We start from the raw sequence: 220,448 nt of genomic DNA on the forward strand, positions 1-220,448 counted from the left end.
AAACGATGCATCGCCGATGGTAGTGTGGGGTTTCCCCATGTGAGAGTAGGTCATCGTCAAGATTAAATTCCAAAACCCCATTTGCGAAAGCAGATGGGGTTTTGTCTTTTAAGTAGAGAACATCAAAATTCGCTGGCACGTCACCTGATGGCGGATCGGCAACCAGATTTCTTGACGACCATAGAGCGTTGGAACCACCTGATCCCATCCCGAACTCAGCAGTGAAACGATGCATCGCCGATGGTAGTGTGGGGTTTCCCCATGTGAGAGTAGGTCATCGTCAAGATTCAATTAAAAAACCCCGTTTGCGCAAGCAGACGGGGTTTTTGCTTTGTGCTTTACAAACTATTGGAACAGATTGCGCACATTGTTCATGGCGTCATCAGCGAAGCCCTGAAGGAACGCCTGGAACTCAGCGGCTGACGTTGGCCATTGCGCAGACGGCTCGCCGATGATCCTCCAGGTCGCGCTGCACTGTTCATCACCTAGCGTCTCGACGCTCATGGCTGCCCACAAATTGCCGATCGGCAACGAGGTATAGATCAGCGTCCAGGTCATGCACAGTGCCTGCTCGTCGCGGCTGTTGAGCTGTTCGATAACCACGTTGCCGTCCTTGAACAGCTTCTTGCGCACCGAGCGCACGCCTTCGCCTGTCATCTCGCAGGACTCCAGCGCCGGAATGAATACCGGAAAGCCTGCAAAGTTACCAACGATGTCCCACACGCTTTTTGCGTCAGCAGCTATATCCACACGGGATACAACCAGTGGCCCTTGCAGGTCCTTGATCAGGGTGTCGGGTTTCAGATTGCTATTCATGGTGTTCTCCTTGGGTTTAGATGAATGCGATTTCTTTCAGGTAATCGCAGCCCTTGCGTAGCAACGCCGGGGTCTTTTGCGGGTAGCGTTCGCCCATGCGCTGGATGCCGGCCTGGGCGTTGTGGTGCTCGATCATGGAGATGTCGCCGATGTCTTCTTCGAATCCATCCAGATAGAAACCCAGCACGCCGAACAGCGCGTTCTGGCTGTCGACCCGGCCCAGCTGGCTCTGCCAGTGGCTCACGCTGACGATCTCGAACTCGCGCCCGGCCTCGCGGAAGGCCTCGACATAGCCGTTCCAGCTCAGGGGCTCCGGGTTATGCAGGTTGAAGACGGCGTGATGGGCCTGATATCGGCTGGCATGGAAACCGATGAAGCGCGCGAGGAAGTCCACCGGCATCAGGTCGAAATTCATGCTGAACTCCGGCACCTGACCCAGTTGTAATGAACCCTTGAGCATCAGCATCAGGCGGTTTTTGTGCGGCTGGCAGACACCGGTGCGGCTGTTGAAAGCGATGTTGCCAGGGCGATAGATATTTACCCACGAGCCCTGATCTCTGGCCCGTTGCAGGATGCGTTCAGCCACCCATTTGGACAGGTTGTAGCCGTTCTTGATGTAGATCGGTGGCGTGTCGGCAGCGGGTTCTTCCAGTACGTTGCCACCGCTGTCGATGGCACTGGAGGCGGATAGCGTCGAAATGAAGTTGAAGATCTTCTTGCTGCGCCCTTCGCACAGACGCAGGCACTCGAAAATCGGTGCCACGTTATCCTTGACCAGACTCTCGTAGTCCTGCACATGGTTCACATTGGCTGCGTTGTGCACCAGTACGCCAAAGTCGCGATCCAGATGCTCATAGGTTTCGTTATCCAGACCCAGTTGCGGTTGGGTGATATCGGCCGCGTAGACCTTCACTCGACTCAGGTCCAGGTGCTCCAGACGGTTCTCTTTCAGCGCGCGCCTAAAGCGCTCTTCGGCGCTCTGACCTGACCCCGGGCGCACCAGGCAAGCGATCTCGCTGCTCCCCCAGTTCAGCAACGCTTCAACGATATGCACGCCAAGAAAGCCGTTGGCCCCGGTGACGATGACCTTATGCACGTCCCCCAGCCGGTTGAACGGCAGGACCGGCATCTCCAGATCCGCGCTGGCATCGTGAATGGCCTGGGGGCTGACGCTATAGGCCGTCGGCTCCTCACTCCCGAGCAGACTTGCCAGGGTCAGGATCGTAGGCGCTTCGATAAAGCGGTTGATCGGAATGCTGCGACCAAAACGCTCACGGATACCCAACAACATGCGTGATAGCAGGATCGAATGGCCGCCCAGATTGAAGAAGCTTTCGTCGGTGGAAATATCCCCTTCAGGGAGTTCCAACAACTCGGTCCATAGCTCCAGCAGTTGTTGTTCCTGTGCGGTCGCGGCCGAGCGATGAGGTTGCGCGTCGGTAAAACTGACCGGTATTTCCAGTAGTCGAGCGCGGTCTACCTTACCGTTATTAGCGAAGGGCATACTGGCCAGTTCGGTATAGGCGGTCGGCCGCATATAGTCGGGTAATAAACTTTCAACATGGGCCTTGAGCGCATCGCCGGCCTGGGCGTCAACAGGCTGTGCCAGGAACGCGAGGATCCGCCGCTGCCCATCGATCACGACTGCCACTTGCCGATACAGCTGGCTGTCGCGCAGGCAGTGTTCGATTTCCTCCGGCTCGACCCGGAAGCCGCGGATCTTCACCTGATTGTCGCGGCGCCCGCACAGTTCGATACCATCTTCGGTCCATTTGGCCATATCGCCGGTACGATAAGCTGACAGCGTCTCGCCCCCGGGCAGTTGCAGCGTCACATAACGTTCGGCGCTCAGGATCGGATTGTTCACGTAGCCAAGGCACACCCCTGGCCCGACGATATACAGCTCGCCCTGGGTTTGCTCCGGCACGGGCTGGCCCTGTTCATCGAGAATCAGTACCTGACTGTTGGCAATAGGCCGCCCCAGATTGCGATTACTGCTGCCCGGTTGGAACGCACCCGCAGTGATCAATACCGTGGCCTCCGTCGGGCCATACAGATTGTGGAAGTGGCACTGTCGGGTCAGCTGTTCAATGACACAGGGCTCGCAGACATCGCCGCCGGTCATCAAGTGTTGGAGGCCGGCCAGCTGTTCCAGAGGCAGCACGCTGAGCAAGGCTGGCGGAAGAAAGGCGTGGCTGAGGTTGTTGCGGATCAGCTCGACCAATTGCAGGGGATCGCGCCGCTGATCTTCACTGGCCACCACCAGTTCGGCACCGCTCAGCCAGGTCGGGAAAATATCGATCAGCGACGAATCGAAGCTCAACGTCGAAAATTGCAGGACCCGGCTGTGCTCCGACAGCGCCACATACTCGGCATACCAGGCGCTGAAGTGACTGAGGTTACGTTGGCTGAGCAGCACGCCCTTGGGCTTGCCCGTCGTGCCGGACGTATACAGCGCCATGCACGGCGCGTCGCCTGGTGGTTGCTCCAGCATGAGTGGCCGGGTACTGGCCTGTGTTTTGATGGCGCTGATATCCAGAGCGGGAAACCCGGCCACCGCCAATGGATGCGTTCCGTCATGCAGGAGCAGTACGGCCCCGGCGTTCTCCAGAATGTACTGTTGGCGTGCAACGGGCTGGCTCGGGTCCAGGGGCAGATAGACCGCACCACTGCCGAGGATCGCCAGAATGCCCGCGAACAGCGCGGCCGACTTGGGCAGGCACAGAGCAATCACTGCTTGCTCGCCTTGGGGCAGGCGGAGCAACGGCAGCAACGCCTGCTGGATCGCCACGCTATAGCCGTGCAGATCGCGGTAACTCAGGCGCTGGCCCGCAATACTCAACGCGGGACGCTCGGTAAAGGCCAGCAGGCTGTCCTGCAGGCGGGCAATCAGGGGCGTTTCGGCCAGGGCCAGCAAATGCGCCTGATGGGTCTGGTTAAAACGATGACGGAACAGCAGGCGGTCGATGGCGCATAGTTCGTCCTGCCATTCACTGAGCGGCGCTTCAACGGTCGGTGTGTGCTGCAAATAATCGACATCACGCGAGCGACGGCTGACCTGCAACGCCGCGATCTCGACCAGCGCCATAACGGCTGCGTCGTGGAGCATGCGTCCGTTGCCCAGGGTTCGGGCATCCAGCCACTGCCGCACGATCAGGCGCTGCGCCGTTGCCGAGCCAAGCCAGCACAGCAACTCAAGCCGTGGCAGGCCCTCAATCCGGTCAGCACCCAGACCGACGCGCAGTCCCAGATGTTCGGGTTGGCCAAACGTCCGTAAGCACTGCGCCGACAGTTCCAGGCTACCGTCCTCGATCAGCAGATCCGCGCCTGTGACCCGCTCGCTCTCCATTGCCGATGCCTGACACAAATAATGCACTTGGTGACCATGATCCAGCAGCTCGTTGTTCAGCTCGCTCAGGGTCTGGCTCTGGCCGATCAGGACAATCTTCAGGCGCTTCATTGCAGCACCTCCTGCCTGGGCAGATAGGCCGCCAGAGCCTGGCTTACGCACGGTGCATCGAGCATCGAGCTGGCCTTGAAGAAACGGATGATGTTGCCGATCAACGGGTGATGGCGGTTGATCGGAAAGGCCATCGCACTGGTTTCATCCTTGAGTGCCTGTTTGACCGGTTCACTCACGGCCAGATGTTCGATCAACCTGAAGTCGAAGTCCTTCTGAATGGCATGAGTCAGGTATTGGGCGATAAACACCGGCATGATCTGCGCAATGCACTCGCGGTCGGCATCCGGTGCGGTACCCCAGTAGATACGCACCAGACGCGACCAGAAGCCCGAGTGGCGGCCCTCGTCCAGCAGGTGATCGGCCATCAGGCCCTTCACCGACTGCTTGACCGAATCATCCTTGGCGAAGGCGGCGACATCGTTGGTGACGGTGTTCTCGGCGATGGCCACGCAGATCAGCTCAACAGCACTGACCAAATGTTGCGGAGCCATGGCCAATGCTGCAGGAATCGCTCGGCTCAGTTCTATTTCACCGGGCAGCTCGATGGGCTCGATGCCGGTCATGGCAATGGTCTGCTGCATGAAATCCATGGCCACCAGTGCGTGGTAGTCCTCATCGATGACCACGGTCATGGCGTCATAGCGGCAGGCGAACGGGAAACGAATGGCAAAGTGGCCCTTGGCGATGCTACGAGCGGTCTTGTCGACGATCTCGGTCTCGAAGATCACCACATCGTTGATGAACTTGTAGAGGCTTTGCACCAGGGCGAAGTCGCGCAACTGCGGGCATTCGCGGGTAAAGGTTTCGCTCAACACCAAAGGTTGGCGGCTGAGGGGGTAGATCAGTTTCTGATCGTTCTCGACGATGCGGCGCGGGCGTGTGCGAATGGTCGCACGACCCTCCCAGGCATCGACGAACGACACATACTCTTCGCTTTTCATGATTGCGTCCTTGTAGGTCGTGGTCAGAAGCCGATGGCATCAGCGGTGGATTCAACGCGCATGCTCTGGCGTAGGGTGTCCCACAACGTGATGCGGCTCTCCACCGCCGCAATGGCCGAGACATACACCTCGTGCTGCCGTTGTTCGTCACCTTCGATCAACCGTGCCAGCAGTTCCTCGGCGGCCGGTCCATGATCTTCGGAGTCCACTTCGATATGGCGTTGCAGGTAATAGCGGAAGGTCGGAGCCTGATTACCGGTAATGCCCCAATCGTCGAGGATGCGTTGGAACATCTGCGGGATGACACTTTCCCGGCCATGCAGAAAGGCCGCTGCAACGCAGTGGGCCGGGGCATGCAAGGCCGTTTCCAGGGTATGAATAACGAAGCCGCTCGCGGCCTGCCCGGCGTCTACGTGATGCAGCGCAGTGCGGTAATGTGTGCCGGTCTGTTGCAGCGCGACAAACCGCTCGACTTTCGTCGTGTCGGCGCCGATCTCGCGCATCGCATCCAGATACAGTTCGAAATGGCTGTAATGCCCGTGCTGCAGGCGATCATCGGACTCTTCTCCCAGTACGATTTCATTGATCAGCCGTGCGGCCTTGGCATCTCTGGGCGGCAGCCAGGGCAGGGTCGTGCAAGTGAGTTCCTGTTGCAGGCGCTTGGTCAACGACATGAAATCCCATACGGCAAAAACATGGGTTTCCATAAAACGCCGGAGAATATCCAGTGAATGTATTTCGGCGAAAACAGGGTGATTGCTGAGTTCGGATTTTTTGCGGTTCAACAGCGTTTTTTGGCAATACATGGCGATCCCTCGATAAGTGTATTTTTAAACGGTTTGTTGCTTGAGCGACGCTTTAAGTTGCTCCTGTATAAACGTCATGGCCCAGCCCGGCCGGGTATATGGCTGTTTCCCAGGCCGGGCCGTAGAAAGCACGAAGTTTGACTCAGGTATAACTTATTCGAATAAATGTAATTGGCCCGTTGAAGGTTTTCAGGGCAGCGATACTCGGTTTTTCGTGGTGCAAATAAAAGTTAGAACACTTTCAATCAGCGCTGCAAACACTTTTTTATAATTTGTAAGTTGATTGTTTTCAAAGGCTGAGCGAAAGCGATAAAACTTGTTCCTGAAGTTTTATTTGGTCGTAGGCAACCCTTCCGATCCATTAGGATCAGAATTTTAATTAATGAACGAATGCCTCGTTCAACGTTGCCGTTATGTGGATTGATGCAGTTTTTATTTTTTAAGGGGCGACATCGGAACCGAGGTCCCAAGGTCTTTTCGCCCGTCAAGAAACTCCTTTTCCTACGCCGGTTGAGTAAAGAGACGCCCTGCTCCAGCTCATGACGGGGATTTTATCCGCGCCATCGGACACAGCAGCGGTCGGCATCCGCGCCGACGCTGCCGAGTGTGCCTGATTCTACGAGGCGGCCAATCGAGGACGTGTTGCTGAGGGAGGGCATAGCGGAACAAGCGGGGAGGTCATTGGCCAGCGGGCGACAGCCACGCGCAGCAGCCAGTGTGGCTGGTTACCTGCGCGAGGGGCGGGTGGTCAACGTGTTTTTCAGGTGCTGGCTTTCTTGCGCGGACGTGCCGGTTTATCGCTGGGGGACGGGCGGCTGGCAAGGTAGCGGGTGATCGCCTGGACGCCACGTTGCAAGTGATGCTGCAGCGCCTGGACGGTTTCCTCGACCTGCTTGTCCCGCGCCAGCTCGAACAAATGCCAGTGGTCTTCCTGGGACAGCTTGCCCAGTCCCATGTCGGACAGGTTGAAGCGCAGAAAGCGTTCCTCTTCGCTCAAGCCTTCGGCGACCAGGGCAAGCAGGCGCTTGTTGGGAGCCTTGGCATAGAGCGACATGTGGAACAGCCGATTGAGGCGGCCCATTTCGCTGTAGTCGCTTTCGATTTCCAGCTGCTCTATGTAATGGCGGGCCTGGGCCAGATCCTGCTCGTCCAGCAGCGGGATCGACTGACGCAGGGCTTCGGACTCCAGCAGGCTGCGCAGTGCATAGGCATCGAAGGCATCTTCGCTGATCAGCGGCGCGACGACAGCGCCTTTATGGGTTTCGACCCGCAACAGCGATTGCGCTTCCAGTTGGCGCAGGGCTTCACGCACCGGCATGCGGCTGACGCCGAACAGGGTTGCCAGTTCTTGCTGGCGCAACGCCGTACCACTGGGCAGGCGGCCATCAAGAATGGCGCTGCGCAATTTTTCTTCAATGATGCCCCGGGCCATGTGTGCAGGAGGCTGTTCATTCCCCAGCACCCGACACAGGAAGCTTTCCTTACCGGTTTCGCGCGTTACCATATTTTTCTATCTAGGCCAGGCTAAATATTGGATCCAAATTACCCTAGGTACTGCATGACGACTTGTCAAACCAAGGGTAGATGTGAGTTACGCCTTCCGCGTCGACACGGTCGCCTTATATTCAAGGGGACCCCGAAGGTCATTTATTTGACGTCAGCAGGGAGGGAGGGGTTAAGAGGGCACTATCTTAACCTTTTTTGACGCCGCTGACGGTAGGGCAAAGGGATGAGCGGGAGGAGGGGCCGGACGGGCTGGAGATGCGGCGGCTCTGGCACCGCATCCTCGCGGTTGCTCAGCGCGGTAAACGTCCTGATACAAAGTGTTGCAGGTCGTTGAAGCCAGGCGTCGAGGCGTGCCCTGGTGTTACCAGCGAGTCAATGAAGGCTTCATCTTCGGCAGTGATTTTGACTTCCAGCGCCTTGGTGTAGGTATCCCACTGCTGCTCGGTACGCGGGCCGACAATGGCCGATGTCACCGCATGGTTATTCAGCACCCAGGCAATGGCGAATTCGACGATGCCGACACCTTTGTCGCGGGTGTATTGCTGAATCTGCTGGGCGATCTGCAACGACTCGGCACGCCACTCGGTTTCCAGGATGCGCTTATCCTGGCGCCCGGCGCGGCTGTTGCTGTCCGGTGTAGCGTTGGGCGCGTATTTGCCGCTGAGTACGCCACGGGCCAGTGGGCTGTAAGGTACGACGCCCAGACCATGGTAGGCAGCCGCCGTGATTTGCTCGATCTCGGCCTGGCGGTTGACGATGTTATACAGTGGTTGACTGATGACAGGCTTGTCCACGCCCAGGCGCTGAGCGATGTTGACGATCTCGGCGATGCGCCAGCCGCGATAATTCGACAGGCCCCAGTAGCGGATCTTGCCCTGGCGGATCAGGTCGCCGATGGCCGACACGGTCACCTCCAGCGGCGTATTGTGATCTTCCTTGTGCAGGTAGTAGATATCCACATAGTCGGTGTCCAGGCGCGTCAGGCTGGCATCGATGGCATTGAAGATATGCTTGCGACTCAACCCGGCACGATTCGGCACGCCGTCTGCCGGGCCGATGGCCACTTTGGTCGCCAGCACCCAGTCACTGCGTCGCGAAGCAATGGCTTCACCGACGATTTCTTCCGAGCGCCCGGCGTTATACACATCTGCTGTGTCGACAAAGTTCACGCCCTGATCCCAGGCTTTGTCGATGATACGCAGCGACTCCTCGGTACTGGTCTGTTCGCCGAACATCATGGCGCCCAGGGTGAGCGTGGAAACCTTCAGGCCTGATTGGCCAAGCGTGCGATAAATCATGCTCGATATCCTCATGGTCGTGAGTGGGAGAGACAGGACACAGGAACATACTGTTCTTTTTATCCCGGGTCGCAAAGGACTCTAGTCCACTGACGATGGCTCTGCGCCGGGGAGTCTGGCCCGACGTCCACTGATAAAGCACAAGGCACCGCCCAGCAGGGTCAGCCCGCTGAGCACATAGAACATGCTTGCAGGTGGTGAGTTGATCAGCAGGTAACCGCAGATCACCGGGCTCAGCGCGCCACCGAAGGCCGCCAGGTTCTGTGCGCCGTAATAGCTGCCGCGTAGCGCCTCGGGGGCAATGGTGTCGACGAACAGATACTCGGCCGGATAAATGATCATCTCGCCCAGGGTGAAGACGAACATCGCGGCGCACCACGCCACAAGGCTGTGGGCGAAGCTGAAACCGATCAGCCCGGCAGCGAACAGCACGGTGCCGAGTACGATCAGATACGGCAGCTGTTCACGCTTGAGAAAGCGGCCGATCTGATACTGCATCAGGATCACCGTGATGGCGTTGCAGGCGAGCACGGCGGAAAGAATTTTCAGGGCGTTGTCGGCACTGTCAGTGACCAGCAGGAACTGCGACAGGTACAGGGTGTAGCGCCCATGCACGATGGTGCTGAGCAGACTGCCGCCGGTGAACAGAATCAGCGTGCGGTCGTTTTTCAGAGTGATCAGGGTGGCGAGAAAGCTCTGTGGTTTTGCCTGCTCATCGCGGGGGCTGGGCGGGATGCCGATCATCAGGAACACGCTGGCGAAGGCAATGCCACTGGCAATCAGAAAGGGGGCCAGGGGCAAATGCCCGGCGATGATCACGCCCAGCATGGGGCCGGTGGCGTAACCGATATTGGTCAGGGTGTAGCGCAGGGAGAACACCTTGGCGCGCAGGCCGATGGCCAGGTTCTCACTGATGATCGCCTTGGAGCCGATCAGGAACAGCGCCGATGCGGTTTCGGTGATCACCAGGGTCAGGGTGGTCAGGTACAGGTTATGGGCGAAGGTCAGCAGGGTGAAGCCGATCGAGCTGGACAGCATGGCCATGATCAGCAGCTTGCGCTTTTCCAGACGGTCGATGATGTAGCCGCCGTAAAGCCCCAACAGTGTTGCAAGGAACACCGCGATACCCATCAGCAGACCAACGTCCTGTTGATCCAGACCCAGCCGTCTGCTGAGGAACAATGTCAGCAAGGGACTGGTGATTGCCCGACTGATCACGATGGTCAGCGAGCAAATCATCAGACGGCGGATGACAAGCGAATAGGTAGCCACGGCGTTTTGAAGTCCTTGTCGGATTCAGCAGGCTGAATCCTGTTGGCGACGAATTGTGGAGGCGGACTATGGGGCGAATTGTGGGAGCGAATTCATTCGCGAAGAGGCCGGTACATCCAATACATCTTGCTTGGCTGTAACACCGCTTTCGCGAATGAATTCGCTCTCACTATTTGCTCCCTTCATCCGCTCCCCGCGAGTCCGCTCTCATCATGAGAGGGGCTCGCCGGTGAAGAGGTTACTGCCCTTTGTTGGTCTCGATCTTCGCCACCGCACCATCCTCCAGACCCCATTTCTTCAGGATCTTGCCGTAGGTGCCGTCATCGACCATGGCCTGCAGGGTCTCGGCGATGGCGCTGGCCAGTTCAGGATTGGCCTTGTTGACGCCAAGGCCGGTGAACTGCTTGGAAATCGCCAGGCCGATCGGTTTGTAGGTGTCCTTCTCCAGGGTCATCAGGTACGGAATGGTCTCGCTGCCTTGCATGGCCGCGTCCAGGCGACCCTGGCGCAGTTGCGCGCGGGCATCGGCCGAACCTTCGGAGCCGATCACTTCGATAGCCGGCTTGCCTGAGGCTTCGCAGTTGGCCTTGCTCCACTCGGCGATTTCGGCAGGCCAGGTGGTACGACGGCTGGTGCCGACTTTCTTGCCGCACAGGTCGGTCAGTTTCTCGATGTCACTGCGCTTGGCCAGGGTGTAGAGCTGCGGGCCGCTGGTGAAATAGTCGACGAAGGTTACGGACTTCTGGCGTTCGGCTGTATCGGTCATGCCCGACAAAATGATGTCGAAACGTTTAGTGACCAGGCCGCTGACCATCTGCTCGAAAGCGGTTTCCTGCCAGGCAACCTTGACTCCGAGGCGTTCGGCCAGGGTATTGCCCAGGTCGACATCCAGGCCGGTCAGGGTATTGGTGGCGGTGTCCTTGAAGTCCATCGGCGGATAGTTCGGCACGATGGCGGCGATGATCACGCCTTTTTCCTTGATGCTGGCTGGCACTGCGGCAAAGGCCGTGGCGCAGCTCATCAGGCTGGCGAGCAGGGTAGGGACGATCAGGTGTTTGAAATTCTTCATGGGGCGTTCCCGTTTGTTTTCAGAGTTAAGTGCGAACGGCAGAAATGAAGCTTTGCGTACGTGGGTTTTGTGGACTTATTAGAATGTCTTCCGGGCTGCCGGCCTCCACTATCTGGCCGCCGTCCATGAACACCATGCGGTTGGACACTTCGCGAGCGAAGCCCAATTCATGGGTCACGACGATCATGGTCATGCCGGTGTGCGCCAGGTCGCGCATCACCGACAACACTTCGCCAACCAGCTCCGGGTCGAGGGCAGAAGTGGGTTCATCGAACAGCATCAACTTGGGCCGCATGGCCAGCGCGCGGGCAATCGCGACGCGCTGTTGCTGACCTCCGGACAACTCCACCGGATAGGCGCCGCGCTTGTCGGCCAGACCGACCCGCGCCAACAACTCCAGGGCATCTTCCTGGGCTTCCTTGGGCGAGCGCTTGAGCACCTGGCAGGGGCCTTCGACGATGTTTTGCAACACGGTCATGTGTGGAAACAGATTGAAGCGCTGGAACACCATGCCGGTCGCCAGGCGCTGGCGGGCGATCTGGGCATCGGTCATCTCGTGCAGCTTGTTGCCGACCACGCGATAGCCGACCAACTCGCCGTCGACCCAGAGACCGCCCTTGTCGATCTTCTCCAGCTGATTGACGCAGCGCAGCAGGGTGCTCTTGCCGGAGCCGGACGGGCCGATGATGCACAGCACCTCACCCTGGTCCACTTCCAGGCTGACGTCCTTGAGGGCGTGAAAACTGTCGTAATACTTATGCAGGTTGACGGCCTTGACGATGCTTCTCATGGGTAGTCTCCTCGGGCCGTCTTATGAGCGCTTGCCGGCGCCGCGCGCGAAGCGCAGCTCCAGACGGCTCTGACCGAATGAAAGAACGGTGACCACGGCCAGGTACCAGATACCGGCAACGATCAGCAGCTCCATCACCCGGGCGTTGGCGTAGTAAATGTTCTGGGCGTTGTGCAGCAACTCGGAGTACTGGATGACGCTGGCCAGGCTGGTCATCTTCACCATGCTGATGAATTCGTTGCCCACCGGCGGCAGGATCACTCGCATCGCCTGGGGCAGAATGATGCGGCGCAGGGCCTGCAGGCGCGGCATGCCGATGGACTTGGCGGCTTCATACTGGCCGGTATCCACCGACAGCAGGCCGGCGCGGACCACTTCGGCGGTGTAGGCGCCCTGGTTGATGCTCAGGCCCAGCAGCGCGGCGACGAAGGGCGTCATCATGCTCACTGTGTCGAACTGCAACACGCCGGGAATGCCGATCACCGGGAAGATCAGCGCCAGGTTGAACCACAGAAGCAGTTGCAGGATCAGCGGCGTGCCGCGAAACAGCCAGGTGTAGGTGATGGCCACGTAGCGCAGGATCGGGTTCTGCGACATGCGCATGATCGCCGCGATGACCCCGATCACTACGCCCAGGGCCATGGCCAGGATCGACATGATGATGGTGTTGGCCAAGCCCCAGAGGATCGCCTGGGACGTCAGGAATTCACCGATATACGCCCACTCGATCTGCCCCTTGGCGAAAGCCCGGGCCAGACCGAACAGGGCGATGACGATCAGGGTCGCGAAGAAGATCCGGCCGTAGTAACGACGCGGGACGTGCTCGTACTGAGTAATGTCGAACTGATCCTCAGTCTTTTTGCGTGCCTGCTGCAAACGCGCGGTTTCGTTCTGGTTCATGGGGTTCTCATCAAGCAAGACATGACTGATCTAACAAATCTCTCTGCGGGAGAGAGTCCAGTGGGAGCGAGTCTGTGGGAGCGAATTCTGTGGGAGCGAATTCATTCGCGAATAGGCCAGTACTTCCGACGCATTTGTATCGTCTGTAGCAGCGCTTTCGCTCCCACAATCGTTCCCGAAGTCGTTCCCACCTTGTCCTGTGTTTCAAATACGGAAACCGCCGTAGTTCGCGGTCCACTGCTGCTGCCCGACCAGCGCGGTCTTGAGCCGTTCCAGTTGCTCGCGCACCCGCTCCGGCGCCGTGCCGCCGCGTCCACTGCGGGCGGCAATGGCGGCTTCCAGCGTCAGGCAGTCACGCACCTCGGGGGTCAGTCGCTCATCGACTTCGGCAAGCATGGCCGGGGTGACTTCCCACAGTTCAAGTTGGTGTTTCTCACATAGCTGCACCAGAGCGCCGGTGATCTCGTGGGCGACCTTGAACGGCACGCCGCGCAACGACAGCCAGTCCGCCACCTCGGTGGCCAGGGTGAAGCCCAAAGGTGCCTGGCGGCGCAGTTCGTCGACCTGGACCTGCATCGTCGCGACCATCCCGGCCATGGCGGGCAACACCAGTAGCAGGGTGTCCACGGTGTCGAGGACGTGATGCTTGTCCTCGCTAAGGTCACGGTTGTACGACAGCGGCAGGGATTTCAGGGTCGAGAGCAGGCCGGTGAGATTGCCGATCAGGCGACCTGCCTTGCCCCGCGCCAGCTCGGCAATATCCGGGTTCTTCTTCTGCGGCATGATCGAGCTGCCGGTTGCGTAGCCGTCATCCAGTTGGACCCAGCGAAACTGCCGCGAGGACCACAGGCAAAACTCTTCGGCCAGACGGGAAATGTTCACTCCCAACATGCTCGCGGCGAACAGGAATTCAGCGACATGATCACGGCTGGCCACGGCATCGATGGAGTTCTCGCAGGTGCCGTCGTAGCCCATTTCCCTGGCCGACAATTCAGGCTGCCGGGCGATGGCGGAACCGGCCATGGCTGCCGCGCCCAGGGGCGACAAAGCGGTGCGCGCATCCCAGTCGACCAGGCGCTGCACATCGCGCAGCATGGCCTGGGCGTGCGCCAGCAAGTGGTGGGCGAAGACGATGGGCTGTGCCTGCTGCAAATGGGTGAAGCCGGGGCAGATGCTCTCGATATGCTGTTCGGCCTGCATCACCAGGGCCTGCTGCAGGTTCAGCACTTCGCTGGCGATCCGCCGTGCATGGTCACGCAGGAACAGACGCAGATCATTGGCGGTCTGGTCGTTGCGTGAACGTCCGGCGCGCAGCTTGCCGCCCAGCGCGCCGAGGCGTTCGGTCAGCACCCGTTCGATAAAGGTATGCACATCTTCGTCACCCGGCGTGGGGTGCAAACGGCCTTCGCGAAAGTCATTACCGATCCCGTCCAGGGCTTCGAGCATGCTCCGTGTTTCCGCTTCGTCGAGCAGCCCGGCGCGCTGTAATTCACGGGCATGGGCACGGGAGCCAGCCAGATCGTAGGGCGTCAGGCGGAAGTAATCGTCAGGGCAACGGGACAACGCCGCCAGCGCTTTGGCCGGGCCGCTCTTGAAGCGCGCGCCCCAGAGACGATCGGTAGATTCGGACATTGCGGGTTCCTCTTGCGAAAACACGAATAAATAACAACAGGCCATGGTGGGTATGGCGTTGCGGGTTTCGGAGGGCAGTTGCGAAGTTCAGGTCCTGATCGATATGTCAGGTTTTTATCTGCTTTACATCGGCGCTGTTCACGCTGATCGGAGAAGTCGATTCAAGGTTGCCAATGGCCATTATCTATGTTCATTATTGCGGCTCGGCTATGTTCTTGTTGTAGGTCAAAGCCTGTTGAATATGGCGAACGAGGTCAATCAGTTTTATGGAAACCCCACTTTCCACTTCTGGAAACTTGCCACCCCGGCCGGCAAGTCGACCTCCGTTATCGCTCAGCGGGCTGGATTTCAAATTGCTTCGGGTGTTCAAGGCAGTGGTCGAGGCCGGTGGTTTCAGTGCCGCACAAAACGAGCTGAATGTGGGCCTCGCCGCCATCAGCAAGCAGATTTCCGACCTGGAAATCCGCATCGGTATGCGCCTGTGTACGCGAGGCCGGGAAGGCTTTTGCCTGACCGAGGAGGGCAAACTGGTGTATCAGGCGTCCATCGATTTATTTGCCTCGGTGGACAGTTTTCGTGACCGGCTTAGTTCGGCGCAAAATGAACTGATCGGCGATTTGAATATTGGTGTGATTGATAACACCGTGTCCGATGTTAATTCACCGCTTATTGCGGCGCTGCGCAAGTTACATGATGAGGCGCCGAAAGTAAGATTGCGCCTGCATGCGGCGCAACTGGATGAAATTGAACGCGGTGTGGTGGAGGGGCGGCTGATTGTCGGCATCGTGCCGGTTTATCAGCGACGTGAAGAGTTTGATTATTTTCCGTTGTATGAAGAGTGGTCCAGGGTCTACTGCGCTCGTGGTCACGCATTGTATGACGTCCCAGCCCATGAGGTTGATGGTGAAGTGTTGCGCCAGCATGAGGTAATCAACCACCGCTACGCCATTCACAACGACAAGACCCGGTTCGTCAGTTACAGCAGCCAGGCGCCATCGGCGTCACAGGTCGAGGCGGTGGCGATGCTGATCCTGACCGGACGCTTTATCGGTTTCCTGCCGGAGCACTACGCCGCGCCGCTGATCGGCAACGGCACCTTGCGTGTCCTGTGCCCGGAAACGATCAGCATCGGCACCTCCCTGAGCCTGATCCTGCGCCACAACACCCCGCGCAGCCCGCAGGTCAAAGCCTTTGCGGCGGCGCTGGGGGTGGATCTGAAGGTCATTACCTGACGTAGAACGCTGTTGGAGCGAGGCTTGCCCGCGAACCAGACGACGCGCAGTATCAGGTAAACCGCGTCGAGCCATTCGCGGGCAAGCCTCGCTCCAACGGGTAGGTAGCGCCTCCTTTTAGAAATCGACGGTGGCCGACAACTTGAACGTGCGTGGCTCGCCCTGGGTCAGGTAGTTGTTCGCCGTGGAAGCCGAGGCCCAGTAGGCTTTGTTGGCGACGTTTTCCAGGTTGGCGCGCAGGGTCACGTTGCGTTCGTCGAGTTTGAATTGATAACGACCGCCGAGATCGACGCGGGTCCAGGCCGGGATACTCAGGGTGTTGGTGCTGTTCACGTATTGCCCGCCGGTTCGCAGCAGCCGGGCATTCAGGGCTGCGCCCTTGAGCCCCGGAATATCCCAGTCGCCGCCCAGATTGAACTGGAAGCGCGGCACGCCTGCGGCGCGGTTGCCATCGGTAAGGCCACCCGCGGTCTTGCTCAGCTCGGTGTCCATCCATGCCGCACCGGCCAACAAGCGCAGCCCCTGGATCGGCTCACCGAACAGGTTCAGCTCGGCGCCCTTGTTGACCTGTTCGCCATCAACGCTGAACGTTCCGAGGACTGAGCCGGCATTCGGGTAAGTGGCGCTGTTGGGCTGCTCGATGCGGTACACGCCGAGGGTTGCGCCGAAGCTGTCCCAGTCCAGCTTGACCCCGGCCTCGGTCTGCTTGCTGCGCTTGGGCGGGAACACTTCGTTGGGGTTGGTCACGCCGGTAGTCGGCGAAGTCGGTCCCTGGGCCAGGCCTTCGATACGGTTGGCATAGAACGACACATGCTCCCACGGCTTGATGACCAGGCCGTACACAGGCGTCGTAATCGACTCATCGTAGTTCGAGTTGCGCACGCCCGTGGCGGTGTTCCAGGCGTCGACTTCGATGGTCTGACGACGCACGCCTACTGTCAGCAGCACCCGGTCATCGAGCAAGCCCAGGGTGTCGGAGGCGGCGACGCTTTTCATGCGATTCTTGCCGACGACGCGCGGGTCATGCAGGTCGCTGCCGAAGTAGGTCGCCGGTGGCACGGGGCGGGCCACTCGCACCGGGTTATACAGGTTGCCCGGGAAGCGGCTGGCGGTGTACAGCGCCTCATAGGCCGAGCGCTGCTCGCCCCAGACGCCGGACAGGCCGAAGTTCATCTTGTGGCTGACCGGCCCGGTCTGGAAATGCCCATTGAGGCCGCCCATGGCACTGGTGTTGTCCTCGTCGTGAGGCGGATAGAGGAAGCCGCCTCGCGCCGCACCACTGGCATCGCTGGTATAGAGCGAGGAATAGATGCCGTTCTCCCGAGTGTGTTTGGCGCCGCCGCCGGCATACACCGTCCAGTTATCGTTGAGGTCGTACTCGCCGTTGACCATGCCGAAAGTGTCCTCCAGCTGCGACCAGGTCCAGTCCTGTGAATAGTTGTTCCTGGCTGACGGCGCGTGGGGCACCGATGTACCGCTCGGGTAGACCACGGCGCGACCTTCGTTGATGCGCTCCTTCTGGTAGCCCAGGTCGGTTGACAGGCGCAGGCGCTCACTGCGGTAGTCCAGGCCGATGGTCGCCAGCACGCTGCGGTGGGCTTCGTCATCGATGGCGGTGCCGCCCTCGTGCTGGGCCAGGTTGATGCGTGCGCCGAACTGGTTGTTCTCGCCAAAGCGCTGGCCCAGGTCAAGATGCTCGCCCACTTGGCCGCCGCTGCTGTAGTCGGTGGTGAAGCTGCGCGTCGGCGTGTCCTGAGCGCGTTTGGACACCAGATTGACGCTGCCGCCAATCCCGCTGCCACCCGGCGTTACGCCGTTGACGAAGGCATTGGGGCCTTTGAACAGCTCGACCCGCTCCAGCGCCTCGGTGGTGATGATCTGCCTCGGCAGCACGCCATAGAGGCCGTTGAACGAGATATCTGCGGTATCCAGTGGCAGGCCACGAATGGTGAAGACCTGGGAAAAGTTACCGAAGCCTGCAGACTGGCGTACCGAGGCATCATTGAGCAGCACATCCCCCACGGTGCGGGCCTGCTGGTCGGCGATGGTCTTGGCGGTAAAGCTGACCACACTGAACGGTACGTCTTTGATTTCCTGATTGCCCAGCACACCAAGGCGCGCGCTGCGGGCGACCTGACCACCTTCGTAGGTGTCACCTGCGCTGCTGCTCAGCTCGCCGTTGATCGTGGTCGCGCCCAGTTCCACGGCATCACCGGCATTGACCACAGGGGCGACGGTATAGCCATTGTCGCCAGTGCTTAGCAAGGTATAGCTGCTGTCCGCCAGCAAGTGAGTAAAGCCGTCCTGAACTGTGTAGCTGCCTTGCAGGCCTTCACTCTGGCGATTGTTCAGCAACGTGGCATCGAACGACAGCGGCACGCCGGTCTGGGCGGCGAACTGCGCCAGGACCTGGCCAAGCGGGCCGGGAGCAATGGCAAAGGTGCGTGCCACGCTGCTCTCGACAGCTTGTGCGGCCCGGGCACTGTGCAGCGGTAGCGTGGCCGTCAGGGCAATGGCGATGCTCAGTGCTTTCAGGTGGAAAGGATTGAAGCGTGAGCGGGGCTGGAGCGACCTGGGCATCATTGTTCGGTATTCCTGTCGGCGCAGATAAATGGAGGCGTTATCTGCACACCGGACGAGGCGGAAAAAGGTATCAGCGGATTCGAAAAATTTTTACGACTGACGCGGTTCAATCGCCACCCAGTAGCGCGTCAGGCTGCTGAGGGTGACCGGCAGGGTGCTTTGCAGCAGGCGCAGGCTGGCGTCGGTGTCGCGCAGCGGGAACGCCCCGGACACTCGCAGATTCGCCACGCTGTCATGGCAGCGCAGCATGCCGGGACGATAGCGCCCCAGTTCGCCCAGCAGATCCGCCAGGCGCATATTGCTCGCCAGCAGCATGCCGTTTTCCCAGCTCAGGGCATTGGCATCCAGCGGCTCGGCAGGCAGCACGGCGACGCGGTTAAAGGCGCCTTGTTCACCTGCATTGAGTATCAGGCTCTGGCTGGCGTCGGCGGGTTGCAGGGCCACTGCGCCTTCCAGTACCGCAACCTTGCTGCGTGGACCGTCGCTGCGCACGCTGAAGCGCGTACCCAATGCGCGGGCGCTGCCCTGATCGGTCTCGACGATAAAGGGCCGTGAGGTGGGCGCAGGATCCTTGGCGGTGCTGATCAGCAGTTCACCGCTCAGCAATCTGATCCGTCGCTCATTGGCGTTGAAGATGATATTCACCGCGCTGGCGGTGTTGAGCAGCAGGCGCGAGCCATCGGGCAGGGTCAGGTTCTTCTGTTCGCCGACGGCCGTGCGCTGGTCGGCTGTCCATTGCTGCCACGGCAGCTCCTTGCTAGCCAGCCACAGCGCCGGTCCGCCAAGCAACAACAGACCCAGGCGATTGAGCGCCTGGCGCCGGCCGATGCCGGGGTTTCGGCTGATGCGATGCAGGGTCTCGGCGTTCATCGAGCCCGGCACCTTGCGCAAATCACCGAGCAGCGATTCGGCCCGTTGCCAGGCTTGGGCGTGCTGGGCGCTACGGTTGCGCCAGGATTGAATCGCGCGATGGTCCTCGTCGGTCGCCGCCCCGGACTGCAACTGCACCAGCCAGTCGGCGGCCTCGCCGAGGATCTGCGGGTCGATGGGGGGATTCATCAGGCCACGCTCAGACAGGCGAGGAAAGCGTCGCGCATGTAGCGTTTGACGCTGATCAGGGAGACGCCAAGTTCAGCGGCGATCTGTGGATAAGTCAGGCCGTCGATCTGCGACAGCAGGAAAGCGCGGCAGGTCGTGTCCGGCAATTCACGCAACATGGCTTCGACGCGGTACAGCGCTTCGAGGATCAGCAGGCGGGTTTCCGGCGAGGGCACCTGCGGCTCGGGCAGGTGCGCGATACTCTCCAGATAGGCCCGCTCCACGTCCTGTCGCCGCCAGCGGTCGATCACCAGGCCCTTGGCGATATGGGTGAGCAGGGCACGTGGCTCACTGCCCAGATGCTGCACCTGACGGCTGAGCACCCGCAGGAAAGTGTCATGGGCCAGGTCCGCCGCATCGCTGGCATTACCCAGTTTGCGCCCGAGCCAACCCTGCAGCCAGCTGTTGTGCTCGCTGTACAGGGTATGGAAATGCTGATTGAGGGAACGATCGGCTGACGACATGGAAGCCACTGACTTCGCTCCGGGCGTTCATGCCCGAATGTAATTAAGAATTGATCGCATTCTAACTACGTGCGGGGCCAAGTAGCAATTAGCCAGAGGCATATCCTGTGGGAGCGAGGCTTGCCCGCGAATGATTCGACACGGTTTACCAGGTTCGCCGTGTCGTTTGGTTCGCGGGCAAGCCTCGCTCCAACGTCAATCAACCTCAGGCCTTCATGGCTGGCAGCCCCCAAGCCTCCAGCGGAAAATCCGCCAGAGAGCCCAGCAACAGATCCGCATGCTCGTACTGCTCAACCGGCATATGCGAATCCGGTACAGCCACGGCGTACATCCCGGCGGCCTTGGCGGCGGTTACGCCGAAGGGTGAGTCTTCGAACACCAGGCAATCGGCGGGCGCAATCCCCAGCTTGCTGGCGGCAACCAGGAAAATATCCGGAGCAGGCTTCGCCGCACCGACCTCAGGGTGATCCGCTGTGACGACGGTTTCGAACAGCTCGAACCAGGCCTGATGGCGCTCGGTCTTGGCGTGGAAGTAATGGATCGACGAACTGGTACCGACGGCGATGGGGATGTCATGTGCCGCCAGATGTCGCACCAGTGCTTCGGCGCCGGGCATCGGCAAGGCAAGAGGGAAGCGCTCGTCAAGCATGGGCTGGCGCACCTCAAGGAACTCGTCCACCGAGAGCGGCAGCTCCAAAGCGTTGATCACATACTCGGAGAAATCCCGGGCGCCACGGCCGATGGTGTTTTGCTTGAGCGCCCAATCGAAACTTTTGCCGTAGCGTTTGGCAATCAGGTCGGTGACTTCGGTGTAGACACCCTCGGTGTCCAGCAGCAGCCCATCCATATCGAAAATCACCGCTTTGACCGGGCCCCGCGGATTTTGCTGTGCGCTCATTATCGAAAATCTCGTGTTGTTTTTTGAAATAGGTCTCAGCCTACAACTTGCACAAAGAAAATGGCTAGCGACTATCCTTGCGTCGCCGCACGAAATGCCGGCTGGCAGGTCACAGCAAGCGGAAAAAAAGCGCAGTACGCCACACAACGGGCATAAGACCGGGTGATGGCAAACCCCAAGTGATAACCTCTCCCCGATTTACGGCAGCCTCATGGTTGCCGGGTCGCCCCAGCCCACTGCGGGATCAGGGAAGAGTTTCCATCCAACATACGGACACGGTCGAGTTAACACATGAGCAAAACAGCAGGCATCGTAGTAGGCGTCATCGTCGTAGCAGGGGCATTGGCCACTGGCGGAGCGTGGTACACGGGCTCACGCCTGGAAGGTGTGCTGCGGGACTCGATCGACAAGGCCAACGCGCAGATCAACGGCTCCCTGGGCCGCGACAACAAAATGAGCATTGAGCTGACATCGTTCGAGCGCGGCACCTTCAGCAGCGTTGCCCACTACAGCCTGAAGATTCATGACGAGAACCTGTCCGAAGGCAATAAAGACGTGGCCTTCCAGTTTGTCGATCATATCGAGCACGGCCCGATTCCTTTCTCGCGCCTGAAGAAGCTGAACCTGGTGCCGGTCATGGCCCTGAGCCGCTTCGAGCTGGAAAAAACCGAGATGACCGAGAAGTGGTACACCGTGACCAAAGGTGTAGCGCCACTGCACGGTGACGTCGTCGTTGGCTATGACCGTGCTGTCGCCGGCAATCTGCAACTCACGCCGCTGGAGATCAAGGACGCGGGCAACACCGTGAACTTCTCCGGCCTGAATCTCAACTTCGAAGGCACGGCCGAAGCCGAGAAAATCAAGGCTGTCGGCAATCTGGACAATCTGGTGCTGGACATCGTCGGCGAAGAGCAGCCGATGAAGATCGAATTCAAAGGCATGACTTTCGACACCGGCGGCACCAAGGGTAAATCCGGTTTCTACCTGGGTCACACCAACGTCAAGTTCGATAACCTGTCGGTAGAAGCCGCGGGCACACCGCCTGTTGTCATCAAGAGCTTCGCCAACACCAACCTGATGCAGGAAGAAGGCGGCAATCTGGCCGGGCAGATCAACTACGACATCGGCATGATCAGCTTCAATGGCAATGACATTGGTTCGGCATCAATGGCCTGGAAATTCAGCAACTTCGACGTCACTGCGACCCAGGCGCTGTACCAGCTGTATCAGACCAAGATCATGCCTCAGCAACAGGCGGCAGCCCTGGCTGATCGCCCATTCGAGCTGAACCTGAGCAAGGCCGATCAGGACTGGCTCAACGCCGAACTGGAAAAACTCCTGGCCGGCAAACCTCACGTCGAGCTGAGCAAGTTGGGGCTCAAGACCGCCAACGGCGAAAGCCATATGAGCCTGGCTGTCGACCTGGCCGATCCGGGCAAACTGGATCAACAGGAAAGTTCGGCTGATCTGGGCAAGAACGCCATCTCGCAACTGGACGCCAAACTGGTCCTGTCCAAGCCGATGATGAAAGACCTGTCGCTGCTGCAAGCCAAGTTCACCCTGGGTGACCAACTGGACGCCAAGACCATGGACGAGTCAGCCACTGCCGCCGCCGATATGGTTGCGGGCATGGCCACCGCCCTGCAGATCGCCAAGGTCGAAGGCGACAACGTGGTTTCCAGCCTGCACTACGCCGCGAACACCGTGGACTTTAACGGCGAGAAAATGCCGCTTGAGCAGTTCGTCAACAATATGACCAGCAAGGTTGGTCAGCTGGGTGGTAGCGGGGAAGCGGCGGAGTAATACTCCGGGTTGAGGTATTTATCCTGTGGGACCGGCTTCAGCCGGGAAGGCGTCTTCCCGGATGAAGCCGGTCCCACATTAAACCCGCGATTTGTTTCAAACCCCGCTGATAAACCTCATCGCATCCCGCACCACCACCTGCTCGCGCATCCCGCCCATCTGCTGAATCACCAACTGCTCGATCAGGCGGCTGCCGTCGTCGTTGCTGGTGTCGATGCTGTATTCCGGATTCAACGGCGCCTCATAAGGGCTGTCGATACCCGTGAAATTCTTGATCCGGCCTTCGCGTACGGCGCGGTACAGACCCTTGGCGTCGCGTCGGGCGCATTCGCTCAACGGCGTGTTGACGTGGATCTCGACGAACTGATCGGCGTTCAGGTGCTGCCTGACCGCATCACGGTCGGCGCGGAACGGTGAGATGGCCGAGACGATCACAATCAGTCCGGCATCGACCATCAACTTCGCGACCTCGGCAATACGGCGGATATTCTCATGGCGATCACCATCGCTCATGCCCAGGTCCTGGCAGAGCCCCTGGCGCAGGCGATCACCGTCGAGCATGTAGCTGTGCAGGCCACTGGCTTGCAGAGATTGATCCAGGCGGTTGCCCAAGGTGGATTTGCCTGCGCCGGACAGCCCGGTCAACCAGATACAGCAGGCGCGCTGTTGTTTCATTTCTTCGCGCTGGCCGCGCTCGACCATCATGACGGGCGCTATCAGGGTCGGGCGCTGCTCCTTGAGTTTGATATCAGTCATAGGCGAATAACTCGTAGTCACGTGCATAGACATCCCGGACACGACGGCGCACGGCTGCGCTGGAAAACGAAGCCGGGTCATGAGTCGGTGCCGGTGAGCGATTGATATGGGGCAGTTCAGCCTTGACGTGCAGATGCTCGCACAAGGTACGGAAGTCTGCGGCGAGGCTTTCCTGACGGCCAATGAAGTCGACTTCAATACGGCCCATGGTGTTTTGCAGGAAGTAATACTGTGGCGCGAAATGAATCTGTTTAGTCAGGTTTTCCGGGTGCAGCCAGTTATCGATAAATGCATTGAAACTTGGGTACTTACTGACCAGTTCATAGGCGGCCTTGTCACGACTTTGCGGGTTCTGCAGCAAGTAACTATAGGCCGACCAGGCGCGCTGTAGCGGATCGCGGACAAAGCCGAACTTGAAGTAGTGCTGATAACGCTCGTTGAACTGCTTCTCGTACCAATACAGCGGCATGTGCCCCGTTGGTGTGCTGCCGAACAGCGCTGTCGCCACACTGCTGCCCGCGCACTTGGGGACGTGGATGAACACGCACTCCAAATGGTCAAAGGCTGCGGGGAAGCGGTTTCTGCCGGACAGGGTCTTGTTCACGACCTGCCGATCAATGACGGAAAGACGCTCAAGCAGTAATTCACGCTGCGTCTTTGGAAGCAACTTCCAGAGTAAGCGATTCATCGAAGTGGCCTGTAGCGGGTGTTGAATAAGAGCCTGAGCCTACGCCCTGAAATTACCGGTGTGACAATCTTTTCATTAAATTTACGTTGGCTTGCCTAAGGTAAATTAATGTTCATGTTTGTAAGTTAACAGTTACAGATGCTGTCATATCGCTGTCACTGTATTTGTATAAGGCGGGTACAGGATAACCGTCATATGACTAAAGGGCCGCATACCTGGTTTTATATCTACCGGTCAGTTAGTTACGTGCGCTATTGAGCTGCGCACATGCCATTGCGCGACTTTCTGACAGGCACAAAAAAACCCGCCGAAGCGGGTTTTTCTCAAGACCATCCCGACAGCCTGTCAGAAAGCCGTCCCGGCCATGGTCGATCGTCCCTGATCCTGGTGCGCTCCCTGCACACCAGTCGTTGGATCCAATCTTACCCAGACCTTGTCGGACATGACAGGGTGAAATGCCGCGATGGCGTGTAAGCCTTTCGCTATGGCTGTATCACTTCAGGGGCGGTTGCCTACATACATGGCCGCCTGATCCAGCACGTCATCCAGCAAATCTTCCTCGTCATTCGAGAAATCTTCGTTATGACCTTCGTTACGGAACTCGGACAGCTCCCTGGCCGCCCTGTTGAGGTCCCCGGTTTCCCGGATTTCGCCGGCTACTTTCTGCAACAGCCCCGCAGGCCCTTGCTTGGCGTCTTTTTTCAGCAAATCGATCAATGCTTCCAGAGCGGTCAACAACTCTTTCTGTGCCATACCGCGCGACTCCTTCGTCGATTACCTTGCCCGAGGGCAACTGATTCGCCCGCGCTGCGCATCATGCCCGATTGACTGCCTGAGTTGATAAATAAGTGTGGCCCTGCTGCGGACATTTCGCTCACGCCTGAACCGATTTAGTCGATTCAGTGTCTTAAAACCAGCCGCGCCTGCACCCATTCAAGGCAAAACGAGACACAGCCCATGACCTGAGCAACCCGGCGTTGCGCGTTGTGGCCTGTTGCCCGAAGATTCCAGTGCTGCGAGTCATTCACCTATGGAAAGCGAAGCACGTGAGCCAATACCGAATTCAGGAAGCCGATCTCGATATCCCTGATGCCTGGCAGGATCAGAGCATCAACATCTTCAAATTGCCCGCCACGGGGAGCGCTAAAGAAGCCAGCTTCGTCATCAGTCGCGACCCCAGCCAGGGCGATACACCCTTCGCTGATTACGTCAGCCGCCAACTGCAGAGCGCGGAGCAGCAATTGCCCGGCTTCAAACTGGTCAAACGCTGGGACTTCATTCTCCACGGCCACGCCGCCACCTTGCTGGACTACACCTGGCAGCGCGAAGGTCGTGATCTGATGCTGCGCCAGGTATTCGTCGAGCGAAAACCTGCCGTTCTGATCACCACTCTGACCACTACGCCGGATGACATCGCGCACCACGACGCAGCCTGGAAACAGGCCATGCAGTCGCTGGTTCCGCAACCACAGGTTGTCTGACGCAGGTTAAGACCGTTCGATAAGCAATGCAGACCCGGCAATGGATGCACAGGCAGCAGCACGTTTAGGCGACGAAATAGCCCACGGCTTCGGCCTCGCGGCCATGATCGGCGGCGCAGTGGTGGGGGCCTTGATTGGCGCGGCCGTGATTGGCGCCACCGTGGCTACCGGCGGTGCGGCGTTGGCTATCATGGCCGGTTCCATTGCGGCGGGCGGTTTGTCGATGTTTCAGATCGTCAAGGGCCTGAGCACCATCTTCAAGCTGCCTGAACCCACGACTGGGGTGTTGATAAGAGGCAGTTTCGACGTCTATATCAATAGTCGCAACGCCATGCGCGCCGGAGCAGATGTTTCGGCGGTGTGCAGCGGGTTGCCGATGAACCATCCGATGTGGCCGTTCCCGGTGCTGATCGCCGAGGGCAGTGCGACGGTCTACATCAACGGTAAACCCGCTGCGCGACTGCAGAGCAAGATGGTCTGTGGCGCCCATATCAAGAGCGGCAGCGAAGACACCTTTATCGGCGGCCCAACCCTGACCGTGGCGTTCGTGCTCGATCTCGAGGGCTGGGTGCACACCGGTCTCGAAGCGCTTGGGCTGCTGGCAGCGGGCGGTGCATTGGTCCTGGCGGCCATGGCGGGTTTCGCGGCACTGGGTACCGCCTTGTTGATCGGTGCGACGGCCTGGGGTGGCATGGCGTTGCTGGGCGATCTGGGTGACCGCCTTGGGCCGGGGTATCGCGATCTATTGCAAGGTGTCGGCGCAATGGCGTTGCTGGGCGGCGGGGCCAGGCTGGCACTGCGCTCACCCAGAGGGTCTGCTCCTGCGGGTGCCCGTTCTGTTCCACCGACTACGCGTGAGGCTGCGAACGTAAACGCCCAGGCAGCGCTCAAGGCCAAACTGTCCGGTTTGCAAAAGGCCCAACAAAGTGCCGCAACCACCAGGACATTGCCGGATGGGCGTGTTCGTTATTACACAGAAGAAGTACCGGCGCGTAGTGCGGGTAAAACACGTGGTGCATCCTTTGTCACCGAGCATAATCCTGGGACCGGGCAGACGAGGCAGTGGATGGAGAGTTACGACCAATCGGGGAATGTAATTCGCGTTCATCCGAAAAGCATTAACGGGCAGCCTGTAAGCGCCCAGCATTACCCACCGACCGGAGCAGAATTGGAGAGCTGGAAATGACCTATTCGGCCAAAGATATGGCTGCCGAGCTTGAGAGAACGTTGATCGGCGGCTATTACCCGACCAAGGTGGCTAGCGTGGCATTCAAGATCTATCAGGATCATGGTCTTGAGATATCGGGACGTCTGGATCGGGATCTGCTGGTCTTGATGGCGATGGCCGAGGGCCCGGAATTCGAGATGAGCGAAGCAGAGTTTATCGACATGCTGGCCGATATCCGACGATGCAGCGAGTAAGCGATGCTCCTCTGGCAAGATCGTCGGTTATCAGGGGACGGGACTGGGCGACCAATTTATGAGCTGATAATCAACGGGCAAACGCAACGTCTGGCGGTGACTATAGGCAGTAACGGCTATATCGTCGGCGCGAACCCAGGAGGAGCTGTTAAGTGAAAACGATCAAACTGATGGCCGATTATGAATGCCATCCACTCTGGCACGTGTCGCCGGATGAGTTCGGCGATATCGACCCTGAGTCATTGCCAATTTCTACAGAGCTCCAAGCCGGGCTGAAAGCGTGGGCCCAGGACTACGACGCAACGCTGAACATGGATGCGCCGCAAGACTCGGGATTCGAGAGTGAAGAGCTGGAACAGAGGTTCAAGGCTCAAGGCCATCGATTGGCTGACCAACTGCGTGCGGAGTTGGGCAGCGATTTTGTTGTGACAACCCAGCTTTAGTGGCTACAACACGGTCCAGCCCTGACCGGCAGCTTTGCCACTGACAATCCTTATGGCTCGCCGAACCCACCACGCATTTGCGGAGGCGGTAAAAAGTGAAACCTTTTCTCTACGATTCCCCCATCTTGCCAGAGGGGTTTCGACTTCCAGTGCAGACGATTAGTCCTGCTGAATGAAAGACACAGGTACATGGTCTGTCAGCCAGATGCCATTTTCAGCCTAGAAAAAAGTGTATCCCTGTTGGTGCATGCGCAGGGATTCAACCTTTAAAGTCACAGGGTTTCCATAGCGCTTACCGACCGCAGTCGCCGTCTGAGTGTCTTGTGACAGATGTACATGGTGGCGAGAGCCTGGGATCAGACCTTGCTCCAGGATCGATTGCAGAAAGCATGTTGCTGCTTTTCGTTCACGGGTGGATGTTATGGAAGGCATCGAAAAATGACGTACCCATCACAAGTCGGGATGAGGCTGCGGATCAAGTTGTCGCAAAGCTTGTCCAACCCTGATGTTCGAAACTGCTGATCAAGGAAGCACGACTATTCCATGGATGCACAAGCAGCAGCGCGTCTGGGCGACGAAATAGCCCACGGCTTCGGCCTCGCAGCCATGATCGGCGGCGCGGTGGTGGGTGCCTTGATAGGCGCGGCAATCGTCGGCGCCACTGTGGCCACGGGCGGTGCGGCGCTGGCGATCATGGCCGGTTCCATCGCGGCGGGCGGCTTGTCGATGTTTCAGATCGTCAAGGGCCTGAGCACCATCTTCAAGCTGCCTGAACCCACGACGGGGGTGCTGATAAGAGGCAGTTTCGACGTCTATATCAATAGTCGCAACGCCATGCGCGCCGGAGCGGATGTTTCGGCGGTGTGCAGCGGGCTGCCGATGAACCATCCGATGTGGCCGTTCCCGGTGCTGATCGCCGAGGGCAGCGCGACGGTTTACATCAACGGTAAACCCGCTGCGCGACTGCAGAGCAAGATGGTCTGTGGCGCCCATATCAAAAGCGGCAGCGAAGATACCTTTATCGGCGGGCCGACCCTGGCCGTGGCGTTCGTGCTCGATCTCGAGGGCTGGGTGCACACCGGTCTCGAAGCGCTTGGGCTGCTGGCAGCGGGCGGTGCATTGGTGCTTGCGGCCATGGCTGGCCTGGCGGCACTGGGCACCGCCTTGTTGATCGGCGCGACGGCCTGGGGTGGCATGGCGTTGCTGGGCGATCTGGGTGACCGCCTTGGGCCGGGGTATCGCGATCTGTTTCAAGGCGTCGCCGGGATGGCCTTGCTTGGCATGGGGGCGAAATTAGCGAAGCCTGGTAAGCCCAACACCATAGAGTCATCTGAGGAGGCTCCTGCTGCGGCAGCGCAGTCCAGGGCAGGCGTCATGCCGGATGAGCCGGTCGTCCCTGTTGTTGTGGCGCAAGGAAAAGTCGGGAACGCCGTCTTCACAGATGTAAACCAGACGGCCAGGTCGGCGGCGCTAGCCGATCCAAATCATCCCACGCTTATTTCAGAAAAAGTGATCGCAAGGGATCTTGCCTCCGGAAAGCGATCGCCAAATGGCAACATGGCAGATGCTCATGCCGAGGTAGGGGTCATTCAGCAAGCGCATGAACAAGGTCTGACAAAGGGGCAGGATATGACGATGACTGTTACCGGCAAGGCAGTTTGTGATTACTGCAGGTCAGATGTAGTTTCCATGGCGAAGGCAGCGGAATTGAAGTCACTGACCATATATGAACAAAACACTGGAAACACGCTCAGTTGGGAGCAAGGAATGAAGCGATTTACTGTGAGCAAAGGCGAATGAAGATGCTTGTCTCGTGGACTATCTTGATCGATGGCATCACCTCAGGTGGCAGCCAGTATGCCGAGAGCTGGGATGATGTCTGCCCCTATCTGACCAAGCTCCGGGAGCAGGCTGGCACAGTCTGCCTTGATCTTGTCGATGCCCCGGATCCTGGTCCGATCAGTATGCAGTTGGTCGCTGAAAACAGAATCTATCTGGTTACGTTGCTTGAGGCCACTGACGACGACACCTATGTACGGTCGTACACCAATCCTGCGGCGCTCAGTGAAATGGTCGAGGTTCTTGGTGATCGTTGGGACGCGCGGCAACTCACCCATGACTTTGAGCTGGTCATGCAGATTTTTAAAGAATTCTGTGACAGTGGCGAAGTTTCTCGTCAATGGTTAAGTTGATGGCCATTTATTAATGCCGTCTACTCAGCATATATCGGGGGACGAGTGTAGTTATATCGTTCCTGATACGTTGCTCATTTTGCGCAGATCTTCTGATGCTTCCAACAGCCTGAAAAGGAAGCCGACCATTTCATGGATGCACAGGCATATGGTCGCAACATTTTCCCCTGGCAAAAACCCTTGGCTGATCAGCGAGAGGCTTAATGGAAGGCATCGAAAAATGACGTACCCATCACAAGTCGGGATGAGGCTGCGGATCAAGTTGTCGCAAAGCTTGTCCAACTCTGACGTTCGAAACCGCTGATCAAGGAAGCACGACTATTCCATGGATGCACAAGCAGCAGCGCGTCTGGGCGACGAAATAGCCCACGGCTTCGGCCTCGCAGCCATGATCGGCGGCGCGGTGGTCGGTGCCTTGATAGGCGCGGCAATCGTCGGCGCCACTGTGGCCACGGGCGGTGCGGCGCTGGCGATCATGGCCGGTTCCATCGCGGCGGGCGGTTTGTCGATGTTCCAGATCGTCAAGGGCCTGAGCACCATCTTCAAGCTGCCTGAACCCACGACGGGGGTGCTGATAAGAGGCAGTTTCGACGTCTATATCAATAGTCGCAACGCCATGCGCGCCGGAGCGGATGTTTCGGCGGTGTGCAGCGGGTTGCCGATGAACCATCCGATGTGGCCGTTCCCGGTATTGATCGCCGAGGGCAGCGCGACGGTCTACATCAACGGTAAACCCGCTGCGCGGCTGCAGAGCAAGATGGTCTGTGGCGCCCATATCAAGAGCGGCAGCGAAGACACTTTTATCGGCGGCCCAACCCTGGCCGTGGCGTTCGTGCTCGATCTCGAGGGCTGGGTGCACACCGGCCTCGAAGCGCTTGGGCTGCTGGCAGCGGGCGGTGCATTGGTGCTGGCGGCCATGGCTGGCCTGGCGGCACTGGGCACCGCCTTGTTGATCGGTGCGACGGCCTGGGGCGGTATGGCGTTGCTGGGCGAATTAGGTGACCGCCTTGGGCCGGGGTATCGCGATCTGTTTCAAGGCGTCGCCGGGATGGCCTTGCTGGGCATTGGGCCGAAGCTGGCAAAACTCGGTGCGCCCAAATCGGCGGCAACGTTCGAAGAGGTTTACGCCAAGGCGCCTGCGGCCAAGGCCGAGATCGACGCCGTGGCCGATGAAATCGCCGCGCAATATGGCGGCAAGGTGGCCAAGGCGCCGATCAAGTCCCAGGCCCGGGCCCTGGAGAAAATCAACAACGATTACAAAGGTGATCCGACCAAGATCAAGGACCTGGCGCGCAATACCATTATTGTCGAGTCGGATCAGATCAATGCGGTCGCAGCTGATCTCGCCAACCGCGGCGCTAATGTGAAGATCATCGACGGCGCCACCAACGAAATGGGCTACAGCGGGGTGAACTCCACCATGCAGACCCGCGCCGGTATCCCCGGAGAGATCCAGGTAAACTCGCCGGAAATGATCTACGCCAAAGAGCCCGAACCCTTGGCACGTGCTCTGCTCGGCGACGATACCTATAATGCCGTGGCCGCGAAAACCGATGTGCCAGGCGGCCTTGGCCACAAGTATTACGAGGATTACCGCGTACTGCCGGACCAGACCACTCCCGAGGCGCAGGTCATCGCGGACCAGAGCAAGGCCTATTACGAAGCTGTGAGGAATGGCAATGGGAATTGAGTTCAGTGCCTTTGGCACCCGTGACGTCTATCTCGATTACGACTTCGAGGAAGTCACCTACCGTTGGGATCACCTGACGAAGACGGTGTATGTGAAGTTCTACGGCGAGGAAGAGCATCCGGAGCCTGTTCCTGGCAATAACCGTTTGTACACTGACAGCAAACTCTACGGCCGGGAAATCACCCGGGAAGAATACGAAAAAGGTTTTCCCCGTCGATGAACATTCTCGATGCCGCCGTCGCCCTTGCTTGCCGTGTTCACGCAGGACAGGTCGATAAATCCGGCAAGCCCTACATCCTGCATCCATTGCGCCTGATGCTTAAGTTTGAAGGCGTTGACGAGCAGGTCGTCAGCGTCCTGCATGACGTAGTCGAGGATGGTGATGTGACCCTCGATGATCTGCGAGCGATGGGGGTGTCGGACGCCGCAGTGGCTGCCATCGATTGCCTGTCCAAGCGTGAGGGCGAGCTGTACGAAGACTTTATTGCCCGCATCAAGCCCAATGATCTCGCGCGTCGGGTGAAGATCGCCGACATCCGCGACAATCTCGACCTTACCCGTCTGCCGCACGTCAGCGACAAGGATCTGCAGCGGGCGGCCAAGTATCACCGGGCGTTGCGCGAGCTGATGAGCTGAACCTTCAGACGTCAACCAGATGAAACTGGCCCGGTTGGCGCCATGAAATCCTGACGAACTTGCCGCTCAACAAGCCTTGGTCACGCAGGTACTCAAAGACTTCCGCCGGGCACCACTCCTTGCCATCCGAGAAGGCCACGCCCAACGGGCGAAGCGCATCGAAGATCCGCGCCTTCTCGGCATCGTCCGCAACATCCCGGCTCAGCACGTCATCACCGGGCCCGGCAACAAAGCCTAGGGTTGCCAGGGCCGCATCCAGGCTGTGATCAATCACCTTGAGGCGAATGGCGTCGTCGTCGGCCTTCTCCACGAATGCCTTGAGTTCTTCTTTAATCAACTACAAATACCTCTGCCAATGTTTTAACGCCTCCGCCATCTGTCGTGGGAAGGGACTCGACTACCATCTCCGGCGCACCGCCCGGCAAATGTTTACCCGGCCCGAGGAAGTATTGATTGCCCTCCATGGGGCTCCTCGGCAGACGATCGGCAATATTATCGACTTGCCTGATCTTGAATCCGCTTTGCAAGGAGCCATCCTCCAGACCAAAAGCGCGCTCCAGTTTGGCCGCCTTTGCGCTGGTTATGGTTATTTTCGACTGCCCTGAAAAATCACCGATGACATCGGCGACGCCTTTGTTATCGGAAATATAACTGCCGTAGCGGCCAATGGTCGGATATTTGTCCCATGACGTCGGGCTTACGTTGAAGCCGACATTGTCCGTCAGCATCTGTTGCTGGCGCTCACGAGCCAGCATGGTGCGCTGCTCGGCGGTCAGGGGCAGGCGGGCGAGTTTAGGTCCCATGCCCAGCAAAGCCATCCCGGCAACGCCCTGAATCAAGTCGCGGTAGCCCGGCCCCAGGCGATCACCCAGGTCACCCAGCAACTCCATGCCGGCATACATGACCCCGCCCATCGCCAGGGCGCCGAAGAATGCAGCGGCGCCGGCCATGGCCGCCAGAATGAGCGCGCCACCGGCTGCCAGCAAACCCAGGGCTTCCAGGCCGGTATGCACCCAGTCCTCTATATCCAGTACAAACGCCACCCGGATGGTCGGGCCACCGATAAAGGTATTCGGGCTGCCGCTTTTGATATGGGCGCCGCAAATCATTTTGCTGTGCAGACGCGCCGCCGGCTTTCCATTGATGTAGACCGTGGCGCTGCCTTCGGCAATCAACGGCAGCGGCCAGGTTGGATGATTGCAGGGCATGCCCGAGCAGACGGCGGAAACGTCCGCCCCGGCGCGCATGGCATTACGGCCGTTGATATAGACGTCGAGGCTGCCCCGTATCAGCAGCCCGGACGTGGGCTCGGGCAGATTGAAAATGGTGGTAAGGCCTTTGACCACCTGAAACATCGACAGGCCGCCCGCCGCCACCGAACCGGCCAGGATGACGGCCGCGAGCCCGCCCGTAGCTGCGGTTGCGGCAATCACGGCGGCACCGATCAAGGCGCCTGCGACGGCCCCGGCAACCATCGCCGCCAGGCCGAAGCCGTGCGCAATCTCGTCGCCGAACCGGGCGGCGGCTTGTGCGTCCATGTTTTAGCCTAAACCGAAGTGCGGCGAGAGAGCCGAGTCGGCCCCTTACCACTCACGATTTAGGCTTCTGCGCAAAAAATGCCTTCACTGCCGCGTCAATCGTGGCCTTGATCCCCTTGCCCTTGGCATCCACTTTACCGGCGCCGCCGGAGTTGAGATCCAGGCGGCCGCCCGTGTCGATATCGCCCTTACCGCTCGCATAGATTTTGAACGAAGTGCCGGAGATGTTGATCTCGCCGCCGGCGTTCATTTCCAGCACGCTCTGGCCGCAGACCAGACGGATCTGGGCGCCCGCTTCGATCAGGTATTGAGTGCTGACGCTGTCGCTCTTGGTGCCGCCAACCTGCAACACGTCATTGCATTGCACCGCCCGCACACGGTCTTCGCCGATGGTCACGATTTCGTTGTGACCGACGCTCTTGTGCCGGTCATGCCCCACCGAATGACTTTCATCCACCTCGACCACGATGTCCTGATTGCGCTCGGCGTGGATATACAGCTGCTCGGCGCCTTTCTTGTCCTCCATGCGAATCTCGTTGAAATTCGCCGGGCTGCCGCCTTTGCTCGAACGGCTTTTCATGCCGCTCTGGGTCGCATTGGCGGGAAGATCGTAAGGCACGGTTTGTTCGGCGTTGTAGACGCGACCGGTGATGATCGGCCGGTCAGGGTCGCCTTCGAGGAAGCTGACGATGACTTCCTGGCCGATGCGCGGGATCTGCATCGAGCCCCAGTTCTTGCCCGCCCAGGCTTGTGATACGCGAATCCAGCACGAGCTGTTTTCGTTGGACTGGTCGTGGCGGTCCCAATGGAAATGCACCTTGACCCGGCCGAACTGATCGGTCCAGATTTCCTCGCCTTTGGGGCCGACCACCAATGCTGTCTGCGGACCCTGGACGATGGGGCGCGAGGTACTGGGTTGAGGGCGAAAGCTTTGTTGCGCGTCGATGCAGCTCAGCGCGCTGTTGAACTGCGCGCCGCTGCCGTCATCACCGGTTTCCAGGGACTCCTGGGTGAGGCTGTAGTCGGCGCGTACGATCAGGTATTCGCGGTTCTGATCCTCGCGACCGAAGCCGGTCATGCTGAACAGATGGCCGGCGCCAATGCCCCGTGCATTACCACTCAGTGCCACGCGTTCATGCTCGCTGTGCAGTGCTTCGATTTGCGTGCGGGCATAGTGCTCGCCATCTTCGCTTTGCACGTAGATGCCGGGGTAATCGTAGAGCGGATAATCGGCAGCGCTGTGTGGGCGCGGCATGGCTGAACGCACGTTGATCCGCGCCGAGGGGCGCTGGAAGTCGTAATCGTTGAGCTCAAGAGAGCCGGGCAGCACCTGCTGGTCCAGCTGCCAGTTATCGATATGGTCGCGCTCGCGTTGCTGTTCATCGGGCGGGAAATACGGCACCGAGGCGTAGCCGGGAGCGCTGTGATGGGCGCCGTAGGCATCGGCCAGCACCAGTACGTGACGGTCCTGCTCGTGGCGGAAGTAGTAATAGATGCCTTCCTGCTCCATCAGACGGCTGACGAAGGCGAAGCTGGTCTCGCGGTACTGCACGCAGTATTCCCACTCGCGATAAGGGCGGCTCAGGGACTCCTCGAAGTCGGAAAAGCCCAGGTCGCGGAACACCTGCTTGATGATCTGTGGAATGGTCAGATTCTGGAAAATCCGACAATCCGAGGTGCGGCTCAGCAGCCATAGCCATGGCCGCAACGTCGCTTGATAACTGGCGAACTGACCGCGATTGACGCCCTGGCTGCAGCGGGCAACCAGGCCGTGGAAATAACGCTCACTGCCATCGGCCCGCTTCAGCGACAGGCTCATGGGCTTGCCCAGCAACTGGTTGAGATCGATGGCGCCGTTGGCGGACGTCAGTTGCAGGTTGTACTCAAACAGCCGCCCCAGCTCGTCGTGGCCGGTCATGGACTTAAGCAGCAGGACATCCGGGCCGAGGGGGCTGGTTATCTTGGTCTGGCGGGTGGATTGGGTGAAGGCCATGGGGGGTCCGTTAAATTGCTCGGTGATCAGTGGGAGCGAATTGTGGAAGCGAACTCTGTGGGAGCGAATTCATTCGCGAAGGCAGTATTTCACGCGATGCAAATGCATTGATTGCACAGGCCTCTTCGCGAATGAATTCGCTCCCACAGTTAATGCCCATTGAATTCACCCCCGTTTATTCCCTCATGCGCGTCTCAAGGCGTATCAGCAAACTGATAATGAAACTCGCCGTTCTGTTCACCGATGCGCACGCTGGCCATGGCCTTGCCTTCGAGCATGCGGGTGAGGAATTCGCGGCTCATGTCCGGCAGCAGTGTGTTGGTCAGCAGGGTGTCGATCATCCGCCCGCCGCTTTCGGTTTCGGTGCAGCGCGAGACGATCAGGTCGAGCACGGCGTCGTCGTAGTCGAAGGCCACTTTGTGGGTGCTTTCCACACGCTTCTTGATGCGATCCAGTTGCAGGCGGGTGATGGCCTTGAGCATGGTGTCGCTGAGCGGGTAATAGGGGATCGTCACCAGGCGGCCGAGCAGGGCCGGCGGGAAGATGTCCAGCAGCGGTTGGCGCAGGGCCTTGGCGATGACCTCGGGGTCAGGCACGTTGTGGGCGTCCTGACACAGTTGGGAAATCAGCTCGGTGCCAGCGTTGGTGGTCAGCAGGATCAGGGTGTTCTTGAAGTCGATCACCCGGCCTTCGCCATCCTCCATCACGCCCTTGTCGAACACCTGGAAGAAGATTTCATGCACGTCCGGGTGGGCTTTTTCCACCTCGTCGAGCAGCACCACGCTATAGGGTTTGCGCCGCACCGCTTCAGTCAGCACGCCGCCTTCGCCATAACCGACATAACCCGGTGGCGCGCCCTTGAGGGTGGAGACGGTATGGGCTTCCTGGAACTCGCTCATATTGATGGTTATGACGTTCTGCTCGCCGCCATACATGGCTTCGGCCAGGGCCAGGGCGGTTTCGGTCTTGCCGACGCCAGAGGTGCCCGCGAGCATGAACACGCCAATCGGCTTGTTCGGGTTATCCAGGCCCGCGCGGGAGGTCTGGATACGCTTGGCAATCATCTGCAGGGCATGGTCCTGGCCGATGATGCGTTTCATCAGGTGCTGATCGAGCTTGAGCACGGTTTCCAGTTCATTGCGTGCCATGCGGCCGACCGGAATTCCGGTCCAGTCGGCGACGACCGACGCCACGGCCTGATAATCCACGGTCGGCAGGATCAGCGGCGATTCGCCCTGCAGGGCGCTCAGGCGGGTTTGCAGGTCCACCAATCGGGTGCGTAGTTCCTGGTTTTGCCCGGCATCGGCATCAGTGTCCACCACCCCGGCGCTTTCACGCAGTTGCGCGCGTACGTCGAGCAGTTCGTCCACCAGGATGCGTTCCTCGGCCCAGCGGCTTTCCAGATCGATCAGGCGATCACGCTCGGTGCTCAGCAGCGCTTCGCTGTTGTTACGACGGGCACCGATATCGATGCCGATGGCGTCTTCCCGGGCGATGATTTGCAGCTCGGTTTCCAGTGCTTCGATACGCCGACGGCTGTCGTCCACTTCGGCGGGGACGGCATGCAAGCTGATAGCTACGCGGGCGCAGGCGGTGTCCAGCAGGCTGACGGATTTGTCCGGCAACTGGCGCGCCGGAATGTAGCGGTGCGACAGCTTCACCGAAGCTTCCAGCGCTTCGTCGAGGACCTGTACCTTGTGATGCTGTTCCATGGTCGACGCCACGCCGCGCATCATCAGCAGGGCTTTTTCTTCGGACGGTTCGGCGACCTGCACGACCTGGAAGCGTCGGGTCAGGGCCGGGTCTTTTTCGATGTGCTTCTTGTACTCGGCCCAGGTGGTGGCGGCGACGGTGCGCAGGGTGCCACGGGCCAGTGCGGGTTTGAGCAGGTTGGCGGCGTCACCGGTCCCGGCTGCGCCACCGGCACCGACCAGGGTATGGGCTTCGTCGATGAACAGAATGATTGGCTTGGGCGAGGCCTGGACGTCTTCGATGACCTGGCGCAGACGCTGTTCGAATTCGCCTTTCATGCTCGCGCCGGCCTGTAAAAGGCCGACATCCAGGCTGCGCAGTTCGACGTCTTTCAAGGCTGGCGGCACATCCCCGGCGACGATGCGCAGGGCGAAGCCTTCGACCACGGCGGTTTTGCCGACACCGGCTTCACCGGTCAGGATCGGGTTGTTCTGGCGACGGCGCATGAGGATATCCACCAGTTGGCGAATTTCCTCGTCACGCCCGACGATAGGGTCAAGCTTGCCGCTGCGCGCCTGTTCGGTGAGGTCCACGGTGAAGCGCTTGAGGGCTTCCTGCTTGCCCATGGCACTGGGGGCCATGGCACCGCTGGCTTCGCCGGGCACGGCACCGGCGTTGAAACCGTCGCTTGCACCCAGGGCGTTCTCCGGCGAGTCGCCGACGTATTCGTCGAAACGCTCGCTGAGGGCTTCGACCTTGACCTTGTTGAACTCCGCCGACAATCCGATCAGCGCGTTGCGCAGGCTCGGGGTCTTGAGAATGCCGAGCAGCAGGTAGCCGGTACGCACCTGGCTTTCACCAAACATCAGGCTGCCGTAGACCCAACCACGCTCCACGGCCTCTTCGACATGGGAAGACAGGTCGGTGATCGAGGTTGAGCCGCGAGGCAGGCGGTCCAGCGCTTCGGTCAGGTCCCGGGCCAGGCGCGCGGGCTCGATGTCGAACTGGCGGATGATGCGATGCAGGTCCGAGTCCTGCAATTGCAGCAATTGATGAAACCAGTGGGCCAGTTCGACATAGGGATTGCCCCGCAGTTTGCAGAACACCGTGGCCGCTTCGATGGCTTTGTAGGCCACGCTGTTGAGTTTGCCGAACAACGCGGCGCGACTGATTTCACCCATGTGCATGACTCCTTGAAGGTGTGGCTGATGTGGCCGATCTGGTTTGGCCGGCCGTACTCTGGTCGGCATAATGCCTGGCCAGAATCAGATCCTTGGCATCGTGAGCGGGCTGCCCCAACCAGGTATTGAAACCCAGTCGTTGGCGCCCGTTGAGTTGGAATTTTGGTACTTCAGTTTGTTTCAGGACCAGGTTCAGGTCCCAGTCCAATTCGTGGCCCAGGTACTCGGCGACCCACGCCACCAGCTCCATGAACGGCTCGCCGTCGGGCAGCAGGCCCATGTAGTCGTCAAGCTTGAGCGGGCCGATGCGAATGCGGAATTTGTGCTGGCGATCCCAGACATGGCTGCCCAGGCAAAAATCGACGCCCAGTTGATGGGCCACGCGCCCGACCCGGCTGCGCTCCGGCAGCTCAAGCCATTGGCCGACGTATTCTTCGATTTCCACCGGCAGGCCAAAGTAATGGCCAAGGATGGCGCGCAGGCCGTCCGGATAGCGGGTCTGCGCCGCCAGATGGCCGCTGTAATGCAGCTTGGCGGTATCGGCAATCACGCCGTGCTGGAGCAGGCTGGGCATGCCGCGCCCGCTCAGGGCGGCCAGGCGTGCCGACCAGTAATCGTCATCCGGACGGTCGTGGCTGACGGTCGGCCGCGCTTCGGCCCAGGCCCGGTAGAACAGGCTCAGCAGGCGATGGTGGAAGACATCGAGAAAACGCTTGCTGGTGGTGTCGGCGTTGTTGCGCTGGCGGTCGCGTACGTACTCGGTGATATGCAGCGGCAGCGGGCCGTTGGGGCCGCCGAGACCGAAAAAGAACTGTTCCAGGCGCGCCGGTTTGTCGTCTTCGGCAGGCGTCATCGAGGCCAGTGTCGAAGGGGCGAAGGCGCAGTCCGGCTGCTGGCCGAGACGCAGCGGGTCGTCGCTCAGACGCAGTGAATGGCCCAGGCGCGGCAGCTCTGGCGATTCGCACTCGATACGGCGCAACGCCTGGAAGAAGTCGTATTCCCAGGGCTGATCCTGCATGGCCATCAATGTGTCTACAGGGTCGGACGGCGTCCGGGCTTGGCTTTCCATCGCATGATCTCGCCGCGTTCGGTGGTACGTATCACCGTCTCGGTAAAGCTGTTGATCGACACATAACGTGTCAGGAAACGCTCGAACACGGCACCCAGGAGGAACACTCCGGTGCCACGGAAAGCGTTTTCGTCGAATTCCAGAGTGATTTCCAGGCCCCGGCCAAATACGATCGGGCCGGGCATCGGCAGGCGTCGCGTGCACGGTTTGCTGCTGACTTCGCGCAGGCCTTCTATCTGCAGTTGCAGGGCCGGATCGTGACTGTCGCCGTACAGGCGCAGCAGTTCACGCAGGGCCGCCGCGCCCTGGCCCTGTTCGCTCAGGGACAGATAATTCAGCGACAGCTGGCTGATCAGGCGCCAGGCCTTGTTGTCATGGGCATGGCTGGCTCGCGGTCGGCTCGGCCCGGCGACGCAACGCACCGAGGACACCGGCGCACTGTCGGCCAGGGTGAAATCCGTGTTGCCGCCGCCGACGTTCATGAACAGCGGCAGATCGCGATTGGTACACAGCGCGCTGACGCCCAACTGACGCAGGTCGTGGCGGTACGGCGCCTGCTGGCTGTCCACCAGGCTGACAAAGGTTTCGCTGCCGACATAAGTCGAGCGTGTACCGGTGCGGCGTTGTTCGCTGGACAGCACGCGCGGCTCGCGGCGCAAGGTGTAATACGCCTTGTCGTGCCCGTAACGGGACGGGTCGCGTACTGCATAGAACGGCAGGAAGGGTTGGTCCGCGCCGGTACCGTGGCCGGTGATGCCGGTCAGGGAGTGAATCTCGAAGTCCATCGGCCGGGTGCGGTCGGCAATCACATGATGCTCGTTGACCCGTTCGCTCAGGTGAATGCGGTCGACCCGGCGCGGGAACAGATTGATCGCCGGCGTACAGAAAGGCAGGAACTGCGCAGCGCCGACGCTGCTTTCCAGGCTTTGCTCGAAGCGTTCGAACAGCACGATCAGTTCCAGCTCCTGACCGGAGCAACGCTGCACCGCTCGGGACAGCCCGGCGAATTCGACGAACAGAAAACGTTGGGGCAGGGCGAAGTATTCCTGTAGCAGGCGATAGCCCTGAAAGGCTTGCGGCACTACCGGCAACGCCGCTTCGCGGTCATCGAAACCGCAGGCGCGCAAGGCGTCCTGGGGCAGGCGCTCGACCCAGTCGCTGCCCGGCTGGCGGGCAAATACCGCACAGGCGTTGCCGAGCAGTTGCTCGTACAAACGGAAAGGCTGTTCGTCGTTGCCACTGAGGTAGAACGGCAGGCTGTCCAGGCTCAGAGTACTGAACGGCAGCTCGGCGCCGGTGCGCAGGATGATGCGCAAGCCGGCCTTGGCCTTGGGTTCGCTGGCGCCAAGACGGCCGAGCACGGCGGCGGGGTTGCCGAAGTACTCGGCCTGGCTGACCTTCAGCGGCCACAGCGTCACCGGGTGCGCAGTGCGGTACTCGCAGGAGGTTTGGGAGTCGCGGCCCAGGGTCGCGCGCAACACGCTGTCACGGGGCAGGGTAAAGCCGCTGCTCAGGGAGCCTTCGTCGGTATCGGCGTGCATCTGTACCACGGTCATCGACGGCGTGGGCGCCAGATAGTGCGGGTAGGCGATTTCCAGCAGGTTATGGGTGAAAGTCGGGTATTCAGCGTCGAGCTTGAGCTGCACCCGCGCCGTCAGGTAGGCGAAGCCTTCCAGCAGGCGTTCCACGTAGGGGTCGGCACAATCCAGCCCCGACAGGGTCAGGCGCCCGGCAATCTTCGGGTATTCCTTGGCAAACTCGGCGGCGCTTTCGCGCACGTGTTGCAGTTCCTGGTTGTACAGCTCCAGCAGGCGCGGATTCATGAGCGCCTCCGTTGCTCGGCAGGCACGACCTGCACATGTCCGGATTCCAGGTCCAGATCGGTGCGCAGCAACAGCGGCAGGGCCACCGGCTGCGCCCACAGATCACCTTCGATCTCGAAACTCAGGGCATTGTGGTTCATCTCTCCCGGCGCCACCCGTGCCCGCACACGCAGCGTGTGGCGCAGGATACGCGGCTCGAAGGTAGCGATGGCGCGATGGATCAGGGTTTCCAGGGCATTGATATCGATGCTCGACGCGCTGTTGCCCGCCAGGGCAGGCAAGCCGTAATTGACCACCGAGGTGCCTGCGGGGGTATTGAGTGTGTCATCGGCGTCGAGCAGGGAGGTGGTGTTGAGCAACCAGGTCAGGTCGCGCAACACCGAGGCCTTGAGTTGGCTCAGGGACAGCACGCGCTTGTCGCTGCCTTCCTGCAGATTACCGGGCTCGTCGTCGGTCAACCGGTCGAGGAGCGACGGTTGCAGGCGTTCACGGGAGGTCAGGTCGGTTACCAACGGAACATGCCTACGAACATTTTTTGATCGTGGCCAGTCGAGCACATGGCATGTTGACTAACGCTTGAGGTTTCAAGCGCACCATCACGCAGGCGAACGGCTTGAGCTGTTTGCAAGCAATTGATATTTGGAGCCGACGCCGGTGCGTTGTGAAAAACGACCACGATAGGCACGGAGTTGAACATTTCTACGCGTGGCAAGCCTTTTCGGTTTTGGCTGAATTGGCAAGGCCACTCCATGCCCAGCGCCAATTGCGTGTTATCTGGTTTGAGCACCGCGCACTGACCCTGAGCATCAATCAGCTTGAGGGCTTGACTGTTCATTTTTACCTCCGTCAGCGCAACAACAGGTGGCGGGATTTGTGATCCAGCGCATACGTTGAGGCTGAATAGCAGGCCAGTAAATAGTGTGGTTTCGCGCAAGGTACTGATCATGCATCAAGCCTGCGTGGCTGTAGGTCTAATACGAATAGGCATGGGAGCTCTGCGCCGAATAGGGACGGTTGCAGACGTTCGCGCAGGGTGAAGTTACTCACCAGTCGAACTGCCAGATGTAAGCTTTCTGATCCCAAGAGCCGGGACCGCACGCAGCGATCTGACTGACGGGTGCGGCCTCTAGCTTGCCCTTGAAGTAACGAATCGGTTGCAGATCCGTCGCACAGTCTTTGCTGGGAGCGGGCAGGTGTTCGCTGCGCTCAACCATGATGATTTGTGTCTTATGAAAGTTTTCTATCCGAACTTTCTGCTGTCGGTCCTCGCTGAAGCGGCAAGGCCACTTCATATCCAACGTTAATGGAGGATTACCAGGACGAGTCAGTGTACAGCGGCCCTGATCATCGATCAGGTTGACCTGCTGCCCGGCGAAAGTTGCCTGGGTCAGGCCGTTCGCCGTGGCGGGCTGTTGTGCTGCACAGGCCGTAAGGCTGAACAGGCTCAAGGTGAACAACAGAAATTTGTTCATTACGTCAGTTCCCAGAACCAGATGGCCTTGGCCCTGTGGAAATAATCGCCGCTCTTGGTCTGGCCGCGATTCCACAAGTCAATGTGGTCGCCACTTGGCCTGCCCGGTGCATCGCTGGACTGCATGTAGAAGTCCTTGAAAAAGATGATGCCGGTCTTGTTCAGCAACGTATTGCGATCTGCCGTGCTGTTTGTATAGATCTTCGGCGGGCCGATCTGGTGTTTCTTCCACAGCCAGTTGGCCAGGGATTCCGCTCCGCGAGCGTGACCGTGGGCACAACGAGGCTCGCTATAGGTGGACGAATTGACTGGAAGGGTGTGCTCGCCGCACAGGGCGATGCTCATGCGGATCGCGCACTGGTTTTCCCAAGGGCCGTCACACGCTGGCGTGGCCGAGGGATAGGCAGGGTAGCTGTTCCACAAATTGATAAACGACGGTTTGGCCATACTTCAGGCATCCTGCGGTGGAAGTCGGGTTTGCAGACACGCCCGCCGGTTTCGGCGGGCGTGTCTGCACAGGCTTAGCGCTTGGTATTGGAGCGGATGTTCCAGCCGTATTTGACCGGGCCGCCTTCCTTGGTGCCGTCTGCTTTCTGCGGCTGGTAGTCGACCAGTACCTGGGCGAAGTTCAGGGTGACGTTTTCGGTCAGGCGATCATCGCTGCCCGAACCGCCGGTGCTCAGGGACGTGACCATGACTTCTTCGAGGTTGATGATCAGATACTCGACCTGGCTTTCGCCACCGGCCTTGCGCACGGTCAACTTGACCTTGTCGATGTGCTTGCCGCTGCTGCAATGCATCATCAGGTTCGGCGAGGCCTTGTCGACGTACTTGGTGATCGACAGGTCGCGAATCTCGACCTTGCCCGCACCGCCACCGCTGCCGACGTGCATGTTGCCGGACTGGCTCATGCCCCAGCTCCAGTTCAGTACGTCGATTTCGTCCTTGTGGGCCTTGTCCTGGGACTCGCCCTTGATGTCACCGATCTTGATAAAAATATCGACAGCCATGTTCTCTCCTGATGTGGCATGGGCCACTACGTTTATTTTTCAGAGATGCAATTGGGTTGAAACGCACCGCCCCTCTCTATGAGGGATCCGTGGGAGCGAAACTTGTGGGAGCGGATTCATCCGCGAAGAGGGCGGTACAGACGATGTAGCTTTCGCGAATGAATTCGCTCCCACAAGTTTCGCTCCCACAAAACTCGCTCCTACAGATCAGCCTGACCCGAGGGTCAGGCGCTCTTCGCCGAAGGCAGCTTGGAAACCAGGCGCAGCGACACGGTCAGACCTTCCAGCTGGTAGTGCGGGCGCAGGAAGAACTTCGAGGTGTAGTAGCCAGGGTTGCCTTCCACGTCCTCGACCACCACTTCGGCGGCTGCCAGCGGGTGCTCGGCCTTGGTGGTTTCGGTGGAGTGGGCCGGGTCGCCGTCGACGTAGTTGAGGATCCAGTCCTGCAACCAGCGCTGCATTTCGTCCTTCTCTTTGAACGAGCCGATCTTGTCGCGCACGATGCACTTGAGGTAGTGAGCGAAACGGCAAGTCGCGAACAGGTACGGCAGGCGCGCGGCCAGGTTGGCGTTGGCGGTGGCGTCCGGGTCGTCGTATTCGGCGGGTTTCTGCAGCGACTGGGCGCCGATGAACGCGGCGAAGTCGGTGTTTTTCTTGTGCAGCAGCGGCATGAAGCCGTTCTTGGCCAGCTCTGCTTCACGACGGTCGGAGATGGCGATCTCGGTCGGGCACTTCATGTCCACGCCGCCGTCATCGGTCGGGAAGGTGTGGGCAGGCAGGTTCTGCACTTCGCCACCGGACTCGATGCCGCGAATCCGCGAGCACCAGCCGTAGTGTTTGAACGAGCGGTTGATGTTCACCGCCATGGCGTAGGCCGCGTTGGCCCAGGTGTACTTGGCGCTGTCGGCACCGTCGGTGTCTTCTTCGAAGGCGAAGGCTTCCACCGGATCGGTCTTGGCACCGTATGGCAGGCGGGCCAGGAAGCGCGGCATGGTCAGGCCGATGTAGCGCGCATCCTCGGACTCGCGCAGGGTGCGCCAGCCAGCGTATTCCGGGGTGGTAAAGATCTTGGTCAGGTCACGCGGGTTGGACAGTTCCTGCCACGAACCCATGCCCATCACCGTCGGCGAGGCCGCGGAGATGAAGGGCGCGTGCATGGCCGCGCAGACCTTGGACAGCTCGCCCAGCAGCTCGACATCCGGTGGCGACTGGTCGAAGTAGTAGTCGCCAACCAGGCAGCCGTAAGGTTCGCCGCCGAACTGGCCGTATTCCTCTTCGTACATCTTCTTGAAGATCGGGCTCTGGTCCCAGGCGGTGCCCTTGAATTTCTTCAGGGTCTTGTGCAGTTCCGGCTTGGAAATGTTCAGCACGCGAATCTTCAGCTGCTCATCGCTTTCGGTGTTGTTGACCAGGTAGTGCAGGCCACGCCAGGCGCTTTCCAGCTCCTGGAACTGCGGGTGATGGATCACCTGATTGACTTGGGCGGTGAGCTTGGCGTCGATGGCTGCGATGATCGATTCGATGGACTTGATCGCATCGTTGGAGACCAGACTGGTCTGCGCCAGGGCCTGCTCGGCCAGGGTGCGCACGGCGGTCTCGACCGCTTCGCGGGCGCGCTCGGTCTTGGGCTTGAATTCCTGCATCAGCAGGGACGCGAATTCGCTGGTCTGTTCGGTGGCGCCCAGGGACGCCTGATTGTCGCGCTGCAACTCGGTCATGATCGTTTGTCCTTAAGCGTTCGGCTCGGCATCTTTGGGCTTTGGCGCACTGGCCAGGGCCTGCAGCAACGCGGGGTCCTTGATCGCCTTCATGATGATTTCTTCGGCGCCGGTCTTGCCGTCCATGTAGGTCAGCAGATTGGCCAGCTGGGTACGGGCTTCGAGCAACTGATTCAGCGAGTCGACCTTGCGCGCCACGGCGGCAGGGCTGAAGTCATCCATGCTTTCGAAGGTGATATCCAGGCTCAGGTTGCCTTCGCCGGTCAGCTCGTTGGGCACGTTGAACGCTACGCGCGGCTTCATGGCCTTAAGGCGCGAGTCGAAGTTGTCGACGTCCACTTCCAGGAACTTGCGGTCAGCCACGGCGGGTAGCGGCTCGGCAGGCTTGCCGGCGAGATCGGCCAGAACGCCCATGACGAAGGGCAACTGGACCTTTTTCTCGGCACCGTACAGCTCCACGTCGTACTCGATCTGGACCCGTGGCGCACGGTTGCGCGCGATGAATTTCTGAGAACTGCTGTTCGCCACGTTGCTCCTCCTGGTCGCTGCTTGCGACGGTATTGGCGTCATCGGTCTTTGCCGGTAACGGGGTGCGTGATCCTTGCCTGAGCCCGCCTTGCGGGTCAGTCAGCGTCAGGACCGCGCAAGTTTTCGAATTGCGACATGCCGTCGGGAATCAGGTTGCGCACGATGGTGGCAAAGTCCGCCTGGACCAGTTGCCGGGCCCGATTCAACAGCACCGGGAGCGGGCTGGAGGGCTCGTGGCGGGCGTAATACGCCAGCAGGCGGTCGAGGCTCTGAGTGACGTCATCGCGGTTGCTGATTTCTCCAGACACAACGGGTCCGGAGCTACGGGCAGGCTTGGGAGCCTCGGCGGGAGCGGAAAGTTCTGCCGCACCCCCGGTTTCGCTGGATTCTGTGACGGCGGTCTCGCTGCCAGGGGCGTATTCACCGAGGATGTGCAGGGCCTGGCGCAGAGGTTGTTTCAACGCGGTGAGATCGACGCCCTGGGCGGATCCGACCTGCTCGTTGACGAAGCGCTCGATGGCTTCGGCGGATTCGCGGGCTTCGTGAATGGCAGCGCTGACAGCTGCCAGATGCTCCGCGTCGCTGTCCTGCAGGGCGGCGCGCAATGTATCGGCGCCCAGGGACTCATCGCTGAAGCTCTGCATGCCACTGGCATTGAGCGCAGCGCGAAGGCTGACCGGACCGAACGCCCGGGAGCGGGTCAGGATGCTTTCGCGCAGCAGGCGCACATTGGTGTCACAAGCCAGGCCGGCGAGCGCGTTGACCCGCACAGTGGGGTCGTTGTCGTCATCGGCGTCTAGCTGGGGGTAGATATCGGCCCAATAGCTGGCAAGCAGTTCGCGGATCAGGGTCAGGCTGCTGGCGAGGCCGGTGAAACCGTCCTGGGCCAGGGCGCTTTGCAAAAGGAAATGGGTGATGCGCAGGTCTTTGCTGCGTTGCAGGAGGGCACTACTGGATTGCTCTATCACGCGCCATTGCGGAGGTTCGGCAGCCTGTATCGAATCGCCCATGGAGCGTTCCGGCTTACCTCGGGCGTCGCGCTCCAACTGCAAGAAATCCGCGTCATATTCCAGATCCTCGCCACAGGGCAAGTTCCCGGAAACAGGGGCAAGCAACAACGACACGTCCACCAACTCAGATCTCCTTATCGTCGGTCTCAATAGCCTGCGTGTTGGTCAGCTAATACCCGATAAAGTTCGGGTGGGAAAATTTTTACTTTTTTTGGAACGAACGTTTTTGGTTGATGTCAGTGTGGCATCACCGATGTAACTGAGTATCGCATTTTTGGTTTAGTCGTTCGGCCTTGTCAAGGTAAGCTCTCGGCCCCGGTAACAGTTGTGACGCAGCTAACAGGTTACGCGACCGAACGGTCAACAACGGTATGAAATTCACATAAGTGTGGTTAAATCCGCGCATTTTCAGCCAGTTGGCCGGGAAAACAAGTTGTATAAGTGGCGTTTATGCAAACGGGCGCCGGGTCTGGACAGTGCGGAATTTCTGCCCTGTAGACCATGCGCAATGTAAGCAAGGAGGCGCAATGGCGCTGTGTTTGACTATCACTAGTTATCACAAGATTACGCCCGGCCAATGTCCAGAGAAATCAATGGATAATGGTGTGATGGCAATTGGCCGCAGTCAAGAAAATGACTGGGTATTGCCTGATCCTGAGCGCTTAGTTTCCGCTAAACATTGCGTTATCCAATATAAAGATGGCCGTTACTATCTGACCGATACCAGCACTAATGGCGTTGAGCTATTACGTGCCGGTATTCGCTTGCGTCGCGGTAACAGCGAACCCTTGCAGGACGGCGAAGTTATCCGTATTGGCGAATATGAAATCCAGGCGCGTATCGACTTCAATCTGCAAGTGACCGAATCCGCTGTTGCTGGTGCCGATAACGCCAACAGTTTCGAAGCGCTGATGGGCCGCGCGAGTACGCCAGTCGTCGTTGCGCCGGTGATCCCCCCGACGGCTCATTTCCAGGGCGGATCGGCCAATGCGACGATGCCCGATCTCTTCGATTTTCTGACGCCTTCTGCTGTACCGCCGCCGACCCAGCCGGACCATGTGCCTGCCGAGCAGCATGATTTTCGCCCGCCCACGCCATTCATTCCTGCGCCGCCCGTAGCTGCACCTGCGGCAGTCACACCGCCCGCCGCGCCGATGCTGATTCCGGATGACTGGGACCTGCTGTCCGACCTGCCTGCGCCATCGGTTGACCTGGGCAAACCCGCTACGCCCATGGAGCCTGTGGTAATGGCGCCGCCGAGCGTCGAGCCACTGACTTTTCCGCCCGTTGCGCCGCCCGTTGTGACACCGCCCGAGCCGCCGATTGCAGCGCCTCCCGTGGCACCGGTGGCGCCGCCCACCGACGCGGCACGTCCCGAGTTGCTGCAAGCCTTCCTGCGGGGTGCCGGGCTTGATCAATTGCGTATCGATCACGCCCAGGCCGAAGCGCAGATGGAAGCCATCGGCCGCAGTTACCGGTTGATGGTCGAGGGTCTGATCGACGTCCTGCGTGCCCGCAGCAGCCTCAAGGGCGAGTTCCGTATGCAGCAGACCTTGATCCGCCCCGTGGAGAACAACCCGCTGAAGTTCGCACCCAATGCCGACGAAGCACTGCTGTTGCTGTTGCGCCACGCCAACCAGGCGTTCATGGCCCCGGATCAGGCGATCAAGGACAGCTTCGATGACCTGCGCGCGCACCAGTTGGCGGTGATGGCCGGGGTCGAGGCGGCCATCAAGCACCTGCTCAAGCGCTTCGAACCTGCGGCGCTGGAGGCGCGCATGGGCAAGCCCGGTGGTCTGTCGAACCTGTTCGGCGGCTCGCGGCAGGCCCAGTACTGGCAGCAATTCACCGCGTTGTATTCGCAGATTTCCAGTGAGGCCGAGGACGATTTCCAGGACCTGTTCGGCCGTGAATTCAGCCGCGCCTACGAAGAACACAGTGCCCGGTTGCGCCGCACTTGACCCCCAGGGACCGTTTCGACATGCCATTGAGGCTCAGTATGATTCAACGTGTTTTCTACCCGGTGTTGCTTGCCGTACTGCTGAGCGCCTGCGGCAAGGACAAGCCTGCCGCTGAAGCACCGCCGCCTGCAGAGCCGGACAGCGCCACCATCACCCTGCATTTCCAGGCCGTGGCCGGGCTCAACCCCGGGGCGGACGGTCAGGCCGCGCCGGTGCGGGTGCGTCTGTATGAACTCAAGAACAGCGCGACTTTCAGCCGCGCCGACTATTTCGCCCTGGCCGATCGCGCCCAGGCCACCCTCGGCGTCGATCTGCTCGATCAGGACGAAGTGCTGATACGTCCCGGTCAGAGCCTGGATATCCGCCGCACTCTGACCCCGGCGACCCGGCAACTGGGGCTGGTGGTGGGCTACCGCGAGATCGATCAGGCGCGCTGGCGCACGGTGATCAGCGTGCTGCCGCGCCAGACCACCGAGTACACGATCAGCCTTGATGTGCGCGCCCTGCAAAGCACCCCAACCCCCGCCCAATAGGCACACGGAGAAGTCATGTCCTGGAACAATCGCGTGGTCTGGTCGGAAGGCATGTTCATCGGAACTCAGCACTTCCAGCAGCACGACCGTTATCTGGAAAACCTCATCGACGCACGCAGCCGTCCGCTGTCGGCGGGGGCCTGGGGTTTTTCCGAGCTGTCGCTGGATCAGGGCCTGCTGGCTCAAGGCAAGCTGGCGATCGTGTCGGCGCGGGGCCTGCTGCCCGATGGCACACCGTTCAATATTCCCCAGGACGATCTGGCGCCCAGCCCGTTGAGCATCGATGACAGCCTGCGCGATGGTCTGGTCTATCTGGCCCTGCCGCTCAAGCGTGCCGGTGCCCGGGATACGGTCGATGAAGGCGAGGAAGTCGGCGCGGCGCGCTACGTCAGCCAGATTCGCGAAGTGCGCGACGACAACGCGCCTTTTGAAAACCGTGCGCCGGTGGCCATTGGTGCCCGGGCCTTGCGCCTGCTGACCGCCCAGGACGGCCTCAGCGATTACGCCAGCGTGGGCGTGGTGCGGATCAAGGAAAAGCGCGCCGACCGTGCACTGATCCTCGATGAGCGCTATATCCCGCCGCTGCTGGATGTCAGCGCCAGCCAGACTCTCACGGCGTTTCGCAGCGAGCTGCTCGGCCTGCTGCATCAGCGTGGCGAAGCACTGGCCGGGCGTGTGGTCGCATCGGGAGCGGGGGGCGCTTCGGAAATCGCCGACTTCATGCTGCTGCAACTGGTCAACCGCGCCCAGCCCTTGATCAGCCACCTGAATCAGCTAACGCCGCTGCATCCGGAGCGCTTCTACAGCGAACTGGTCAGCCTGGCCGGTGAGTTCGCCACCTTTTCCCGCGACGGGCGCCGCCCGCTGGAATTTCCGCGCTATCAGCACGACGACTTGATAGTCAGTTTCACCCCGGTGATGCAGGCCCTGCGCGAAGCGCTGGCCATGGTGATCGACAGCAAGGCGACGCCGATTCCGCTGGTCGAGAAGGCCTTCAATATCCGCGTCGGCATGCTGGCCGACCGCAGCCTGCTGGACAGCGCCAGTTTCATCCTGGTGGTACGGGCCGATATGCCCGGCGAAACCTTGCGCGGACGCTTCGGCCAACAGAGCAAGGTCGGTTCGGTCGAGCACATCCGCGACATGGTCAACCTGCAACTGCCAGGCATCGGCCTTGTGCCGTTGCCGGTGGCGCCCCGGCAGATTCCGTTCCATGCCGGCTCTACCTACTACGAACTGGATCGCGGCAGCGAACAGTGGCAGAACCTGCAGAAGTCCGGCGGCTTTGCCTTCCACGTCGCGGGTGAATTCCCGGGGTTGAACATGGCCTTCTGGGCGATTCGAGGATAAGCCGCGATGAGTCCCGACGACGATCAGTCGAACCCGTTCGCCTCTGGTGGCGACCGCACCCAATTCATGCCGCGCCCCGGTGGCCGTGGACCCCAGCCTGCCGGTGAGCGCCCGGAACAGGCGCCACCGGTCGTGGCTGCCGCGCCTCTGGCGAGCGGCCAGGGCCAGGGGCTCAACCCTCTGGAAAATGCGGCCGGGCCTTTGCTGGCCTTGCTTACACGCCTGCGCAACACCATCGCCCATCCGGCTCCGGCCAGCCTGCGGGCGCAGCTGTTGGCTTACTTGCGTCAGTTCGAAGAGCGCGCCGAAGCGGCAGGCATCGTTCGTAACGACGTGCTGCTGGCGCGTTACGTCCTCTGCACCGCCCTCGATGAAGCGGTGCTGAGTACGCCATGGGGCAGCAGCAGTGAGTGGGGCAAGCAGAGCCTGCTGATCACCGTGCACAACGAGTCCTGGGGCGGCGAGAAAGTCTTCCAGTTGCTTGATCACTGCCTGCAAAGCCCCCGCGAACGCCTGTACCTGATGGAGTTGCTGTACCTGTGCATCTGCCTGGGTTTCGAGGGCCGTTACCGGGTCATGAATAATGGCCGCAGCCACCTGGAAGCCCTGCGTGAGCGCACTGCCGCGGCGATTCGTACCGCCCGTGGCGAACACGAACGCGAGCTGTCGCCGCATTGGCGCGGCCTGACCCTGGCCCGTGACCGCCTGACCCAGTTCATGCCGCCATGGGTCGGCCTGGCCATTGGTCTGGCCCTGCTGCTGATGCTGTTGGTTGGCTTGCGCATGCTGCTGGCCGCCGACGCCGAGCCGGTGTTCAAGAACATCCATGCCCTGGGCGAAATCCCGGTGCAGACCATCGACCGTCCGGCCATTGCGCCCAAGGTGGTCGAGCGCCCACGCCTGGCCGGTTTCCTGGCCGACGACATCAAGGCCAACAAGGTCGCGGTGGAAGACGCCGTGGACCGTTCCATCGTGACCATTCGCGGCGACGAGCTGTTCTCCTCCGGCAGCGCCAGCATCGTCGACGACTTCCAGCCCTTGATGCTGCGCATCGCCGACGCCATCCGCAAGGTCAAGGGCTCGGTGCGGGTTACCGGTCATAGCGACAACCGTCCCATTGCCACGATCCGGTTTCCGTCGAACTGGGCGCTGTCCCAGGCCCGCGCCGAACAGGTCCTGCAAATTCTCGCGGCGAAAACTGGCCAGCCCCAGCGCTTCACTGCCGAAGGGCGCAGCGACACCGAGCCGCTGGCGTCCAACGCGACTGCCGAAGGCCGGGCGAAGAATCGTCGGGTTGAAATCACTGTATTGGCGGAGGGGGTCGAGTGAAGGCGTTTTTCGGTTTTGTCATTCGCTGGGTCATCCCCGTACTGGGCCTGATCGCCCTGAGCCTGATCATCTGGTTCCTCGGCCCGCTGTTCAGCGCGCTGGTGCCGGAAGGGCGGCGCTGGGCGCTGATTATCCTGCTGTTCGCGATATGGATCGGCTACCGCGTGTTCCGCCTTATCCAGGCGCGTCGTCACGCCAATAAAGTCCTCGAAGGCCTGGCCGCCGAGACCGCGCCGGACCCTGCCAGCGTTGCCACTGCCGAAGAGCTGGCAACCCTGCGCCAGCGCATGGACGAAGCCCTGGCGTTGCTGAAGAAGGCGCGGCTGGGCGGCGACAATAAACGCAATCTGTACGAGCTGCCGTGGTACGTGATCATCGGCCCGCCGGGTTCGGGCAAGACCACGGCACTGGTCAATTCCGGCCTGCATTTCCCCCTGGCCGGGCAAATGGGCGCCGGGGCGATTCGTGGCGTGGGCGGTACGCGCAATTGCGACTGGTGGTTTACCGACGAAGCCGTCCTGCTCGATACCGCCGGGCGCTACACCACTCAGGACAGTCATGCCCAGGTCGACAAAGCCGCCTGGCTGGGCTTCCTCGACCTGTTGAAAACCCAGCGTGCACGCCGTCCTATCGATGGTGCCTTTATCGCCATCAGCCTGTCGGACCTGCTGCTGGGCACTGATGCCGAACGCGCGGCCCACGCCGCCGCGATTCGCGCGCGGATTCAGGAGCTGCACACCCAGTTGGGCGTGCGCTTCCCGATCTACGTGATGCTCACCAAGCTTGATCTGGTGCCAGGCTTCATGGAGTTCTACGACGCCCTGAGCAAAGAGGAGCGCGCGCAAGTCTGGGGCATGACCTTCGCCCTGGACGACGGCAAGAGCGCCGCCGGGCCTCTGGCGGACTTCCCCAGAGAGTTCGACGCCCTCGAACAACGCCTCAACGAGCGTCTGGTGGAGCGCCTGCAACAGGAGCGCGATCCGGCACGCCGCGACTTGATCTACGGCTTCCCCCAGCAGTTCGGCGCCCTGAAAGCCTCGCTGCAAAGCTTCCTTGATGGCGTGTTCAAGCCCAACGCCTATGAAGAGCGCACTCTGCTGCGCGGCGTGTACCTCACCAGCGGCACCCAGGAAGGCAGCCCGATCGACCGTCTGATCGGCGCCATGGCCCAGAGCATGAGCCTGGACCGTCAGCACCTGGCTCGGCAGAGCGGCACCGGCCGCAGCTATTTCATCGAAAAACTGTTCACCTCCGTGGCCTTTGCCGAGCAGGGGCTGATGGGCGTCGATCCCAAGGTCGAACGGCGGCGCAAATGGATTGCCCGTGGTGTACTGGCCGCGACCGTAGCGTTGGTACTGGTGGTCGGCACCCTGTGGCTGGTCAGTTATCGCGCCAACGAGGCTTATATCGCCCAGGTCGATCACAAGGTCGCGCCGCTGGCGCAGAACGTCCAGAACCTCAGCCCGGCCATGCGCGACGTGGTGGCGGTACTGCCGTTGCTCAACGCCGTGCGCCAACTGGCCGGGGATCCGCCGAGCTGGTCCCAGGGTCTGGGGTTGTATCAGGGCGACATGCTCGAAGCCGAGTCGGCCAGTGTCTATCGCAAGTTGCTGATTGCCGTATTCGCCCCGCGCCTGCTGACCCGCATCGAAGAGCAACTGCACAGCGGCGGCAGCTCAGACTATCTCTATGAAGGCTTGAAGGCCTACCTGATGCTGGCCGACAGCGAGCATTACGACGCTGACTTCATCAAGGCCTGGATCACTCTCGACTGGGACCAGACCCTGCCTCGCGACCTGCCGCCCGATCAGCATCAGGCCCTGACTGCGCACTTGCAGGCGCTGTTCGACAAACAGCCGCCCAATGCGCGCCTGGATCAGCGCCTGATCGATGACCTGCGCCGTCAGTTGCAGCAACTGCCTGTAGCGCAGCGGGTCTACGACCGGGTCAAACGGCACAAGCTGCCCGAGGGCGTCAGTGACTTTCGCATCAGCGAAGCCGCCGGGCGTGATGCAGCGTTGGTATTTACCCGCAAGAGCGGCAAGCCGTTGGGTGATCCTCTCAGTGGCTTCTTTACCGCCAAGGGTTATCGCCAGGCCTTTCTCGCCACCAGTCTGAGCCAGGCCGGCACGCTGGCCGAAGAGCAATGGGTATTGGGCCGCGATCAGGCCGAGCAGCAGAACGCAGTCAGCCTCGCCGCCGATGTGCGCCGCCTGTATTTCCAGGATTACCTGCGCCAGTGGGATGCCTTGCTTGCCGATATCGACTTCGTGCCGATCACCAGTGTGGCCCAGGCCGCCGATGTGTTGCGGGTGATTTCCGGGCCGACCTCGCCGCTGAAAAAACTGTTGGTTGCAGTCGCCAGGGAAACCGACCTGCAACAGGAAGACAAACTCCTCGCGGCCCAGGGCGCCAAGGTCGATGGCAGTGTCGATCAGCTCAAGCAGCACCTGGGCGCCCTGCTTGGTCAGGAGCAGGCGAGCAACAACAGCGCGCCCGTGGTCAGTGATGATCCGATCACCGCCCACTTCGCCGAACTCAATGCGCTGGTCAACAAGGGTGAGGGCGAACCGGCGGCCATCGACGGGCTGCTGGCGGACATGAACGCCCTGTATGTGCAGGTCAGTGCCATGGTCGGAGCCAGCGGCGACGCCTTGCTTGGCGAAGCGAAGAATCAGGTCAGCGCCACTGCGCAACGGGTCAGCACCAATGCTGATCGCCAGCCAGCGGTCGTGCGAGGCCTGGTCAAGTCGGTGGTCAACTCCACCACCGGCACCATGATGGGCGGGGTGCGCAATCAACTGAGCGCGGCCTGGACCACTGATGTGGTCAACGTCTATCGCCAGTCCCTCAGTGGTCGCTACCCGTTGACGCCGGGCAGCGCGCGGGACGCCACCCTGGATGACTTCGCCCGATTCTTCAGCGTCGGCGGGGTGATGGACAGCTACTTCAACAAATACCTGCAACAGTACGTTGACACCTCCGCTACCACCTGGCGCTGGCAGGCCGGTGCTGCGCAGAAGCTGGGGATCAATGCGAGCGTGTTGCAGACCTTCCAGCGCGCGGCGGCGATTCGTGATGCGTTCTTCCGTGCTGGCAGCCCGCAGCCGCTGGTGCGTTTCGAACTCAAGCCGGTGGCCATGGACGCCTCGATAACCCAGTTCCTGCTCGAACTCGATGGCCAGCAGATCAGTTATGACCACGGCCCGAGCCGCGCCGTCGCCATGCAATGGCCCAACCCCGGCAGCATTGGCGTGGTGCGCCTGTCGATCACACCGCCATTGGCCAATGGCCGTTCCGGCTTGACCCTGGATGGTCCCTGGGCCTGGTTCCGCCTGCTTGACCAGTCGGAGCTGGTGGCGGGCAATGGGCCTGACCTGTTCAACCTGCGTTTGCGCGTCGACAGCGCGAGCATTTCCTACGAGTTGCGCGCTGGCAGTGCTTTCAACCCGTTCAAGAGCCGCGTATTGCGTGGCTTCAGCCTGCCGGAGCGGTTATGACGACGCCCGGCTTCTACGGCAAATTGGCCAGCCGTGGCGACTTCGTCAGCCGGGGCCTGCCGCAGAGTTTTATCCAGCCTTGGGATGCCTGGCTGGCAGCGGGCATGCACGCCAGTCAGCAGCAGCTCGGTGGTGCCTGGCTCGATGCCTATCTGATCAGCCCGCTGTGGCGCTTCGCCCTGGCCCCCGGCGTATGCGGGCCGGACGCGGTGACCGGTGTACTGATGCCGAGCATCGACCGGGTCGGGCGTTACTTCCCGCTGACCGTTGCGCGCCTGCTTGCGCCTGATCAGGACATCAGTGCCGTGGTCGGTGGCGCTGATGACTGGTTCGAGCAGGTGGAAGCGTTGCTGCTGGCCAGTCTTGAACCGGATACCGTTTTCGAGACGTTCGAGCAGGCGGTACAAAATCTGACCGATCTGCCCACGGCATCGTCCGTGCCGGTCGCCCGGTTCGCCGGTTTGCAGCGCATTGCCGTGACCACCCCGCAGGCGCGCCACGCCGCACTGGCCGCCCAGGCCTGCGAAGGTGTCAGCCTGTGGTGGGGCAAGGGTTCCGAAGCCATCGAGCCGGGCCTGATGCGCTGTACCGGGCTGCCTGCTGCCAGTGCGTTCGGCAGCTTTCTGCTGGGTCAGGAGGCGTCGAGCTAAATGGTCGCCATTGCCTATCGCTCCGCCAGCTACAGCCATGTCGGCATGGTCCGGCAGATCAACGAAGACGCTTGCCTGGAACTGCCCCGCGACGGCCTGTGGGTCGTGGCTGATGGCATGGGCGGGCATGCGGCGGGGGATTACGTCAGCAGCCTGATCGTCGACACCCTGCGCGGTATTGCGCCGGGCTCGACCCTGGATATCTACGTCAGTGCCTTGCGCAGCCGTCTTGAAGAGGTCAACACGGCGGTGCGCGACGAAACCCGCTATCGCGGCGTCAGCCTGATGGGCAGCACCGTGGTGTTGCTGGCGGTGCGCGAAGACCAGGGTATCTGCCTGTGGGCCGGGGACAGCCGCCTGTATCGCCTGCGTGAAGGCGTGCTGGAAAGCATTTCCCGGGATCACAGCTACGTCCAGGACCTGCAGGACAGTGGCCTGCTGAGTGAGGCGCAGGCCCGTGTTCATCCGCGGGCCAATATCGTCACCCGCGCCATTGGCGTCGAAGACCAGTTGCAGTTGTCCATTGCCGCGCTGCAGATCCTGCCCGGCGACAGCTACCTGTTATGCAGCGATGGTCTGAACAAGACCGCTGAAGATCATGAAATCCGCGATGTGCTGTGTCACGCCGACCCTTACACGGTGGTGCGCAGCCTGGTGCACCTGGGCCTGACCCGCGGCGCCCCCGACAACATTACGGCCATCGTCGTCAAAGCCAGTTGAAGAGCCCTGAATGGACATTGTGATTCCTGGATACGACATCGAAGGGGAGATTGGCGAAGGCGCCATGGCCACCGTGTACCTGGCGACCCAGCGCTCGCTGGAGCGCAAGGTGGCGCTCAAGGTCATGGCGGCTGCGCTGGCCGCCGACCCGAGTTTCTGCGAGCGTTTCCTGCGCGAAGGCCGCACCCTGGCGCGGCTGTCACACCCCCATACCGTGACCATCCACGACATCGGCAATGTCGGCGAGCTGTACTACATGGCCATGGAATACCTGCCCAACGGCACCCTCAAGGAACGCATCGCTGCGGGCCTGAGCGCCGAGCAGGGCCTGACCTACATTCGCCACATCGCCTCGGCCCTGGGCTATGCCCATGCTCAGGGTCTGGTACACCGCGACGTGAAACCGGCCAACATCCTGTTTCGCGCCGATGGCACCGCAGTGCTCTCGGATTTCGGCATCGCCAAGTCCCTGGATGACCGCACCCAGTTCACCCAGGCCGGTTTCGCTGTCGGCACGCCGAGTTACATGAGTCCGGAACAGGCCCGCGGTCAGGACATCGACGGGCGCGCCGATCTCTATGCGCTTGGCGTGGTGCTCTACGAAATCCTCGTCGGCGAACTGCCTTACAGCGGCACCGACGCCCTGTCCACGGCCCTGGCTCACCTGACCCAGCCGCTGCCGGAGCTGCCGATCCATCACGGCCGCTATCAGGACATCCTGCGCAAGCTGCTGGCCAAGGATCCCGACGAACGCTTCCCGGATGCGGCGGCGCTGCTCGCCGCTCTCGACAAGCTGCCGTCCGAGGCCTACGACGGCACGGTGATGATGCCTGCCGTACCAGGCAAACCGCTTGAGTTCGATCTGGCGGGCATGAAGCCGGAGTCGATCAGCATTCCTGCACCCAGCGCCGAACCACCGCGTCCGCGACCCACGCCGGTGCTGGACAAGGCGCAAGCCTCCGGACAGCGCCGCGGTCCGGTCATGGCCTTGCTGGCGGTGGCCATTGCGGCGGCTATCGGCGTTGGTGTCGGCGGTTATTGGTGGATGAGCAGCCCAACGCCAGAAGAGAAAGCCAAACCGACATCGACGACACCCGTCGCCACGGCTACTACACCACCCACTACGACGTCCGGCGCGCCAGCGAGCACGCCCACTAACACCACCCCGACGCCGCCAAGCCAACCGCCGAGCCTGCCCACCGGGCCGACGCCAAACCTGGTCACGCAATTGACGGCAGCGGCGCAGCTTCACCCACAGGTCGGTACGCCAACGGGCGCCACCGAGCAGAAGAGCGGAGACTCGCGTCCGCTGCTGATGCCCGGCAAGAAAACCCTGTTCCAGCGCGTACTGAGCAAACCCGGCGCGCGCTTCGCCAGTGTGCCGGGTGGCCCGGGCGACAAGTCCTTGCCTGCGTTTACCGTGCTTTATGTCTACGAGCGCAAGAACTACGACGGCAAATCCTGGCTGCGCCTCGGTGCCGCCACTGACGGACGCAGCTCCGGCTGGTTGGCCGAGGATCAGGTCAGCGACTGGAAGCAGAGCCTGGTGCTGAAATTTACCGAACGCTCCGGGCGGGCGCCGGTGATGTTCGTGAGGCAGGCCAGCGAACTGGACAAGCTGTTGGCCAATCCCGCTTCGGCGAAAAACCTGCTGCTGGCGGCACAGAAAAACCCTCAGGACGACAGCCAGGTGCTGGCCCTGGAGCCCGCCGCCAGCGCCGTACCGCAGGACAAGTTCTACCTGCTGCCGATTTTCGATTCCCGCGAGAGCTTCGATCAGAACGGCCAGCCGGTGCAGTTGCTCAACATCGCCTCCATCGATCCGGGCAGCACGCCGGGCCAGACCGAGGACCGCAAGACCAAGCAGTTCGCCAGTGATGCCTTCCGCACCGGCATTGTGCTGGTGGTGGACACCTCGAAATCGATGCAGCCCTATATCGATCAGGTGCGCGATGTCGTTCACGAGCTGCAAGCCAAAATCGCCCAGCGCGGCGAACTGGACAGCGTCAGTTTCGGTCTGGTCGGCTTTCGCAACAGCGTCACGCGCACGCCCGGCCTGGAATACCTGACCAAGACTCTCATCACCCTGGATCAGGGCCGCGATCCGGCACGTTTCAGCGCCCTGATGGATCAGGTCAAGGCCACCAATGTGTCGAGCCAGTCGTTCAACGAAGACTCGTTCGCCGGCGTCATGCAGGCGGTCAATGGCATGGACTGGTCCGGCTACGGCGGGCGCCTGATCCTGTTGGTCAGCGACGCCGGTTCCCTGCGCAAGAACGACCCCGACAGCAGCACTCAGATGAACGAGGCCGAAGTGCGGCAGGCGGCACTGGGCAAGCAGATCAAGATCTTCGCCCTGCACTTGCGCACCGACGCAGGCAAGAAAACCCACAGCTTTGCCGAGCAGCAATACCGCACCCTGACTGCCGACGCCAACCCGCAGATCGGCGACCTGTATATCCCGATCCCTGGTGGCGATGTCGGCAAATTCGGCGAGCGGGTCGGCGAGATCGGCTCGGTATTCGCCGATATGGTTCACGACGTGCGCAGCCGTCCCTACCATCCGGCGCCCCTGCTCGGTGCCGCGCCGACGCTGGCCGACAAATCGGCAGCCGTCGGCTATGCGATGCACATGGATTTCCTCGGCCATAAGTCGGCCAGTCAGGCGCCGCAGCTGGTCAGCGCCTGGACGGCGGACCGTGATCTGACCAACCCGGCGCTGCCGGCGTTTCAGGTGTGCGTGATGCTGACCAAGTTGCAGCTCAATGACCTGCAACAATCGCTCAAGCTGATCGTCGATGCGGCGCGCAAGACCCAGACGTCGCCCAAGGATTTCTTCCAGGAAATCGCCAGTGCCAGTGCCTACATGAGCCGCGACCCGTCGGCCCTGCGCAAGGGCGCCAACCTGGCTCAGGGCGGCATCCTCGGTGAGTATCTGGAAGGCCTGCCGTATCGCAGCAAGTCGCTGAACATGACTCAGGACCTGTGGCTGTCCCTCAGCGTCGCCGAGCAGGAAGACTTTATCGACGAGCTGGAATCGAAGATCCGTCTCTACGAAACCTTCCACAACGATCTGGCCAATTGGGTCCGGTTTGGCGATGCCGAACCGGGTGATGCGTTGTACCGCGTACCGTTGTCGACCCTGCCATGATCAGCCTTCGCGATGTGCGCAAAAGCCGCGGCGAAGGGCTGCAACGCTACAGCCTGGTGGTTCCGCGCCTGGAACTGGCGGCCGGGCAGCAGGTTGCTCTGGTCGGTGCCAGCGGCTGTGGCAAGAGCACGCTGCTGGATATGCTGGCGCTGGTGTCGGCGCCGGATCAGGCCCAGCGCTTCGACTTCTTTGCGTCACGAGGCATCGTCGATATCAGCGGGCTATGGCGCAACAACGCCCAGGATCGCCTGGCCAGCCTGCGCAGCCAGCATCTGGGCTACGTCCTGCAAACCGGCGGCCTGCTGGGTTTTCTCAATGTGCGTGACAACATCGCGTTGCCGCGCAAGCTGCTGGGGCTGAGCAGCGACGGCAGCGTCGAGCGTCTGGCCGAGCAACTGGAGATCGGCGAACAACTGGACAAGAAACCCCACGCCTTATCGGTCGGCCAGCGCCAGCGCGTCAGCTGTGCCCGCGCTCTGGCTCATCACCCGCAACTGCTGCTGGCCGATGAACCCACGGCGGCCCTCGACCCGATCAACGCCAACCGCGTCATGCAACTGCTGCTCAGTCGGGCGCGGGAGCGCAACGTCGGCTGCCTGATCGCTACCCATGACGAGCGTCTGGCGCTCAGTGCCGGCCTGGCGATCCTGAATATCACCTGCGAGCGTGATGCCGATGGCGGCGTCACGGCCACCTTGGGCGAGGTGCATTGATGCGCTTGGCACTGGTGATGAGCCTGGCCTGGCAGGACTACCGCGCCGATGCGCGCCTGTCGGCTTGCGCCGTGCTGGCGCTGGTGGCGGTGATTGCGCCGCTGTTGGTGCTGTTCGGTCTCAAATTCGGCCTGGTCAGCAGCCTGACCGAACGCCTGGAGCGTGATCCGCTGGTGCGGGAAATCATCCCCTTGGGCGGTGGCCGCTTCAATGCCGCCTTTATCAATGAGCTGGCCCGCCGCCCCGACGTGGCCTTCGCCATCCCGCGCACCCGGCAGATTGCCGCGACCGCCGATCTGTCTGTACAAGGGCAAGAGCAGCGCGAGCGGGTCAATGTGGAAATGATCCCCACGGCCATTCAAGACCCGCTGCTCGGCGCCATGACCGTACCGACCGGTCTCGACGAAATCATCCTGAGCCAGACCGCCGCGCAGAGGCTCAAGGTGAAACCCGGTGACTGGCTCGACGCCGCCTTTACCCGGCAAGTCGCCGGGCAAGCCGAGGCCCAGCACACGCGAGTGCAGGTGTCGGGCGTGCTGCCGCTGCAGGCCTTTCCCCGTGACGCACTGTTTGCGCCATTGGCCTTGCTGGAAGCCGCCGAAGATTACCGCGACGGCCGCGCCGTACCTGCCCTGGGTTGGGCTGGAGACCGCGCGCATCCCGGCGAGCAGCGTGTCTACCCGGCGTTTCGCCTGTATGCCCAGACCCTCAACGACGTCGAGCCACTGCGCCGTTACTTCGCCGACAACGACCTGCTGGTCTCGACCCAGGCCGCCGCCATTGCCCAGGTGCAGTCCCTGAGTCGCAACCTGAACATTGTCTTTTGGGTCATCGCCGGGCTGGCTGTGCTCGGTGCTTTCGCCGCTATTTGCGCCGGTGCCTTGGCGGCGGTGGAGCGCAAGCGCCATGAGCTGTCGGTGCTGCGCCTGCTGGGCCTGGGCACCGGGGCGCTGCTGTCGTTCGTCATGTGCCAGGCGCTGTACAGCGGCCTGATCGCTGCGGCACTGGGCGGTGCCCTGTATGGCCTGGCCGAGCGCGGCCTGAATCTGTTGTTCATGCAGGAGCCCGGCGAATACGCCAGCCAACTGCTGCTGCGCCACTACCTGGTCGCCCTGGCTGCGCTGCTCGGGGCCAGTGCCCTGGCGGCGGCCCTCGGCGGCTGGCGCGTGGCCCATATCGAACCCGCTGAAGGAATCCGAGATGTTTGAGTTGCGCAGGGCCGCCCTGGCAGTGGTCATCGCCGCGCTGTGCGCGGTGTCGCTGGCCCATGCCGATGACACCGACCAACTGGACAACCCCAAGCCCTTGCCCGGTGACGTCAGCCTGCCGTTGCCCTGCGACGGCGAAATGGTCTTCCGCTACGTTTACGTACTGGCCCAGGGCAGTCTCGACGACCGGGAAATCAGCCTCGGCTACCCGTTCAGCGAAGACGAGCCGGGCTACAAGCAGTCGTTCATTTCCGGCTACCGGCGCGACTACATCAACGGCCCGTTCACCCTCAATGACCTGGCCTCGGACTGGGTCAAGGTGATCGGCCCACAATTGCCCAAGACCGACGCCAGCACGCCGCTCAAGCCAATGATGTATTTCATCGGCAAGTACGAAGTCACCGCGCAGCAGTACGCGGCGGTCATGGCTCAGGCGCAGTCCCTGGCCACTGGTGAAGCGCCGCCCGCCTGCGAAGCTCCGGCAGGCATGGCCGGGCGCTTGCCCAAGGTCAAGCTGTCGCACTTCGAGGCCGAGCGCTTTTCCGCCGTGTACAGCGCCTGGCTGATGAAGTACCACCGTGATTTGCTGCCGGTCAGCGGCAAGGGCAAGACCGAGGATGATGGCGGAATCGGTTTCGTCCGCCTGCCCACCGAAGTCGAATGGGAATTCGCCGCCCGTGGCGGTCATGCCGTCAGCCGTCAGGAGCTGGAAGGGCGTCTGTTTCCGCGTCGGGTCGAAGGCAGCGACAGCGAGGGTCCGCTGGGCGACTGGGCGGTGTTCAATCAGGTTGCCGGTGGTACCGGGCAGGCTGCTCGACTGATGCCCATCGGCACCAAGCGGCCCAACCCCATCGGCCTGTTCGACGTGATCGGCAATGCCGCCGAGATGGTTCAGGAATCGTTCCAGCTGGTCCACGCCGGTCGTCGCCAGGGCACCTATGGCGGCTTCATCACCAAGGGTGGCAACTATCTGGAAGGCGAGGGCACGCTGTTTACCGGCATGCGTCGCGAGTATCCGCTGTTCGCCGCCGATGGCACCGAGCAACGCAACGAGACCACCGGTTTCCGCGTCGCCATCGGCGCGCTGTCGGCGCCGCGTTCGCGCTACCCGGATCTGTTCACGCAATGGCAGAAGGAAGGCCGCCTGGCCTCCCTGACCGATGCCATCGATGACGTGCAGGACCCGACCAAGCGTCTGGACAGCATCATCGCCGCCAACACCGACCCTCGCGTGCAGGCCGAACTGGGCCTGGTCAACGAAGAGCTCAAGCGCAATGTCTCGCTGATCGCCCGTCAGCGTGAGGAGGCCGCCGGCAACCTGATCCAGTCAGCCGCTCTCGTGGCCGAGACCATCAATAACTACAACATCCGCCTGACCAACCTGAAGAAAAGCCAGCAGAGCGCCATCGATGCCAAGGATCCGGCCAGCGCCAAGCTGTTCGGCACGGCGCTGGACAATGGCCGCAGCGCCCTCGACGGCGCGGTGGCGATCTATATCGACAACCTGGCGACCGGCACCCGTTACACCGATGCGGTGATTCAGGCGCAGTTCCAGCGGATCAAGGAAGAACTCAGCCGCAAACCGATCATCGGCAAGAGCCTGGTGGCCCGCGCCACGATGTTCGTCAAGCACGTCGGCAGCTACCGCCAGCAACAGCGCGCGGACCCGGAAACCATTTTGAAAGAACTGCTCGCCTCGGCCAGTCAACCCTGACTGATCGAGAGGAGCGCGTGTAGAGGGAACTCGGACGGCGTCGGGTCGTTCCGGGATAGTTAAAACCAGAGAAGAGAACGCAAACATGCAAATGTCCCGTAAAGCCCTTGTTTCAACTTCCAAGTGCCGTACGTTGTTGTGGGTAGCCGTCGGGTTCAGCACGGTGATGATGACCGGTTGCGCCAGCTCGCCGGTGTCCAAGGTCGCGGCGACGACCAAGGTCGAGTACTACCCGACTTGCTACGAGCCGGTGCAACACCTGCGCAGCACCGATAACGACATGACCAAATCGGTCGCGACCGGCGCGGCCATCGGCGCTCTGGGCGGTGCGGCCCTTGGCGCCCTGACCGGCAGCTCCGACAAACGTGCACGCAACGTTGCCATCGGCGCAGCAGGCGGCGCCCTGGCAGGCGGCGCGGCGGGTTACTACACCGAGCGTCAGAAGCAGATCACCGATGACAACCAGCGCATCGCGTCCTACGGTGCCGACATCAACAAGAGCGCTGCAGACATCGACCGCAGCACGTCCTACGCTCGCGCTTCGCAGTCCTGCTACCAGCGAGAGTTCGCCAACCTGCTGTCGGGCCGCAAAGCCAAGACCATCAGCGACAGCGAAGGCCGCAAGCGCCTGGCGGAAATCGTCGCTGGCCTGAAAGAGTCCAACGACCTGATCGTCGCCGTGAACGGTCGTGCCAACGAAGACCTGAACAACTACACCCAGGCCTATGAGAAAGACCTGCAGACCGTTGGCGTTCAGCGCACTGACGTTGCCACCGTGGTCGACGCCGACACCAGTTCTCCGGTCGTCACCACCAGCACCAAGAAAACCGGCGGCAAGGTCAAGCCACCGGCAAAGGCCAAACTGCCTGACGTGCCGAAAGAAGCCGTTGCCACCGAGAAGAACCTGAAAGACGCCAAAGCCAAACAGGCCGAAAGCGCCCAGGTTGCCGCGGCCGGTCAGAGCTCCGTCAACAGCATGTGCAAAAACCCGGACGTGGGTGACTGGGCACCGGTGCCTTGCCCTAACGTCTGATCCGGCACTGCGCCGTGCCCGTTGGCGCGGCGCAAGTTCTCTGGGCGACCCTGTGGGAACGAATCTGTGGGAGCGAATTCATTCGCGAAGAGGCCCGTACATCCAATCCATTTCTTCGGGATTGAATGTCGCTTTCGCGGATGAATCCGCTCCCACAATCGTCTTCAACGAGACCTCACCTGGCTCCAACAATAAGTCTGCGACCACTGTCGCTTGCACAAACCCGCCACTGGGCTATCGTCTGGCCTTTGGCAACAACGCGACCGAACCCGATGGGTTGCTTTAGGCGCTTTCGAGCGATGGCATCTGATCGGGGGGATTTGCATGCAAGACGTGAGGCGATTTCACGCTTTGGACAGCCTGCGCGGTATCTGCGCGATAGCGGTCGTCCTTTACCACACCCATCTCGTCGGCAGCATCACGGACTGGACCTTCTTCGCCAACGCCGACCTGTTCGTCGAATTCTTCTTTGTCCTCAGCGGTTTCGTCATGGCTCACGCCTACGGCAGCAAGCGGCATCTGGACTTCAGCCACTTTCTCGTTTCCCGTACCTTTCGCCTGCTGCCTCTGCATGCCTTCATGCTGGCGGTCTTCATCGCCCTGGAATTCCTCAAATTCGCCGCCTACAAACAGGGCTTCGGCTTCAATCAGACGCCCTTTACCGGCATGTACGCGCCGTCGCAGATCCTGCCCAATCTTCTGCTGCTGCAAAGCTGGACCCATCTGACGGAAAACCTGTCGTTCAATACCCCGGCCTGGAGCATCAGCATCGAGTATTGGACCTACATGGTTTTCGCCGCGACCATGCTCGTGGCGTCGGCTGGCAGGTATCTACTGTGGACGGTCATTGCCCTGGCCGGATTTGCGCTGCTCTACGGCCAGGCCGATGTGCTGACGGTCTACGCCCAGAAAGGCCTGGGCTGCTTCTTCGCCGGGGCCTTGGGCTACGCCTTTTTCAACCGCCTCAGGCACTGGATCGCGCCGGGTTTTGCCTTGCTCACTGTGCTGGAAGCCCTGGCCGCCATCGCCATCTGGGCGGTGCTGACCAGTGAGTTGCAGCAAAAGGTTTTGGCGGCGAGTGCAGTGTTCTGCGTGACCATCGTGCTGTTCGCCTTCGACGGCGGAGTGCTGTCCCGCGTGCTCAAGCACGAATTCTTCGCCCGCCTCGGGCGGCTCTCCTATTCGATCTACCTGACCCATCTGGCCGTGCTGTTCTTCGTCATCTCGGCTTTTATGGTGGTGCAGAAAAAGACTGGCGCCGACGTTGCGCCGATGCTCGGTGATATCCGCTATCTGGATACCGGGCATGTCTGGCTGAACAACCTGATGGTGGTGGTGATTCTGCTGGTGGTGGTGACGATTTCCAGCGCGACTTACCACTATGTCGAGCTCAAGGGGCAGGCGTTGGGCAAGCAACTGTTGCGGCGCCGGGCGCACAAGATCGCAACCAGCCAAGGTTAGGAACGAACTTGTTCGCCAGAGGCTATGCCTGACACACCGAGTCAGCTCAGATCGCCAATACGTTTGCTCCTGCGGGGATTTCAGTCAGCAGATACGTGGCAACTGCTCCCCCGATAACCAGTCGACAACCCGCCGCCCGCCAAAGCGGGTCTGCATTTGTACGAAGCCGTGGGGGTCGTCAAGCACAGTGCCGATGCGCGTGGCGTCGCGACCCAGAGGGTGAGCCTGCATGACTGTGAGCAGGGCATCGGCGTCTTCGGCCGCGCAGAGTGCAACCAGCTTGCCTTCGTTGGCGATGTATAACGGGTCCAGGCCCAGCAGCTCACAGGCGGCTTCCACTTGGGGCAGCACTGAGATCGCGGCTTCGTCCAGAAGCATGCCGACCCCGGACTGCCCGGCGATTTCATTGAGCGTGGTGGCCAGACCGCCTCGGGTCGGATCACGCAGTACGTGGATATCTGGCGCGACGTTGAGCATCTGTGCGACCAGATCATGCAGCGGTGCGCTGTCCGTGAGAATTTCTGTGTCGAACTCCAGGGATTCGCGGCGCGACATGATTGCTACACCATGCTGGCCGATACTGCCGGACAGCAGGATGGCATCCCCGTGTCGTGCTCGATGGCCGCCGGTATTGACTCCGGCCGGAACGATACCGATGCCAGTGGTGCTGATGAATACGCCGTCGCCCTTGCCGCGCTCCACTACCTTGGTATCGCCGGTAATGACCGGCACACCCGCCGCGCGGCTGGCCTGCCCCATCGAGTCGGCTATGCGCTTGAGGTCCGCCAGGGGGAAGCCTTCCTCGATAATGAAACTGGCCGACAGGTATAGCGGCCTGGCGCCACACATCGCCACATCGTTGAGGGTGCCATGCACGGCCAGGCTGCCAATGTCACCGCCGGGGAAAAACAGCGGGCTGACCACATGGGCGTCGGTAGCCATGACCATACGTTCACCGGGCGCCAGAGCCGGGCTGAACACTGCGCCATCGTTGCCCTCGCGCAACAGCGGGTTGTCGAAGGCGGTGAGGAACAACTCCTCGATCAGTTGCGCCGAGGCCCGGCCGCCGGCGCCATGGCCCATGTCGATGCGGCCGTCGCGCAGGTTCAGCGGGCGGACATAGCCGCGTTTGACGGGGCTGCGTGCGTTCATACGGCCATGACCTCAATGTCTTTGTAGCGCCCGTAGGCATAGTGCGCGGCGCAGGCGCCTTCGTTGGAGACCATGCACGAACCCATGGGGTTTTCAGGAGTACAGACTGTGCCGAACAGTTTGCAGTCCACGGGCTTTTTCTGTCCGCGCAGGATCGGCCCGCACTCGCAGGCCTTGTTATCCGCTACCGAGCGGTAGTTCAGTGCAAAACGCGCCTCGGCGTCATAGAGCGCGAAGTCCGGACGAATCTTCAGTGCACTCAACTCCACTTCACCCAGGCCGCGCCATTCGAAGCTGGGGCGCGTTTCGAAAATACGCTCCATCAGACCCTGGGCGGCGCGGTTGCCTTCGCGGCTGACGGCGCGGATGAATTCATTCTCGACTTCATGACGACCTTCGTTGACCTGCCTGACCAGCATCGAGATGGCCTGCATTACGTCCAGCGGCTCGAAACCAGCTATCACTACTGGCTTGCGGTAGCGTTCGGCAAAGGCTTCGTAGGGCTGCGAGCCTATGACGATACTGACGTGGGCCGGGCCGATAAAACCTTCCAGATTGACCGCCGTTTCTGCCTTGACCTGTGGCGCGGCGAGGATATGGGTGATGGCCGCAGGGGTCAGGACATGGCAGCACAGCACGCTGAAGTTTTTTAAGCCGCGTTGTTGCGCGTTATGGATCACCAGGGCGGTAGGTGGTGTGGTGGTCTCGAAACCGATGGCGAAGAACACCACCTCGCGATCCGGGTTGGCCTCGGCGATTTTCAGTGCGTCGGTCGGTGAGTAGATCATGCGGATGTCGGCGCCCCGGGCCTTGGCCTTGAGCAGCGACAGCCCCGCAGACGCCGGGACGCGAAGGGTGTCGCCGTAGCTGCACAGGATAACGTTCTGTTCCAGCGCCAGTTTCAGCGCCAGGTCTATACGCCCGATGGGCAACACGCATACCGGGCAGCCCGGACCGTGGATCATCTGCACATTGGCGGGTAGCAGATCGCTGATGCCGTAGCGAGAGATCGCATGGGTATGGCCGCCGCAGAACTCCATGAAGCGGTATTGCCGGTCGGGTTCTACCTGTTCACGGATGCGCTCGGCAATTCGCCGGGCGAGCTCGCCGTCGCGATATTCATCGATGTATTTCATGGTGCGTCCTGTTGAACGTTTGCCAGCTCGGCAAAAATGGCCAGGGTGCGCTCGGCTTCTTCGGAGTCGATCAGGCCCAGGGCGTAGCCGACGTGGACGATTACGTAGTCGTCGAGACGAGCCTCGGGTACCAGCGCCAGGGAGATGTCCTTGCGGATACCGCCCAGGTTGACCGTGGCCGTATCGTTTTCGCCGAGGGCGACGATGCGGGCGGGGATGGCTAGGCACATGTGAGTTTTTCCTCCAGAGGCAAGGCGACGCTGGCCGTAAGGTCCGGCCAGTGGCGGGCGATCCAGGCCTGGCCAAGCGCCAGCCCGGCATCGCCACAGGTGACGCTTTGTGCGGTATAGACCTTGATGTCCTGAGCGTGCAGCGCCTGGCTCAAGTGGCTGCTGAGCAGGCGATTGGCAAAGCAGCCACCGCCCAGAGCCACCGCCAGTTCGGTAGACTGCTGTACGACCCAGTCAGCCAGTGCCGCAGCCAGCGCCAGATGAAAGACCGCTGCGCCCTGTCCGGCCTGATCGGCATCGGCCAGTTCGAACAGGCGCACCAGCAGTGGCCGCAGATCGAGCATGCCGTCCTCGCGTATCTGCCACAGCCCGTCTACCTCGGGGGCCTGATGGTCTTGCAGCCAGAGGGTCGCGGTGCGCTCCAGGGCGATCGCCGCTTCAGCTTCGACCTGCTGGCGCACGCTGAGACCGAGGATCCCGGCGGCGGCATCGAACCATCGCCCGGCCCCGGTGCTCAGTGGGCAGTTGAGCTGACGCTGGAGCAGGATGGCAACGGTGCGTGCGCTCTGTTCGCCCACCAAAGGCGACAGACGCGGCACGATTTCATCTTCCCGACCCAGCACCTGCAAGGCTGCCGCAACCAGACGCCAGGGTTCGCGGGCAGCAATGTCGCCACCGGGCAAAGCCAGGGGCAGCAGATGCCCAAGACGTTGCCAAGCGGTCTGCCCGACCCATAGTAGCTCGCCGCCCCAAGACGTCGAGTCAGTGCCGAGGCCGACGCCGTCCAGCGCCAGTCCCAACACCGGTTGATGCAGGTCATGCTCGGCCATCAGTGCGGCGATATGGGCGTGATGATGCTGCACCGCCAGCGAGGGCACACCCAGTCGCTCGGCCAGGCCCACAGCCAGTTGCGAACTGTAAAAATCCGGATGCAGATCGTGGGCGATGGCGCGCAATGTGCCGTCGACACGAGCCAACAGATTCTCCAGCGAGTCGTCCAGATCGCGGCAGCCTTGCGGGTCACCCAAATCGCCGTGCAACGGTGACCAGATCACTTCAGTACCTTGCAGCAGGCACGCCGTATTTTTCAACCAGGCGCCACAGGCCAGGGTGGTGGCGCCGTCCGCTGAGTCAGGGAGCGTTTGTTTATGCATATCAGGCCTCATTCGCCTGTTGTCTGAGCGCCGCCAGCTCTGCTTCCAGTGCAGCGATACGAGCGGTGCGGGTGTCCGGTTGCGGCGCTCCGGCCAGCAGCCAGTCCAGCCAGGCATCCATGCCACTGCCGTCGCGGGCACTCAGTTGCAGGACCTGTAACTGCGGGTTGACCTGTCGGGCGTAGTCCAGACAGCGCTGCACGTCGAAATCCAGATGGGGCAACAGGTCGGTCTTGTTGAGAATCATCAGCCGTGCCGCAGCGAACATGTCCGGGTATTTGAGGGGTTTGTCCTCGCCCTCGGTCACCGACAGGATCGCCACTTTGCCCGCTTCGCCCAAGTCCCACAGGGCAGGACAGACCAGGTTGCCGACGTTCTCGATGAACAGCAGCGCCGCCGGGCCGCTGGCGCGGGGTGCCGGACTCTGGCGCAACACATTGGGGTGATGATTGTGGGTATGGTGATGCCCTGCCGCGTGCAGCGTGTCGTGCAGAGGCAGGCGGGCATAGGCGTCGGCAACCATGCGGGCGTCGAGGTGACAGCCCTTGCCGGTGTTGATCTGGATGGCGTCCACGCCGGTCTCGCGAATGCGCTCGGCATCGTGGCGGGTCTGCTGGTCGCCTTCGATCACTGCCAGCGGCAGTTGTGGATAACGCTCACGCAAGGCGCGCAGGGTGGCGCACAGCAGGGTGGTCTTGCCGGAGCCAGGGCTGGAAACCAGATTCAGTGCCAGCACGCCATGGGCTTCGAAGTGCTGACGGTTGTGCGCGGCATGACGGTCGTTTTCACCGAGGATGTCCTGCTCCAGGCGAATGGTCCGGGCCTGGCTCAGCCCCGGCACCGAGACCCGGGCCTGGCCCTTGCCGTAATGCAGATCGCCATCGGCATCGATAGCCACCTGCTCGACCGCCTCGCCCGTATGGCCAGCATCGGCGTGTGGGTGGGCATGATGCCCGTGATCATGGTCAGGCTTCTGGCTGTCGCTACAGCCGCAAACGACGCACATGGTGTTCCTCCAGCTAATACGGTTCAGTGATCCTCGACCTGAAGGTCGAGAATGCGTAACTCGGTGCCGCCATTGGCCTGCAGCCAGAAGCCGCCGCAATGAGGGCAGGGTGCACCGCGTTCGACCAGCGGCACGTTGACGGCGCAATCCAGGCACCAGGCCTGGCCTTCGGGCTCTTCGATATCGATCTGCGCTCCTTCGAGTAGAGTGCCGGGCGCCAGGGCTTCCAAGGCAAAGCGCAGGGCGCGGATTTCCACCCCGGCCAGCTTGCCGGCCTCCAGGCGCAGGCGACTGACGCGGGTGAACGGATCTTGACGGGCGGCGGCTTCTACGGCGCTGAGAATGCCGCCGGCCAGACTTACTTCATGCATGAGTCTTTCATCCTCGCCCCCTCAGGCAGGGGTTCCAGTTCGAAGGCGATGCACGGGTCGAAGGCGGCCATCAGCACACTGGCCCGCCTGCGACTGTCCGGAGTGTCGATTGGCAGGGCGCTGAGCGCCGTCGACAGTGAGCCCTGAGGGTGCAGGTTCCATTCCGTCGGGGCGATCACCTGATAGTCGGCGATGCGGGTCGTATGCGCTTCACCTTCCAGACTTATGTGGTGGATCAACAGCCCCCGCGCGGTCTCGCTCCAGGCCAGGGCCCTGCCGTCACCCAGGGGCATGGTACCGAGGCGCAGAAACGGCGCTTCGTCCAGCGACAACAGGGCCAGCTCGGCCACTCGGGCGCCGAGGCGCAGCCAGGCCGAGTCGATGTGTGCCGGGGTGCTGTGAGAGTGTCGGGTCCAGCAGCCGGTTTCACGCGCAGTGCCATACAGCTCGGGGTAGCGGGTGAAACCGGCATCGTTGTTCAACTGTTCGGCGATGCCGAGTATGGCGGCGGGGTCCTCGGTGCAGATCAGGGGATTGACCGCAATACGAACGGTGTCTGCGTCCTCCCGGCAATTGCCGAACAGGGTGGCCAGCCAATGATCGCTGCGTCGTGTCCAGTCCAGTAAAGCCTGTCGTGGATCTTCCTGCCATTGAGCCAGCCATTCGCGCAACGGAATACCCAGCCAACGGGCCAGGGTTTCGCCCGGGTTGAGGGTCCATTCGCGCAGGTCCGTGGTATCGGGGCGCGGCTGCCCCAGCCAGCGCGGCCAGTCGAGTATGATCCGGTGCAGGTGTTCGCGCCGGGTTTCTTCGTGCAGCGATCGCCAGGTCTCTTGCGTGAAACTGACATTCCCATCTCTGGCCGCCTGCACCGCCAGTTGCGCGGTCATGCGGTGGGCTCTGCCGCACAGGCTGTACAGCATAGCCAGATAACCGGGCGCCGCACTGGCCGGATGCCCGCGTAGCAGATGCCCGGCCAGGGTAGGGCGGCTGCCGACGATCGAAGGCGTGTGGCCGGGGCGGATTACAAGCGAGCCGCTGAGCTGCCGGAGCTTTTCGGTATTCATGGCTGGCCGCCTCGACGACCGAACAGCAACTCCCGACGATTGAGCGCTGAACGTTGTTCGACGGCACTCGATGGTGGCCGGCGTAGCTGTATCAGCACCTGTTCGGCGGTGGCGCAGGCGCTGGCATGGTCGGCGAAGTCGAACATCGGCGAAAACAGCGAGCAGCTCTCATAGCGCCCCAGTCGTTCGTCTTCGGCGCCGATAAAGTCCAATTGCTGGCCGCACAGATGCCGGGTAGCGCTGGCACCAGGGGCGAGATTATCGACACGGTTCATGGGTAGCCAGATCAGGTTCATGAACCAGGGTGTCAGCAGAATACCCAGTACCCCCAAGGGCACCGCATCCTGATCCTGTTCTATGGCAAAGCCCAGGGCCTGCACCTGCAAGGCTGGGTTCATCACCGGCAGGCCGAGCATGCGTTGACGGGCGATTTCGTCAAAGCGCAGGGCGAAGGCGTTCGCCCAGTCTGAGGTCAATTCGTGGTTATTCATCGATCACCATGAACTGCCGGGCGTCGCCGTCGCATACCGGGCAGCGCCAGTGCCCCGGCAGCGCGGAGAAGGGCGTGCCGGGGGCAATTTGCCAGACGGGATCGCCTTCGGCCGGGTCATAGACCCACCAGCAGATTTTGCATTCCAGGCGCGTGGCGTCGTCGATACGGCTGTTGTTGCCCAGGTAACTGCCTTCGAAGGTCGAGTCGTTGTCCATCTCAACTGCCCTCGAACCACTGGATCACGTCTTCGAAGCGCTCCAGCGAGTCGCACAGGTCTTCCGGCGCAGCGCAGATGACTTCCGGCAGGTCAGTGATTTCGATAGTGTCGAGGATCATTGCGTCCTGGGAGTTGAAATAGGTCAGGCGCCAGCAATTGGGAATCCGTGTGCTGGAGATGCGGCAGTTGCCGTAGCCGCGTGTCAGCGCCATGACCGAGCCGGTGCCCAGGCAATCGTTGATCCACAGCACGTCCGATTCGGACAGGGGCAACAGCGTCAGGTTGATCACATGAGGGCCGGCACCGCTGCGCCAGTTCAAGGCGCGGTCCTGGATTTCGGTGATGATCGCCGGGGCGTTCATGACCCCTGGCGGCAGGGTTTGCGGCAGCTTCAATGGCAGCGGGAAACTGGCGGCCAGGGCCCGCAATGCCAGGTCCATGGGCGCGGGGCCGACTTCGATCCAGTCTTTGTCGTCACCGATCACACGCCATACGCCGGTAAAGATCGACTCTTGTATGCGCAGTGACTCGACACCATCGAAGCGGATGCTGACTTCACCTTCGCCCAACAGTTGGCCCAGCAGGACGCGGTCGGCGGCGCTGTAACCGTTGATGTCGACTGGCGTGGTGAGCTGACCGCAAGTGCTCAGGCGCAGTTGTTCCAACAAGGTCTGCAAGGCCTGGCGCGTGTCGGGGCGGTCGTCCAGGGCTTCGGGTTCGGGCAGCAGCGGTGCGCGGTGGGTGCTCATGCCCTGGGGCATGCTGATGTATTCGAGTACATCGTCCTCGGGTTGCGAGCCGGGGCCGATATCCATCAACGGGATGTACTGCAGCGGATCCATGATGTGGGGCTCGTTCATTGGCAACCTCCAGGCTGCTCATTGGAGCTGGCACTGACCAGGGGAATAAGGGTGTTGCTGGCGCTGACGGCTTTATCCGCGAGCAACAGGTACTCGTCCCAATCGTGCATACCGTCGATGCTGGTGACGTAGCCGCCGTCGCGCAGCCACACCAGGGTCGGCCAGCGACGCAGGGCATAGCGACCGGCGAAGGTTTCCTCGTGTTCGCGCGGCACCACGCCGATACGCACGTGCCTGCCATGCCGGCGGGCGACTTCCTGGCACAGCTCTGGCAGCACCACGGCCACGTCCAGGCATTCGGGATGGCGCACTGGATCGCCACATAACAACAGCAGGCAATCGCCGCCTTCGGCGAGCCAGCTCTCCAGGTTGAGCGGGTCGATCCAGCGGCCATGAAACTCATTGACCAGACGGGCGATCAACGGTGGAACACTGGGCGCGGTGTAGAGGGGGGCCATGAAAACGGCGGATTCGGTCATGATGATTCCTTGTTGGCAGCGTTGCCGGTCAGGGCTGCCAGTTGTGCGCCGCTCATGGCGGAGGGCAGGGCAAAGCCGGGGGCATCGCCCGCGTCGGGGATGTCGCCTGCCATGGCCAGGTCGAGCAGCATCAGGGTGGCTTCGATCTCTGCCGCGCGTTGGCCATCCAGGCGTTCGCGGGCGGCGTCGATGAACACCAATAGCCAGTCACCCGGCGCGCAGGGTCCCACCAATGCCGTGTCGACGTGTTGCGCCCGGTCATATCGATCACGGCATTGAGCGAAACCCGCCGTTGCGCTGATGACCTGCATGGGCATGCCGATGCACATCAGCGGCGCCTCGCCAGGATGCGCTCGTCACCGATGCGGCAGGCGTCTTCGGCGGATGGGCGCTGGTCTTCATAGCGTTGCAATTGCAGGTGCGGCAGGGTCACGGCTTCTGCGCCATCCAGCGGTGTGGTCCGTTGCCGGGGCTCTGCACCCCATTCAGCCAGGACGCGCAAGGCCTCTTGCAAAGCCGGCTCGATGGCAGCCTTGACCACGGGCCGCAGGCTGCCGCCGTAATCCATCATGTGTTCGGGCTGGCAGCCGATCAGCAGCACCTTGCTCGGGTAATGGCCGGTCAGTTGCGCCAGCATCAGCACTTCCTGGAAACCGGTCTGGTGCAGGCTGAGTTTCTTGATGCCGAGGAACTTCGGCACTTCGTCGTCGGCAATGAACTTCAGTTCGCCCGGGGCGAGGTTGTAGTCCACTGCATCGAAGATCAGCAGGTAATCGGCCTGCTGCACATGCTGGATCAGGTACAGGCCCTGGGTGCCGCCATCGATCAGGGAAACGTTGTCGGCGAACTCATAGCGCTGTTGCAGGGTTTCGATGCAACGTACGCCAAAGCCCTCGTCGGCCCAGAGCAGATTGCCGATACCAAGGACGGTGATGCTGGGAGTGGATGTGCTCATTTTTTGAACATCTTATAGCCGGAGAACATGCTGCCGATCAGGCTCAGGCGCCCGCCGATTTCTTCACGCACAGCGGCATACACGTGAAGCAGCACAAAAGTGACGATGACCCACATGCCCAGATGGTGCAGGGTGTGGACATTTTGCGATTGGCCCAGCAGGGGCAGGACCCAGCCGAAGGTGCGTTCCTGCCAGGAACCCATCTGCGAGCCCTCGCCGTACAGAGCAAAGCCGGTGAGGATCATGAACAGCGAACCGAGCAGGAACACCAGGCACATGGCGAAGCGCGACAGCGGGTTGTGGCCGAACATCGGCGCCGGGACCGGGCCGATAAACAGGTAATAGCGCAGCCAGGTAAAGAAATCGGCCCAGTACTGGCGGTTGAACAACGGCACCGAGAACAGTTCGCGGGCATGGTGATTGCCGACCAGCGCCCAATAGGCACGGCCAAGAATGCCAATGGCGAAAATATAGCCGGCGCTGAAGTGCGCGAAGCGGATGTAACCCATCAGGAAATGGGCGCTGGCCTCACCGGGCTGGGTCGGCAGCGGCGAGCCGATAAAGTAGCCGGTGATGGCCAATACCACGATGCAGGCGGCATTCACCCAGTGCCACAGGCGCACCGGGGCTTCGTAGACATATTCCGACCGGGTGACGGGAAGATCAGTCTGGCGGGTCATATCGTTACCTTCAAAAATGCAGGCGCGGCGAACGCCTGCGGGATAGCGTGCTTAGCGGACCTTGACCGTGCTCAGTTCGGCACCGTCTTCGCTCATGATGTGCGTGGCGCAGGCCATGCACGGGTCGAACGAATGCAGGGTGCGCAGGATTTCCACAGGTTGGTCGGGGATGGCCACCGGGGTGTTCATCAGCGCTGCTTCAAACGCGCCGATCTGACCCTTGGCATCACGCGGACCACCGTTCCAGGTGCTGGGGACGACGCACTGGTAGTTCTCGATGCGGCCGTTCTTGATGCGAATCCAGTGCCCCAGCGCGCCACGTGGCGCGGCGACGATGCCGACGCCCTTGGCTTCAGCCGGCCAGGTGGACGGGTCCCACTTCTCTACGTTGGCGGTAGAGCGGTCGCCGTTCTTGATATTGGTCATCAACTCTTTCCAGTCGTCGACCATCATTTCCGCGCAGTACTCGGCTTCCAGGGCGCGGGTCAGGGTGCGGCCGATGGTGCTTGGCAGGACCTGCTTGGCGCTGTAGTCGGTCTCCGGCAGGCCGAGCAGTTTCGGCACGCCATGGTTGACGGCGGCCAGCGAGCTTTCCAGTTGCTCCTTGACCCGCTGGCAGTGCGGGTTGCCTTTGAGGGCATGGGCGTAGCCGAGGATATAGCGGGCCAGCGGGCCAACTTCCATGGCATGGCCGCGCCAGCGCGGCGCCTTGACCCAGGAGTACTTGGCGCTTTCGTCCACGGCTTCGATATTGGTGCGGGTGCCCTTGGTGTTGGCGCCCAGCTCGTAGTTCGGGTCGGTGATGCCGTCCCACGGGTGCAGGCCCTTGTCGTTGTCCGGGTACTTGTACCAGGAGTGAGTGACGAACTCCTGGACCTGCTCGGGATCGCGCGGGTCCACCGGCAGGATCTCGTCCCAGTTGCCATTAAGGATGGCGCCGCCGGGCAACTGGTTGGTGCTGTCGTCGTAGTTGACCTTGGCGTAAGTGCCGTAATCCATGACGTTGGTCGCGGACAGGCCGCCGCCATGCAGCCACCCTTTCTGCTTATAGATGGTGCCGATGGCCAGCACGTCCGGCACATAAACGTTACGGCAAAACTCCAGCGCTTCGTCGATGCGCGCCCGCACGAAGTTCAGCCGCTCCATGTTCAGCGGGGCGCCAGCGGCCAGATCGCCGTCGATATTGATCGCGCAGGGCACACCGCCGACCAGGTAGTTAGGGTGCGGGTTCTTGCCGCCAAAGATGGTGTGGATCTTCACCCACTCTTTCTGCAGGTCCAGGGCCTCCAGATAGTGAGTCACGGCCATCAGATTGGCTTCGGGCGGCAACTGGTACGCCGGGTTGCCCCAGTAGCCGTTCATGAACGGGCCAAGCTGGCCGCTTTCGAAGAACTTCTTCAGGCGGTTCTGCACGTCGCGAAAGTAGCCGGGCGACGACAATGGATGGGACGGCGAAACCTTCTGCTGCAATTCCGAAGTCGCCTTGGGGTCGGCCTTGAGTGCCGACACCACATCGACCCAATCCAGAGCGTGCAAGTGGTAGAAATGCACGGCGTGGTCGTGGACTTGCAGGGTCTTGGCCATCATTTCGCGAATCAGATGGGCGTTGGGCGGAATGCGGATGCCCAGAGCATCCTCTACCGAACGCACCGAGGCCAGGGCATGGCAGCCGGTGCAGACACCGCAGATACGCTCGACAAACGCCCAGGCATCGCGCGGGTCGCGGCCCTTGAGAATGACTTCCAGGCCGCGCCACATGGTCCCCGTGGAGACGGCATTGCGGATCACGTTATTGGCGTCGAGGTTGACCTCTACGCGCATGTGGCCCTCGATGCGGGTCACGGGGTCGACGACGATGCGCCGACCGGTATTGTTCAGGTCGAAGCCTTGGGTCGAGTAGTTGATGCTCATTGATGGTTAATCCTGTCGTGCGCCGAGGCGTCTTGAGATGGGCCTTTACTGGCGCGTTTAAGGGCAGTGACCGCGGCGTGGGCGGCGACGGCGGCGCCGACGGTGCCGGCGGCGGCCAGGCCGATCTGGTCGGCGTTGGCTTCAACGCCGAACGCATTGATATCGGTCAGGCGGTTATAGAACGAGCCCTTGTCCCAGAAGCCTTCCTCGGAGCAACCGATGCAGCCGTGACCGGACTGGATCGGGAAACTGGTGCCGCCGTTCCAGCGCACGGTGGAGCAGGCGTTGTAGGTGGTCGGGCCTTTGCAGCCGACCTTGTACAGGCAGTAACCCTTGCGCGCGGAGTCGTCATCCCAGGCCTCGACGAATTGCCCGGCGTCGAAGTTCGGACGGCGGTAGCACTTGTCGTGGATGCGCTGGCTGTAGAACATCTTCGGCCGGCCCTGGCGGTCCAGCTCGGGGATGCGGTCGAAGGTCAGCATGTAGGTGATCACGCCGGTCATGACTTCAGCGATAGGCGGGCAGCCCGGCACCTTGATGATCGGCTTGTCGGTGATGACCTTGTGGATCGGCACGGCCTGGGTCGGGTTCGGCTTGGCGGCCTGCACGCAGCCCCAGCTGGCGCAGGAACCCCAGGAAATGATCGCCTTGGCGTCCTTGGCGACGCGGCGCAGCTGCTCGATAAACGGCTTGCCGCCAATGATGCAGCTCATACCGTCCTGATTCAGCGGCGGGTTGCCTTCCACGGCAAGAATGTAATTGCCCTTGTAGCGGGTCATGACCTCTTCAAGTATGGCTTCTGCCTGATGCCCGGCAGAGGCCATCAGGGTGTCGTCATAATCCAGCGAGATCATCGACAGCACCACATCCTTGGCCAGCGGATGGGCCGAGCGGATAAAGGATTCGGAGCAGCAGGTACATTCCAGGCCGTGCAGCCAGAGCACGGGGGTACGCGGCTTGTTTTCCATGGCCCAGGCGATTTTCGGCATAAAGGCCGGGCCCAGGCCGAGGGATGTGGCTGTCAGGGAGCAGAACTTGAGAAAGCTCCGCCGTGAGATGCCCTGCCTGCGCATCACCTCATAAAACGTTTCGATCACAGATATTTCCTCCCCGGAAACAGGCTTGAATCAGGCTGTCGGCCTGAAATTCTTTTGGGTATGCACGGTGTACTGGTAAGTACAAGACCTGTGCCATTCGGTCGCGGGGAGGCGTAAGACTTTAGTCGGGCCGAAGAACCCCTTTAATTCAGGGGTTCTGGAAGGAATAGGGGGAAGGGGTACTCGAAGGGACGTGAAACGGGTGGAAATATTGTTTCCAGTTTATTGGCTCATGTGGAAGCTATATATTCAGTTCGCCGGCTTGGGCAAACGGTCATAACCCTTCAGGCGATAAAGCGCCAGGGAGACGATCCAGGTAGTAGCTAACAGGCCAATGATCAGGTAGCCGATCAGGCCGAAATCTTCACTCATGGCATCGACGAACTGCCAGATTCGGCCCTGCAATGACAAGTGCTCGTTGAGCAGGCTCAGCACTTCCACGCCGCCAACCAGCAGGGCTACCAGCACAGAAACCGAGGTGATGGTCAGGTTGTAATAAAGCTTGCGCATGGGCTTGATCATGGCCCAGCGATAGGCGCCGGTCATCATCACGCTGTCGGCAGTGTCGACAAGGGCCATGCCCGCGGTGAACAGGGCCGGGAATACCATGATCGACCAGATTGGCAGGTTCTGTGAGGCTTGGGTGGCGGAAATGCCGAGCAGACCGATTTCCGTGGCGGTATCAAAACCCAGGCCGAACAGCAGGCCCAGCGGGTACATCTGCCAGCTGCGGCTGATCAGGCGGAACAGCGGACGTACCAGGCGAGCAATGATACCGCCGCCGCAGAGCATGGAATTCAGTTCCTGTTCGCCAACCCTCTCGCCGCGGCGCACGCGGCGCAATGTCTGCCAGACCGAGCGCAGAATGACCAGATTGATCACCGCCACCAGTAGCAGGAACGCCGCCGAGACACTGGTGCCGATAATCCCGCCAACGCTGTGAAAAGACTCCAGTTGCGTATGGAACGCCGTGGTGGCCAGGGCAATCAGCAAGGTTGCGCCGATCACCACGCTGCTGTGTCCAAGGGAAAAGAACAGGCCGACCGTTGCCGTGGATTTATTCTCTTGGATCAGCTTGCGGGTCACGTTATCAATAGCGGCTATATGGTCGGCGTCCACTGCATGGCGCAGGCCGAAGCTGTAGGCCAGAAAGGCCGTACCCAAGAGTAATGGGAAGTCCCGAAAGGCCACGAAGGCCCATATCCAGGCCAGCAGGTTGGCAGCGAACAGGCCCAGGAAGATCAGCGAGACGTGGCGTTTGAACAGCGGTGTGGCGGCGGACATACAAACTCCAGCAGGCAGATTCGGCGTATGAAGAATTCAAAAATATTCATACTTCATACAAGGCGCGTGCCATAGGCGTACAAACAACCGTGTTCAGTCCGTTGTGTTGTTTTCGCGGCGTTCCAGTGTCATTGCCGTTCAGGTCATTGCGCAGGTTTTACCTGCGGCAGGATCAAGGTGAATTGCGCACCGCCCTGAGGATGATTACCCGCCAGCAACCGCCCGCCACACCGCTCGACGATGCTGTAGCTGATCGACAGACCCAGCCCGGTGCCTTTGCCCACCGGCTTGGTGGTGAAGAAGGGATCGAATACGTGATTGAGGTGTTCGACGGCGATGCCGGGACCGTTGTCGCGGACATGCAGGGTGATCCAGTCTTCATCCTGAACCAGGCTCAGCCACACCTGCGGCGCGTGTTCGCCGCCGGTGCCCGCCGCGTCGTAGGCGTTCTGGATCAGGTTCATCAGCACTTGTAGCAACTGTCCACTATTGCCGCGCACCCAGACGGTGGTCGAAGGTTGCCAATGCACCTGCAGGTCTTGGGCTACGCCAAGGGTAATCCAGTGAATGGCTCGCTCCACCACCTCGTTAAGGTTGATATCGCTGACGACCTCGCGATCGACTGCTGAAAACCGCTTCAGGGCGCTGACGATATCGGCGGTGCGTTCGGCACCTTCCACCGTGCCCTCTACCAGTGATGGCAGGTCGGCCAGCAACGGGTCGATGCGCAATTGCTTGCGCAAGGCTTCGCGCTCGGGGTGAGAAACATCCTGATGGACAGCCTCCAGATAGCACTCCAGACGCTCACGATAGCCACCCAGCACATGGGCATTGGCCAGCACGAAGCTAATGGGGTTGTTCAATTCGTGAGCAACCCCGGCCACCAGTCGACCGAGAGAGGCCATCTTCTCGGCGTGCAGCAGTTGTTGCTGAGTGCGTTTGAGGGCTTCGTGGGCGTCATGCAACTGTCGGTAAGCGTGTTGCAGCTCGCCCAGCGGACGGCCCACCAGCACATGGCCGATGCAGCGGCCGTGGGTGGTACTGCGCACGGTACAACTGAGATCTACCGGTTGTGCGGCGCCATGGCTGTCGCGGAAGTTGACCTCCAGCGTGGCACTCGCCCCCACCCGGCTCAAGCCTGCCAGGGTGGTTCGCAGGCGCTCTCGGCTGACATCGTCGGCCAGCAGTTCATAAACCCGGCGGCCCCGTAGCGCCTGTTCGTCCTGAGCGACCTGACGCGACAGCGCTGCGTTAGATTCCTCAATGCTCCCCTCGGTGTCGCATGCCAGCAGCACGTCGGACATGGACGACAGCAACCCGGCGATGAACTGTTGGGACTGCTCCAGCTCGGCGTTCTTTTCCTCAAGGGCGATCTCGTCTTGCACCAGCCGCGAATAGACCTCGTCCATTTTGCTGATGACTTCCAGCCAGGCTTCTTCGTCGAGGCTGCCCGGCGGGGGCGTCTTGGCTGCCATAGTCAGCTCATTGGGTGCAGGTGCGAATGGCGGTGGGCGGCGTCATCCGTGGTTCGGTGCTCCACCGGGATCAGGTTGAGCGTGCCGTGGCGCACGCCGCGCTCGGCGCACAATTGGTTGGCAAAGTGCCGCACCTGATCGGCCGTCCCCTTGAGCAGCAGGCTTTCCAGGCAATTGTCGTGGTCCAGGTGCACATGCTGGCTGGCGATAGTCAGGTGATGGTGATCGTGTTGCAGGCTCGTCACGCGCTCGCTCAGGGTGCGGGCATGGTGGTCATAGACGAAGCTGAGGTTGGCCACGCAATGCGGCGCCTGGGCCTGCGCCAGTCGGGCCTGTTCGATGTGCCTGCGCAGGATGTCGCGCATGGCTTCGGAGCGATTGCGGTAACCCTGTGCGTGGATCAGGGCATCGAGCTCTTCGGCCAATTGGCGGTCCAGTGAAATGGTAAGGCGTTCCATGAGATTTCCCGATTCAGTGCACTGTGCAGACCATGCACGGATCAAAAGAGCGGACGATATGCTGCACCGCCACGGGGGTTTTCTCGCCGGGCAGTACCGGAGCGCCCTGCAATGCCTGCTCCAGCGCGCCGGGCCGGCCTTCGCTGTCCCTTGGCGAGAAATTCCAGGTGGTCGGAGCGATGATCTGGTAGGCCGCGATACGTCCGTTCTTGACCGTCATCCAGTGGCCGAGAGCACCGCGTGCCGCTTCGTTGAGGCCCACGGCACTGCCGCTGTCGGGCATGTCGGTGATCTGGTGGTAGGGCTCGCCGGGCCGCAGCTCCAACAGCCATTGCTCCATCAGTGGCACGATTATGGCCAGTTCCAGCAGCCGTGCCAGCACTCGGGTGTACACCGTGGCGCCGCAACGGGCGGCGGCGTCGCGAATCAAGGGGTGGCCGTTGATCAACTGCCGGGCCAAAGCGCCGGTCTCCAGGACCCGACCGGCCAGGCGCGGGGCTTTGTTCCAGGTATAGCCAGCGGCTTTTTCCGCGTTCGGACGGGTTTCGCCCTGAGCTGGATGCAGCGGCCCTTGGCTGTCATCCAGCCAGGCACGGGTGGCGTCCTCGCGAATATCGGCCAGGTTTACCTCGCGTACTTGCCCGGTTGCGGCATCCCACACGCCTTGAGCGAAGGTCATCCGACCGTCAGCCTGAGGATAGGCGCCATAGGACATGAACAGCCCCGGGCCCGGACCTAGATGCTCCAGACCGGTGTCCTTGACGATGGTCAGAAACTGGCGCAGATCGCCCTTGTCCGGCGCTGCGCTGTACCAGGCCCATAGATCTGCTTCGCTGCTCAAGCCGCTGATGTGCTCCAGTTCGCTGGCGAACAGCTCGGTCTGCAGGAACTGACGAAACTCGCGCACGCGCGTCAACAGGCGCATACGTTCGGCGGCGTCGATGGCCCGGGAAGAGCCACCTGGTTGAATCGAACCGGTATGCGGCCACTTGCCGCCGAGGGTGCCAATCAGGTCGAGCCAGCGCTTGCGGGCCGCCAGGGCCAGGCGCTGTTGCGTACCTTGATGGGGCGTGAAGCGGGTCAGGGCCGCGCCATGCCAGGGCCGCGCGCTGTAAACCGGGCGGACGAAGTCCGGCATGAAAAACAGATAGAAGTGGCTCAGGTGATCGGCGAGGTTTTCCGTCGCCGCCATCAGATTGGTCGTCAGCAGGCCGTTGGCCGGGGGGTGCACGCCTGCAATACCGGTCAGGGCCCGGGCGGCGGCAATCGACTGTGACACCGAGCAGATCCCGCAGATGCGTGGCGCATACACCAGTGCGTCGAGCGGGGCGTGCTGCAGCATGATCTGTTCGAAGCCACGAAACATCGTAGCGTTGACGTGGGCGGCAGTGACCCGGTCGGCGTCGATATCCAGCTGGATCTCCAGATCGCCTTCTACACGATTGAACGGGCCGACCAATAGTCGTGACATAACTCTTCTCTAGCGGCGTGGCGGACGAATGACCGGCGCGATCAGGGTGTGATCTGCAGTGGCGTTCTGCTTGACTCGCTTGGGCGTTGCCGATTTTGACAGGGCTGACAACGCCACGAACCAGGCCTTGGGCATATCGGTCGGCAGGCCGATGGGAATGCCCGCCAGCTTGGGCGTAAGGTTGAACGAATGCCCCGGCTCTTCGAAGCCCGGCCCGGTGCAATTAATGCAGGCGTAGCCACCGCGAGTGCAGGAACCTTCGCCGTTCCACAGCCGGGTGTTGCAGTCGCCGTGAGCCTGAGTGCCCTTACAGCCCATGTTTTCCATCATACAGCCCAGGTCCGATGGCTTCTCGGCGCTGGCCTTGTATTCGTAATACTCGTTGCGGGTACAGCCGTGATGCACCAGTTGGTCGGCATAGAAGCGCGGGCGCCCCAGGTCGTCCATGTCTGCTGCCTGAAACAGCCCGGCGGACAGGCTCATCAGGGTATCGGTAACCCAGCCAGGATGAGTCGGGCAGCCGGCGACATTGATCGCCGACAGGCCGCGCCGCGAGCGATAATCGCTACCCAGTAGCCCGCCGCGGCGGTCACCATCGTATTGCAGGCCGCAGGCATCGGTGGGGTTGCTGCCCGCTGCGGTGATACCGCCGTAGGCGGCACAAGTGCCGATGCCCAGAGTGTAATCGGCGACGGCGGCCAGCTTGCGCACCCAGTCGATCATCGGCAGACCGGTGCCCGCCAGCATATGAAAGCGCCCTGTGCCATTGGGGCCACGCAACAGTGAGCCTTCTATGCACAGAGCATGCAGCGGTGTGCGACCGCTTAGGCAGTCATCGAGAATTTCCAGCACTTCATGGCCGCTTTCCAGTGACAACGACGGGTGCCAGAGCAGTTCGATTCCCGCGCCGCGCCACATCCCGGCGAAGTCCTGGGTATCGGCGCACAACAGCGACATATTGCAGCCACCGCAGCCGCCGGATTGCAGCCAGAGCACATTGAACATGCCTGCCATCAGGACTCCTCCATGCCGAGGCGTCTTAGTTTCTGCCTCAGGCCTACGCGAGACAGACCCAGCTCACGGGCCGCATGAGTCTTGTTCCAGCGATGGCGCAGCATGGACTCTTTGAGAATGCTCGCCTCAATGGCGTCGAGCTGTTCCTGCAAAGTCCCGGCTGCCGGGCCGAAACGCCGTGGGCCCGGCAGGTTGCCAGCGTTATGGCCCTGGCGGACGCGGAATGAAAAGCCGTGGGAACCAATACTCGGGCCATCGGCCAAAGCCGCCGCGCGGTAGATCTCGTTACGCAGTTCACGGATATTGCCCGGCCAGGGGTAGCTGATCAGGCTGGCGAGCGCTTCATCGGCGAAGGTCAGGTCCGGAAGGTCCAGTTCCAGGCGTGCGTCGGCGAGAATCTTGCCTGCGATGGGAATGATGTCGGCACTGCGCTCACGCAACGGCGGTAGAGCAAGAGTGACGCCGGACAAGCGGTAATACAGGTCGGCGCGGAAACGCCCGGCACGGACTTCTTCTTCGAGATCGCGATGGGTCGCGGCAATCACCCGAACATTTACCCGAATGGTATTAGTGCCACCCACCGGGCGTAGCTCGCCTTCCTGCAACACCCGCAGCAGCTTGACCTGGAATGCCGCCGAGGTGTCACCGATCTCATCCAGCAAAACGGTGCCGCCGTCGGCACGCTGAAACAGGCCGATATGGTCCTGATGGGCGCCAGTAAAGGCGCCACGCTTGTGTCCGAACAGCTCCGATTCGAGCAGGGTATCGGTCAGCGCTGCGCAGTTTTCCATGACAAAGGCTTTGTCGGCTCGAGTGCTGGCGTAATGAATTGCCCGAGCCAGCAACTCCTTGCCCGTTCCCGACTCGCCCAGCAATAGCACCGATAGATCGAAACGGGCAATGCGCGCCGCCATGTCGCAAATGGCATCCAGCGGCCCGCCTGGTGTGCGGATGATGCGCGCAATATCGAAGGTGTTACGTACTTTTTCCAGGGTTTCCCGGCTGCGTTTGCGCAGCGTTGGCGTGCCTGCGCGTAACTCCAGATCCAGGCGCTGCATATGATTTTGCAGCAACTGGCTCTCCACTGCATTACGCACGGTGCTCAATAAATGATCAGGTACCCAGGGTTTGAGCAAGTACTGATAGATGCCGGCCTCATTGATGCCGGTGATGATGTCTTCCGAATCGGTGTACCCGGACAATACAATCCGCACCACCTGGGGCCAGCGCTCACGGACTTCACGCAGAAACTCGATACCGCTGACTTGAGGCATGCGCTGATCGCAAAGGATCACCGCAACGTTCTGGCTCTCCAGCAGCGATCTGGCCTGGGCGGCAGAGTCGGCCAGCACCACGTTGAATTCTTGATTGAGAACGCGATTGAGAGATTCTCGGGATCGCAGTTCGTCGTCCACGACGAGAATGGTTGGAAGGTTATGATGCGTTTCTTCGATGGCTGTCATTGGCACACAAGGTGGCTTGTGAAGAGCGTCGAAATGTTACCACGCGCTAAGGCACTTGCCTGAGGGCAATAAAAAACCCGCCGAAGCGGGTTCTTTTCTACAAGACCATTCCAACATCCTGTCAGTAGCCCTCCGGGCAATGGTCGGGACCTTCCCTGATCCGCTGGTGAACTCCTTGTTCACCAGTTGTTAGGGTCAGATTAGCGGGGGAATATGACAGTAAATAGAGCGAATCTACGTGCTGTGCTGTAGGAAATTAGCTATTGATCGTTTGCGCGAGGGTTGTTGACCAGCGCTGCAAGCTTATCCGCGCGCTCGATGCACTCAAGCGCACGTTCCACCATATGCGTGCCCATCTCCACCATGTGCATGACGGTAAAGGCCAGCTTGCGTTGCGAGCCTTGCAGGGCATCGCCGACTTCATAGGCCGTGGCGATGGCGCAGCGCAGGAACTCGATCGCATGGACGAGGGTGGCTTGCAGGTCGGCCATGTCCTGAGCGACGTAATCGGCCAGGGCGCGCTCGAGCATTGTCGGTTCGCAGTGGGTTGAATCGGAGTGGGGTGGATCAGGAGTAATTTTGACCATGGCTCAGCTCTTCATTGAGAGCCGCCAGACAATCGCGACTAAACGATCAAAGGTGGCGGCTGTGACTTGCAGGTTAGTCGACCGGCGAGCTAAGAAACCGGCGCACCCGAAGGTGCCCTGCGCACAGCCGCCATAACGCACAACCGCCAAAAATGGTTGCTGATACAGCGGCGCAATACGCCTTAGTTCGTGTAGCCAGGCGACTAAACCTGATCGCTGATGAGCAGCGACCGGCGCAGACTAGGCTCCCGAATTCGAAGGCGCAAGCGGGTGCGGATTCTCTCGGAAATGTCCTTCAAAAGAAAGGGAGGGGGGCTACAACGAGGCTTTTTTCAGACAGTGAGACGGAGTGTCAGATGGGACGCCTCGTGAACACAGCGCAAATTTCTGGATTGAAATGAGGTTTTTGTAGGAGCTGCCGAAGGCTGCGAAAGCGCTGTAACTGACAGACCCGTTCGCAGCCTCCGGCAGCTCCTACAGGGTCCTGTTCGCCGCTGACACATTATCTCGCCCAATAAAAAACCCGCCGAAGCGGGTTCTTTTCTACAAAACCATTCCAACATCCTGTCGACGGCCATCCGGGCCATGGTCGAATCATCCGTGATCCGCTGGTGAACTCCTTGTTCGCCAGTTGTGGATCCAAGATTACGCAGGCCGAGGGGAGGTAGATAGGGCGAATGTACGTGATGACGTGTAAGACATTGGCTATTGATCGTTTGCGCGAGGTCAACGCTCAGATTGCGACTGATGACTGCGATACATCGCCAATGTTAGCGCCTGGCCATCATGGGACAGAAAAGTCGCCGCGCCTTCGGCCGAAGCCTCTGCGGACTCCACCACCCGGGCAAACATCAGCCGTTCATACTCGGCTACGGCATCCGTCCAGTGCGCGGGGCCAGCCAGCAAACGGGCCAGTTCGGCGGCATCGAGCAGGGCGTTATTCACCCCTTCACCGCTAAATGGCGACATCACATGAGCGGCATCGCCGAGCAGGGTCAGGCCTTTGCGATTAATCCAGCAATGGCCGACGGGCAGGGCGTAGATCGGGCGCACGGCGAATTCGTCGTTGCTGATACGAAACAGGCTAAGGAACTCGTCGGCAAATCCCGCAAACTCTTGCTCCAGTTTCTGACGCACCGCGGCAGGCGAGGTGAAGTCGAAGCGTTGCTCCGTCCAGCCCAGGGGGACGCGAAAGATGGCATAGCCGCGCACATGGGCATTGCCGTTGCGTTGCAGGATCAGCGCCTTGCCGTCGGCTTCTACGCCGATCTTGCCGCGACCGATCAACTTCGATTGAGCCGGATGGCTGCGGTCGATATCGTCGATGCCGAACTCAAGAAAACACACACCGCTGTACTGCGGCTTGTAGGGCGACAACAACGGCCTGACCCGCGACCACGCACCATCGGCGCCGACGACCAGATCAAAAGGGCCTTCCAGACCATGATCGAACATCAGGTTCCAGCGGCCGTCACCTTTGTCCTGCACCTCGCGTAGGGCCGCGCCCCAACGAATGCAGGAAGGTGGCAACGCATCCAGTAGCAGGGCGCGCAATGCAGTGCGGTCCACCTCCGGGCGATTGCCACTGGTGTCCTGATCATCGAACAGCATCTGCCCGCCTTTGTCGTAGAGGCGTGAACCCTGATCCTCATAGCGGGCGACGGCATTGAAGGCCTCGAGCAGGCCTGCGCGTTCCATTGCCAACTGACCGGAGCCCTCATGCAGGTCCAGCGTGCCACCTTGCGGGCGTTCCATTGGATGGGCGTCGCGCTCAAACACAGTGCTGGCAATGCCGTGCAAAGACAGAATACGGGCCAGTGCCAGGCCACCAGGGCCAGCGCCGACGATGGCGATCTTCGGGTTCGCGTTCATTCAGGAGATCCATTAATATAGGTGCCTATGTAAAACAATATAGGCTCCTATATATATGTCAAGCGCGCCCGAAATCCCTGATGCCAACCGCTCGATGCGCCTGATCGGCCAACTTAACCGGACTTTCGCCCGTTTGGTCGACGCACCCCTGCGCGAATTGGGATTTGCCATGGGCCAACTGCCGGTACTGGTTACCCTGAAACACACCGGCAGCGCCTCCCAGATTGAGCTGGCGCGGATCGCCCAGGTCGAACAACCGAGCATGGCTCAACTGCTGCAACGGATGGAACGCGACGGTCTGGTGCAACGCGTCCCCGACCCGTCCGACGGCCGCAGCCGTCTGATCTCCCTCACAGAACAAGCCTCGCAACAACTGCCGAAAGCCCGGGGCGTGATGGACGCGGTATGTGAGAAAGCGCTGGCAGGGTTGACGGATGAGGAGCGGGAGTTGTTGCTGGGGCTGTTGCTGAAGATTGACGGGAATTTGAATCGGGCGTTGGAGGAGCTGGTGGCGTCGGAGTAGGACCTTCCTCCGCATCTTTATGCTGTAAATATGGTGCTGTAGGAGCTGCCGAAGGCTGCGAATGGATTGTCCAGATACACCGCTTTCGCAGCCTTCGGCAGCTCCTACAAAAAACGTCGGGTCAGGCAATGAAGTCGTTGCCTGCTAAGCCGCAATCGCCAGCAAGCCGGCGCCCACAAAATCGACATAAGCCAGCTCTTGCGTGAGCTGGCTTATAGAGGGCCTTTTTCGAATCAGGAAACCTTACGCTGCGGCGCGCCATGCACCATGGTGTAAGCGTAATCAACACCCATGCCGTAGGCGCCGCTGTGTTCGCGCACCAGGTTCATCACGGCGTCGTAAGTCTCTTTGTGTGCCCAGTCGCGTTGGTATTCGAGCAGCACTTGTTGCCAGGTCACCGGTACTGCGCCTGCCTGAATCATGCGTTGTACGGACATGTCGTGAGCTTCTTTGGTGGTGCCGCCCGACGCGTCGGTGACGATGTACACCTCGTAGCCTTCAGCCAGTGCTTCCAGGGTCGGGAAGTTCAGGCAGACCTCGGTCCACAGGGCCGCGATCACCAGCTTCTTGCGCCCGGTCGCCTTGACCGCTTCGACCAGTTTCTTGTCTTCCCAGGAGTTCATCGAAGTGCGCTCGATGGGCTGTTGATCCGGGAACACGCTGAGCAGTTCCGGCCAGATGTAGCCGCTGAAGCTTTCGGTTTCCACCGAAGTCAGGATGGTCGGCACGTTGAAGATCTTGGCGGTCTTGGCCAGGCCGACGGCGTTGTTCTTCAAGGTCTGACGATCAATCGACTGTACGCCGAAAGCCATTTGCGGCTGGTGGTCGATCAGGATCAGAGCGGAGTTGGTTGGGTTCAGCAGTTCGCGGATAGACATGGCATGTTCCTTTAGATGTCGATAACAGAGAGTTCGTAAATTGGTTAGGCGCCTGGCTCGTTGGAGCTGTTTGCGTCTGGCTTGGGAGTAAATCTACGGACTTGTGGTTATCGAGACAATTACCCATAAACTGGATTCATTGTTTCTAAATTAGGGACAAACTTAAATCTTGGGGTTTCCTGAACCCGAGGTCTGACTTAGGCTCGAATACGCCATCACCCAATCCCAGCCAACAATGGAGCTGTTGTCATGCGTCATTCCATCCTCGCCGCTGCCTTGCTTGTCGCTTGTTCCTCTTCTGCCGTGCTTGCTGAAACCAAGAGCTCCCCGGAATACGACGCCTGTATTGACAAGGCCATGGGCGACGCAGCCATGAGCGAATGCACCCGCGCAGAAACCCGCAAGCAGGACGCCCGGCTGAACAAGGCCTACAAAGCCGCCATGGCCGTGCTGCCCGAAGAAAAGAAGAAGCAGCTCAAGGAAGCCCAGATGCTGTGGGTCAAATTCCGCGATGCCGATTGCGGGATGCAGTACAGCTTTACCGGCGGGACCATGGATATGCTCAATGGCTCCAGCTGCGAACTGAACATGACCCAGGAGCGGGCGGATACGTTGCAGTGGTTTGCCGATAATGGGGAGGATTTGGGGGGGTAGTGGTGGGGGCCACGGATGGCGTGATCAACTCCCGTAAGGGCAATTTGCCCGCATTGCGTAGTCCAAAACCGGCACTTATAGTCCGCGCCGTCGCTGGAAAGTCAGCTACAGGGCTTGGTCACCCTTATCAGTAGTTCATAGCGCCGATCTACGCATCTCGGCTTTTCCATTCTCTATTAGAGACTCTGAACTTATGCATACCGAAAATCCGTCCAACATTCCCAATGTTGACGTATCTCAAGCTGAGAGCACAGACCGCTACATCCCCCTGAGCACCAATCTCAGCAGCTCACCCTCACTATTCATCGATACCCAGGCAGACAAACGACCTGCAGGAATGCGCCAGCATCCGCATCCGTGCGGGGACAGATCTGCTTGAGAGCCTGACGTGCATGAGCATTAGTAACACCTGCGATGTGGATTTGCGGCGGGTGGTGAATGCTGCCTACTTATTGCTCAAGGATGGGGTGGAGTTGATGGGGGTGGCGAGGGGATAAGCCTTGAGTCCGGGAAATCCGGGCCGTTCAGCAGACCGCAAAAAGGCTCCGCCTGAGGATTCAGGGCGGGGCTTTTTGAGTGGTCTTGTTGCTGGTGTGGTTTTTGTAGGCCGCTACAGGGCCAGAAGCGGACAGCTACCTTAACGGGTGATGGATCTGGTGGCGACCAACCATCAGATCCATTGCCACGGCTTATCGGGAAAGGCGGTAGCGGGACGCAGGCGTGCCCGTTTGGGTCGCCGCGAAAAGTGCGCCGCGAACGCTGTCGTATTCACTCCACAAATTTCCATCTTCGACTGAAGGGAAGGTAATGATTTCGCCTTGGTCCAAGCCTGCAAGCGCGGCGTCCACGCAGTCTTCGGCACTCATGATGGTGTCTTGCCCAAGTGCCGATAGCGGGATCCCTGAAACGCTTTCCGACCAGATTTCCGTTGCGGTTGAAGCGGGCAACACGACTTGCAGTTTTACGTTTGAACGGGCTTTTGCCAGTTCGTCTTGTATCCCTCTGCTGAACGCCAGTACGTAGGACTTGGTGCCGCTGTAAACCGAACTGATCTCCCACGAATGCACTGACAGTACCGATGCGATATTGATGATGGTGCCCTGATTGCGTGCAAGGAAGGCCGGCAAGACTGCATGGGTTAGCCGTGTGAGGGCGATCACGTTCAACGCAACCTGTGACACAGAGACGTCGACGGCAGTCTCCGCTAACGTGCTCAGCCGGGCGACACCTGCGTTGTTAACGAGCATCTGTACGTTGTCGTCACTGGCGAGCACCTCCTCCACTCTGGCTACATCTGCTTCCTTTTCCAGATCGGCAACCAGACTCCGGACGCTGACGCCGTGCTTCTCTGCCAGCGTGCGGGCGAGCGCTTCCAGCCGGTCACCTCGACGAGCCACTAAAACCAGATCGAATCCGCGTGCTGCAAGGCGATCAGCGTAAACGGCACCGATGCCGGATGATGCGCCAGTAACGACCGCCGTTTTTTTTGAAAAAGTCATAAGGATCTCCAAGGTTGAGTGCTCAACTAAAAAATTGAGGGCTCAAGTTTTATCTTGGCTAGATAGCGCTTGTCAATGGTGTTGTACTCAACCATTATTTCGATATGACGAAAAAATCGGGCAAGTCACTGATGTCTAAACCTTCCAAGGCAGCGGCTGCTGAAAAAAGCCCCTACGAATTACTCGTGTGTACGAATACCGCGCTGCGCCGTGCTGCTCGGCGGCTGGGGAATTTGTATGACGAGGCTTTGGCGCCGTTGGGTCTGAAATCCACACAGGTATCGCTGCTGACGGAGATCATCAGGATGGAGGCGAATGACGGCGGGCAAGCGCCAACATTGCAAGATCTGGCATCCAAACTTGCCATTCAGATATCGGCTCTCACGCATGCTCTAAAGCCCCTGATGCGGGACGGTTGGGTGGAGCTACGCGTTGACGAGCACGACAAACGAATCAAGCGTGCCGTCCTCACTCCGGCGGGGGTTGAGTTGTGGCAGCGTGCATTGGTGTATTGGTCTCTCGCCAACAAGCGCGTCGAAGATGTCATGGGCAGCGACTCGGCCGCCGCGCTGCGGGCAGCGGCTGACTACGTTGCGTCCGACGAATTTCTTTCGGCCTACCGCGCAGAGGGTCAATCGTAGATCTTTCGGCAGGGTTCTCACGAGAATGTCTTAATACGCCAAGCCACCGGCCAAAGCAAAGTTGCTGATTCGTTTATTTGACGAATTGGCGCGAGCGGGAGGGGTTGCTCCTGGCCGGCAGCCGCAACCGCTAAGCGATAGGTCAGGATTGGATGCCATTCCATCCTTCTAAGCCGATGGCTGCCACTATCGAGCTCGAAATAAAGCTGGCCTAAAACAACAAAACCCGCACAAGGCGGGCTTCGTTTGACGCTTCAAGACAGTCCAGGACAGCTCGAAACAGGGAGATGGTGCACCAGGCGGGATTCGAACCCACGACCCCTGCCTTCGGAGTCCTAAAAGTCGACGTTTAGAATCAATACGTTAGCGGGGATTAGCTGGGAAATCAACGGGTTGTGTTAGCTGGGGTTAGCGGGTTTTCGCCTCGGTTAGTGGGGTAAGTGTGGCAAATTTGTGGCATTCGTACGCTATTGCTGCCGCGTGCCCCGCTGCAGTATGCACAGGATTGAGCCAATTGCCCGCTCCTACCGTATTTGTGTTTATCACGAGAGTCGACTTGGGCGATGCAGGCGATCTTCAGGGGGGTGCGAAAAACTCCAATCGACCAGAGGCGCTTAGGCTACTAACTAACATCAACCCGAGACGATCACACTGAAGTTTTTTCATTTGCATGGATGAGCGTATGACTGAGGCTCCCCAAGGAAGCTGCTTAGTTTGTGCTCTCAGTAACACCGGGAGTCCGCCTTAGATATTACGTACGACGCAAACCCACCATATTTCACATATGGGGGAAGAGGTTAGTTAATGACGTCGAATGCAAACTCACCGGATGATGCCTGCGAAACCGGCCTTCTAGCGAATGAGTTACTGAGGGGCGTATTTTCCGCTTGTCTGCTGTTTCAGATGATCGATATAACTTTGCAGTGCATCAATCACGGTTTGCTGCGCAGCCGGAGTGCTTCGACCAAACGAGATTCCGATGGATGTGTCGACGTCCAGCCGATTGCGAACTCTCTCCGATACTTTAGGAAAATCACCGTCGCGTGCCAGCCACAACAGGGCCTCTTCAAGACATAACATCCTGGCCCACAATCCATCTATCATGGGTACTCCATTCACCTTCGATAGCGCAACGAATGCTCTCTTGTCACCGCTAACCAGTGACGAATCCGAACGTTCAGAGAGTGCCGCAAATAGGATGGCCTCGCCGGTGTCGATATCAGGACGATTCAGTTCAAGCAGCGGATTGGCACTCGTGGCAGACACTTCAACTTCTTGAGCTGATGCAATTAGCCGCTTTGCTAGGTCGACAGCATTCTCCGTGCCCAGCTTTTCCAGTGCCTTGACATCATTGGCAAGCCGCAACTGAAACTTGAGCTGAGGAAGCACTGCCACATCTCCGATGGTGCAGCCTAGCAATACGATCAGCTCTTCAATCAGCTCGTACTGGCAAAGCTTGCGGGCGGCATCGCTATCGAGAAGATACAAATACGATCATCCTTGAAACCCCTGCATGGTCAGCAAGTGCTCTGCGCTTTCATCACTAATAGCGTCCAGATCCACATTGGCGATAAGTTTTTCCCGCACTAACGCGACAGCATCAATGCGTTGTTCAATGAAGTTCAGTGCCTGGTTTGCCCTCATCCAGTCATCATGCAGTTTTGCGTAGGATAAAATGAGATGTCCCTGATCGATGCCAGTGGCTTTGCCTAAAGACATCGCCTGAGCTGCCAGTGCAACTGCAGAGGATGCTCGGGAAAACTGATTAACGACATCCATATTGCCGTTGCGGATCATCCTCAGAGCGAGATCATCAGCCTCGTTTTCCTGAGCATCACGCTGCGATTGAGCGCGTCCCTCCAGACCAACGACGACCTGCGTGATTTCCTCATCGATCAGAGCTCCATTATCCTCCACATGGCGACACACTATGTGCGCAAGCTCGTGAGCAAGGACAAACAGTTGCTTTGCATGCTGGGCGTAGTCGTATCCCAGCAAGATGGCTGGCCGACCATCGACCATCACTGCCATCCCCGCCATCCGCTTAGTCTTTTTGGGCAAGTCTTTGAGGAATAATACCGGTATGCCGTGAGCCCAGCAGAGATCGAGTAACCCCTCAAATCCCATAGCGCCGTCGCGCGTGTTGCGAGCCATGGCATTGATGGCCGAGGGGTCCGGCGGTAGCTCGCCGTACTGATTCCGCGTCGCTCGGACGGCAATTCGAGCCAGCGCAATGCCAAGTGCCGCAGAGACATTGAGCTCGTCAGCGGAGGTGTCTGCTCGATGCTTGAAGCTTGCCTGAGGCGCTTGGGCATTTATGGCTAGCTGGCCGTCCTGACCAAAGAATACGTCTAACCCCAGGCGCTGTTTCAGGATGAGGGCGAACTGAAGAGCACCGGCGCTTGTTTTCAGCAGGCTGTTGTCCCACCACTCGGGCAGCATCCGGTCCACGAATGACTTGGGGAAGCCAGCAGCCTGCAGGCTGTCGTAAGCGGATTTAACGGTTATGAGAGCTTTTGCGTCTTGCATATGCAACCTCCTCTAACGCGTCTCCAATGTACTATCTTCCCATGGCAGCACGGTCATGCGCAAAAAGCAGATCAGCCAGACGCTTCGCGTGGTCATCGGTTCCGTCCCAGACCTCGCTGAGGACATCCATCAGTACGGTGCAGTCTCGGGGATCTGGCACGATCGCAACAGGCGACCTAATATCTAAATCTGCATATTTGCATAGATATAGAAGCGTCTTGGTCAATCTCTTGGGCTCACAAAAGAGATTTCTGTAGACCTGGGACTGGTTGATACGAGCAGCTTTTGAGATCGACGCACTCGTTTCGAAGCCTTTTTCAGCGAAATAGGCCCGCAGTTCTAAGGCGATTTGGCGGATTGGTTTATGCGAAATCATGCATTAACTTAGCATAAATTTATGGGCCTGCGAAAACAGGCTTACACATCGTCGAAAGTTCGAAGCGGCAAGACGCCCAATAGGGCATCATTGCGCGTTTTCTAAGGATTAGGTATGCGCGAAACCGAAATCAAATTGGCCCTGACCGATCACCTTTCCCGGGCGGCATCGGTTCCACTGCATTTTCTCGAAGAGGTGGAGATCAATGGCGGTGAGATTCGGGCCGACCTCGTTCAGGTTTCGGACATGCACTGCTATGAGATCAAAAGTGAGGGTGACTCTCTGAAGCGCCTCATCGGCCAAGGGTCGCGCTACGGTCGGGCGTTCGATCAGGTGACTCTAGTCACGGCCGAGTGTCACCTGGATAAAGCGATGCCGATGCTCCCGCTATGGTGGGGTGTTATCGTCGTACCCAAAGAGTCGGGGCGCGCTCTGCGCCAGATTCGCAAAGCTAAGCAAAACAAAACTCATGAACCAGAAGTATTGGTCACGCTGCTCAAGCGTGAAGAGGCACTCAAGATTCTCGAGGAAGAAGGCATCACGCGAGGCTTTAAAAGCAAAAGCCTCTACGTGATTCAAGCCAAGGTTGCTGAGCTTGTGCCGATCAAGCGACTACGAGGGCGGGTAAAGCAGGCTTTGGTCGAAAGAGCTACTTGGATTACCGATACTGTTCTTTAAGCACATACGCGACGTGGTGACTCCAAGCTTCCGTGATGTGGTAATGACCACACTTCTTTAGCTTAATCGCCACATTCGGATCTGCCCTCTGTTCAAGCAAATCATCCCCAAACGAATAGCCTCTTCGTTTGAAGTCAGGGTAGTTATTCACTAGGATCTGGGAGAGCGCTACAGAGTCCGGCGCGGTCTTGCCTGTTGCACGCAGAATCAGCCAGTTGTCATCTCGCGTATAGCGAATCGCAATACTGTTGCTCCGTCGCTCCAAAATCTGCTCGGACCATTCCGGTGATAGCGTGCCGTAATCTCCGTATCCAATCTTCAACGCAGGCACGCTGGCGGAGAGTGCCTCCCAGAACTTCCAGTCGTTTCGTTCAAATTTCCCGGATCCCGTTTTCACCGATGCGAGGCTTGCGGGGAACGCACCGGAAATCAAATGGACGCTAGAATACCCAATCCCGGACAGCAACTGCATGGTCACCCCAAAAGCCTGTACGTCGGCAGGAGCCCAACCCTTGGGGCTGACCCCGAGATCAACGAATAGCTCAGCTTTACGACCTGCCGCTTTGAGGGTTGCCAGGCTACCGGCCACCATTTGGAACACCTGCGGGCTCAGCTGAAAAGAACTCAGCCGAATACGAATCGCCACCGACGGAAAAGTGGCCGTGACCTGTAAAAACGGAGCTCCCAGACCTGCGAGGTACGCTGGACCGATCACTGGTGATACCGGCAATTGGGCAGTTGCAGCGACCTGGAGAAAGGCCATCAGCTCGGCTTGACGCTGTGCAGTCAAATCCCCGCTAGGATTAGAGTAATCCACGTACGTTTCATGCGGCCAGATCGTGTGCAGATTCTTTATGAGATTTGTATGCTGATCGCTCGTCCGAGCCTCAATGCACGGCTTTACTCGCGGCAATAAGGCAGCATCTATCTTACTAAGCGCCACTTGCTCGTATTTTTGCCATTTGATAACAGGGATGTATCTAGGGTGGTTCGAATATTCGCCCATCACGCCTCCTTGGCACTCTGAAAGAAACAGGATGGCTAATCGCCATCCGTGGGCCATCCTACCCGATTGGATCCACGCAGAATGATATTTTCTTTGTAACCCCTCATTGGCAGCGACGCGATTTTTCGATTTCCGTCCCACCATGCTCTTTCGGGCACGAATTTTAGAATATGCACTAAAAGGATGGTTCTGCTGAACTAGGATCGAGGTTGCCAAGCGCTTGCTCGAAGGCATTGGTAAAACTGACCAGGTCACTGTCCAAGACCTTACACAAATCACGAAGCTGAACCGTATCCAGCCGCCTCACCCCTCTCTCCACATCACTCATGAACGATTGCGGTCTCCCCAGCGCAGCAGAGCATTGCGCCTGGGTCATCCCTGATTCAACACGCATGCGCTTAAGAACCTGCAGAAAGATCACGTGCTCGCGTCGATAAATAGCCTTGGTCATAGCCGTGTCCTGGCAAGGTTCGGCTTATCACGCTATATCTGCTTTTGGGATATCTGATTTTCAGTTATTTTGTTTATGCACGTTTGGTTTAGGAGGATGCATGAGACCTATCTGGGAGTTGTTTCGCGTGGCATGGGCCGTCGGTTGTTTGCCGGTGGGTGCGCTTTTTCTAGTCGTGGTGGTTTTTTCTGGCTTCAACCTGCCATTCTTTCTGGGTTTGGCCAGTGGCGAAGAACCTGCAATTCGTTGGCTGTTCTGGGCGTTGGCTCTCTACTTCGCCGGGGGCGGATGGCTGTTCTCCCGTGTCAACCGGAGCTATGCCGCAAAACTGAGGAAAATGGTCGCTGGGTATCAGGCTGAAGGGTTCTTTCCTCATATCGAGGTGTTCGCGAAGATTAATGACGCCTACGTTGGTGTCGACCTGGAATCGAAAAGGTTGCTGGCCTACCCCGTTGGTCAGGACGGTCATCTCTTCCGTTTGGATGAGATTCGCTCCTGGCGCATCCTTCCAGTCGGCAAGAGCAACCATCGATTGGAGCTGTTGACCAGCGATTTGGCTATTCCGACGTTCAGCCTCGCGCTTAGAACGACGGACGTGACCAATACGGAGGCACGGCTGCATGCAATCTTCAGCACTTAACAGGTTGATGGAGCCTTCACTTACCCGTTCGGAGTAGCCCGATGACAGACGTAACTGCAGGCAGTGTTTGGCAGGTAGATATCGCTCAACTGAAGCAAGCCAACGCCACTATGCGTTTGGCCAATCAAGCGCTGGCCTCTGACGATGTTGCCGTCCTATCCACTCTCGGTTTTTCGCTCGCTCAAATTCGAGAGCTAAAACGCAAAGGCGGCTTCAGAACCTCTTCCATTGCGCGCTCTAAGGCATTTCCTTTTTCTTCTTATCCCAGTCGAAGAAAACGTCCAAGGGGAGACACCGGGCGATGTCCGAGTCTTCCTCGGCGTACAGGCTCTTCACCCATGGTCTGATTATTTTGGTCAACTTCGCAGCATCGCTTCTGCTAAAGGCGAACCCTTCCACTTCCTTCAGCTTTCGTACCATGACAAGTGAAGACGTATGGCCGACTGCGTTCTTGAATGACCTGTCCATAAATGGTATCCGCTCGCAGGCCCCGCTTACGGACACGCCCTTATTTGGTGAGTAATACACCGAGATAATCGCCTTATCGGTGGGCAGGGGCTCGTCATAGTCCTCTGGCCAATCTTCGTACCAGTCTACCTGTGTGTTTCTTGCTCCCAGCATACCGTCTCGCTGCGCGTCGCTGATAGCCTCAGCCGCAGCTTCCTCGGCTTCTACACTGGCGTCTAACCGGTGTACCTCAACATAAATGCCGCGACCATCTAGCTCACCTGCTTCAAGTGCTTGGTAGAAGCCTTTGGACAGCTTGGGACGGCTGGCGCGATTGTTGTCCCATTGGATTTGCGCTGCTGTCAGGCGCTCGTCTGTTACTGCCTCTCCACGAGCCCACAGGGCGTCGAACCATCCCTGCACCTCAGCCACCTGCGCACTGTCATCAATCTGCACGCCAGCTTCCTTCCAGCCAGCACACTCCGAACCTTCAAGACCAAGGCCGTTAACAGATACGTTGGCTGATCCAACTATCGCAGCGGTTTCGCTGATTGCCACCTTGGCATGTAGGTCGTCGGCTATCAGTAACTCGAGCCCTGGTAAGCCTAGGTCTAAAAGATCACGGATGACCTGAGGATTGGTACCGCCATTGCCAAGATTGAAAAGAATACGTAAGGAAATGCCGGCCCACACGGCCTCAATCAATTTATCCGCTCCCCGCCCCCAGAAGGCAACAGCAAGCGATACGCTGGTACCGCTCTCGATGAGGCGGCGAAACTGAGCTAGGTAATTCTCTGTAGAGAGAAACATGGGCGGTCCGCGGCTAATTAAAGCGCCAGCTTACAGATCCTATCGCTGAAAGTGACAGAACTGAAAAGCTGGAAAAGGAAGCTGATAAAATTCGTAATGATTATTCACAGGCGTACCAGGATTGTAATAGCTGAAGCTTTTTAAAAAACTAGCGATGGGCGCGCGACGCCGAACCACTAACCGTACCCGGCTAATCGGTCGTCCGGCCGCTTCTGGTCGATTCTATTGAAAAAGTCGGAGATGGTTTTCACGGCAGAAATGTGAGCGCATGAGATTGAAATCTTGAAGTGCCGCACAGGCATCCTGGACACAGATTTCACGTAACAACGCGCAAAAAAACGCTTCTTCACCGGTGAGATTCCTGGCAATTCGAGAGACCCGACTTTTTCAACAGAATCGGCCGACTTCTGCCGGTCAAGAAACACCCAGTGTGCTGGCCTCATCCGACGCACACGACTGGCTCAGCCGTGCGCAATGATGTTCCGTCAGTACAATTACCGACACCGTCGGGTGTGGTTCGATCAAGCAAGCTTGGCCGCCAGCTCCCTCCGCAGTAATGTTGTAATACCGCTTCAGCATGTTCACCTCCCTATGTCCCGTCACGCTTGCAAGCTCGATCAAATTCGGCAGTTTGGTCGCAAGCCGACAGGTCGCTTCATGCCGCAGGTCGTGAAAGCGTAGATTGATCAGGAAGTCTTCCTGAGGCGTGACCTGCGCTACGTCGCAATCTCCCAAGTATTTCAGCCTCGCACGCTCCAGACCTCGCACAAAGGCCTTCTTGAGCGCATCAGCCATGGTGGGGAAGACACGCCCGCACAGCGAGCGCGGTAAATCCTTTAGCAACTGAATAGCCTTTGGTGAAAGCGGGACAGTTCTTGCAAGCCCGTTTTTCGTCGCCGGAAGGTGTGCGGTCCTGCGATCCAGGTTCACATGCTTCCAGCGCGGCTCGAAAATCTCGCCACGGCGCATGGCTGTCTCAATCGCCAGCTGGACGATGGGCCGTATCCATGGATTGTGTGATGCATCGGCGTAGGTCCCATCAGCACGTCGCTCACGAAGCTCTAACGCGCCGTGCATGTATTGCTCTTCAATTGGATCGAACCGTCGCAAGCGCTCGTCGTTATAGCTGGGGCGGCTGACCATCCTGACTGGATTCTCGGCCAGATGAATGCCCCACTCAAGGCGAGCGACTTCAATCACGCATTGAAACAACGCAAGCTCACGCTTTACCGTGTTGCCTTTCCGGATCTTCAGGCGCTCGTCTCGGTAGCGGGCAAAATCTGAAGAGGTGAGGGTCGCAACGATGCGTGTCGCCAGCGGATGACGCTTGAGTGCTTCCAAGCGTTTGATTTCCGAATACGCGCCTTTGTGCTTTGGAGCAATTTCGGAGATGTAGCGATCGATGAGTTGATGAAAGGCAGTGCGTTCAGCCTCGACGCGAGAGACAAAGATGCCCCGGTCGATTTCGCTTTCGATCATGCGTGCCCAGGCTTGGGCATCGGATTTGGTTTCGAAGGTTTTGCGCGGCGCTGGATAGCCCTTAGGGCGAATTTGCGCTTCCCACTGTCCTTTATTAACGGCTGGGCCGCGATTCCTGATTGTTGCCATTTCGACCATTCCCGCCACACTTGAGTGTGGCAAATTTGTGGCAAAAACGACTTTCAGGACTAGGACAGGTTTCTGGCAGTGGAGCTAACCCCTTGTAATACAAGGGATAGAAGGTGGTGCACCAGGCGGGATTCGAACCCACGACCCCTGCCTTCGGAGGGCAGTACTCTATCCAGCTGAGCTACTGGTGCAACGCGGGCGCCATGATACCCATGTCGGCCCAAGGCGTCCATGGCGGTTTTTGTCGGGGTGTTGGGCGGGGCTGATGGCGTGTGATGGCCCCGCCGGGCGGCAAATTGGCTTGGGGCCTGTCGCGATGGCTTTTGCCGGGCTTACCTTGAGGGGCAATTTTTCTGAACGTTACCCACTGACGCCGATCAGAAAAAACAACTGATCCGGTAAAATCCGTTCTTTTTTTCGAACAGGCTATTGTCCTTTACCCCATCAGTCCCTAGGATTCGTTTGAGATTTCAAACGCTCTTGTCCGGTCTTTGTGCATCTATATGCGGGGCCTGGCGGATGTTTTCCTTAGTGGCTGCCTCGCCCGGGGCTGCCTGCGAACCCACAATAAGACGCTGCGCCCATGCGCGGTGATGTTCAGGAGGCCGACATGCAGCTCAAAGATTCCCAGTTGTTCCGCCAACAAGCCTATATCGATGGCAAGTGGCTGGACGCGGACAGCGGCCAGACCATCAAGGTCAATAACCCGGCCACCAACGAAATTCTCGGCACTGTGCCGAAGATGGGCGCGGCCGAGACGCGTCGCGCTATTGAAGCGGCCGACAAGGCGTTGCCGGCCTGGCGTGCACTGACCGCCAAGGAACGTGGCAGCAAGCTGCGTCGCTGGTTTGAGCTGATGATCGAAAACCAGGACGACCTCGGTCGCCTGATGACCCTGGAGCAGGGCAAGCCGCTGGCCGAGGCCAAGGGTGAGATCGCTTACGCCGCTTCCTTTATTGAGTGGTTCTCTGAAGAAGCCAAGCGCATCTATGGCGACGTGATTCCTGGCCATCAGCCGGACAAGCGCCTGATCGTGCTCAAGCAGCCTATCGGTGTGACCGCCGCCATCACGCCGTGGAACTTCCCGGCCGCGATGATCACCCGTAAAGCCGGCCCGGCCCTCGCCGCCGGTTGCACCATGGTGCTCAAGCCTGCTTCGCAGACGCCTTACTCGGCACTGGCCCTGGCTGAACTGGCCGAGCGTGCGGGTATTCCGGCTGGCGTATTCAGCGTGGTGACCGGCAGCGCCGGCGATATCGGCAGCGAGCTGACCAGCAACCCGATCGTGCGCAAGCTGTCCTTCACCGGCTCGACCGAAATCGGTCGCCAGCTGATGGCCGAATGCGCCAAGGACATCAAGAAAGTCTCCCTGGAGCTGGGCGGTAACGCGCCGTTCATCGTGTTCGATGACGCTGACCTGGATAAGGCCGTCGAAGGCGCGATCATTTCCAAGTACCGCAACAACGGCCAGACCTGTGTCTGCGCCAACCGTATCTACGTGCAGGACGCGGTCTACGATGCGTTCGCCGAGAAGCTGCAGGCCGCAGTGGCCAAGCTCAAGGTCGGCAACGGCATGACCGAAGGCACCACCACTGGCCCGCTGATCGACGAAAAAGCCGTGGCCAAGGTCAAGGAGCACATCGCTGACGCCCTGAGCAAAGGCGCGAAAGTGCTGAGCGGCGGCAACAGCCTGGAAGGCAACTTCTTCGAGCCGACTATTCTGGTCAACGTGTCGAAAGACGCGGCCGTGGCCAAGGAAGAGACTTTCGGCCCATTGGCACCACTGTTCCGCTTCAAGGACGAGGCTGAAGTGATTGCGATGGCCAACGACACCGAGTTCGGTCTGGCGTCGTACTTCTACGCTCAGAACATGAGCCGCGTGTTCCGCGTGGCTGAAGCGCTGGAGTACGGCATGGTGGGTATCAACACCGGGCTGATCTCCAACGAAGTGGCACCGTTCGGCGGCATCAAGGCTTCGGGCCTGGGCCGTGAAGGCTCCAAGTACGGCATCGAAGATTATCTGGAAATCAAATACCTCTGCCTGTCGGTCTGACCCGCAGAGGTGTTGCAGCCGCCGGGGCGCGAGAGCGACGTTTCGGCGGCTTTTAGTAGCACCCAAAAACCTTTTTGGTGGCCGGGAGGCCGTGACAGTCGATCATCGTATGCTGTCGCGGGCTGACCCCGTCACTCGATCCTTGAACCACGCCGACCGATGAGCGGCGAATGAGGAATACATGAGCAAAACCAACGCATCCCTGATGAAACGCCGCGAAGCCGCTGTACCCCGCGGTGTTGGCCAGATTCACCCGATCTTCGCCGAGTCGGCAAAGAACGCGACGGTAACCGACGTCGAAGGCCGTGAGTTCATCGACTTCGCCGGGGGCATTGCGGTCCTCAATACCGGTCACCTGCACCCAAAAGTCGTGGCTGCGGTGCAAGAGCAGCTGACCAAGCTGACCCACACCTGCTTCCAGGTACTGGCATACGAGCCCTACGTTGAGCTGTGCGAAAAGATCAACGCCAAGGTGCCAGGTGATTTCGCCAAGAAAACCCTGCTGGTCACCACCGGTTCCGAAGCGGTCGAGAACGCCGTGAAGATCGCCCGCGCTGCCACGGGCCGTGCGGGCGTCATCGCATTCACCGGCGCTTACCACGGCCGTACCATGATGACCCTGGGCCTGACCGGTAAAGTCGTGCCGTACTCGGCCGGCATGGGCCTGATGCCAGGCGGTATTTTCCGCGCGCTGTACCCGAATGAGCTGCATGGCGTCAGCGTTGACGACTCCATCGCCAGCATCGAACGCATCTTCAAGAACGATGCCGAGCCTAAGGACATCGCCGCGATCATCATCGAGCCGGTTCAGGGCGAAGGCGGTTTCTATGTGGCGCCGAAAGCGTTCATGGCGCGTCTGCGTGCCCTGTGCGACCAGCACGGCATTCTGCTGATCGCTGACGAAGTACAGACGGGTGCTGGCCGTACCGGTACGTTCTTCGCCATGGAGCAGATGGGCGTGACTGCCGACCTGACCACCTTCGCGAAATCCATCGCCGGTGGTTTTCCGCTGGCCGGTGTCTGCGGCAAGGCCGAGTACATGGACGCCATCGCTCCAGGCGGCCTGGGCGGCACCTACGCCGGTAGCCCGATTGCCTGTGCCGCAGCGTTGGCGGTGATGGACGTGTTCGAAGAAGAGCACCTGCTGGACCGTTGCAAGGCTGTCGGTGAGCGTCTGGTCACGGGTCTGAAAGCCATTCAGGCTAAATATCCGGTGATTGGCGAAGTGCGTGCCCTGGGCGCGATGATCGCCCTGGAATGCTTTGAAGGCGGCGACACCCACAAGCCAAACGCTGCTGCGGTGGCTCAGGTAGTGGCCAAGGCGCGTGACAAGGGCCTGATCCTGCTGTCTTGCGGCACCTACGGCAACGTCCTGCGCGTGCTGGTTCCGTTGACTTCGCCTGACGAGCAATTGGACAAAGGCCTGGCCATTATCGAAGAATGCTTCGCTGAACTGGCGTAAGGCTGCTGTGGTCAAAAATTGACCATTTGCATGAAAAAAACCCGCTTTGGCGGGTTTTTTTCGTTTTCAGACGAGCATTTGTCTTTTTATGGCTGTATCCAGCGCGGAGCATTGGCTAAGGTGCATGCAATGAAGTCGGAGACTCCTGATGAGTGTTGTAGACGTGCCCGCCATACCAAGAGTGTTGATCGCGGAAGCTGATCCGTGGATTCGCGAAACACTCAGTGACCTGGTGCTGGGGGTTTGTGCCGAGGCCGAGCTGGAGATCTGCACAGATGGCCGTCAGGCCGTGGAGTGGCTGAAGAAACAGTTGCCGGACCTGATCATCGCCGCCAGAGAGCTGCCGGTCATCGATGGCTTGAGCTTGCTGCGCGGTGTTCGTCAGCTACGCCGCTCGCCGCCCCTGGCCTTTATTCTGTTGAGCAGCCGCAACGACAGCGCCAGTGTGCGCGAGGTCTTGCCGCTGGCGCCTACGGCTTACCTGACCAAGCCGCTGAACCTGGACGGCTTGCGTCAGCGCCTGGAAGCCCTGTTGCTGGGCCGTGCCGAGCACGCGCCTGGGGAGATTCCGCCCCTGGCTCCCGGTTTGACCCTGAGCAAATTCCTCGACAAACGCCGCGAAACGGCCGACAGCGCGCCGCTGTTTGTCGATGTGCCGCTTGCGCTCAAACGCAGCCAGGGGCCTAACGGCATTGATGTCCACTTGCTCGAACAGGAGCTGCGCAGCGATCCGCATATCACTGCCGTGCTGATCGCTGCCGCCAATACGGCTGCACAGCATGTCGGCAAGCCGATCCAGACACTGGCGGCGGCATTGGCGATGCTGGGCGGGGTGCAGAGCGCGCATATCATTTCTGCGCTGGCGAACAAGCGAATCGCGGCCCTGAGTGACGATGCGCTGATCTTCCATGCCAATCAGTTCTGGGGCCTGTCCCAGCGCACGGCGGAGTACGCCGGGGTGCTGGCGCGCATGCTTGAGCTGGATCAGGACCGTTGCTATTGCGCGGGCCTGTTGCAGAGCCTCGGCGATCTGGCGGTGGTGGGCTGTCTGCAGGAGTGGCTGTTGGTCGGCGGGGTGCTGACCGAAGAAGTGATCGTGCAGTCCCTGGAACAGTACTCGGCAGCCTTCGGTTCGGCCCTGCGCACCCGCTGGCGCCTGCCACTGGAACTGCGCGAGCTGGTCGCGGCGGTGTATCAGTACAATACCGGGATATTCACCCGCGAGGTCCTGGCCATGAACCTGGCCGGGCAAATGGCCTGCCTGGGTGAAAACGAGACCGTGGCGGCGTTGCTCAAGTCCAAGTCGGCCAAGTTGTTGAAGCTGGGTGTTGCGGATCTTGAACGCCTGCGCAAGAAACTCACCGGCAGCACCGGGCCGAGCCTGATAACGCCGCCTGCGCCGTCAGTGCCGGTTGAGGCTGTGCAAGGTGAGGTCGTGGTGGATACCGAACTGGATCTGCTTGATCAGGTGGACGACGAGATTGCGCCGTCGGCGCAGGACAGTTTGCTCATCGATAAACCGTCTTCTGCGGCGGAGTCTTGATAGGCAAAAAAATAGATGAGAAGCCTACGAAGGCGCGAATTGTGGGTTCATTTGTGGGAGCGAATTCATTCGCGAAAGCGGCATTCCAGGCGATGAATATCTATCGGATGTATCGGCCTCTTCGCGAATGAATTCGCTCCCACAAGATTTGCTCCATGCCCCGGTTAGTGTTGCTGCGTGACAGCGCGGCGTCCTAGACGGGGCGGGCTCTCCCACAGAATTCGCCTACACAGAATTCGCTCCCACAGTCAGATTGCCCCTGCACGCCTTCAAACCAACACAATCTGATTCTTGCCCTGGCGCTTGGCCTGGTACATCCCGGCATCGGCCCGGGCGTAGAGGGTTTCCAGGTTGGTATCGTCGCTGCCCAGATTGGTCAGGCCCTGGCTGGCGGTGATGCTGAAACTGATGTCCTGATGCTTGAAGCTCAGGCGCTGGATCTCCCGCTGCAGCCGTTCGGCAATCTGCATGGCCATGTCCGGGGCGCAGCCGGGAAAGACTGCGGCGAATTCTTCCCCGCCAATCCGACCGAACAGATCACCCCGACGCAGCGTTGAGCGGGCGCTTTCGGCCAGGCGCTGCAACACCACGTCACCTTCCTGGTGGCCGTAGGTGTCATTGATCAGCTTGAAGTCATCGATATCCAGCAGCAGGAACGACAGCGGCGTGCCGTTCAGGCGGGCTTGCTCGAACTCGCGCTGTGCGCATTCGAAGAAGTGCCGCCGGTTGCTGCTTTGGGTCAGCACGTCGGTGGTGGCCAGGCGTTGCAGCTCGTCTTCGAGCTGTTTCTTCTCGGTAATGTCTTCGGCAATGCCGACCACGATCAGGCGTTGCCCGGCATCGGCCTGGTGACTGACGAAGCACTTGTCACTGAGCCAGCGTACTTCGCCATCGGCGCGGATGATCCGGTATTCACGGTCTTCGATGGCGCCTTTTTCGATGACGTCGTTGAGGCTGCGTTCGGCGTAGTTCAGGTCATCGGGATAGATGCTGTCGCGCCATTCGGCGTAGTCGGCCAGCAGCAGCCCGGCGGAGCGACCGAAGATGCGCTCATAGGCGGGGCTTACATAAATCATCTTGCGGGTTTCCCAGTCGAACGCCCACAGCACGGCATTGACGCTGACCAGCAGCGAGCTGAACAGCTGTTCACGTTCACTCAAGCGGGCGACTTCAGCCTGAGCATGCATCAGCGCCAGCAAGGTTTCGGCGGCGCCGGGCGTATCGATCAGTGGGGTCGTGGGAAGCGTCATAGGGTTGTTCACGGCACTGCGCTCTTCAGATATGCGGCGCACAGCCACAGCAAGACCCACGTGAGTGTGGGTCATATTCTGATTGGTTGCAGGGGGTGAAGTTCCGGCCGGCGCGCCCGGAGGTGGGGCGCGCCGATCAACGGCATCAAACGGTGGCGGGGCGCAGCGAGTAGGTCTTGAGCTGGTCGGCGAACTCGCGCAGCGACTGGATACCGCTGGCCTCGGCTTCGTGGACCCATTCCTTGATCGCTGCGAGCATGTCGTGGCCGTTGCTGCTGGTCTTGACCCAGATCTGTTGCAGGGCAAGGCGTTTTTCGTAGATTACCTTGAGGGCCTGGCTGTGCTCGAGCATGCCCTGGATGCGCTGGTGGTGGCGGTCATCCAGCAGGCTGGTTTCCCGGGACAGCAGGCGCTTGGCGCGGTGGAACTGGTGGCGCACCGAGGCATCGGCCTTGGCCAGCTCCTGGCTCACCAGCGGCGCGATGACCAGCTTGCGGTACTGGGCCATAATCTGGAAACGGTTGTTGAGGATCGCCATGGCGGTGTCCATGTCCAGATGGCCCTTGCCGGCGACCCGATGGGCAATCGGGGCGACACGGGCGACCTTGGCCAGACGCAGCGCGCTGAGCACCCTGATCCAGGCCCAGCCCATGTCGAATTCCCAGGTCTTGACCGAAAGCTTGGCCGAGTTGGGATAGGTATGGTGATTGTTGTGCAGCTCTTCGCCACCCACCACGATGCCCCAGGGAATCAGGTTGGTCGCCGCGTCGCGGCATTCGAAGTTGCGGTAACCCACGGCATGGCCCAGGCCGTTGATGACACCGGCGGCCCAGAATGGAATCCACATCATCTGAACGGCCCATACGGTCATGCCCAGGGCGCCGAACAGCAGCAGGTCGATCACGGCCATGAAGGCTACACCGAGCAATGGATAAGGCGTGTACAGCTTGCGCTCGATCCAGTCATCCGGGCAGTTTTTGCCATAAATACGTAGTGTTTCAGGATTTTCTGCTTCTGCGCGGTACAGTTCTGCGCCTTTGCGCAGTACAGTGGACAGCCCTTTGATGACCGGGCTGTGCGGATCATCGACGGTTTCGCATTTGGCGTGATGCTTGCGGTGGATTGCCGTCCACTCGCGGGTGTTCTGGCCGGTGGTCAACCACAGCCAGAAACGGAAGAAGTGCTTGAGGCCCGCGTTGAGTTCCAGAGCGCGGTGAGCCGAATAGCGATGCAGGTAAATCGTGACGCTGATGATGGTGACGTGAGTCATCACCAGAGTGATAGCCACTAACTGCCAGACGGAAAGGTCAAGCAAACCGTTGTACCACATAGGCTGTTTCGCCCTCGAAGATGACGCTGGATGAAGGATTTTTTATGAAAAATCTGCAACGCATTATCTCTGAGTCAACGGATAAAACCAGTCGCGTATTTAGATAAGAGTCGCAGGATGTTTCTTACTCTATAATCCGTCAATTTCGTAAGGTTTTTCGCATTCTTATGTCCGATTCTTCACGTGATGCTCTGCGAACGGCCCTTGCTTATGGGGGATTGTCCGTTCTATGGCTGGGGCTTTGCGATCTTCTGCTACCTGACCTGATCCCGGACCCGGCGCAATTGCAGCGCTGGCAGCTCCTGGCGGGGTATTTCTGGGTGGCGATCAGCGCCGTGATGATTTATATCGCCCGTGCTCACCTGCTCACGTTCATGGGGGTCGGCGCGCGCTTGAGCACGCAGCGCCAGGACCACGAGCGCGTGCGCATCGCGACTGCGGTCTTCGACAGTACCCAGGAAGGCGTGCTGGTTACCGACGAGAAGGGCCTGATCGTGCACGTCAACCGCGCCTTCATGGCGATTACCGGTTATCAGCGCGAGGAAGTGTTGGGTGACCGGCCGAACCGGTTCAAGTCCGGTCGCCACGACGCGCAATTCTATGGCGTGATGTACCAGGCGCTGATGGAGAAGGGCCATTGGAGCGGTGAGATCTGGAACAGGCGCAAAAGCGGGGAAATCTACCCGCAGTGGCAGAATATTCGTCGCGTCTGTGACGAAAATGGCCAGACCAGTCATTTCGTTGCGGTGTTCTCTGATCTCACGGCAATCAAACGCTCCGAGCAGGAGCTGCAACAGCTTGCGCATTACGACCCGTTGACCGGCCTGCCCAATCGCCTGCTATTTACCGACCGCGCCGCCCAGGCCCTGGCCTACGCCGGTAGCAGCAAGCGTGGTTGTGCGTTGCTGCTGATCGATCTGGACCACTTCAAGAACATCAACGACAGCCTGGGCCATAACGTCGGCGATCAGGTGCTCAAGGACGTGGCCGAGCGCTTGAAAGGCTTGTTTGACAGCAGCATGACCCTGGCGCGCCTGGGAGGCGACGAGTTCGCCCTGTTGCAGGAGAACTGCCAGCAGGTCATGCAGGCTGCCGGTCTGGCGCAACGGGTGCTCGATGCCATGAAACAGCCCTTCGTTCTCGATAATCACCCTTTATTTATCAGTGCCAGCGTCGGCATCAGCCTGTTCCCCAGTGATGCCCAGAGTGCCGAGCAATTGCTGCGCAACGCCGACTCCGCCTTGTTCAAGGCCAAGAGCGATGGCCGCGAAGGCTATGCCTTATATACCGAAGAACTGACGGCCCATGCCCAGCAGCGGGTCGAACTGGCCAGTGAGCTGCGCCGGGCCATCGACCGGCAGGAGCTGCGGGTGTTCTATCAGCCGGTGCATGACCTGGCGAGCAGCCGCATTCTCGGGGTCGAGGCCCTGGTGCGCTGGCAACACCCGGAGCGGGGCATGGTGCCGCCGGGCGAGTTCATCCCGATTGCCGAGCAGAGCGGTCTTATCGGCGAAATCGATGGTTGGGTGCTCAATACCGCCTGTCGGCAGATGTGCGCCTGGCTGGCGGCGGGTGTGGAGGTGTCGTTCGTCGCGGTGAACGTGTCCAGCCGTCTGTTCAGTCGCGGTGATCTGGACCGGCACGTGGCCCAAGTGCTGCGTGAAACGGGTCTTGACCCGGCTTATCTGGAGCTGGAAGTGACTGAAAGTGCAGTCATGGAAGACCCTGAGCAGGCTATCGAGCAACTGCATCGCCTGCGCGAGCTGGGTATCAGCCTGGCCATCGATGACTTCGGCACTGGTTATTCCTCGTTGCTGCGGCTCAAGCGCATGCCGGTGCAGAAACTCAAGATCGATCAGGGTTTTGTCGCGGGGCTGCCCAGTGACGAAGACGACATCGCCATCGTTCGTGTGATCATCGCCCTGGCCCGGAGCATGGGCATGCGTGTGTTGGCCGAAGGTATCGAGCACGCCGATCAGGCGGGTTTCCTGCTCGCCAATGGCTGCCAGCTGGGGCAAGGCTACTGGTTCGCCCGGCCCATGCCTGCCGAGCAGATCGACTGGCTGCGTGCGCCGGACTTTCGTGAGCCGGTGATTTGAGCCGGCCTATCCCATCTGGATCGGATTGAACACCCTCCGTGGGACCGGCTTTAGCCGGGAAGACGTCGGTACTGCGGCGCTTTTCCCGGGGGATGTTGAATTGCCTTCCCGGCTAAAGCCGGTCCCACCAAAGTAATCAGGCTGTTCCTCTGTCGGGTTTTAATATCTTTCAGTTCTATCTGCATTCTTAAATAGTATTTTTAAGAATATCTGCGTCTCTCTAAGATTGCCTTCACGCCACAAGCAGTTGCCTTGAATCGCGACTGCGGGCCTCTCTATTCGAAGGAGCATGATCATGAGCGCATCTCTACGTAGCGTTGACGGCCAGGACGAAGCAGCCATTCTGCGAGAAATTCAGAGTGCGCTACGTGACCTGCGCTTCGGCGCGGTGGAAATCACCGTGCATAACGCCCAAGTGGTCCAGATCGAACGCAAAGAAAAATTCCGTCTGCAGAACCCGGCCAGCAAGCCGAGCTAAAAAACTAAAAAAAATATAACGCCAACACCGAATTTCCCAGGAGCTTCATTCATGACCATCCGCCGTTACGCATTGGCCGCACTCGCCCTTGCGGTCTTTGCCGGTTCCGCTGTCGCCAAAGACTACACGCTGCTCAACGTGTCCTACGATCCGACCCGTGAGCTCTATCAGGACTACAACGCTGAGTTCACCAACTTCTGGAAGAAGTCCCACCCAGGCGACACGGTCAAGATCAATCAGTCCCACGGCGGTTCGGGCAAGCAAGGCCGTTCGGTCATCGACGGCTCGCCTGCGGACGTGGTGACTCTGGCCCTGGCCGGTGACATCGACGAAATCTCCAAGCTGGGCAAGACCATTCCTGAGAACTGGCAAACCCTGCTGCCGGATGCCAGCACCCCGTACACCTCGACCATCGTGTTCCTGGTACGCAAGGGCAACCCCAAAGGTATCCATGACTGGGGCGATCTGATCAAGGATGGCGTGTCGGTCATTACACCCAACCCGAAAACCTCGGGTGGCGCGCGCTGGAACTTCCTGGCGGCCTATGGCTATGGCTTGAAATCGAATAATGGCGATGAAAAGAAGGCCAACGAGTACATCAGCAAACTGTTCAAGCATGTGCCGGTACTGGACACTGGCGCCCGCGGGTCGACCATCACTTTCGTCAACAATGGTCAGGGTGATGTGTTGCTGGCGTGGGAAAACGAAGCCTTTCTGGCGCTGAAAGAAGACGGCGGCGCTGACAAGTTCGATATCGTCGTACCTTCCCTGTCGATTCTGGCCGAGCCGCCGGTAGCGGTCGTGCAGAAGAACGCCGAGAAGCATGGCACTACCGAAATCGCCACCGAATACCTGAAACATCTGTACAGCAAGGAAGGCCAGGAGATCGCTGCGAAGAACTTCTATCGCCCGCGTGACGCCGAGGTGGCTGCAAAATATGAAAAGCAGTTCCCTAAATTGAACCTGCTGACTATCGACAAGGACTTCGGCGGCTGGAAAACTGCCCAACCGAAATTCTTCAATGACGGCGGGATCTTCGACCAGATCTATATTCCGCAGTAATTGGATGGTGGCACCTGCCCACTAACTGAACACGCGACACTCTTGTAGGAGCTGCCGAAGGCTGCGAACAGGTCTTGAATCCTATCGCAGCCTTCGGCAGCTCCTACAGTACATTGAACCAAGGACTCGTATGTCACGACGCATATCCCCCGTCATACCCGGCTTCGGGCTGACGCTGGGTTACACCCTGGTGTACCTCAGTCTGATTGTGCTGATACCCCTGGCTGTCATGTTCATCCACGCCTCGCAACTGAGCTGGGCGCAGTTCTGGACCATCGTCACGGCGCCGCGCGTGCTGGCGGCGTTGAAGCTGAGTTTCCTCACCGCGTTCTATGCCGCCATCATCAACGGCATTATCGGCACGCTGCTGGCCTGGGTGCTGGTGCGCTACACCTTCCCCGGACGCAAGATCATCGATGCCATGATCGACCTGCCGTTCGCCCTGCCGACCGCCGTGGCCGGTATTGCCTTGACTGCGTTGTACACGCCTACCGGCCTGGTCGGGCAGTTTGCCGCCGATCTGGGTATCAAGATCGCCTACACGCCGCTGGGTATTACCCTGGCGCTGACCTTCGTGACCATGCCATTCGTGGTGCGCACGGTGCAGCCGGTACTGGCGGATATTCCCCGTGAAGTCGAAGAAGCCGCAGCCTGTCTCGGTGCCCGGCCATTGCAGGTATTCCGTTACATCCTTGCACCGGCGCTGCTGCCTGCATGGTTGACCGGCTTTGCCCTGGCCTTTGCCCGGGGTGTCGGCGAGTACGGTTCGGTGATTTTCATCGCTGGCAATATGCCGATGAAGACTGAAATCCTGCCGTTGCTGATCATGGTCAAGCTCGACCAGTACGACTACGCAGGGGCCACGGCCATTGGCGTGATGATGCTGGTGGTGTCTTTCATTCTGCTGCTACTGATCAACCTGTTGCAGCGCCGCATCGAAACCCCGGCCTGAGGAGCGTACGAGCATGTCCAATTCAACGCTTTCTGCCGCGGCTTCGGCCAATGCGGCCCGTCGTGGCAACGCAGTGTACCGGCGCATCCTGATCGGCCTCGGCTGGCTGGTGTTCGCGTTGTTCCTGCTGTTACCGCTTTTTATCGTAGTGTCTCAGGGCCTGAAGAATGGTCTGGGCGGATTCTTTACCGCGATCCTCGAACCTGACGCTTTGTCGGCGCTCAAGCTGACCGTGCTGGCGGTGGTGATTTCGGTGCCGCTCAACGTGGTGTTCGGGGTTGCTGCGGCCTGGTGTGTGAGCAAGTACTCGTTCCGTGGCAAGAGCTTTCTGGTCACCCTGATCGACCTGCCGTTCTCGGTCTCGCCGGTCATTGCCGGTCTGGTCTACGTGCTGATGTTCGGTGCTCGCGGGGTGTTCGGGCCGTGGTTGCAGGATCACGATATCCAGATCGTCTTCGCCTTGCCGGGCATCGTCCTGGCGACCATTTTCGTCACCGTGCCGTTCGTCGCCCGTGAGCTGATCCCGCTGATGCAGGAGCAGGGCACCCAGGAGGAAGAGGCGGCGCGGCTGCTCGGCGCCAATGGCTGGCAGATGTTCTGGCACGTAACGGTGCCGAATATCAAATGGGGCCTGATCTATGGCGTGGTGCTGTGTACCGCCCGTGCCATGGGTGAATTCGGCGCGGTGTCGGTGGTGTCCGGGCACATTCGCGGTGTGACCAACACTCTGCCGTTGCACGTTGAAATCCTCTACAACGAATACAACCACGTTGCCGCCTTTGCCGTGGCGAGCCTGTTGCTGATCCTGGCGCTGTTCATCCTGCTGCTCAAGCAGTGGAGCGAAGCGCGTATTAACCGTCTGCGCCAAAGTGCGGCGGAGGAATAATCATGTCGATCGAAGTCCGTAACGTCAGCAAGAACTTCAACGCCTTCAAGGCTCTCAACAGCATCAGTCTGGATATCCAGAGTGGCGAGCTGGTGGCTTTGCTGGGCCCGTCCGGCTGTGGCAAGACCACCTTGCTGCGCATTATTGCCGGCCTGGAAACCCCCGATCAGGGCAGTATCGTTTTCCACGGCGAAGACGTCTCCGGCCACGATGTGCGTGATCGCAACGTCGGTTTCGTGTTCCAGCATTACGCGCTGTTCCGCCACATGACCGTGTACGACAACGTGGCGTTCGGCCTGCGCATGAAGCCCAAGGGCCAGCGCCCCAACGAAACCCAGATCGCCGCCAAGGTTCACGAGTTGCTGAACATGGTGCAGCTGGACTGGCTGTCTGACCGCTACCCGGAGCAGCTGTCCGGTGGTCAGCGCCAGCGTATCGCCCTGGCCCGCGCCCTGGCGGTAGAGCCCAAGGTCCTGCTGCTCGACGAACCCTTCGGCGCCCTCGATGCCAAGGTGCGCAAGGAGCTGCGCCGCTGGTTGGCGCGCCTGCACGAAGATATCAACCTGACGTCGGTATTCGTGACCCACGATCAGGAAGAGGCCATGGAAGTGGCGGACCGCATCGTGGTGATGAACAAGGGGGTGATCGAGCAGATCGGCTCACCGGGCGAGGTCTACGAGAATCCGGCCAGTGATTTCGTCTATCACTTCCTCGGTGACTCCAACCGCCTGCACCTGGGTGAAGACAACCACGTCCTGTTCCGCCCCCACGAAGTGTCGCTGTCGCGCCACGAACTGGAGGATCACCACCCGGCCGAAGTCCGCGATATCCGCCCATTGGGCGCGACCACGCGGGTGACCCTGAAGGTCGAAGGCCAGAGCGATCTGATCGAAGCCGAAGTGGTGAAGGATCACGACAGCCTGATCGGGCTGGCCAAGGGTGAGACGTTGTTCTTCAAACCCAAGGTCTGGCAGAAAGTCGCCAATATCTGAGGTTTGATGCCGCACGGCTGAGTGTGCATGCAGACGTGGGAGATTCTATGTTTGCTGTAAAGCCAGAGCAGCCTCTTCGCGGATGAATCCGCACAGATCCGACGATATGCACGCGCTGCTGTGGGAGCGGATTCATCCGCGAAGACGGTGTTCCAGACGACGAAGGCCCGTCGAATGTACGGGCCTCTTCGCGGATAAATCCGCTCCCACAATTGTTTGCAGATAATGGAGTCGGTTATCAAACCGCCGCCTTGCCCTCGCGCCGCCCCGTCGGCCCCGCCCGCTCTTCGATGGCGTGTTGCAAGGTTTTGCGCAGCCCCAGTAAAAATGCCAGCTCGGCCACAACGAACAGGGGGCCGATGATCAGTCCTGTGACATCGTCGACAAAGGCGGGTTTACGGCCTTCCCAATAGTGGCCGATGAACTGGATGATCCAGCCAATCACGAACAGGCCGATCCCGGCGCCCAGCCAGGTCAGGGTCGATTGTTGCGCCAGGTTCGCTCCGGCCCAGACGCACAGTCCCAGCAGCACCGCCATCAACACACCAAACCCGCGATCCAGACGCAGGTAGAATACGACGCTGGCCAGGCTTACCAGCAGGGCAGGCGACAGCCACAGCCCGCCCACCGCCCAGCCGGGACGCGACAGCAACACCGCCACCGCGACAACAATCAGCGGGATGCCGACGAAGTGACTGGCGATATTGCGGGTGTCGCGGTGGTAGGCCGCGTATTGACTGAGATGATCGACGAGGTTTTTCATTTTTATGCCTCCGGGTGAATGCTGATCATGCCGCAGAGTCTGTCGGGGTGGATCGGCTTAAAATGACAAAACCTGCAACAAAAGGGAGCAATACATGACAAATGGAGAGGGATGGCGTTCGCGCCTGCTTAACGATAGATGGTTTGGCGCCTTGCCGGCCGGTTTACAGGACGCCTTGCTGGCGGCGGCGCGACAACGGCGCTTCACCCCCGGCAAGCTGCTGTTTGCCCGGGGCGATGCGCCTTGCGGCCTGTATATCCTGCTCGAAGGCTCGGTGCGCGTAGGCGCTGCCGATGAGCAGTATCCGCCGGGCCACTTCGATGAGGTTGCACTGCCTTACTGGTTTGGCGAGGTGTCGCTGTTCGACGGCCTGCCGCGCACCCAGGATCTGTATTCCTCAGGGCAAAGCATTTTGTTACAGGTGCCTCAGGCGACCCTGCTCACGCTGCTTGAGCAATATCCCCAGTACTGGCGATCTTTCGCCGAACTGCTCGGCCACAAGCTGGGCCTGCCACTGCTGCGTGCTGACGAACTGGCGCGCCTGCCACCGCGCACCCGCATTGCCCGTCGCCTGCTATTGCTGAGTGAAGGCTATGGCGAACTCAATCATTCGCGTCGTTTGATTCCGTTTGAAGACCTCGCCTTGGACGATCCGCAGTTGCCAGAAATCCTGCAAACCCTGCATCAACGCAAGGTGGTGTATCTGCGCCAGGAGCAGTTGCAGGTTCTGAATATCAATCGGCTGCGGGAGATGGCCGGGGCCAGGTTCGTCCGATCGAAGGCTTGAGCATTTAACCGCCCATGCCATCGCGATATTGACTCGGCGTCATCCCGGTCCAGCGTTTGAACGCACGGCTAAAACTGCTGGTGTCGGAAAAGCCCAGCAGATAGGCGATTTCGCTCAATGAGCTGCGCGGATCACGCATGTGTTGCAGCGCCAGGTTCTGCCGGCACTGGTTGAGCAGCAGGTCGAAGCGGCAGCCTTCGTCGGCCAGGTGCCGTTGCAGGCTGCGCAGGCTCAGGTGCAATGCCTGGGCGACTCGCTCTGCGGTGGGTTCGCCTTCGGGCAGTTGCGCCTCGATCACCGAGCGTACGCGGCGCTCCCAGGTCAGCGGTTGCAATTGCTCCATTGTGCGGTTGAGCACTGTTTCGTTGTGCTCGGCCAGTTGCGGGTTGCTGTCGTCCAGATGGCTGTCGAAGTCGACACAGGCGAATTCCAGCAGATTCTCGGCCGCGTCGAAATACAGCGGCGCGCGGAACACTTCCTGCCAGGGTTGCGGGTCCGTTGGCGCGGGGCGTTGCAGGTGCACGGCCAGTGGCGCATAGCTGCGGCCCAGGCGGTTGCGGCAGGTGCGCACATAGATGGCGGCGAAAGCGTCCAGCGCCTCGAAGGCCGGTGTCGGGCCATCGGGCGGAGTGTTGAAGCGGAACTCGTAACGATCATCGACCCGCTTGAGTTCCAGGGTCAGAGCGTCGCTGACTACCGGGTGATAGCGCACGATGCGTTCGAACACTTCGCGCAACGAGGCACTGGCGACCAGTGCATAACCCAAGGCATGAAAGGTGGTCGGGCTGACGAAGCGCGATACGCGCAGGCCCAGCGCCGGATCGCCACTGGCGGCCACGGCCAGATGCCAAAGGCGCGTGGTGGTGCTCACCGGATAACGTGCGTCGGGATCATCCATCAGTTGCGGATCGAGTCCGGCTGCCAGGCACAGCGCGGTGCTGTCCAGCCCCAATGCATCGATCTGTTTGCGCAAGGCGCGAGTCCAACTGGCGAGAATACTGGGCTCAGTCATGATCATTGGCACCTGCGGTCAACAGATTGGCGTACTCGGCAGGGCGCGCAGGGAGTGGGCTCATGCACAGTGAGATCCTCTTCACTTACCGTCATGATAGAGGATGGAAGCATGCACGCACCTTCTGCAAGTCCTGCGAGACTGAATGCACAGCAGCGATCAGCGCATATTCGCGCGGTGGTGAGCGCCAGGGGCGACGAATTGCGTGCGCGCTACCCAATCCTGCGCCATCAGGACGCTATCGGAGTCGGCATCCTGGCTTTCGCCCTGGGTGGCATGTTGCTGAGCGCAAGCCTCTATCTCGGGGGTTACATGGCATGGTGGGCGTGCCTGCTGCTCAATGCTTTCTTCGCGTCCCTGACCCATGAGCTGGAGCACGACCTGATCCACAGCATGTATTTTCGCAAACAGCGAATTCCCCACAATTTGATGCTGGCCCTGGTCTGGCTGGCGCGGCCAAGCACCATCAATCCGTGGATTCGCCGCCATCTGCACCTCAATCACCATAAAGTCTCCGGCACCGAGGCGGATATGGAAGAGCGCGCCATCACCAATGGCGAGCCGTGGGGCATTGCCCGACTATTGATGGTTGGCGATAACGTCATGTCGTCACTGATCCGCATGCTACGGGCAAAAACCTGGGCGCATAAATTCAGCATCCTCAAACGCACGCTCAAGGTCTATGCGCCGCTGGCGCTGCTCAATTGGGGCAGTTGGTATGTGTTTCTCGGCTTTCATGCGGCCAACGGCATTGCCGCGCTGTTGGGCACGTCGGTGGAGTGGTCTGCCACGACCCTGGCGGTGATGCCGGTGATCGATGTTGCAGTGGTGGTGCTGGTCGGGCCGAATGTGCTGCGCACCTTCTGCCTGCACTTCGTCAGCTCGAACATGCATTACTACGGCGATCTGGAACCGGGCAACGTGATTCAACAAACCCAGGTGCTCAACCCTTGGTGGCTATGGCCGTTGCAGGCGTTCTGCTTCAACTTCGGCAGCACCCACGGTATCCACCACTTCGTGGTCAAGGAGCCGTTTTACATCCGTCAGATGACCGCGCCCGTGGCGCATCGGGTGATGGCGGAAATGGGCGTGCGTTTCAATGATTTCGGCACTTTCGGCCGGGCCAATCGCTTCGCGGCGAAGACCGATGAGGCAGTGGCGCCGGGTGAGTTCTCATCGACTCAGGTGCTCTCGCGTTCAATCAAATGACAATCCAATAGATTCAGTCGCTGGATCTCGTCCTCCGGCACCAGAACCCCAAGGCTTTCCAGGACCCGCTGTGCCGCCAACACGCCGATTTCCAGGGCGGGCGGTTTGATGGTGGTCAGGCTGGGCATCAGCATATGGGCGAAGGGGTAGTCACCAAAGCCCATGATCGCGCAGTCCTGGGGAATACGCAGGCCTGAACGCTGGCCCGCAAGCAGGCCACCGGCGGCCAGGTTGTCGTTGGCGAAGATAATGGCGTCGGGGCGCTGTTCGCCGGACATCAGCTGCTGCATGGCTTGTTTGCCTGCCTCGAACGGCGCCAGATCCGGCTCCGGCACGAACACCCAGGGTTGCAGCCCCAGCGATTCCAGCGTTCGGGCATAGCCGTTGCGCCGCTCACGGGCGCTCAAGTCACCGACAGCGCTGTTCTGTACGAAGGCGATGCGCCGATAGCCCTTGCCATGCAGGTAGCGAGCGGCGGCCACACCGACTTCATCATGGGCGAAACCGATCTGGATCGGTCTGCGCTCGGGCTGATAGTCCCAAGTCTCGACGACCGGGATGTCCGCCTGCTCGATCATCTTTTCCGTTGCGGCGCTGTGGAAGTGACTGGTCAACACCAGTGCTGCCGGCGACCACCCCAGGAATGCCCGTACCGCGCTTTCTTCCTGCTCTTCAGAGAAATAACTCGACGCCAGAAGCAATTGAAAACCGTGGCGGTTGAGCGTGTCGCTGAAGCCCTGGATGGTATTGGCGAAGATCGGCCCGGAGATGTTCGGGATGACCATGGCCACGATGCGGCTACGCGCTGAGGCCAGGCCGCCAGCCACCAGATTGGGCACATAACCCAATTCACTGACAGCCTCGGCGATGCGCTCGCGGCGTTCCGGCGAGACCTGGTCCGGCTGATTGAAATAGCGCGACACCGTAATCGCCGATACCCCAGCGTGCCGGGCCACGGTATTGAGGGTTACCCGACCTGCGCCCTTGCGTTTGCGTGTGGCTGGCGAGTCATCCGACATGGGCGTTCATCCGCATAGGCTTAAAAAGCATATAAAAGTAATTTTTCATTATTTGACGATCTATTCATCCCTTGCCGATACTGATGATGTTAGCGCTACCAAGTTGGTTTGTCTGCTACTCGCTCAAGCGAATGCCTAAAACCGCGCAGGTACACAACGTCAGGCGTCAGTCCGCAGAAGACGGACCTATCAGGGCATATCGAGCAGGCACACCATGCAAAACACAATCGGGGAAATCGTCAAACGCACGCTGCTGGCCCAGGCCATCAGCCTGGCCGGGCTGCCGATGGTACAGGCCGCCACCTCTGGCGATGAAGCTGCGAGCAGTCAGGAGCCCGTCCTCAAATCCGTCACCGTCACCGCAACCCGTCGCGAAGAGTCGCTGCAGAAGGTGCCGGTGGCGGTATCGGTAATCGATGGCGAGCAACTGGAGCGGGATAACCGCAACGGTGTCGCCAGTATCGTCCAGCAGATTCCGTCGCTGAATTTCCGCACCGGCGCATCGAACAAGGATACTTCGCTGTTCATTCGCGGCGTCGGCACTATCTCCACGTCGCCGGGCGTCGAGCCGACCGTGGCAACTGTGATCGATGGCGTGGTTTATGGTCGCCCTGGCCAGGCTACTCTGGATCTGCTCGACCTGGACCGCATCGAAGTGTTGCGTGGCCCGCAAGGCACGCTGTTCGGCAAGAATGCATCCGCAGGCGTACTCAACGTCGTGACCAAGGCTCCGACCGAAGAGACCCATGGCTACATCGACCAGTCTTACTACAGCGGTAACGAAAGCCGCACCCGCTTCGGTATTGGCGGCAGCCTGATCCCCGGCACTCTGAAGGGATCGGTGACCACCCTGTTCGGCAGTTACGACGGGAATGTCGACAACAAACTCAACGGTCAGGAGGTCAACGGCTACAACCGCAAGGGCATTCGCGGCAAACTTGCGTTCACGCCCAATGAAGACGTGACCTTCACCCTGGCCGCTGACTATATGCAGTCCAGGGATGACACGCCCAACGGTGTGGTGAGCAAGGCCCTGACCCCGGCCTTCGCCAGCGCTCTGGCGCCGGTCAGCGCGCAGAGTGACAGCCGCAAGCTGAGCAGTGATTTTCGCAGCCATGTCGACGACATCAACAAGGGCCTGTCCGGCCAGTTGGACTGGAAACTGGGCGACTACACCCTGACCTCGATCACCGCCTGGCGGGGCTGGAACAACGCGCAATATCAGGACGGCGACCGCCTGGGCACCATCACCGCTGCCTTCCCCGGCACCGAGGATAAAGGTCGTCTGGACTACGACCAGTACTCCCAGGAGCTGCGCCTGGCGTCGCCCAAGGGTGAGTTCCTCGAATACGTCGGTGGCCTGTTCTACATGCACGGCAAGGACACCGAAACCTATCAGCGCACCCTGATCACTACCACCCGTCAAGACCGTGGGGTAGCGGACTACAGCACCACCAGCGACAGCTCCTCGGTATTTGGCGAAGCCACCTTCAATTTCCGTCCGGATCTGCGCCTTATTGCCGGGCTGCGCTGGACCCACGACGAACTTGAATACGATCATCGCCGGGTCTCGACCTCGGCGACGACGGTCAGCGGCATCCAGCCGGCCACCAGCAGTTCAGGTTCGGTGGACGAGGACGGCAAGTCCGGGCGCCTGGGCCTGCAATACGATCTGAGCGACAGCGTTACCAGTTACGTCACTTACTCTCGCGGCTATAAAGGCCCGGCGTACAACGTCTTCTTCAACATGCAGCCGCGTGACACCGACGCGCTCAAGCCGGAAACCTCCAATACCTGGGAAGTCGGTATCAAGGCGACGAGCTGGAACAATCGCCTGACCACCAACCTGGCGGTTTTCCACAGCGATTACGACAACTATCAGGCGAATTTCTACGACACCGTGGCCGGGCAAGTGGTGACCCGCCTGATCAACGCGGGCAGCGTCAGCACCGAGGGCGTGGAGCTGGATTACGCGTTGCAGGCGACCCGCAATCTGAAATTCTCCGGCGCCCTGGCCTACACCAAGGCGCGCATCGACAGCTTTCAGTGCCCACCCGGGGCTGCTGCGTCCTGCAACGTCAATGGCAAGACGCTGCCTTACAGTCCGGACTGGAAAAGCTATGTGCGCGCCGATTACACCATCCCCTTGGATAACGGTCTGGATATCGAGCTGGGCACCGATTACAGCTGGCAAAGCGAAGTGCAGTACGACATCAGCCAGAACCCTGACACCAAACAGGGCGCCTACGGCATCTGGAACGCCAGCGCGGCACTGGCCGATTACAGCAATGGCTGGCGCGTGGCGCTGTTGGCGAAAAACCTGGCCGACAAGTCTTATTCACCGATGTTGGCCAGCGGCACCGGCTACATCTACCGCGCCGTGCCACGAGACGATGAGCGCTATTTTGGCGTGCAGTTGCGTAAGGATTTTTGAGCCGTTGCGTGCGACAACCCTCAATGAATCGGTAAGGAAAATGTTATGAGTCGTCAAATGAAGCTGGGCGCGTTTTTAATGGCCACAGGGCACCATGTAGCCGCCTGGCGCCACCCGGATGTGCCTGCCAATGCCGGGCTGGATATCCGCCATTACCGCCACTTGGCACAGGTCGCAGAAGGCGCGCGATTCGATGCGCTGTTCGTCGCTGACAGCGTGGCTGCGCCGACCGGGGACATTGCCAGTCATATGGCACGCTCCGATCATTTCGAGCCGTTGACTCTGCTGTCGGCCCTGAGCGCAGTGACCGAGCATATCGGCCTGATCGCTACCGCGACCACGACTTATAACGAGCCTTACCACGTGGCCCGCAAGTTCGCGTCTCTGGATCATCTTTCCGGTGGTCGGGCAGGGTGGAATCTGGTGACTTCCGATGCCGCCGCCGAAGCGCAGAATTTTGGTCGTGACCAGCACCTGGGCCACGCCGAACGCTACAGCCGGGCTCGCGAGTTTCATCAGGTGGTGACCGGGTTATGGGACAGCTGGACCGACGACGCCTTTATCCGCGACAAGGCCAGCGGTCGTTACTACGACTCCACCGGGCTGCATGTGCTGAATCATCAAGGCGAGCATTTCTCGGTGAAAGGCCCGCTCAACGTCGCCCGCTCGCCCCAGGGGCAGCCCGTGGTGGTACAGGCCGGATCGTCCGAAACCGGTCGCGATCTGGCGGCGCAGACCGCTGAAGTGGTGTTTACCGCACAGACTTCATTGAACAATGCCCAGGCGTTTTACCGTGACCTCAAGGGACGGCTGGCGAGCTACGGGCGGAGCGTTGATTCGCTGAAAATCATGCCCGGCGTCTTTATTGTGGTCGATGAAAGTGTTGAGCGGGCGCGGGAGAAGTTCGAGGAGTTCCAGGCGCTGGTCGAGCCTGAAGTCGGCGTGGCATTACTGGGGCGAATGCTCGGTAACTTCGACCTGTCGGGCTATCCCCTCGACGGGCCGCTGCCTGAGTTGCCGTTGACCGACAGCGGCCAGCGCAGCCGCCAACTGTTGCTGACCGAACTGGCCGGGCAGGAGCAACTGACGCTTGCCCAGTTGGGCCGACGCATTGCCGGAGGTCGCGGGCATTACAGCCTGGTTGGTACAGCGACGCAGATCGCCGATGAGCTGCAAGCCTGGTTCGAACAAGGCGCCGCCGATGGCTTCAATGTGCTGGTGCCGCATTTGCCTGGCGGCCTGGAAGATGTCGCGCGCCTGCTGGTGCCGGAGCTGCAACGACGCGGGTTGTTCCGCACCGAGTATGAAGGCACGACGTTGCGGGAGAACCTTGGCTTGCAGCGGCCGGCGAACCGATACCGCTGATCTTGCTGCCATGACTGTAGGCGCGGCTAAGGCGGGTCCTACAAAACACCGCACAACGCTGCAGGAGCCGGCTTGCTGGCGATCGAGTGCGAAGCGCTTGCCATGGCATCGGTGACTGACATACAGCCATCGCCAGCAAGCCAGCTCCCACATTTAGCTCCGATTTCAATTCAAACAGTCATAGGTTATTTATGAGAACACGCACATTGTTCGCCCTGACTCTGCTGCTCTGGGCCTTTGCCAGCATCACCCTGGCCGCCGCCCCGCAGGAACTGCGCATCGGCTACCAGAAAGGCTCCATCACGCTGGTGCTGGCCAAGGAACACGGCCTTTTGGAACAACGCTTCAAGGGCACCCACATCAAATGGATCGAGTTTCCCGCCGGCCCGCAGATGCTCGAAGCGCTGAACGTCGGCAGTCTGGACCTGGCCTCGACCGGTGATATCCCGCCAATTTTCGCCCAGCTCGCCGGGGCCGATCTGGTGTATGTCGGCAGCGAGCCGAGCAAGCCTCACGCCGAGGCCATTCTGGTGCGCAACGACAGTGCGGTGCACAGCGTGGCCGATTTGAAGGGGCGCAAGGTGGCGTTCCAGAAAGGCTCCACTTCGCACAATTTGGTCCTGCGCGCACTGAGTAAAGCGGGACTGAGCTTCAGGGACATCCAGCCGATCTACCTGACTCCGGCCGACGCCAAGGCGGCTTTTGAAAGCGGCAGTATCGATGCCTGGGCGATCTGGGACCCGTACTACTCCATCGCCCTTGAAGAAGGCCGCAGCCACTTGCTCGCCGATGGCGAGGGGCTTGGCCTGTCCGGGCCGGTCTACACGGCACGACGTACTTACGCCCAGGACAACGGTGAATTTATCCAACAAGTGTTGGACGAGTTGAGCGCCGCTGAAGAGCTGACTCGCAGCCAGCGTCAGGCCAGTATCGATATCCTCACCCGCAGCATGGGCCTGCCCGCTACGGTGATTGCCCGGTACATCGACCATCGTCCGGTATCGCCGAGCCAGCCGGTGACCGCCGTGACCCTCGCAGCGCAACAGGTGACCGCCGATCTGTTCTACGACAACCATCTGTTGCCCAAGCGGGTCGACATCCAGCAAGCCGTTTGGCAGAAGACGGCACCTTGACTCTTCACTGGACAACGCAAACGGTTGCTACAAACTGGTAGTCGTCCGACAACATTCAACAAGAGAGGATCTGATGACGTATATCGCTGCCGACAATCGTTATGAAACCATGCCCTATCGCCGTACCGGGCGCAGCGGCCTGGTGCTGCCTGCGTTGTCTTTGGGCCTGTGGCATAACTTCGGCGACAGCACGCCGATCGATGTCCAGCGTGCCATGTTGCGCACCGCGTTCGACCTGGGCATCAACCACTTCGATCTCGCCAATAACTATGGCCCGCCCTATGGCGCCGCCGAGATCAATTTCGGTCGCCTGCTGCGCGAAGACTTCAAGCATTACCGCGATGAATTGATCATCTCCAGCAAGGCCGGTTGGGACATGTGGCCGGGGCCTTATGGTCAGGGCGGTGGCTCGCGCAAATACGTGCTGGCCAGCCTCGACCAGAGCCTGCAACGCATGGGTCTGGACTATGTGGATATCTTTTATTCGCACCGCTTCGACCCCGACACCCCGCTGGAAGAAACCGCAGGCGCGCTGGCCACTGCGGTGCAGCAGGGCAAGGCGTTGTATATCGGGATTTCTTCGTACTCCGGAGCGAAAACCCGTGAAATCGCCGCGCTGCTGAAGGAGTGGAAAGTGCCGCTGCTGATTCATCAGCCGGCCTATAACCTGCTCAATCGCTGGGTCGAGAAGGATCTGCTGGATGCCACCGAAGAGCTGGGCGCCGGGGTGATTGCCTTTACCGCGCTGGCTCAGGGCCTGCTGTCGGACAAGTATCTGAACGGGATTCCCAAGGATGCCCGGGTCAATCGTCCCGGTGGCGGCTCGCTACAAGCCTCGCACCTGTCGGAAGAAAACATCGCCCATGCGCGCGCGCTCAACGAGATTGCCAAGCGTCGCGGCCAGAGCCTGGCGCAAATGGCCCTGGCCTGGACCCTGCGTGACCCACGGGTAACCTCGGCGCTGATCGGCGCCAGCCGCCCGGAGCAGATCGTCGAGAACGTCGGTGCGTTGAAGAACCTGGCGTTCAGCGCCGAAGAACTGGCGGAGATCGACCGGTTTGCGGTGGAAGGCGGGATCAACCTGTGGGAAAAACCGTCGACGGCTGAATAGAAACCCAGGTCTGCCTGGGAGCGAGGCGGAACGTACTGGATCACCATAACTCTGTGGGAGCCAATTCATTCGCGAAAGCTTTATTCCGGACGCCGCTAATGTGTTGGATGTATTGGCCGATTCGCGAATGAATTCGCTCCCACGGGTTTTGCTCTCAGCCCCTCTCAGGTATTGGTAGCGCCGCAACGCGCAGGGCGGGATTTCCCCTTCGGATCAGCTCAAGCGATATCCACCCGCAAAATAGCGCCATCCTGCCCTACCACCCGAACATGGGCGCCAACCGGCGCATCAGGGCCGGTGACGATCCACACGCTGTCACCCACCTTGATCTTGCCGCGTCCTTCGACGATGGCGGTGTGGACCACGAAGGTGCGGCCAATCAATTCTTGCCCGCGATTGTTCAGGCCTGGCTGGTCTGACGGGCGGTTGACACCGCGCTGGCGCCTCCACCAGTAGACCGCCATGAGGATCGACAGCACGGCAAACAGCAGGAACTGCACGGTCCAGGACATGGGCAGCAAAAAGGTCAGTACTCCGACGGCTGCTGCTGCGATGCCGACCCATAGCAGATAGCCGCCCGCGCCGAACACTTCGAGAATCAGCAGCACCGTCCCCAGGCCCAGCCAGTCCCAGAACGACAGATTTTGCAGGTAGTCCCACATCAGACTTTCTTGCCGTCGAAGGTGGCTTTGACGATTTCGCCGATGCCACCCACCGCGCCGATCACCTGGCTGGCTTCCAGCGGCATGAGGATGACCTTGCTGTTGTTCGCAGAGGCGAGTTTGCCCAGGGCATCGATGTACTTTTGGGCGACGAAATAGTTGATGGCCTGTACGTTGCCGCTGGCAATGGCTTCGGACACTACTTGCGTGGCCCGGGCTTCGGCTTCGGCCTGACGCTCGCGGGCCTCGGACTCAAGGAAGGCGGCCTGGCGACCGCCTTCGGCTTCCAGAATCTGTGCCTGCTTCTTGCCTTCGGCAGTGAGAATCGCGGCGGCGCGCAGGCCTTCGGCTTCAAGGATCTGGGCGCGCTTGATGCGCTCGGCTTTCATCTGCCCGGACATGGCCGCCATCAGGTCGGCGGGCGGGCTGATGTCCTTGATCTCGATGCGGGTGATCTTGATGCCCCATGGCGCCGTAGCCTCATCGACCGTGCGCAGCAGGCGTTCGTTGATGTTGTCGCGCTGGCTGAGCATGGCGTCCAGCTCCATGGAGCCGAGTACGGTGCGGATATTGGTTTGCAGCAGGTTGCGAATGGCGTGTTCGAGGTTGTTCACCTCGTAGGCCGCCTGGGCAGTATTGACCACCTGGAAGAAGCACACGGCATCGATCTGCACCGTGGCGTTGTCTGCCGTGATGACTTCCTGCGGCGGGATATCCAGCACGCTTTCCATGACATTGATCTTGCGCCCGATGCGATCCATCACTGGCACGATGATGTTCAGGCCTGGCTTGAGGGTGGTGGTGTAGCGGCCAAAGCGCTCTACGGTCCATTGATAGCCCTGGGGCACCACTTTGAAACCCATGAACAGAATGACGATCGCCAGAACGACGAACAGCAGGACGACGGTACCTAGTTGCATGACTTTTCCCTGTTCTACAGTTATTAATACATTAATTAACCGCCGGTTGTGGGAGCGGATTTATCCGCGAAGAGGGCATTCCAGTCGATGAAGATTTGTCGAATGTACCTGCCTCTTCGCGAATGAATTCGCTCCCACATATAAAGCAATCGTCGGAAATGGTCTGTCTTTAGCGCTGCTCACTCTGCGGCGTAACCCGCAATACTTCTTCAAGCGTAGTCAGGCCCGCCGAAACCTTCTGCGCGCCGGACAGGCGCAGGCTGCGCATGCCTTCCTTGAATGCCTGGCGGCGCATGGCGGTGAGGTCGAGGTCGGCGCTGATCAGATCGCGCACGCCATCGGACATCAGCATGATCTCGTAGACCCCGGCGCGACCGCGATAGCCGGTTTCGCGGCACTCGATGCAACCGACAGCGCGGTGGGCGCCAGCCGGTACCGGAGCCTGCCACGGCCGGGTGAGAGTCTGCCAGTCCACTTCATTCAACTCTATGGGCGCCTTGCAGTGCGGGCACAGAGTACGAACCAGGCGCTGGGCCATGACGCCAAGGATCGTGGCCTTGAGCAGGTAGTGCGGCACGCCCAGTTCCAGCAGGCGGCTGATGGCGCTGGGCGCGTCGTTGGTGTGCAGGGTGGAGAGCACCAGGTGACCGGTGAGGGCGGCCTGGATGGCCATTTCGGCGGTCTCCAGGTCACGAATTTCGCCGATCATGATGATATCGGGGTCCTGGCGCATCAGTGCGCGTACGCCGCTGGCGAAGGTCAGGTCAATGTTGTGTTGAACCTGCATCTGATTGAACGCCGGTTCCACCATCTCGATGGGGTCTTCGATGGTGCACAGGTTGACCTCCGAGGTCGCCAGCTTTTTCAGCGTAGTGTACAGCGTGGTGGTCTTGCCGGAACCGGTGGGACCGGTGACCAGAATGATGCCGTTAGGCTGGCAGGTCATGTCCTGCCAGCGGCGCAGATCGTCGTTGGAGAAACCCAACTGGTCGAAATCCTTGAGCAGCACTTCCGGGTCGAAGATCCGCATGACCATTTTTTCGCCGAATGCGGTGGGCAGCGTCGACAGACGCAGCTCGACCTCGCCGCCATCAGGGGTGGTGGTCTTGACCCGGCCATCCTGAGGTTTGCGCTTTTCGGCGACGTTCATCCGGCCCAGGCTTTTCAGGCGGCTGACCACGGCCATGGTCACCTGAGGCGGGAATTGGTAAATATTGTGCAGCACGCCGTCAATTCGAAAACGCACCGTGCCTTGTTCGCGACGCGGCTCGATATGGATATCACTGGCGCGCTGTTGGAAGGCGTACTGGAACAGCCAGTCGACGATGTTGACGATATGGGCATCGTTGGCGTCGGGTTCCTGATCGCTGGAACCGAGCTTGAGCAACTGTTCGAAGTTGCCGATGTTGTTCATTTTCTGATCGACGGCATTGGCGCCGCTGACAGATTTCGCCAGGCGGAAGAACTCTACGGCCACCCGCTGAATATCCGCCGGGTTGGCGACTACCCGCTTGATCGAGCGTTTGAGTACGTGGGTCAGGTCGGCTTCCCAGGCTTTGACATAAGGCTGGGCGCTGGCGATGGTCACCGATTCGCGGTCCACCGCCACGGCGAGGATCTTGTGACGCTGGGCGAAGGCATAGGACATCAGTGGCGTCACTGAGGCGCTGTCGATCTTCAACGGATCGATGCGCATGTACGGCTGCCCGGCGCGGTTGGCCAGCCAGACCGTGAGGGTCTCCAGGTCCAGCTTGCGCCCTGGACGCTTGAGGTCATCCAGCTGTTGCGCGGCGATGAACTGCAATGGGTGCAGTTGCATGTTCGCGGCGCTGCGCCGTTGGGTCATGGCGTGCTCGGCGTTGGCCTGGTCGATGAAACCTTCGGTGACCAGATCGCGCAGCAGCTCGTTCAGATCCAGCCAGCGGTCCTGGGTTGATGATGCGAGGACGGACATGCAGCTTCCTTTGGGCGGTTCAGCTCATAACGATCAGCAAGAGTAGCCCCAAGCGTGCCAGTTGTTGCGCCCTCTGTGTGGGTAAGCGTTGCGATTATTTTCAGTGGTGCTCAGCTGGCAGCCAGGGAGACGGATTGAATTGAGACGTGGGAATGGCCAAGTTGTTCCAGTTCCACTGTACAAACATTGATCAGGTTGCGCATTTTTTCACCAATTACCTGGGCGCGATGCCAGGACAGACGGTCGATCTGCACATCGATCATCAGCATGTCTTCGGCCTGTTGCACGTTTACCTGCTGCGGGATCAGGTACTGCATGGCGAACAGGTTGAGCACCCGGCACAGCAGGTCGGGCTCGGCCTCGGCAAGAATCCGGTACTGGGCCAGGCAGTGGCTGTTATGGGCTGACCAGCTGTCCGGACGGTGCGGTGCGGTTTCCACGGCTTCAAGGTTAGGCATGGGGCGTCTCCTGTTTCGACTGGGGAAATTCTTGCACGTGGAAAAAGAAATTTCTGATCCATGATCGAATGAATTAGCCTTGTTTCGACTAGTTAATGCGTGAAAACCTGATATCGAGAATTAGTTATGTCTATCGAGTTGGATGGCTACGACCGCAAGATCCTCGCGCTGCTGCAAGAGGACGCATCCCTGTCCAGTGCCCAGATTGCCGAGCAAGTTGGTCTGTCGCAGTCGCCGTGCTGGCGGCGGATCCAGCGGCTCAAGGATGAAGGGGTGATTCGCCGTCAGGTGTCATTGCTCGACCGCAAGAAGATCGGCCTCAATACGCAGATCTTCGCCGAGGTCAAACTCAACGCCCACGGGCGCTCCAACTTCACGGAATTTACCGACGCGATTCGCGGTTTTCCGGAGGTATTGGAGTGTTATGTGCTGATGGGCGCGGTGGATTTTCTATTGCGCATTGTCACGCCGGACATCGAAGCTTATGAGCGCTTCTTCTTCGAGAAGCTGTCGATGGTGCCGGGGATTCAGGAAGTGAACTCGATCGTGGCCTTGTCGGAAATCAAATCGACCACGAGTTTGCCTGTCACTTAGGGCCGTTGGAGCGAGGCTCGCCCGCAGATCGGGTGACGCGGTGTGTCAGACATACCGCGTCAGATCTTTCGCGGGCAAGCCTCGCTCCAACAGGTTTACATTTTCAGCAGCAGTTTCCACGCCTTGTTCTGCAACACCGCAATGGCCTGCTCAACACGGGCGTCGAGGATTTCATCGCTGATCGGCTGGTTGGCCAGCTCTTCCAGCTTGTTCAGCTCGCCGTACAGGCGGTCGACTTCCGGCAGGTCGAGGACCTGGCGGGCATGGTGCATCCAGGCCTGAATGCGCTCGATGCGTGGCAGTTGCTCGGCCAGGTCTTCGGGCTGTTGCTGATAGCGGCTCAGTTGCAGGGCGGTGGCTTCTTCTGCCAACAGACGCGGCAGCCAGCTGGCGAGGAGGGCGGCGCCCTGGCGGTTGCCACGGTTGTTGCGCTCGGCAGCCCAGTTACGGGCCAGCAGCCAGCGCGAGGTGTTCAGGGAGAACAGGCCCCAGCGCGGATCCTGCAGCTCTTCGATGAATTGCTCGTGGGCGGCAGCGCGCACGTCACCATCTTCCTGACCGGCCTGAACCAGTGGACGCCAGTCTTCCAGCAGGGCGTCGAGGGCGCCGCGCAGTTCGCTGGTGGTCGAGCGTGGGGCGGCCTGGCCGAGGCTGGTGGTCAGGGCGCGCAGTTCGGCCAATTGCTCGACCCAGTCCTGCAGCAGGCGCCAGTGGCCATTGAAACGGTATTGCTCGGCCAGACGCTGGCTGCTGCCCAACAGATGCCAGGCCAGGGCGGCGTAGGCGTCGTCCAGCGGCGTTTCGGCGTCGAGCTGTGGCGCGGGCAGGCTCAGGGAGTAGCTGTTGGCGTCGAACAGGCGATAGCCGCGCTCGGCCTTGCTGATGTCGCAGGGCATCAGGGCCAGGGTCTGGGCCAGCTCGGCGGCCAGTTCCAGCAGCGCGGCAGGCTCGCCTTCGCGCAGCTCCAGTTCCAGCTCGCAGATTTCTTCCTTCTGCTTGCCGACGATGACATTGCCCAGGTCCAGAGCAGCCTCGATCACCACCTTGGTTTTGCCGCGGCCCCAGGCGATCTCGGCTTTTTCCCGGACGAAGTCAGTGGTGAACAGCGGCTTGATGGTTTTCTTGTCCAGGTCCGCCAGTTGCTCGGGCCAGCATTCGCCGTCGAGCTTCTTGATATCGAGCTTGGCCTTGGCCAGGTCCCAGTTGTATTCGTTGCGCTCGGACAGCCCGGCCACGCTTTGGCCGCGGGTCTTGAGGGTCTGGATAATGGCGTCGCCATCACGGCGTAGGCGCAGGGCTACCTTGGCGTTGGCCAGGTCGCGCTCCGGGGTGTCGAAGTATTGGTTGAACAGTTCCAGGCGTTCCCAGCCACTTTTATTGCGCTTTTTCAGCAACGGGTGTTCACGCAGCGCCGCCAGGGTTTCGCGGCTGACGCGCAGTTTGATTTCGGTTTCTTTGTGCATGGCCGGGAGTCCAGACGCTGTAAAGCTGATAACGGGAGGCGCAGCCGGGGGTGGCAGGGCTGCGCGATGGCGTGCAGTGTACAGGACATGCCCGGTAACGGTTTATTCCAGACAGCATCTGGCCCTATGATGAACCGGCGTGTCGCCCCGCCTTGAGGAATGTTTATGCCCGTGCCGTCGATGAAAGACCAGTTCGCCGCCCTGATCGCCGCACCTTCGGTGAGCTGCACCCAGCCTTCGCTGGATCAGTCCAACCGTGGGGTGATCGATCTGCTGGCCGGTTGGCTGGGCGACCTGGGCTTTGCCTGTGACATTCAGCAGGTCTCGCCGGGCAAGTTCAATCTGCTGGCCAGTTACGGCACCGGCCCTGGCGGGTTGGTGCTGGCCGGGCACAGCGATACCGTGCCGTTCGACGAGGCGCTGTGGAAAACCGATCCGCTCAAACTGACGGAAATCGATGGGCGTTGGGTCGGTCTGGGCAGTTGCGACATGAAAGGTTTTTTCGCGCTCGCTATCGAAGCGGTGCGCGGCTTGCTCGATCAACCCTTCAAGCAACCGCTGCTGATTCTTGCCACCTGCGATGAAGAAAGCTCCATGGCCGGAGCCAGGGCCCTGGCCGAAGCGGGTCGCCCCCTTGGCCGCGCGGCAGTGATCGGCGAGCCGACCGGGCTGCGGCCGATCCGCCTGCACAAGGGCGTGATGATGGAGCGTATCGATATCCTCGGGCGCAGCGGTCACTCCTCCGACCCGAGCCTGGGCCATAGCGCCCTGGAAGCCATGCACGACGCCATCAGCGAGTTGAAAGGCCTGCGCGCGCAATGGCAGCAGGAATACCGCAACCCGCAATTCAGCGTGCCGCAGCCGACCCTTAACTTCGGCTGCATCCATGGCGGCGACAATCCCAACCGGATTTGCGGCCAGTGCTCCCTGGAATTCGATCTGCGCCCGCTGCCGGGCATGGACCCGAACGTGCTGCGCGCGGCGATCCAGCAGAAGCTGCAGCCTTTGGCCGAGCGTCACAAGGTGCAGATCGACTATGCGCCGCTATTCCCTGAAGTGCCGCCCTTTGAACAGCTCGCCGATGCCGAACTGGTACGGGTTGCGGAACGTTTGACGGGACATCGTGCCGAAGCAGTGGCATTTGGCACCGAAGCGCCTTATCTTCAGCGCCTTGGTTGCGAGACCCTGGTGTTGGGCCCTGGCGATATCGCCTGCGCTCACCAACCCGGCGAATACCTCGAAATGTCACGCTTGCAGCCTACAGTGACGCTGTTGCGGCAGTTGATCGAACATTATTGTCTGAGCCCGCAGTGAGCGGATTCGGATGTTGCGATTTAATGTGGGGCCGGCTTTAGCCGGGAATGCGTCTTTGCGGCTAAAGCCGGTCCCACAGGAATAACCCAGAGATAAAAGGAGAGTGCACGTGTTGCCAAGCCTGTTCCGACGATAACCACCACAGAGTTGTGCGTGTTTCTGTCCTTCGTCCAATTTTCTACAGGCTTTTCAGGTTATGCCCGATTACGTGAACTGGCTTCGCCATGCGTCTCCCTATATCAACGCCCACCGGGACCGGACCTTTGTCGTCCTGCTGCCCGGCGACGGTGTGGAACATCCCAATTTCGGCAATATCGTCCACGACCTGGTGCTGCTGCACAGCCTTGGTGTGCGACTGGTACTGGTCCATGGCTCGCGTCCGCAGATTGAAAGCCGACTGACCGCCCGTGGCCTGACTTCGCATTACCACCGCGACATGCGCATCACCGACGCCCCGACCCTGGAGTGCGTGATCGATGCCGTGGGCGCGCTGCGTATCGCTATCGAAGCACGCCTGTCCATGGACATGGCGGCCTCGCCGATGCAGGGCTCGCGGCTGCGGGTGACCAGCGGCAACCAGGTTACGGCCCGGCCGATCGGGGTGCTCGAGGGTGTGGATTATCAGCACACCGGTGAAGTCCGTCGGGTTGACCGCAAGGGTATCAATCGCTTGCTGGACGAGCGCCATATCGTCCTGCTGTCGCCTCTGGGCTACTCGCCGACCGGTGAGATTTTCAACCTGGCCTGTGAAGACGTCGCCACTCGCGCGGCCATCGACCTGGGCGCCGACAAGCTGCTGTTGTTCGGCGAAGAAACCGGCCTGCTCGATGAGAACGGCCGCCTGGTTCGTGAGTTGCGTCCGCAACAGGTGCCGGCGCATCTGGCGCGGCTGGGCAACAACTATCAGGCCGAGCTGCTGGATGCGGCAGCCGAAGCCTGCCGGGGCGGCGTGGGTCGCAGCCATATCGTCAGCTACACCGAAGATGGCGCCTTGCTCACCGAGCTGTTCACCCGTGACGGTGGCGGTACCCTGGTCGCCCAGGAACAGTTCGAACTGGTTCGCGAAGCTGCCATCGAGGATGTCGGCGGCCTGATGGACCTGATTACGCCGCTGGAAGAGCAGGGCATTCTGGTGCGTCGTTCCCGGGAAGTGCTGGAGCGGGAGATCGAGCAGTTCAGTGTGGTCGAACGCGAGGGGCTGATCATTGCCTGCGCGGCGCTGTATCCGATTGCCGACTCTGAGGCTGGCGAGCTGGCCTGTCTGGCGGTCAACCCCGAGTACCGCCATGGCGGTCGCGGTGACGAGTTGCTTGAACGCATAGAGACGCGGGCGCGTGAACTGGGTCTCAAGACCTTGTTCGTCCTCACCACCCGTACTGCCCACTGGTTCCGTGAGCGCGGCTTCGAACCCAGCAGCGTCGAGCGCCTTCCAGCCGCCCGCGCGTCGCTGTACAACTTCCAGCGCAATTCGAAGATCTTCGAGAAGGCGTTGTAAACAATTGGTAGCCGCGAATCCTTGAACGATTTGTGGGAGCGGATTTATTCGCGAAGGCGTCGGCAATCATATCGACGCTTTCGCGGATAAATCCGCTCCCACATGTTTTGCGTTTTCAGGTGTGAGCCGTCCAGGACGGCTTAGTTACTGATCGCCAGAATACTCGCCTGATAAGCGCCGACGAAGGTGTCGAAATCCACAGGCTCTTCGGTCTGCTCCAGCTCGGCCTGCTCGGCAATCGAGGTTCTGGCCAGGCTTTCGAAGCGGGTCTGTTCCTCGACGCTCAGAGGCTGGCTGCGGAAGTACTCGGCGTGAGCCTGACTCTGGCGGAACGAGAATGCGGTGAAGCCTTCCTTGTGCTCGGTCATGCTCGCCAGGATCTGTGCCGATGGCGTCAGGGACGCGTCCTTGACCTTGGCCAGCTGGGCTTGCAGCGACTTGGCGTGTTCCTCGCCACCCTGGGCCTGGTCCAGCAGGGCTGCAATCGGAACGATCTGCTCAAGCAGCTCGGCGGCCCATACCTTGAGCTCGACATTGCCGTTCGGCCCTTGCAGTTCCAGCCCCGGACGCCGGCCTTCCTTCACTACGGTGAGGAAGTTGGTGGACGCACCGCTGCATTCGTTGTTCGCCAGTTGCGGGCTTTCCTGCAAGGCGCAATAGAGCACGAAGGCATCGATGAAACGGGCCTGCTGCAGGTCGATGCCGGTCGGCAGGAACGGGTTGATATCCAGGCAGCGCACTTCTACGTACTGCACGCCGCGGGACATCAGGGCCTGGATTGGCCGCTCGCCCGAGTAGGTCACGCGCTTGGGGCGAATGGTGGAGTAGTACTCGTTTTCAATCTGCAACACGTTGGTGTTGAGCTGAATCCATTCGCCGTCCTTGTGCGTGCCGATCTCGACGTACGGCGCATAAGGGGTGGCTACCGCCTTGCGCAGGCTGTCGGTGTAGCTGATCAGGTCGTTGTAGCACGGCGTCAGGTCGGCCTGGGCGTTGCTCTGATAACCCAGGTCGCTCATGCGCAGGCTGGTGGCGTAGGGCAGATACAGGGTATCGGCGTCGAACTGTTCCAGCTGATGCGCACGACCACGCAGGAAACCGGCATCCAGGGCAGGCGATGCACCGAACAGGTACATCAGCAGCCAGCTGTAGCGGCGGAAGTTGCGGATCAGCGCGATGTAGGAATGGGACTGGTAATCCCGGGCATCGCCGTCAAAGCTCTCGGTCTGCTTGAGCAGCGGCCAGATGGCCTCAGGCAGGGAGAAGTTGTAGTGAATCCCGGCGATGCATTGCATGGTTTTGCCGTAACGCAGAGCCAGGCCCTTGCGGTACACGTACTTGAGCTTGCCGATATTCGAAGTGCCGTAATAGGCAATCGGAATGTCTTCCTCGGCGGGCAGCGGGCAAGGCATGGACGGGCTCCAGAGGAACTCGTTGCCCAGCTTGCTATAGGCAAAGCGGTGAATCTTGTCGAGGCTGTCCAGGGTCTCTGCCGGGCTGGCCAGGGCCGGGGTGATGAACTCCAGCAACGATTCGGAGTAGTCCGTGGTAATCAGGCCGTTGGTCAGCGCCGAGCCCAGGGCTTCCGGGTGCGGGGTCTGGGCCAGACGGGCTTCGGCGGTCACGCGCAGGCACTCACGCTCGATACCGTGCAGGCACTGTTCCAGCAGGGATAGGTTTGCGCGCTCGCCAAGCAGAGCCAGACGGCGGTTGAGAAGTTCGCTCAAGATGGATTCCTTCACGCATCATTCGCCCCGATATGGGGGTGGAAAAGACGATCTACAAGGGTGAAGAAAGAAACTGGCGTTGTCGCCTGGTCTGGGTCAGAAACGCCGGGTCCGATCACGGGGTCTAATCGCAGCGTCGAGAAGGTTTCGGCACTGCTTTCGTAGTGCCGAAATTACTCCAAATCAAACCGACACGGCTATAGCACTGCGAACGTGCCTTGCGCTTTAGCGACCAGTTTGTCGCCCTGCACGACTTCTGCCTCGACCACCAATGTGCGCCGCCCGGCATGCAGGACGCGGGAAATGCACAGCACTTCGCCCTCGCCTACCGAGCGTACATAGTTGATCTTGCACTCGACCGTGACGCTGCGCTGATCAAAGCCATGGGCGCAGGAGCAGGCCAGGCCCATGGTGATGTCGACCAGGCTGAAGATCGCCCCGCCATGCATCACATTGCCGCGATTGCGCAGGTGCGGTTCCAGCGCCAGGGCGACCGTGGCTACGCCGCTCTCGTCCAGGCTGCGCACTTCGCAGCCGAGGGTGCGGAAGTAAGCGCTGTGGGTCAGATCTTCAGGGATTTCCATTAGCGTTTCTTCAGCTGTTTGGCGTTGGCGAACAACGAAGCCATGGCGTTGTTGGCCGGGGCAGCGGCCTGGGTTTCCTTGCGCGGGGCAGGGCTGGACGACTGACGCGGGGTCGAGCCGGGACGCGCACCACGGGCGCCGTCGATCTTCTCGCCGGGCGTATCGCTCATGCGCATCGACAGGCCGACGCGTTTGCGCGGGATGTCGACTTCCATCACCTTGACCTTGACTACGTCACCGGCTTTCACAGCTTCGCGCGGGTCTTTGATGAACTTCTCGGACAGCGCCGAGATGTGCACCAGACCGTCCTGATGGACGCCAATGTCGACGAACGCGCCGAAGTTGGTAACGTTCGTGACGACACCTTCGAGGATCATGCCCAGTTGCAGGTCCTTGAGGTCTTCCACGCCCTCCTGGAATTCGGCGGTCTTGAACTCGGGGCGCGGATCGCGGCCGGGCTTTTCCAGCTCTTGCAGGATGTCGGTGACGGTCGGCAGGCCGAAGGTTTCGTCGGTGAATTTCTTCGGATCCAGGCGCTTGAGGAAGCTGGCATCGCCGATCAGCGAGCGGATATCGCGGTCTGTCTCGGCGGCAATGCGCTGTACCAGCGGGTAGGCTTCCGGGTGCACGGCCGAGGAGTCCAGCGGATTGTCGCCGTTCATGACGCGCAGGAAGCCGGCGGCCTGTTCGAAGGTCTTCTCGCCCAGACGGCTGACTTTCTTCAGTGCCGCGCGGGTTTTGAAGGCACCGTTTTCATCACGATGCGACACGATGTTCTGTGCCAGAGTGCTGTTGAGGCCGGAAATCCGCGCCAGCAGTGCCACCGAGGCGGTGTTGACGTCGACGCCGACGGCGTTCACGCAGTCTTCCACCACCGCATCCAGACCACGGGCCAGTTTCAGCTGCGACACGTCGTGCTGGTACTGGCCGACGCCGATGGATTTCGGGTCGATCTTCACCAGTTCGGCCAGCGGATCCTGCAGACGGCGGGCAATGGACACCGCGCCACGGATCGACACGTCCAGATCCGGGAACTCCTTGGCGGCCAGCTCGGAAGCGGAATACACCGAGGCACCGGCTTCGGAGACCATGACCTTGGTCATTTTCAGGCCTGGATATTTTTTGATCAGGTCGGCGGCCAGTTTGTCCGTCTCGCGGCTGGCGGTACCGTTACCAATGGCGATCAGGTCCACCGAATGCTTGGCGCACAGGGCGGCAAGCACGGCGATGGTCTGGTCCCACTGGTTCTTCGGCACGTGGGGGTAGACCGTGGCGTAATCCAGCAGTTTGCCGGTGGAGTCGACCACGGCGACCTTGCAACCGGTGCGCAGGCCCGGGTCAAGGCCCAGAGTGGCGCGTGGGCCAGCCGGGGCGGCCAGCAGCAGGTCATGCAGGTTGTGGGCGAACACATTGATCGCTTCAGTTTCCGCGGCATCGCGCAGTTCACCCAGCAGATCGGTTTCCAGGTGGCTGTACAGCTTGACCTTCCAGGTCCAGCGCACCACTTCGCCCAGCCATTTGTCTGCCGGGCGGTTCTGGTTCTGCAGGCCGAAACGTTCGCTGATCATCATTTCGCACGGGTGCAGGGTGCCCGGCAGTTCTTCGCCGACTTTCAGCGATGAACTGAGGATGCCTTCGTTGCGGCCACGGAAAATCGCCAGGGCGCGGTGCGACGGCATGCTTTTCAGCGGTTCGTCGTGTTCGAAGTAGTCGCGGAACTTGGCGCCTTCCTCTTCCTTGCCCGGTACTACGCGGGCGCTGATCACGGCTTCGTGCTTGAGGAAGCTGCGCAACTTGTCGAGCAGGCTGGCGTCTTCGGCGAAGCGCTCCATGAGGATGTACTTGGCGCCTTCCAGGGCGGCCTTGGTGTCGGCGACGCCTTTGTCGGCATCGACGAAACGCGCGGCTTCATTCTCTGGATTGAGGCTCGGGTCATTGAACAGGCCGTCGGCCAGTTCGCCAAGGCCGGCTTCCAGGGCGATCTGGCCCTTGGTACGGCGCTTCTGCTTGTACGGCAGGTAAAGGTCTTCCAGGCGGGTCTTGGTGTCGGCCAGATTGATGTCGCGGGCCAGTTCCGGGGTCAGCTTGCCTTGCTCTTCGATGCTGGCCAGGATGCTGGCGCGGCGCTCGTCGAGTTCACGCAGATAGCGCAGGCGTTCTTCCAGATGACGCAGCTGCGTGTCATCCAGGCTGCCGGTGACTTCCTTCCGGTAACGGGAAATGAAGGGTACGGTGGAGCCTTCATCCAGTAGAGCTACGGCCGCTGCGACCTGTTGTGGGCGTACGCCGAGTTCTTCGGCGATGCGGCTGTTGATGCTGTCCATAAAAGACCACCTGGCGACGATGTGAGCAAAAAATCCGGGATGCTAGCGAACGGCTATCTTCTAGCGTTGCCTGACTTTCGAGGCGGCGCATTATACCCAGCGAAGCCGGATTAGGGGATTCACCGATGTAACAGCCCCCATTCATGCAGTGAAAAGGCCGCCAATGGCGGCTACCGTAAAATCTGCTAACAATGCACAGGGTGCGCTTCACATTAGCTACGCCATAATGCGCGCCGAGATTAGAGGAGCATCCAATGAGCAGCACTGCACAAATTGCTGAAGGTGAAAAAATCCTGATCGTCGATGACGATCCGGGCTTGAGCAGCCTGTTAGAGCGTTTCTTCACCAGCAAGGGCTATCGTGCCCGGGCGGTGGCCAACGTTGAGCAAATGGACCGGCTGTTGTCCCGTGAGGTCTTCAACCTGGTGGTGCTGGATCTGATGCTGCCCGGCGAAGACGGCCTGTCCGCCTGTCGCCGCCTGCGCGCCGCGAACAACCAGGTGCCGATCATCATGCTGACCGCCAAGGGCGACGAGCTGAGCCGCATCAAGGGCCTGGAGCTGGGCGCCGACGACTATCTGGCCAAGCCGTTCAACCCCGATGAGCTGATGGCTCGGGTCAAGGCCGTACTGCGTCGTCAGTCGGCGCCGGTTCCAGGCGCCCCGGCCAGCGAAGATGAGTCGGTGTCCTTCGGCGACTACGAGCTATCCCTGGCGACCCGGGAACTCAAGCGCGGCGAAGAAGTGCATATGCTCACCACCGGTGAATTTGCCGTACTCAAGGCGCTGGTCATGCACGCCCGCGAGCCGCTCACCCGGGACAAGCTGATGAATCTGGCCCGCGGCCGCGAATGGGATGCTCTGGAGCGCTCCATCGACGTGCAGATTTCCCGTCTGCGCCGCCTGATCGAGCCTGATCCGTCCAAGCCGCGTTACATTCAGACCGTCTGGGGTGTGGGTTATGTATTTGTGCCGGATGGCGCCGGTACCAAGTAATCAGGTGCATTCAGGCGTTCAGAGCGCTGTCCTTGCCCAACACGTCGGTAACCCTTTGCGGGGTTATCGACGTTCGTGTATGTGCGATATGCGCATTTTTTCGCCGCTCCTGTTCAACTGAAAAGCCCTTCTATGAAGACCCCGCTCTGGTTTCCGCAAAGCTTTTTCTCCCGCACGCTCTGGCTGGTGCTGATCGTCGTGCTGTTTTCCAAGGCACTGACCTTCGTCTATCTGCTGATGAACGAAGACGTGCTGGTCGACCGCCAGTACAGCCACGGCGTGGCCTTGACCCTGCGCGCCTACTGGGCGGCCGACGAGCATGCCCGCGAGGCCATTGCCGAAGCGGCGGGTCTGATCCGGGTCGTGGGTGGCGGTGTGCCTGAGGGCGAGCAGCACTGGCCCTACAGCGAGATCTATCAACGGCAGATGCAGGCAGAACTGGGTGAAGACACTGAAGTACGCCTGCGCGTGCATGCGCCTCCTGCGTTGTGGGTGCGGGCGCCGAGTCTGGGTGAGGGCTGGCTGAAGGTGCCGCTGTATCCGCATCCGCTGCGTGGGCAGAAGATCTGGAGTGTGCTGGGCTGGTTCCTCGCCATTGGTTTCCTGTCGACCGCCAGCGCCTGGATTTTCGTGCGCCAGCTTAATCAGCCCCTCAAGCGCCTGGTATTTGCGGCCCGCCAGCTGGGTCAGGGACGCAGCGTGCGCTTGCCGGTCAGTGATACGCCCAGCGAAATGACCGAGGTCTACCGCGCCTTCAACCAGATGGCCGAGGACGTCGAGCAGGCCGGTCAGGAGCGCGAGCTGATGCTGGCGGGGGTGTCCCACGACTTGCGTACGCCATTGACCCGCCTGCGGTTGTCGCTGGAGCTGATGGTCGACGACAACGAACTGACCCAGGGCATGGTCCGGGATATCGAAGACATGGACGCGATTCTCGACCAGTTCCTGGCGTTTATCCGTGATGGCCGTGACGAGCAGATCGAAGAGGTCGACCTGGGTGATCTTGTGCGGGAAGTCGTAGCGCCATTCAACACTGCGGAAGAACAGATTCGCCTGTGCCTGGAGCCCATCCCGCCGTTCCCGCTGCGGCGAGTCTCGATGAAGCGGCTGCTGACCAACCTGATCGGCAACGCCATGCACCATGGTGGCACCGGTATCGAGGTAGCGGCTTATGTTTCCGGCGACAGCAGCGCGCCCTATGTTGTGTTGAGCGTACTGGACCGCGGCGCCGGCATTGATCCTTCGGAGCTGGACGTGATCTTCAATCCTTTCATTCGCGGCGATCGCGCCCGCAGCGGCAAGGGCACCGGGCTGGGCCTGGCCATCGTCAAGCGTATTGCTTCGATGCATGGCGGGATTGTCGAGCTGCGTAACCGCTCGGGCGGCGGCCTGGAAGCGCGGGTGCGGTTGCCGTTGGGGTTGATGCTGCCCAGGGATGCGGTCTGAAAAGCAGCTTCGAGCTTCGAGCCGCAAGCTAGAAGCTGTGCCGCACACCTGCTTTTAGCTCGAAGCTTGCAGCTTATAGCTCGCAGCTGCTCTTAGCCCTTCCCCCGCGTCCGAGTCATATGCGGCCCGCTGTTCTTCTCCAGATACTCGATGATCATCCCGGCCACGTCCTTGTTGGTCGTGGTCTCGATGCCTTCCAGGCCCGGCGAGGAGTTGACTTCCATCACCAGCGGCCCGTGGTTGGAGCGCAGTATATCCACGCCGGCCACGCTGAGGCCCATGACCTTGGCGGCGCGAATGGCGGTCATGCGTTCTTCCGGGGTGATCTTGATCAGGCTGGCGCTGCCGCCGCGGTGCAGGTTGGAGCGGAACTCCCCCGGTTTGGCCTGGCGCTTCATCGAGGCGATCACTTTGTCGCCGACCACGAAGCAGCGAATATCGGCGCCGCCGGCTTCCTTGATGTACTCCTGGACCATGATGTCCTGCTTGAGGCCCATGAATGCCTCGATCACCGACTCGGCCGCCGTGGCCGTTTCGCACAGCACCACGCCGATGCCCTGGGTACCTTCCAGCACCTTGATCACCAACGGCGCACCATTGACCATCTGGATCAGGTCGGGGATGTCGTCCGGGGAGTGGGCAAAGCCGGTGACCGGCAGGCCGACGCCGCGCCGTGACAGCAGTTGCAGTGAGCGCAGCTTGTCCCGGGAACGGGCAATGGCCACCGACTCATTGAGCGGAAACACGCCCATCATTTCGAACTGGCGCAACACCGCGCAGCCATAGAATGTCACCGATGCGCCGATGCGCGGAATGACCGCGTCGAAGCCTTCCAGCGGTTTGCCGCGATAGTGGATCTGCGGCTTGTGGCTGGCGATGTTCATGTAGGCGCGCAGGGTGTCGATCACCACCACCTCATGGCCACGTTCAATACCAGCTTCGACCAGACGACGGGTTGAATACAGACGCGGGTTACGCGAAAGCACAGCGATCTTCATGCAGCACCTGTGGCAGAGGTAGTAGAGGCCGGGAATGCCGGCTTGTCCTGAACATATGTAATGCCCGGATTGACGACCAGTTGGCCGTCGATCAAGGCGTTTGAACCCAGCAGCAGGCGATAACGCATGGCCTTGCGACAGGCCAGCGTGAATTCCACGGGCCAGACCCGGTCGCCCATGGCGAGAGCGGTGCGGATGACATAACGCACCTGGGAATGGCCGTTGGAGCTTTTTATGGTTTTCATGGCCACCAACTGGGCTTCGCAGCGCCGGTGGCGCAGCTGGACCAGGGTGCCCAGATGGGCGTTGAATCGGACCCACTTCTGGCCGTCGCGTTCAAAGGGTTCGATTTCCGTGGCGTGCAGGCTGGACGTGCTGGCCCCGGTGTCGATTTTTGCGCGCAGGCCGGCGACCCCAAGGTCGGGCAGCGCCACCCACTCGCGCAGGCCGATAACTGTCAGATGATCGAATGTTTTCAAGGCGATTCCGTACTTATCACGCTGTCTGCCAGACGCCAGGGTCGACCTGGGCCAATGCTTTGAATGCAGGTTTGGCGAACCAGTAGCCTTGCATCAGAAAAATCCCGCAATCGGCGAGAAAGTCGCGTTCCTCAGCCTGTTCGATACCTTCGGCGATGACTGTAACCCCCAAGTCCATACACATTGTGACAACCCCGCGAACGATCGCCTGGCGAGCCCGATCGAGATGAATATTGCGGATCAGGCCCATATCCAGTTTCAGCAGGTCGGGCTGAAAATCAGCAAGCAGCGCCAGTCCTGAATAGCCGGCACCGAAATCGTCAATGGCGGTCTTGAAACCGAATTCGCGATATTCACGCAGAATGTGTGTCAGATGGCGATAGTTATCTATGTGTTCGCTTTCCAGGGTTTCGAAAATCAGCCTGTCCAGCGGAAAGTTATGCTCACGTGCTGCTTCCAGAGTGCTGCGGATGCACAGCTCGGGACGATAGACCGCGTTGGGCATGAAATTGATCGACAGATACGAACTCATCCCCAGATGCGCCGCGCCCTTGATGGCTTTGGTGCGGCACTGCTGGTCGAAGCGGTAGCGGTTGCTGTCGTTGACCTGTGCCAGCACTGAAGCCGCGCCTTCGCCATTGACACCGCGTACCAGTGCTTCATGGGCGAAGATCGATCGGTCGCGCAGGTCGATGATGGGTTGATAGGCGAAATCGAACTGAAAGCCGAGCGGGACGTTTTGGCTGCAGCCCTCGCAGCTGGCGGAGGGCGAGATCAATGATTCGGGGAATTCAGTCACGTTGCACTCCATGAGCAGGGGGCCGGATCCAATCATTGCAGTCTAATCGCGAAGATCGATTACTGCGTGTCCAATGTCACGTAGTACAGTTCGCTTAACCCGGCACGAGTAATCCATATGGCACAAAAAACAGAAGATGACGACAAGGTTCGTCTGGATAAATGGCTGTGGGCTGCGCGGTTTTACAAGACCCGGGCGCTGGCCAAGGCCGCTATTGAGAGCGGCAAGGTGCATTGTCGCGGCGAGCGTTGCAAGCCGGGCAAGGAGCCGCACATCGGCGACGAGTTGCAGATACGTACAGGATTCGATGAACGCACGGTGGTGGTTCAGGCGCTATCAATCGTTCGTCGTGGCGCCCCGCAAGCGCAAGCGCTGTACAGCGAGACAGCGGACAGCGTCGCCCGTCGGGAGAACGCCGCAGCCCAGCGCAAGGCAGGCAATCTGGGCGTTACTACCGACGGCAAGCCGACCAAGAAACAGCGTCGGCAGCTATTGCAGTTTCACAGCGACTAACGTCCGCTGACCACGCTCATGCGATTGAGCAGCGGCAGGCGTTCCAGCAGCTTGAAGATCGGCGCGGTCGCCTTCAGCCACAGGTTGGTCGCCACAGCCGCGAACGGTGTGTAGTAACCCCAGCCCAGGGCCAGCAGGGCGATCATTACGCCACCGATGTAATCGTCTTGGCCCCAATGGGCGCCAGCGACCAGGCGCGGCATCATGAACAGCAGGCACAGGGCCCAGATCACCAGGCGCTGGACGAAAGTGCGGCTGAATACGGTCATGAAGAAGGCCCAGATCAACAGCACCGAGGCGTGGTCGCCGGGGAAGCTCTGGCCGGAACTGTCCTTCAATGCCCAGCGTTTTTCCAGGTGCGGGAAGATATCGCTGAGGCGAATGGCGTCCTTGAGCACCAGGGACGGGCTGTCGTGTTGCAGCGGGGTGCCGTCGATCAGCTTGGAAAACAGTGTGCGGATGATGAGCAGCAGAATCAGGATCGAGACGAAGCCAAAGATCGCTGAACGCACCTGAACCGCCTTGAACACCCAGTTTCCCTTGATAAGCAACATCAACAGAATCAGGCCGACGATAGCGTCGAAAGGCCGCATACTGGCAACAGTCCAGACGTTCAACCACATGGCATTTTGCTCCAGTGGTCGGTTGAGCAGATGGAACAGCCACTCATCGAATTGAGTGAGCAAAGTGTGCCCCATGGGCCAGGCCCAGATCGCCAACAGGGCGAAAGCGATCAAATTGCACAACACAAGCTGGCGTAGGTTCCACCTGGCTTGGAAGAGTGCCGGATACTCCATAAACTGCCCCTTAATCCGCACCGTATGGGTGCCAAACGGCGATTTATAGTCGCTTGAACACATTTTGTCATTATTCAGATGCCCTCTCTTATGCATGATTTCCCTGATATCGATTTCTCCCAGCGTTTTATCTTCGACGACAGCGACACCCGTGGCGAGCTGGTGGCTCTGGAGCGCAGTTACGCCGAAGTGCTGGCCAAGCACCCCTACCCCGAGCCGGTCGCGCAATTGCTGGGTGAGCTGATGGCCGCCGCCGCGCTGCTGGTCGGCACCCTCAAGTTCGATGGCTTGCTGATTTTGCAGGCGCGCTCCAGTGGCGCCGTGCCTTTGCTGATGGTCGAGTGCTCCAGTGAGCGCGAGCTGCGCGGCATCGCCCGTTACGACGAATCGCTGATCACGCCGGGCGCCGGTCTGCAGGACCTGATGCCCGACGGTTCGCTGGCCCTGACCGTCGACCCGCGGCAGGGCAAGCGCTACCAGGGGATCGTCGCCCTGGACGGCGTGGACCTGGCGGGCAGCCTGTCCAGTTACTTCGTCATGTCCGAGCAACTGGGCACGCGCTTCTGGCTCAAGGCCGATGGCAAGCGCGCTCGTGGCCTGCTGCTGCAACAACTGCCTGTGGCGCGCATTCCCGACCAGGACGAACGCGCCGCCAGCTGGGAGCACGTGCTGACCCTGGCCGATACCCTCAGCGCCGAAGAAATGCTCAGTCTGGACAACGAAACCATCCTCCATCGTCTATACCACCAGGAAACGGTGCGCCTGTTCGATGTGCAACCGCTGCAGTTCCGTTGCAGCTGTTCGCGCGAGCGTTCGGCCAATGCGCTGGTAAGTCTCGGTCTGGACGACGCCCTGCAGTTGGTGGAGGAGCACAATGGTTCGGTAGAGATCGACTGCCAGTTCTGCAACCAGCGTTATCTGTTCGATGCCGCTGATATCGCTCAGCTGTTCGCAGGCGGCGGCGTCGACTCCCCTTCCGACACGCGCCATTGATAACACCTTGATTGCGCTCATAACGGCCCTTGGAAAGCCTTGGGCCTGTTCTGACAGGAGGGTCCTACCTTTTTCAGGCAGTTCTGGCATAATCCGGCCCACTTTTAAGCTGTAGTAGTGGTTGTTTTTTTACTACAAAAACGTTCGGAACACTCGGCCACTGGCCGACGGGGACCCTCATGACGCAAGCAAACAACACCGTGTACACCGATCTGAGCATCGACGAGCTGGTTAAAGAAGCTCTGCAGCGCGAAGAAGGTGAACTGTCTGATACCGGCGCACTGGTTGTGAAAACGGGTCATCGTACTGGCCGTTCGCCAGTCGATCGTTTCATTGTTGAAGAGCCAAGCACTCAGGACGCTATCGCCTGGGGCCCGATCAACCGCAAGTTCCCGGCCGACAAGTTCGATGCCCTGTGGGACCGCGTTGCTGCCTATCTGGGCGAGCGCGAGCGTTTCGTTTCCCACGTTCATGTAGGCTCCGACCCGGCGCACTACCTGCCGGTCAAGATGACCACCGAGACTGCCTGGCACAACCTGTTCGGTCGTTGCCTGTTCATCAATCCTGAACAGTACAACCCGGCGGGCAAGGACGAGTGGCAGATCCAGAACGCCCCATGGTTCGTCTGTGAACCTGAGCGTGACGGCACCAACTCCGACGGCACCGTGATCATCAATTTCGCGGCCAGGAAAGTGCTGATCGCCGGCATGCGTTACGCCGGTGAAATGAAGAAAGCCCTGTTCTCGGTACAGAACTTCCTGCTGCCAGCGGTCGATGTTCTGCCGATGCACTGCGCCGCCAACATGGGCGAAGAAGGCGATGTAACGCTGTTCTTCGGTCTGTCCGGTACTGGCAAGACCACCCTGTCGGCCGACGAAAGCCGTTACCTGATCGGTGACGACGAGCACGGCTGGGGCGTTGGCGTGGTGTTCAACATCGAAGGCGGTTGCTACGCCAAGTGCATCGACCTGTCCGAGAAGAACGAGCCAGTCATCTGGAAAGCCATTCAGCACGGCGCGGTCCTGGAGAACGTGGTCCTGGACCCGGTCACCAAGAAAGCCGACTACGCCGATGACAGCCTGACCCAGAACAGCCGCGCCGCTTACCCGCGCGAACTGATCGAAAAACGCGCGCCGAAAAACCTCGGTGGCGAGCCGAACGCCGTGATCTTCCTGACCTGTGACCTGACCGGCGTACTGCCGCCAGTGTCGATCCTCAGCGAAGAGCAGGCTGCGTACCACTTCCTGTCGGGCTACACCGCGCTGGTTGGCTCTACTGAAATGGGTTCGGGTGCCGGCATCAAGTCGACCTTCTCCACCTGCTTCGGCGCGCCATTCTTCCCGCGTCCGGCTGGCGAATACGCTGAGCTGCTGATCAAGCGCATCCGCGGCTTCGGCTCCAAGGTCTACCTGGTCAACACCGGTTGGACCGGCGGTGGCTACGGCGTCGGCAAGCGTTTCAACATCCCGACCACTCGTGGCGTGATTGCAGCGATCCAGAGCGGCGCGTTGATCGGTGTTGAAACCGAACACCTGGACACCATCAACCTGGACGTACCAAAACTGGTTCCAGGCGTAGAAACCGGTCTGCTGAACCCGCGCAACACCTGGGCAGACAAGGCGGCCTACGACGAGGCGGCCAAGGCGCTGGCCGGCCTGTTCATCGAGAACTTCAAGAAGTTCGACGTGAGCGACGCCATCAAGGCAGCCGGTCCGAAGCTGTAATCGAGACTGGCTGAATGAAAGAACCGCCCTTCGGGGCGGTTTTTTTTGTCCTGGTCTGTACCGAACCGGACCCTGTGGGAGCGGATGAATCCCACACTAACAATGCTAAATATGCAAAACGTTGTAAGAAAACAACATTTCGTAAAATCGCCCTTTTTGCCGATTCCCGAAGCGCATCACTAAAACCGCGAAGCCCCGGCTTTTTTCGGCTTTTTCTCGGTGATTTGAAAAAATTTTCAGCGATTTAGCCTATTGGATTAAAGCTGCTCGCCGCGCTGCAAAATCGTTCCTGAGCGGCTTTGCTGCCAGCGCCCCCGCTCTGGTCCCAACGCTTGCCCCAGCTCTGGCACTGATCGCGGAAGTACACTTTCGCACCCTTGCGGCATTCGCGGAATTCCACCGAGCCGCGCCGGTAATTGCCACAGACACTGCTGTCATCGATTCGATTGGCCTCTACCAGCCATTGGGCAAAGTATGTGCGCTTGCCGTCCCATTGCCAGATGGTCGCCTGTTCAACGCTGGCGAGCTCCGCCCGATTTTCATGGGTGACCGGGCGGTCGGCTTTGAAGCCCGCCATATATTGCGCCGATACCATGCCTTGCCCGTTGGTCTGGGCCATTACCCGGGGATACTGGCCGTAGTGACAGGTCGCGACGGCCTCGTCGATGAGGTTGCCGGGCTTGATGCAATCGCTCAGGGGACGTGTCGCCGGGGCGTGAGTAGTGGTGTAGATCGGCGGAACGGGGTCGGCCGCGAGAGGGCGTCGGGTCTGGAGAGTCTCGGTGTCGGGTTGCACCATTGGGGCAATGTCCCTGAGGGCAAAAAACACCGCAGCCACATACAGCGATAGCAGCAGGCTGGCGCAACAGACTGCACGGGTGATAGCGGAGCGACGTGGCCGGTTGCGCTGTAGCCTGTCCTCGTCGTCCGCGCTTATGGATTCGAAGCTACCAGGTTCTCCCTGGTCTCGCGCATTCCTTGCCCTCATTGCTCATCCTTGATGCGAAGCGTTGTCATCGAGGAAGGTTAAGGCCAATAAAAGCTCAAGGCCAGTATTAATGGCCCTATTCATCGATACTTTTTCAAAGCAACTAATGACTCAATCGAACAGGGGCGCTCGTATGAGTGATATTCCCTCATTGGCATTGATCAACCCTAAGGCTCGTAGCTTCCCATGGCCTCGCAATAACGCTGTTCCATCCTCTTGCTCGCATCGTCATGGTCGCGTCTGAAGCGTATGCCCCAGTCATTGCAGGCTTCCTTGAAAAATACCTTCGCGGCCTTGCGGCACTCACGGCGTTCGACGGATTCGGCGGGGAAGTTGGCGCAGACGCTTGCGCCATCGACATGGTTATCAATGCTGCGCCATTTTGCTTCGTAGCGATTGCGGCCATCCCATTCGCGTATGGCGATGGTCGAATATTCGGCCGGGGAAGTTGAGCGTACGGGTTTGCTGCGGGCCTTTTCCGCTTTCAATTCAGCCATGTAGCTGGAAGAAACCATACCCTGAGCTACCGGTTTACGTTCTGGACGCGGTAATTGACCAAACCGGCAATTCAGCACGTTTTCATCGATGACGTTGCCATCTTTAAGGCAGTTGTCCAAGGGTTGCACTTCGACAGGCTGCGGGTGGCGGACAACATTGGGGCCTTCGTAGGACTCCAATTGAATAGGGTTTGCAGCAGAGGGTTGCGGCGCTTTCAGAGGTGCAACCGCTGCAGCAACGGGCGCGACTGGCGTGAGTTCGGGTTCTGATGGGGTATCTGTAACAGGTGCGGCGACAACCTGCCCGACAACCGGCGTTGGTGCGGGGCGGCGAGGCAATAGTTGAGCGACCAGCAGGGCGCTGACGATCACGATCCCCAGGATAATGGCATAGAGTTCATAAGGTGGGCGTTTGCGCGCTGCGCCAGGCTTGCGTTTGCTGGCAGGGCTGCCCAGCACTACGTCGAATTGATCCGGGGTCAGTCGCTGGATGCGAATGATGCCGTCGTCGTCGGCTTGCTGTTTCTGGGAATCCATTCCGTTTCACTGGTCTCTATGAGCATGACAGTATTGCGTGCGGCGAAGGGTAAACCGCCTTTGTAGCCCTTTGCTAGTATTGCGTGTCGATCCCGAAACAAATATCGCCCTTCTTATGATCAAGAGCCCTGCCCATGCCCGACCAGACCCCGCGCCGCAGTGACTATCGACACTTCCAGCCCATCACCACGCGCTGGCATGACAACGATATCTACGGCCATGTAAATAACGTCACCTACTACAGTTTTTTCGACAGCACGGTGAACACCTACCTGATCGAACGTGGCGGCCTGGACATTCATGACGGCGCCGTGGTGGGCTTTGTCGTCAGTTCTTCGTGTGATTATTTCGCGTCGATTGCCTATCCGGAGCGGATCGAGGTTGGTCTGCGAGTGGGCAAATTGGGCAGCAGCTCGGTGCAGTACGAGTTGGCCGTCTTTAAGGTCGGCGAGGAGCAAGCCTGCGCCGCCGGGCGTTTCGTGCATGTCTTTGTTGACCGTGCCTCGAATCGCCCGGTGGCTATTCCCGAAGGATTGCGTCTGGCCATGCAGGCGCTGTTGGTCTAAGCCCGGATGCTCAGGCCTTAGCGATGGCGGCGGTCATGGCCGCGGGCGTGACCGCGACGGCCATGGTAGTCGCGGTGGTCATCGCGGCCGCGGTAGCGACGGTCATTACGGCCATCATCGCGGCTTTCATTACCCATGTAGTTGCCCAGAGCGCCACCGGCACCGCCGCCAGCCGCGGCGCCGATCAGGCTGCCGGTGTTACCGCCGACACTGCGTCCGATCACGTTACCGCCGGCAGCGCCCAGGCCACCGCCAATGGCGGCTTCGGTGCGGTTGCGCCGGTCAGCACCCACCGCGCCGCCCGCTGCGCCGCCCAGGCCTGCACCAATGGCGGAGCCGGTACTGCCGCCCAGCTGCTGACCGACGACCGAACCGAGTACCCCACCCAATGCTCCCCCCACTCCTGCCTCCGTAGTTCCGCCGGCCGAGGCGAAACCACTGGCCAAAGTAAGAGACAACAACAGAATCGAGGAATACTTCATGGAGTGAATCTCATAGGGATGACGGCGCGATCCTGAGGCGCAACTAACAACCACTCAAGTCAATTCCGACGAGTAACACGACTGTTACACAAATAACTAACTTGTTGTTTTTGCTGTGAAACTTAGTTGCTTTTAAGTGGTCATAAGCTACTTACGCAAAAGGCCCGTTTCACAGGAAACGGGCCTTTTTGTTTTTACTGTGCAATGTGGGAGCGAATTCATTCGCGAATACGGTATTCCAGACCCTACAAATTTATCAGTTGTCCCAGTCTATTCGCGAATGAATTCGCTCCCACAAAGCCCGCAGGGTTCGGCGCCCGGCATTGTCAGGCCTTTAGATAATCCGCGCCGTCTCGCTTGCCCGCTCCAGTTTGATCGCCACGAACTTCGAGGTCGGTGTGCTGCTGCCCGCGCCGACGCTTTCCAGCGGTACCAGTGGGTTCACTTCCGGGTAGTAGGCCGCAGCCTGGCCGGCCGGAATGTCGAATGGCAGCAGGGTAAAGCCTTTGACCCGGCGTACGTGATCGTCGCCCCAGATCGAACTGATATCGACCTTCTGCCCCGGTTGGAAGCCCAGGCGCACAATGTCTGCCTCGTTGACGAACAGCACATCCCGCTGGCCCTTGACCCCGCGATAGCGGTCGTCCAGGCCATAAATAGTGGTGTTGTACTGATCGTGTGAGCGCATGGATTGCATGATCAGGTCGGGAATCTGCCCGGTGGAACGGACGCTCTCGTGGATCAGGTCCAGCGGCAGCGCATTGGCCTTGAAGTTGGCCCGGCTACTGGCCGTATTCCAGCGCCGCTCGCCCGCAGCATTGCCCAGGTAGAAACCGCCCGGATTCTTGACCCGCTCGTTGAAGTCCTTGAAGCCGGGGATGGTGTCGGCGATCAGGTCGCGGATGCGGCTGTAGTCTTCCACCAGCCACAGCCAGTCCACCGGCTGCTTGCCCAGGGTTGCGTTGGCGATACCGGCGAGAATGGCTGGTTCCGAACGCATCTGGGTCGACTGTGGTTTCAGCTGGCCATTGGAGGCATGGACCATGCTGAACGAGTCTTCCACGGTCACGGCTTGCGGGCCGTTTGCCTGAATATCAATGTCGGTGCGGCCGAAGCACGGCAGGATCAGCGCGTCTTTACCGTGGGTCAGGTGACTGCGGTTGAGTTTGGTGCTGATCTGTACGGTCAGGTCACAGTTGCGCAGGGCCGCGACGGTGCGAGCGCTGTCCGGAGTTGCCTGGGAGAAGTTGCCGCCCAGGCCGATAAATACCTTGGCGCGACCTTCGGCCATGGCATGGATCGCCTCGACCACGTTATGGCCGTTTTCACGGGGTACCTTGAACTGGAAGCGCTTTTCCAGGGCATCAAGGAAGAACACCGGTGGGCGCTCGTTGATGCCCATGGTGCGGTCGCCCTGCACGTTACTGTGGCCGCGCACCGGGCACAGGCCTGCGCCCGGACGGCCGATGTTGCCGCGCAGCAGCATCAGGTTGGTGATTTCCTGAATGGTCGGCACCGAGTGGCGATGCTGGGTAATCCCCATCGCCCAGCACATGATCACGTTCTTGCCCTTGAGGTACATCCGCGCCGACAGCTCGATATCCTGCAGGGATAGGCCGGATTGCTCGACGATGGATTCCCACGAGGTGTCGTCGATGGCGGCCAGGTAGTCCAGCACGCCGTGAGTGTGCTCGTTAAGGAAAGCGTGGTCGAACACCGACGGCTGGTTGGCCTGCTGGGCTTCGCGTTCCCATTGCAGCAGGAACTTGGCCATGCCGCGCAGCAGGGCCATATCGCCGCCCAGAGCCGGACGGAAGTAAGCCGTGTTGGTCGGCTCCGAACCGTTGGTGAGCATTTCCAGCGGATGCTGTGGATGCTGGAAACGTTCCAGGCCGCGCTCTTTCAGCGGGTTGACGCAGACCACCTGGGCGCCACGCTTCACCGCTTCGCGCAGGGGTTCGAGCATGCGTGGGTGGTTGGTGCCAGGGTTCTGGCCGAGGACGAAAATCGCATCAGCATGTTCGAAGTCGTCGAAGGTCACGGTGCCTTTGCCGACGCCGACGCTCTGGGACAGGCCGACGCCGCTGGCTTCGTGGCACATGTTCGAGCAGTCAGGGAAGTTGTTGGTGCCATAGGCGCGCACGAACAGCTGATACAGGTAGGCGGCTTCGTTGCTGGCCCGGCCCGAGGTGTAGAACTCGGCCATGTTCGGGCTTGGCAGGTTGTTCAGGTGCCTGGCGATCAGGGCGAAGGCGTCGTCCCAGCTGATCGGTTTGTAACGGTCGGTTTCAGCGTCGTAGACCATAGGTTCGGTCAGGCGGCCCTGATATTCGAGCCAGTAATCACTTTGCTCGAGCAGGGCGCTGACGCTGTAGCGCTCGAAGAACGACGGGCCGACCAGGCGTTTGGTCGCTTCCCAGTTCACTGCCTTGGCGCCGTTCTCGCAGAACTTGACCATGCCGCTTTCCGGCGAATCGCCCCAGGCGCAACCGGGGCAGTCGAAGCCGCCGTTCTGGTTGGTCTTGAGCATCATGCGCAGGTTCTTCAGCGCGTTGTCGCTGGTCAGCCAGGCCTGGGTCACGCTGATCAATGCGCCCCAACCGCCCGCCGCGCCTTTGTAGGGCTTGTAACGTGGGGTAGGGGTCTTGTCGGCTTGATTGTGCATGCTCACGCTTGACTCTCCATCGCAGGGCTATAGACCCGCGGCGCACTGTGTTGCGGCAGGTGAATTAAATTGAGGTTGTGCCGACGCGCCCATTGCAGGGCCAGGCCGGTGGGGGCGGACAGGCTGACCAGGGTCTGGATGCCGGCGCGCAGGACTTTCTGGATCAGTTCCAGGCTGCAACGACTGGTCACGATGGCCGTGCCGCCCAGGAGGGGGATGTTCTGACGGATCAGGCCGCCGATCAGCTTGTCGAGGGCGTTATGCCGGCCGATATCTTCGCGACCGAGCAGTAATTGGCCCTTGTCGTCCATGAAGACGGCGGCATGTACCGCGCCGCAATAGCGGCCCAGAGGCTGGAACTCGCCGATGCGTTGACGCAGGCCTTCCAGCCACTGCGCGGGAGGCAGGGGCGCACCGGGCAATACATTCAGTTCGGGCAGCGCTTGCTCGACCGCTTCCACGCCGCACAGACCGCAGCCGCTGGTGCCCGCCAGTTGACGGCGTTGCTGCTTGAGGTTCCAGAATGCCCGGCTGGCGATTTCCACTTCGGCATGTTGCGCCGAGCCGCAGCCGCTGAGCTTGAGGTCGTAGATTTCGTCGGGCGAGGCAATGATGCCGCTGCCCAGGCTGAAACCGACGATGAAGTCTTCCAGGTCGGTCGGGGTGACCAGCATGACCGCCTGGCTGATGCCGTTATAGGCAATGGCCAGGGCGACCTCTTCGGCGAGCGCGGTCTGTGCCGAATCGTCGACCTCGAGGTTCGAGTAACTGTAGGACTGGCTGGCGGCAGGCGCAGGCGAATACTGTGCGGGCGCCGTGCTGACCGTGCGCGTGGCGTGCATGGTTAAGTACCGGCAGAGTGATAGCTGACAGCCTATGCCTCTTGTCGGATGACGTCTAATCAGTGGTTCTGATGCGCCGATAGATGACGTCGATCAATGTTCTTTGTGCAGTTTCTGATAAAGGGCAAAGCACGCCTCGGCCAGTGCCGAGCGAGGCGCGCCGCGACGCATGATCAGGCCCAGCCCGGCGAGGGTGCGGGCCTCTTCGATGGGATGCAGGCGCAGGTGCTCGGTGAGGGTTTCCAGGCCGCCATCCAGGGGCATGATCGCGCAACACAGGCCGCCATGAACCGCCTGCAACAACTGATGTACGGCATCGGTCTGCAACAGCGGGCGCGGTTGCAGGCCGCGGCTGTGAAAGTTGTGGTCGATGGATTGGCGGAAATGCATGCCGCTGGTCAGCAGGCCCAAGGGCATTTCAATCAATTGCGCCCAGGCCAGGGCCGGTTCTTCGAAGTTGAAATGACGCTGGTCGTAAAGCAGGCCCATGCGGGTTTCGGCCAGTTCCAGCGAGTCGAAACGCTCGGTGTCCAGGCGTTCGAGGTAGGACACGCCCAGATCGATGCGATTGCTCGCCAATTGTTCAAGGATCTGTTCGGAACTGAGGGACGAGAGTTCGAAATTCAGCTCCGGGTGGATCTCGTGCAGGCGGCGCAGCAGCGGCAGCGGGTCGAAACTCGACAGCGGCACGACACCCAGGCGCAAGGTCCCGACCAGATTGCCACGACAGGCCGCAGCCTCGGCCTGCAAGCCATCGTAGGCGGCCAGCACTGTTCGCGCCCAGGCCAGCACTCGCTCGCCGGGAGCGGTAAAACCCTCGAAACGCTGGCCGCGATTGACCAGGGGCAAATCCAGCTCTTCTTCAAGATTGCGCAAGCGCATGGACAGGGTCGGCTGGGTGATATTGCAGCGCGCCGCAGCCTGGCCGAAGTGGCGGGTTTCATCGAGGGCGATCAGGAATTTGAGTTGTTTGATGTCCATCTTCACTCCGGGACGCAAGGCAGGCGCCTGATTCTACGCGCTGATGCGGATCTATGTTGATGCGACGCTGGTCGGAACACTTAGTTAACTATCTGGTTCGAACTAAGATTGATAAGGACAGCAGTTACGATAACAAAGGAAGGAGAACGGTCATGAGCCTGTTCAGCTTCGTTAAAGAGGCAGGCGAAAAGCTGATCGACCTGCTGACACCCGGGCATGCCAAAGCCGAGGAGACCCTGAAAAAACATATCGCCGATGTCGGGTTGGGCAGTCCGAATGTTCAATTATCCCTGGAGGGTGACAAGGTTATTGCCAGTGGGGAAGTGGTAAGTCAGGAAGAGAAAGAAAAGATCCTGCTGGCCTTGGGCAATATTCAGGGCATCAAAAATGTTGAGGATCGCATGACCCTGAATGCCGCGGCCCCGCAGACTTCGCAAGCACGTTTTGTGACGGTGAAGGCGGGCGATACGCTCAGTTCCATTGCCAAGGCCGAGTACGGCGACGCCGGCAAGTACACAAAGATCTTCGAGGCCAATAAACCGCTGTTATCACATCCCGACAAGATCTATCCGGGGCAGGTGTTGCGGATTCCGGAATAGCACACAGTGTGTGAGTGTTTTATGGGGACGCAGATTCTGTGGGAGCGAATTCATTCGCGAAGAGGCCCGTGAACATACTGACGCCTTCGCGGATAAATCCGCTCCCACAGGGGGCCTGCACCGATTACAACCCGTCCAGCAACTCCCGATAATCCCCCACTGCCGCAAATTCCTCGGTGTCTTTCGGACCTTTCTGGCTATTGGGTTCTTTCACCGCCAGCAAGTGCGCAATACCAAAGCTGCGCGCGCTGCGCAGGATCGGCAGGGTGTCGTCGATAAACAGGCTGCGCGCCACATCAAAACCGATATCGGCTTGCAACGCATCCCAGAACTGGGCGTTCTCCTTGGGAAAACCATAGTCATGGGAACTGATCAGGCGCTCGAAATAAGGCGCCAGTTGCATGCGTTCCATCTTCAACGACAGTGAGTCGCGATGGGCGTTAGTGATCATGATCACCCGTTTGCCGGCCTTCTGGATCGCTGCCAGGAACGTTTCGGCGTCCGGGCGCAGGGCGATCAGGTGCGCGGTTTCGCGCTTGAGTTCGCGCAGCGGCAGGTTCAGTTCGGCGGTCCAGAAGTCCAGGCAGTACCAGTTCAGAGTGCCGGCGTTCTTCTCGAAGATCGGCCGGATTTCCTCAAGGGCCAGGGCCGGACTGATGCCGTGGCGCTCGGCATAGCGTTGGGGCAGGTGTTGCAGCCAGAAGTGGTCGTCGTAATGCAGATCGAGCAGGGTGCCGTCCATGTCGAGTAGGACGGTATCGATGTCGCGCCAGGGCATGGAAGGCATTCGTGAGTCTCTTTGGTCAATATCGTAGGCATTTCCGACACAGACAATCGGAAAAGCCACGGTATAGTACCCCGCTTACGCCAAGGAGCTTGCCATGCGCCAGAAACCCACCGTCCTCGCCCGCGAAATCGTTGCCAGCAGTCGCCTGTTCCGGGTCGAGGAGTTGCAGCTGCGTTTTTCCAACGGGGTCGAGCGGACCTATGAGCGGCTGGTGGGCCGTGGCACGGGTTACGGTGCGGTGATGATTGTCGCCATGCTTGACGCCGAGCATGCCGTGCTGGTCGAAGAATATTGCGGCGGCACCGACGAATACGAGCTGTCCTTGCCCAAGGGCCTGATTGAACCGGGCGAAGACATACTGGCCGCCGCCAACCGGGAGCTCAAGGAAGAGGCCGGTTTTGGCGCACATCAATTGGAGCATCTGACCGAGCTGTCGTTGTCGCCCGGTTATATGAGCCAGAAAATCCAGGTGGTGCTGGCCACCGATCTGTACGAAGAGAGCCTGCCGGGCGATGAGCCCGAGCCGATGCGCGTGGACAAGGTCAACCTGCGCGAGCTGTCGAGCCTGATCGAGCACCCGCAGTTCAGCGAAGGCCGCGCCCTGGCGGCGCTGTACCTGGCCCGTGACCTGCTGACCCAACGCGGAGTTTTTCTGCCATGACCGACGTCTTTGCCCAACTGCCCCATCCATTGCTGGCTCCGGTGATCCAACTGGCGCGTCTGGCGGGCGAGGCGATCCTGCCGTTCTGGCGGGCCGATGTCTCGGTGAATACCAAAAGCGATGATTCCCCGGTGACCGCGGCCGATCTGGCGGCTCACCATGTATTGGTCGATGGCTTGCTGGCATTGGCCCCGGATATTCATGTGCTGTCCGAGGAAGACGCCAACATTCCCGTCAGCGAGCGGGTGCAATGGCAACGCTGGTGGCTGGTCGATCCATTGGACGGCACCAAGGAATTCATCAGCGGCAGTGAAGAGTTCACCGTCAATGTCGCCCTGATCGAAAACGGTCGGGTGGTGTTCGGTGTGGTGTCGATGCCGACCAATAACCGCGCCTATTTCGGCGGTGCTGGCCTGGGCGCCTGGCGCAGTGACAATGAACATCACCTGGCGCCGATCAGCGTGCGCAATGCGCCGGACGAGGCCTTTACCGTGGTCGCCAGCCGCCGCCACAGCAGCCCCGAGCAGGAGCGTTTACTGGGCGGTCTGAAAGAGGCGATGGGTACTCTTGAACTGGCCAATATCGGCAGTTCGCTGAAATTCTGCCTGTTGGCAGAAGGCGCCGCCGATTTCTACCCGCGCCTGGCGCCGACCTCGCAATGGGACACCGCTGCGGCCCAGGGGGTGCTTGAAGGCGCCGGGGGCGAGGTGCTGGAGTTGTCGGGTGAGGTCTTTACCTATCCGCCGAGAGAGTCGCTGCTTAACTCGTTCTTCCTGGCGTTGCCGGCCAAGGCACAGTGGCGCGAGAAGATGCTGGCGCTGGCGCGTTCGAACTGACGGACGCAGTAGCAAACTGTGGGAGCGGATTCATCCGCGAAAGGGCTAGTACATCCAACACATTGGCGGCGTCCGGAATAAAGCTTTCGCGAATGAATTCGCTCCCACAGTAGTGCGTGAATATCGTCGGATCTGTGGGAGCGGATTCATCCGCGAAGGGGTTACTCTGGCTTTACAGCAAACATAGAATCTCCCACGTAATTAGCTCCCGCAGAAAGTTGTGCTAATGCAGCCAGGCAATAGATGTCAGCGGTGCAACACAAACTGCCCGACAAACCGCACTGCGTCAGCGTCGCTACCTTCGGCAACGATGCGCGTATGCAGCGCCAGCCGCGCACGGCCTCGACGTTGATAGGTGGTGACGAACTTGTCCCACAGCGCCGCATCCGGTGCATCGCAGATGGCCACGGCATCGTGCTTGACCGGCAGGGGATAGCTGATCTGGCCGTCCTGAATGACGATATGTCCACCCTCGATCCCCGCTTCGCGCAGGCGCACATGCAGCCAGCCCCAACCCGCCAGCACCGCGCCGCAATACAGACTGCCGCCGAACAGCGTGCTCTTGTGATTGATATTCGGCGCCAGGGGCAGGTGCAGGCGTAGCTGGCCGTGTTCCCAGCTCAGGACCTTCAGGCCCATGTCCCGGGTTAGCGGGATGTCGTGGTGCAGGACCTGTTCGAGGTCGTGGGCGATGTCGTCAGTCATTTGTCATCCAGTAATACGGGGTGGCCGCGATTTTGATCGATCCTGCAAGAGAGAATCTGTGGGAGATTCTATGTTTGCTGTAAAGCCAGAACGGCCCCTTCGCGAATGAATTCGCTCCCACAGGTCCGACGATATTCATGCACCACTGTGGGAGCGAATTCATTCGCGAAGGGGCCACTGCATTCTCTTGCCCTGACAGGCCGCTTTCGCGAATGAATTCGCTCCCACAATGTAGTGCTTACTCCTGATCGTCTTGGTTGCTTGCACTATCGGCGAAATTCAGCCCATGTTTGCGTAATTTGTCGTGCAGAGTCTTGCGCGGCAGGCCCAACGCTTCAGCCAGGCTGCGCATGGAACTGTGGGAGCGGGTCAGTTCGGCGGCAATCAGCGCGCGCTCGAAGTTCTCCACTTGCTCGCTCAAGCCTGCGCCGGTGTTGGCAGACACTTCCTTGCCTTCCAGCTCAAGCTCCAGGCCGAGGGCGAAGCGTTCGGCGGCGTTCTGCAGTTCGCGCACGTTGCCCGGCCAGGTATGCCGCAACAACAGCGCGCGCTGGCCCGGCTGCAACTCATGCTTGCCCAGGCCGTGGCGCAGGGCGGCAGCGTCGGCGAAGTGCTGAAACAGCATCAAGGCATCCTCACCGCGCTCGCGCAAAGGTGGAATGCGCAGCGGCGCGACATTGAGCCGATAATACAGGTCGGCACGGAAGCGGCCTTGATCAGCCGCCTGACGCAAGTCTTCCTTGGTCGCGGCAATGACGCGGATATCCAGGGCGATCTGCTGATTGCCGCCCAGCCGCTCCACCACCCGCTCCTGCAACAGCCGCAGCAGCTTGACCTGCACGTCCATGCTCATGCTTTCGATTTCGTCGAGGAACAGCGTGCCACCATTGGCGAATTCGAACTTGCCGATGCGACGTTTCTGCGCGCCGGTAAAGGCCCCCGGCTCATGGCCGAACAACTCGCTTTCCACTACAGACTCGGCCAGTGCTCCGGCATTGATCGCCACGAACGGGCCGTTGCGGCGGCTCGACAGGTCGTGCAGGGCCCGGGCCACCACTTCTTTACCGGCGCCGGTTTCGCCGAGGATCAGCACGTCGGCACGGGTCCCTGCCAAGGCGCCGATCTGTTCGCGCAGGCGCAGCATCGGCGCCGATTGGCCGACCAGACGGGTACTGAGTTGCTGACGATCACTCAGGGCCAGGCGCAGGCTGCGGTTATCCAGGACCAGGCGACGCAGGGCCAGGGCGCGGCGAACGCTGTCGAGCAGGGCATCGCTGGCGAAAGGTTTTTCCAGGAAGTCGTAGGCCCCGGCGCGCATGGCCTGCACGGCCAGAGGCACGTCGCCATGGCCGGTGATCAGCAGCACCGGCAGCTCCGGGTCCTGTTCATGCAATTGCTTGAGCAGCTCAAGGCCATCGATGCCCGGCATGCGGATATCGCTGACCACTACGCCCGGCCAGTCCCGCTCGATACGCGCGCCCACGCCCTGGGCTTCGGCCAGGGACAGGACCTTGAGCCCGGCCAGATCCAGGGTCTGACTCAGGGCCTGGCGCAGGTGAGGGTCGTCGTCGATCAGCAACACCTGGATTCGGCTGTCGATGGCGGTGTCCGTGCTCATGCAGAAAGATCCTCTGGCGGTTGCAGGTTGACTCCGGAGGCACCGGCTTTTAGACGCAGGGTCAGCAGGGCGCCGCCGTCGGGGTGGTTGGCGAACAGCAATTCGCCGCCCAGGGCGCGCATCAGCGTATCGCAGATGGCCAGGCCCAGCCCCAGACCCTGGGTGCGGGTCTTGGTCGTGAAAAACGGTTCACGGGCATGGGCCAGTGCCTGCGCGGAAAACCCCGGGCCGTTATCGCGAATGTACAGATTGACCCCCTCGTCGCTGGTTTCGGCACTGAGCCAGAGTTTGCGCGGTGGGCCCTTCTCGGTCAGGGCATCGAGGGCGTTGGCCAGTAGGTTGCCCAGCACCTGGCGCAGACGGGTTTCGCCGGCCTGTACCCACAGGGTCGCGGCGGGCAGGTCGCGGATCAGTTCGACGTCCATGGCCCGTCTGCGCTTGGCCAGCAGAGCCAGGGCGTCGTCCAGCGCCGGTTGCAGGGCCACGCTTTCCGGGGCATGGCGATCGCGGCGGGCGAAGGCGCGCAGGTGAGCGATGATCGAGGCCATGCGTCCGGTCAGTTCGCTGATCAGCTTGAGGTTGCCACGGGCGTCATCGGTGCGTTGGTGGTCCAGCAATACTTCGGCGTTTTCCGCATAACTGCGAATCGCCGCCAGCGGCTGATTGAGTTCATGGCTGATGCTCGCCGACATGGTACCCAGTGCCGACAGCTTGCCCGCCTGAACCAGTTCATCCTGAGCGCGCACCAGTTCCTGTTGGGCCTGCTCACGTTCCAGAACTTCCTGGCGCAGGCGGCTGTTGAGGGCTTCAAGATCGCTTGTACGCTCGATCACACGCATTTCCAGCTCGCGCCGGGCCTTGGCCTCGAAGGCGATGCGGTCCAGATAGTGGCGCCGGCGCTGCATCATGATGCCCAGCAGCGAGATCAGCACCAGCAAGGCTGCGGCGCCGACGGCCACTACGGTACGCACCGGGCGGTCGATCAGGGCGCGGGGCGCGAGAATATTTACGCTCCAGCCGATTTCATCGATCTGCTGGGTCTGGGTCAGCCAGGCCTGTTCGTCCAGGCGCAACGGCAAGGGGTCGTTGGTCGGATAAGTCTGCACCGAAACAATCGATTGTTTCTCGGCGTTGGTCAGCGGGCGTGTCGCCCGGAAGCGCCAGTCCGGGCGAGAGGTGAGGATGACCACGCCGTTCTGATCGGTCAGCAATAGTTGCTCCGGCGTCTTGCCCCAGAGGGTTTCGGTATGGTCCAGATCGACCTTGATCACCAATACGCCGATGACCTGATCGCCATCATGCACGGCGCCGGCAAAGAAGTAGCCGCGCTTGGCCGAGGTAGTACCCAGGCCGAAGAAACGCCCCAGCTTGCCCGCCATGGCTTCGTTGAAATACGGGCGGAAGGCGAAGTTGCGCCCGACGAAGCTGTCGCGCTGATCCCAGTTGGACGCGGCCAGCGTGCGACCGTTGGTGTTCATCAGGTACATGACATCGGCGCCGGTCTGCTGGGCGATATCGCGCAGCAGGTGATTGGCCTTGTCGACGTTGCTCAGGCTTTGCGGCATCAGCAGGGTATCGCGCAGCACCGGCAGGTCATTGAGAATCTGCGGCAGGGTCTCGTAGCGGTGCAGGGTGCCGAGCAGGTTGGCGACGTAGAGATCCAGCGTCTGGCGGTTCTGGCTGACCAGTTCACTGCGGTAATAGTGCTCGGCCAGGTGTTGTAGCGGCCACAGCAGAGGCGTCAGGCACAGGGCCAGCAGGGCGAGACTGCGCCAGCGGGGGCGGCGGGGGACGGTGCTAGAAATCATGGTCAGCCATGGGGTGCCGGACGTCGGTCTTGCATTATGGCTGCGCGGCGCCGTCGATACCACGCTATCGCGAGGTTGGCGCCAGGTTGTGGGATGGGCTTTAGCCGGGAATACGCCTTCCCGGCTAAAGCCGGTCCCACAGAATGTCGCCGATTCAGAGTTTTTTGAGCAAGCGAATACTCAGCCCTGCGCCGCCAGACACTCCAGCAAAGCCCCATGCCAATGCGGCTGATGCACGCCCCATTGCTGCTGCAACCGGCTGCAATCCAGGCGCGAATTGAGCGGGCGTGTCGCCGGGGTGGGGTAGGCGCTGGACGGGATGGCCTTGAGCGTCGCGCAGCGTTTGCCCTGGTTGATCAACTCTTGACCAATGGCCTCGGCAAAACCGAACCATGAGGTTTCGCCGTCCGCCGTCAGATGATAGGTGCCCCATTCGCCAGCCTGACCGGCCTGCCAGCGCTCGATCAACTGCCGGGTGCTGGCGGCGATGGTACCTGCCCAGGTTGGCGCGCCAATCTGGTCACTGACCACGGACAACTCGTCGCGCTCTTGCAGCAGGCGTTGCATGGTCAGCAGGAAGTTTTTGCCGACTGTGGAATAGACCCAACTGGTGCGCAAGACCAGGTACTGCCCGCCCACCGCCGCGATGGCCTGCTCACCGGCCCACTTGCTGGCGCCGTAGATGCTCTGCGGGTTGACCGGATCATCCTCGCTGTAGCGACCGACTTTATTGCCATCGAATACGTAGTCGGTGGAGTAGTGGATCAACGGGACCGCCAGGGCCTTCGCCGCTGTGGCAAAGGCACCGGCTGCCAGGCCATTGACCCGCAGCGCCGCCAGGGCATCGCTTTCGGCCTGATCCACGGCGGTGTAGGCCGCCGCGTTGATGATCAGGTCCGGCTTGAGGGCCAGCACGCGCTCGAAAATCGCGGCCGGTTGCGTCAGGTCCAACTCGTCGCGGCCCAGTACCACCAGCTCGCCCAGATCCGCCAGGCTGTGCTGCAAGGCCTGGGACACCTGGCCGTGGCGGCCGCTGATCAAAATCTTCATGGGCTTCATGGAAACAGATCCGCGTCGTTCAGGTCGCTGCCCTGCTGATCCTTGCCCGACAGCAACGGCGCCTGATCCAGCTGCCAGTCGATGGCCAGCGTGGGGTCATCCCAACGAATGCAGCGCTCGGCAGCGGGGGTGTAGTAGTCGGTCGTCTTGTAGAGAAACTCGGCGTAGTCGCTGAGCACCACGAAGCCGTGGGCAAAACCCTCGGGCACCCAGAGTTGGCGATGGTTCTCGGCCGAGAGGCGCACGCCGACCCACTGACCGAAGGTCCTGGAGCTGCGGCGGATGTCGACGGCGATATCCAGCACTTCGCCAGCCGTGACCCGCACCAGTTTGCCCTGGGCATTTTCGATCTGGTAATGCAGGCCGCGCAGCACGCCTTTTTGCGAGCGCGAATGGTTGTCCTGAACGAACTCGGTGCTGATGCCGGTAGCCTGGGCGAAGGTCTTGGCGTTAAAGCTTTCATAGAAAAAGCCCCGCGCATCACCGAACACCTTGGGTTCGATAATCAGCACTTCAGGCAAATCACTGGCAATTACGTTCACGGGTGTTCCCCTGCAAGCTTGAACAGATACTGGCCGTAGCCGGTCTTGCCGAAGTAGGCGGCGCGCTCGAGCAGGTGCTCGCGGTCGATCCACTCATTCTGATAGGCGATTTCTTCGAGGCAGGCGACTTTCAGGCCCTGACGGTGCTCGATGGTCTGCACATATTGCGAGGCGTCGAGCAGGCTGTCGTGGGTGCCGGTGTCGAGCCAGGCGAAGCCGCGGCCAAAACGCTCGACGCGCAGGGTGCCGCGTTCCAGATAGGCGTTGTTGACGTCGGTGATTTCCAGCTCGCCCCGTGGCGATGGCTTGACGTCCTTGGCGATGCGGATCACCTCGTTGTCGTAGAAATACAGGCCGGTCACCGCATAGCTGGACTTCGGCGCCTTGGGTTTTTCTTCGATGGACAGGGCATTGCCGTTCTCATCGAAGTCGATCACGCCGAAGCGCTCCGGGTCCTTGACCCAGTAACCGAACACCGTAGCCCCGGACTTATGCTCGGCGGCACGTTGCAGCTGCTCGGAGAAGTGCTGGCCGTGAAAGATGTTGTCGCCCAGGATCAGGCACACCGAATCGTCGCCGATAAACTCTTCGCCAATCAGGAACGCCTGGGCCAGCCCGTCGGGCCTGGGCTGCTCGGCGTAGTGGAAGTGCACGCCGAACTGGCTGCCATCGCCCAGCAGGCTGCGGTATTGCGGCAGGTCCTGAGGCGTGGAAATCACCAGAATCTCGCGGATCCCGGCCAGCATCAGCACCGAGATCGGGTAGTAAATCATCGGTTTGTCATAGATCGGCAGCAGTTGCTTGGAGACGCCGAGGGTAATGGGGTGCAGGCGGGTGCCGGAGCCCCCGGCCAGTACGATGCCTTTGGTCATGCGATCAGATCCTTGGGGTCGGTGAAACCCAGTCTTTGTCCTTGGTAACTGCCGTCTTGAACCCGTTGGCACCACTCCAGGTTGTCCAGGTACCACTGCACGGTCTTGCGCAGGCCGGTCTCGAAGGTTTCTTCGGGTTTCCAGCCCAGTTCGCGTTCGATCTTGCTGGCATCGATGGCGTAACGCTGATCATGGCCGGGACGATCCACCACATAGGTGATCAGGTCGGCATAGTGCGCCACGCCCTTGCGTTGTTCCGGGGCCAGCTCTTCGAGCAGGGCGCAGATACCGCGTACGACATCGATATTCTTCTGCTCGTTATGGCCGCCGATATTGTAGGTCTCGCCAACGGCGCCTTCGGTGACCACCTTGAGCAGCGCGCGGGCGTGGTCTTCGACGAACAGCCAGTCGCGCACTTGCAGGCCGTTGCCATACACCGGCAGTGGCTTGCCGGCCAGGGCGTTGAGGATCACCAGCGGGATCAACTTTTCCGGGAAGTGGAACGGGCCGTAGTTGTTCGAGCAGTTGGTGATTACCACCGGCAGACCGTAGGTGCGCTGCCAGGCCCGGACCAGATGGTCGGACGCCGCTTTACTGGCCGAGTACGGCGAGCTGGGCGCGTAGGGCGTGGTTTCGGTGAACAGGTCATCGACGCCGTGCAGGTCGCCATACACCTCGTCGGTGGAAATATGGTGGAAGCGAAACGCCGCCCGCTCGCCTTCCGGTAGCGTCAGCCAGTAACGGCGTGTGGCTTCAAGCAGGCTGTAGGTGCCGACGATGTTGGTCTGGATGAATTCCGAGGGGCCATCGATAGAGCGGTCGACATGGGACTCGGCCGCCAGGTGCATGATCGCCTGGGGCTGAAAGCGCGCCAGGACCGCGCTCACCGTGGCTTGATCGACGATATCGGCCTGGACGAACTCATAGCGTGTGTTGGTCGCGATGCTGGCCAGGGATTCAAGGTTGCCGGCATAGGTCAGTTTGTCGAAGTTGAGAACATCATGGTCCGTATGTTGGATCAGATGACGGATAAGCGCGGAGCCGATGAAGCCCGCGCCGCCGGTAACCAGTATGCGCATTAGGTAGGCCTTCTTCCTTGGTGGGTAAGGTCTGTTGTCGTTTTAGTACGCGACCATGCTGAAACGACAGCAGACCTGACGGACGTATGGAGCATAGCTTGTGGGGCGAAACGAGGTCGCGCAAGCAGCATTGACCAGGAAGCCATCGGCGGGTGATGAAATATATTGATTGCGTTCGCGCGGCACGTCATAAAACTGTCGGTTCCATTGGCCCGAGAGACTGCCGCCAATACGGCGCTCTATAGTAATGGTCCGTCATGGCTCCGACGCTGCATGGTGGGACCGGCTTTAGCCGGGAGGGGCTTTGGCAGGCGATAAAAATGTATTAATACTGCCTACGCCTTCCCGGCTGGAGCCGGTCCCACATGGATTCCGTGTTTGCTGCGCGACAGCGCGGCGTCGTGGACGGGGTGGCGGTACCCACAAAAAAACACTGTTAATTCCGAGGTCCCCATGCCGCTCGCTACATTGATTCGTCGCTCCAGCCTGCCATGCCCCGACGTCAGCGCCGATCAGGCGTTGCAACTGCTTGCGGAGCATTACGGGCTCGGTGGCGTGTTGACTGAGTTGGGCAGCCAGCAGGATCGCAACTTTCTGCTGGATACGGGGCAGGGGCGCTATGTCCTGAAAATCTGCCACGGGGCTTATTCGGCTGCCGAGCTGGCCGCGCAGCACGCCGCGTTGGGGCATCTGCAGCAGCACTCAGCCGCGCGGGTGCCGGGCGTGGTTGCGGCGCGCAATGGCCAAGAGCTGCTTTCACTGGAGATCGCGAGTCAGCCGGTGCATGTACGCCTGCTGTCGTTTATTGACGGCCAATCACTGGCTCATCTGCCGCGTCTGGATCGGCATGTAGTGGAGGGGCTGGGTGAACTGTGCGCCCAGGTGGACCAGTCTCTGGCCGGCTTCAGTCATCCCGGTCTTGAGCGCATCTTGCAATGGGACCCACGCCATGCCCAGGCCCTGATCAAACATCTGTTGCCGGTGCTGAGCGATGCCGATGCGCGGGACTGCATCGCTGCGGCGGCCGAGCAGGCCCATCAGCGTTTGTTGCCGTTGATTGCGGCGTTGCCGGTTCAGGCGGTGCATCTGGATATCACCGAGTACAACGTCGTCTGGGCCCGTGATGAGCAGCGGCAGTGGCAGCTGCAAGGCCTGATCGATTTTGGCGATCTGGTCAGCACTTGGCGTATTGCCGACCTGTCGGTGACCTGTGCGGCGCTGCTGCACCATGCCGATGGCGATCCGCTGTATATCCTCCCGGCCATTCACGCTTATCACGCAATCAACCCGTTGAGCCTGCAAGAGTTGCAGGCCCTCTGGCCGCTGATCGTCGCCCGCTCGGCGGTGCTGGTGCTCAGCAGCGAGCAGCAGGCCAGCGTCGAACCGGGCAATAGCTATATCCGGGCCAACCTGGTCAGTGAGTGGAATATCTTCGACGTTGCCACCTCGGTGCCCATGGTCTTGATGGAGACGGCGATCCTGGCCGCGCTGGACATGGTTGCACCCGCCTCGCCCTCACCCTCGCTGGCGCCGCTGCTGCCCGGTTTGCAGGGCGCGCCATTCACTCTGGTCGATCTGGGCGTACTCAGCGAGCACTTCAGCGCGGGCAACTGGGAACAGGAAGGCATCGATGAGCGCCTGTTACAGCAGGCCGCCAACCGCACCGGCCAGGCCAGCAGCCGCTATGGTGAATATCGCCTGTCGCGCACCCGCCCTGACAGCTCCGACGAGCCGGACACCTGCGCCCTGCATGTGGAGTTATACCTGCCTGCGGGCACCGCGCTGCATGCGCCATTCGCCGGCATGCTACGCCAGACCGCTGATGCCGCGTTGCTGTTGAGTAACGAACGGCTGAGCCTGCGCCTGTGGGGTGCAACCGGCGAACTGGGCATGGGCCGTGAGGTGGCCGCAGGTGGCGTACTGGGCCTGGCCAACGGCACGGTACTGGTGCAACTCTGTACGCAACCCGATCTCAGTCCGCCGTTGTTTGCCCGACCGGCCTGGGCAGCGGCGTGGCAAACCCTGTGCCCTTCGCCAGCAGCGTTGCTGGGCTTTGACTGCGACGCCCCGGCCTTGGCCGATGCGGCGCAATTGCTCGCCCGTCGCGACGCCAGCTTTGCCCGTTCACAAAAGCATTACTACCAGGCGCCACCGCAGATCGAGCGTGGCTGGCGCAACCATTTGATCGACATGCAGGGGCGCTCCTATCTGGACATGCTCAACAATGTCGCGGTGCTCGGTCACGGTCATCCGCGTATGGCCCAGGTCGCCAGTCGCCAATGGTCGCTGCTCAATACCAACTCGCGCTTTCACTATGCGTCGATTGCCGAATTCTCCGAGCGCCTGCTCAAACTGGCGCCGGAGGGCATGGACCGGGTGTTCCTGGTCAATAGCGGCAGCGAGGCCGATGACCTGGCCATTCGCCTGGCCTGGGCCTACAGCGGCGGCCGCGACATGCTCAGCGTGTTGGAGGCCTACCACGGCTGGACAGTGGCCACCGATGCCATCTCCACCTCTATCGCCGACAACCCGCAAGCCCTCAGCACCCGCCCGGACTGGGTCCACCCGGTCATGGCGCCGAACACCTGGCGCGGTGAATTCCGTGGCCCGGACAGTGGCCCCGACTACGTGCGCAGCGTCGATGAAGTGCTGGCGAAACTGGACGCACAACAGCGCCAGGTCGCCGGGTTTATCTGTGAACCGGTGTACGGCAATGCCGGGGGGATTTCCCTGCCCAAAGGCTATCTGCAGAGCGTTTATCAGAAGATCCGCGAGCGCGGCGGTGTCTGTATTGCCGACGAGATTCAGGTCGGCTATGGCCGTCTGGGTCACTACTTCTGGGGCTTTGAAGAGCAGGGCGTAGTGCCGGACATCATCACCATGGCCAAGGGTATGGGCAACGGCCACCCGCTGGGTGCGGTCATCACCCGCCGTGAAATCGCCGAAGCCCTGGAAGCTGAGGGCTATTTCTTCTCGTCGGCCGGAGGCAGCCCGGTCAGCTGTGCGATTGGCATGGCGGTGCTCGACGTCATGGATGAAGAACAGCTGTGGGAAAACGCCCGGAACGTGGGCGACCACTTCAAGGCCCGCCTCGAAGCCCTGGGTGCCGAGCACCCTCTGGTCGGCGCGGTGCATGGCATGGGCTTCTATCTGGGCCTGGAACTGGTCCGCGACCGCCAGACCCTGGAACCCGCCACCGAAGAAACCGCCGCCCTGTGCGAACGCTTGCGCGAACTGGGGATCTTCATGCAGCCCACTGGCGATTACCTGAACATCCTCAAGATCAAACCGCCGATGTGCACGACGCGCCAGAGTGTGGATTTCTTCGTGGATAGGGTTGCCAGGGTGCTCGCAGAACTTAGTGCCTGACCCCTGTGGGAGCGAATTCATTCGCGAATGCGTTAGTACGGACGATAAAAATGCTTCGGATGTACTGGCCTCTTCGCGAATGAATTCGCTCCCACCAAAAAGCCGATTTATATCGGCTATATTGGTTTTCTTATTTATGTTTGTCTGTTTTCAGGCTTTTAAGTCAGATATTTATCGTCTATAAAGTCGGCCAAAGATTGTCACACCCCGCCTGCTATGGTGTTAAGCCGCCCCTGGAGCCTTGATCAATGACCACACTTACAAGCACCCCACGCGCCGATGGCTTCCATATGCCTGCCGAGTGGGCGCCGCAGACTCAAACCTGGATGGTCTGGCCCGAGCGCCCGGACAACTGGCGCCTGGGCGGTAAACCGGTGCAGAGCGCCCATGTCGCCGTGGCCAAGGCCATTGCCCGTTTCGAGCCGGTGACCGTCGCGGTGTCCGCAGCGCAATACGACAACGCCTGCGCGCGCCTCGACATGCCGAATATCCGCGTGGTGGAAATCAGTAACAACGATGCCTGGGTGCGCGACACAGGGCCGACCTTCGTCATCAACGATCAGGGTGAAGTGCGCGGCGTGGACTGGGACTTCAACGCCTGGGGCGGTTTCGATGGCGGTCTGTACTCGCCGTGGAACCTCGACTCGCAACTGGCGGCCAAGGTCCTGCAAATGGAGCGCTGCCAGCGCTATCGCACCGAAGGTTTTGTTCTGGAAGGCGGCTCGATCCATGTTGATGGCGAAGGCACGCTCATCACTACCGAAGAATGCCTGCTCAACCGCAACCGCAATCCGCACCTGACCCGCGAGGCCATCGAGAAGGTGCTGAGCGACAACCTGGCTGTGGATAAAGTCATCTGGCTGCCCGACGGCCTGTTCAATGACGAAACCGACGGCCATGTGGATAACTTCTGCTGCTACGTGCGTCCGGGGGAAGTGTTGCTGGCCTGGACCGATGATTCCAAAGACCCCAACTACCCACGTTGCCAGGCCGCAATGGGTATTTTGGAACACTCCCGCGATGCCAGGGGCCGTCCGTTCATCGTGCACAAGATGCCGATTCCGGGGCCGTTGTTCGCCACGCAAGAAGAATGCGCTGGCGTCGATCAAGTGCACGGCAGCCAGGAACGCGACCCTTCGGTGCGTCTGGCCGGCTCCTATGTAAACTTTCTGATCGTCAACGGCGGCATCATCGCGCCCAGCTTCGATGACCCTCTGGACGAAACGGCACGAAAAATCCTGCAGCAGATCTTCCCTGAACACGAAGTAGTCATGGTCCCGGGTCGTGAGCTGCTGCTGGGCGGCGGCAATATTCACTGCCTGACGCAACAGCAGCCAGCACCCCATATCGCCTGAAAAGTAACCGGGTCGTAACACCCCTGTTACGAAGTTGGTCTCGTTCTTGCTGTGGTAAGCCCATCCGACGATGGGCTTTTTTGTGGGTAACGCTTCCCGGCGTTTATTCCTGCGATTAGCCGACGGCGGCTGTTGTGTCGTTTCGTTTCCCTGTAACAAAACGAACGTACATTTAGCCCTCACGCACGAAGAGGTTGTCCTATGAACGCAGGTATTGAGTCGCATCGCGCTCGTGGTTTGTCTGCTAGTAGCGAAGCTCGCCAACTGATGGCGGATTGGTTGAGGACGACGAAGACCTCCAAACCGCAACGCCCGGACGTTCGGCAGATGCTGCTGCAACGCTATCCGGCAGGCTTGATCGATGACGTCGAGCTTGAGGCGTTACTGAATGTGCTCAAGGACTGAACGCCGCCTCCCGTCTTTGCGCAATTGTGCTGCAATCTTTCTGTAACCCGCGAAATTGACACCTCCACGACCCACGGCTAGGATTCGCGTCCTCCGCCTGTGGCCGTGTGCCATAAACGTGCATCAGTAGTCCACTGCGATGATTTCGTGCAGCTTGCCCAAACGGCCCTTGTGCCGCGAGCAAGCATCAGACACCCGAACAGGGCCGTCGCCACAGCGCGCGTGATTAATCTGCCTAAGGAAAACAAGATGTTTAATGCACGTTTCGCTCTGCTCGCCGTGAGCATCATGAGCGCCAGCCAGGCCATGGCTGAAGGCCAGGCCGACGCCAAGGGTTTCGTCGAAGACAGTAGCCTGAACCTGTTCCTGCGCAACGCCTACATCAACCGTGACTACAAGAATGGCAAGGACGACCGTGGCGAATGGGGCCAGGGTTTCACAGCCAACTTCAGCTCCGGTTTCACCCAGGGCACCATCGGTGTTGGCGTTGACGCCTTCGGCCTGTACGGCGTACGCCTGGACGGCGGCAAGGGCCGCAGCGGTGCCGGTGGCATCGACTTCTTCAAGCAGGGCGACAGCGGCGAAGCAGCCGACACCCTGGGTCGCCTGGGCGGCGCAGTGAAGGCACGCTTCTCCAACACCACCATCAAGTACGGCGACCAGATGCCGCAACTGCCGGTGCTGAGCTACGACAACTCGCGCCTGCTGCCGGAAACCTACACCGGTACCTACATCTCTTCCAAAGAGATCAAGGACCTGGAAATCGTTGCCGGTCGTTTCACCCAGGAAGCCCGCAAGAGCGCCCAGGGCCGTGACAGCGGCGATTTGAAGAGCATCAACGTCTACGGTGCCAGCTACAAGTTCACCGACGCCTTCAGCGCCTCGTTCTACGGCTCCGACGACGAAGACGTGCTGAAAAAGCAGTACCTGAACCTGAACTACGTCTTCGCCCTGCCAGAAAGCCAGTCCCTGACCCTGGACTTCAACGGCTACAAGACCAAGCTGGATCGTGATTTCGCCGTCGACGACGCGCGCGACAACAAGATCTGGAGCCTGGCCGCGACCTGGGCCGTGGGCATCCACTCCTTCACCATCGCGCACCAGCGCAGCACCGGTGAGACCGGCTACAACTACGGCGGCTACCGCAACGCCGGCGGCACGGGCGATGGCGGCAACACCATCTACCTGGCCAACTCTTACTGGTCCGACTTCAACGGCAAGGACGAGCGCTCCTGGCAGCTGGGTTACGGCATCAACCTGTCGACCCTGGTCACTCCGGGCCTGAGCTACAAGGTTGCCTACGTGCGTGGCGACAACATCGATGACGGCACCAACCGTGGCAACGGCGAAGAGCGCGAGCTGTTCAGCCAGCTGAGCTACGTGGTCCAGAGCGGCCCGGCCAAAGACCTGTCGGTGCGCCTGCGCAACTCGTGGCTGCGGGTGTCTGACAACGCCAGCGCTTACAACAGCGAAGGTAACGAAACCCGTATCTTCATTGACTACCCGATCAACGTGTTCTAAAGATCGGCAGCTGAAAAACGCCTCGACCAGTCGGGGCGTTTTTTTGTCAGCTTGTGACGTGAAGGGGCACATGACTGGTCGCGATGCCAACAATCTCGCTAACATGTAACAACTCTATTCAAGCCAGATCTGTCATGGCCCTCGCCGCACCTCCCGACCTCAGCGATATCGCCGTCCCCGTGCAGCCTCTGGCGCGGACCTACCCTCGTGGGCGCTTTATCGAGCCCCATGAGCATGTCTGGGGCCAGGTGCTGTACGCCACGTCCGGGGTGATGTGGGTGGAAACGCCGGTCGAGGCCTTTGTCGTGCCGCCGCAACGGGCGGTCTGGCTGCCGCCCGGGGTGGTTCACGGCATCCGCGTGGTCACTGATCTGGAAATGCGCAATATCTACCTGCGCCCGGCCATTGCCGCGACCATGGAAAAGACCGTGCAGGTCTTCGAGGTCGGCGGCCTGATGCGGGAGTTGATCCTCGGCCTTGTCGCGCTGGATCGTGATCAGGAAGCCGAGTACTACGATGCCTTGGTGGGGCTGGCCCTGCTCGAACTGCAAAGGGCCAGGCGCTCGCTGCTGAAAATCCCCCTGCCGGATGATTCCGACCGCCGCCTGAAAAATCTCTGTCAGGCGGTGATGAGCGATCCTTCACTCGATATCCCCTTCGAACAGCACGCGGAAAACGCCGGGGCCAGCGTGCGCACCCTGTCGCGCCTGTTCCAGAGTGCCCTGGGTATGGGCTTCGCCGAGTGGCGCCGGCAGGTGCAACTGGCCACCGCCGTGGCGGAAATCATCCAGGGTGTGCCGGTCAGTGCCATCGCCCGCTCTCTAGGGTATTCGCCGAGCAGCTTCAGCGACATGTTCCGCCGTGAGCTGGGCATTGCGCCTTCGCAGTACCCGCTCAGCCAGGCCTGAAACAAGCTGGCCGAAATTCAGAAGTCCTTGGCCGATAGCTTTTTCGCCCCGTCCTTACACTCTGCGCATACCTGATGCATCGCGACGCGATGCTTTTGCCCGGAGCCACTTATGAGCTACCTCATTTCCCTCGCCATCGGCACCGCCGTCGGCCTGCTGTACGGCGTCCTCGACTTCCGCTCGCCTGCGCCACCTGCCGTGGCCCTGGTCGGCCTGCTGGGCATGCAGCTCGGCGAACAACTCTGGCCCATGGGCAAACAGCTGTTCGCCCACTGGTTTGCCTGACCCTTTCTTCTGAAATTTCTGACGCCCGGAGACACCATGAACGCACTGCAATTTTCCCGTACCGGCGACCTCGCAGCCCTGGAGTTTGTTGAAGTGGCCAAGCCTGTGCCTGCCGAAGGTGAAGTGCTGGTCCAGGTCAAGGCCGCGGGCCTGAACCCCAGCGACGTGAAAAACGTTCTCGGTCGCTTCCCTTACACGACCCTGCCGCGCATCCCCGGTCGCGACTTTGCCGGTGTCGTCGTGGAAGGCCCACAGGATATGATCGGTCAGGAAGTCTGGGGCACTGGCCGCGACCTTGGTTTTTTCCGCGACGGCTCCCACGCCCAGTACCTGACCCTGTCCGCCAAAGGCGTTGCGCATAAACCCAAAGCCCTGGACTTCGCCCAGGCCGCCAGCCTCGGCGTGCCTTACACCACCGCCTGGGATGCCCTGCAGCGCAGCCTGGTCGACGCCAACACCCGCTTGTTGGTGATCGGCGCCAACGGCGCAGTGGGCAGCGCGACCCTGGCCCTGGGGAAAATCCTTGGTGCCAGGATCCTCGCCGCCGTCCGCCGCCCGGAACAGCTCAAGGCCCTGCAAGCCCAAGGCTATGAAGGCATCCTGCTGGACAAGGCCGAAGACCTGGGCGCCAGCGTCAACGCCGTATTCAAGGGCGGCGCCGACGTAATCTTCGACACCACCGGCTTTTGGCTGCCTGCCGCCGTCAGCGCCCTGGCACCCTTCGGCCGCATCGCGATTATCGCTGCCCCGGTCGACGGCCACGTGCAACTCCCGGCCCTGGCCCTGTACCGCAAAGGCGGCTGCGTGGTTGGCATCAACTCCCTGCTCTACAACAGCGAAACCTGCGTGGGCATGCTCGAACAGTTCGGTACATTCTTCGACCAGGGCCTGCTGCCGCTGCCTGAAGGCTTGCTGGAAACACCGCTGAGCCAGGGGCTGCAACGCTATGCCGAAGTGAACGAAGGGGCGGGGGATAAGGTGATTCTGATTCCGTGAGGGGTATCCCACGCCATCCGTGACACCGCAAGGCGCTGAAATGGAATGCGTTGTGGGAGCGAATAATGTGGAAGATTCTATGTTTGCTGTAAAGCCAGAGCAGCCCCTTCGCGGATGAGTCCGCTCCCACAGATTCGATGATATTCACGCACTACTGTGGGAGCGAATTCATTCGCGAAAGCTTTATTTCGGACGCCGCCAATGTGTTGGATGTACTGGCCCCTTCGCGGATGAATCCGCTCCCACCATTCGCTCCACATTATTCGCTTCCACCAACGGTGGCGGATCAGCAAGCCAGTCTCATCCCCTCAACCGCCTTGCCGAGCTTTTCCTGCAACGGCGCCAGCAAACAGCGCACCTGCTCGGCATCGAGCTTGCGGTCATAGGCGCTGTCCATCATCAGCACCACCAGCGCCAAGGCATCGTTCACATCGGTGACGCTCTGGAGGGTCTGTCCCAGTGTCTGTAATTCCGTATTCAACGACGACAGCTTATGCAGGATGGGTTCTGCGGCCGCGTGGGGGAGGGGCTGTGCCTGGGCTGTGTAGTGGGAGAGGGTTGCGTGGATTTCTTCCAGATCGAAGTAGGGGGGATTGTTGGTTTTGTGCGGCTCGTAACAGGACATATCGAATTTCCTTCAATGGTTGAGCCGTCCCTTTGCTGTCAACCAATGGGTGGCGGCTGTACGCGGGTTGACAGACCGGCAACCAACGAACCGGCGCACATACGTGTGCCCCACATACAGCCGCCATGGCGTTGCCTGGCGAGTGTTGCGGTTGATTGAGTCGGTCTGTCAAAACCGGCTGCGGAATGCAGCGAGCCGGGAGATTAGGCCGTGATTTACAAGCGACGCAACACGGCAAAGAGGGTATACGGAAACTTCAGAAGCGTCCTACAGGGCGGGGGTTTTGGGGCTGACGATTGGTTTCTATTTGTTTATTTATTTACCGAAAACCAGGGCAAATAAAAGGCCCACTTAAAAGTGAGCCTTTTCCCGTTCAACCTTGTGTTGCTGGCGATTTACCGCGTTGATGGGCTCGGCATCATCGCGATAGCGCCCTTGATCAACTCTTGCGCCTCTTTGAGCATGCTGAGCATTTTGCGCGACTTGTCCTGCGACTCCGGCGGCAAGTAAGCAGCCAGGCGAGTCGCCACTGCAATGGCGCAGGTCAGGTAATCAGACGCAAACCCCAGCGAGTCCTGAGGTGTGATATCCCCCTTTTTCTGCTTGAACAAATTGACGACATTCGTCGTCGGGTTTGTTGTCTCTTGCATGATCAAATTCCCAAAATGATTGAGCCGAAACCCGCGAGGGCAACGGCCTTGCATACGGTCGCCAAGTGACCGCGGCGGCAGGTTAGGGGGCGGTTTGACGCTCGCGCAAGGCGGGAGATTGCCGGGACAGAAAGTTCAGATGGGTCCTACATGGCGGGGTTTTTGGATCTTACGGATGGGGTGCTGATTGGCTGTCAGAGGGCTCTTAAACGAGCCATGCGAGGCAAAAAGGCCCGCGTTGCGCTGAGCCTTTCCCGGTGTTGAGGGGGCGACTATTCGGCCATGAAAACATGGCCTGTCAGACCCGCTCTTGATGCTTCATTTATGAGTCAGAGCCAGCCGAACACCCATCCCGATGAAGGTCGTACCGATCACCCGGTCTATCCACTTCCTGATCTGCGGCCGACCGCTGACAGCTCCCGCAGCCTTGGCAGCCAGCCACGCAACGGCGACGTCATTGATAAAACCCAGGACAACAAAAACCGCACCCAACACCAGAAACGCCGCCGTCTTGTCAGCGCTGTCGGGGGTTACGAATTGCGGGAAGAACGCCACGTAAAAAAGCAGCACCTTGGGATTGGACGCATTGGTCAGGAAGCCGCGGAACAACAGGGTGCGATTACTCAGCAGGGGAATCTCGGGGCGTAGCTCATCCGTGGTGATCTTCGAAAAAAGCGTCCGCACCCCGAGATAAATCAGATACAGCCCACCCAGCCACTTGATCGCAGTGAACGCCGAAGGGGACGTAGCCAAAAGCGCCGTCAGCCCGATCGCACAACAAATCGTATGCAGACACCCGCCCAGGGCAACGCCGGACGCAGAAAGAATCCCCGCGCGTCGGCCATGCACCATGCTTTGCCCCGCAACGTAGGCGATATCCGGGCCGGGCGTAGCGTTGAGCGCGACCACTGCCAGTACGAATAGCGGGAATTGGACGATGCCGAGCATGGGGGCCTCCTTGGTGAGTGGTGAAGCTGCTTGAAACAGATTGTTACCATAGCGCTAACGGCTGGGATCAAGAAGGTGTAACGCGTATCTCTGGCGGAAAAGGCAAACAAAAAAGGCCCACCTTTCGGTGAGCCTTTCTCGTTGCTGCGTATGGTGCCGGCACCAGGAGTCGAACCCGGGACCTACTGATTACAAGTCAGTTGCTCTACCAACTGAGCTATACCGGCGCAAGGGCGCAGATTATACACAGCGGGCTGAAGCTGGATACCCTTCCCGGCAAAAAATCCGAGAACCTGATCTTCGAGCGTCTCAACACATGACTGGCGCACGAAATCTACTGTTTTAGAGGGTCGCAAAGCGCGCTTGAGCTGTCAACTGCTGCAATGGCAGGGCCCGAATGGATGACATCAGGTACGAGACGGCTCTGGCTCAATGGTTTCCTCGGTTACGCGCGAGTAATTGTGCAGCACGGACCGTGGTGATGCATCGGGAATAGATCAGAAAGAGACGTTTCCTACAGGTTGTACGGCTTTTGCTGGCAGTTCGTCGAGGCATCCTCGGCCAGCATCGTGGTTTCGCAATGTACAACTTCCGCGACTTTCGATCTTTCTCAATGGAGTGACACAGCCATGCATGGAAATAAGGTTTTGCCCAGCGACATAGCACTGCCCGAGCGCACCCTTCTGGCGAATGGGGCAATGTTTGTTCGCTTGCCAACCCTGGATCAACTTGAGCATTTCTGGAACGAGCACCGCTCGAGCTTTGCCTATGCAGCCCAAGGGCTGGCTTGGGGGCATAGCCGCAACTCTTTTTTGCAAGCCGAGGAGTGGGTCTTTGGGCCGACAAAAGCTTCAGTTGTGAGCACTGCTTGCCGCTGGGAGGAGATGGGTTTTCGCTGCCAATGGTACGACTGGGCCGCCGACGATCCTGAATCTCATTCACAATGGTTTATTGAGCGCACTGAGTATCGAAACTCCAGGGTCGCCAGCGGGGACTGGTCGTCTGGGAATGAAGAGTTGTATCAGTTGGATCTGAAGGCTCGCACCCCCGAGACCTATCGGGGGTGGTGGGAACTTAGGAATTTACCCGGCGGTATGGAGGACGCTGCCTGGTTTGGCCTCAGTCGCATCGAGGTATGTGATCCACATCTTTCCACAGGCGAGGCCACTCGGCTAATGCAGGAAAAGACCTATGACGATTGGGATGCTGCCGGGGCTGACGAGATCGAGTTCACGGATGCGGAGGGCGTAGATAGCATTATTGCTTATTGGCTCAGTGAACGAAGTAATGGGGAAGATTATTACGGGAGTGAAAATGAGGCTGAGCTTCCGCATTGATATCACAGCCTGAAAGGAGGCCCCATGGCATCGAAAGATAAAAAAAAGCAAAACGGGTTAAGCGTGCGAAAGAAAAGGCCAAGATTCGACAACCCCAAGTGAACGGCTGGCTTCGATATGGCTATAGCCTTGATCGAGCACGAGGCCTGCAGCCTCACGTTTGAATTCAGCGGAAAAGGTACGGCGTTGTTTGGTCATCAGACACCTCTATCTGGCGAGCATTCTCGCCTAAATGGGTGTCCGGTTTCATTAGACCACTACAATAATGATTTCTTTTAGATTGATGTCCTCAAGTCGCAGCTCTACGAGCTGGGTAACTCGTATTCCAGTCTAGTAAAAGGTTTCATTGACGATTTGCCAAAACCATCCCGGGGTAATTGGGCCGTGCTTGCCCGAACGTTTTTCATACTCGATAATCTCTGAGATGATTTTTCGCCCATTCGAAATCTGTGGCTTGCTTAGAGTTTTCTTAGGCTTTTTGGGCTCTCTGACTGATGTCTTCTCGAACGGGTTTTTGGTGATGCTTAATACACCATGATCGATTCCAAAATTGTAAATAGATCTCAGGTGTCTTGAATAATTATTCCAGCTAACAGCGCGGATGCGTGTAAGAGCTTCCTGTCGCCACATTAGTGCATGACGCTGGGTGACCTCTTCCGGGAGGTGGATGCCTTGAAGGTTCAAGAACGCAGAGAACAATCTTACAGGCCCCTTGTAGCTATTGATGCTTCTGGTTTTTAAGTTGCTTACGAAGAAGAACTCTTCTAATAGCTCTTTAAACGTTACCATGTGATCATTCCCCCACGTCCAGGGCGAGAAACGGATTGTCATGCGGAACCGTGGTAAACAGGCTCAGCGGGTCAACCATCAAATAGCCTTGAAGCTTGCGAACTCTCTTTTGGCCCATAACTGTGCATTTCCAGATATTCAGGCCGTTTTCGGTCTTCTTATGCAGGCGCAGTTTTTGAAATTGCTTTTGAATCTCCTTCCAGGCCTCCCGCTGGTCCTTGGCGTTGCACAAGTTGGGGTGCTCCATCGAGAACCGTTGAAAAATGCCAGGCGTAACGAGAAAAGCTGTGCCAGATACGGTATGGACTTTGGCTTTCACGTCGTTGATAACGATTTTCTGCGTCAGTAGGCCGGCTCTCAGCCAGCTGACAAACAAGGTTCCAGGGTTCTGTTGTGGCTCCGGCATTTCGCCGCCCCTGGCTGTGGCGGGGAGAAGGGCTGGTATTTCCTGCTGGGCATCTGTTTCATGTCCTGGCTCAATCAGGTTATTCAGCAGACTGCTGTATCGGTCCGCTTCTCCGGCCTGATCCAGCGACTGCATGAGGAAAGCAAGTTCATCGTCCTCATAGGGTGGCGGCGCTGGAGGTGGCGAGTCTGTCCGTTGATCCTGTGAGCGCACTGGGCGATGGCTGTCCGCATCCGCCGTCGGCTTTTTGTCTGCCTCAGTGTGATGCTCGCCCGTCGCGTCTGCAGAGACTACCACCGTGCCAGTGAAGGTCTCGGGCCGCTGCTTCGTTCCCCAGATAAGGGCCGGAGCGACCTTGAGCATGGTCAGCTTCTGGCTCCAGTTGCGCTCCGGGTCGTTGATAGTGCATTCCCAGATGGCCATGTTGGCCGGGGTCTGCTGGATGATGCCGTGGCACTGCATTTCATCGAACAGTCGGCTATTGCGATGGGGTACGCCTTCAAAACCCTGGCTCAGCAAATAAGCCTTTAGTTGGTCGGTTACCGATTTACTGACCAACCAAAGCGCATCGTTTGTCAGCCAGGCCGCAGCGCCTGGCTGGTTGATGCGCAACTCGTTTTTGACCAGGTGGCGAAGGCCATGAATGAGTTTGCCCTGGAGAGATTCTTTCGGGATATCGATGGCTCGCGCCGGGTTACCCCCGATTGCCTTGGAGACCGAGGCCTGATCCGCCTTGATCACCAATTCCCCAAGCATGCCGGCCGCCTCATAGTGGCCGCTCAGCACGTAGGTCAACGCTCCGAATAGCGTCGGTGTCTGCATCAGCCAGTCGAGAATCTCAGGCGTCAGTACTTGCTGTGTAAGCAAGCTACCAGCGGTCGGATGTTGGTGATAGGCGCGGCCTTTCACGAATTTGATGCGGTAGGGTTCTGCTAGCGGACCGTTCCATGGATGCCAGGTGTTCCCTGAGGCCAGTTCGACCTGATGATCAACGACGATCTTTCCGATGTCATGGAGTAGGGCTGCGTAGGTGAGTCCGGCGGTCCAGGCTTCGGCTTCCGAAGACTGATCTTCTGGCGCGGCGCCAGGTGGAAGCAAATGACTCTGGCGCAGCTTCAGTGCATAGATGACGATCTCCAGCCCGTGATCGAGCATGCCGCCCGGGTACGCGTGGTGGTGGTTCTCGGAGGCTGGGAGCAGTTGGACCAGGTCAGCAAAGCGCTTGAGGGGTGTAAGGTATAGGCGCTCGAAGTGCGTTGCGCTGAGAGATGTGCGCTGCCAGATCATGTCGACAAGTTTGCGTCGCAGATCCGTAGACAGGAGTTCTTCCGGGCTTTGCGGAAGCGTATAGCCGTCAGGTGGTACGTCCTTTTCTTCGGCTCTACTGGTTCTGGTTTTTCGGAACAGATGCAGCATCGAGGCAGACTCCGTAGCCTTTTGCTTTTTGTGTCGTCGGTCAGAATCCTTTTCGGGTAGGGCCGTTACCTTTGACTCCCCTTCCCATCGTCCTTTACCGCCGTTTACAGCCATTTCCTCCTTTTCGGGCGCGCAGGGGCAAGGCTCAACCCATTTTGGGCTGGCGTGATTTGGCGCTCGGAAGAGCGCATTGGTTAGTCAGCGTTGTGGCTGGTCAGGTACTTCGAGACCGGTCATGCATCGGATCTGATCGATTGTTGTTGTACCCATTGTTCAGCTACCGATTTAGGTGAGGCAACAAGCGACTCTGTAGGACAAATCTGAACTTGGTCGTAAAGGGGAGGTAGCTCACAGTTTAGTGACCTGAGGAGCGGTGGGTGGGATGAAGTGGCCTACGAATAACCCGGCAATCCGGGTCATTCGTAAACCGCTCGCAAGCCGTCAGAACGGCATCGCAGTAGGTGTACCAGGTTCTTCGTCCTTGAGCATGATCAGGACGAATGAAGCGGTGTGGTCACCGGCACCGAGCCTGGCGACCAGATGTATCTCTTCCGGAAACTCAATTTCGTCAGTGGGTTCGGCACACATGACCGAAAACTCTGCGCTATCAGCATCGGAAGACTGCCTCAGCGCGCTGTAAGCATCACGGATCAAATAACCGAGGCGAATGTAACGCTTCATTTCGTCTGGGTATCTGGCTACTGACATGACTTCAGACCAGGCGCGTTCAGTCAGTGTAATTGGCAACTGCACCAACTGTTCGAGGGTTAAAGCATTCTGCATACGTGTCTCCTTGACGCCCACGGAAGCACACATCCCCCCGACGGGGAGAGTGGTCCCCCGGGTTGGGTATGGATGGGTTGAGGTAGATCAGGACTGAGCGTCACTGCGTTACGGAGACACCCCTGACGGAAAGTCCCCGTCAGGGTGGGTGGAATAGGCATTCGATCGCCGAGGGTGTCGGCGATTGCCCGCGCCGGGGAATGCGAAGCGGGCTGGGGTGAATCAGTACGGTGAAAGACGTACCGTAGCCTTGAGGATTCGGGCTACCTGGGAGTAGTTATAGAAGAGTTATAAGATGTTTGGTAGGTTAGGTCAACAAAACCACTAGAGTACAAGTCGCTGTTTCGGTGAAGCACAAATCAATCCGAGAATAGTCGTCTTGATCTGTGCTGTTGAAAATTAATTGAAACTAATGTTTGCTAAGTTCGTAGATACTTCGATCTGCAAAACTCTGGGGAACTGAAGGGTTTATGATTAACATAGTGTTAGTATTTATGTGATTACTACAAAGAAGGGATCGCTTTTGCCACAAAGTCGATCGTCCGACCTGCGTATCAAAAAGGCCTCTACTATATGAACCCCCCTATAAGACAGTTGTTCCCAGCGGATCCCATGTGAATTGGACGGATAAAAGTCTCCGCGTAACGATTGCGCCGCTTCTGCTGCTTTATCGGTATTCGTAATTCGCCATTTGATTTTGTGCGCTGATGAAAATGGAATGCCGTTGCCGCTTAGCGCGCTGAATTTCAACCATCGCCCAGCTGTATGCGGCGCGAGGCTTAAAGTATTTCCAAGGCTTAGTCCTTCATGAGCAGTGAATTCATACGTAAGAATACGTACGGTTAACATTCCACCAGGCGCGTCACGCCATTTAGGTCTCTGCATATGTCCTAAATTGGTAAAACCTGCTGGAAGTGCGATTTCCCCGTATGTTAGGACACCTTCTACCAAGTCGATTGCATGGCGCCCTTCGGCCGCTAAGCTCTCGCAGGCTGTCACGCTAATCCTAGCCGCAGCTTTACTAATCTCAGCTTTTGCAAACTCCTCGCCGAATACCCTCCGCCACTTAGACATGCTCTCATCTATATCAGCCTCGGCGAACGCATCGTCCATCCATTCTCTGTATCGATGTATGGTTTCTCGAAAATTTCTGTATTTGTCTGCATCCCAGGAGTTGCTCTGCACCTCTTCGAATAACACGGGGTTTCGTACTGTGGGCTGAATCAAGTTCGACTGGAGCCAATTGTCCAGTCGGCCAACCACTGTTACAAGTGCCGATGGAAGGTTTGGAAAGGAATCATGTTCATTTATTTGCTTGCCAAGTAGTGTTGTGAGAAGAAATGAAGGACAGGTAAATGTCCTTTTAATGTCTCTCATGTATTTTAGGAGTCTTGTTATTTTTCGAAGATTGTTATTTTTGCTGTTCTTGTTTTGCAATATTAGCCAATCAGTATATTCTTTAGGGTTTGACTTTTCGAACGAGTTAGTGGTTCGGTTGCAAACTTCATAGGTGTTAGTGAGATTTCGTTCTTTTACACAGGGAGCTATATCTATTTTTCTTTCTCCTGCGTAGTCGATAGTTATGCAGTGTGAATACTTGCTGACTTTGTCTTGGTAGGTGGAGCTCTTTTTAAACTCTGTATAAAGTTTGTCTAGGTAATCTTTTGCTTCCCAGTTGTCCAGGTGGTCTACGTACACCAGTAAATCAGCATCAAAAGCTGAGCCGGCAATAGGTTTTATTATGGTTTTATGTGCCCAAGAACCCTGGGCTTTGAACTCCAATATATTGGGCTGCCAATCTGACGAGCGTACAAAGTTTTCAATGGCGGTAATGCTGCTTTGCAAATTTTCAAATCTAGTTTTGTTAAGATTAACGGTGTCAGATAGGAAGTTATTGAATAAGTCTGTTTGTGTCATGACTAAGTCCGTTTAATTTATGTGGTAGTGCGATAATTGGTGCTTGTTCGGCTGGTGTTCAAGGATTATGGGGTTCTCGATTCAAATTTGCGCTCTAGTTCCGCAGAGCTATTTATCATGATGTTTTCATGTGAGGATCGGAGCATTCTGTAAAGTTTGTCAGGGATGGGCCAGTCACTTTTTCTCTTGACAAACATCTGATCTTGTATTTTTTCAACAAGTTGTTTCAGCTCTGGCTCGGTCACGCTGTTAGCACTATTTATCGCCTCTGTTACATATTCCAGAAGTCGATTGTTGTTTTCTATAGAGTCTTTGTTAGACTTGTAAGTGGTATAGCCATAGTCGGATATTGGCCCAAGCAAGCCAATGATGTTTGTGAGGATGGATGTTGTTTTTAGGTTTAGGAATAACGAAAAGCATGTTGCGGAGACGAAAATTGTTACTCCGATGATTAAGAGTACTATGTTTACTTTTCCTCTGAGGCTGGAGTCCCAAGATAGACAAGAGTTTTGACAGATTAAAGCCTGCTGTGATTTTGTGAGCTTGTCCGATGTCAAAGAGTACCAATCTCTAAATCGCTGCTTGCCGTGTTTTTTTATTAGCCAATCACCGTGTTTTGTTATATCTGCTATTTGAGCTGGCTTGCCTGCAAGAGGCTGATTCCATTTGAGGTCAAAAAGCTCTCTATCTACTTCGTCCTGGATTTTTGCAGCTTTTTCTTTGCACTCATCTATCTGATCTCCAATGAATAAATTGTTCAGAGTTAAGACTATTATCGAAGCGATCGCAACCCAGCTTGAGATGTCCATCTTATCCACCCCCAAAAACTTTGAAAAAGTTTCAGTGTTAAGGGCTAGAGACAAAAATGTGATTGTTGACATGAGGACGACATTCAGCATCAAAGATGCGTTGTTGAATTTTTTTCCGATCGAATACATGCGTGATGCTGCTGCTATTCGTAATAATATGTGATCTTTATTCTGCACATTTTGTATTGTCATAGAAAATCTCGGTATTCTCGGGCTGTTGAATTCACGTGGTGCAATTAGTGGCGCTTATAAAATATATCAAGTTGGTAGCTTACCTCGGCACGAAGTATGTCCCCAAGCGTCTGCGTAGAAATTTCAACATGAGCATACCGAATCGAAAAAATTAAAGTATTGAAATACAGAGTATAGCTCGTTGATGGCAGAGTGCTAGCGGTGATCAGATTTATTTCGCTCGTCCTATGGTAGGCATAGTGCATTCGCCCCCGATGAAAAAAAGCGCCCGAAGGCGCTTATAGTCAAATCTACACCAACCCCTTCTCCGCCATCGAAAGCGGTATCCCGCTCCCCACGATGAAGTGATCAACCAGTCGTACGTTGATCAGTTGCAGCGCCTCCTTGATTCGCCGTGTCAGGGCGATGTCGGCCATGCTGGGTTCGCTGGATCCGGAAGGATGGTTGTGGCTGATGATGGCTGCAGCAGCATTATGTGCAAGAGCGCGCCTGACAATCTGGCGAGGGTAGATCACGGCTGAATCAACCGTGCCTTGGAACAGCACTTCGAAGGCCAGGGTTTGATGTTTAGTGTCGAGGAAAATGACGGCGAATACCTCATTCTCTTCACTGGCCAGCTTGAACTTCAGGTAAGAGGCGGCCGCTTCGGAGGAGGGGATTTCCGCGTCGCGTGTGAAAAGACGACGATCGAGGATTTGCATCGCCTCCTGGATAATCTCGTTTTCGACAGCGGTGGTGGTTTTTGCTTCGTCCAGGGTTTGGTCAATCAGTGGCAGGTTCATGAGGTGTGCTCCGAGGTGTATGACGGGCAGCACCCCAACTCGTTTTAACCAAAATCCCATATCGTGCTACCTACCGCCTCAATGGTGGCAGGGTCTTGATTTATCGCATTACCCATCAAAACACTGAGCACCTCAGGGGCAGGTGAGTTTCACAGGCGGTGGTGCGCGATACCAAAGAGCCCTGCGCTGGGGGGGCGTGGGTTACGTCATTCAGCTGCTGATCTCTGTCATCGAACCGAAATGCCGTCTTTCATAGGGTTGGTTAGCAATTTCCTGGAGGGAGCACGAGCTTTTGGTTGGTGTGCAGTTTTCTGAGCGCTTGCTTGACGTGCCCTCGACAACGCGACAGCGGAAAATTTGTCGGCGGAGCTGCGAAGGCTCGGCTAGCCAGGGTCATATGAGGGAAAACTGGAAGCGTATGGGTTGTTCCATTTCAGTATGGGAGACATGCTTTTGAGGCCGTCCTTCCTCGTAGTCACCTGATTTTTCAGAGCAGGGTGTCAGGTCGCTTCCCAGCAGGCCTCTCCAAAGGTGAGATATGTTACACAACCTACATATCCGACTATATTGCCTCGCATCCGCCTCTTGGCGCGCAGACGAACAAGCCAAGCGATGATAATCATGCATGAAGAGTTGTTCGACTAATTGATCTCATATGTTTTATCTTCAACGCGAAATATGGTTTTCATTCCTGAGTTCATTAACTGCATTCCCAAATCAAAAGGCATTTCTGCATCATCTGGCATATACGCGACGTATACATCAACATTTTGATAAAAGCATAATCTAACTAGGAAGATACCGAACCTGTCAGGAGCGGTATATTGATAGAAAAAAACATCTTGATTTTCCCCGTGTTTTTCCTTTTCGGTTAACTCCAAGGAGGCCTTGTGTTTTAAAAAGTCTCTAAATATCCTTGCATTGTTATCTGATGAATGTAAAAAACCAAGACTTGCTTTTAAAGTCCCGTGGAACGTTTTTTGGAATTGGTGCCTGTAGAGGCCATGAGCTATATGAGTAAAGCAACTTACGAGTCGCTCGTAATCAGGTGTGCCCCATAAGATGTCAAGGAATTTATTTTCATTTTCAAAACGAATAACCTTTCTTTTAAGGAAAATCCTTTCAAGTAGCCTATAAGAGGATCGCTTTAATGTTCGTTGTATTTTCCCATGATAATGTTCATATCCTATTGAGTTGTTGCCAATAATTCCGGCAATACTTACCATCAAAAATTCATCGTCATTAGATTTTGCGCAATTATGCAGGTCGCATGAAGGCACGGTGATTAGATTAACTCTAAGATTTCTTCCCGTATCCTTGAATTCAGGAAATAAACATTTTGGGGGAACGTGTTCAACTGACGAGGCAGCAGAGTCGCACATATAACATTTTTCTTCAGGCATCTCTAGTCTCCGATTAGTAAAATCTACAAGCCACATCTGTGGCTTGTATTTGTTATCGAGCAGCTTGAAGCAAGATTTCTAATGAAGAGCTCGAAAGGTTTCGTGCTGGCTAGGGCAATTCAGTTAGTTATGGCTCTGATTTAAGTTGCAGGTGACCATTCTCGTAGGCGAAATATCCTACGCCTTCTTCGTATATTTTTTCGGAGTCTTTATGTGGTGGTGTACACTCAACATAAACTCTCAATACAAATCTATTTTGATCTGAAGGATATTTCTGTAATGCGGGTAGTGCGTGAGCAATGCATTCATTGATTTCATCTGCAGGAATATATTCAGATGTGTTAGGGCCAATGGGGCCGCCCCTGTATACAAAGTTATCTTTGTCAACTGTGATAGTTCCATTTCCAGCTGAAATTCTAAGTATGAAGGTTGCTTTGTAGGCTAGGACTGAATTTGTTGCACTCGTATTGTTAATAGATACCTTGGCTCGATCACCATCTGGAGCAACGGTTACACTGACAAGAGGGAAGTGCTGGTATTGCTCAGCTCGTTTTTGAAGCGTGAAGGTTTCACTGGATGCTTTTTGTGCTGCCTTGCGCGCGCCCCAAGCAATCCATGCGGCCCAGAGAGAGATTCCTGTTGTTAACCAATACTTCCACTCCATCACTTCTCCTCGTATTGACGCTAATGCTCGATGCTCTTGGTAGCATGATTACAGCACGTACCGAGCCTGGCAGGGCTTCCTTAATAACCGCAACAATTTACGTTCCGGGCTGTCGCCTACAACCCAGTAATAGCTATAGGCCATGCTATGATTTACGAGTTTAGCTATGTTTGCAACAGATACCTTCTCGTCATGAGTCAGGCCATGGCTGTTTATCTCCGTCATGCAGGGATGGCTCTGATTTATAGTATTAGTCATCAAGAAACTGAGCGCCCTAGGGGCAGGTAAGCACTACCCACGTTTTATGCTGAATACCCAAAAAATCCCTTACTGCCGGAGTTCATAGGATGTGTCATCCAGGTTCTGAATTCAGGCATTAAGTTGAAGTCACGTAATCCCCCGCGCCCGATCAATCCCCTCCGCCACCCGATACGCCGCCTCCAGCTCAGTAATCCCATGCTCCACCATCAGCGCCCGCCGCTCAGCTTTTTCATCCTTCTCCGTCATCCCCAGCGCCAAATAGATGCTCGGCGGCACCACTCGAAACAGGGCTTCGACCTTCTTGGCCAGGACCACGCCCTCTGTGTATTTCCGTGGCTCCTTGCTGGCTGAGAGCAGCAGTTTTTTCTGGGCGTCGGTCAGGCGTTTGAAGCGGGAGATTTCTTCGACTTCGTCCGGGGGCATGGTCAGGCAGAGCCACCACTCGATCATGTTCAGCAGCTTCTTGGCCACGTCGGGGAAGTCCTGCATGTTTTGGGTGGCGATCCAGTACCAGAAGCCGAGTTTGCGCCACATTTTGGTGATCTTGACCGCGTAGGGAGCAACCAGTGGGTTGGTGGTGGTGATGTGGCCTTCGTCGGTCAGGACGATGCCGGGGCGTCCGGAGTGTTGTTCGCGTTCGGCGATGTTGTTGGCGCGGTTGAGCAGTGAGATGTAGGTGATCGCCATCTGCCCTTCGTAGCCTTCCCGGGCGAAGGTGGCCAGGTCGATCAGGGTCACGTCTGCATCTGGCCATGGCGCGGTGGGGGTATTGAACAGCTCGCCCTCAAAGCCCTGGCAGAAGAGTGCCAGGGCCTCGGCCATTTCGGCGGCTCTGTCCCGGCGTTTGTCCGGACGGTCGCTTTGCCTGGATATTTCCACCAGGGCGGCTTTTACATGTTCCGGCAAGGTCTGCACGTTGTCGGTGTGAGTGGCCTGGGCGGCGATCAAGATGGCTTTGTGCCGACGCCTGCGCCGAGAGGATTGAAGGCGACAGAGGTCGTTCCTGGAGTGGTTCCTGCTGTGATCTTTCTGGAGCCGGGCCGCTTTGTCTGGTCCAGGAATGGCGCGCCGAAAGGTATGGATATTGTTTTGGAAACAGGGAGTGGCTGGAGTGAGGACAATGACCCGAATGAGGCCAGGACCAAGCTCATCGAGGTTGCCCGGCAGTACGGCGCCAACGGCGTAGTTAATGTCCAGTTGGAAAAGTACACACAGCATGATGGTGGATCGAATTATCAGTACACGGTTCGTCGCTTCAGTGGCGACTTTGTCATCCTGAAGCAAGTTCGAAGATCCACCGACCCGGCGCGAATATCACGATCCCGACGAGATATGCAGGCGGTTCAAGCCTGGTGGGAAAAGCGCAATGCTTCTAACCCAAACGACTCCGACCAGGTGTTGCCGGACGCAAGCTGGGGCATGCTGATTCCAAAGGGCATCAAATATGCGTTGTCGGGCGTCTGGCGTTGGGTAAAAACGACAGGATAACGGTGGGGCTTGGATCGGTTGTAACAGCGTCACAGCTCAGCTGTGGTTTCCGGGGCTGTGACAGTGTCACAGGTCGCTTGGGTCTCTTGGACTGCAGCACTGCCATAAGCCAATCGATTCTAGGTTGGCGAGAGTTTTCACAATGTTTTTGGAGTGATTCTTGGTCGAAGATCCCTCAGTTCAGGTCGCTTGGTCAGGGCAATGGTGATCCATGCCAATATGAAGTTGTCGCAGCGTATACAAGATGAGGCCCCATTGCCTGTTTCATTCCAGCAGCCACAGCGCAGATCTCTGAGACCGTCGACAGGCATGCCATGGAGGTCGGATAGATGTTTCAATATTTGTTCGTGGCTTGCGCTGAGCAGCCAGATTTCGGTTTGATGCTGGAGTTGATGCAAAACATGTTCTTTTGTAGGGAGATATGACGGCATAAGAATCGCTCCTGTTTATCCAAGATTGGCAGGGCGATATGTAGGGTTCAACAGCAAAATCTCATTAGGGAAGAGGGAGTTTCTATGCAGTACACGCTTGTCAGGATCGATTTCTTCAGTGGCGAGAAATGTGGCGTTTGCCCAAAGCCTTTGACCTCTGGAAAGGCACGAGTACTGGTCGATGAAGCCGGGAACGAGGTTTTTGTCGGCCCGGTCTGTGCGCAAAATAAGGCGGTGAATGGAAAGGCGAAAGTTCCTGATTTGACGGCGGCAGCCTGGGATCCTGACGCTGTGCTTTCGGGAGGGGGCGCTAAAACTACCGCTGGGTCATCAAGTGCAGTCGGTGCTAGCCAACCTGACAATAGTGATCGGGTTCGAGCGGAAAGCTATTTGCTACTCCGTACGGAAAAACTGCCCAGCTATGAGGGAATGTCCTATGGGAAGCTGGCTGATTTGCATCGGCAATATCTCTCTGAAGGCCTCACAGACAATGATGTGAAATACCTCTTGAATTTGATGGCCAAAGTCCAGACCGCAAGACCCGAATATAGCTATCGAAATCTTCAGGCAATTTATGCGTGCGATTTCTGGATCAAGCGCTTTCTCGCTCAGGACGCCAGCGATTTTATTGCGAGTTTGCAAACGTACTTGAAGACCCATCTTGCTTTGACGCCGGGCCAGATCGGCGGTTTGAACAAATGGTTCAACAATCAACCGGGTATGATCTCCATCAAGCCCGAAGCGTTTGCGTTTGATCCTTCGAAGAAATAGGCACCTCTATCCCGGAGCTGTGACAGTGTCACAGGCCAACTCGGTCTCCGGAGCTGTGACAGTGTCACAGGTCAATCGGTCTCCGGGGCTATGACAGTGTCACAAGTCAGCCCGGTCTCTGGCGCTGTGACAGTGTCACAGGTTACTTTGGTCTCCAGAGCTCACGGCCACAGCTCATTCGATATCACTTCCCGTCAGCCACGCGTACCCCTCAACTCAGGCAACAGATTTACCAGCGTTGCTTGCGCCAGGCTTCGAATTTCCGTATCGGGATGACGGACCGCCTCTGCAACCAGTTCCGGGTAATTCGGGTCCACATCCAGGACCTGCTGGACGGTAGCGGACTCGTCATAGAGCCCGTAAATCCGCTGCCCCTCGGACCCTTGGCCACATTGCACAAGCCAACGGCTGAGTCGCAGCCGGAGGATCATGTTGGTCACTTGTTCGAAGTCTTTTGTCGGTGTTCCGGCCAGTAAGCTGGCCAGTTGTTCCGAAGCGTCGATATTGGTCACCCGGTGTTGGTGGCTGAGCAGTTTGATCAGCATCCAGCCGATTTTGTCGTCGTTTTTCAAATGCTCCGAAGCGATCAGCCGCCGTGGGATGGCTTCCATCGGGTTGCCGAAAAATATCAGGCCGCCGATGTCCTGTTGTGCGTGACTTCCCATGATTACTTTTCTCCGGGGTGGGGAGGGTTATCCGGGCGCACTCGCCCGAGTTGTTCGTGGATCGACCGCAGGATCGCGCTGACGTCCACGGGTTCGGTCGTGGCCGATTTCTCAGGAGGTGCGGTCGAGGGTGTCGGCTTGGGTGGCCGCAGTGGATGCGACGTTGGGATGTGGTTCGGCGGGCTTGCACGTGACGAATTCGTCCCGGGCGTCTGGGTGATTTTCAGACCGCCTATCCGGGCTTTTTCGATCAGGCCCAGCACGTACCCGGTCATATTGCGAATGCCGGATTTGCGGGCTGCAGCCTCGTCGAGAATGGCCTGGTGAAGCTCGGGCGGCACCGGCTGCAGGTGATGGCTGATCGTGGTTTGTTCGTCGAGGCTCAGGGTCAGCTTCGACCAGGCCAGGGAGGGCGGGCTGGTGGAAATCGGGTTTCGCTGCCCGCGCTCGCGCGTTGTTTGTACGTTTTTACAAACAGATGTTTGTATTGTACGTACTGTATATGAGTTCGATTTTCGAACTCTGGGAGCATCCCCAATGGAATCAACTGAGTTCGAATCTGTAACTGAACCCCTAACAAAATCGAACTCTGTGGAATTTCCATGAGTTCGAATTTCGTTTTCACTGAGTTCGATATTCGAACCGGGTTCTACCCCGTGAGTTCGAATTTCGACAGGCGCCTGGCTCGGGTTCGAATTTTTTTTTCGTTCGTGAGTGAGCAGGCTATGGTCCTTCAGCCGCTCCTGAAATTGCCCTATCTGCGTCATGAGGTGCTGAGCACTTTGATCGACGATCAATTCCTGAAAGACAATTTCCGCAACCTTACGCACTGACTGGTGGCCGTGGCTCCGACATTTTTTCACGAAGCTGATGTAGCCCGCGTCGAACCGAGAAGCATCGACAATCGAGACCGGCTCATCGTGCAGTGAATAGATATTGCCGACCATTCGCCCGTTCAACGTATTACGGGCCTGGTGGCACAGGGTTATCGTTTTCCGACATATGCCCGGTCAGTGCTTTGATATCTCCCACTCAGGGTCGGAACAGGCAGTGAATCCGGTAGAAACGCTCGTCCCGGGTTTCCTTCCATAGCTCGTTGAGAATCTTCAGGCGGGTGTTGCCGCCATTGTCGATGACAAACTCGGTCTCGCCGGGGCGCCGTGAAACGGTGGGTGTGTCGTCTAATCCCCGGGCGCGAATCGAATCCTTGATCTCTTCGTATTTGGGATTCTGTCTTTGCCGAGGGTTGAGTTCGTAAGGACGTAGCACCGAAATCTGCGCTTTGACGCAGGCGATCGACGCTGGCAAACAATGCCAGTGTGCCGCAGCTGAATTCCCGGGCCGAGAGCATTTCCGGGACCAGGGGTGACAGCGCCAGATCGGATGCGACCAAGGCCATTTCCACCGTAACGGCCGACGTACCCTTGGTGTCGATAATCACCAGGTCGTACTCGGGCAGGCGTTTGAGCAACGATCGCAGCCGCAACCGCCCGTCGGGCGCATGCAGTAGCAGGGTTTCCAGCTGGTTGTGCGGATCATTGGACAGAATGATGTCCAGGCCCGGGATATTGGTGTGGGAGATGATTTCGTCTGGTGTGGTCGTGCTGTGCACCAATAGATCGAAGGTGCCGCCGCGCGCTTGATAATCGAGAGGGAAATAACTGCTGAGGGTAGGTTGACCATCAAGGTCGATAACAAGGGTTTTCAAGCCTGCATCGGCAGTAAGACCGCCAAGATTGGCTGCCGTTGTGGTTTTGCCCACACCGCCTTTGGAAGCTGCAACAGAAATGACTTGCATGACACTCGCCTCGTTTCGATGAAAAACGAGATTTCGTGTGTAAGGTCAATTTGGTGATGTGATCGAGAGATCAGGTACTGCGGGGAGTGTATCGTGCTGCTTTGTATGGTGCCGGCACCAGGAGTCGAACCCGGGACCTACTGATTACAAGTCAGTTGCTCTACCAACTGAGCTATACCGGCGTAATGGGCGCTGAGTATATAGAGTCTTGGCTGCTTGTAAACCCTAGATGACTGATTACGCTCAAAAAAAATCGCTGTGGGTGGTTAAGGGGCCGGGGAGGTGGAGGTGGGTCCCTGATGTACCGTGTCGGGGCTGCTCGCCAACGAGTTGGCGCCGATCTGATCGCGTCTTGCCAGATATGCCGCGTCAGGCCTGACCGCAGCAATTCAGTTATCTAAGGTGGTGGTTGCTTCGCGGGCAAGCCTCGCTCTTGTCAATAACGACACAACTATCTGAATTTAAATGATATTTGTAGAAGTCAGCTTGCTGGTGATGACGTCAGGTCAGTCACTGACGCCATGCGAGCGCTTCGCACTCGATCGCCAGCAAGCCGGCTCCTACAGGTCCTGTGTTTGCTGCGCGACAGCGTAGTGTCAGGGACGCCGCGGCAGCTTCTACGGAACAACGTTCAACCGGTTGGTTTAACCCCGCTGCCACAGCGCGTAATACACCTGCCCGGCCTTTTTCTCGCGGTGCAGGCGCCAGTTGCCTGGCAGGCCGGTGGTGGAGGGTGGGGTTTCGCTTTCGGTGTAGATCCAGGCGTTTTCCTTGAGCCAGCCGTGGCTTTCCAGCAGGGTGCAGGCGCTGGCCAGCAGGCCCTGGTGGAAGGGCGGGTCGAGGAAGACCACATCGAAAGCTTCGGCCGGGGCGGTTTCCAGGTGGCGCAGGGCGTCGGTCTGGGCGATCTGGCCAGTGGTGCAGTTGAGCAGGGCCAGGTTCTGTTTCAGGCTGGCAACGGCGGCGCCGCTGTTGTCCAGGGCCAGGCCTTTGCTGGCGCCACGGGACAGGGCTTCGAAGAATAACGCGCCGCTGCCGGTGAAGACGTCGAGCACGTGGGCCCCGGCAATGTGCGCGGCAAGCCAGTTGAACAGGGTTTCGCGCACGCGATCAGGCGTCGGGCGCAGGCCCGGGGCGTCGGGGAAGGTCAGGCGACGGCTGCCCCATTCGCCTCCGATGATGCGCAGTTGGCCCAGGCCGTTATGGCTCTTTGGGCGTGGATTGGCCATTAGTGCTCCGGAACCCCGAGAGGTTGTTCAGCAGGTCTGTCGGTGGGCGGCGGCAAGGGTTTCTGCGGCACGGTCGGACCGGCCGTGACGATGACCATCTTGTCGGCGCTCAGGTGTTTGTTCATGACCTCTTTGATCTGCTCGATGGTGACGTCCTGGGACTTGTTCATGAAGTCCTCGAGGTAGGTCAGCGGCAGGTCATAGAAGCCGATGGCGCCCAGTTGCCCGACGATGTCGCTGTTGCTGGCGGTGGACAGCGGGAAGCTGCCGGCCAGTTCGCGCTTGGCGTCGTCGAGTTCTTTCTGGGTCGGGCCGTTGGCGAGGAAGTCGCGCAGGATGTCCTTGACCAGTTTCAGGGTGCCTTCGCTTACGTCGGCGCGGGTCTGCAGGCTGATCATGAACGGGCCTTGCACGCGCATCGAGGTGAAGCCCGAGGACACGCCGTAGGTCAGGCCGCGCTTTTCCCGCACTTCGGTCATCAGGCGGCTGCCGAAACCGCCGCCGCCGAGGATCGAGTTACCCATGTTCAGGGCCGGGTAGTCGGGGTCGTTACGTTCGATGCCGAGTTGCGCCAGCATCAAGTGAGTCTGCTTGGAAGGAAACTCGATATGGCTCTCACCGAAGGCCGGGGTGCCGGGCTCGGCGAGCTTGGGCATGGCCGGGCCTTTGGGCAGGGCGCCGGAGACCTGGGCGGCGATGGCCTGGGCTTCGTCGCGGGACAGGTCGCCGACCAGGGCGATGACCACGTTACCCGCGGCGTAGGCCTTGGCGTGGAAGGCCTTGAGCTGGGCCAGGGTGATCGGCGGAATGCTCTTCTCGGTGCCTTCGCTTGGATGGCCATACGGGTGGTTCCCGTACAGTTTGCTGAACAGTTCTTTACCGGCGAGGGAGCCGGGGTTCTGTTTTTGGTACTCGAAGCCGGTCAACAGCTGGTTTTTGATCCGCGCCAGGGAGTCGGCGGGGAAGGTTGGCTTGCCGGTGACTTCTTCAAACAGTTTCAGCGCCGGTTCGCGCTTGTCCACGGCACTCAGGCTGCGCAGCGAGGCCACGGCCATGTCGCGGTAGGCGCCGTTGCCGAATTCAGCGCCGAGGCCTTCGAAGCCTGCGGCGATGGCGCCGACGTCCTTGCCTTTGACGCCTTCATTAAGCATGGCGTTGGTCAACACGGCGATGCCGGGGGCGTTCTGGTCCTGGCTGCTGCCGGCGGCGAAGGTCAGGCGCAGGTCGAACATCGGCAGTTCGTGGGCTTCGACGAACAGCACCTTGGCGCCCTCGGCGGTGTTCCAGGTCTGGATATTCAGGCTGCGGCGGGCCGGAGCCTTGCTGTCGAGTTCCTTGAGGGACACCAGGTTGCTGCCGCGCTCGGCTTTTGCGGCGGGGGCCGCAGTGGCGGCTTCAAGGGCGGCAGGGGCCGGGGCTTCGTCGGCCAGCAGCGGCTGGGTGATCAGGGCGCCAGTGATCAGCAGGCCCAGTAGCGTGCGCTTACTCATGGGCTTTCTCCTCAGGCAGAACGTGCGCAACGCTGAGGCGCTCACGGGTGAAGTAAGTGCGGGCGGCCAGCTGGATATCGGCCGGGGTTACGCTTTGCAGGTCGGACAGTTCGTTGTCGATCTGTTTCCACGACAGGCCGATGGTTTCCAGCTCGCCGATGGTGCTGGCCTGGCTGGTGATGGAGTCACGCTCGTAGACCAGCCCGGAAATCACCTGGGCGCGTACGCGTTCCAGTTCTTCACTGGTCGGCGGCTTGGTTTTCAGCTCGTTGAGCAGGCCCCAGATACCGGCTTCGACGTCGGCCAGGGTTTTCTTTTTCTGAGTGTTGGGCGAGGCGCTGATCATGAACAGGCTGTCGCCGCGGGTGAAGGCGTCGTAGCTGGACGAGGCGCCGGAGACCACTTCCGAGCCGCGTTCCAGGCGGCTGGAGATGCGCGCGCTGTAGCCGCCGTCGAGAATGGCCGAGATCAGGCGCAGGGCGTTGACCGAACGCGGATCGGTGGCGGTGGTCAGGCTTGGAACGTTGAAGCCGTACAGCAGGCTTGGCAACTGGGTCTTCACATGCACGGTGATGCGCCGTTCGCCCGGTTCAGGCAGTTCCAGGGGCTTTTTCGCCGGTGGGACGTCGCGGCGCGGGATGGCGCCGAAAAAGCGCTCGGCCAGGGCCTTGACCTCGTCCGGCTGCACGTCGCCGACGACGACCAGGGTGGCGTTGTTCGGCACGTACCAGGATTCGTACCAGTGGCGCAGTTCCTCGACCTTCATGCGGTCCAGGTCGGCCATCCAGCCGATGGTCGGCGTGTGGTAACCGCTGGCCGGGTAGGCCATGGCCTTGAAGCGCTCGTAGGCCTTGGCGCCGGGCTTGTCGTCGGTGCGCAGGCGGCGCTCTTCTTTAATGACTTCGATTTCCCGGCTGAACTCGTCGGCGGGCAGCTTGAGGTGGGCCATGCGGTCGGCCTCCAGCTCAAAGGCTACGCTGAGGCGGTCGCGGGCCAGGACCTGGTAGTAGGCGGTGTAGTCATCGCTGGTGAAGGCGTTTTCTTCGGCGCCCAGGTCACGCAGGATCAGCGAGGCTTCGCCGGGGCCGGCTTTTTCGCTGCCCTTGAACATCATGTGCTCAAGAGCGTGGGACAAACCGGTCTGGCCCGGGGTTTCGTAGCTGGAGCCGACCTTGTACCAGATCTGCGAGACCACCACTGGCGCGCGGTGGTCTTCACGCACAACCAGCTTGAGGCCGTTGTCCAGGGTGTATTCGTGGGTGGGTTGCGGGTCGGCGGCCATTACGGTCATGGGCAGGCAAAGTGTGCCGAGCAGCAGGCCAGCGGCGCGGCGGGCTAGAGCATTCATTCGTATTTTGAACCTGTAAGACGGCCTGCTTGAACTTAGCGTCGGCGGGCGCGGGGGTGTTAGGATACTGGTCCGTTCGATCCGGGACCACGGCTGAAATGCCTTGAAAGGCCCGATGAACATTAAATTTGCTCGAATCGATGCGAAACACTACAGGCTTGTGCGAACAAGCGGTGCTAAACGCAGTCTGTTTTGCATGTCAGAATTTTCCGAGGCGCCGCTCTGGCGCATCGCTACCGTGAGATAGCCGTCCTCCATGTTTGGTTCCAACGACGACAAGAAGAACCCAGCCCCGGCTGGCGAGAAAAAAGGCCTGTTCGGATGGCTGCGCAAGAAGCCGCAGGAAACCGTCGCCGAACAACCCCCACAAGCTCCCGTTGCCGCCCCTGAGCCGGTTGTTGCGCCGACTGCTCCGGTTGTTGCCGAAGCGCCGGTCGCACCGGTTGCTGCCCCGGAGACGAGTGTTGTGCCGCCAACGGCTGAGTCGGTGCAACCGGGTGCTCCCGCCGCGCAGCCCTGGTTGACTCTGCCGGTCGCCGAAGAGCCGGTGGCTCTGGTGGACGAGCAAGTAGCCCATGTCACTCCGTCGATTCCGGCCCCGGCATCCGAGCCTGAGCCTGAACTGTCACGTATCGATGTGCCGATGGCCGAGCCTGAGTCGGCGATCATTCCGCAAGCGGTTGCGCCTGCTCCAGAGCCCGAGCCGGTCGTTGTGCCTGCTCCGGTCGTTGCTCCGGCCCCGGTTGCCGCTCCGGTAGCGCCCGCGCCTGTCGCCGCGCCGCCGGTGGTCGCGCCGGTAGTCGAAGCCCCGGCTGCCGTGGTTGCACCAGCACCTGCCGCCGAACCGACCAAGGCTGGTTTCTTCGCCCGCCTCAAGCAGGGTCTGTCGAAAACCAGCGCAAGTCTCGGCGAAGGCATGGCCAGCCTGTTCCTGGGCAAGAAGCTGATCGATGACGAACTGCTTGAAGAGCTGGAAACCCGCCTGCTGACCGCCGACGTCGGTGTCGAGGCCACGGGGGTGATTATTCAGAGTCTGACCCAGAAGGTCGCCCGCAAGCAGCTGGCCGACAGCGACGCGCTGTATGCCTCGTTGCAGGCTGAGCTGGCGGCGATGTTGCAACCGGTGGAGCAACCGCTGGTCATCGATACTTCGCGTCGGCCATTCGTGATTCTGGTCGTTGGCGTCAATGGTGCGGGCAAGACCACCACCATCGGCAAGCTGGCCAAGAAGCTGCAGCTCGAAGGCAAGAAGGTCATGCTGGCCGCCGGCGATACCTTCCGCGCCGCTGCCGTCGAGCAATTGCAGGTCTGGGGCGAGCGTAACCAGATCCCGGTGATCGCCCAGCACACCGGCGCCGATTCCGCGTCGGTGATCTTCGATGCCGTGCAGGCCGCCAAGGCCCGTGGCATTGATGTGCTGATCGCCGACACCGCCGGTCGCCTGCACACCAAAGACAACCTGATGGAAGAGTTGAAGAAGGTTCGCCGGGTCATCGGCAAGCTCGACGCCGACGCGCCCCACGAAGTGTTGCTGGTGCTGGACGCTGGCACCGGGCAGAACGCCATCAATCAGGCCAAGCAATTCAACCAGACGGTCCAACTGACCGGCCTGGCCCTGACTAAACTCGATGGCACGGCCAAGGGCGGGGTGATCTTTGCCCTGGCCAAGCAGTTTGGTCTGCCGATTCGGTATATCGGGGTGGGCGAGGGTATTGACGACCTGCGCACCTTCGAGGCCCAGCCCTTTGTCCAGGCTCTGTTCGCGGAGCGGGAGCGCCCATGATTCGTTTCGAACAGGTCGGTAAACGCTATCCGAATGGTCATGTCGGTTTGCACGAACTGAGCTTTCGAGTGCGGCGTGGTGAGTTCCTCTTTGTAACCGGCCACTCCGGTGCCGGTAAAAGTACGCTGTTGCGCCTGTTGCTGGCGATGGAGCGCCCGACCACCGGCAAGCTGCTGCTGGCCGGGCAGGACCTGGGCCAGATCAGCAATGCACAGATCCCTTTCCTGCGTCGGCAGATCGGCGTGGTATTCCAGAACCACCAGTTGCTGTTCGATCGCACGGTGTTCAATAACATCGCGCTGCCGTTGCAGATCCTCGGCCTGTCCAAGGCCGAAATCACCAAGCGTGTCGATTCGGCCCTGGAGCGCGTGGCGCTGTCGGACAAGGCCGAGTTGTACCCTGGCGACCTGTCCACCGGCCAGCAACAGCGTGTCGGTATTGCCCGTGCCATCGTGCATCGCCCGGCCTTGCTGCTGGCCGACGAACCTACGGGCAACCTTGACCCGCGTCTGGCGGCGGAAATCATGGGCGTCTTTGAAGATATCAACCGTTTGGGCACCAGTGTGCTGATCGCCAGTCACGACCTGGCACTGATCGCCCGCATGCGCCATCGCATGCTGACCCTGCAACGTGGTCGCCTGATCGGTGACGGGGAGGCCGGGGTATGAGTGCTACACGCAGTCCAAAAGTGTCGGAACGAGTGGCGCCCAAGGCCGCTGACCCGGTGCCGCCGAAGAAAAAACAACGCCACGACCACGACGATGACGGCCCGGATTTCAGCACCCTGGTGGCGGCCTGGCTGGAAAGCCATCGTTCCAGCCTGCTGGACAGTCTGCGTCGCCTGGGCAAGCAGCCGATCGGCAGTTTTTTTACCTGCCTGGTGATGGCTATCGCCCTGAGCCTGCCCATGGGGTTGTCGTTGCTGTTGAGCAATGTCGAGCGTCTGGGCGGTTCCTGGCAGCGCGCGGCGCAGATTTCCCTGTACCTCAAGCTTGATGCCAGCCCGGCTGAAGGCACCAAGCTGCGTGATGACATCAAAGCGATCCCCGGCGTTGCCGACGCTGAATATGTCAGCAGCGACGACGCGCTCAAGGAGTTCCAGCAGCAGTCGGGCCTGGGCGAGGCGCTCAAGGAGCTGCCGCAGAACCCGTTGCCGGGTGTCGTGGTGGTCACGCCGAACGAAGTTGACAAGCCCGCGTTAGAGGCGTTACGTACGCGTCTGGCAGAAATGCCCAAGGTGCAGCAGGCACAACTGGATCTGGTCTGGGTCGAGCGTCTGGCAGCGATTCTCAAGCTGGGCGACCGCTTTGTATTTGGTCTGACTGTGCTATTGGTTTTGGCGCTGCTGTTGGTGATCGGTAACACTATTCGCCTGCACATCGAAAACCGTCGCACCGAAATCGAAGTGATCAAGCTGGTCGGCGGTACCGACAGCTATGTGCGCAGGCCCTTCCTTTATATGGGCACGCTGTATGGCCTGGGGGCGGGATTGCTGTCCTGGGGCGTTCTGGCTTATGGCTTGAACTGGCTCAACGGCGCTGTTGTCGAACTGGCAGGCTTGTACGGCAGTGATTTTTCCCTGACGGGTGTACCTGCGGCAGATGGTCTCTCGCTCTTGCTTGGGGCGGTCCTGTTAGGGTATATCGGTGCATGGATTGCGGTGGCTCGCCACCTTAGAGAGCTGGCACCTCGGTAAAAAATGCTATTGATACACATTCAACTATTGACTTTTTCAGCTTAAGGGAACTTGTTTCGCGGTTCCCGGTCAATTTCGCAGTGCTGAACTGCACGAGTCATGTGAGTCGGAGGTTTTTTCGTATGACCACTTCTTTGCAACCTGCTTATGCCTTAGTCCCGGGTGCGAACCTGGAAGCCTATGTGCACACGGTCAACAGCATTCCATTGCTGACCCCTGAGCAGGAGCGTGAACTGGCTGAGAGTCTCTATTATGAGCAGGATCTGGGGGCGGCTCGGCAGATGGTTCTCGCCCACCTGCGTTTTGTCGTGCACATCGCACGCAGTTATTCCGGTTACGGCCTGGCCCAGTCTGATCTGATCCAGGAAGGTAACGTCGGCCTGATGAAGGCAGTGAAGCGCTTCAACCCGGAAATGGGCGTGCGCCTGGTTTCCTTCGCGGTCCACTGGATCAAGGCGGAAATCCACGAGTTCATCCTGCGCAACTGGCGCATCGTCAAGGTCGCCACGACCAAGGCCCAGCGCAAGCTGTTCTTCAACCTGCGCAGCCAGAAGAAGCGTCTGGCCTGGCTGAACAACGAAGAAGTGCATCGCGTGGCCGAAAGCCTCGGTGTCGAGCCCCGTGAAGTGCGCGAGATGGAAAGCCGCCTCACCGGTCAGGACATGGCCTTCGACCCGGCTGCCGAAGCCGACGACGACAGCGCGTTCCAGTCTCCAGCCAACTACCTGGAAGACCACCGCTACGACCCGGCTCGCCAGTTGGAAGACTCCGACTGGACCGACAACTCCACCGCCAATCTGCATCAGGCGCTGGAAGTGCTCGACGAGCGCAGCCGTGACATCCTCTACCAGCGCTGGCTGGCAGAAGAAAAAGCCACGCTGCACGACCTGGCGCAGAAGTACAACGTCTCCGCCGAGCGTATTCGTCAGCTGGAAAAGAGCGCGATGAACAAGCTCAAGTTGTCGATTGCCGCTTAAAAAAACGCCCCGATCTTCGGGGCGTTTTTTTGTCTGGTGTCATCGCTGTCTTGAGGGGGATCCGCCCCGTCTTCGACGCCCGCGCTGTCGAGCAGCAAGCACTTGCCGGGCGCGAGAGAGAATTCTTTGGGAGCGAATTCATTCGCGAAGAGGCCAGGACATACAATGCACTTCTATCGCCTGGAATATCGTCTTCGCGAATAAATTCGCTCCCACAAGGTCCGGCGTCATGTTCAAAACTTGCGGCTGTGATTCAGGCTCGCCAGATAATCATCCCCACCCAACTGCCGCATCTGCTGGCGAATCCAGGCGGCGCGATTGGCGACGTAGCTGTCCGGCCGGCTGGCACTCCATTTGCGCGGGTTGGGCAGCACGGCGGCGAGTTGGCTGGCCTGTTGCGCCGACAGCTGGCTGGCGTTGATATGGAAGTGATGCTCGGCCGCCGCCTGGGCGCCGAACACGCCGTCGTCCCATTCGACGCTATTGAGATAGACCTCGAGAATCCGTTGCTTGGACCACAGCGTCTCGATCAGCACAGTAAACCAGGCCTCCAGACCCTTGCGAACGTAGCTGCGCCCGGACCACAGAAAGAGGTTCTTCGACACCTGCTGGCTCAAGGTACTGGCGCCGCGAATCGAGCCGCCCTTTTCGTTGTGCAGCACGGCGGCCTGGATGGCATCGACATCAAAACCCCAATGCTCGGAGAATTTCTGGTCCTCACCGGCAATCACGGCGATTTTCAGCTCGTTGGAGATCTTGTCCCACGGCTGCCAGGTACGTTGCAGATCAATAGGCGTGCCGTCTATCCATGATTCAATCTTGCGCTCGACCATCAGCGCCGAACCCGGCGGCGGCACCCAGCGCAGGGCCAGGACCAGCAAAAAGCTGCCTACGGCGAACCATTTCAGCAGGATGAAGAGACGTCGAAAGAGATTACGCTGCATAAGAGATGGCTTGGCCGAACCCGTTGAGCGGGCCATTATACAGACCGTGTGTCATTGAACGATTTTTGACTGGAGTCCCTGATGCTTCGTAGTTATCTGATGCTGGCCGCTTTCTTCGGCTTTACCGGCGTGGGCCTCGGCGCGTTTGCCGCCCATGGCTTGAAAGAGCGGTTGAGCGCGGAGTATCTGGCGATCTTCCAGACCGGTGTGCTCTATCAGCTGATTCACGCCCTGGCCCTGTTCGGCGTGGCCCTGCTCGCGGCGCAGGTGCCAGGCCGGTTGGTCAACTACGCGGGCATCGCCTTTACCCTGGGGATCGTGCTGTTTTCCGGCAGCCTGTACATGCTGACCCTGACCAGCGTCGGCAAGCTGGGCATCATCACTCCGTTCGGCGGCCTGTGCTTTCTGGTTGGGTGGGCGTTTCTCGGGATTACCGCCTGGCGTCTCGGCGGCGTTTGAGCCTCGGCTCGCGGCATAGACGAATGGCGTGGCTTTGCCTTGGTCATCCCGACTGATCGGGCTAGAATGCTCGCCCCTTAAAATGATGGCTGCCATTCGCATGCGCATTCAGTTGAACGGTGAACCTTTCGAGCTGCCCGAGGGCGAGACAGTCCTGGCATTGCTGGCCCGCCTGGACCTGACCGGACGTCGGGTCGCGGTCGAGCTGAACCTGGATATCGTGCCGCGCAGCCAGCATGAGTCCACGACTCTCAAAGAAGGCGATCAGGTCGAAGTGGTCCACGCCATCGGCGGCGGCTAGCCCCGGCGAGCGGCCCCCGTTCCCGACGATCGATCCAATCTGCTTGAACCTCAACCCTGAAGAGGATTTCCGATGAGCAACGTTCGCAGCGACAAGCCGTTTACCCTGGCTGGCCGGACTTTTGAGTCGCGCCTGCTGGTAGGCACCGGCAAGTACATCGACATGGAACAGACCCGCCTGGCCATCGAGGCCTCCGGCGCCGAGATCGTCACCGTGGCCGTGCGTCGTACCAACCTGGGCCAGAACCCGGGTGAGCCGAACCTGCTGGACGTCCTGCCGCCGGATCGCTACACCATCCTGCCGAACACCGCCGGCTGTTTCGACGCCGTCGAGGCTGTGCGCACCTGCCGTCTGGCCCGTGAGCTGCTCGATGGCAAGAACCTGGTCAAGCTGGAAGTCCTGGCTGACCAGAAGACCCTGTTCCCCAACGTGATCGAAACCCTCAAGGCTGCCGAAGTGCTGGTCAAGGACGGTTTCGACGTGATGGTCTACACCAGCGATGACCCGATCGTCGCCCGCCAGCTCGCCGAAATCGGCTGCATCGCGATCATGCCCCTGGCTGGCCTGATCGGCAGCGGCCTGGGGATCTGCAACCCGTACAACCTGCAGATCATCCTTGAAGAAACCAAGGTGCCGGTGCTGGTCGATGCCGGTGTCGGCACGGCGTCCGACGCGACCATCGCCATGGAGCTGGGCTGTGAAGCGGTGCTGATGAACTCGGCCATCGCTCACGCACAGCAGCCGATCATGATGGCCGAAGCCATGAAACACGCGGTCATCGCCGGTCGCATGGCGTACCTGGCCGGCCGCATGCCGAAAAAACTCTATGCCAGCGCATCCTCGCCGCTGGATGGTCTGATCCGCTAAGGTAGGCCGGTGTAGGAGCTGCCGAAGGCTGCGATGGTGCGCGCAGCGGGCCCGAAATGTCGGGTCACGCCCTGAAGGTCCTGTGGACTTTATCGCAGCCTTCGGCAGCTCCTACCAGATGTCGCATTCAATTCAGATAGTTATGTTGTGTTTGATAAGAGCCCGTTGATGACTGATTCGCACGTTCCGCACCCCGAGTTGCCTGAAGCCGAAGAAGGCCAGGAACGCCAGCACCGCCGCATCAAGAGTTTCGTGATGCGCGCCGGTCGCATGACCGAAGGCCAGCAGCGCGGCCTGGACCAGGGGCGTCCGCTGTTCGTCCTGCCTCTGGCCGATGCGCCGGTGGATTTCGATCAGGTGTTCGGGCGCTCGGCGCTGCGGACCCTGGAAATCGGCTTTGGCATGGGCCACTCCCTGCTGGAAATGGCTGCTGCGGCGCCGGATCAGGACTTTATCGGGGTCGAGGTGCACTACCCAGGCGTCGGCGCGCTGCTCAATGGCGTGCTGACTCAGGGCCTGACCAACGTACGGGTCTACGATTGCGATGCGATCGAAGTGCTCAATCGTTGCATTGCCGACAACAGCCTCGATCGCCTGATGCTGTTCTTCCCTGATCCATGGCACAAGAGCCGTCACCACAAGCGCCGTATCGTCCAGCCCGAGTTCGCTGAGCTGGTGCGCAGCAAGCTCAAGGTCGGCGGTGTGCTGCATATGGCCACCGACTGGGAACCCTATGCCGAGTACATGCTGGAAGTGATGAACGTTGCGCCCGGTTATCGCAACCTGGCCGAAGACGGCAAATGCGTTCCGCGCCCGGCGGAACGACCGATCACCAAGTTCGAACGCCGCGGCGAGCGTCTGGGCCATGGCGTCTGGGATTTGAAGTTCGAAAAGCAGGACTGAGCAAAACCTGCTGCACCTGTGGGAGCGGATTCATCCGCGAAGGGGCCAATACATCCAACACATTGGCGGCGTCCGAGATAAAGCTTCGCGAATGAATTCGCTCCCACAGTAGCGCGTGCATATCATCGAATCTGTGGGAGCGGATTCATTCGCGAAGGGGCTGCTCTGGTTTTATAGCAAACATAGAATCTCCCACAGTTCGTTTCACTTCCTGTCCGCCACGACCCCGATCAATATCAACACCACCAACAACACCGGCGCCAGGCTGTAGTTGTTGAACTGGCTCAGGCCGCGCACGATCCAGGGTGTGGCGTAGATCAGCGCCAGGCCGCTGCCGATGGTGCACAGCAAGGCCATGAAAGGCACGCGCAAGGCGCCTGCCAGGCCGCTGATGCGTTGTTCGACCCAACCCTTGAAGTCCGCGCCGAACAACACCAGCAGGCACCCTACCAGGGCCAGGGCGATTTCCGAGAGGTTACTGCGGCTCCAGCGCGAGACGGTGGCCAGGAGGTCGAGTATGAGATCCATGCAAGGTCCTTAGATCAGAAAGTATTGCAGCAAGTCATTGAGGAACAGCTGGCCCTGGGGCGTGGCCACCAGACGGCTCGGATCGGCTTGCAACAGGCCGCGCTGTTCAGCCTGGCGGCGGGCCTGGGCCAGCGAATCGAGGCTTAGACCCGTGCGTTCGCGAAATAATGCAGCCTCGACACCATTTGTAAGACGTAAAGCGTTCATCAGGAATTCGAAGGGTAATTCCTCAAGGCCGAGCAGTTTCTCGCCAGCCTGAAACGCCTTGGCCGGGTTCAGGTAATCCTTGGGTAGGCGAGTCTTCCAGGTGCGCAGGATGCGGCCGTCAGGATGGCTGAGCTTGCCATGGGCACCGGCGCCGATGCCAATGAAGTCACCGAAGCTCCAGTAATTGAGGTTATGCCGCGCAGGCCTGCCCGGTTGGGCGTAGGCCGAGACTTCGTACTGGGCGTAACCGTTATCGGCCAACAACTGCTGACCGGCTTCCTGAATGTCCCAGAGAATGTCGTCTTCGGGCAGCGTCGGCGGCTGATTCCAGAACACCGTGTTCGGCTCCAGGGTCAGCTGGTACCACGACAGGTGCGTCGGCGCCAGGGCGATGGCCTGGCGCAGATCGCCAAGGGCATCGTCTTCGGACTGATCGGGCAGGCCATGCATCAGGTCCAGATTGAAGTTGTCGAAACCGGCCTGACGCGCCATATCGGCGGCACGGATCGCTTCATCGCCGTTATGAATTCGCCCCAGGGCCTTGAGCTTGGCTTCCTGGAAACTCTGGATACCGATGGACAGGCGATTGATGCCCAGCCCGCGATAGGCGCGGAATTTTTCCTGCTCGAAGGTCCCGGGGTTGGCTTCCAGGGTGATTTCGATGTCCTGGGCGAAGCGGATGCGCTGTTCCACGCCCTTGAGCAGGCGGCCCAATGCGGGGGCGCTGAACAGGCTCGGTGTGCCGCCGCCGAAGAAGATCGATTGCAGCTCGCGGCCATAGACGTGGGGCAGATCGAGGTCGAGGTCGGCCAGCAGCGCGTCGACGTACTCCTCCTCCGGTAGCACGGGGCTGGCGGCGTGGGAGTTGAAGTCGCAGTACGGGCATTTGCGCACGCACCACGGGATATGGATATACAGCGACAGCGGTGGCAACAGGGGCAGCGGCTGCCGCGGCGCCTGGGAGGAGAAGCCATCAGCACCGGCAAACAGCGGTTGGGTGTCGGTCATTACAGGCCCAGACGCTGACGCAGGATCGCCATGGCGCGGGCGCGGTGGCTGATCTGGTTCTTTTCTGTCGGGCCGAGTTCGGCGCTGGAGCAATCACGCTCCGGCACCCAGAACAGCGGGTCGTAACCAAAACCATGCTCGCCGCTGGCCGCCGTGAGGATACGGCCGTGCCACAGGCCTTCACAGAGGATCGGCAGCGGATCGTCGGCATGCCGGACCAGGGCCAGGACGCAGACGAACTGGGCGCCGCGCTGCTCTTCGGGCACGTCTTTGAGCGCCTCCAGCAGCTTGGCGTTGTTGGCTGCATCGCCTTTGCCGTCGGCATAGCGAGCCGAATAGATCCCCGGCGCGCCGCCGAGGAAGTCCACGGCCAGGCCGGAATCATCGGCCAGGGCCGGCAGACCGGAGATCCGTGCGGCATTGCGGGCCTTGAGAATGGCGTTCTCGACGAACGACAGGCCGGTCTCCTCGGGCTCGATCTGGCTGAATTCGCCAATGGAACGCAGCTGCACGCTGGCGCCGAGCATGGCCTGGAGTTCCTTGAGCTTGCCAGCGTTGTGGCTGGCCAGGACGAGCTGAGTGAGGTGGGTCATATTGTGTGTCGATGTCCTGGTCGAGGCTGGAAGGCGGCTCCAGCCTGATCGTAAAGATGAGGTGTCGGGGTTCAGATGGCGATCTTGTGGTCTTGCAGGCCGGGGCTGCTGACCCGATAGATGCCGATCTCGCCCAACAGATTAGGCCACAGTTTACTGGCCCAGCCATGACGATGTTGTTGATCCACCGCGAGCCGATCAATGACCCGTGCATCGCGTTCGCGGCACAGCTCTTCGAAGTCCTCGAAGGTGCAGAAGTGGATGTTCGGCGTGTTGTACCAGGTGTACGGCAGGAACTCGGAAACCGGCATGCGGCCCTTGCTCGCCAGGTACCAGCGGCAGCGCCAGTGGCCGAAATTGGGGAAGGTGATGATGCACTGGCGCCCGACCCGCAGCATCTCGTCGAGGATCTTGTCCGGGTAGTGCACCGCTTGCAGTGCCTGGGTCATGACCACGACGTCGAAGCTGTTGCTGGCAAAGTTGCCCAGACCCTTGTCCAGGTCCTGCTCGATGACGTTGACGCCCTTGGCCACGCAGCGGGCAATGTTGTCGGCGTCGTTTTCCAGGCCGTAGCCGGTGACTTGCTTGTGGTCGCGCAGCCAGGTCAGCAGTTCGCCGTCGCCGCAGCCGAGGTCGAGTACCCGGCTGCCGGCAGGGATCCATTCTTGGATGATTTCCAGGTCGGCTCTCATGGTGTCCTCAGAGTGCAATTCGGTTCATGTAGCTGGAGAACGCTTGCAAGTAGCGCGGGATCGGGATCAGGAAGGCGTCGTGGCCCTGAGGCGCATCGATTTCCAGGTAGCAGACGTTCTTCTTCGCCGCCATCAGCGCATCCACCAGCTCGCGCGAGCGCGCCGGGGAGAAGCGCCAGTCGGTGGTGAACGACATCACGCAGAAGTTGGCGGTGGCGTTGGCGAAGGTCGCGGCCAGGTTGTCGTTGAACGCGGCGGCCGGGTCGAAGTAGTCCAGGGCCTTGGTCATCAACAGGTAGGTGTTGGCGTCGAAGCGCCCGGAGAACTCTTCGCCCTGATAGCGCAGGTAGCTTTCGACCTGGAACTCGACGCTGTGGAAGTCGTAGTTGAGCTTTTCGCTCTTCAGGCCACGGCCGAATTTCTCGCCCATGGAGTCATCGGACAGGTAGGTGATATGCCCGACCATCCGCGCCAGCATCAGCCCGCGCTTGGGGATCACGCCGAAGGCCTGGAAGTCGCCGCCGTGGAACTCCGGGTCGGACAGAATCGCCTGACGGGCCACTTCGTTGAAGGCGATGTTCTGCGCCGACAGCTTGGGTGCCGAGGCAATGGCCAGGCAATGGCGCACGCGATCCGGATAGGTGATGGTCCATTGCAGGGCCTGCATGCCACCCAGGCTGCCACCTACCACTGCCGCCCATTGGCCGATGCCCAGGTAGTCGGCCAGGCGAGCCTGGCTGTGCACCCAGTCTTCCACGGTCAATACCGGGAAGTTGGCGCCGAAGGGTTTGCCGGTCTCCGGGTCGACACTGCTCGGGCCGGTGGAGCCGTTGCAGCCGCCGAGGTTGTTCAGGCTGACCACGAAGAAGCGATTTGTATCCAGGGGCTTGCCGGGGCCGATGCAGCTGTCCCACCAGCCGGGCTTGCGCTCGTCGGCGCTGTGGAAACCGGCAGCATGGTGATGCCCGGACAAGGCATGGCAGACGAGCACGGCATTGCTGCGCTCGGCATTGAGCTGGCCGTAGGTTTCATAGATCAGATCGTAGGCTGGCAATGAGCGCCCGCAGGCCAGGGCCAGGGGTTCGCTGAAGTGCGCCAGTTGCGGTGTGACTAGACCGACAGAATCTTTGGGAAAGACCGTGGACATCGACCCTGCTCTCGCTTAAATGAGGCGTAAGTCTAAAGACCGCGGGGGGGAGGGGCAACCAAGGAATTACGGGGCTGGACGTATCGAGTGCTTTCAACCTGTGGGAGCGGATTCATCCGCGAAGGGGCCAGTACATCCAACACATTGGCGGCGTCCGGAATAAAGCTTTCGCGAATGAATTCGCTCCCACAGTAGCGCGTGCATATCGTCGGTTGTGTGGGAGCGGATTCATCCGCGAAGGGGCTGCTGTGGCTTTACAGCAAACATGGAATCCCACAGTTTGCTCCGCAGCGTTATGTCAGATCAACAGGCGCAACACATCAGGCATACCGGTCATGGCCGCCAGGTTGTTGATGACCAGCATATCCAACAGCTTGAGCACCATGAACGCCAGAATCGGTGAGATATCCAGGCCGCCCATGTTGGGCAGGATGCGGCGGAACGGCGCCAGGGCCGGTTCGCAGATCTGGTTGACCAGCTCGGCGCCGGGGTTGTGGCTGCCCGGAGCGACCCAGGACAGGATCACGCTGATGATTAGGGCAAAGAAGAAGATTTTGAAAAACAGCGCGGTCACGCCGATGATCGACCAGACCAGCAATTGCAGCGGAGCACCGGTGGTGTGGTAGGCCAGCAGCAGAGTCAGGGCCATCAGGATCAGTTGCACGATGATTGCCAGGACCAGCGACGACATGTCCAGGCCGAACAGGCTCGGGATGATCCGGCGCAGCGGCTTGAGCAGCGGTTGGGTGGCGCGCACGGCGAACTGGCTCAGGGGGTTGTAGAAGTCGGCGCGCACCAGTTGCAGCACGAAGCGCAACAGCACGATCAGCAGATACAGACTGCCCAGGGTTTGCAGGACGTAAATTGCAGCGGTGTTCAGCCCGATCATCGGTCTGCTCCTCTATGACCTAAGAAATTATTTACCCAGTTGCTCGGCAAGTTCAGCCGAGCGGTGCGCGGCTGCGGCCAGCGCGGTATCGACCAGGGCTTCGAAGCCGCCGGCCTGGAACGCCTTGATCGCAGCTTCCGTGGTGCCAGCCGGTGAAGTGACGCGGCGGCGCAGCTCGGCGGCATCGACATCACTGCCGGTGGCCATCAGCGCCGCTCCCAAAGCGGTTTGCAGGGTGAATTTTTTTGCCACTTCCGGCGGCAGGCCCAGTTTCACGGCGGTCGCGGTCATGGCTTCAATCAGCAGGAAGAAGTACGCCGGGCCGCTGCCGGACACGGCGGTAACGGCATCCAGTTGTTTTTCCTCGTCCAGCCACAAGGCGATACCGACGGCCGAAAGGAGCGTTTCGGCCTGTTCGCGCTGGGTCGCGGTCACTCCAGCCGTAGCATACAGGCCGCTCACGCCCTGGCGCAGCAGCGAAGGCGTGTTGGGCATGCAGCGCACCAGGGGTTGCTGCTCGCCGAGCCAGGTTTTCATGCTGGCGCAGGTGATCCCTGCGGCGATGGAGACAACCAGCTGATTCGGTTTCAGGGACGGCGCCAGGGCCAGGCAGACGTCTTTCATCTTCTGTGGCTTGACCGCCAGCACGATGACGTCTGCGCCTTCGATGGCCTCGGCATTGCTGGCGAACGTGGCAATACCGTGCTCGATGCTGATGCGCTCACGGGTTTCGACGCTCAGGGCGCTGGCGCGGATGGCGGCGGCCTCGACGCCTTGGGCGCGCAGCCCGCCGATCAGGCTGGCAGCCATGTTTCCGGCGCCGATAAAGGCGATACGCGTAGTGCTCATAAAGGGTTCCTTGGCTGAAAGGTCATGGCTGGCCGTAGTCGCGGGCGCCAAACAAGGCTGTGCCGATACGCACCCAGGTGGCGCCTTGTTCGATGGCGGCTTCCAGGTCGTGGCTCATGCCCATGGAAAGAGTGTCCAACGGCAGATTCAAGCTGTCCTGCAGGTTACGTACGGTCGCAAAAGCCGCGCTCTGGGCGGCGCGGTCTTCGGTCGGTTCGGGAATTGCCATCAGGCCGCGCAGCTTCAGATTCGGCAGGGCGCTGATGGCATTGGCCAGGGCAGGCAGATCTTCAGGCGCGCAACCGGACTTGCTGGCTTCGCCGCTGACATTGACCTGAATGCAGATATTCAGCGGCGCCAGCCCGGCTGGGCGCTGCTCGGAAAGGCGTTGGGCGATTTTCAGACGATCCACGGAATGTACCCAGGCGAAGTTCTCGGCGATGGCGCGAGTCTTGTTCGACTGAATGGGGCCGATGAAATGCCAGCACAAGGGCAGGTCGCTTAATTGCGCTTGCTTGCCCAGGGCTTCTTGCAGATAGTTCTCGCCGAAATCCCGCAGGCCGGCGGCATAGGCTTCGCGCAGGGCCTCGGCGGGTTTGGTTTTGCTCACGGCCAGCAGGCCGATGGCGGCAGGATCGCGATGCGCCTTTTCGGCGGCTGCGCGAATTCGTGCGCCGAGCGTTGAAATGTTCGCTGCTATCGTGGACATTGATTTTGCGCCAGCAGGGCTAAAGTCTGCGGCATTCTATGTGATTGAGGAGCTGTATGGATATTACCGAGCTGCTGGCCTTCAGTGCCAAGCAAGGCGCGTCGGACTTGCACCTCTCGGCCGGCTTGCCGCCCATGATCCGGGTCGACGGCGACGTGCGCAGAATCAACCTGCCACCACTGGACGCCAAGCAGGTTCTGGCGCTGATCTACGACATCATGAACGACAAGCAACGCAAGGACTTCGAGGAGTTCCTGGAAACGGACTTCTCCTTCGAAGTGCCGAGCGTGGCGCGCTTCCGGGTCAACGCCTTCAACCAGAACCGTGGCGCAGGCGCCGTCTTCCGGACCATTCCCTCGAAGATCCTGAGCATGGAGGATCTGGGCATGGGAGAAGTGTTTCGCAAGATTACCGATGTGCCCCGAGGCCTGGTTCTGGTGACCGGCCCGACCGGTTCGGGCAAGTCGACGACCCTGGCGGCCATGATCGACTTCCTCAACTGCAATCGCCATCACCATATCCTGACCATCGAAGACCCCATCGAATTTGTCCACGAGTCCAAGAAGTGCCTGGTCAACCAGCGCGAAGTACACCGCGACACCCTGGGTTTCTCCGAAGCGCTGCGTTCGGCGTTGCGTGAAGACCCTGACGTGATCCTGGTCGGTGAGCTGCGCGACCTGGAAACCATCCGCCTGGCCCTGACAGCGGCGGAAACCGGTCATCTGGTGTTTGGCACCCTGCACACCACGTCAGCGGCCAAGACCATCGACCGGGTGGTGGACGTGTTCCCGGCCCAGGAGAAGTCGATGATTCGCTCGATGCTCTCCGAATCGCTGCACGCGGTGATTTCCCAGACCCTGCTGAAGAAGGTCGGCGGCGGTCGGGTGGCGGCCCACGAGATCATGATGGGTACCTCGGCGATCCGTAACCTGATCCGCGAGGACAAGGTGGCGCAGATGTATTCGGCGATTCAGACCGGGGGTTCGCTGGGGATGCAGACCCTGGACATGTGTCTCAAGGATCTGGTGGTGCAGGGCGTGATTACGCGGGATGTTGCGCGGGAACATGCAAAAAACCCCGACAATTTCTGATCGGGGTTTTTAGTTGTGATGCTGGTTTGTGGGGCCGGCTTTAGCCGGGAAGGCTATTTTGCAGGTTAATTCCCGGTTAAAGCCGGTCCCACAAAAGCCTGCACCACAAAGCCAGCCCTGCCTATCAGCGCTGAACAACACGCATTGTAGTGTTCTTCGTGCCTTTGGGTGCCGGTGGCGTCACGCGCTTGGCGACCACGTAGTGGCTGTCCCAGTACGGCTTCTTCAAGGTATCGACGGTCACCGACTTGCCACGGCTCGGGGCGTGGACAAAGCGGTCGTTGCCCAGATAGATGGCAACGTGATCAACCTTGCGGCTCTCGATGTTGAAGAACAGCAGGTCACCCGGCTTCAAATCCTTGCGATCGACTTTCTGTCCGTGGCCTGCGGCCATGGCATTGGACGTGCGTGGCAGGTTGGCACCCTTGACGCCGGTGAAGGCGTATTTGACCAGGCCGCTGCAATCCAGGCCTTTCTTCGGATTGGTGCCGCCCCAGCGATAGGGCGTACCGACGGCATCCATGGCCCGGCTGACAACAGTGTCGGTCGGCGCGGCAGGTTTGCCTTTCTTCGAATCTTTATGGGCGGCAACGGTGGTTGCGGCTTTCTTCGAGTCCTTGGTCGCAACCTTGGCGGCGCCCTTTTTCGAACCCTTGTCGGCAACTACGGTAGTAGCGCCCTTTTTAGAGTCCTTGGCAGCAGCTGTGGCGGCTTTCATCGACTCTTTGGTAGCGACCCTGGAGGTCGGCTTTTTCGAATCCTGGTGGGCTGCTGCGGCAGTTTCAGTCTTCTTCGACGTTTCCTGAGTTTCAGCCTGGGTGTTATGTTCAACTACTTTGCTGCCCCGGTGTTTTGGCGCGGCGGTTACAGGCGTTGGTTCAGTCTCGGTGTTGGAAGCGGTGACAGGCGAAGAATGACTTTTCGCAGTGTGACCGTTAAAGCTCGCAGGAAGCTGTTGCTCACGATTGGTGGCGTGGGCGGCCAGTGGCATAAATAGGCAGATGGTTAGCCATGTCTTGAAAAGTGGACGCATTCGGCAGGGCTCTTTTTGGTCAGCGCGCAACTTTATAACAGCTTTTCGTGAATGTCTTACCCCTCAAATCAATAGTTTTACAGTCGCATCCTTTCGGATTCTGCGACAGACTGTCTCAAATTGTTACGCAATCCCTTTACCCACAAGGGTTTGAGGGCTGTTGGGGCGGTCAGTGCCATACGTCGGACAAAGGCACGAAAGTCACAAAATTTACGCATATTTTTTTCTATGACTGTCAAAGAGGCTCGTTATGAACGGCTATCGTCAGGATGTCCCCCCGCAAAGCACCCATAGCATGATGCTCGGTTATCTGTTGTGGATTCTCGGCTTCACCGGCGCCCATCGCTTTTATTTCGGCAAGCCGGTCACCGGCACTATCTGGTTTTTCACCCTTGGGTTGTGTGGTATCGGCTGGTTTATCGACCTGTTCCTGATCCCTGGGATGGACCGCGAAGCGGACATGCGTTTCAACAGTGGTGCGCTGGATTACAGCGTCGGTTGGTTGCTGCTGACTTTTCTCGGGGTGTTCGGCGTGCACCGCATGTACCAGGGCAAATGGATCAGCGGGATCATTTACCTGCTGACCCTTGGGCTGGGCGGGTTTGGCGTGCTGTATGACTTCTGGACGCTGAATGACCAGATATCCATCAGGAATGCGCAAAGAGGCTGATCACAAATCCTGTGGGTGCGAACTCTATGGGCGTGAATTTGTGTGGACCTGAATCCTGTGGGAGCGAATTCATTCGCGAAAGCGGCATGTCAATCGCCGTAAATACGTTGAATGTACCGGCCTCTTCGCGAATGAATTCGCTCCCACAGTAGCGCGTGCATATCGTCGGATCTGTGGGAGCGGATTCATCCGCGAAGGGGCTGCTCTGGCTGTACAGCAAACATAGAATCTCCCACAACTCGCTCCCACATTGTTCCCACAGACTCATGCCCATGGGATGTTCAGCAGCCCTCAGGCGCTATGGCTGATCCGCCCATCCACCAGGGTGTAGCGCACCGCGCCAGGCAGGCAGTGGCCCATGAACGGGCAGTTCTCGCCACGGGACAGCCAGTTTTCACCGGCCACGGTGGACGCTGCCGGGTCAAACAGCACGATATCCGCAGCCGATCCGGCGCTCAGTTGACCGGCGGGCAGGCGCAGCGCTGTCGCCGGGCCACTGCTCAGGCGAGCAAGCAGGGTCGGCAGGTCGAGCAGACCATCCTCTACCAGTGTCATGGCCAGCGGCAGCAGCAGTTCGACGCTGCTGATACCCGGCTCGGTCGCGCCGAATGGTGCCAGCTTGGCGTCGCGTTCATGGGGCTGGTGATGGCTGGAAATTGCCTGGATGACTCCGGACTTCACTGCAGCACGCAGGCCATCGCGGTCGGCGCGGGTGCGCAGTGGCGGCTGCACGTGATAGAGGCTGGAGAAGTCGATCAACGCCTCGTCGGTGAGGATCAACTGGTAGAGCGCAACGTCGGCGGTCACCGGCAGGCCTCGGGCCTGGGCTTCAGCGATCATCGCGGCGCCACGGGCGCTGGTCAGCTGGCTGAAATGGGCGCGCACACCGCTTTGCTCAACCAGCAGCAAGTCACGGGCCAGGGCCACGGTCTCAGCGGTTTCCGGGATACCGGCCAGGCCGAGGAAAGCCGCAGTCGGGCCTTCATGGGCCAGGCCGCCTTCGGCCAGATCGTGATCCTGAGAGTTGAAAATCACCGTCAGGTCGAAGGTCGCCGCATATTCCAGTGCCCGGCACAGCGTGCGAGTGTTGTGGAAGGTCTTCAGGCCATTGCTGAACGCCACGCAACCGGCATCGCGCAGGGCGACCAGTTCGGCCAGTTGCTCGCCGTCCAGGCCTTTGCTCAAGGCGCCGATCGGAAACACCTTGCTGTGCCCTGCTTCACGGGCGCGGTCGAGGATCAGTTCAGCGACGGCCGAGGTGTCCAGCACCGGTTTGGTCCAGGGCGGGCAGCACAGGCTGGTCACGCCACCGGCGGTGGCCGCGCGGGTTTCACTGGCAATGCTGCCTTTGCGGCTGTAGCCCGGTTCGCGCAGGGCGACGTTAAGGTCAACCAGGCCGGGCGCGGCGATCAGGCCGGTGGCGTCGATGGTCTGCAATGGGGTGAAACCGGCCGGGGCGGTGCCGATGGCGAGGATCTTGCCCGCTTCCAGGTGCAGATCAGTGACTGTGTCCAGGCCACTGGCCGGATCGATGACGCGAGCGCCGAGGATGCTGAGCTTCACTGGGCGTTCTCCTGTTCGAATTGTCGTTGTGCGGTCTGGCCACTCATGGCCATGGACAGTACGGCCATGCGTACGGCAATGCCGTAGGTCACTTGATTAAGGATCACTGACTGGGCGCCGTCGGCCACCGCCGACTCGATCTCCACGCCGCGGTTGATCGGGCCCGGGTGCATGACGATGGCGTCGGGCTTGGCGCCGGCCAGGCGTGCGGTGGTCAGGCCGAAAAGGCGGTAGAACTCGCCCTCGCTCGGTAACAGGCCGCCCTGCATGCGTTCGCGTTGCAGGCGCAGCATGATCACCACGTCAACGTCCTTGAGGCCTTCCTTGAGGTCGGTGTAGACCTTCACGCCATATTGTTCGACGCCCACCGGCAGCAGGGTTTTCGGCCCGATCACGCGGATGTCCGGACAACCCAGGGCCTTGAGGGCGATCATGTTGGAGCGTGCAACCCGCGAGTGCAGGATGTCGCCGACGATGGCCACCGAGAGATTCTCGAAGCTGCCCTTGTGGCGGCGGATGGTCAGCATGTCGAGCATGCCCTGGGTCGGGTGCGCGTGGCGGCCGTCGCCGCCGTTGATGATTGCGACCTCGGGGCTGACGTGCTCGGCGATGAAGTGCGCGGCGCCGGAGTCGCTGTGGCGCACGACGAACATGTCGGCGGCCATGGCTTCCAGGTTGCGCAGGGTGTCGAACAGGGTCTCGCCCTTGCTGGTCGAGGAGGTCGACACGTTGAGGGTGATGACGTCGGCCGACAGGCGTTGGGCCGCCAGTTCAAAGGTGGTACGGGTGCGCGTGGAGTTCTCGAAGAACACGTTGCACACGGTCCTGCCGCGCAGCAGCGGGACCTTCTTGACCGCCCGGGCGCCGACTTCCAGGAAGGAATCGGCGGTGTCGAGGATTTCGGTGAGCAGCTCCCGGGGCAGGCCGTCGAGGGAGAGGAAATGGCGCAGCTGACCTTGATGGTTGAGTTGCAGCGGGCGCTTGGCGTCGAGAGGCGTCATCGCAAAGGACTCTTAAAGGGCGGCGGAGGCGGTTGAAAGGTCTTGCAGTTCCAGCGCCAGAGGCGTCGGGCCGGTCAGCTTGACCCGCTCGTTCGGCGCCAGGGCCAGGGTGGCACCGACAACATCCGGGCTGATCGGCAGTTCACCGGCGTCCAGGTCCAACAGGCAGACCAGGGTCACGCTGGCCGGGCGGCCATAGTCGAACAGCTCGTTAAGGGCGGCGCGGATGGTCCGGCCGCTCATCAGTACATCGTCGATCAGCACCAGATGCTGGCCTTCGATCTCGAACGGCAGCTCGGACGGGCGTACCTGCGGGTGCAGGCCGTTCTGGCTGAAATCATCGCGGTAGAAGGAAACATCCAGGGTGCCCAGTGGCGACTGGCTGCCCAGCGCTTGCAGCAGCGCCTGCGCGACCCAAACGCCACCGGTACGGATGCCGATGAAGCGAGGTTCGCTGATGCCGCGCTTGCCCAGAAGGGCGGTAAGGTCGATCGCCATCTGGCTGATCAGTCCGGCGGGGTTGGGCAGGCTCATGGTTGCTCCTTGAAGGGCCCGGGCGGCGTTCGACGTCGCTCAGGCTGAAAACGGAATTGCGGGTATAGCAAAGCGATGTTTCAGTCGCCGAACAGTTCGGTATTGGCTTCCAGCCAGCCCTGCAGCAGCAGTGCGGCGGCGATGGCGTCCACCGGGTTGTCGCGGTAACTGCCGCGCTGACCGCCCCGGGCCAGGCGTTCGCCCTTGGCCTCGAAGGTGGTCAGGCGTTCATCATGGGTGTACACGGGCAGGTTGAAGCGGCCATTGAGGCGGCGCGAGAACTTTTCCGCGCGCTCGCTCATTTCGCTGGGAGTGCCGTCCATGTTCAGCGGCAGGCCGACGACGATGGCGTCGGGTTTCCACTCTTTGATCAGCGCTTCGATCTGGCTCCAGTCGGGTACGCCCTGCTGCGCCTTGAGGGTGCACAGCTCCCGCGCCTGGCCGGTAATGACCTGGCCGACCGCTACGCCGATCTGTTTGGTGCCGTAGTCGAATCCCAATAACAGGCGCAATCCGGCCATCAGGCGTGGCCCGCCTGACTGGTCAGCAGGCTCAGGTTGACACCCAGGCGTGCGGCGGCGGCGTTGAGGCGCTGATCGCTGTCCACGTCGAACAGGATTGCCGGGTCGAACGGGCAGTTCAGCCAGGCATTGGCGGCCATCTCCGCTTCCAGTTGGCCGGCGTCCCACCCGGCATAGCCGAGGGTGATCACATTTTGATCAGGGCCGTAGCCGTCGGCGATGGAAAACAGTACGTCCTGGGAGGTCGACAGGGATATGCCGCCCAACTCGACAGTGGCCTGGAAGATCGGGCCGCTGGGGTGCAGGACAAAGCCGCGGTCGGTCTGTACCGGGCCGCCGGTATGAATCGGGATGTGCTGGCAACGCACCGGCGGTTCCATTTCCGGTCGCAACTGCTCGAGGATATCGGCCAGGGACAGGCTTTGCGGACGGTTGATGACCAGGCCCATGGCGCCATTGGCGTTGTGCTCGACGATATAGGTCAAGGTCTGGGCGAAGTTCTGGTCGTGCATGTGGGGCATGGCGATCAGGAACTGATGCTTGAAATAGCTTGGGGAGACGTTTTTCATGAGCCTTAGTGTGGCGCCGCGTTTCTAGGCTGACAACTTTTCACTTCAATTAATTACTGGAAAGCTTGTCGCCCTTGGAGAATTTCCAGGTGCGGATGATTTCCAGCCGGTCGATATCCGCCAGATCGCCGGTGAACGGCGCAAAAGGCGCTGCCAGGCGCACGATGCGCTGCGCGGCCTGATCCAGCAGCGGTTGCCCGGAGGATTGCAGTACCAGTACCTCATACAGCGAGCCGTCGTGATTGATCGACACCAACAGCCTCAGGTTGCCGTAGATCTGTTTGCGGCGGGCTTCTTCCGGGTAATTCAGGTTGCCGACCCGTTCGACTTTCTTGCGCCAGTCGTCCTTGTACCAGGCGCCCTTGTCGCGCATGGTCGAGGCGGCGTTGAGGCGGTGGATCTTCGGGCGTTTGGCGTAAAGCTGCTGCTCGGCGGACAATTCTGCCTCAAGGCTGGCGATTTCCGCGCTCATCTGGGTGTTATCGCTGGCCGGGGCTTCCTTGGCGCTCGGCTCGGGCTTGACCTCGTCACGCTTGGCCACGGCCTTCTGTGGCGAGCGGGCGCTGGTGGTGACGGCGGTCTTGGACGCCTCCTGCTTTTCCACGGCTTTGGACGTGGGCGGTGGCGTCACTTTATTGATCTGGGTGTCCTGGTAGGGCGCGACTTCCGTGGTCTTGAGGATTTCGGCCTTGTCCAGGGTGCCGCTGCCTTCCTGATTGTCCTGGGCGAGAAAGTCCGCTGCGGTCGGCTTGTTCTCGCTTTTGAACGTGGCGAGGGTGATTTCCAGGGTCTGGGTGATCTGCTCCGGTTTGACGTAGCTGAAACCCACGCCAAGGATGATCAGCAGATGGATCATGGCCGCGATCAGCAGGGTATAGCCCAGCCGGTCAGGCGTGCGCCTGCGCGCATCAGCGAGTTCGGGGGGCAGATCGTGGGCGGCCAGGGAAGTCATGTGGCGGTTCAGCGTCTCGTCAGCCAGTCAGGGTGATGCGGCGGTGTTACAGGCTGCGCATGATAACGCAATGTCGCGGGAATCTTTGTCATGAATCAGATAACGTGCTTTATCTGTGGGACCGGGGGGTTTTGGGGGGGGGGGGGGTACCCGCGAAAACGGGGGCCCCCGGGTTTTGGGGGGGGGGTGAAACCCCGCGGCGCCCGGGTTT

The 220,448-nt window shown here is 59.8% G+C and carries 205 protein-coding genes, 3 tRNA genes, 1 rRNA gene and 5 pseudogenes; 78 read left to right on the forward strand and 136 right to left on the reverse strand.

What is annotated here, in order from left to right:
- Window positions 1–170 precede the first annotated feature (170 nt).
- A 5S ribosomal RNA gene (gene rrf / locus ACCD02_RS13805) occupies window positions 171–286 on the forward strand.
- Between the two features lie 59 nt (window positions 287–345).
- On the opposite strand, the gene ACCD02_RS13810 is transcribed toward rrf, so the two are convergent.
- The 11 genes from ACCD02_RS13810 to argH all read right to left on the reverse strand — a co-directional run bounded on the left by ACCD02_RS13810 (window position 346) and on the right by argH (window position 14,493).
- A complete protein-coding gene (locus ACCD02_RS13810) occupies window positions 346–816 on the reverse strand; it encodes an SRPBCC family protein (protein WP_413302486.1) in 471 nt (156 codons plus the stop codon).
- Window positions 817–832: 16 nt separating this feature from the next.
- Window positions 833–4,276, reverse strand: a complete 3,444-nt coding sequence (locus ACCD02_RS13815) for a non-ribosomal peptide synthetase (protein WP_413302489.1) — start codon at window positions 4,274–4,276, stop codon at window positions 833–835.
- The gene (locus tag ACCD02_RS13820) at window positions 4,273–5,220 is read right to left on the reverse strand and encodes a diiron oxygenase (RefSeq protein ID WP_413302492.1); all 948 of its coding nucleotides are present in this window, start codon (window positions 5,218–5,220) and stop codon (window positions 4,273–4,275) included. The genes ACCD02_RS13815 and ACCD02_RS13820 overlap by 4 nt, the downstream gene beginning before the upstream one ends.
- Window positions 5,221–5,243: 23 nt before the next feature.
- Window positions 5,244–6,026, reverse strand: coding sequence for a DUF3050 domain-containing protein (locus tag ACCD02_RS13825; RefSeq protein ID WP_413302495.1), 783 nt, complete (start codon window positions 6,024–6,026; stop codon window positions 5,244–5,246).
- Window positions 6,027–6,786: 760 nt separating this feature from the next.
- Window positions 6,787–7,530 (reverse strand): GntR family transcriptional regulator, encoded by a 744-nt coding sequence (locus ACCD02_RS13830; protein ID WP_413302498.1) that lies wholly within the window; start codon window positions 7,528–7,530, stop codon window positions 6,787–6,789.
- A gap of 292 nt (window positions 7,531–7,822) precedes the next feature.
- On the reverse strand, window positions 7,823–8,830 hold the full coding sequence (locus ACCD02_RS13835; RefSeq protein ID WP_413302501.1) for an aldo/keto reductase: 1,008 nt from the start codon (window positions 8,828–8,830) through the stop codon (window positions 7,823–7,825).
- Between the two features lie 81 nt (window positions 8,831–8,911).
- On the reverse strand, window positions 8,912–10,102 hold the full coding sequence (locus tag ACCD02_RS13840) for an MFS transporter (RefSeq protein ID WP_413302503.1): 1,191 nt from the start codon (window positions 10,100–10,102) through the stop codon (window positions 8,912–8,914).
- 238 nt (window positions 10,103–10,340) lie between these two features.
- A complete protein-coding gene (locus ACCD02_RS13845) occupies window positions 10,341–11,171 on the reverse strand; it encodes an ABC transporter substrate-binding protein (RefSeq protein ID WP_413302505.1) in 831 nt (276 codons plus the stop codon).
- A 25-nt stretch (window positions 11,172–11,196) separates the two neighbouring features.
- The gene (locus tag ACCD02_RS13850; RefSeq protein WP_413302507.1) at window positions 11,197–11,961 is read right to left on the reverse strand and encodes an amino acid ABC transporter ATP-binding protein; all 765 of its coding nucleotides are present in this window, start codon (window positions 11,959–11,961) and stop codon (window positions 11,197–11,199) included.
- A gap of 21 nt (window positions 11,962–11,982) precedes the next feature.
- The gene (locus ACCD02_RS13855) at window positions 11,983–12,861 is read right to left on the reverse strand and encodes an amino acid ABC transporter permease (RefSeq protein ID WP_413302510.1); all 879 of its coding nucleotides are present in this window, start codon (window positions 12,859–12,861) and stop codon (window positions 11,983–11,985) included.
- A gap of 204 nt (window positions 12,862–13,065) precedes the next feature.
- A complete protein-coding gene (argH, locus tag ACCD02_RS13860) occupies window positions 13,066–14,493 on the reverse strand; it encodes an argininosuccinate lyase (protein ID WP_413302513.1) in 1,428 nt (475 codons plus the stop codon).
- 266 nt (window positions 14,494–14,759) lie between these two features.
- Between argH and ACCD02_RS13865 the strand changes: the two genes are divergently transcribed.
- Window positions 14,760–15,725: a LysR family transcriptional regulator gene (locus ACCD02_RS13865; RefSeq protein WP_413302516.1), complete on the forward strand. Its 966-nt coding sequence runs from the start codon at window positions 14,760–14,762 to the stop codon at window positions 15,723–15,725.
- 117 nt (window positions 15,726–15,842) lie between these two features.
- Here ACCD02_RS13865 and ACCD02_RS13870 read toward each other — a convergent pair whose 3' ends face one another.
- The 4 genes from ACCD02_RS13870 to ACCD02_RS13885 form a co-directional block, all read right to left on the reverse strand.
- Window positions 15,843–18,308 carry a TonB-dependent siderophore receptor gene (locus ACCD02_RS13870; protein WP_413302518.1) on the reverse strand — a complete coding sequence of 822 codons (2,466 nt, stop codon included), beginning with the start codon at window positions 18,306–18,308 and terminating at the stop codon, window positions 15,843–15,845.
- Window positions 18,309–18,398: 90 nt separating this feature from the next.
- Window positions 18,399–19,367, reverse strand: coding sequence for a FecR domain-containing protein (locus ACCD02_RS13875; protein WP_413302520.1), 969 nt, complete (start codon window positions 19,365–19,367; stop codon window positions 18,399–18,401).
- The gene (locus tag ACCD02_RS13880) at window positions 19,367–19,870 is read right to left on the reverse strand and encodes a sigma-70 family RNA polymerase sigma factor (protein ID WP_413302522.1); all 504 of its coding nucleotides are present in this window, start codon (window positions 19,868–19,870) and stop codon (window positions 19,367–19,369) included. Before ACCD02_RS13880 ends, ACCD02_RS13875 begins: the two co-directional genes overlap by 1 nt.
- A 205-nt stretch (window positions 19,871–20,075) precedes the next feature.
- Window positions 20,076–20,768: an HAD-IA family hydrolase gene (locus ACCD02_RS13885; protein ID WP_413302525.1), complete on the reverse strand. Its 693-nt coding sequence runs from the start codon at window positions 20,766–20,768 to the stop codon at window positions 20,076–20,078.
- A gap of 291 nt (window positions 20,769–21,059) precedes the next feature.
- On the opposite strand from ACCD02_RS13885, the gene ACCD02_RS13890 reads away from it, so the two are divergent.
- A complete protein-coding gene (locus ACCD02_RS13890; RefSeq protein WP_413302528.1) occupies window positions 21,060–22,571 on the forward strand; it encodes a YdgA family protein in 1,512 nt (503 codons plus the stop codon).
- Between the two features lie 96 nt (window positions 22,572–22,667).
- Here the strand turns inward: ACCD02_RS13890 and cysC are convergent, their stop codons facing one another.
- The 3 genes from cysC to ACCD02_RS13905 all read right to left on the reverse strand — a co-directional run bounded on the left by cysC (window position 22,668) and on the right by ACCD02_RS13905 (window position 24,768).
- Window positions 22,668–23,327, reverse strand: a complete 660-nt coding sequence (cysC, locus tag ACCD02_RS13895; protein WP_413302530.1) for an adenylyl-sulfate kinase — start codon at window positions 23,325–23,327, stop codon at window positions 22,668–22,670.
- On the reverse strand, window positions 23,320–24,015 hold the full coding sequence (locus tag ACCD02_RS13900) for a sulfotransferase family 2 domain-containing protein (protein WP_413302533.1): 696 nt from the start codon (window positions 24,013–24,015) through the stop codon (window positions 23,320–23,322). The genes cysC and ACCD02_RS13900 overlap by 8 nt, the downstream gene beginning before the upstream one ends.
- A gap of 498 nt (window positions 24,016–24,513) precedes the next feature.
- Window positions 24,514–24,768: a hypothetical protein gene (locus ACCD02_RS13905; RefSeq protein ID WP_413302536.1), complete on the reverse strand. Its 255-nt coding sequence runs from the start codon at window positions 24,766–24,768 to the stop codon at window positions 24,514–24,516.
- A 293-nt stretch (window positions 24,769–25,061) separates the two neighbouring features.
- Between ACCD02_RS13905 and ACCD02_RS13910 the strand changes: the two genes are divergently transcribed.
- From ACCD02_RS13910 to ACCD02_RS13925, 4 genes are all read left to right on the forward strand, one after another.
- Complete coding sequence (locus tag ACCD02_RS13910; protein ID WP_413302539.1) at window positions 25,062–25,496, forward strand: DcrB-related protein; 435 nt, start codon at window positions 25,062–25,064, stop codon at window positions 25,494–25,496.
- A gap of 40 nt (window positions 25,497–25,536) precedes the next feature.
- Window positions 25,537–26,682: a PAAR domain-containing protein gene (locus ACCD02_RS13915; RefSeq protein ID WP_413302541.1), complete on the forward strand. Its 1,146-nt coding sequence runs from the start codon at window positions 25,537–25,539 to the stop codon at window positions 26,680–26,682.
- Window positions 26,679–26,918, forward strand: coding sequence for a hypothetical protein (locus tag ACCD02_RS13920; RefSeq protein WP_413302543.1), 240 nt, complete (start codon window positions 26,679–26,681; stop codon window positions 26,916–26,918). Before ACCD02_RS13915 ends, ACCD02_RS13920 begins: the two co-directional genes overlap by 4 nt.
- 152 nt (window positions 26,919–27,070) lie before the next feature.
- The gene (locus ACCD02_RS13925) at window positions 27,071–27,361 is read left to right on the forward strand and encodes a hypothetical protein (protein WP_413302546.1); all 291 of its coding nucleotides are present in this window, start codon (window positions 27,071–27,073) and stop codon (window positions 27,359–27,361) included.
- 219 nt (window positions 27,362–27,580) lie between these two features.
- Here ACCD02_RS13925 and ACCD02_RS13930 read toward each other — a convergent pair.
- A pseudogene (locus ACCD02_RS13930) lies at window positions 27,581–27,757 on the reverse strand (RNA 2'-phosphotransferase); the annotation flags it as partial.
- 147 nt (window positions 27,758–27,904) lie between these two features.
- Between ACCD02_RS13930 and ACCD02_RS13935 the strand changes: the two are divergent.
- The 5 genes from ACCD02_RS13935 (at window position 27,905) to ACCD02_RS13955 (ending at window position 31,879) form a co-directional block, all read left to right on the forward strand.
- Window positions 27,905–29,161, forward strand: coding sequence for a PAAR domain-containing protein (locus tag ACCD02_RS13935; protein WP_413302548.1), 1,257 nt, complete (start codon window positions 27,905–27,907; stop codon window positions 29,159–29,161).
- Window positions 29,158–29,553 (forward strand): DUF6911 family protein, encoded by a 396-nt coding sequence (locus ACCD02_RS13940; RefSeq protein WP_413302551.1) that lies wholly within the window; start codon window positions 29,158–29,160, stop codon window positions 29,551–29,553. Before ACCD02_RS13935 ends, ACCD02_RS13940 begins: the two co-directional genes overlap by 4 nt.
- 325 nt (window positions 29,554–29,878) lie before the next feature.
- Window positions 29,879–31,243, forward strand: coding sequence for a PAAR domain-containing protein (locus ACCD02_RS13945; RefSeq protein WP_413302555.1), 1,365 nt, complete (start codon window positions 29,879–29,881; stop codon window positions 31,241–31,243).
- Window positions 31,233–31,463, forward strand: coding sequence for a hypothetical protein (locus ACCD02_RS13950; protein WP_413302558.1), 231 nt, complete (start codon window positions 31,233–31,235; stop codon window positions 31,461–31,463). The genes ACCD02_RS13945 and ACCD02_RS13950 overlap by 11 nt, the downstream gene beginning before the upstream one ends.
- Complete coding sequence (locus tag ACCD02_RS13955; RefSeq protein ID WP_413302560.1) at window positions 31,460–31,879, forward strand: GTP pyrophosphokinase; 420 nt, start codon at window positions 31,460–31,462, stop codon at window positions 31,877–31,879. Before ACCD02_RS13950 ends, ACCD02_RS13955 begins: the two co-directional genes overlap by 4 nt.
- Window positions 31,880–31,883: 4 nt before the next feature.
- On the opposite strand, the gene ACCD02_RS13960 is transcribed toward ACCD02_RS13955, so the two are convergent.
- From ACCD02_RS13960 to tssA, 14 genes are all read right to left on the reverse strand, one after another.
- A complete protein-coding gene (locus ACCD02_RS13960; RefSeq protein ID WP_413302562.1) occupies window positions 31,884–32,216 on the reverse strand; it encodes a hypothetical protein in 333 nt (110 codons plus the stop codon).
- Entirely contained in the window at window positions 32,209–33,417 is a 1,209-nt protein-coding gene (locus ACCD02_RS13965) for a PAAR domain-containing protein (RefSeq protein ID WP_413302565.1), read from the reverse strand. The genes ACCD02_RS13960 and ACCD02_RS13965 overlap by 8 nt, the downstream gene beginning before the upstream one ends.
- 52 nt (window positions 33,418–33,469) lie before the next feature.
- On the reverse strand, window positions 33,470–35,410 hold the full coding sequence (locus tag ACCD02_RS13970) for a type VI secretion system Vgr family protein (protein WP_413302567.1): 1,941 nt from the start codon (window positions 35,408–35,410) through the stop codon (window positions 33,470–33,472).
- A 194-nt stretch (window positions 35,411–35,604) separates the two neighbouring features.
- Window positions 35,605–38,283, reverse strand: coding sequence for a type VI secretion system ATPase TssH (gene tssH, locus ACCD02_RS13975; RefSeq protein WP_413302570.1), 2,679 nt, complete (start codon window positions 38,281–38,283; stop codon window positions 35,605–35,607).
- The gene (gene tssG / locus ACCD02_RS13980; RefSeq protein ID WP_413302573.1) at window positions 38,276–39,352 is read right to left on the reverse strand and encodes a type VI secretion system baseplate subunit TssG; all 1,077 of its coding nucleotides are present in this window, start codon (window positions 39,350–39,352) and stop codon (window positions 38,276–38,278) included. Before tssG ends, tssH begins: the two co-directional genes overlap by 8 nt.
- The gene (gene tssF / locus ACCD02_RS13985; protein WP_413302576.1) at window positions 39,316–41,175 is read right to left on the reverse strand and encodes a type VI secretion system baseplate subunit TssF; all 1,860 of its coding nucleotides are present in this window, start codon (window positions 41,173–41,175) and stop codon (window positions 39,316–39,318) included. Before tssF ends, tssG begins: the two co-directional genes overlap by 37 nt.
- Window positions 41,172–41,687 (reverse strand): type VI secretion system baseplate subunit TssE, encoded by a 516-nt coding sequence (gene tssE, locus ACCD02_RS13990; RefSeq protein WP_413302579.1) that lies wholly within the window; start codon window positions 41,685–41,687, stop codon window positions 41,172–41,174. The genes tssF and tssE overlap by 4 nt, the downstream gene beginning before the upstream one ends.
- Window positions 41,681–42,121, reverse strand: coding sequence for a hypothetical protein (locus tag ACCD02_RS13995; protein ID WP_413302581.1), 441 nt, complete (start codon window positions 42,119–42,121; stop codon window positions 41,681–41,683). The genes tssE and ACCD02_RS13995 overlap by 7 nt, the downstream gene beginning before the upstream one ends.
- A gap of 97 nt (window positions 42,122–42,218) precedes the next feature.
- The gene (locus tag ACCD02_RS14000; RefSeq protein ID WP_413302583.1) at window positions 42,219–42,647 is read right to left on the reverse strand and encodes a hypothetical protein; all 429 of its coding nucleotides are present in this window, start codon (window positions 42,645–42,647) and stop codon (window positions 42,219–42,221) included.
- Window positions 42,647–43,093, reverse strand: a complete 447-nt coding sequence (locus ACCD02_RS14005; RefSeq protein WP_413302586.1) for a type VI secretion system amidase effector protein Tae4 — start codon at window positions 43,091–43,093, stop codon at window positions 42,647–42,649. Before ACCD02_RS14005 ends, ACCD02_RS14000 begins: the two co-directional genes overlap by 1 nt.
- 74 nt (window positions 43,094–43,167) lie before the next feature.
- Complete coding sequence (locus tag ACCD02_RS14010) at window positions 43,168–43,656, reverse strand: Hcp family type VI secretion system effector (protein WP_413302588.1); 489 nt, start codon at window positions 43,654–43,656, stop codon at window positions 43,168–43,170.
- 224 nt (window positions 43,657–43,880) lie between these two features.
- Entirely contained in the window at window positions 43,881–45,374 is a 1,494-nt protein-coding gene (gene tssC / locus ACCD02_RS14015; protein ID WP_413302590.1) for a type VI secretion system contractile sheath large subunit, read from the reverse strand.
- Window positions 45,375–45,386: 12 nt separating this feature from the next.
- Window positions 45,387–45,902, reverse strand: a complete 516-nt coding sequence (tssB, locus tag ACCD02_RS14020) for a type VI secretion system contractile sheath small subunit (protein WP_413302593.1) — start codon at window positions 45,900–45,902, stop codon at window positions 45,387–45,389.
- A 95-nt stretch (window positions 45,903–45,997) separates the two neighbouring features.
- The gene (tssA, locus tag ACCD02_RS14025) at window positions 45,998–47,032 is read right to left on the reverse strand and encodes a type VI secretion system protein TssA (protein ID WP_413302596.1); all 1,035 of its coding nucleotides are present in this window, start codon (window positions 47,030–47,032) and stop codon (window positions 45,998–46,000) included.
- Window positions 47,033–47,439: 407 nt separating this feature from the next.
- Here tssA and tagH point away from each other — a divergent pair, with 407 nt between their 5' ends.
- From tagH to ACCD02_RS14090, 13 genes are all read left to right on the forward strand, one after another.
- The gene (gene tagH, locus ACCD02_RS14030) at window positions 47,440–48,873 is read left to right on the forward strand and encodes a type VI secretion system-associated FHA domain protein TagH (protein WP_413302598.1); all 1,434 of its coding nucleotides are present in this window, start codon (window positions 47,440–47,442) and stop codon (window positions 48,871–48,873) included.
- A 38-nt stretch (window positions 48,874–48,911) separates the two neighbouring features.
- On the forward strand, window positions 48,912–49,406 hold the full coding sequence (tssJ, locus tag ACCD02_RS14035) for a type VI secretion system lipoprotein TssJ (protein ID WP_413302600.1): 495 nt from the start codon (window positions 48,912–48,914) through the stop codon (window positions 49,404–49,406).
- 15 nt (window positions 49,407–49,421) lie between these two features.
- Window positions 49,422–50,756 carry a type VI secretion system baseplate subunit TssK gene (gene tssK / locus ACCD02_RS14040; protein ID WP_413302603.1) on the forward strand — a complete coding sequence of 445 codons (1,335 nt, stop codon included), beginning with the start codon at window positions 49,422–49,424 and terminating at the stop codon, window positions 50,754–50,756.
- Window positions 50,757–50,762: 6 nt separating this feature from the next.
- Window positions 50,763–52,085, forward strand: coding sequence for a DotU family type VI secretion system protein (locus ACCD02_RS14045; protein ID WP_413302606.1), 1,323 nt, complete (start codon window positions 50,763–50,765; stop codon window positions 52,083–52,085).
- Entirely contained in the window at window positions 52,082–55,585 is a 3,504-nt protein-coding gene (tssM, locus tag ACCD02_RS14050; protein ID WP_413302609.1) for a type VI secretion system membrane subunit TssM, read from the forward strand. Before ACCD02_RS14045 ends, tssM begins: the two co-directional genes overlap by 4 nt.
- Complete coding sequence (tagF, locus tag ACCD02_RS14055) at window positions 55,582–56,235, forward strand: type VI secretion system-associated protein TagF (RefSeq protein ID WP_413302612.1); 654 nt, start codon at window positions 55,582–55,584, stop codon at window positions 56,233–56,235. The genes tssM and tagF overlap by 4 nt, the downstream gene beginning before the upstream one ends.
- Window positions 56,236–56,955: a PP2C family protein-serine/threonine phosphatase gene (locus ACCD02_RS14060; RefSeq protein WP_413302614.1), complete on the forward strand. Its 720-nt coding sequence runs from the start codon at window positions 56,236–56,238 to the stop codon at window positions 56,953–56,955.
- Between the two features lie 10 nt (window positions 56,956–56,965).
- Window positions 56,966–60,106, forward strand: a complete 3,141-nt coding sequence (locus ACCD02_RS14065) for a serine/threonine-protein kinase (protein WP_413302616.1) — start codon at window positions 56,966–56,968, stop codon at window positions 60,104–60,106.
- Window positions 60,103–60,819, forward strand: a complete 717-nt coding sequence (locus tag ACCD02_RS14070) for an ABC transporter ATP-binding protein (RefSeq protein ID WP_413302619.1) — start codon at window positions 60,103–60,105, stop codon at window positions 60,817–60,819. Before ACCD02_RS14065 ends, ACCD02_RS14070 begins: the two co-directional genes overlap by 4 nt.
- A complete protein-coding gene (locus ACCD02_RS14075; RefSeq protein ID WP_413302622.1) occupies window positions 60,819–62,027 on the forward strand; it encodes an ABC transporter permease in 1,209 nt (402 codons plus the stop codon). The genes ACCD02_RS14070 and ACCD02_RS14075 overlap by 1 nt, the downstream gene beginning before the upstream one ends.
- Complete coding sequence (locus ACCD02_RS14080) at window positions 62,020–63,741, forward strand: formylglycine-generating enzyme family protein (protein ID WP_413302625.1); 1,722 nt, start codon at window positions 62,020–62,022, stop codon at window positions 63,739–63,741. The genes ACCD02_RS14075 and ACCD02_RS14080 overlap by 8 nt, the downstream gene beginning before the upstream one ends.
- 85 nt (window positions 63,742–63,826) lie before the next feature.
- Window positions 63,827–64,774 carry a type VI secretion system-associated lipoprotein TagQ gene (gene tagQ, locus ACCD02_RS14085; RefSeq protein ID WP_413302628.1) on the forward strand — a complete coding sequence of 316 codons (948 nt, stop codon included), beginning with the start codon at window positions 63,827–63,829 and terminating at the stop codon, window positions 64,772–64,774.
- A gap of 324 nt (window positions 64,775–65,098) precedes the next feature.
- Window positions 65,099–66,235 (forward strand): acyltransferase family protein, encoded by a 1,137-nt coding sequence (locus ACCD02_RS14090; RefSeq protein ID WP_413302631.1) that lies wholly within the window; start codon window positions 65,099–65,101, stop codon window positions 66,233–66,235.
- Window positions 66,236–66,319: 84 nt separating this feature from the next.
- Here the strand turns inward: ACCD02_RS14090 and hypE are convergent, their stop codons facing one another.
- The 24 genes from hypE to ACCD02_RS14210 all read right to left on the reverse strand — a co-directional run bounded on the left by hypE (window position 66,320) and on the right by ACCD02_RS14210 (window position 88,667).
- A complete protein-coding gene (gene hypE, locus ACCD02_RS14095; RefSeq protein ID WP_413302634.1) occupies window positions 66,320–67,387 on the reverse strand; it encodes a hydrogenase expression/formation protein HypE in 1,068 nt (355 codons plus the stop codon).
- Window positions 67,384–68,523, reverse strand: a complete 1,140-nt coding sequence (gene hypD, locus ACCD02_RS14100; RefSeq protein ID WP_413302637.1) for a hydrogenase formation protein HypD — start codon at window positions 68,521–68,523, stop codon at window positions 67,384–67,386. The genes hypE and hypD overlap by 4 nt, the downstream gene beginning before the upstream one ends.
- A complete protein-coding gene (locus ACCD02_RS14105; protein ID WP_413302640.1) occupies window positions 68,520–68,753 on the reverse strand; it encodes a HypC/HybG/HupF family hydrogenase formation chaperone in 234 nt (77 codons plus the stop codon). Before ACCD02_RS14105 ends, hypD begins: the two co-directional genes overlap by 4 nt.
- Entirely contained in the window at window positions 68,744–69,907 is a 1,164-nt protein-coding gene (locus tag ACCD02_RS14110) for a carbamoyltransferase HypF (RefSeq protein ID WP_413302642.1), read from the reverse strand. Before ACCD02_RS14110 ends, ACCD02_RS14105 begins: the two co-directional genes overlap by 10 nt.
- Window position 69,908: 1 nt before the next feature.
- Window positions 69,909–70,913, reverse strand: a complete 1,005-nt coding sequence (gene hypB, locus ACCD02_RS14115) for a hydrogenase nickel incorporation protein HypB (protein ID WP_413302645.1) — start codon at window positions 70,911–70,913, stop codon at window positions 69,909–69,911.
- 23 nt (window positions 70,914–70,936) lie between these two features.
- Window positions 70,937–71,284, reverse strand: a complete 348-nt coding sequence (locus tag ACCD02_RS14120; RefSeq protein WP_413302647.1) for a hydrogenase maturation nickel metallochaperone HypA — start codon at window positions 71,282–71,284, stop codon at window positions 70,937–70,939.
- On the reverse strand, window positions 71,272–72,351 hold the full coding sequence (locus ACCD02_RS14125; protein ID WP_413302649.1) for a nickel-dependent hydrogenase large subunit: 1,080 nt from the start codon (window positions 72,349–72,351) through the stop codon (window positions 71,272–71,274). Before ACCD02_RS14125 ends, ACCD02_RS14120 begins: the two co-directional genes overlap by 13 nt.
- Window positions 72,348–72,842, reverse strand: coding sequence for a [NiFe]-hydrogenase assembly chaperone HybE (hybE, locus tag ACCD02_RS14130; RefSeq protein ID WP_413302651.1), 495 nt, complete (start codon window positions 72,840–72,842; stop codon window positions 72,348–72,350). Before hybE ends, ACCD02_RS14125 begins: the two co-directional genes overlap by 4 nt.
- Window positions 72,835–73,059, reverse strand: coding sequence for a rubredoxin (locus ACCD02_RS14135; RefSeq protein ID WP_413302654.1), 225 nt, complete (start codon window positions 73,057–73,059; stop codon window positions 72,835–72,837). The genes hybE and ACCD02_RS14135 overlap by 8 nt, the downstream gene beginning before the upstream one ends.
- Before the next feature lies 1 nt (window position 73,060).
- Window positions 73,061–73,921 carry a hydrogenase expression/formation protein gene (locus ACCD02_RS14140; protein WP_413302657.1) on the reverse strand — a complete coding sequence of 287 codons (861 nt, stop codon included), beginning with the start codon at window positions 73,919–73,921 and terminating at the stop codon, window positions 73,061–73,063.
- A complete protein-coding gene (locus tag ACCD02_RS14145; RefSeq protein ID WP_413302660.1) occupies window positions 73,918–74,400 on the reverse strand; it encodes a hydrogenase in 483 nt (160 codons plus the stop codon). Before ACCD02_RS14145 ends, ACCD02_RS14140 begins: the two co-directional genes overlap by 4 nt.
- On the reverse strand, window positions 74,397–74,729 hold the full coding sequence (locus ACCD02_RS14150; RefSeq protein WP_413302663.1) for a HypC/HybG/HupF family hydrogenase formation chaperone: 333 nt from the start codon (window positions 74,727–74,729) through the stop codon (window positions 74,397–74,399). Before ACCD02_RS14150 ends, ACCD02_RS14145 begins: the two co-directional genes overlap by 4 nt.
- Window positions 74,729–75,355 (reverse strand): HyaD/HybD family hydrogenase maturation endopeptidase, encoded by a 627-nt coding sequence (locus tag ACCD02_RS14155; RefSeq protein ID WP_413302666.1) that lies wholly within the window; start codon window positions 75,353–75,355, stop codon window positions 74,729–74,731. Before ACCD02_RS14155 ends, ACCD02_RS14150 begins: the two co-directional genes overlap by 1 nt.
- Window positions 75,352–76,035 (reverse strand): Ni/Fe-hydrogenase, b-type cytochrome subunit, encoded by a 684-nt coding sequence (gene cybH, locus ACCD02_RS14160; RefSeq protein ID WP_413302670.1) that lies wholly within the window; start codon window positions 76,033–76,035, stop codon window positions 75,352–75,354. The genes ACCD02_RS14155 and cybH overlap by 4 nt, the downstream gene beginning before the upstream one ends.
- Window positions 76,036–76,086: 51 nt before the next feature.
- On the reverse strand, window positions 76,087–77,946 hold the full coding sequence (locus tag ACCD02_RS14165; protein WP_413302672.1) for a nickel-dependent hydrogenase large subunit: 1,860 nt from the start codon (window positions 77,944–77,946) through the stop codon (window positions 76,087–76,089).
- A complete protein-coding gene (locus ACCD02_RS14170) occupies window positions 77,943–79,049 on the reverse strand; it encodes a hydrogenase small subunit (protein WP_413303014.1) in 1,107 nt (368 codons plus the stop codon). The genes ACCD02_RS14165 and ACCD02_RS14170 overlap by 4 nt, the downstream gene beginning before the upstream one ends.
- Before the next feature lie 243 nt (window positions 79,050–79,292).
- Window positions 79,293–80,327: a HoxN/HupN/NixA family nickel/cobalt transporter gene (locus ACCD02_RS14175; RefSeq protein ID WP_413302675.1), complete on the reverse strand. Its 1,035-nt coding sequence runs from the start codon at window positions 80,325–80,327 to the stop codon at window positions 79,293–79,295.
- Window positions 80,328–80,470: 143 nt separating this feature from the next.
- Window positions 80,471–81,802: a sensor histidine kinase gene (locus ACCD02_RS14180; protein ID WP_413302678.1), complete on the reverse strand. Its 1,332-nt coding sequence runs from the start codon at window positions 81,800–81,802 to the stop codon at window positions 80,471–80,473.
- A 2-nt stretch (window positions 81,803–81,804) separates the two neighbouring features.
- Window positions 81,805–82,260 (reverse strand): nickel-responsive transcriptional regulator NikR, encoded by a 456-nt coding sequence (gene nikR, locus ACCD02_RS14185; RefSeq protein ID WP_413302681.1) that lies wholly within the window; start codon window positions 82,258–82,260, stop codon window positions 81,805–81,807.
- 13 nt (window positions 82,261–82,273) lie between these two features.
- Window positions 82,274–83,731, reverse strand: coding sequence for a nickel-dependent hydrogenase large subunit (locus tag ACCD02_RS14190; RefSeq protein ID WP_413302683.1), 1,458 nt, complete (start codon window positions 83,729–83,731; stop codon window positions 82,274–82,276).
- 9 nt (window positions 83,732–83,740) lie between these two features.
- Window positions 83,741–84,745 carry a HupU protein gene (locus ACCD02_RS14195; protein WP_413302686.1) on the reverse strand — a complete coding sequence of 335 codons (1,005 nt, stop codon included), beginning with the start codon at window positions 84,743–84,745 and terminating at the stop codon, window positions 83,741–83,743.
- Complete coding sequence (locus ACCD02_RS14200) at window positions 84,745–86,208, reverse strand: sigma-54-dependent transcriptional regulator (protein WP_413302689.1); 1,464 nt, start codon at window positions 86,206–86,208, stop codon at window positions 84,745–84,747. Before ACCD02_RS14200 ends, ACCD02_RS14195 begins: the two co-directional genes overlap by 1 nt.
- Window positions 86,209–86,468: 260 nt before the next feature.
- Window positions 86,469–86,795, reverse strand: a complete 327-nt coding sequence (locus tag ACCD02_RS14205) for a DUF6124 family protein (protein WP_413302691.1) — start codon at window positions 86,793–86,795, stop codon at window positions 86,469–86,471.
- A gap of 726 nt (window positions 86,796–87,521) precedes the next feature.
- Window positions 87,522–88,667 carry an FAD-dependent oxidoreductase gene (locus ACCD02_RS14210; RefSeq protein ID WP_413302694.1) on the reverse strand — a complete coding sequence of 382 codons (1,146 nt, stop codon included), beginning with the start codon at window positions 88,665–88,667 and terminating at the stop codon, window positions 87,522–87,524.
- 55 nt (window positions 88,668–88,722) lie between these two features.
- On the opposite strand from ACCD02_RS14210, the gene ACCD02_RS14215 reads away from it, so the two are divergent.
- Window positions 88,723–89,190, forward strand: a complete 468-nt coding sequence (locus ACCD02_RS14215) for a MarR family winged helix-turn-helix transcriptional regulator (protein WP_413302697.1) — start codon at window positions 88,723–88,725, stop codon at window positions 89,188–89,190.
- Between the two features lie 233 nt (window positions 89,191–89,423).
- On the opposite strand, the gene ACCD02_RS14220 is transcribed toward ACCD02_RS14215, so the two are convergent.
- Window positions 89,424–90,068, reverse strand: coding sequence for a hydrolase (locus tag ACCD02_RS14220; RefSeq protein WP_413302699.1), 645 nt, complete (start codon window positions 90,066–90,068; stop codon window positions 89,424–89,426).
- Between the two features lie 249 nt (window positions 90,069–90,317).
- Here ACCD02_RS14220 and ACCD02_RS14225 point away from each other — a divergent pair, with 249 nt between their 5' ends.
- Window positions 90,318–90,722 (forward strand): lysozyme inhibitor LprI family protein, encoded by a 405-nt coding sequence (locus ACCD02_RS14225; protein ID WP_413302701.1) that lies wholly within the window; start codon window positions 90,318–90,320, stop codon window positions 90,720–90,722.
- Window positions 90,723–91,411: 689 nt separating this feature from the next.
- Here the strand turns inward: ACCD02_RS14225 and ACCD02_RS14230 are convergent.
- Window positions 91,412–92,221: an SDR family NAD(P)-dependent oxidoreductase gene (locus ACCD02_RS14230; RefSeq protein WP_413302704.1), complete on the reverse strand. Its 810-nt coding sequence runs from the start codon at window positions 92,219–92,221 to the stop codon at window positions 91,412–91,414.
- A gap of 131 nt (window positions 92,222–92,352) precedes the next feature.
- On the opposite strand from ACCD02_RS14230, the gene ACCD02_RS14235 reads away from it, so the two are divergent.
- Entirely contained in the window at window positions 92,353–92,862 is a 510-nt protein-coding gene (locus tag ACCD02_RS14235; RefSeq protein WP_413302708.1) for a MarR family winged helix-turn-helix transcriptional regulator, read from the forward strand.
- Window positions 92,863–93,726: 864 nt separating this feature from the next.
- Here ACCD02_RS14235 and ACCD02_RS14240 read toward each other — a convergent pair.
- The 3 genes from ACCD02_RS14240 to ACCD02_RS14250 are packed head-to-tail and all read right to left on the reverse strand — an operon-like array spanning window position 93,727 to window position 95,767.
- Window positions 93,727–94,350: a hypothetical protein gene (locus ACCD02_RS14240; protein ID WP_413302711.1), complete on the reverse strand. Its 624-nt coding sequence runs from the start codon at window positions 94,348–94,350 to the stop codon at window positions 93,727–93,729.
- Between the two features lie 6 nt (window positions 94,351–94,356).
- Window positions 94,357–95,391 (reverse strand): ImmA/IrrE family metallo-endopeptidase, encoded by a 1,035-nt coding sequence (locus tag ACCD02_RS14245; protein ID WP_122552239.1) that lies wholly within the window; start codon window positions 95,389–95,391, stop codon window positions 94,357–94,359.
- 31 nt (window positions 95,392–95,422) lie between these two features.
- The gene (locus ACCD02_RS14250; RefSeq protein WP_413302713.1) at window positions 95,423–95,767 is read right to left on the reverse strand and encodes a hypothetical protein; all 345 of its coding nucleotides are present in this window, start codon (window positions 95,765–95,767) and stop codon (window positions 95,423–95,425) included.
- Window positions 95,768–95,881: 114 nt separating this feature from the next.
- Here ACCD02_RS14250 and ACCD02_RS14255 point away from each other — a divergent pair, with 114 nt between their 5' ends.
- Window positions 95,882–96,445, forward strand: a complete 564-nt coding sequence (locus ACCD02_RS14255; protein WP_057403412.1) for a sce7726 family protein — start codon at window positions 95,882–95,884, stop codon at window positions 96,443–96,445.
- Here the strand turns inward: ACCD02_RS14255 and ACCD02_RS14260 are convergent.
- Together ACCD02_RS14260 and ACCD02_RS14265 are read right to left on the reverse strand one after the other, a co-directional pair.
- On the reverse strand, window positions 96,426–97,451 hold the full coding sequence (locus ACCD02_RS14260; protein WP_163020930.1) for a beta family protein: 1,026 nt from the start codon (window positions 97,449–97,451) through the stop codon (window positions 96,426–96,428). The genes ACCD02_RS14255 and ACCD02_RS14260 overlap by 20 nt on opposite strands.
- Before the next feature lie 175 nt (window positions 97,452–97,626).
- Window positions 97,627–97,902, reverse strand: coding sequence for a helix-turn-helix domain-containing protein (locus ACCD02_RS14265; RefSeq protein ID WP_413302716.1), 276 nt, complete (start codon window positions 97,900–97,902; stop codon window positions 97,627–97,629).
- A 100-nt stretch (window positions 97,903–98,002) separates the two neighbouring features.
- On the opposite strand from ACCD02_RS14265, the gene ACCD02_RS14270 reads away from it, so the two are divergent.
- On the forward strand, window positions 98,003–98,542 hold the full coding sequence (locus ACCD02_RS14270; RefSeq protein ID WP_413302718.1) for a hypothetical protein: 540 nt from the start codon (window positions 98,003–98,005) through the stop codon (window positions 98,540–98,542).
- A 237-nt stretch (window positions 98,543–98,779) separates the two neighbouring features.
- Here ACCD02_RS14270 and ACCD02_RS14275 read toward each other — a convergent pair whose 3' ends face one another.
- The 3 genes from ACCD02_RS14275 to ACCD02_RS14285 all read right to left on the reverse strand — a co-directional run bounded on the left by ACCD02_RS14275 (window position 98,780) and on the right by ACCD02_RS14285 (window position 101,598).
- Window positions 98,780–99,799 carry a phospholipase D-like domain-containing protein gene (locus ACCD02_RS14275; RefSeq protein ID WP_413302721.1) on the reverse strand — a complete coding sequence of 340 codons (1,020 nt, stop codon included), beginning with the start codon at window positions 99,797–99,799 and terminating at the stop codon, window positions 98,780–98,782.
- 414 nt (window positions 99,800–100,213) lie between these two features.
- Window positions 100,214–101,416, reverse strand: a complete 1,203-nt coding sequence (locus tag ACCD02_RS14280) for an integrase (protein ID WP_413302724.1) — start codon at window positions 101,414–101,416, stop codon at window positions 100,214–100,216.
- Between the two features lie 105 nt (window positions 101,417–101,521).
- Window positions 101,522–101,598, reverse strand: a tRNA-Arg gene (locus ACCD02_RS14285).
- A gap of 419 nt (window positions 101,599–102,017) precedes the next feature.
- Between ACCD02_RS14285 and gabD the strand changes: the two genes are divergently transcribed.
- The 3 genes from gabD to ACCD02_RS14300 all read left to right on the forward strand — a co-directional run bounded on the left by gabD (window position 102,018) and on the right by ACCD02_RS14300 (window position 106,465).
- Window positions 102,018–103,460 (forward strand): NADP-dependent succinate-semialdehyde dehydrogenase, encoded by a 1,443-nt coding sequence (gene gabD, locus ACCD02_RS14290; protein WP_413302727.1) that lies wholly within the window; start codon window positions 102,018–102,020, stop codon window positions 103,458–103,460.
- Window positions 103,461–103,641: 181 nt separating this feature from the next.
- Entirely contained in the window at window positions 103,642–104,922 is a 1,281-nt protein-coding gene (gabT, locus tag ACCD02_RS14295; RefSeq protein WP_413302730.1) for a 4-aminobutyrate--2-oxoglutarate transaminase, read from the forward strand.
- 148 nt (window positions 104,923–105,070) lie between these two features.
- Window positions 105,071–106,465 (forward strand): HDOD domain-containing protein, encoded by a 1,395-nt coding sequence (locus tag ACCD02_RS14300; RefSeq protein WP_413302733.1) that lies wholly within the window; start codon window positions 105,071–105,073, stop codon window positions 106,463–106,465.
- Window positions 106,466–106,734: 269 nt separating this feature from the next.
- On the opposite strand, the gene ACCD02_RS14305 is transcribed toward ACCD02_RS14300, so the two are convergent.
- Together ACCD02_RS14305 and desA are read right to left on the reverse strand one after the other, a co-directional pair.
- Complete coding sequence (locus ACCD02_RS14305) at window positions 106,735–107,715, reverse strand: GGDEF domain-containing protein (RefSeq protein ID WP_413302736.1); 981 nt, start codon at window positions 107,713–107,715, stop codon at window positions 106,735–106,737.
- Window positions 107,716–107,860: 145 nt separating this feature from the next.
- Window positions 107,861–109,045: a delta-9 fatty acid desaturase DesA gene (desA, locus tag ACCD02_RS14310; RefSeq protein ID WP_413302739.1), complete on the reverse strand. Its 1,185-nt coding sequence runs from the start codon at window positions 109,043–109,045 to the stop codon at window positions 107,861–107,863.
- Between the two features lie 167 nt (window positions 109,046–109,212).
- On the opposite strand from desA, the gene dibA reads away from it, so the two are divergent.
- The 6 genes from dibA (at window position 109,213) to ACCD02_RS14340 (ending at window position 115,514) form a co-directional block, all read left to right on the forward strand.
- Window positions 109,213–111,144, forward strand: coding sequence for a phosphodiesterase DibA (gene dibA / locus ACCD02_RS14315; protein ID WP_413302742.1), 1,932 nt, complete (start codon window positions 109,213–109,215; stop codon window positions 111,142–111,144).
- 295 nt (window positions 111,145–111,439) lie between these two features.
- A complete protein-coding gene (gene oscA, locus ACCD02_RS14320) occupies window positions 111,440–111,622 on the forward strand; it encodes a sulfur starvation response protein OscA (RefSeq protein WP_122210745.1) in 183 nt (60 codons plus the stop codon).
- A 51-nt stretch (window positions 111,623–111,673) separates the two neighbouring features.
- Window positions 111,674–112,684 carry a sulfate ABC transporter substrate-binding protein gene (locus ACCD02_RS14325; protein ID WP_413302747.1) on the forward strand — a complete coding sequence of 337 codons (1,011 nt, stop codon included), beginning with the start codon at window positions 111,674–111,676 and terminating at the stop codon, window positions 112,682–112,684.
- A 130-nt stretch (window positions 112,685–112,814) separates the two neighbouring features.
- Window positions 112,815–113,636 carry a sulfate ABC transporter permease subunit CysT gene (cysT, locus tag ACCD02_RS14330; RefSeq protein ID WP_413302750.1) on the forward strand — a complete coding sequence of 274 codons (822 nt, stop codon included), beginning with the start codon at window positions 112,815–112,817 and terminating at the stop codon, window positions 113,634–113,636.
- Window positions 113,637–113,649: 13 nt separating this feature from the next.
- On the forward strand, window positions 113,650–114,522 hold the full coding sequence (gene cysW / locus ACCD02_RS14335) for a sulfate ABC transporter permease subunit CysW (protein WP_259111453.1): 873 nt from the start codon (window positions 113,650–113,652) through the stop codon (window positions 114,520–114,522).
- 2 nt (window positions 114,523–114,524) lie between these two features.
- Window positions 114,525–115,514 carry a sulfate/molybdate ABC transporter ATP-binding protein gene (locus ACCD02_RS14340; protein WP_413302754.1) on the forward strand — a complete coding sequence of 330 codons (990 nt, stop codon included), beginning with the start codon at window positions 114,525–114,527 and terminating at the stop codon, window positions 115,512–115,514.
- A 238-nt stretch (window positions 115,515–115,752) separates the two neighbouring features.
- On the opposite strand, the gene ACCD02_RS14345 is transcribed toward ACCD02_RS14340, so the two are convergent.
- Entirely contained in the window at window positions 115,753–116,277 is a 525-nt protein-coding gene (locus tag ACCD02_RS14345) for a DUF962 domain-containing protein (RefSeq protein WP_413302757.1), read from the reverse strand.
- A gap of 94 nt (window positions 116,278–116,371) precedes the next feature.
- Between ACCD02_RS14345 and ACCD02_RS14350 the strand changes: the two genes are divergently transcribed.
- A complete protein-coding gene (locus tag ACCD02_RS14350) occupies window positions 116,372–117,064 on the forward strand; it encodes a Crp/Fnr family transcriptional regulator (protein ID WP_413302760.1) in 693 nt (230 codons plus the stop codon).
- Window positions 117,065–117,068: 4 nt separating this feature from the next.
- Here ACCD02_RS14350 and ACCD02_RS14355 read toward each other — a convergent pair whose 3' ends face one another.
- Entirely contained in the window at window positions 117,069–118,076 is a 1,008-nt protein-coding gene (locus tag ACCD02_RS14355) for an AraC family transcriptional regulator (protein ID WP_413302763.1), read from the reverse strand.
- Window positions 118,077–118,187: 111 nt separating this feature from the next.
- Between ACCD02_RS14355 and ACCD02_RS14360 the strand changes: the two genes are divergently transcribed.
- Window positions 118,188–119,285: a fatty acid desaturase gene (locus ACCD02_RS14360; RefSeq protein WP_413302765.1), complete on the forward strand. Its 1,098-nt coding sequence runs from the start codon at window positions 118,188–118,190 to the stop codon at window positions 119,283–119,285.
- Here the strand turns inward: ACCD02_RS14360 and ACCD02_RS14365 are convergent.
- Window positions 119,258–120,304, reverse strand: a complete 1,047-nt coding sequence (locus tag ACCD02_RS14365; RefSeq protein WP_413302768.1) for a LacI family DNA-binding transcriptional regulator — start codon at window positions 120,302–120,304, stop codon at window positions 119,258–119,260. The genes ACCD02_RS14360 and ACCD02_RS14365 overlap by 28 nt on opposite strands.
- Before the next feature lie 214 nt (window positions 120,305–120,518).
- Here ACCD02_RS14365 and ACCD02_RS14370 point away from each other — a divergent pair, with 214 nt between their 5' ends.
- The 4 genes from ACCD02_RS14370 (at window position 120,519) to mgrA (ending at window position 126,347) form a co-directional block, all read left to right on the forward strand.
- Entirely contained in the window at window positions 120,519–122,738 is a 2,220-nt protein-coding gene (locus tag ACCD02_RS14370) for a TonB-dependent receptor (protein WP_413302771.1), read from the forward strand.
- Window positions 122,739–122,783: 45 nt separating this feature from the next.
- On the forward strand, window positions 122,784–124,103 hold the full coding sequence (locus ACCD02_RS14375; RefSeq protein WP_413302774.1) for an LLM class flavin-dependent oxidoreductase: 1,320 nt from the start codon (window positions 122,784–122,786) through the stop codon (window positions 124,101–124,103).
- A gap of 191 nt (window positions 124,104–124,294) precedes the next feature.
- Complete coding sequence (locus ACCD02_RS14380) at window positions 124,295–125,236, forward strand: sulfonate ABC transporter substrate-binding protein (protein ID WP_413302778.1); 942 nt, start codon at window positions 124,295–124,297, stop codon at window positions 125,234–125,236.
- Window positions 125,237–125,309: 73 nt separating this feature from the next.
- Window positions 125,310–126,347 carry an L-glyceraldehyde 3-phosphate reductase gene (gene mgrA, locus ACCD02_RS14385; protein WP_413302781.1) on the forward strand — a complete coding sequence of 346 codons (1,038 nt, stop codon included), beginning with the start codon at window positions 125,310–125,312 and terminating at the stop codon, window positions 126,345–126,347.
- Between the two features lie 218 nt (window positions 126,348–126,565).
- Here the strand turns inward: mgrA and ACCD02_RS14390 are convergent, their stop codons facing one another.
- The 4 genes from ACCD02_RS14390 to ACCD02_RS14405 all read right to left on the reverse strand — a co-directional run bounded on the left by ACCD02_RS14390 (window position 126,566) and on the right by ACCD02_RS14405 (window position 130,341).
- The gene (locus tag ACCD02_RS14390) at window positions 126,566–127,009 is read right to left on the reverse strand and encodes an NfeD family protein (RefSeq protein ID WP_413302784.1); all 444 of its coding nucleotides are present in this window, start codon (window positions 127,007–127,009) and stop codon (window positions 126,566–126,568) included.
- Complete coding sequence (locus ACCD02_RS14395; protein ID WP_413302787.1) at window positions 127,009–127,929, reverse strand: SPFH domain-containing protein; 921 nt, start codon at window positions 127,927–127,929, stop codon at window positions 127,009–127,011. Before ACCD02_RS14395 ends, ACCD02_RS14390 begins: the two co-directional genes overlap by 1 nt.
- Before the next feature lie 169 nt (window positions 127,930–128,098).
- A complete protein-coding gene (locus ACCD02_RS14400) occupies window positions 128,099–129,883 on the reverse strand; it encodes a GspE/PulE family protein (protein WP_413302790.1) in 1,785 nt (594 codons plus the stop codon).
- Between the two features lie 110 nt (window positions 129,884–129,993).
- On the reverse strand, window positions 129,994–130,341 hold the full coding sequence (locus ACCD02_RS14405; RefSeq protein ID WP_413302793.1) for a hypothetical protein: 348 nt from the start codon (window positions 130,339–130,341) through the stop codon (window positions 129,994–129,996).
- A 126-nt stretch (window positions 130,342–130,467) separates the two neighbouring features.
- Here ACCD02_RS14405 and ACCD02_RS14410 point away from each other — a divergent pair, with 126 nt between their 5' ends.
- Window positions 130,468–130,935 (forward strand): Lrp/AsnC family transcriptional regulator, encoded by a 468-nt coding sequence (locus ACCD02_RS14410; RefSeq protein WP_413302796.1) that lies wholly within the window; start codon window positions 130,468–130,470, stop codon window positions 130,933–130,935.
- Window positions 130,936–131,030: 95 nt separating this feature from the next.
- Here the strand turns inward: ACCD02_RS14410 and ACCD02_RS14415 are convergent, their stop codons facing one another.
- Window positions 131,031–132,398 carry an inorganic triphosphatase gene (locus ACCD02_RS14415; protein ID WP_413302799.1) on the reverse strand — a complete coding sequence of 456 codons (1,368 nt, stop codon included), beginning with the start codon at window positions 132,396–132,398 and terminating at the stop codon, window positions 131,031–131,033.
- 165 nt (window positions 132,399–132,563) lie between these two features.
- On the opposite strand from ACCD02_RS14415, the gene argE reads away from it, so the two are divergent.
- Window positions 132,564–133,712 (forward strand): acetylornithine deacetylase, encoded by a 1,149-nt coding sequence (gene argE, locus ACCD02_RS14420; protein ID WP_413302802.1) that lies wholly within the window; start codon window positions 132,564–132,566, stop codon window positions 133,710–133,712.
- 196 nt (window positions 133,713–133,908) lie between these two features.
- Complete coding sequence (gene argA / locus ACCD02_RS14425; RefSeq protein ID WP_413302805.1) at window positions 133,909–135,207, forward strand: amino-acid N-acetyltransferase; 1,299 nt, start codon at window positions 133,909–133,911, stop codon at window positions 135,205–135,207.
- A 140-nt stretch (window positions 135,208–135,347) separates the two neighbouring features.
- Here the strand turns inward: argA and gshA are convergent, their stop codons facing one another.
- The 3 genes from gshA to ACCD02_RS14440 all read right to left on the reverse strand — a co-directional run bounded on the left by gshA (window position 135,348) and on the right by ACCD02_RS14440 (window position 139,842).
- Entirely contained in the window at window positions 135,348–136,934 is a 1,587-nt protein-coding gene (gene gshA, locus ACCD02_RS14430; protein ID WP_413302808.1) for a glutamate--cysteine ligase, read from the reverse strand.
- 197 nt (window positions 136,935–137,131) lie between these two features.
- Window positions 137,132–137,518, reverse strand: coding sequence for a PaaI family thioesterase (locus tag ACCD02_RS14435; RefSeq protein WP_413302811.1), 387 nt, complete (start codon window positions 137,516–137,518; stop codon window positions 137,132–137,134).
- Complete coding sequence (locus ACCD02_RS14440; protein ID WP_413302814.1) at window positions 137,518–139,842, reverse strand: Tex family protein; 2,325 nt, start codon at window positions 139,840–139,842, stop codon at window positions 137,518–137,520. The genes ACCD02_RS14435 and ACCD02_RS14440 overlap by 1 nt, the downstream gene beginning before the upstream one ends.
- Window positions 139,843–140,096: 254 nt before the next feature.
- On the opposite strand from ACCD02_RS14440, the gene ompR reads away from it, so the two are divergent.
- Together ompR and ACCD02_RS14450 are read left to right on the forward strand one after the other, a co-directional pair.
- Window positions 140,097–140,837 (forward strand): two-component system response regulator OmpR, encoded by a 741-nt coding sequence (gene ompR, locus ACCD02_RS14445; protein WP_413302817.1) that lies wholly within the window; start codon window positions 140,097–140,099, stop codon window positions 140,835–140,837.
- Between the two features lie 132 nt (window positions 140,838–140,969).
- The gene (locus ACCD02_RS14450; protein WP_413302820.1) at window positions 140,970–142,283 is read left to right on the forward strand and encodes an ATP-binding protein; all 1,314 of its coding nucleotides are present in this window, start codon (window positions 140,970–140,972) and stop codon (window positions 142,281–142,283) included.
- A gap of 92 nt (window positions 142,284–142,375) precedes the next feature.
- On the opposite strand, the gene rimK is transcribed toward ACCD02_RS14450, so the two are convergent.
- Genes rimK through ACCD02_RS14465 form a run of 3 tightly spaced genes read right to left on the reverse strand, consistent with a single transcriptional unit; the run spans window position 142,376 to window position 144,559 of the window.
- Window positions 142,376–143,281, reverse strand: a complete 906-nt coding sequence (gene rimK / locus ACCD02_RS14455; protein WP_259104012.1) for a 30S ribosomal protein S6--L-glutamate ligase — start codon at window positions 143,279–143,281, stop codon at window positions 142,376–142,378.
- Window positions 143,278–143,727 carry an ATP-dependent zinc protease gene (locus ACCD02_RS14460; protein ID WP_413303017.1) on the reverse strand — a complete coding sequence of 150 codons (450 nt, stop codon included), beginning with the start codon at window positions 143,725–143,727 and terminating at the stop codon, window positions 143,278–143,280. Before ACCD02_RS14460 ends, rimK begins: the two co-directional genes overlap by 4 nt.
- A 49-nt stretch (window positions 143,728–143,776) precedes the next feature.
- Window positions 143,777–144,559, reverse strand: a complete 783-nt coding sequence (locus ACCD02_RS14465) for an EAL domain-containing protein (RefSeq protein WP_413302824.1) — start codon at window positions 144,557–144,559, stop codon at window positions 143,777–143,779.
- A gap of 117 nt (window positions 144,560–144,676) precedes the next feature.
- On the opposite strand from ACCD02_RS14465, the gene ACCD02_RS14470 reads away from it, so the two are divergent.
- The gene (locus ACCD02_RS14470; protein WP_413302827.1) at window positions 144,677–145,072 is read left to right on the forward strand and encodes an RNA-binding S4 domain-containing protein; all 396 of its coding nucleotides are present in this window, start codon (window positions 144,677–144,679) and stop codon (window positions 145,070–145,072) included.
- Here the strand turns inward: ACCD02_RS14470 and ACCD02_RS14475 are convergent.
- Complete coding sequence (locus ACCD02_RS14475; RefSeq protein WP_413302830.1) at window positions 145,069–145,869, reverse strand: phosphatase PAP2 family protein; 801 nt, start codon at window positions 145,867–145,869, stop codon at window positions 145,069–145,071. The two genes, ACCD02_RS14470 and ACCD02_RS14475, sit on opposite strands and share 4 nt — an antisense overlap.
- Before the next feature lie 90 nt (window positions 145,870–145,959).
- On the opposite strand from ACCD02_RS14475, the gene hslO reads away from it, so the two are divergent.
- The 3 genes from hslO to ACCD02_RS14490 all read left to right on the forward strand — a co-directional run bounded on the left by hslO (window position 145,960) and on the right by ACCD02_RS14490 (window position 148,834).
- Window positions 145,960–146,862: an Hsp33 family molecular chaperone HslO gene (hslO, locus tag ACCD02_RS14480; protein WP_413302833.1), complete on the forward strand. Its 903-nt coding sequence runs from the start codon at window positions 145,960–145,962 to the stop codon at window positions 146,860–146,862.
- A gap of 179 nt (window positions 146,863–147,041) precedes the next feature.
- Entirely contained in the window at window positions 147,042–148,586 is a 1,545-nt protein-coding gene (locus ACCD02_RS14485) for a phosphoenolpyruvate carboxykinase (RefSeq protein WP_413302836.1), read from the forward strand.
- A gap of 14 nt (window positions 148,587–148,600) precedes the next feature.
- A complete protein-coding gene (locus tag ACCD02_RS14490; RefSeq protein ID WP_413302839.1) occupies window positions 148,601–148,834 on the forward strand; it encodes a hypothetical protein in 234 nt (77 codons plus the stop codon).
- Here ACCD02_RS14490 and ACCD02_RS14495 read toward each other — a convergent pair.
- Both ACCD02_RS14495 and ACCD02_RS14500 read right to left on the reverse strand, forming a co-directional pair.
- Entirely contained in the window at window positions 148,831–149,385 is a 555-nt protein-coding gene (locus ACCD02_RS14495; RefSeq protein WP_413302842.1) for a hypothetical protein, read from the reverse strand. The genes ACCD02_RS14490 and ACCD02_RS14495 overlap by 4 nt on opposite strands.
- A gap of 356 nt (window positions 149,386–149,741) precedes the next feature.
- Window positions 149,742–150,608: a hypothetical protein gene (locus tag ACCD02_RS14500; protein ID WP_413302845.1), complete on the reverse strand. Its 867-nt coding sequence runs from the start codon at window positions 150,606–150,608 to the stop codon at window positions 149,742–149,744.
- Window positions 150,609–150,742: 134 nt separating this feature from the next.
- Between ACCD02_RS14500 and ACCD02_RS14505 the strand changes: the two genes are divergently transcribed.
- The gene (locus ACCD02_RS14505) at window positions 150,743–151,174 is read left to right on the forward strand and encodes an acyl-CoA thioesterase (protein ID WP_413302847.1); all 432 of its coding nucleotides are present in this window, start codon (window positions 150,743–150,745) and stop codon (window positions 151,172–151,174) included.
- A 17-nt stretch (window positions 151,175–151,191) separates the two neighbouring features.
- On the opposite strand, the gene ACCD02_RS14510 is transcribed toward ACCD02_RS14505, so the two are convergent.
- The 4 genes from ACCD02_RS14510 to ACCD02_RS14525 form a co-directional block, all read right to left on the reverse strand.
- Window positions 151,192–151,656, reverse strand: a complete 465-nt coding sequence (locus tag ACCD02_RS14510; protein WP_413302850.1) for a YMGG-like glycine zipper-containing protein — start codon at window positions 151,654–151,656, stop codon at window positions 151,192–151,194.
- Window positions 151,657–151,990: 334 nt separating this feature from the next.
- Window positions 151,991–154,321, reverse strand: a complete 2,331-nt coding sequence (locus tag ACCD02_RS14515; RefSeq protein ID WP_413303019.1) for an FdhF/YdeP family oxidoreductase — start codon at window positions 154,319–154,321, stop codon at window positions 151,991–151,993.
- Between the two features lie 2 nt (window positions 154,322–154,323).
- Window positions 154,324–155,163 carry a formate dehydrogenase accessory sulfurtransferase FdhD gene (gene fdhD / locus ACCD02_RS14520; protein WP_413302853.1) on the reverse strand — a complete coding sequence of 280 codons (840 nt, stop codon included), beginning with the start codon at window positions 155,161–155,163 and terminating at the stop codon, window positions 154,324–154,326.
- Between the two features lie 93 nt (window positions 155,164–155,256).
- Complete coding sequence (locus tag ACCD02_RS14525; protein ID WP_413302856.1) at window positions 155,257–156,144, reverse strand: LysR family transcriptional regulator; 888 nt, start codon at window positions 156,142–156,144, stop codon at window positions 155,257–155,259.
- Window positions 156,145–156,296: 152 nt separating this feature from the next.
- On the opposite strand from ACCD02_RS14525, the gene lysM reads away from it, so the two are divergent.
- Window positions 156,297–156,743: a peptidoglycan-binding protein LysM gene (gene lysM, locus ACCD02_RS14530; protein WP_413302858.1), complete on the forward strand. Its 447-nt coding sequence runs from the start codon at window positions 156,297–156,299 to the stop codon at window positions 156,741–156,743.
- A gap of 124 nt (window positions 156,744–156,867) precedes the next feature.
- Here the strand turns inward: lysM and yrfG are convergent, their stop codons facing one another.
- Window positions 156,868–157,530 carry a GMP/IMP nucleotidase gene (gene yrfG, locus ACCD02_RS14535; RefSeq protein ID WP_413302860.1) on the reverse strand — a complete coding sequence of 221 codons (663 nt, stop codon included), beginning with the start codon at window positions 157,528–157,530 and terminating at the stop codon, window positions 156,868–156,870.
- 94 nt (window positions 157,531–157,624) lie between these two features.
- Between yrfG and nudE the strand changes: the two genes are divergently transcribed.
- Together nudE and cysQ are read left to right on the forward strand one after the other, a co-directional pair.
- A complete protein-coding gene (gene nudE, locus ACCD02_RS14540; RefSeq protein WP_413302862.1) occupies window positions 157,625–158,191 on the forward strand; it encodes an ADP compounds hydrolase NudE in 567 nt (188 codons plus the stop codon).
- Window positions 158,188–159,027 carry a 3'(2'),5'-bisphosphate nucleotidase CysQ gene (cysQ, locus tag ACCD02_RS14545; protein ID WP_413302865.1) on the forward strand — a complete coding sequence of 280 codons (840 nt, stop codon included), beginning with the start codon at window positions 158,188–158,190 and terminating at the stop codon, window positions 159,025–159,027. The genes nudE and cysQ overlap by 4 nt, the downstream gene beginning before the upstream one ends.
- A 246-nt stretch (window positions 159,028–159,273) precedes the next feature.
- Here the strand turns inward: cysQ and ACCD02_RS14550 are convergent, their stop codons facing one another.
- The 7 genes from ACCD02_RS14550 to rfbB all read right to left on the reverse strand — a co-directional run bounded on the left by ACCD02_RS14550 (window position 159,274) and on the right by rfbB (window position 166,710).
- The gene (locus ACCD02_RS14550) at window positions 159,274–159,732 is read right to left on the reverse strand and encodes a thioesterase domain-containing protein (RefSeq protein WP_413302868.1); all 459 of its coding nucleotides are present in this window, start codon (window positions 159,730–159,732) and stop codon (window positions 159,274–159,276) included.
- A 238-nt stretch (window positions 159,733–159,970) separates the two neighbouring features.
- Window positions 159,971–161,350, reverse strand: a complete 1,380-nt coding sequence (locus ACCD02_RS14555; RefSeq protein ID WP_413302870.1) for a sigma-54-dependent transcriptional regulator — start codon at window positions 161,348–161,350, stop codon at window positions 159,971–159,973.
- Window positions 161,347–163,158: a sensor histidine kinase gene (locus ACCD02_RS14560; protein WP_413302873.1), complete on the reverse strand. Its 1,812-nt coding sequence runs from the start codon at window positions 163,156–163,158 to the stop codon at window positions 161,347–161,349. Before ACCD02_RS14560 ends, ACCD02_RS14555 begins: the two co-directional genes overlap by 4 nt.
- A 180-nt stretch (window positions 163,159–163,338) precedes the next feature.
- Window positions 163,339–164,208, reverse strand: a complete 870-nt coding sequence (rfbD, locus tag ACCD02_RS14565) for a dTDP-4-dehydrorhamnose reductase (protein ID WP_413302875.1) — start codon at window positions 164,206–164,208, stop codon at window positions 163,339–163,341.
- A 5-nt stretch (window positions 164,209–164,213) separates the two neighbouring features.
- Window positions 164,214–164,759 (reverse strand): dTDP-4-dehydrorhamnose 3,5-epimerase, encoded by a 546-nt coding sequence (gene rfbC, locus ACCD02_RS14570; RefSeq protein WP_413302877.1) that lies wholly within the window; start codon window positions 164,757–164,759, stop codon window positions 164,214–164,216.
- On the reverse strand, window positions 164,756–165,631 hold the full coding sequence (gene rfbA / locus ACCD02_RS14575) for a glucose-1-phosphate thymidylyltransferase RfbA (RefSeq protein WP_413302879.1): 876 nt from the start codon (window positions 165,629–165,631) through the stop codon (window positions 164,756–164,758). Before rfbA ends, rfbC begins: the two co-directional genes overlap by 4 nt.
- Window positions 165,628–166,710: a dTDP-glucose 4,6-dehydratase gene (gene rfbB / locus ACCD02_RS14580; RefSeq protein WP_413302882.1), complete on the reverse strand. Its 1,083-nt coding sequence runs from the start codon at window positions 166,708–166,710 to the stop codon at window positions 165,628–165,630. Before rfbB ends, rfbA begins: the two co-directional genes overlap by 4 nt.
- Window positions 166,711–167,163: 453 nt before the next feature.
- Between rfbB and ACCD02_RS14585 the strand changes: the two genes are divergently transcribed.
- From ACCD02_RS14585 to ACCD02_RS14615, 7 genes are all read left to right on the forward strand, one after another.
- Complete coding sequence (locus ACCD02_RS14585; protein WP_413302885.1) at window positions 167,164–170,079, forward strand: aminotransferase; 2,916 nt, start codon at window positions 167,164–167,166, stop codon at window positions 170,077–170,079.
- A gap of 248 nt (window positions 170,080–170,327) precedes the next feature.
- Window positions 170,328–171,434, forward strand: a complete 1,107-nt coding sequence (aguA, locus tag ACCD02_RS14590; protein WP_413302887.1) for an agmatine deiminase — start codon at window positions 170,328–170,330, stop codon at window positions 171,432–171,434.
- Between the two features lie 279 nt (window positions 171,435–171,713).
- On the forward strand, window positions 171,714–171,839 hold the full coding sequence (locus ACCD02_RS14595; RefSeq protein WP_413302890.1) for a hypothetical protein: 126 nt from the start codon (window positions 171,714–171,716) through the stop codon (window positions 171,837–171,839).
- A 249-nt stretch (window positions 171,840–172,088) separates the two neighbouring features.
- Window positions 172,089–173,360 (forward strand): OprD family porin, encoded by a 1,272-nt coding sequence (locus tag ACCD02_RS14600; RefSeq protein ID WP_413302892.1) that lies wholly within the window; start codon window positions 172,089–172,091, stop codon window positions 173,358–173,360.
- Window positions 173,361–173,494: 134 nt separating this feature from the next.
- Window positions 173,495–174,268, forward strand: coding sequence for an AraC family transcriptional regulator (locus ACCD02_RS14605; protein ID WP_413302895.1), 774 nt, complete (start codon window positions 173,495–173,497; stop codon window positions 174,266–174,268).
- Between the two features lie 111 nt (window positions 174,269–174,379).
- Window positions 174,380–174,553, forward strand: coding sequence for a XapX domain-containing protein (locus tag ACCD02_RS14610; protein WP_259104047.1), 174 nt, complete (start codon window positions 174,380–174,382; stop codon window positions 174,551–174,553).
- Between the two features lie 36 nt (window positions 174,554–174,589).
- Window positions 174,590–175,549: a quinone oxidoreductase family protein gene (locus ACCD02_RS14615; protein WP_413302898.1), complete on the forward strand. Its 960-nt coding sequence runs from the start codon at window positions 174,590–174,592 to the stop codon at window positions 175,547–175,549.
- Between the two features lie 286 nt (window positions 175,550–175,835).
- On the opposite strand, the gene ACCD02_RS14620 is transcribed toward ACCD02_RS14615, so the two are convergent.
- The 4 genes from ACCD02_RS14620 to ACCD02_RS14635 all read right to left on the reverse strand — a co-directional run bounded on the left by ACCD02_RS14620 (window position 175,836) and on the right by ACCD02_RS14635 (window position 177,999).
- The gene (locus ACCD02_RS14620; RefSeq protein ID WP_413302901.1) at window positions 175,836–176,174 is read right to left on the reverse strand and encodes a hypothetical protein; all 339 of its coding nucleotides are present in this window, start codon (window positions 176,172–176,174) and stop codon (window positions 175,836–175,838) included.
- A 395-nt stretch (window positions 176,175–176,569) separates the two neighbouring features.
- Entirely contained in the window at window positions 176,570–176,824 is a 255-nt protein-coding gene (locus ACCD02_RS14625; protein WP_413302904.1) for a hypothetical protein, read from the reverse strand.
- Between the two features lie 318 nt (window positions 176,825–177,142).
- The gene (locus ACCD02_RS14630; protein ID WP_413302908.1) at window positions 177,143–177,772 is read right to left on the reverse strand and encodes a LysE family translocator; all 630 of its coding nucleotides are present in this window, start codon (window positions 177,770–177,772) and stop codon (window positions 177,143–177,145) included.
- Between the two features lie 151 nt (window positions 177,773–177,923).
- Window positions 177,924–177,999 (reverse strand) — tRNA-Thr (locus tag ACCD02_RS14635).
- 402 nt (window positions 178,000–178,401) lie between these two features.
- On the opposite strand from ACCD02_RS14635, the gene ACCD02_RS14640 reads away from it, so the two are divergent.
- Window positions 178,402–179,109, forward strand: coding sequence for a hypothetical protein (locus ACCD02_RS14640; RefSeq protein WP_413302912.1), 708 nt, complete (start codon window positions 178,402–178,404; stop codon window positions 179,107–179,109).
- 81 nt (window positions 179,110–179,190) lie between these two features.
- On the opposite strand, the pseudogene ACCD02_RS14645 reads toward ACCD02_RS14640, so the two are convergent.
- From ACCD02_RS14645 to ACCD02_RS14690, 10 genes and pseudogenes are all read right to left on the reverse strand, one after another.
- Window positions 179,191–179,307: pseudogene (locus tag ACCD02_RS14645) on the reverse strand (transposase); the annotation flags it as partial.
- A 132-nt stretch (window positions 179,308–179,439) separates the two neighbouring features.
- Window positions 179,440–179,898: a hypothetical protein gene (locus ACCD02_RS14650; protein WP_413302915.1), complete on the reverse strand. Its 459-nt coding sequence runs from the start codon at window positions 179,896–179,898 to the stop codon at window positions 179,440–179,442.
- Window positions 179,899–179,902: 4 nt separating this feature from the next.
- The gene (gene mobH, locus ACCD02_RS14655; protein WP_413302918.1) at window positions 179,903–181,720 is read right to left on the reverse strand and encodes a MobH family relaxase; all 1,818 of its coding nucleotides are present in this window, start codon (window positions 181,718–181,720) and stop codon (window positions 179,903–179,905) included.
- A gap of 441 nt (window positions 181,721–182,161) precedes the next feature.
- A complete protein-coding gene (locus ACCD02_RS14660) occupies window positions 182,162–182,503 on the reverse strand; it encodes a hypothetical protein (protein WP_413302921.1) in 342 nt (113 codons plus the stop codon).
- Window positions 182,504–182,995: 492 nt separating this feature from the next.
- Window positions 182,996–184,420 carry an SMODS domain-containing nucleotidyltransferase gene (locus ACCD02_RS14665; protein WP_413302924.1) on the reverse strand — a complete coding sequence of 475 codons (1,425 nt, stop codon included), beginning with the start codon at window positions 184,418–184,420 and terminating at the stop codon, window positions 182,996–182,998.
- 65 nt (window positions 184,421–184,485) lie between these two features.
- A complete protein-coding gene (locus ACCD02_RS14670) occupies window positions 184,486–185,421 on the reverse strand; it encodes an S-4TM family putative pore-forming effector (protein WP_413302927.1) in 936 nt (311 codons plus the stop codon).
- A gap of 290 nt (window positions 185,422–185,711) precedes the next feature.
- A complete protein-coding gene (gene radC, locus ACCD02_RS14675) occupies window positions 185,712–186,263 on the reverse strand; it encodes a RadC family protein (protein ID WP_413302930.1) in 552 nt (183 codons plus the stop codon).
- 581 nt (window positions 186,264–186,844) lie between these two features.
- Complete coding sequence (locus tag ACCD02_RS14680; protein ID WP_413302933.1) at window positions 186,845–187,606, reverse strand: hypothetical protein; 762 nt, start codon at window positions 187,604–187,606, stop codon at window positions 186,845–186,847.
- Window positions 187,607–187,733: 127 nt separating this feature from the next.
- Window positions 187,734–188,270 (reverse strand): hypothetical protein, encoded by a 537-nt coding sequence (locus ACCD02_RS14685; RefSeq protein WP_413302935.1) that lies wholly within the window; start codon window positions 188,268–188,270, stop codon window positions 187,734–187,736.
- Window positions 188,271–188,657: 387 nt separating this feature from the next.
- Window positions 188,658–189,383 (reverse strand): annotated as a pseudogene (locus ACCD02_RS14690) (conjugative transfer ATPase); the annotation flags it as partial.
- A gap of 42 nt (window positions 189,384–189,425) precedes the next feature.
- Between ACCD02_RS14690 and ACCD02_RS14695 the strand changes: the two are divergent.
- Both ACCD02_RS14695 and ACCD02_RS14700 read left to right on the forward strand, forming a co-directional pair.
- Window positions 189,426–190,019 carry a hypothetical protein gene (locus tag ACCD02_RS14695; protein ID WP_413303024.1) on the forward strand — a complete coding sequence of 198 codons (594 nt, stop codon included), beginning with the start codon at window positions 189,426–189,428 and terminating at the stop codon, window positions 190,017–190,019.
- 515 nt (window positions 190,020–190,534) lie between these two features.
- Window positions 190,535–191,221, forward strand: coding sequence for a hypothetical protein (locus ACCD02_RS14700; protein ID WP_413302937.1), 687 nt, complete (start codon window positions 190,535–190,537; stop codon window positions 191,219–191,221).
- 194 nt (window positions 191,222–191,415) lie between these two features.
- Here the strand turns inward: ACCD02_RS14700 and ACCD02_RS14705 are convergent, their stop codons facing one another.
- The 8 genes and pseudogenes from ACCD02_RS14705 to ACCD02_RS14740 all read right to left on the reverse strand — a co-directional run bounded on the left by ACCD02_RS14705 (window position 191,416) and on the right by ACCD02_RS14740 (window position 197,751).
- Complete coding sequence (locus tag ACCD02_RS14705; RefSeq protein WP_413302939.1) at window positions 191,416–191,886, reverse strand: hypothetical protein; 471 nt, start codon at window positions 191,884–191,886, stop codon at window positions 191,416–191,418.
- 2 nt (window positions 191,887–191,888) lie between these two features.
- Window positions 191,889–192,833 carry a hypothetical protein gene (locus ACCD02_RS14710; RefSeq protein ID WP_413302941.1) on the reverse strand — a complete coding sequence of 315 codons (945 nt, stop codon included), beginning with the start codon at window positions 192,831–192,833 and terminating at the stop codon, window positions 191,889–191,891.
- An 88-nt stretch (window positions 192,834–192,921) separates the two neighbouring features.
- Window positions 192,922–193,152: pseudogene (locus ACCD02_RS14715) on the reverse strand (chromosome partitioning protein ParB); the annotation flags it as partial.
- Between the two features lie 82 nt (window positions 193,153–193,234).
- Window positions 193,235–193,684: pseudogene (locus ACCD02_RS14720) on the reverse strand (ParA family protein); the annotation flags it as partial.
- 106 nt (window positions 193,685–193,790) lie between these two features.
- Window positions 193,791–193,866: transfer RNA gene (locus ACCD02_RS14725), tRNA-Thr, on the reverse strand.
- Window positions 193,867–194,328: 462 nt separating this feature from the next.
- Entirely contained in the window at window positions 194,329–194,913 is a 585-nt protein-coding gene (rsmD, locus tag ACCD02_RS14730; protein ID WP_413302944.1) for a 16S rRNA (guanine(966)-N(2))-methyltransferase RsmD, read from the reverse strand.
- Entirely contained in the window at window positions 194,913–196,403 is a 1,491-nt protein-coding gene (locus ACCD02_RS14735; RefSeq protein WP_413302947.1) for a M16 family metallopeptidase, read from the reverse strand. Before ACCD02_RS14735 ends, rsmD begins: the two co-directional genes overlap by 1 nt.
- The gene (locus tag ACCD02_RS14740; protein WP_413302949.1) at window positions 196,396–197,751 is read right to left on the reverse strand and encodes a M16 family metallopeptidase; all 1,356 of its coding nucleotides are present in this window, start codon (window positions 197,749–197,751) and stop codon (window positions 196,396–196,398) included. Before ACCD02_RS14740 ends, ACCD02_RS14735 begins: the two co-directional genes overlap by 8 nt.
- Before the next feature lie 256 nt (window positions 197,752–198,007).
- Between ACCD02_RS14740 and ftsY the strand changes: the two genes are divergently transcribed.
- The 4 genes from ftsY to rpoH all read left to right on the forward strand — a co-directional run bounded on the left by ftsY (window position 198,008) and on the right by rpoH (window position 202,207).
- Window positions 198,008–199,534 carry a signal recognition particle-docking protein FtsY gene (ftsY, locus tag ACCD02_RS14745; protein ID WP_413302952.1) on the forward strand — a complete coding sequence of 509 codons (1,527 nt, stop codon included), beginning with the start codon at window positions 198,008–198,010 and terminating at the stop codon, window positions 199,532–199,534.
- Window positions 199,531–200,202 (forward strand): cell division ATP-binding protein FtsE, encoded by a 672-nt coding sequence (ftsE, locus tag ACCD02_RS14750; protein WP_413302955.1) that lies wholly within the window; start codon window positions 199,531–199,533, stop codon window positions 200,200–200,202. Before ftsY ends, ftsE begins: the two co-directional genes overlap by 4 nt.
- The gene (ftsX, locus tag ACCD02_RS14755; protein WP_413302958.1) at window positions 200,199–201,230 is read left to right on the forward strand and encodes a permease-like cell division protein FtsX; all 1,032 of its coding nucleotides are present in this window, start codon (window positions 200,199–200,201) and stop codon (window positions 201,228–201,230) included. The genes ftsE and ftsX overlap by 4 nt, the downstream gene beginning before the upstream one ends.
- A gap of 122 nt (window positions 201,231–201,352) precedes the next feature.
- Window positions 201,353–202,207: an RNA polymerase sigma factor RpoH gene (gene rpoH, locus ACCD02_RS14760; protein ID WP_259104083.1), complete on the forward strand. Its 855-nt coding sequence runs from the start codon at window positions 201,353–201,355 to the stop codon at window positions 202,205–202,207.
- Window positions 202,208–202,440: 233 nt separating this feature from the next.
- Here the strand turns inward: rpoH and mtgA are convergent, their stop codons facing one another.
- Complete coding sequence (gene mtgA, locus ACCD02_RS14765; RefSeq protein ID WP_413302961.1) at window positions 202,441–203,151, reverse strand: monofunctional biosynthetic peptidoglycan transglycosylase; 711 nt, start codon at window positions 203,149–203,151, stop codon at window positions 202,441–202,443.
- 81 nt (window positions 203,152–203,232) lie between these two features.
- On the opposite strand from mtgA, the gene ACCD02_RS14770 reads away from it, so the two are divergent.
- From ACCD02_RS14770 to trmB, 4 genes are all read left to right on the forward strand, one after another.
- On the forward strand, window positions 203,233–203,610 hold the full coding sequence (locus ACCD02_RS14770; protein WP_413302963.1) for a DUF423 domain-containing protein: 378 nt from the start codon (window positions 203,233–203,235) through the stop codon (window positions 203,608–203,610).
- 100 nt (window positions 203,611–203,710) lie between these two features.
- Window positions 203,711–203,911 carry a sulfur carrier protein ThiS gene (gene thiS, locus ACCD02_RS14775; RefSeq protein ID WP_413302966.1) on the forward strand — a complete coding sequence of 67 codons (201 nt, stop codon included), beginning with the start codon at window positions 203,711–203,713 and terminating at the stop codon, window positions 203,909–203,911.
- Window positions 203,912–203,983: 72 nt separating this feature from the next.
- Window positions 203,984–204,778, forward strand: a complete 795-nt coding sequence (locus tag ACCD02_RS14780) for a thiazole synthase (RefSeq protein ID WP_413302968.1) — start codon at window positions 203,984–203,986, stop codon at window positions 204,776–204,778.
- A gap of 255 nt (window positions 204,779–205,033) precedes the next feature.
- On the forward strand, window positions 205,034–205,681 hold the full coding sequence (gene trmB / locus ACCD02_RS14785; protein WP_413303022.1) for a tRNA (guanosine(46)-N7)-methyltransferase TrmB: 648 nt from the start codon (window positions 205,034–205,036) through the stop codon (window positions 205,679–205,681).
- A gap of 204 nt (window positions 205,682–205,885) precedes the next feature.
- Here the strand turns inward: trmB and ACCD02_RS14790 are convergent, their stop codons facing one another.
- From ACCD02_RS14790 to ACCD02_RS14825, 8 genes are all read right to left on the reverse strand, one after another.
- The gene (locus tag ACCD02_RS14790; protein WP_413302971.1) at window positions 205,886–206,209 is read right to left on the reverse strand and encodes a DUF3392 domain-containing protein; all 324 of its coding nucleotides are present in this window, start codon (window positions 206,207–206,209) and stop codon (window positions 205,886–205,888) included.
- Window positions 206,210–206,218: 9 nt separating this feature from the next.
- The gene (gene hemW, locus ACCD02_RS14795) at window positions 206,219–207,424 is read right to left on the reverse strand and encodes a radical SAM family heme chaperone HemW (RefSeq protein WP_413302974.1); all 1,206 of its coding nucleotides are present in this window, start codon (window positions 207,422–207,424) and stop codon (window positions 206,219–206,221) included.
- Entirely contained in the window at window positions 207,424–208,017 is a 594-nt protein-coding gene (rdgB, locus tag ACCD02_RS14800) for an RdgB/HAM1 family non-canonical purine NTP pyrophosphatase (RefSeq protein ID WP_413302977.1), read from the reverse strand. The genes hemW and rdgB overlap by 1 nt, the downstream gene beginning before the upstream one ends.
- A 71-nt stretch (window positions 208,018–208,088) precedes the next feature.
- Window positions 208,089–208,709: a methionine biosynthesis protein MetW gene (gene metW, locus ACCD02_RS14805; RefSeq protein WP_413302979.1), complete on the reverse strand. Its 621-nt coding sequence runs from the start codon at window positions 208,707–208,709 to the stop codon at window positions 208,089–208,091.
- Between the two features lie 7 nt (window positions 208,710–208,716).
- Window positions 208,717–209,856: a homoserine O-succinyltransferase MetX gene (gene metX, locus ACCD02_RS14810; RefSeq protein WP_413302982.1), complete on the reverse strand. Its 1,140-nt coding sequence runs from the start codon at window positions 209,854–209,856 to the stop codon at window positions 208,717–208,719.
- Window positions 209,857–210,154: 298 nt separating this feature from the next.
- Entirely contained in the window at window positions 210,155–210,745 is a 591-nt protein-coding gene (locus ACCD02_RS14815) for a YggT family protein (protein WP_413302985.1), read from the reverse strand.
- A gap of 27 nt (window positions 210,746–210,772) precedes the next feature.
- Window positions 210,773–211,594, reverse strand: coding sequence for a pyrroline-5-carboxylate reductase (gene proC / locus ACCD02_RS14820; RefSeq protein WP_413302988.1), 822 nt, complete (start codon window positions 211,592–211,594; stop codon window positions 210,773–210,775).
- A 22-nt stretch (window positions 211,595–211,616) separates the two neighbouring features.
- On the reverse strand, window positions 211,617–212,303 hold the full coding sequence (locus tag ACCD02_RS14825; RefSeq protein ID WP_413302991.1) for a YggS family pyridoxal phosphate-dependent enzyme: 687 nt from the start codon (window positions 212,301–212,303) through the stop codon (window positions 211,617–211,619).
- Between the two features lie 56 nt (window positions 212,304–212,359).
- On the opposite strand from ACCD02_RS14825, the gene ACCD02_RS14830 reads away from it, so the two are divergent.
- A complete protein-coding gene (locus tag ACCD02_RS14830) occupies window positions 212,360–213,394 on the forward strand; it encodes a type IV pilus twitching motility protein PilT (protein WP_413302994.1) in 1,035 nt (344 codons plus the stop codon).
- Between the two features lie 124 nt (window positions 213,395–213,518).
- Here ACCD02_RS14830 and ACCD02_RS14835 read toward each other — a convergent pair whose 3' ends face one another.
- On the reverse strand, window positions 213,519–214,112 hold the full coding sequence (locus ACCD02_RS14835) for a C40 family peptidase (protein WP_413302997.1): 594 nt from the start codon (window positions 214,110–214,112) through the stop codon (window positions 213,519–213,521).
- 565 nt (window positions 214,113–214,677) lie between these two features.
- On the opposite strand from ACCD02_RS14835, the gene ACCD02_RS14840 reads away from it, so the two are divergent.
- The gene (locus ACCD02_RS14840) at window positions 214,678–215,097 is read left to right on the forward strand and encodes a TM2 domain-containing protein (RefSeq protein ID WP_413303000.1); all 420 of its coding nucleotides are present in this window, start codon (window positions 214,678–214,680) and stop codon (window positions 215,095–215,097) included.
- A 291-nt stretch (window positions 215,098–215,388) separates the two neighbouring features.
- Here ACCD02_RS14840 and ACCD02_RS14845 read toward each other — a convergent pair whose 3' ends face one another.
- The 6 genes from ACCD02_RS14845 to ACCD02_RS14870 all read right to left on the reverse strand — a co-directional run bounded on the left by ACCD02_RS14845 (window position 215,389) and on the right by ACCD02_RS14870 (window position 220,237).
- Window positions 215,389–216,660: a dihydroorotase gene (locus tag ACCD02_RS14845; RefSeq protein WP_413303003.1), complete on the reverse strand. Its 1,272-nt coding sequence runs from the start codon at window positions 216,658–216,660 to the stop codon at window positions 215,389–215,391.
- A complete protein-coding gene (locus ACCD02_RS14850) occupies window positions 216,657–217,661 on the reverse strand; it encodes an aspartate carbamoyltransferase catalytic subunit (RefSeq protein WP_259104108.1) in 1,005 nt (334 codons plus the stop codon). The genes ACCD02_RS14845 and ACCD02_RS14850 overlap by 4 nt, the downstream gene beginning before the upstream one ends.
- A gap of 12 nt (window positions 217,662–217,673) precedes the next feature.
- Window positions 217,674–218,195 (reverse strand): bifunctional pyr operon transcriptional regulator/uracil phosphoribosyltransferase PyrR, encoded by a 522-nt coding sequence (gene pyrR, locus ACCD02_RS14855; RefSeq protein WP_413303005.1) that lies wholly within the window; start codon window positions 218,193–218,195, stop codon window positions 217,674–217,676.
- An 80-nt stretch (window positions 218,196–218,275) separates the two neighbouring features.
- Window positions 218,276–218,716: a Holliday junction resolvase RuvX gene (ruvX, locus tag ACCD02_RS14860; protein ID WP_413303007.1), complete on the reverse strand. Its 441-nt coding sequence runs from the start codon at window positions 218,714–218,716 to the stop codon at window positions 218,276–218,278.
- Complete coding sequence (locus tag ACCD02_RS14865) at window positions 218,716–219,285, reverse strand: YqgE/AlgH family protein (RefSeq protein WP_413303009.1); 570 nt, start codon at window positions 219,283–219,285, stop codon at window positions 218,716–218,718. Before ACCD02_RS14865 ends, ruvX begins: the two co-directional genes overlap by 1 nt.
- Window positions 219,286–219,334: 49 nt before the next feature.
- Window positions 219,335–220,237, reverse strand: a complete 903-nt coding sequence (locus ACCD02_RS14870) for a TonB family protein (RefSeq protein ID WP_413303012.1) — start codon at window positions 220,235–220,237, stop codon at window positions 219,335–219,337.
- Window positions 220,238–220,448 lie beyond the last annotated feature (211 nt).

The sequence above is a fragment of the Pseudomonas sp. Pseusp88 genome (assembly GCF_047303955.1).
GTDB lineage: Bacteria > Pseudomonadota > Gammaproteobacteria > Pseudomonadales > Pseudomonadaceae > Aquipseudomonas.

Excerpts from the sequence above, each read along its gene's own strand:
- ACCD02_RS13810 (WP_413302486.1), bottom strand. The coding sequence starts at position 816 with ATGAATAGCAATCTGAAACCCGACACCCTGATCAAGGACCTGCAAGGG.
- ACCD02_RS13815 (WP_413302489.1), bottom strand. The coding sequence starts at position 4,276 with ATGAAGCGCCTGAAGATTGTCCTGATCGGCCAGAGCCAGACCCTGAGC.
- ACCD02_RS13820 (WP_413302492.1), bottom strand. The coding sequence starts at position 5,220 with ATGAAAAGCGAAGAGTATGTGTCGTTCGTCGATGCCTGGGAGGGTCGT.
- ACCD02_RS13825 (WP_413302495.1), bottom strand. The coding sequence starts at position 6,026 with ATGTATTGCCAAAAAACGCTGTTGAACCGCAAAAAATCCGAACTCAGC.
- ACCD02_RS13830 (WP_413302498.1), bottom strand. The coding sequence starts at position 7,530 with ATGGTAACGCGCGAAACCGGTAAGGAAAGCTTCCTGTGTCGGGTGCTG.
- ACCD02_RS13835 (WP_413302501.1), bottom strand. The coding sequence starts at position 8,830 with ATGATTTATCGCACGCTTGGCCAATCAGGCCTGAAGGTTTCCACGCTC.
- ACCD02_RS13845 (WP_413302505.1), bottom strand. The coding sequence starts at position 11,171 with ATGAAGAATTTCAAACACCTGATCGTCCCTACCCTGCTCGCCAGCCTG.
- ACCD02_RS13850 (WP_413302507.1), bottom strand. The coding sequence starts at position 11,961 with ATGAGAAGCATCGTCAAGGCCGTCAACCTGCATAAGTATTACGACAGT.
- ACCD02_RS13855 (WP_413302510.1), bottom strand. The coding sequence starts at position 12,861 with ATGAACCAGAACGAAACCGCGCGTTTGCAGCAGGCACGCAAAAAGACT.
- argH (WP_413302513.1), bottom strand. The coding sequence starts at position 14,493 with ATGTCCGAATCTACCGATCGTCTCTGGGGCGCGCGCTTCAAGAGCGGC.
- ACCD02_RS13865 (WP_413302516.1), top strand. The coding sequence starts at position 14,760 with ATGGAAACCCCACTTTCCACTTCTGGAAACTTGCCACCCCGGCCGGCA.
- ACCD02_RS13870 (WP_413302518.1), bottom strand. The coding sequence starts at position 18,308 with ATGATGCCCAGGTCGCTCCAGCCCCGCTCACGCTTCAATCCTTTCCAC.
- ACCD02_RS13875 (WP_413302520.1), bottom strand. The coding sequence starts at position 19,367 with ATGAATCCCCCCATCGACCCGCAGATCCTCGGCGAGGCCGCCGACTGG.
- ACCD02_RS13880 (WP_413302522.1), bottom strand. The coding sequence starts at position 19,870 with ATGTCGTCAGCCGATCGTTCCCTCAATCAGCATTTCCATACCCTGTAC.
- ACCD02_RS13885 (WP_413302525.1), bottom strand. The coding sequence starts at position 20,768 with ATGAGCGCACAGCAAAATCCGCGGGGCCCGGTCAAAGCGGTGATTTTC.
- ACCD02_RS13890 (WP_413302528.1), top strand. The coding sequence starts at position 21,060 with ATGAGCAAAACAGCAGGCATCGTAGTAGGCGTCATCGTCGTAGCAGGG.
- cysC (WP_413302530.1), bottom strand. The coding sequence starts at position 23,327 with ATGACTGATATCAAACTCAAGGAGCAGCGCCCGACCCTGATAGCGCCC.
- ACCD02_RS13900 (WP_413302533.1), bottom strand. The coding sequence starts at position 24,015 with ATGAATCGCTTACTCTGGAAGTTGCTTCCAAAGACGCAGCGTGAATTA.
- ACCD02_RS13905 (WP_413302536.1), bottom strand. The coding sequence starts at position 24,768 with ATGGCACAGAAAGAGTTGTTGACCGCTCTGGAAGCATTGATCGATTTG.
- ACCD02_RS13915 (WP_413302541.1), top strand. The coding sequence starts at position 25,537 with ATGGATGCACAGGCAGCAGCACGTTTAGGCGACGAAATAGCCCACGGC.
- ACCD02_RS13920 (WP_413302543.1), top strand. The coding sequence starts at position 26,679 with ATGACCTATTCGGCCAAAGATATGGCTGCCGAGCTTGAGAGAACGTTG.
- ACCD02_RS13935 (WP_413302548.1), top strand. The coding sequence starts at position 27,905 with ATGGATGCACAAGCAGCAGCGCGTCTGGGCGACGAAATAGCCCACGGC.
- ACCD02_RS13940 (WP_413302551.1), top strand. The coding sequence starts at position 29,158 with ATGAAGATGCTTGTCTCGTGGACTATCTTGATCGATGGCATCACCTCA.
- ACCD02_RS13945 (WP_413302555.1), top strand. The coding sequence starts at position 29,879 with ATGGATGCACAAGCAGCAGCGCGTCTGGGCGACGAAATAGCCCACGGC.
- ACCD02_RS13950 (WP_413302558.1), top strand. The coding sequence starts at position 31,233 with ATGGGAATTGAGTTCAGTGCCTTTGGCACCCGTGACGTCTATCTCGAT.
- ACCD02_RS13955 (WP_413302560.1), top strand. The coding sequence starts at position 31,460 with ATGAACATTCTCGATGCCGCCGTCGCCCTTGCTTGCCGTGTTCACGCA.
- ACCD02_RS13965 (WP_413302565.1), bottom strand. The coding sequence starts at position 33,417 with ATGGACGCACAAGCCGCCGCCCGGTTCGGCGACGAGATTGCGCACGGC.
- ACCD02_RS13970 (WP_413302567.1), bottom strand. The coding sequence starts at position 35,410 with ATGGCCTTCACCCAATCCACCCGCCAGACCAAGATAACCAGCCCCCTC.
- tssH (WP_413302570.1), bottom strand. The coding sequence starts at position 38,283 with ATGGGTGAAATCAGTCGCGCCGCGTTGTTCGGCAAACTCAACAGCGTG.
- tssG (WP_413302573.1), bottom strand. The coding sequence starts at position 39,352 with ATGGAAAGCCAAGCCCGGACGCCGTCCGACCCTGTAGACACATTGATG.
- tssF (WP_413302576.1), bottom strand. The coding sequence starts at position 41,175 with ATGAATCCGCGCCTGCTGGAGCTGTACAACCAGGAACTGCAACACGTG.
- ACCD02_RS13995 (WP_413302581.1), bottom strand. The coding sequence starts at position 42,121 with ATGATCAGTACCTTGCGCGAAACCACACTATTTACTGGCCTGCTATTC.
- ACCD02_RS14000 (WP_413302583.1), bottom strand. The coding sequence starts at position 42,647 with ATGAACAAATTTCTGTTGTTCACCTTGAGCCTGTTCAGCCTTACGGCC.
- ACCD02_RS14005 (WP_413302586.1), bottom strand. The coding sequence starts at position 43,093 with ATGGCCAAACCGTCGTTTATCAATTTGTGGAACAGCTACCCTGCCTAT.
- ACCD02_RS14010 (WP_413302588.1), bottom strand. The coding sequence starts at position 43,656 with ATGGCTGTCGATATTTTTATCAAGATCGGTGACATCAAGGGCGAGTCC.
- tssC (WP_413302590.1), bottom strand. The coding sequence starts at position 45,374 with ATGACCGAGTTGCAGCGCGACAATCAGGCGTCCCTGGGCGCCACCGAA.
- tagH (WP_413302598.1), top strand. The coding sequence starts at position 47,440 with ATGGCGCTGTGTTTGACTATCACTAGTTATCACAAGATTACGCCCGGC.
- tssJ (WP_413302600.1), top strand. The coding sequence starts at position 48,912 with ATGATTCAACGTGTTTTCTACCCGGTGTTGCTTGCCGTACTGCTGAGC.
- tssK (WP_413302603.1), top strand. The coding sequence starts at position 49,422 with ATGTCCTGGAACAATCGCGTGGTCTGGTCGGAAGGCATGTTCATCGGA.
- ACCD02_RS14045 (WP_413302606.1), top strand. The coding sequence starts at position 50,763 with ATGAGTCCCGACGACGATCAGTCGAACCCGTTCGCCTCTGGTGGCGAC.
- tagF (WP_413302612.1), top strand. The coding sequence starts at position 55,582 with ATGACGACGCCCGGCTTCTACGGCAAATTGGCCAGCCGTGGCGACTTC.
- ACCD02_RS14060 (WP_413302614.1), top strand. The coding sequence starts at position 56,236 with ATGGTCGCCATTGCCTATCGCTCCGCCAGCTACAGCCATGTCGGCATG.
- ACCD02_RS14065 (WP_413302616.1), top strand. The coding sequence starts at position 56,966 with ATGGACATTGTGATTCCTGGATACGACATCGAAGGGGAGATTGGCGAA.
- ACCD02_RS14070 (WP_413302619.1), top strand. The coding sequence starts at position 60,103 with ATGATCAGCCTTCGCGATGTGCGCAAAAGCCGCGGCGAAGGGCTGCAA.
- ACCD02_RS14075 (WP_413302622.1), top strand. The coding sequence starts at position 60,819 with ATGCGCTTGGCACTGGTGATGAGCCTGGCCTGGCAGGACTACCGCGCC.
- ACCD02_RS14080 (WP_413302625.1), top strand. The coding sequence starts at position 62,020 with ATGTTTGAGTTGCGCAGGGCCGCCCTGGCAGTGGTCATCGCCGCGCTG.
- tagQ (WP_413302628.1), top strand. The coding sequence starts at position 63,827 with ATGCAAATGTCCCGTAAAGCCCTTGTTTCAACTTCCAAGTGCCGTACG.
- ACCD02_RS14090 (WP_413302631.1), top strand. The coding sequence starts at position 65,099 with ATGCAAGACGTGAGGCGATTTCACGCTTTGGACAGCCTGCGCGGTATC.
- hypE (WP_413302634.1), bottom strand. The coding sequence starts at position 67,387 with ATGAACGCACGCAGCCCCGTCAAACGCGGCTATGTCCGCCCGCTGAAC.
- hypD (WP_413302637.1), bottom strand. The coding sequence starts at position 68,523 with ATGAAATACATCGATGAATATCGCGACGGCGAGCTCGCCCGGCGAATT.
- ACCD02_RS14105 (WP_413302640.1), bottom strand. The coding sequence starts at position 68,753 with ATGTGCCTAGCCATCCCCGCCCGCATCGTCGCCCTCGGCGAAAACGAT.
- ACCD02_RS14110 (WP_413302642.1), bottom strand. The coding sequence starts at position 69,907 with ATGCATAAACAAACGCTCCCTGACTCAGCGGACGGCGCCACCACCCTG.
- hypB (WP_413302645.1), bottom strand. The coding sequence starts at position 70,913 with ATGTGCGTCGTTTGCGGCTGTAGCGACAGCCAGAAGCCTGACCATGAT.
- ACCD02_RS14120 (WP_413302647.1), bottom strand. The coding sequence starts at position 71,284 with ATGCATGAAGTAAGTCTGGCCGGCGGCATTCTCAGCGCCGTAGAAGCC.
- ACCD02_RS14125 (WP_413302649.1), bottom strand. The coding sequence starts at position 72,351 with ATGAATACCGAAAAGCTCCGGCAGCTCAGCGGCTCGCTTGTAATCCGC.
- hybE (WP_413302651.1), bottom strand. The coding sequence starts at position 72,842 with ATGAATAACCACGAATTGACCTCAGACTGGGCGAACGCCTTCGCCCTG.
- ACCD02_RS14135 (WP_413302654.1), bottom strand. The coding sequence starts at position 73,059 with ATGGACAACGACTCGACCTTCGAAGGCAGTTACCTGGGCAACAACAGC.
- ACCD02_RS14140 (WP_413302657.1), bottom strand. The coding sequence starts at position 73,921 with ATGAACGAGCCCCACATCATGGATCCGCTGCAGTACATCCCGTTGATG.
- ACCD02_RS14145 (WP_413302660.1), bottom strand. The coding sequence starts at position 74,400 with ATGACCGAATCCGCCGTTTTCATGGCCCCCCTCTACACCGCGCCCAGT.
- ACCD02_RS14150 (WP_413302663.1), bottom strand. The coding sequence starts at position 74,729 with ATGTGCATCGGCATGCCCATGCAGGTCATCAGCGCAACGGCGGGTTTC.
- ACCD02_RS14155 (WP_413302666.1), bottom strand. The coding sequence starts at position 75,355 with ATGAGCACATCCACTCCCAGCATCACCGTCCTTGGTATCGGCAATCTG.
- cybH (WP_413302670.1), bottom strand. The coding sequence starts at position 76,035 with ATGACCCGCCAGACTGATCTTCCCGTCACCCGGTCGGAATATGTCTAC.
- ACCD02_RS14165 (WP_413302672.1), bottom strand. The coding sequence starts at position 77,946 with ATGAGCATCAACTACTCGACCCAAGGCTTCGACCTGAACAATACCGGT.
- ACCD02_RS14175 (WP_413302675.1), bottom strand. The coding sequence starts at position 80,327 with ATGTCCGCCGCCACACCGCTGTTCAAACGCCACGTCTCGCTGATCTTC.
- ACCD02_RS14180 (WP_413302678.1), bottom strand. The coding sequence starts at position 81,802 with ATGGCAGCCAAGACGCCCCCGCCGGGCAGCCTCGACGAAGAAGCCTGG.
- nikR (WP_413302681.1), bottom strand. The coding sequence starts at position 82,260 with ATGGAACGCCTTACCATTTCACTGGACCGCCAATTGGCCGAAGAGCTC.
- ACCD02_RS14190 (WP_413302683.1), bottom strand. The coding sequence starts at position 83,731 with ATGTCACGACTATTGGTCGGCCCGTTCAATCGTGTAGAAGGCGATCTG.
- ACCD02_RS14195 (WP_413302686.1), bottom strand. The coding sequence starts at position 84,745 with ATGGCAGGCATGTTCAATGTGCTCTGGCTGCAATCCGGCGGCTGCGGT.
- ACCD02_RS14200 (WP_413302689.1), bottom strand. The coding sequence starts at position 86,208 with ATGACAGCCATCGAAGAAACGCATCATAACCTTCCAACCATTCTCGTC.
- ACCD02_RS14205 (WP_413302691.1), bottom strand. The coding sequence starts at position 86,795 with ATGGTCAAAATTACTCCTGATCCACCCCACTCCGATTCAACCCACTGC.
- ACCD02_RS14210 (WP_413302694.1), bottom strand. The coding sequence starts at position 88,667 with ATGAACGCGAACCCGAAGATCGCCATCGTCGGCGCTGGCCCTGGTGGC.
- ACCD02_RS14215 (WP_413302697.1), top strand. The coding sequence starts at position 88,723 with ATGTCAAGCGCGCCCGAAATCCCTGATGCCAACCGCTCGATGCGCCTG.
- ACCD02_RS14220 (WP_413302699.1), bottom strand. The coding sequence starts at position 90,068 with ATGTCTATCCGCGAACTGCTGAACCCAACCAACTCCGCTCTGATCCTG.
- ACCD02_RS14225 (WP_413302701.1), top strand. The coding sequence starts at position 90,318 with ATGCGTCATTCCATCCTCGCCGCTGCCTTGCTTGTCGCTTGTTCCTCT.
- ACCD02_RS14230 (WP_413302704.1), bottom strand. The coding sequence starts at position 92,221 with ATGACTTTTTCAAAAAAAACGGCGGTCGTTACTGGCGCATCATCCGGC.
- ACCD02_RS14235 (WP_413302708.1), top strand. The coding sequence starts at position 92,353 with ATGTCTAAACCTTCCAAGGCAGCGGCTGCTGAAAAAAGCCCCTACGAA.
- ACCD02_RS14245 (WP_122552239.1), bottom strand. The coding sequence starts at position 95,391 with ATGCAAGACGCAAAAGCTCTCATAACCGTTAAATCCGCTTACGACAGC.
- ACCD02_RS14250 (WP_413302713.1), bottom strand. The coding sequence starts at position 95,767 with ATGATTTCGCATAAACCAATCCGCCAAATCGCCTTAGAACTGCGGGCC.
- ACCD02_RS14255 (WP_057403412.1), top strand. The coding sequence starts at position 95,882 with ATGCGCGAAACCGAAATCAAATTGGCCCTGACCGATCACCTTTCCCGG.
- ACCD02_RS14260 (WP_163020930.1), bottom strand. The coding sequence starts at position 97,451 with ATGGGCGAATATTCGAACCACCCTAGATACATCCCTGTTATCAAATGG.
- ACCD02_RS14265 (WP_413302716.1), bottom strand. The coding sequence starts at position 97,902 with ATGACCAAGGCTATTTATCGACGCGAGCACGTGATCTTTCTGCAGGTT.
- ACCD02_RS14270 (WP_413302718.1), top strand. The coding sequence starts at position 98,003 with ATGAGACCTATCTGGGAGTTGTTTCGCGTGGCATGGGCCGTCGGTTGT.
- ACCD02_RS14275 (WP_413302721.1), bottom strand. The coding sequence starts at position 99,799 with ATGTTTCTCTCTACAGAGAATTACCTAGCTCAGTTTCGCCGCCTCATC.
- ACCD02_RS14280 (WP_413302724.1), bottom strand. The coding sequence starts at position 101,416 with ATGGTCGAAATGGCAACAATCAGGAATCGCGGCCCAGCCGTTAATAAA.
- gabD (WP_413302727.1), top strand. The coding sequence starts at position 102,018 with ATGCAGCTCAAAGATTCCCAGTTGTTCCGCCAACAAGCCTATATCGAT.
- gabT (WP_413302730.1), top strand. The coding sequence starts at position 103,642 with ATGAGCAAAACCAACGCATCCCTGATGAAACGCCGCGAAGCCGCTGTA.
- ACCD02_RS14300 (WP_413302733.1), top strand. The coding sequence starts at position 105,071 with ATGAGTGTTGTAGACGTGCCCGCCATACCAAGAGTGTTGATCGCGGAA.
- ACCD02_RS14305 (WP_413302736.1), bottom strand. The coding sequence starts at position 107,715 with ATGACGCTTCCCACGACCCCACTGATCGATACGCCCGGCGCCGCCGAA.
- desA (WP_413302739.1), bottom strand. The coding sequence starts at position 109,045 with ATGTGGTACAACGGTTTGCTTGACCTTTCCGTCTGGCAGTTAGTGGCT.
- dibA (WP_413302742.1), top strand. The coding sequence starts at position 109,213 with ATGTCCGATTCTTCACGTGATGCTCTGCGAACGGCCCTTGCTTATGGG.
- oscA (WP_122210745.1), top strand. The coding sequence starts at position 111,440 with ATGAGCGCATCTCTACGTAGCGTTGACGGCCAGGACGAAGCAGCCATT.
- ACCD02_RS14325 (WP_413302747.1), top strand. The coding sequence starts at position 111,674 with ATGACCATCCGCCGTTACGCATTGGCCGCACTCGCCCTTGCGGTCTTT.
- cysT (WP_413302750.1), top strand. The coding sequence starts at position 112,815 with ATGTCACGACGCATATCCCCCGTCATACCCGGCTTCGGGCTGACGCTG.
- cysW (WP_259111453.1), top strand. The coding sequence starts at position 113,650 with ATGTCCAATTCAACGCTTTCTGCCGCGGCTTCGGCCAATGCGGCCCGT.
- ACCD02_RS14340 (WP_413302754.1), top strand. The coding sequence starts at position 114,525 with ATGTCGATCGAAGTCCGTAACGTCAGCAAGAACTTCAACGCCTTCAAG.
- ACCD02_RS14345 (WP_413302757.1), bottom strand. The coding sequence starts at position 116,277 with ATGAAAAACCTCGTCGATCATCTCAGTCAATACGCGGCCTACCACCGC.
- ACCD02_RS14350 (WP_413302760.1), top strand. The coding sequence starts at position 116,372 with ATGACAAATGGAGAGGGATGGCGTTCGCGCCTGCTTAACGATAGATGG.
- ACCD02_RS14355 (WP_413302763.1), bottom strand. The coding sequence starts at position 118,076 with ATGACTGAGCCCAGTATTCTCGCCAGTTGGACTCGCGCCTTGCGCAAA.
- ACCD02_RS14360 (WP_413302765.1), top strand. The coding sequence starts at position 118,188 with ATGCACGCACCTTCTGCAAGTCCTGCGAGACTGAATGCACAGCAGCGA.
- ACCD02_RS14365 (WP_413302768.1), bottom strand. The coding sequence starts at position 120,304 with ATGTCGGATGACTCGCCAGCCACACGCAAACGCAAGGGCGCAGGTCGG.
- ACCD02_RS14370 (WP_413302771.1), top strand. The coding sequence starts at position 120,519 with ATGCAAAACACAATCGGGGAAATCGTCAAACGCACGCTGCTGGCCCAG.
- ACCD02_RS14375 (WP_413302774.1), top strand. The coding sequence starts at position 122,784 with ATGAGTCGTCAAATGAAGCTGGGCGCGTTTTTAATGGCCACAGGGCAC.
- ACCD02_RS14380 (WP_413302778.1), top strand. The coding sequence starts at position 124,295 with ATGAGAACACGCACATTGTTCGCCCTGACTCTGCTGCTCTGGGCCTTT.
- mgrA (WP_413302781.1), top strand. The coding sequence starts at position 125,310 with ATGACGTATATCGCTGCCGACAATCGTTATGAAACCATGCCCTATCGC.
- ACCD02_RS14390 (WP_413302784.1), bottom strand. The coding sequence starts at position 127,009 with ATGTGGGACTACCTGCAAAATCTGTCGTTCTGGGACTGGCTGGGCCTG.
- ACCD02_RS14395 (WP_413302787.1), bottom strand. The coding sequence starts at position 127,929 with ATGCAACTAGGTACCGTCGTCCTGCTGTTCGTCGTTCTGGCGATCGTC.
- ACCD02_RS14400 (WP_413302790.1), bottom strand. The coding sequence starts at position 129,883 with ATGTCCGTCCTCGCATCATCAACCCAGGACCGCTGGCTGGATCTGAAC.
- ACCD02_RS14405 (WP_413302793.1), bottom strand. The coding sequence starts at position 130,341 with ATGCCTAACCTTGAAGCCGTGGAAACCGCACCGCACCGTCCGGACAGC.
- ACCD02_RS14410 (WP_413302796.1), top strand. The coding sequence starts at position 130,468 with ATGTCTATCGAGTTGGATGGCTACGACCGCAAGATCCTCGCGCTGCTG.
- ACCD02_RS14415 (WP_413302799.1), bottom strand. The coding sequence starts at position 132,398 with ATGCACAAAGAAACCGAAATCAAACTGCGCGTCAGCCGCGAAACCCTG.
- argE (WP_413302802.1), top strand. The coding sequence starts at position 132,564 with ATGCCCGTGCCGTCGATGAAAGACCAGTTCGCCGCCCTGATCGCCGCA.
- argA (WP_413302805.1), top strand. The coding sequence starts at position 133,909 with ATGCCCGATTACGTGAACTGGCTTCGCCATGCGTCTCCCTATATCAAC.
- ACCD02_RS14435 (WP_413302811.1), bottom strand. The coding sequence starts at position 137,518 with ATGGAAATCCCTGAAGATCTGACCCACAGCGCTTACTTCCGCACCCTC.
- ACCD02_RS14440 (WP_413302814.1), bottom strand. The coding sequence starts at position 139,842 with ATGGACAGCATCAACAGCCGCATCGCCGAAGAACTCGGCGTACGCCCA.
- ompR (WP_413302817.1), top strand. The coding sequence starts at position 140,097 with ATGAGCAGCACTGCACAAATTGCTGAAGGTGAAAAAATCCTGATCGTC.
- ACCD02_RS14450 (WP_413302820.1), top strand. The coding sequence starts at position 140,970 with ATGAAGACCCCGCTCTGGTTTCCGCAAAGCTTTTTCTCCCGCACGCTC.
- rimK (WP_259104012.1), bottom strand. The coding sequence starts at position 143,281 with ATGAAGATCGCTGTGCTTTCGCGTAACCCGCGTCTGTATTCAACCCGT.
- ACCD02_RS14470 (WP_413302827.1), top strand. The coding sequence starts at position 144,677 with ATGGCACAAAAAACAGAAGATGACGACAAGGTTCGTCTGGATAAATGG.
- ACCD02_RS14475 (WP_413302830.1), bottom strand. The coding sequence starts at position 145,869 with ATGGAGTATCCGGCACTCTTCCAAGCCAGGTGGAACCTACGCCAGCTT.
- hslO (WP_413302833.1), top strand. The coding sequence starts at position 145,960 with ATGCATGATTTCCCTGATATCGATTTCTCCCAGCGTTTTATCTTCGAC.
- ACCD02_RS14485 (WP_413302836.1), top strand. The coding sequence starts at position 147,042 with ATGACGCAAGCAAACAACACCGTGTACACCGATCTGAGCATCGACGAG.
- ACCD02_RS14490 (WP_413302839.1), top strand. The coding sequence starts at position 148,601 with ATGAAAGAACCGCCCTTCGGGGCGGTTTTTTTTGTCCTGGTCTGTACC.
- ACCD02_RS14495 (WP_413302842.1), bottom strand. The coding sequence starts at position 149,385 with ATGGTGCAACCCGACACCGAGACTCTCCAGACCCGACGCCCTCTCGCG.
- ACCD02_RS14500 (WP_413302845.1), bottom strand. The coding sequence starts at position 150,608 with ATGGATTCCCAGAAACAGCAAGCCGACGACGACGGCATCATTCGCATC.
- ACCD02_RS14505 (WP_413302847.1), top strand. The coding sequence starts at position 150,743 with ATGCCCGACCAGACCCCGCGCCGCAGTGACTATCGACACTTCCAGCCC.
- ACCD02_RS14510 (WP_413302850.1), bottom strand. The coding sequence starts at position 151,656 with ATGAAGTATTCCTCGATTCTGTTGTTGTCTCTTACTTTGGCCAGTGGT.
- ACCD02_RS14515 (WP_413303019.1), bottom strand. The coding sequence starts at position 154,321 with ATGCACAATCAAGCCGACAAGACCCCTACCCCACGTTACAAGCCCTAC.
- fdhD (WP_413302853.1), bottom strand. The coding sequence starts at position 155,163 with ATGCACGCCACGCGCACGGTCAGCACGGCGCCCGCACAGTATTCGCCT.
- ACCD02_RS14525 (WP_413302856.1), bottom strand. The coding sequence starts at position 156,144 with ATGGACATCAAACAACTCAAATTCCTGATCGCCCTCGATGAAACCCGC.
- lysM (WP_413302858.1), top strand. The coding sequence starts at position 156,297 with ATGAGCCTGTTCAGCTTCGTTAAAGAGGCAGGCGAAAAGCTGATCGAC.
- yrfG (WP_413302860.1), bottom strand. The coding sequence starts at position 157,530 with ATGCCTTCCATGCCCTGGCGCGACATCGATACCGTCCTACTCGACATG.
- nudE (WP_413302862.1), top strand. The coding sequence starts at position 157,625 with ATGCGCCAGAAACCCACCGTCCTCGCCCGCGAAATCGTTGCCAGCAGT.
- cysQ (WP_413302865.1), top strand. The coding sequence starts at position 158,188 with ATGACCGACGTCTTTGCCCAACTGCCCCATCCATTGCTGGCTCCGGTG.
- ACCD02_RS14550 (WP_413302868.1), bottom strand. The coding sequence starts at position 159,732 with ATGACTGACGACATCGCCCACGACCTCGAACAGGTCCTGCACCACGAC.
- ACCD02_RS14555 (WP_413302870.1), bottom strand. The coding sequence starts at position 161,350 with ATGAGCACGGACACCGCCATCGACAGCCGAATCCAGGTGTTGCTGATC.
- ACCD02_RS14560 (WP_413302873.1), bottom strand. The coding sequence starts at position 163,158 with ATGATTTCTAGCACCGTCCCCCGCCGCCCCCGCTGGCGCAGTCTCGCC.
- rfbD (WP_413302875.1), bottom strand. The coding sequence starts at position 164,208 with ATGAAGATTTTGATCAGCGGCCGCCACGGCCAGGTGTCCCAGGCCTTG.
- rfbA (WP_413302879.1), bottom strand. The coding sequence starts at position 165,631 with ATGACCAAAGGCATCGTACTGGCCGGGGGCTCCGGCACCCGCCTGCAC.
- rfbB (WP_413302882.1), bottom strand. The coding sequence starts at position 166,710 with ATGCGCATACTGGTTACCGGCGGCGCGGGCTTCATCGGCTCCGCGCTT.
- ACCD02_RS14585 (WP_413302885.1), top strand. The coding sequence starts at position 167,164 with ATGCCGCTCGCTACATTGATTCGTCGCTCCAGCCTGCCATGCCCCGAC.
- aguA (WP_413302887.1), top strand. The coding sequence starts at position 170,328 with ATGACCACACTTACAAGCACCCCACGCGCCGATGGCTTCCATATGCCT.
- ACCD02_RS14600 (WP_413302892.1), top strand. The coding sequence starts at position 172,089 with ATGTTTAATGCACGTTTCGCTCTGCTCGCCGTGAGCATCATGAGCGCC.
- ACCD02_RS14605 (WP_413302895.1), top strand. The coding sequence starts at position 173,495 with ATGGCCCTCGCCGCACCTCCCGACCTCAGCGATATCGCCGTCCCCGTG.
- ACCD02_RS14610 (WP_259104047.1), top strand. The coding sequence starts at position 174,380 with ATGAGCTACCTCATTTCCCTCGCCATCGGCACCGCCGTCGGCCTGCTG.
- ACCD02_RS14615 (WP_413302898.1), top strand. The coding sequence starts at position 174,590 with ATGAACGCACTGCAATTTTCCCGTACCGGCGACCTCGCAGCCCTGGAG.
- ACCD02_RS14620 (WP_413302901.1), bottom strand. The coding sequence starts at position 176,174 with ATGTCCTGTTACGAGCCGCACAAAACCAACAATCCCCCCTACTTCGAT.
- ACCD02_RS14625 (WP_413302904.1), bottom strand. The coding sequence starts at position 176,824 with ATGCAAGAGACAACAAACCCGACGACGAATGTCGTCAATTTGTTCAAG.
- ACCD02_RS14630 (WP_413302908.1), bottom strand. The coding sequence starts at position 177,772 with ATGCTCGGCATCGTCCAATTCCCGCTATTCGTACTGGCAGTGGTCGCG.
- ACCD02_RS14640 (WP_413302912.1), top strand. The coding sequence starts at position 178,402 with ATGCATGGAAATAAGGTTTTGCCCAGCGACATAGCACTGCCCGAGCGC.
- ACCD02_RS14650 (WP_413302915.1), bottom strand. The coding sequence starts at position 179,898 with ATGGTAACGTTTAAAGAGCTATTAGAAGAGTTCTTCTTCGTAAGCAAC.
- mobH (WP_413302918.1), bottom strand. The coding sequence starts at position 181,720 with ATGCTGCATCTGTTCCGAAAAACCAGAACCAGTAGAGCCGAAGAAAAG.
- ACCD02_RS14660 (WP_413302921.1), bottom strand. The coding sequence starts at position 182,503 with ATGCAGAATGCTTTAACCCTCGAACAGTTGGTGCAGTTGCCAATTACA.
- ACCD02_RS14665 (WP_413302924.1), bottom strand. The coding sequence starts at position 184,420 with ATGACACAAACAGACTTATTCAATAACTTCCTATCTGACACCGTTAAT.
- ACCD02_RS14670 (WP_413302927.1), bottom strand. The coding sequence starts at position 185,421 with ATGACAATACAAAATGTGCAGAATAAAGATCACATATTATTACGAATA.
- radC (WP_413302930.1), bottom strand. The coding sequence starts at position 186,263 with ATGGGATTTTGGTTAAAACGAGTTGGGGTGCTGCCCGTCATACACCTC.
- ACCD02_RS14680 (WP_413302933.1), bottom strand. The coding sequence starts at position 187,606 with ATGCCTGAAGAAAAATGTTATATGTGCGACTCTGCTGCCTCGTCAGTT.
- ACCD02_RS14685 (WP_413302935.1), bottom strand. The coding sequence starts at position 188,270 with ATGGAGTGGAAGTATTGGTTAACAACAGGAATCTCTCTCTGGGCCGCA.
- ACCD02_RS14695 (WP_413303024.1), top strand. The coding sequence starts at position 189,426 with ATGTTCCGGCAAGGTCTGCACGTTGTCGGTGTGAGTGGCCTGGGCGGC.
- ACCD02_RS14700 (WP_413302937.1), top strand. The coding sequence starts at position 190,535 with ATGCAGTACACGCTTGTCAGGATCGATTTCTTCAGTGGCGAGAAATGT.
- ACCD02_RS14705 (WP_413302939.1), bottom strand. The coding sequence starts at position 191,886 with ATGGGAAGTCACGCACAACAGGACATCGGCGGCCTGATATTTTTCGGC.
- ACCD02_RS14710 (WP_413302941.1), bottom strand. The coding sequence starts at position 192,833 with ATGGTCGGCAATATCTATTCACTGCACGATGAGCCGGTCTCGATTGTC.
- rsmD (WP_413302944.1), bottom strand. The coding sequence starts at position 194,913 with ATGGCCAATCCACGCCCAAAGAGCCATAACGGCCTGGGCCAACTGCGC.
- ACCD02_RS14735 (WP_413302947.1), bottom strand. The coding sequence starts at position 196,403 with ATGAGTAAGCGCACGCTACTGGGCCTGCTGATCACTGGCGCCCTGATC.
- ACCD02_RS14740 (WP_413302949.1), bottom strand. The coding sequence starts at position 197,751 with ATGAATGCTCTAGCCCGCCGCGCCGCTGGCCTGCTGCTCGGCACACTT.
- ftsY (WP_413302952.1), top strand. The coding sequence starts at position 198,008 with ATGTTTGGTTCCAACGACGACAAGAAGAACCCAGCCCCGGCTGGCGAG.
- ftsE (WP_413302955.1), top strand. The coding sequence starts at position 199,531 with ATGATTCGTTTCGAACAGGTCGGTAAACGCTATCCGAATGGTCATGTC.
- ftsX (WP_413302958.1), top strand. The coding sequence starts at position 200,199 with ATGAGTGCTACACGCAGTCCAAAAGTGTCGGAACGAGTGGCGCCCAAG.
- rpoH (WP_259104083.1), top strand. The coding sequence starts at position 201,353 with ATGACCACTTCTTTGCAACCTGCTTATGCCTTAGTCCCGGGTGCGAAC.
- mtgA (WP_413302961.1), bottom strand. The coding sequence starts at position 203,151 with ATGCAGCGTAATCTCTTTCGACGTCTCTTCATCCTGCTGAAATGGTTC.
- ACCD02_RS14770 (WP_413302963.1), top strand. The coding sequence starts at position 203,233 with ATGCTTCGTAGTTATCTGATGCTGGCCGCTTTCTTCGGCTTTACCGGC.
- thiS (WP_413302966.1), top strand. The coding sequence starts at position 203,711 with ATGCGCATTCAGTTGAACGGTGAACCTTTCGAGCTGCCCGAGGGCGAG.
- ACCD02_RS14780 (WP_413302968.1), top strand. The coding sequence starts at position 203,984 with ATGAGCAACGTTCGCAGCGACAAGCCGTTTACCCTGGCTGGCCGGACT.
- trmB (WP_413303022.1), top strand. The coding sequence starts at position 205,034 with ATGCGCGCCGGTCGCATGACCGAAGGCCAGCAGCGCGGCCTGGACCAG.
- ACCD02_RS14790 (WP_413302971.1), bottom strand. The coding sequence starts at position 206,209 with ATGGATCTCATACTCGACCTCCTGGCCACCGTCTCGCGCTGGAGCCGC.
- hemW (WP_413302974.1), bottom strand. The coding sequence starts at position 207,424 with ATGACCGACACCCAACCGCTGTTTGCCGGTGCTGATGGCTTCTCCTCC.
- rdgB (WP_413302977.1), bottom strand. The coding sequence starts at position 208,017 with ATGACCCACCTCACTCAGCTCGTCCTGGCCAGCCACAACGCTGGCAAG.
- metW (WP_413302979.1), bottom strand. The coding sequence starts at position 208,709 with ATGAGAGCCGACCTGGAAATCATCCAAGAATGGATCCCTGCCGGCAGC.
- metX (WP_413302982.1), bottom strand. The coding sequence starts at position 209,856 with ATGTCCACGGTCTTTCCCAAAGATTCTGTCGGTCTAGTCACACCGCAA.
- ACCD02_RS14815 (WP_413302985.1), bottom strand. The coding sequence starts at position 210,745 with ATGATCGGGCTGAACACCGCTGCAATTTACGTCCTGCAAACCCTGGGC.
- proC (WP_413302988.1), bottom strand. The coding sequence starts at position 211,594 with ATGAGCACTACGCGTATCGCCTTTATCGGCGCCGGAAACATGGCTGCC.
- ACCD02_RS14825 (WP_413302991.1), bottom strand. The coding sequence starts at position 212,303 with ATGTCCACGATAGCAGCGAACATTTCAACGCTCGGCGCACGAATTCGC.
- ACCD02_RS14830 (WP_413302994.1), top strand. The coding sequence starts at position 212,360 with ATGGATATTACCGAGCTGCTGGCCTTCAGTGCCAAGCAAGGCGCGTCG.
- ACCD02_RS14835 (WP_413302997.1), bottom strand. The coding sequence starts at position 214,112 with ATGAAAGCCGCCACAGCTGCTGCCAAGGACTCTAAAAAGGGCGCTACT.
- ACCD02_RS14840 (WP_413303000.1), top strand. The coding sequence starts at position 214,678 with ATGAACGGCTATCGTCAGGATGTCCCCCCGCAAAGCACCCATAGCATG.
- ACCD02_RS14850 (WP_259104108.1), bottom strand. The coding sequence starts at position 217,661 with ATGACGCCTCTCGACGCCAAGCGCCCGCTGCAACTCAACCATCAAGGT.
- pyrR (WP_413303005.1), bottom strand. The coding sequence starts at position 218,195 with ATGAGCCTGCCCAACCCCGCCGGACTGATCAGCCAGATGGCGATCGAC.
- ruvX (WP_413303007.1), bottom strand. The coding sequence starts at position 218,716 with ATGGCCGGATTGCGCCTGTTATTGGGATTCGACTACGGCACCAAACAG.
- ACCD02_RS14865 (WP_413303009.1), bottom strand. The coding sequence starts at position 219,285 with ATGAAAAACGTCTCCCCAAGCTATTTCAAGCATCAGTTCCTGATCGCC.
- ACCD02_RS14870 (WP_413303012.1), bottom strand. The coding sequence starts at position 220,237 with ATGACTTCCCTGGCCGCCCACGATCTGCCCCCCGAACTCGCTGATGCG.